Origin of the sequence: Vibrio sp. E14, from assembly GCF_020515785.1 — a bacterium.
GTDB lineage: Bacteria > Pseudomonadota > Gammaproteobacteria > Enterobacterales > Vibrionaceae > Vibrio > Vibrio diabolicus.
Genome location: NZ_JAHPJI010000002.1, coordinates 576,717 through 807,402 on the forward strand (window position 1 = coordinate 576,717; position 230,686 = coordinate 807,402).

General features: G+C 45.3%; 192 protein-coding genes and 2 tRNA genes (1 of these 194 running past the window's edge). 78 read left to right on the forward strand and 116 right to left on the reverse strand.

What is annotated here, in order from left to right; all coding sequences use genetic code 11:
* Nucleotides 1-282, reverse strand: partial view of a GNAT family N-acetyltransferase gene (locus LIX84_RS07925; RefSeq protein ID WP_080936742.1) — the 5' portion only. The gene continues 204 nt to the left of window position 1, outside the view; only the first 282 of its 486 coding nucleotides appear in the window; its start codon is at nucleotides 280-282; its stop codon lies off the left edge, out of view.
* 934 nt (nucleotides 283-1,216) lie between these two features.
* On the opposite strand from LIX84_RS07925, the gene LIX84_RS07930 reads away from it, so the two are divergent.
* The 8 genes from LIX84_RS07930 to LIX84_RS07965 all read left to right on the forward strand — a co-directional run bounded on the left by LIX84_RS07930 (nucleotide 1,217) and on the right by LIX84_RS07965 (nucleotide 8,381).
* On the forward strand, nucleotides 1,217-1,510 hold the full coding sequence (locus LIX84_RS07930; RefSeq protein WP_012841496.1) for a hypothetical protein: 294 nt from the start codon (nucleotides 1,217-1,219) through the stop codon (nucleotides 1,508-1,510).
* On the forward strand, nucleotides 1,507-1,956 hold the full coding sequence (locus LIX84_RS07935) for a YaiI/YqxD family protein (RefSeq protein WP_012841495.1): 450 nt from the start codon (nucleotides 1,507-1,509) through the stop codon (nucleotides 1,954-1,956). The genes LIX84_RS07930 and LIX84_RS07935 overlap by 4 nt, the downstream gene beginning before the upstream one ends.
* Nucleotides 1,957-2,150: 194 nt before the next feature.
* Nucleotides 2,151-3,140 carry a ketoacyl-ACP synthase III gene (locus LIX84_RS07940; protein ID WP_226421044.1) on the forward strand — a complete coding sequence of 330 codons (990 nt, stop codon included), beginning with the start codon at nucleotides 2,151-2,153 and terminating at the stop codon, nucleotides 3,138-3,140.
* On the forward strand, nucleotides 3,137-4,123 hold the full coding sequence (locus LIX84_RS07945) for an NAD-dependent epimerase/dehydratase family protein (RefSeq protein ID WP_226421045.1): 987 nt from the start codon (nucleotides 3,137-3,139) through the stop codon (nucleotides 4,121-4,123). The genes LIX84_RS07940 and LIX84_RS07945 overlap by 4 nt, the downstream gene beginning before the upstream one ends.
* The gene (locus LIX84_RS07950; protein ID WP_226421046.1) at nucleotides 4,092-4,955 is read left to right on the forward strand and encodes an MBL fold metallo-hydrolase; all 864 of its coding nucleotides are present in this window, start codon (nucleotides 4,092-4,094) and stop codon (nucleotides 4,953-4,955) included. Before LIX84_RS07945 ends, LIX84_RS07950 begins: the two co-directional genes overlap by 32 nt.
* Nucleotides 4,952-6,211, forward strand: a complete 1,260-nt coding sequence (locus tag LIX84_RS07955; protein ID WP_226421047.1) for a F390 synthetase-related protein — start codon at nucleotides 4,952-4,954, stop codon at nucleotides 6,209-6,211. The genes LIX84_RS07950 and LIX84_RS07955 overlap by 4 nt, the downstream gene beginning before the upstream one ends.
* The gene (locus tag LIX84_RS07960) at nucleotides 6,199-7,311 is read left to right on the forward strand and encodes an ATP-grasp domain-containing protein (protein WP_226421048.1); all 1,113 of its coding nucleotides are present in this window, start codon (nucleotides 6,199-6,201) and stop codon (nucleotides 7,309-7,311) included. Before LIX84_RS07955 ends, LIX84_RS07960 begins: the two co-directional genes overlap by 13 nt.
* The gene (locus LIX84_RS07965) at nucleotides 7,308-8,381 is read left to right on the forward strand and encodes a hypothetical protein (RefSeq protein ID WP_226421049.1); all 1,074 of its coding nucleotides are present in this window, start codon (nucleotides 7,308-7,310) and stop codon (nucleotides 8,379-8,381) included. Before LIX84_RS07960 ends, LIX84_RS07965 begins: the two co-directional genes overlap by 4 nt.
* 108 nt (nucleotides 8,382-8,489) lie before the next feature.
* Here the strand turns inward: LIX84_RS07965 and LIX84_RS07970 are convergent, their stop codons facing one another.
* The 3 genes from LIX84_RS07970 to LIX84_RS07980 form a co-directional block, all read right to left on the reverse strand.
* On the reverse strand, nucleotides 8,490-10,076 hold the full coding sequence (locus tag LIX84_RS07970; protein WP_006742541.1) for an AbgT family transporter: 1,587 nt from the start codon (nucleotides 10,074-10,076) through the stop codon (nucleotides 8,490-8,492).
* Between the two features lie 230 nt (nucleotides 10,077-10,306).
* The gene (gene ykgO, locus LIX84_RS07975; RefSeq protein WP_074191703.1) at nucleotides 10,307-10,432 is read right to left on the reverse strand and encodes a type B 50S ribosomal protein L36; all 126 of its coding nucleotides are present in this window, start codon (nucleotides 10,430-10,432) and stop codon (nucleotides 10,307-10,309) included.
* 3 nt (nucleotides 10,433-10,435) lie between these two features.
* A complete protein-coding gene (locus LIX84_RS07980) occupies nucleotides 10,436-10,696 on the reverse strand; it encodes a type B 50S ribosomal protein L31 (protein WP_012841491.1) in 261 nt (86 codons plus the stop codon).
* A 123-nt stretch (nucleotides 10,697-10,819) separates the two neighbouring features.
* On the opposite strand from LIX84_RS07980, the gene tsaA reads away from it, so the two are divergent.
* From tsaA to LIX84_RS08005, 5 genes are all read left to right on the forward strand, one after another.
* Nucleotides 10,820-11,515 carry a tRNA (N6-threonylcarbamoyladenosine(37)-N6)-methyltransferase TrmO gene (tsaA, locus tag LIX84_RS07985; RefSeq protein ID WP_226421147.1) on the forward strand — a complete coding sequence of 232 codons (696 nt, stop codon included), beginning with the start codon at nucleotides 10,820-10,822 and terminating at the stop codon, nucleotides 11,513-11,515.
* A 111-nt stretch (nucleotides 11,516-11,626) separates the two neighbouring features.
* Complete coding sequence (locus tag LIX84_RS07990) at nucleotides 11,627-13,342, forward strand: proline--tRNA ligase (protein ID WP_226421050.1); 1,716 nt, start codon at nucleotides 11,627-11,629, stop codon at nucleotides 13,340-13,342.
* 176 nt (nucleotides 13,343-13,518) lie between these two features.
* Entirely contained in the window at nucleotides 13,519-14,187 is a 669-nt protein-coding gene (locus LIX84_RS07995) for a tellurite resistance TerB family protein (RefSeq protein ID WP_226421051.1), read from the forward strand.
* 111 nt (nucleotides 14,188-14,298) lie between these two features.
* Nucleotides 14,299-14,505, forward strand: a complete 207-nt coding sequence (locus tag LIX84_RS08000; protein ID WP_226421052.1) for a YaeP family protein — start codon at nucleotides 14,299-14,301, stop codon at nucleotides 14,503-14,505.
* Nucleotides 14,505-14,696 (forward strand): DUF4250 domain-containing protein, encoded by a 192-nt coding sequence (locus LIX84_RS08005; protein ID WP_012841490.1) that lies wholly within the window; start codon nucleotides 14,505-14,507, stop codon nucleotides 14,694-14,696. Before LIX84_RS08000 ends, LIX84_RS08005 begins: the two co-directional genes overlap by 1 nt.
* 105 nt (nucleotides 14,697-14,801) lie before the next feature.
* Here the strand turns inward: LIX84_RS08005 and LIX84_RS08010 are convergent, their stop codons facing one another.
* Nucleotides 14,802-16,166 carry a sodium-dependent transporter gene (locus tag LIX84_RS08010; RefSeq protein ID WP_226421148.1) on the reverse strand — a complete coding sequence of 455 codons (1,365 nt, stop codon included), beginning with the start codon at nucleotides 16,164-16,166 and terminating at the stop codon, nucleotides 14,802-14,804.
* 376 nt (nucleotides 16,167-16,542) lie between these two features.
* Between LIX84_RS08010 and LIX84_RS08015 the strand changes: the two genes are divergently transcribed.
* Nucleotides 16,543-19,089, forward strand: coding sequence for an Ig-like domain-containing protein (locus LIX84_RS08015; RefSeq protein WP_226421053.1), 2,547 nt, complete (start codon nucleotides 16,543-16,545; stop codon nucleotides 19,087-19,089).
* Between the two features lie 134 nt (nucleotides 19,090-19,223).
* On the opposite strand, the gene LIX84_RS08020 is transcribed toward LIX84_RS08015, so the two are convergent.
* Together LIX84_RS08020 and LIX84_RS08025 are read right to left on the reverse strand one after the other, a co-directional pair.
* A complete protein-coding gene (locus tag LIX84_RS08020) occupies nucleotides 19,224-19,967 on the reverse strand; it encodes a YggN family protein (RefSeq protein ID WP_226421054.1) in 744 nt (247 codons plus the stop codon).
* A gap of 61 nt (nucleotides 19,968-20,028) precedes the next feature.
* A complete protein-coding gene (locus LIX84_RS08025; RefSeq protein WP_226421055.1) occupies nucleotides 20,029-20,508 on the reverse strand; it encodes a GreA/GreB family elongation factor in 480 nt (159 codons plus the stop codon).
* 76 nt (nucleotides 20,509-20,584) lie between these two features.
* Here LIX84_RS08025 and LIX84_RS08030 point away from each other — a divergent pair, with 76 nt between their 5' ends.
* Nucleotides 20,585-22,510, forward strand: coding sequence for a RecQ family ATP-dependent DNA helicase (locus LIX84_RS08030; RefSeq protein WP_226421149.1), 1,926 nt, complete (start codon nucleotides 20,585-20,587; stop codon nucleotides 22,508-22,510).
* Here LIX84_RS08030 and dinB read toward each other — a convergent pair.
* The 11 genes from dinB to bolA form a co-directional block, all read right to left on the reverse strand.
* Nucleotides 22,507-23,571, reverse strand: a complete 1,065-nt coding sequence (dinB, locus tag LIX84_RS08035) for a DNA polymerase IV (protein WP_047008992.1) — start codon at nucleotides 23,569-23,571, stop codon at nucleotides 22,507-22,509. The two genes, LIX84_RS08030 and dinB, sit on opposite strands and share 4 nt — an antisense overlap.
* A gap of 75 nt (nucleotides 23,572-23,646) precedes the next feature.
* Entirely contained in the window at nucleotides 23,647-23,880 is a 234-nt protein-coding gene (locus LIX84_RS08040) for a DUF2789 domain-containing protein (RefSeq protein WP_047008895.1), read from the reverse strand.
* 231 nt (nucleotides 23,881-24,111) lie between these two features.
* The gene (gene nqrM / locus LIX84_RS08045; protein WP_005436655.1) at nucleotides 24,112-24,345 is read right to left on the reverse strand and encodes a (Na+)-NQR maturation NqrM; all 234 of its coding nucleotides are present in this window, start codon (nucleotides 24,343-24,345) and stop codon (nucleotides 24,112-24,114) included.
* A gap of 22 nt (nucleotides 24,346-24,367) precedes the next feature.
* Complete coding sequence (locus LIX84_RS08050; protein WP_226421056.1) at nucleotides 24,368-25,372, reverse strand: FAD:protein FMN transferase; 1,005 nt, start codon at nucleotides 25,370-25,372, stop codon at nucleotides 24,368-24,370.
* Nucleotides 25,373-25,527: 155 nt separating this feature from the next.
* A complete protein-coding gene (gene nqrF, locus LIX84_RS08055; protein ID WP_005380271.1) occupies nucleotides 25,528-26,751 on the reverse strand; it encodes an NADH:ubiquinone reductase (Na(+)-transporting) subunit F in 1,224 nt (407 codons plus the stop codon).
* A 33-nt stretch (nucleotides 26,752-26,784) separates the two neighbouring features.
* Nucleotides 26,785-27,381, reverse strand: coding sequence for an NADH:ubiquinone reductase (Na(+)-transporting) subunit E (nqrE, locus tag LIX84_RS08060; RefSeq protein ID WP_005380270.1), 597 nt, complete (start codon nucleotides 27,379-27,381; stop codon nucleotides 26,785-26,787).
* Nucleotides 27,382-27,388: 7 nt separating this feature from the next.
* Nucleotides 27,389-28,021: an NADH:ubiquinone reductase (Na(+)-transporting) subunit D gene (locus LIX84_RS08065; RefSeq protein ID WP_005380269.1), complete on the reverse strand. Its 633-nt coding sequence runs from the start codon at nucleotides 28,019-28,021 to the stop codon at nucleotides 27,389-27,391.
* A complete protein-coding gene (locus LIX84_RS08070) occupies nucleotides 28,021-28,791 on the reverse strand; it encodes a Na(+)-translocating NADH-quinone reductase subunit C (RefSeq protein ID WP_006742550.1) in 771 nt (256 codons plus the stop codon). Before LIX84_RS08070 ends, LIX84_RS08065 begins: the two co-directional genes overlap by 1 nt.
* Nucleotides 28,781-30,025: an NADH:ubiquinone reductase (Na(+)-transporting) subunit B gene (locus LIX84_RS08075; protein ID WP_006742551.1), complete on the reverse strand. Its 1,245-nt coding sequence runs from the start codon at nucleotides 30,023-30,025 to the stop codon at nucleotides 28,781-28,783. The genes LIX84_RS08070 and LIX84_RS08075 overlap by 11 nt, the downstream gene beginning before the upstream one ends.
* 5 nt (nucleotides 30,026-30,030) lie before the next feature.
* Nucleotides 30,031-31,371 carry a Na(+)-translocating NADH-quinone reductase subunit A gene (locus LIX84_RS08080; RefSeq protein WP_041853022.1) on the reverse strand — a complete coding sequence of 447 codons (1,341 nt, stop codon included), beginning with the start codon at nucleotides 31,369-31,371 and terminating at the stop codon, nucleotides 30,031-30,033.
* A 473-nt stretch (nucleotides 31,372-31,844) separates the two neighbouring features.
* The gene (gene bolA / locus LIX84_RS08085; RefSeq protein ID WP_005380262.1) at nucleotides 31,845-32,153 is read right to left on the reverse strand and encodes a transcriptional regulator BolA; all 309 of its coding nucleotides are present in this window, start codon (nucleotides 32,151-32,153) and stop codon (nucleotides 31,845-31,847) included.
* Nucleotides 32,154-32,396: 243 nt separating this feature from the next.
* On the opposite strand from bolA, the gene LIX84_RS08090 reads away from it, so the two are divergent.
* The 4 genes from LIX84_RS08090 (at nucleotide 32,397) to LIX84_RS08105 (ending at nucleotide 36,122) form a co-directional block, all read left to right on the forward strand.
* Complete coding sequence (locus tag LIX84_RS08090) at nucleotides 32,397-33,551, forward strand: methyltransferase (RefSeq protein ID WP_226421057.1); 1,155 nt, start codon at nucleotides 32,397-32,399, stop codon at nucleotides 33,549-33,551.
* Between the two features lie 32 nt (nucleotides 33,552-33,583).
* Nucleotides 33,584-34,153: a YajG family lipoprotein gene (locus tag LIX84_RS08095; RefSeq protein ID WP_012841484.1), complete on the forward strand. Its 570-nt coding sequence runs from the start codon at nucleotides 33,584-33,586 to the stop codon at nucleotides 34,151-34,153.
* Nucleotides 34,153-34,698, forward strand: a complete 546-nt coding sequence (locus tag LIX84_RS08100; RefSeq protein ID WP_012841483.1) for a peptidylprolyl isomerase — start codon at nucleotides 34,153-34,155, stop codon at nucleotides 34,696-34,698. The genes LIX84_RS08095 and LIX84_RS08100 overlap by 1 nt, the downstream gene beginning before the upstream one ends.
* A 71-nt stretch (nucleotides 34,699-34,769) precedes the next feature.
* Entirely contained in the window at nucleotides 34,770-36,122 is a 1,353-nt protein-coding gene (locus tag LIX84_RS08105) for an AmpG family muropeptide MFS transporter (protein ID WP_006742554.1), read from the forward strand.
* A 63-nt stretch (nucleotides 36,123-36,185) separates the two neighbouring features.
* Here LIX84_RS08105 and LIX84_RS08110 read toward each other — a convergent pair whose 3' ends face one another.
* The 4 genes from LIX84_RS08110 to LIX84_RS08125 are packed head-to-tail and all read right to left on the reverse strand — an operon-like array spanning nucleotide 36,186 to nucleotide 39,422.
* Nucleotides 36,186-36,845, reverse strand: coding sequence for a ChrR family anti-sigma-E factor (locus LIX84_RS08110; protein WP_048625904.1), 660 nt, complete (start codon nucleotides 36,843-36,845; stop codon nucleotides 36,186-36,188).
* Nucleotides 36,842-37,423: an RNA polymerase sigma factor gene (locus tag LIX84_RS08115; protein WP_226421058.1), complete on the reverse strand. Its 582-nt coding sequence runs from the start codon at nucleotides 37,421-37,423 to the stop codon at nucleotides 36,842-36,844. The genes LIX84_RS08110 and LIX84_RS08115 overlap by 4 nt, the downstream gene beginning before the upstream one ends.
* Before the next feature lie 47 nt (nucleotides 37,424-37,470).
* Entirely contained in the window at nucleotides 37,471-38,829 is a 1,359-nt protein-coding gene (locus LIX84_RS08120; RefSeq protein WP_226421059.1) for a DUF4397 domain-containing protein, read from the reverse strand.
* Complete coding sequence (locus LIX84_RS08125; RefSeq protein ID WP_226421060.1) at nucleotides 38,826-39,422, reverse strand: LON peptidase substrate-binding domain-containing protein; 597 nt, start codon at nucleotides 39,420-39,422, stop codon at nucleotides 38,826-38,828. Before LIX84_RS08125 ends, LIX84_RS08120 begins: the two co-directional genes overlap by 4 nt.
* A gap of 323 nt (nucleotides 39,423-39,745) precedes the next feature.
* Between LIX84_RS08125 and LIX84_RS08130 the strand changes: the two genes are divergently transcribed.
* From LIX84_RS08130 to csdA, 4 genes are all read left to right on the forward strand, one after another.
* Nucleotides 39,746-40,591 carry a nucleoside-specific channel-forming Tsx family protein gene (locus LIX84_RS08130; protein ID WP_005391741.1) on the forward strand — a complete coding sequence of 282 codons (846 nt, stop codon included), beginning with the start codon at nucleotides 39,746-39,748 and terminating at the stop codon, nucleotides 40,589-40,591.
* Nucleotides 40,592-40,699: 108 nt separating this feature from the next.
* The gene (panE, locus tag LIX84_RS08135) at nucleotides 40,700-41,590 is read left to right on the forward strand and encodes a 2-dehydropantoate 2-reductase (protein ID WP_226421061.1); all 891 of its coding nucleotides are present in this window, start codon (nucleotides 40,700-40,702) and stop codon (nucleotides 41,588-41,590) included.
* Complete coding sequence (locus tag LIX84_RS08140) at nucleotides 41,587-42,186, forward strand: DJ-1 family glyoxalase III (RefSeq protein ID WP_006742560.1); 600 nt, start codon at nucleotides 41,587-41,589, stop codon at nucleotides 42,184-42,186. Before panE ends, LIX84_RS08140 begins: the two co-directional genes overlap by 4 nt.
* The gene (csdA, locus tag LIX84_RS08145; protein ID WP_226421062.1) at nucleotides 42,186-43,397 is read left to right on the forward strand and encodes a cysteine desulfurase CsdA; all 1,212 of its coding nucleotides are present in this window, start codon (nucleotides 42,186-42,188) and stop codon (nucleotides 43,395-43,397) included. Before LIX84_RS08140 ends, csdA begins: the two co-directional genes overlap by 1 nt.
* Nucleotides 43,398-43,430: 33 nt before the next feature.
* Here csdA and LIX84_RS08150 read toward each other — a convergent pair whose 3' ends face one another.
* The 6 genes from LIX84_RS08150 to LIX84_RS08175 all read right to left on the reverse strand — a co-directional run bounded on the left by LIX84_RS08150 (nucleotide 43,431) and on the right by LIX84_RS08175 (nucleotide 47,849).
* Complete coding sequence (locus tag LIX84_RS08150; protein ID WP_226421150.1) at nucleotides 43,431-43,862, reverse strand: GGDEF domain-containing protein; 432 nt, start codon at nucleotides 43,860-43,862, stop codon at nucleotides 43,431-43,433.
* A complete protein-coding gene (locus LIX84_RS08155; protein WP_226421063.1) occupies nucleotides 43,754-44,350 on the reverse strand; it encodes a hypothetical protein in 597 nt (198 codons plus the stop codon). The genes LIX84_RS08150 and LIX84_RS08155 overlap by 109 nt, the downstream gene beginning before the upstream one ends.
* Nucleotides 44,351-44,659: 309 nt before the next feature.
* A complete protein-coding gene (gene csdE, locus LIX84_RS08160) occupies nucleotides 44,660-45,088 on the reverse strand; it encodes a cysteine desulfurase sulfur acceptor subunit CsdE (protein ID WP_226421064.1) in 429 nt (142 codons plus the stop codon).
* A gap of 19 nt (nucleotides 45,089-45,107) precedes the next feature.
* Complete coding sequence (gene tcdA / locus LIX84_RS08165) at nucleotides 45,108-45,917, reverse strand: tRNA cyclic N6-threonylcarbamoyladenosine(37) synthase TcdA (protein WP_226421065.1); 810 nt, start codon at nucleotides 45,915-45,917, stop codon at nucleotides 45,108-45,110.
* A 99-nt stretch (nucleotides 45,918-46,016) separates the two neighbouring features.
* Nucleotides 46,017-47,120, reverse strand: a complete 1,104-nt coding sequence (gene mltA, locus LIX84_RS08170) for a murein transglycosylase A (RefSeq protein ID WP_012841480.1) — start codon at nucleotides 47,118-47,120, stop codon at nucleotides 46,017-46,019.
* Nucleotides 47,121-47,393: 273 nt separating this feature from the next.
* Nucleotides 47,394-47,849 carry a DUF2850 domain-containing protein gene (locus LIX84_RS08175; protein WP_005380234.1) on the reverse strand — a complete coding sequence of 152 codons (456 nt, stop codon included), beginning with the start codon at nucleotides 47,847-47,849 and terminating at the stop codon, nucleotides 47,394-47,396.
* Between the two features lie 162 nt (nucleotides 47,850-48,011).
* On the opposite strand from LIX84_RS08175, the gene argA reads away from it, so the two are divergent.
* Complete coding sequence (gene argA / locus LIX84_RS08180) at nucleotides 48,012-49,349, forward strand: amino-acid N-acetyltransferase (RefSeq protein WP_012841478.1); 1,338 nt, start codon at nucleotides 48,012-48,014, stop codon at nucleotides 49,347-49,349.
* Between the two features lie 400 nt (nucleotides 49,350-49,749).
* Nucleotides 49,750-49,938 (forward strand): hypothetical protein, encoded by a 189-nt coding sequence (locus tag LIX84_RS08185; protein ID WP_005380230.1) that lies wholly within the window; start codon nucleotides 49,750-49,752, stop codon nucleotides 49,936-49,938.
* A 34-nt stretch (nucleotides 49,939-49,972) separates the two neighbouring features.
* On the opposite strand, the gene recD is transcribed toward LIX84_RS08185, so the two are convergent.
* The 3 genes from recD to recC all read right to left on the reverse strand — a co-directional run bounded on the left by recD (nucleotide 49,973) and on the right by recC (nucleotide 59,613).
* Entirely contained in the window at nucleotides 49,973-52,120 is a 2,148-nt protein-coding gene (recD, locus tag LIX84_RS08190) for an exodeoxyribonuclease V subunit alpha (protein WP_226421066.1), read from the reverse strand.
* Nucleotides 52,120-55,794 carry an exodeoxyribonuclease V subunit beta gene (gene recB, locus LIX84_RS08195; protein WP_226421151.1) on the reverse strand — a complete coding sequence of 1,225 codons (3,675 nt, stop codon included), beginning with the start codon at nucleotides 55,792-55,794 and terminating at the stop codon, nucleotides 52,120-52,122. The genes recD and recB overlap by 1 nt, the downstream gene beginning before the upstream one ends.
* Nucleotides 55,795-56,121: 327 nt before the next feature.
* Complete coding sequence (gene recC, locus LIX84_RS08200; protein WP_226421067.1) at nucleotides 56,122-59,613, reverse strand: exodeoxyribonuclease V subunit gamma; 3,492 nt, start codon at nucleotides 59,611-59,613, stop codon at nucleotides 56,122-56,124.
* Nucleotides 59,614-59,867: 254 nt separating this feature from the next.
* Here recC and LIX84_RS08205 point away from each other — a divergent pair, with 254 nt between their 5' ends.
* Nucleotides 59,868-61,691, forward strand: coding sequence for a DUF3413 domain-containing protein (locus LIX84_RS08205; protein WP_226421068.1), 1,824 nt, complete (start codon nucleotides 59,868-59,870; stop codon nucleotides 61,689-61,691).
* Between the two features lie 75 nt (nucleotides 61,692-61,766).
* On the opposite strand, the gene LIX84_RS08210 is transcribed toward LIX84_RS08205, so the two are convergent.
* Entirely contained in the window at nucleotides 61,767-62,741 is a 975-nt protein-coding gene (locus LIX84_RS08210) for a TDT family transporter (RefSeq protein WP_065770676.1), read from the reverse strand.
* A gap of 109 nt (nucleotides 62,742-62,850) precedes the next feature.
* Between LIX84_RS08210 and LIX84_RS08215 the strand changes: the two genes are divergently transcribed.
* The 3 genes from LIX84_RS08215 to dapD all read left to right on the forward strand — a co-directional run bounded on the left by LIX84_RS08215 (nucleotide 62,851) and on the right by dapD (nucleotide 65,563).
* Complete coding sequence (locus LIX84_RS08215) at nucleotides 62,851-63,777, forward strand: LysR substrate-binding domain-containing protein (protein WP_226421069.1); 927 nt, start codon at nucleotides 62,851-62,853, stop codon at nucleotides 63,775-63,777.
* 128 nt (nucleotides 63,778-63,905) lie between these two features.
* On the forward strand, nucleotides 63,906-64,202 hold the full coding sequence (locus tag LIX84_RS08220; RefSeq protein WP_041852896.1) for a YebG family protein: 297 nt from the start codon (nucleotides 63,906-63,908) through the stop codon (nucleotides 64,200-64,202).
* Between the two features lie 329 nt (nucleotides 64,203-64,531).
* Nucleotides 64,532-65,563, forward strand: a complete 1,032-nt coding sequence (dapD, locus tag LIX84_RS08225) for a 2,3,4,5-tetrahydropyridine-2,6-dicarboxylate N-succinyltransferase (protein WP_226421070.1) — start codon at nucleotides 64,532-64,534, stop codon at nucleotides 65,561-65,563.
* A 355-nt stretch (nucleotides 65,564-65,918) separates the two neighbouring features.
* Here the strand turns inward: dapD and glpQ are convergent, their stop codons facing one another.
* Together glpQ and glpT are read right to left on the reverse strand one after the other, a co-directional pair.
* Nucleotides 65,919-66,974 carry a glycerophosphodiester phosphodiesterase gene (gene glpQ, locus LIX84_RS08230; protein WP_025768218.1) on the reverse strand — a complete coding sequence of 352 codons (1,056 nt, stop codon included), beginning with the start codon at nucleotides 66,972-66,974 and terminating at the stop codon, nucleotides 65,919-65,921.
* 56 nt (nucleotides 66,975-67,030) lie between these two features.
* Entirely contained in the window at nucleotides 67,031-68,395 is a 1,365-nt protein-coding gene (gene glpT, locus LIX84_RS08235; protein WP_006742417.1) for a glycerol-3-phosphate transporter, read from the reverse strand.
* Nucleotides 68,396-69,292: 897 nt separating this feature from the next.
* Between glpT and LIX84_RS08240 the strand changes: the two genes are divergently transcribed.
* The 5 genes from LIX84_RS08240 to LIX84_RS08260 all read left to right on the forward strand — a co-directional run bounded on the left by LIX84_RS08240 (nucleotide 69,293) and on the right by LIX84_RS08260 (nucleotide 75,651).
* A complete protein-coding gene (locus LIX84_RS08240; protein WP_046875005.1) occupies nucleotides 69,293-70,147 on the forward strand; it encodes an MIP/aquaporin family protein in 855 nt (284 codons plus the stop codon).
* Nucleotides 70,148-70,206: 59 nt separating this feature from the next.
* Nucleotides 70,207-71,724 (forward strand): glycerol kinase GlpK, encoded by a 1,518-nt coding sequence (gene glpK / locus LIX84_RS08245; RefSeq protein WP_006742415.1) that lies wholly within the window; start codon nucleotides 70,207-70,209, stop codon nucleotides 71,722-71,724.
* A gap of 158 nt (nucleotides 71,725-71,882) precedes the next feature.
* Nucleotides 71,883-72,674 carry a DeoR/GlpR family transcriptional regulator gene (locus tag LIX84_RS08250; RefSeq protein ID WP_006742414.1) on the forward strand — a complete coding sequence of 264 codons (792 nt, stop codon included), beginning with the start codon at nucleotides 71,883-71,885 and terminating at the stop codon, nucleotides 72,672-72,674.
* A gap of 176 nt (nucleotides 72,675-72,850) precedes the next feature.
* The gene (gene glpD, locus LIX84_RS08255) at nucleotides 72,851-74,410 is read left to right on the forward strand and encodes a glycerol-3-phosphate dehydrogenase (protein WP_074191728.1); all 1,560 of its coding nucleotides are present in this window, start codon (nucleotides 72,851-72,853) and stop codon (nucleotides 74,408-74,410) included.
* A gap of 287 nt (nucleotides 74,411-74,697) precedes the next feature.
* On the forward strand, nucleotides 74,698-75,651 hold the full coding sequence (locus LIX84_RS08260; protein WP_226421071.1) for a CorA family divalent cation transporter: 954 nt from the start codon (nucleotides 74,698-74,700) through the stop codon (nucleotides 75,649-75,651).
* Between the two features lie 77 nt (nucleotides 75,652-75,728).
* On the opposite strand, the gene LIX84_RS08265 is transcribed toward LIX84_RS08260, so the two are convergent.
* The gene (locus LIX84_RS08265) at nucleotides 75,729-76,913 is read right to left on the reverse strand and encodes an NnrS family protein (RefSeq protein ID WP_226421072.1); all 1,185 of its coding nucleotides are present in this window, start codon (nucleotides 76,911-76,913) and stop codon (nucleotides 75,729-75,731) included.
* Nucleotides 76,914-77,097: 184 nt separating this feature from the next.
* Here LIX84_RS08265 and LIX84_RS08270 point away from each other — a divergent pair, with 184 nt between their 5' ends.
* Nucleotides 77,098-77,649: a gamma-glutamylcyclotransferase family protein gene (locus LIX84_RS08270; RefSeq protein ID WP_104970888.1), complete on the forward strand. Its 552-nt coding sequence runs from the start codon at nucleotides 77,098-77,100 to the stop codon at nucleotides 77,647-77,649.
* Nucleotides 77,650-77,718: 69 nt separating this feature from the next.
* On the opposite strand, the gene LIX84_RS08275 is transcribed toward LIX84_RS08270, so the two are convergent.
* Nucleotides 77,719-78,051, reverse strand: a complete 333-nt coding sequence (locus LIX84_RS08275) for a tRNA-binding protein (protein WP_005494151.1) — start codon at nucleotides 78,049-78,051, stop codon at nucleotides 77,719-77,721.
* Nucleotides 78,052-78,227: 176 nt separating this feature from the next.
* On the opposite strand from LIX84_RS08275, the gene LIX84_RS08280 reads away from it, so the two are divergent.
* Nucleotides 78,228-79,226, forward strand: coding sequence for a substrate-binding domain-containing protein (locus LIX84_RS08280; protein WP_226421073.1), 999 nt, complete (start codon nucleotides 78,228-78,230; stop codon nucleotides 79,224-79,226).
* Nucleotides 79,227-79,243: 17 nt separating this feature from the next.
* Here the strand turns inward: LIX84_RS08280 and LIX84_RS08285 are convergent, their stop codons facing one another.
* The 7 genes from LIX84_RS08285 to galE all read right to left on the reverse strand — a co-directional run bounded on the left by LIX84_RS08285 (nucleotide 79,244) and on the right by galE (nucleotide 88,380).
* Nucleotides 79,244-79,906 carry a 3'-5' exonuclease gene (locus tag LIX84_RS08285; RefSeq protein WP_226421074.1) on the reverse strand — a complete coding sequence of 221 codons (663 nt, stop codon included), beginning with the start codon at nucleotides 79,904-79,906 and terminating at the stop codon, nucleotides 79,244-79,246.
* Nucleotides 79,907-79,949: 43 nt separating this feature from the next.
* On the reverse strand, nucleotides 79,950-81,791 hold the full coding sequence (locus LIX84_RS08290; protein ID WP_226421075.1) for a DUF294 nucleotidyltransferase-like domain-containing protein: 1,842 nt from the start codon (nucleotides 81,789-81,791) through the stop codon (nucleotides 79,950-79,952).
* Nucleotides 81,792-81,853: 62 nt separating this feature from the next.
* Nucleotides 81,854-83,485: a sodium/sugar symporter gene (locus tag LIX84_RS08295; protein ID WP_182032784.1), complete on the reverse strand. Its 1,632-nt coding sequence runs from the start codon at nucleotides 83,483-83,485 to the stop codon at nucleotides 81,854-81,856.
* A 396-nt stretch (nucleotides 83,486-83,881) separates the two neighbouring features.
* Nucleotides 83,882-84,946, reverse strand: a complete 1,065-nt coding sequence (galM, locus tag LIX84_RS08300) for a galactose-1-epimerase (protein WP_226421076.1) — start codon at nucleotides 84,944-84,946, stop codon at nucleotides 83,882-83,884.
* 9 nt (nucleotides 84,947-84,955) lie between these two features.
* Nucleotides 84,956-86,116, reverse strand: coding sequence for a galactokinase (galK, locus tag LIX84_RS08305; RefSeq protein WP_226421077.1), 1,161 nt, complete (start codon nucleotides 86,114-86,116; stop codon nucleotides 84,956-84,958).
* 109 nt (nucleotides 86,117-86,225) lie between these two features.
* A complete protein-coding gene (locus LIX84_RS08310) occupies nucleotides 86,226-87,278 on the reverse strand; it encodes a UDP-glucose--hexose-1-phosphate uridylyltransferase (RefSeq protein WP_020841212.1) in 1,053 nt (350 codons plus the stop codon).
* An 82-nt stretch (nucleotides 87,279-87,360) separates the two neighbouring features.
* Nucleotides 87,361-88,380, reverse strand: a complete 1,020-nt coding sequence (gene galE, locus LIX84_RS08315) for a UDP-glucose 4-epimerase GalE (protein ID WP_226421152.1) — start codon at nucleotides 88,378-88,380, stop codon at nucleotides 87,361-87,363.
* 380 nt (nucleotides 88,381-88,760) lie between these two features.
* Here galE and ebgR point away from each other — a divergent pair, with 380 nt between their 5' ends.
* The 4 genes from ebgR (at nucleotide 88,761) to LIX84_RS08335 (ending at nucleotide 95,161) form a co-directional block, all read left to right on the forward strand.
* Nucleotides 88,761-89,747, forward strand: coding sequence for a transcriptional regulator EbgR (ebgR, locus tag LIX84_RS08320; protein ID WP_226421078.1), 987 nt, complete (start codon nucleotides 88,761-88,763; stop codon nucleotides 89,745-89,747).
* Nucleotides 89,748-90,094: 347 nt separating this feature from the next.
* Nucleotides 90,095-93,193 (forward strand): beta-galactosidase subunit alpha, encoded by a 3,099-nt coding sequence (ebgA, locus tag LIX84_RS08325; RefSeq protein WP_226421079.1) that lies wholly within the window; start codon nucleotides 90,095-90,097, stop codon nucleotides 93,191-93,193.
* A gap of 3 nt (nucleotides 93,194-93,196) precedes the next feature.
* Nucleotides 93,197-93,649 carry a beta-galactosidase subunit beta gene (locus tag LIX84_RS08330; protein ID WP_005484991.1) on the forward strand — a complete coding sequence of 151 codons (453 nt, stop codon included), beginning with the start codon at nucleotides 93,197-93,199 and terminating at the stop codon, nucleotides 93,647-93,649.
* A 78-nt stretch (nucleotides 93,650-93,727) separates the two neighbouring features.
* Complete coding sequence (locus LIX84_RS08335; protein ID WP_006742400.1) at nucleotides 93,728-95,161, forward strand: amino acid permease; 1,434 nt, start codon at nucleotides 93,728-93,730, stop codon at nucleotides 95,159-95,161.
* Between the two features lie 48 nt (nucleotides 95,162-95,209).
* Here the strand turns inward: LIX84_RS08335 and LIX84_RS08340 are convergent, their stop codons facing one another.
* Nucleotides 95,210-96,130, reverse strand: coding sequence for a LysR family transcriptional regulator (locus LIX84_RS08340; protein WP_012841466.1), 921 nt, complete (start codon nucleotides 96,128-96,130; stop codon nucleotides 95,210-95,212).
* Between the two features lie 112 nt (nucleotides 96,131-96,242).
* On the opposite strand from LIX84_RS08340, the gene chrA reads away from it, so the two are divergent.
* Entirely contained in the window at nucleotides 96,243-97,382 is a 1,140-nt protein-coding gene (chrA, locus tag LIX84_RS08345) for a chromate efflux transporter (RefSeq protein ID WP_226421080.1), read from the forward strand.
* 100 nt (nucleotides 97,383-97,482) lie between these two features.
* On the forward strand, nucleotides 97,483-98,598 hold the full coding sequence (locus tag LIX84_RS08350; RefSeq protein ID WP_226421081.1) for a phosphatase PAP2 family protein: 1,116 nt from the start codon (nucleotides 97,483-97,485) through the stop codon (nucleotides 98,596-98,598).
* 119 nt (nucleotides 98,599-98,717) lie between these two features.
* On the opposite strand, the gene LIX84_RS08355 is transcribed toward LIX84_RS08350, so the two are convergent.
* The 14 genes from LIX84_RS08355 to LIX84_RS08420 all read right to left on the reverse strand — a co-directional run bounded on the left by LIX84_RS08355 (nucleotide 98,718) and on the right by LIX84_RS08420 (nucleotide 111,151).
* Nucleotides 98,718-99,731, reverse strand: a complete 1,014-nt coding sequence (locus tag LIX84_RS08355; protein WP_226421082.1) for a tetratricopeptide repeat protein — start codon at nucleotides 99,729-99,731, stop codon at nucleotides 98,718-98,720.
* Between the two features lie 20 nt (nucleotides 99,732-99,751).
* Nucleotides 99,752-100,693 carry a type II secretion system F family protein gene (locus tag LIX84_RS08360; protein WP_164666308.1) on the reverse strand — a complete coding sequence of 314 codons (942 nt, stop codon included), beginning with the start codon at nucleotides 100,691-100,693 and terminating at the stop codon, nucleotides 99,752-99,754.
* Nucleotides 100,694-100,695: 2 nt separating this feature from the next.
* Nucleotides 100,696-101,664: a type II secretion system F family protein gene (locus LIX84_RS08365; RefSeq protein ID WP_006742394.1), complete on the reverse strand. Its 969-nt coding sequence runs from the start codon at nucleotides 101,662-101,664 to the stop codon at nucleotides 100,696-100,698.
* 9 nt (nucleotides 101,665-101,673) lie between these two features.
* On the reverse strand, nucleotides 101,674-103,119 hold the full coding sequence (locus LIX84_RS08370; protein ID WP_226421083.1) for a CpaF family protein: 1,446 nt from the start codon (nucleotides 103,117-103,119) through the stop codon (nucleotides 101,674-101,676).
* Between the two features lie 12 nt (nucleotides 103,120-103,131).
* Nucleotides 103,132-104,340 (reverse strand): AAA family ATPase, encoded by a 1,209-nt coding sequence (locus LIX84_RS08375; RefSeq protein WP_048625931.1) that lies wholly within the window; start codon nucleotides 104,338-104,340, stop codon nucleotides 103,132-103,134.
* Between the two features lie 12 nt (nucleotides 104,341-104,352).
* On the reverse strand, nucleotides 104,353-104,871 hold the full coding sequence (locus LIX84_RS08380; protein ID WP_041852895.1) for a TadE/TadG family type IV pilus assembly protein: 519 nt from the start codon (nucleotides 104,869-104,871) through the stop codon (nucleotides 104,353-104,355).
* A complete protein-coding gene (locus LIX84_RS08385) occupies nucleotides 104,868-105,332 on the reverse strand; it encodes a TadE/TadG family type IV pilus assembly protein (protein WP_048625932.1) in 465 nt (154 codons plus the stop codon). The genes LIX84_RS08380 and LIX84_RS08385 overlap by 4 nt, the downstream gene beginning before the upstream one ends.
* A 1-nt stretch (nucleotide 105,333) precedes the next feature.
* Nucleotides 105,334-106,602 carry a pilus assembly protein TadG-related protein gene (locus LIX84_RS08390; RefSeq protein ID WP_226421084.1) on the reverse strand — a complete coding sequence of 423 codons (1,269 nt, stop codon included), beginning with the start codon at nucleotides 106,600-106,602 and terminating at the stop codon, nucleotides 105,334-105,336.
* Between the two features lie 25 nt (nucleotides 106,603-106,627).
* Nucleotides 106,628-106,852, reverse strand: coding sequence for a hypothetical protein (locus LIX84_RS08395; protein ID WP_012841463.1), 225 nt, complete (start codon nucleotides 106,850-106,852; stop codon nucleotides 106,628-106,630).
* Nucleotides 106,853-106,865: 13 nt separating this feature from the next.
* Complete coding sequence (locus LIX84_RS08400) at nucleotides 106,866-108,329, reverse strand: type II and III secretion system protein family protein (protein ID WP_006742390.1); 1,464 nt, start codon at nucleotides 108,327-108,329, stop codon at nucleotides 106,866-106,868.
* 7 nt (nucleotides 108,330-108,336) lie between these two features.
* Entirely contained in the window at nucleotides 108,337-109,092 is a 756-nt protein-coding gene (cpaB, locus tag LIX84_RS08405) for a Flp pilus assembly protein CpaB (protein ID WP_006742389.1), read from the reverse strand.
* 13 nt (nucleotides 109,093-109,105) lie between these two features.
* Nucleotides 109,106-110,419 (reverse strand): hypothetical protein, encoded by a 1,314-nt coding sequence (locus LIX84_RS08410; protein WP_006742388.1) that lies wholly within the window; start codon nucleotides 110,417-110,419, stop codon nucleotides 109,106-109,108.
* A 70-nt stretch (nucleotides 110,420-110,489) separates the two neighbouring features.
* Entirely contained in the window at nucleotides 110,490-110,978 is a 489-nt protein-coding gene (locus LIX84_RS08415; protein WP_047008933.1) for an A24 family peptidase, read from the reverse strand.
* Complete coding sequence (locus LIX84_RS08420; protein ID WP_005494099.1) at nucleotides 110,978-111,151, reverse strand: Flp family type IVb pilin; 174 nt, start codon at nucleotides 111,149-111,151, stop codon at nucleotides 110,978-110,980. The genes LIX84_RS08415 and LIX84_RS08420 overlap by 1 nt, the downstream gene beginning before the upstream one ends.
* Before the next feature lie 336 nt (nucleotides 111,152-111,487).
* On the opposite strand from LIX84_RS08420, the gene LIX84_RS08425 reads away from it, so the two are divergent.
* Together LIX84_RS08425 and LIX84_RS08430 are read left to right on the forward strand one after the other, a co-directional pair.
* Nucleotides 111,488-112,213, forward strand: coding sequence for a helix-turn-helix domain-containing protein (locus LIX84_RS08425; RefSeq protein WP_085342678.1), 726 nt, complete (start codon nucleotides 111,488-111,490; stop codon nucleotides 112,211-112,213).
* 148 nt (nucleotides 112,214-112,361) lie between these two features.
* Complete coding sequence (locus LIX84_RS08430; RefSeq protein ID WP_226421085.1) at nucleotides 112,362-114,053, forward strand: AMP-binding protein; 1,692 nt, start codon at nucleotides 112,362-112,364, stop codon at nucleotides 114,051-114,053.
* A gap of 68 nt (nucleotides 114,054-114,121) precedes the next feature.
* Here LIX84_RS08430 and LIX84_RS08435 read toward each other — a convergent pair whose 3' ends face one another.
* Nucleotides 114,122-114,331 carry a DUF1127 domain-containing protein gene (locus tag LIX84_RS08435; protein WP_226421086.1) on the reverse strand — a complete coding sequence of 70 codons (210 nt, stop codon included), beginning with the start codon at nucleotides 114,329-114,331 and terminating at the stop codon, nucleotides 114,122-114,124.
* A gap of 98 nt (nucleotides 114,332-114,429) precedes the next feature.
* Here LIX84_RS08435 and LIX84_RS08440 point away from each other — a divergent pair, with 98 nt between their 5' ends.
* Nucleotides 114,430-115,380: a LysR substrate-binding domain-containing protein gene (locus LIX84_RS08440; protein ID WP_065645470.1), complete on the forward strand. Its 951-nt coding sequence runs from the start codon at nucleotides 114,430-114,432 to the stop codon at nucleotides 115,378-115,380.
* Nucleotides 115,381-115,498: 118 nt separating this feature from the next.
* Here LIX84_RS08440 and fusA read toward each other — a convergent pair whose 3' ends face one another.
* Nucleotides 115,499-117,589: an elongation factor G gene (gene fusA, locus LIX84_RS08445; RefSeq protein ID WP_226421087.1), complete on the reverse strand. Its 2,091-nt coding sequence runs from the start codon at nucleotides 117,587-117,589 to the stop codon at nucleotides 115,499-115,501.
* Between the two features lie 215 nt (nucleotides 117,590-117,804).
* Nucleotides 117,805-119,184 carry a DNA repair protein RadA gene (gene radA, locus LIX84_RS08450; protein ID WP_012841458.1) on the reverse strand — a complete coding sequence of 460 codons (1,380 nt, stop codon included), beginning with the start codon at nucleotides 119,182-119,184 and terminating at the stop codon, nucleotides 117,805-117,807.
* A 136-nt stretch (nucleotides 119,185-119,320) separates the two neighbouring features.
* Between radA and LIX84_RS08455 the strand changes: the two genes are divergently transcribed.
* Nucleotides 119,321-121,669 carry a PilZ domain-containing protein gene (locus LIX84_RS08455; RefSeq protein WP_226421088.1) on the forward strand — a complete coding sequence of 783 codons (2,349 nt, stop codon included), beginning with the start codon at nucleotides 119,321-119,323 and terminating at the stop codon, nucleotides 121,667-121,669.
* A gap of 64 nt (nucleotides 121,670-121,733) precedes the next feature.
* On the opposite strand, the gene serB is transcribed toward LIX84_RS08455, so the two are convergent.
* The gene (gene serB, locus LIX84_RS08460) at nucleotides 121,734-122,714 is read right to left on the reverse strand and encodes a phosphoserine phosphatase (RefSeq protein ID WP_226421089.1); all 981 of its coding nucleotides are present in this window, start codon (nucleotides 122,712-122,714) and stop codon (nucleotides 121,734-121,736) included.
* Between the two features lie 91 nt (nucleotides 122,715-122,805).
* Between serB and LIX84_RS08465 the strand changes: the two genes are divergently transcribed.
* On the forward strand, nucleotides 122,806-123,411 hold the full coding sequence (locus LIX84_RS08465) for a YtjB family periplasmic protein (RefSeq protein ID WP_041852892.1): 606 nt from the start codon (nucleotides 122,806-122,808) through the stop codon (nucleotides 123,409-123,411).
* A 97-nt stretch (nucleotides 123,412-123,508) separates the two neighbouring features.
* Here LIX84_RS08465 and deoD read toward each other — a convergent pair whose 3' ends face one another.
* The 10 genes from deoD to LIX84_RS08515 all read right to left on the reverse strand — a co-directional run bounded on the left by deoD (nucleotide 123,509) and on the right by LIX84_RS08515 (nucleotide 133,638).
* Nucleotides 123,509-124,228, reverse strand: a complete 720-nt coding sequence (deoD, locus tag LIX84_RS08470; protein WP_226421090.1) for a purine-nucleoside phosphorylase — start codon at nucleotides 124,226-124,228, stop codon at nucleotides 123,509-123,511.
* 138 nt (nucleotides 124,229-124,366) lie between these two features.
* Nucleotides 124,367-125,587 (reverse strand): phosphopentomutase, encoded by a 1,221-nt coding sequence (locus tag LIX84_RS08475; protein ID WP_047008941.1) that lies wholly within the window; start codon nucleotides 125,585-125,587, stop codon nucleotides 124,367-124,369.
* Between the two features lie 68 nt (nucleotides 125,588-125,655).
* Nucleotides 125,656-126,984, reverse strand: coding sequence for a thymidine phosphorylase (gene deoA, locus LIX84_RS08480; RefSeq protein ID WP_048625940.1), 1,329 nt, complete (start codon nucleotides 126,982-126,984; stop codon nucleotides 125,656-125,658).
* A gap of 97 nt (nucleotides 126,985-127,081) precedes the next feature.
* Entirely contained in the window at nucleotides 127,082-127,858 is a 777-nt protein-coding gene (gene deoC / locus LIX84_RS08485; RefSeq protein ID WP_006742378.1) for a deoxyribose-phosphate aldolase, read from the reverse strand.
* Between the two features lie 581 nt (nucleotides 127,859-128,439).
* Entirely contained in the window at nucleotides 128,440-129,723 is a 1,284-nt protein-coding gene (locus LIX84_RS08490) for a NupC/NupG family nucleoside CNT transporter (protein WP_226421091.1), read from the reverse strand.
* 204 nt (nucleotides 129,724-129,927) lie between these two features.
* Entirely contained in the window at nucleotides 129,928-130,701 is a 774-nt protein-coding gene (locus LIX84_RS08495) for a TatD family hydrolase (protein WP_226421092.1), read from the reverse strand.
* Complete coding sequence (locus LIX84_RS08500; RefSeq protein ID WP_046875042.1) at nucleotides 130,688-130,885, reverse strand: DUF5363 family protein; 198 nt, start codon at nucleotides 130,883-130,885, stop codon at nucleotides 130,688-130,690. The genes LIX84_RS08495 and LIX84_RS08500 overlap by 14 nt, the downstream gene beginning before the upstream one ends.
* A gap of 95 nt (nucleotides 130,886-130,980) precedes the next feature.
* Nucleotides 130,981-132,570: a peptide chain release factor 3 gene (gene prfC, locus LIX84_RS08505; RefSeq protein ID WP_012841453.1), complete on the reverse strand. Its 1,590-nt coding sequence runs from the start codon at nucleotides 132,568-132,570 to the stop codon at nucleotides 130,981-130,983.
* A 146-nt stretch (nucleotides 132,571-132,716) separates the two neighbouring features.
* Nucleotides 132,717-133,172, reverse strand: a complete 456-nt coding sequence (gene rimI, locus LIX84_RS08510) for a ribosomal protein S18-alanine N-acetyltransferase (protein ID WP_226421093.1) — start codon at nucleotides 133,170-133,172, stop codon at nucleotides 132,717-132,719.
* 55 nt (nucleotides 133,173-133,227) lie between these two features.
* Nucleotides 133,228-133,638 (reverse strand): DNA polymerase III subunit psi, encoded by a 411-nt coding sequence (locus LIX84_RS08515; protein WP_203343383.1) that lies wholly within the window; start codon nucleotides 133,636-133,638, stop codon nucleotides 133,228-133,230.
* Between the two features lie 150 nt (nucleotides 133,639-133,788).
* Here LIX84_RS08515 and LIX84_RS08520 point away from each other — a divergent pair, with 150 nt between their 5' ends.
* Complete coding sequence (locus tag LIX84_RS08520) at nucleotides 133,789-134,235, forward strand: hypothetical protein (RefSeq protein WP_203343384.1); 447 nt, start codon at nucleotides 133,789-133,791, stop codon at nucleotides 134,233-134,235.
* A 64-nt stretch (nucleotides 134,236-134,299) separates the two neighbouring features.
* Here LIX84_RS08520 and LIX84_RS08525 read toward each other — a convergent pair whose 3' ends face one another.
* Both LIX84_RS08525 and ubiT read right to left on the reverse strand, forming a co-directional pair.
* Nucleotides 134,300-134,803, reverse strand: a complete 504-nt coding sequence (locus LIX84_RS08525) for a GNAT family N-acetyltransferase (RefSeq protein ID WP_226421094.1) — start codon at nucleotides 134,801-134,803, stop codon at nucleotides 134,300-134,302.
* On the reverse strand, nucleotides 134,787-135,314 hold the full coding sequence (ubiT, locus tag LIX84_RS08530) for a ubiquinone anaerobic biosynthesis accessory factor UbiT (protein ID WP_005394645.1): 528 nt from the start codon (nucleotides 135,312-135,314) through the stop codon (nucleotides 134,787-134,789). Before ubiT ends, LIX84_RS08525 begins: the two co-directional genes overlap by 17 nt.
* Nucleotides 135,315-135,676: 362 nt before the next feature.
* On the opposite strand from ubiT, the gene LIX84_RS08535 reads away from it, so the two are divergent.
* The 3 genes from LIX84_RS08535 to LIX84_RS08545 all read left to right on the forward strand — a co-directional run bounded on the left by LIX84_RS08535 (nucleotide 135,677) and on the right by LIX84_RS08545 (nucleotide 139,762).
* Nucleotides 135,677-137,716 carry a sensor domain-containing protein gene (locus tag LIX84_RS08535; RefSeq protein ID WP_047008947.1) on the forward strand — a complete coding sequence of 680 codons (2,040 nt, stop codon included), beginning with the start codon at nucleotides 135,677-135,679 and terminating at the stop codon, nucleotides 137,714-137,716.
* A 133-nt stretch (nucleotides 137,717-137,849) separates the two neighbouring features.
* A complete protein-coding gene (gene ubiU, locus LIX84_RS08540) occupies nucleotides 137,850-138,863 on the forward strand; it encodes a ubiquinone anaerobic biosynthesis protein UbiU (RefSeq protein WP_139060318.1) in 1,014 nt (337 codons plus the stop codon).
* 20 nt (nucleotides 138,864-138,883) lie between these two features.
* The gene (locus tag LIX84_RS08545; RefSeq protein WP_226421095.1) at nucleotides 138,884-139,762 is read left to right on the forward strand and encodes a U32 family peptidase; all 879 of its coding nucleotides are present in this window, start codon (nucleotides 138,884-138,886) and stop codon (nucleotides 139,760-139,762) included.
* A gap of 53 nt (nucleotides 139,763-139,815) precedes the next feature.
* Here the strand turns inward: LIX84_RS08545 and LIX84_RS08550 are convergent, their stop codons facing one another.
* The 17 genes from LIX84_RS08550 to rlmE all read right to left on the reverse strand — a co-directional run bounded on the left by LIX84_RS08550 (nucleotide 139,816) and on the right by rlmE (nucleotide 157,892).
* The gene (locus LIX84_RS08550) at nucleotides 139,816-141,162 is read right to left on the reverse strand and encodes an MATE family efflux transporter (protein WP_226421096.1); all 1,347 of its coding nucleotides are present in this window, start codon (nucleotides 141,160-141,162) and stop codon (nucleotides 139,816-139,818) included.
* A 122-nt stretch (nucleotides 141,163-141,284) separates the two neighbouring features.
* On the reverse strand, nucleotides 141,285-141,707 hold the full coding sequence (locus LIX84_RS08555) for a MarR family winged helix-turn-helix transcriptional regulator (protein ID WP_005394653.1): 423 nt from the start codon (nucleotides 141,705-141,707) through the stop codon (nucleotides 141,285-141,287).
* Nucleotides 141,708-141,806: 99 nt separating this feature from the next.
* On the reverse strand, nucleotides 141,807-142,727 hold the full coding sequence (gene nlpI, locus LIX84_RS08560; RefSeq protein WP_012841449.1) for a lipoprotein NlpI: 921 nt from the start codon (nucleotides 142,725-142,727) through the stop codon (nucleotides 141,807-141,809).
* Nucleotides 142,728-142,906: 179 nt separating this feature from the next.
* On the reverse strand, nucleotides 142,907-145,042 hold the full coding sequence (pnp, locus tag LIX84_RS08565; RefSeq protein ID WP_005394655.1) for a polyribonucleotide nucleotidyltransferase: 2,136 nt from the start codon (nucleotides 145,040-145,042) through the stop codon (nucleotides 142,907-142,909).
* A gap of 292 nt (nucleotides 145,043-145,334) precedes the next feature.
* Entirely contained in the window at nucleotides 145,335-145,604 is a 270-nt protein-coding gene (rpsO, locus tag LIX84_RS08570) for a 30S ribosomal protein S15 (RefSeq protein WP_005380094.1), read from the reverse strand.
* A gap of 141 nt (nucleotides 145,605-145,745) precedes the next feature.
* Nucleotides 145,746-146,699 (reverse strand): tRNA pseudouridine(55) synthase TruB, encoded by a 954-nt coding sequence (gene truB / locus LIX84_RS08575; protein WP_005394656.1) that lies wholly within the window; start codon nucleotides 146,697-146,699, stop codon nucleotides 145,746-145,748.
* A complete protein-coding gene (rbfA, locus tag LIX84_RS08580; protein WP_226421097.1) occupies nucleotides 146,699-147,094 on the reverse strand; it encodes a 30S ribosome-binding factor RbfA in 396 nt (131 codons plus the stop codon). Before rbfA ends, truB begins: the two co-directional genes overlap by 1 nt.
* 114 nt (nucleotides 147,095-147,208) lie before the next feature.
* Nucleotides 147,209-149,917, reverse strand: coding sequence for a translation initiation factor IF-2 (infB, locus tag LIX84_RS08585; protein ID WP_046875050.1), 2,709 nt, complete (start codon nucleotides 149,915-149,917; stop codon nucleotides 147,209-147,211).
* Nucleotides 149,918-149,939: 22 nt separating this feature from the next.
* Nucleotides 149,940-151,427, reverse strand: coding sequence for a transcription termination factor NusA (gene nusA, locus LIX84_RS08590; RefSeq protein WP_005380084.1), 1,488 nt, complete (start codon nucleotides 151,425-151,427; stop codon nucleotides 149,940-149,942).
* A gap of 36 nt (nucleotides 151,428-151,463) precedes the next feature.
* Nucleotides 151,464-151,919 carry a ribosome maturation factor RimP gene (gene rimP / locus LIX84_RS08595; protein ID WP_005394659.1) on the reverse strand — a complete coding sequence of 152 codons (456 nt, stop codon included), beginning with the start codon at nucleotides 151,917-151,919 and terminating at the stop codon, nucleotides 151,464-151,466.
* A 225-nt stretch (nucleotides 151,920-152,144) separates the two neighbouring features.
* Nucleotides 152,145-152,221: transfer RNA gene (locus LIX84_RS08600), tRNA-Met, on the reverse strand.
* Between the two features lie 56 nt (nucleotides 152,222-152,277).
* Nucleotides 152,278-152,361 (reverse strand) — tRNA-Leu (locus tag LIX84_RS08605).
* A 16-nt stretch (nucleotides 152,362-152,377) separates the two neighbouring features.
* Entirely contained in the window at nucleotides 152,378-152,716 is a 339-nt protein-coding gene (secG, locus tag LIX84_RS08610) for a preprotein translocase subunit SecG (protein WP_005394661.1), read from the reverse strand.
* A gap of 221 nt (nucleotides 152,717-152,937) precedes the next feature.
* Nucleotides 152,938-154,278 carry a phosphoglucosamine mutase gene (gene glmM, locus LIX84_RS08615; protein ID WP_005394663.1) on the reverse strand — a complete coding sequence of 447 codons (1,341 nt, stop codon included), beginning with the start codon at nucleotides 154,276-154,278 and terminating at the stop codon, nucleotides 152,938-152,940.
* A gap of 19 nt (nucleotides 154,279-154,297) precedes the next feature.
* Nucleotides 154,298-155,128, reverse strand: a complete 831-nt coding sequence (gene folP / locus LIX84_RS08620) for a dihydropteroate synthase (protein WP_226421153.1) — start codon at nucleotides 155,126-155,128, stop codon at nucleotides 154,298-154,300.
* Between the two features lie 52 nt (nucleotides 155,129-155,180).
* Entirely contained in the window at nucleotides 155,181-157,154 is a 1,974-nt protein-coding gene (gene ftsH, locus LIX84_RS08625) for an ATP-dependent zinc metalloprotease FtsH (RefSeq protein ID WP_041852890.1), read from the reverse strand.
* Nucleotides 157,155-157,262: 108 nt separating this feature from the next.
* Nucleotides 157,263-157,892 (reverse strand): 23S rRNA (uridine(2552)-2'-O)-methyltransferase RlmE, encoded by a 630-nt coding sequence (gene rlmE / locus LIX84_RS08630; RefSeq protein ID WP_005388985.1) that lies wholly within the window; start codon nucleotides 157,890-157,892, stop codon nucleotides 157,263-157,265.
* A gap of 138 nt (nucleotides 157,893-158,030) precedes the next feature.
* Here rlmE and yhbY point away from each other — a divergent pair, with 138 nt between their 5' ends.
* Nucleotides 158,031-158,327, forward strand: coding sequence for a ribosome assembly RNA-binding protein YhbY (yhbY, locus tag LIX84_RS08635; RefSeq protein WP_005380066.1), 297 nt, complete (start codon nucleotides 158,031-158,033; stop codon nucleotides 158,325-158,327).
* A gap of 84 nt (nucleotides 158,328-158,411) precedes the next feature.
* On the opposite strand, the gene greA is transcribed toward yhbY, so the two are convergent.
* Nucleotides 158,412-158,885 (reverse strand): transcription elongation factor GreA, encoded by a 474-nt coding sequence (gene greA / locus LIX84_RS08640; protein WP_005380065.1) that lies wholly within the window; start codon nucleotides 158,883-158,885, stop codon nucleotides 158,412-158,414.
* Nucleotides 158,886-159,430: 545 nt separating this feature from the next.
* Here greA and LIX84_RS08645 point away from each other — a divergent pair.
* Together LIX84_RS08645 and dacB are read left to right on the forward strand one after the other, a co-directional pair.
* Entirely contained in the window at nucleotides 159,431-160,441 is a 1,011-nt protein-coding gene (locus LIX84_RS08645) for a porin (protein ID WP_065645532.1), read from the forward strand.
* A gap of 186 nt (nucleotides 160,442-160,627) precedes the next feature.
* Complete coding sequence (gene dacB, locus LIX84_RS08650; protein WP_145532582.1) at nucleotides 160,628-162,049, forward strand: serine-type D-Ala-D-Ala carboxypeptidase; 1,422 nt, start codon at nucleotides 160,628-160,630, stop codon at nucleotides 162,047-162,049.
* On the opposite strand, the gene LIX84_RS08655 is transcribed toward dacB, so the two are convergent.
* Both LIX84_RS08655 and tyrS read right to left on the reverse strand, forming a co-directional pair.
* Nucleotides 162,028-162,873, reverse strand: a complete 846-nt coding sequence (locus tag LIX84_RS08655) for a magnesium transporter (RefSeq protein ID WP_012841442.1) — start codon at nucleotides 162,871-162,873, stop codon at nucleotides 162,028-162,030. The two genes, dacB and LIX84_RS08655, sit on opposite strands and share 22 nt — an antisense overlap.
* A 418-nt stretch (nucleotides 162,874-163,291) precedes the next feature.
* Nucleotides 163,292-164,479 (reverse strand): tyrosine--tRNA ligase, encoded by a 1,188-nt coding sequence (gene tyrS, locus LIX84_RS08660; RefSeq protein WP_065645535.1) that lies wholly within the window; start codon nucleotides 164,477-164,479, stop codon nucleotides 163,292-163,294.
* Nucleotides 164,480-164,609: 130 nt separating this feature from the next.
* On the opposite strand from tyrS, the gene LIX84_RS08665 reads away from it, so the two are divergent.
* Nucleotides 164,610-165,902, forward strand: coding sequence for a peptidoglycan DD-metalloendopeptidase family protein (locus tag LIX84_RS08665; protein ID WP_226421098.1), 1,293 nt, complete (start codon nucleotides 164,610-164,612; stop codon nucleotides 165,900-165,902).
* Nucleotides 165,903-165,964: 62 nt separating this feature from the next.
* Here LIX84_RS08665 and vmeK read toward each other — a convergent pair whose 3' ends face one another.
* From vmeK to erpA, 3 genes are all read right to left on the reverse strand, one after another.
* A complete protein-coding gene (gene vmeK / locus LIX84_RS08670; protein ID WP_005394681.1) occupies nucleotides 165,965-169,069 on the reverse strand; it encodes a multidrug efflux RND transporter permease subunit VmeK in 3,105 nt (1,034 codons plus the stop codon).
* 9 nt (nucleotides 169,070-169,078) lie between these two features.
* Complete coding sequence (locus tag LIX84_RS08675; RefSeq protein ID WP_226421099.1) at nucleotides 169,079-170,197, reverse strand: efflux RND transporter periplasmic adaptor subunit; 1,119 nt, start codon at nucleotides 170,195-170,197, stop codon at nucleotides 169,079-169,081.
* A gap of 105 nt (nucleotides 170,198-170,302) precedes the next feature.
* Nucleotides 170,303-170,644, reverse strand: coding sequence for an iron-sulfur cluster insertion protein ErpA (gene erpA / locus LIX84_RS08680; protein ID WP_005380031.1), 342 nt, complete (start codon nucleotides 170,642-170,644; stop codon nucleotides 170,303-170,305).
* Nucleotides 170,645-170,890: 246 nt separating this feature from the next.
* Here erpA and hemL point away from each other — a divergent pair, with 246 nt between their 5' ends.
* The 14 genes from hemL to LIX84_RS08750 all read left to right on the forward strand — a co-directional run bounded on the left by hemL (nucleotide 170,891) and on the right by LIX84_RS08750 (nucleotide 193,663).
* Complete coding sequence (hemL, locus tag LIX84_RS08685; RefSeq protein WP_012841437.1) at nucleotides 170,891-172,186, forward strand: glutamate-1-semialdehyde 2,1-aminomutase; 1,296 nt, start codon at nucleotides 170,891-170,893, stop codon at nucleotides 172,184-172,186.
* Between the two features lie 346 nt (nucleotides 172,187-172,532).
* Complete coding sequence (locus LIX84_RS08690) at nucleotides 172,533-173,618, forward strand: AI-2E family transporter (protein ID WP_226421100.1); 1,086 nt, start codon at nucleotides 172,533-172,535, stop codon at nucleotides 173,616-173,618.
* 75 nt (nucleotides 173,619-173,693) lie between these two features.
* The gene (gene rsmC, locus LIX84_RS08695) at nucleotides 173,694-174,719 is read left to right on the forward strand and encodes a 16S rRNA (guanine(1207)-N(2))-methyltransferase RsmC (protein ID WP_005394693.1); all 1,026 of its coding nucleotides are present in this window, start codon (nucleotides 173,694-173,696) and stop codon (nucleotides 174,717-174,719) included.
* Between the two features lie 226 nt (nucleotides 174,720-174,945).
* The gene (locus LIX84_RS08700; protein ID WP_048625952.1) at nucleotides 174,946-178,332 is read left to right on the forward strand and encodes a hybrid sensor histidine kinase/response regulator; all 3,387 of its coding nucleotides are present in this window, start codon (nucleotides 174,946-174,948) and stop codon (nucleotides 178,330-178,332) included.
* Nucleotides 178,333-179,110: 778 nt separating this feature from the next.
* The gene (locus tag LIX84_RS08705) at nucleotides 179,111-180,793 is read left to right on the forward strand and encodes an ABC transporter substrate-binding protein (protein WP_005394703.1); all 1,683 of its coding nucleotides are present in this window, start codon (nucleotides 179,111-179,113) and stop codon (nucleotides 180,791-180,793) included.
* A gap of 170 nt (nucleotides 180,794-180,963) precedes the next feature.
* Nucleotides 180,964-181,950, forward strand: a complete 987-nt coding sequence (locus LIX84_RS08710) for an ABC transporter permease (protein ID WP_005394705.1) — start codon at nucleotides 180,964-180,966, stop codon at nucleotides 181,948-181,950.
* 2 nt (nucleotides 181,951-181,952) lie between these two features.
* Nucleotides 181,953-182,978 carry an ABC transporter permease gene (locus LIX84_RS08715; protein WP_104970921.1) on the forward strand — a complete coding sequence of 342 codons (1,026 nt, stop codon included), beginning with the start codon at nucleotides 181,953-181,955 and terminating at the stop codon, nucleotides 182,976-182,978.
* Nucleotides 182,979-182,980: 2 nt separating this feature from the next.
* Nucleotides 182,981-183,964, forward strand: coding sequence for an ABC transporter ATP-binding protein (locus LIX84_RS08720; RefSeq protein WP_005394709.1), 984 nt, complete (start codon nucleotides 182,981-182,983; stop codon nucleotides 183,962-183,964).
* A gap of 48 nt (nucleotides 183,965-184,012) precedes the next feature.
* The gene (locus tag LIX84_RS08725) at nucleotides 184,013-185,008 is read left to right on the forward strand and encodes an ABC transporter ATP-binding protein (protein WP_226421101.1); all 996 of its coding nucleotides are present in this window, start codon (nucleotides 184,013-184,015) and stop codon (nucleotides 185,006-185,008) included.
* A 63-nt stretch (nucleotides 185,009-185,071) separates the two neighbouring features.
* Nucleotides 185,072-186,811: a glycoside hydrolase family 9 protein gene (locus tag LIX84_RS08730; RefSeq protein ID WP_226421102.1), complete on the forward strand. Its 1,740-nt coding sequence runs from the start codon at nucleotides 185,072-185,074 to the stop codon at nucleotides 186,809-186,811.
* Nucleotides 186,812-186,813: 2 nt separating this feature from the next.
* Nucleotides 186,814-187,704, forward strand: a complete 891-nt coding sequence (locus LIX84_RS08735) for an N-acetylglucosamine kinase (protein ID WP_226421103.1) — start codon at nucleotides 186,814-186,816, stop codon at nucleotides 187,702-187,704.
* A gap of 8 nt (nucleotides 187,705-187,712) precedes the next feature.
* Nucleotides 187,713-189,632 (forward strand): beta-N-acetylhexosaminidase, encoded by a 1,920-nt coding sequence (locus tag LIX84_RS08740; protein WP_226421104.1) that lies wholly within the window; start codon nucleotides 187,713-187,715, stop codon nucleotides 189,630-189,632.
* 84 nt (nucleotides 189,633-189,716) lie between these two features.
* Entirely contained in the window at nucleotides 189,717-192,125 is a 2,409-nt protein-coding gene (locus tag LIX84_RS08745; RefSeq protein WP_226421105.1) for a GH36-type glycosyl hydrolase domain-containing protein, read from the forward strand.
* A 125-nt stretch (nucleotides 192,126-192,250) separates the two neighbouring features.
* Nucleotides 192,251-193,663 (forward strand): phosphoglucomutase/phosphomannomutase family protein, encoded by a 1,413-nt coding sequence (locus LIX84_RS08750; RefSeq protein ID WP_226421106.1) that lies wholly within the window; start codon nucleotides 192,251-192,253, stop codon nucleotides 193,661-193,663.
* A 150-nt stretch (nucleotides 193,664-193,813) separates the two neighbouring features.
* Here LIX84_RS08750 and LIX84_RS08755 read toward each other — a convergent pair whose 3' ends face one another.
* The 10 genes from LIX84_RS08755 to hrpB all read right to left on the reverse strand — a co-directional run bounded on the left by LIX84_RS08755 (nucleotide 193,814) and on the right by hrpB (nucleotide 210,140).
* Nucleotides 193,814-194,845 (reverse strand): ABC transporter ATP-binding protein, encoded by a 1,032-nt coding sequence (locus tag LIX84_RS08755; RefSeq protein ID WP_226421107.1) that lies wholly within the window; start codon nucleotides 194,843-194,845, stop codon nucleotides 193,814-193,816.
* On the reverse strand, nucleotides 194,845-196,470 hold the full coding sequence (locus LIX84_RS08760; protein WP_139060605.1) for an ABC transporter permease: 1,626 nt from the start codon (nucleotides 196,468-196,470) through the stop codon (nucleotides 194,845-194,847). The genes LIX84_RS08755 and LIX84_RS08760 overlap by 1 nt, the downstream gene beginning before the upstream one ends.
* Nucleotides 196,471-196,569: 99 nt before the next feature.
* Nucleotides 196,570-197,583, reverse strand: a complete 1,014-nt coding sequence (locus LIX84_RS08765; protein WP_005386566.1) for a Fe(3+) ABC transporter substrate-binding protein — start codon at nucleotides 197,581-197,583, stop codon at nucleotides 196,570-196,572.
* A 152-nt stretch (nucleotides 197,584-197,735) separates the two neighbouring features.
* On the reverse strand, nucleotides 197,736-198,965 hold the full coding sequence (locus tag LIX84_RS08770) for an ammonium transporter (protein ID WP_182032760.1): 1,230 nt from the start codon (nucleotides 198,963-198,965) through the stop codon (nucleotides 197,736-197,738).
* Between the two features lie 27 nt (nucleotides 198,966-198,992).
* The gene (locus LIX84_RS08775) at nucleotides 198,993-199,331 is read right to left on the reverse strand and encodes a P-II family nitrogen regulator (RefSeq protein WP_005396729.1); all 339 of its coding nucleotides are present in this window, start codon (nucleotides 199,329-199,331) and stop codon (nucleotides 198,993-198,995) included.
* A gap of 188 nt (nucleotides 199,332-199,519) precedes the next feature.
* Nucleotides 199,520-199,888 (reverse strand): YacL family protein, encoded by a 369-nt coding sequence (locus LIX84_RS08780; RefSeq protein WP_012841428.1) that lies wholly within the window; start codon nucleotides 199,886-199,888, stop codon nucleotides 199,520-199,522.
* Between the two features lie 99 nt (nucleotides 199,889-199,987).
* Nucleotides 199,988-202,585 carry a bifunctional aconitate hydratase 2/2-methylisocitrate dehydratase gene (gene acnB / locus LIX84_RS08785; RefSeq protein WP_226421108.1) on the reverse strand — a complete coding sequence of 866 codons (2,598 nt, stop codon included), beginning with the start codon at nucleotides 202,583-202,585 and terminating at the stop codon, nucleotides 199,988-199,990.
* Between the two features lie 268 nt (nucleotides 202,586-202,853).
* Nucleotides 202,854-205,184, reverse strand: a complete 2,331-nt coding sequence (locus LIX84_RS08790; RefSeq protein ID WP_226421109.1) for a patatin-like phospholipase family protein — start codon at nucleotides 205,182-205,184, stop codon at nucleotides 202,854-202,856.
* A 122-nt stretch (nucleotides 205,185-205,306) separates the two neighbouring features.
* Complete coding sequence (gene mrcB, locus LIX84_RS08795; RefSeq protein WP_226421110.1) at nucleotides 205,307-207,679, reverse strand: penicillin-binding protein 1B; 2,373 nt, start codon at nucleotides 207,677-207,679, stop codon at nucleotides 205,307-205,309.
* A complete protein-coding gene (hrpB, locus tag LIX84_RS08800; protein ID WP_226421111.1) occupies nucleotides 207,672-210,140 on the reverse strand; it encodes an ATP-dependent helicase HrpB in 2,469 nt (822 codons plus the stop codon). The genes mrcB and hrpB overlap by 8 nt, the downstream gene beginning before the upstream one ends.
* A gap of 66 nt (nucleotides 210,141-210,206) precedes the next feature.
* On the opposite strand from hrpB, the gene sfsA reads away from it, so the two are divergent.
* The 7 genes from sfsA (at nucleotide 210,207) to panC (ending at nucleotide 216,153) form a co-directional block, all read left to right on the forward strand.
* On the forward strand, nucleotides 210,207-210,923 hold the full coding sequence (gene sfsA / locus LIX84_RS08805; RefSeq protein WP_005396723.1) for a DNA/RNA nuclease SfsA: 717 nt from the start codon (nucleotides 210,207-210,209) through the stop codon (nucleotides 210,921-210,923).
* A gap of 136 nt (nucleotides 210,924-211,059) precedes the next feature.
* Nucleotides 211,060-211,506, forward strand: a complete 447-nt coding sequence (gene dksA, locus LIX84_RS08810) for an RNA polymerase-binding protein DksA (RefSeq protein WP_005386584.1) — start codon at nucleotides 211,060-211,062, stop codon at nucleotides 211,504-211,506.
* Between the two features lie 96 nt (nucleotides 211,507-211,602).
* A complete protein-coding gene (gene gluQRS, locus LIX84_RS08815; protein ID WP_226421112.1) occupies nucleotides 211,603-212,466 on the forward strand; it encodes a tRNA glutamyl-Q(34) synthetase GluQRS in 864 nt (287 codons plus the stop codon).
* Between the two features lie 101 nt (nucleotides 212,467-212,567).
* On the forward strand, nucleotides 212,568-213,935 hold the full coding sequence (gene pcnB / locus LIX84_RS08820; RefSeq protein ID WP_046875073.1) for a polynucleotide adenylyltransferase PcnB: 1,368 nt from the start codon (nucleotides 212,568-212,570) through the stop codon (nucleotides 213,933-213,935).
* Nucleotides 213,932-214,417 carry a 2-amino-4-hydroxy-6-hydroxymethyldihydropteridine diphosphokinase gene (folK, locus tag LIX84_RS08825; protein ID WP_005396720.1) on the forward strand — a complete coding sequence of 162 codons (486 nt, stop codon included), beginning with the start codon at nucleotides 213,932-213,934 and terminating at the stop codon, nucleotides 214,415-214,417. Before pcnB ends, folK begins: the two co-directional genes overlap by 4 nt.
* 24 nt (nucleotides 214,418-214,441) lie before the next feature.
* Nucleotides 214,442-215,236 (forward strand): 3-methyl-2-oxobutanoate hydroxymethyltransferase, encoded by a 795-nt coding sequence (gene panB, locus LIX84_RS08830; RefSeq protein ID WP_005396718.1) that lies wholly within the window; start codon nucleotides 214,442-214,444, stop codon nucleotides 215,234-215,236.
* An 11-nt stretch (nucleotides 215,237-215,247) separates the two neighbouring features.
* Nucleotides 215,248-216,153, forward strand: a complete 906-nt coding sequence (gene panC, locus LIX84_RS08835; protein ID WP_170890966.1) for a pantoate--beta-alanine ligase — start codon at nucleotides 215,248-215,250, stop codon at nucleotides 216,151-216,153.
* A gap of 55 nt (nucleotides 216,154-216,208) precedes the next feature.
* Here the strand turns inward: panC and LIX84_RS08840 are convergent, their stop codons facing one another.
* The 4 genes from LIX84_RS08840 to LIX84_RS08855 form a co-directional block, all read right to left on the reverse strand.
* On the reverse strand, nucleotides 216,209-217,138 hold the full coding sequence (locus tag LIX84_RS08840; protein ID WP_012841423.1) for a Kdo(2)-lipid IV(A) acyltransferase: 930 nt from the start codon (nucleotides 217,136-217,138) through the stop codon (nucleotides 216,209-216,211).
* A gap of 127 nt (nucleotides 217,139-217,265) precedes the next feature.
* Entirely contained in the window at nucleotides 217,266-218,036 is a 771-nt protein-coding gene (locus LIX84_RS08845; RefSeq protein WP_005396714.1) for an ABC transporter permease, read from the reverse strand.
* A complete protein-coding gene (locus LIX84_RS08850) occupies nucleotides 218,037-218,954 on the reverse strand; it encodes an ABC transporter ATP-binding protein (protein ID WP_226421113.1) in 918 nt (305 codons plus the stop codon).
* Nucleotides 218,955-219,205: 251 nt separating this feature from the next.
* Nucleotides 219,206-220,876, reverse strand: a complete 1,671-nt coding sequence (locus LIX84_RS08855) for a SulP family inorganic anion transporter (RefSeq protein ID WP_114323662.1) — start codon at nucleotides 220,874-220,876, stop codon at nucleotides 219,206-219,208.
* Between the two features lie 277 nt (nucleotides 220,877-221,153).
* On the opposite strand from LIX84_RS08855, the gene can reads away from it, so the two are divergent.
* The gene (gene can / locus LIX84_RS08860) at nucleotides 221,154-221,822 is read left to right on the forward strand and encodes a carbonate dehydratase (RefSeq protein ID WP_005379996.1); all 669 of its coding nucleotides are present in this window, start codon (nucleotides 221,154-221,156) and stop codon (nucleotides 221,820-221,822) included.
* Nucleotides 221,823-221,899: 77 nt separating this feature from the next.
* Here can and hpt read toward each other — a convergent pair whose 3' ends face one another.
* Nucleotides 221,900-222,430 (reverse strand): hypoxanthine phosphoribosyltransferase, encoded by a 531-nt coding sequence (hpt, locus tag LIX84_RS08865; RefSeq protein WP_005379995.1) that lies wholly within the window; start codon nucleotides 222,428-222,430, stop codon nucleotides 221,900-221,902.
* A 318-nt stretch (nucleotides 222,431-222,748) separates the two neighbouring features.
* On the opposite strand from hpt, the gene opaR reads away from it, so the two are divergent.
* On the forward strand, nucleotides 222,749-223,363 hold the full coding sequence (gene opaR, locus LIX84_RS08870; RefSeq protein WP_031780576.1) for a transcriptional regulator OpaR: 615 nt from the start codon (nucleotides 222,749-222,751) through the stop codon (nucleotides 223,361-223,363).
* Between the two features lie 146 nt (nucleotides 223,364-223,509).
* Here opaR and lpdA read toward each other — a convergent pair whose 3' ends face one another.
* The 4 genes from lpdA to pdhR all read right to left on the reverse strand — a co-directional run bounded on the left by lpdA (nucleotide 223,510) and on the right by pdhR (nucleotide 230,599).
* Nucleotides 223,510-224,937, reverse strand: a complete 1,428-nt coding sequence (lpdA, locus tag LIX84_RS08875) for a dihydrolipoyl dehydrogenase (protein ID WP_005379993.1) — start codon at nucleotides 224,935-224,937, stop codon at nucleotides 223,510-223,512.
* Between the two features lie 267 nt (nucleotides 224,938-225,204).
* Nucleotides 225,205-227,100, reverse strand: a complete 1,896-nt coding sequence (gene aceF, locus LIX84_RS08880) for a pyruvate dehydrogenase complex dihydrolipoyllysine-residue acetyltransferase (RefSeq protein ID WP_226421114.1) — start codon at nucleotides 227,098-227,100, stop codon at nucleotides 225,205-225,207.
* Nucleotides 227,101-227,119: 19 nt separating this feature from the next.
* Nucleotides 227,120-229,783 carry a pyruvate dehydrogenase (acetyl-transferring), homodimeric type gene (aceE, locus tag LIX84_RS08885; protein WP_005386612.1) on the reverse strand — a complete coding sequence of 888 codons (2,664 nt, stop codon included), beginning with the start codon at nucleotides 229,781-229,783 and terminating at the stop codon, nucleotides 227,120-227,122.
* Between the two features lie 48 nt (nucleotides 229,784-229,831).
* Nucleotides 229,832-230,599: a pyruvate dehydrogenase complex transcriptional repressor PdhR gene (gene pdhR, locus LIX84_RS08890; protein WP_005396680.1), complete on the reverse strand. Its 768-nt coding sequence runs from the start codon at nucleotides 230,597-230,599 to the stop codon at nucleotides 229,832-229,834.
* Nucleotides 230,600-230,686 lie beyond the last annotated feature (87 nt).

The following is a 230,686-nucleotide window of genomic DNA, read 5'->3' on the forward strand; positions in this document are numbered from 1 at the left end:
AGCTTCTGTCGCTAACCCTTTACCCCAATAAGATTTATCAAAAATAAACCCTAACTCAGGCTCGGAATCGAGATGGGAAATGAACACGTGCCCCATATAGTCACGACTGGTGCTCTCTAGCACCGCCATACTATAAATATTTTCATCATCCAGTATTTTCTCAAACATCTGTTTGGCAGACGCGACAGTATACGGACCGTTCATTTCAGCACGGTTTTTCGCACAGCAATTCAGCATGACGAACTCTAGTTGCAACGACTCATTGTAGGGTAGAAGAAGCATTCTTCTGGTTACTATGGCCACATCTGTTCCTTGATTACAACAAACTTTATTTATCCGCAGATCGCAAACTCGATGAGCTTGAATATGCTCAATAACTGCGGGGCATAACACCTTGTAGAGAAGCCGAAAGTTAAACCAACTGATTGGAAAGGATATTGATCTGGATTGTTTTTTATTAAGTGTTATTAGGAATTTATAAATTTTGTGACACTGATATACCCAAGTCACCTCGAGGTGCTTAATTCAACGAGAACGACTAGGTATCTTTTTATATAAGAAAGACCCCGACACATAAGTATCGGGGTCATGGTCTTACTCGCAGCAGTCCGGCTACTAAAAGTGCTCCATGCATCATCCATAATAGTGGCTGATTCCGTCAGCTTATTCCTTACGTCGCCGTCCTAGCGGTGTCCTTATCATCCTGATAGCTAACATTCCCCGTTAGCACACATCACTTGTTCCTTGAGCGGTGTCCCTTGCATCTTCCTGACGCTGTCCATAACCTCTATCCTAGAGGGGTCCATTGTCTATCCTTAGTCATCAACATCCTATTAATGATAGTGTCCTTACAATGTCCTACGCTCCATGCTTGATTAATCATCCTGACCAACCAAATCGTCTTCCTGACGATAACCAAATCCTTGGTGCTTTCCTGTTCCATGTCTGCTTCCTGCTGACAACTCCCAATTTACGCCTTTCCTAAAAATTGACAATCTATCCTAGATAAATATTTATACACCACATTGGTTAAATAGTTGTTAAATCATTATTTATCAATAAGTTGATGATTGTAATTTCTATTTTTCCGCTCACGAAATCGTTTTCTCTCACAACCCATGTAAGAGATCTCTCACACCACACATTCCAAATTGCTATTCGCCAAATTAGGGGACTCAACGTATGATGATAGATATATCGTTGTTAAGGATTAAAAATGTTAACTCAAGACGTTACTAAAGAATTAGAAGCGGTAATGGAACAACTGCAACAACAAGGAAAAGAACCAACCGTAGCGTTAGTGAAAGCACGCTTGAAAACGCCCGTCCCAATGCCTGCATTAATCACCGCAATAAAAAGTTGGAAAAGTGCTCAGCGTGTTCCCAAGGTTGAAGTCGCAGCACAAGCGCACACCGATAATGATCGTCTTGCAGCGCTAGAAAGCACGGTGAAAAAATTAGTGGCTCGTATTGAAGAGCTAGAAGCCAAGCTAAGTGAGAAGTCATCATGAAGTTATGGGTAGATGCAGACGCGTGTCCGAAAGTCATCCGCGAAACCATTGTGCGTGCCGCCGAACGCACGGGGATTGAATGTACGTTTGTCGCCAACCACGTTGTCCCGGTGCCCAAAAGAGACAACATCCACTCGCTCCAAGTTCCAGCTGGATTTGACATCGCTGACAACGAAATCGTTAAGCGTGTGGAGGCCAACGATTTGGTGATCACATCAGACATTCCGCTTGCAGATGAGGTCATCTCTAAAGGTGCTCAAGCCCTCAGTTCACGTGGCGAGCTTTATACAAAAGATACTATCAAAGCTCGTCTAAATATCCGCGACTTCATGGAAACCATGCGCTCAAGCGGAATTCAGACAGGTGGACCCGCTGCGCTTTCCCAAACCGATCGCCGCGAATTTGCGAACCATTTAGATCGTATTTTGGCTAAATTTAGGAAGTAATCCTCACTCTATTCATATTGAGCCAGCAAATCAAAGCCTGGCTCATTCCTGAAAATTCATTTTCAGCATTGCACCCAAAGCGTGCTCTTACTCCCATTTGTTTTGTTCTGTTTATTTTTCATCTCGCTCGCCATAGCTTCAATATGCAACGTGGTTTATTTTGAACGACGTTTTTAATAAATGTATAGAGAATAATGGGCTTTAACATCGTTTCTAGTGGAAGCTACCTGCCAACGAATCAATGGTCAGATCGAGAGATGGATCGCTTCCTAAAATTGGCGCCAGGGACCTGCCGAAATAAATTCGACGTTGAATATCGTCATGTAGCCAATACAAAAGAGACCGCTATTTACATGGCGGTGCAGGCGATAGAGCAGTGTTTAGGAAACATATATACCTTGGGCTCCATTGATCTCCTTATCTACGCTAGCGGCACTCACCACCAGTCTCTGCCCTACGACGCTTCAGCGGTTCTCGCCGCGTTAGACGCTCCAACATGGCTAGAAAGCTTTGATTTGAACAGCACCTGTTTATCATTTCTTTCTGCGCTTGACCTTGCTCAGAGTCTATTCTTAGCAAAACGGTACCGTCGGATTCTCATTGTCACCAGCGAACTCGCTACTGGCATCACACTGAATCGAAATTTTACGCTCAAACCAGAAGTTGCAACCCTATTCGCAGACGGTGCCGCCGCATTTTTGCTCGAAGAACACAACGGTGATGGATTGCTCACCAGTCACTTTGAAACGCATCATACCGGGTATTCATTTTGTCAAATTAAGGGCGGAGGTAGTCATGTCAACCCTCACACCTCAGAGCATCAAGCCTATTTAAAAAGCTGCCAGTTTGAGATGGAGGGCAAAGCACTCTTTAAACATGTGCGTAAAACCTTACCGGCGTTTCTAAAAAAAGGCTTTGACGCCTCTCCGGTAACACTCAGCGATATTGATTATTTTCTTCCACATCAAGCCAGTGCGCACGGATTAAAAAAACTGCCATCACTCACCGGGTTACCAACCGAGAAAACAGTTAATCACTTTTCGACTTTGGGAAACCAAGTCGCCGCCTCACTCCCGATTAACTTACACTGGCTGCGTAATCAGCCAGAAACAGCAGGAAAACATGTGTTATTAGCTGGTACCGCTGCCGGGTTATCACTAGGGATGGGAGTGTTAAAACTATGAAGATATTAGTCACTGGTGGCAGTGGGATGTTGGGTAGCGCAATTCTAAGAATGTTTCACCAGCAACATGAACTGCATTTTACAGCGCGAAATACAGTCATCGCTAAACAACTCGCTGAGCAATTCGATGTTATCCCACATTTAGTCGATTTGAGAGACCACTCTGCTGTTCATGCGGTATGCCAAGACATGGATGCAATCATCCATTGTGCCGCTCTCTCAAGCCCATGGGGCAAGTGGGAAGCGTTTTATCAAGCCAATGTAGATGCCACCAAAAACCTCGTCAATGCGGCCAATACGCATCAAATATCGCGTTTTATTCATATTTCCTCCACCAGCGTCTATTTTGACCACCAAGACCGTTGGAATATTAGAGAAACCGACGCCATTGCTTCACACTGGTGTAATGATTACGCACACACCAAATACCTATCTGAACTTGAAGCCGTAAAAGGCCAAAGCAAAGCGATCATTTTAAGACCGCGTGGCATTTTTGGCCCCAACGATCGCGCGATTATCCCAAGAGTGCTTAAGGCGATCAAAAACAACACTCTGCTTCTGCCATCGGGTAGAAACCCAGTGGTTGATCTGACCTATGTCGACAACGTTGCCCATGCGGCGATGCTCGCTTGCACTCAGGCAGACCAACTTCAGCATGGTGATGTCTTCAATATTTCCAACAACGAACCAATGCCAATTGAGACTGTTCTGCAAGCTTTATGTGTGGGGTTGAGCCTAAAAGTAACGTTACAATCATTACCATACGGTGTGGTATCACCATTATTAAAGCTCAGTGAGCAAATACGAAGGCGCTTACCACATCAGCCAGAGCCAAGGCTCACTTCATACAGCGCAGGATTGTTTAACTATCATCAAACTCTGGATATCAGCAAGGCGATAAAAAACCTGAATTACCAACCGCTTTTTTCAATTCAAGAAGGAATACAGCAGTATGCAAACTGGTCTAAAAATAAAAATCTTTGAGGCTGGACACTGCGTACACCCAGGCTTTGTTGTCAAACCAGGTTCTGGTATTAAGCCTAGAGCATTTCCTGCAGCCGTTGCGTTAATTCAGCACCCGACACAAGGCAACATCCTGTTTGATACGGGATATCACGAGCACTTTTTTAGCGCGACTCGTCCCTTCCCTGAACGCTTTTATGCTTGGACAACACCTTGCCGCTATCAACAAGAACATGGGATTGTTGCGCAGTTAGCAAAAGAAAATCTCAAACCTCATGATATTGAGCATTTAGTGCTCTCCCACTTCCATGCCGATCACATTGCTGCCGTGTCTGAGTTTTCCCACTCTCAATTGCATTGCCAACAAAAAGGGGTAGATGCGATTACTAAAAGTGGTCGAATTGGAGGCGTAAGAAAAGGCTACCTAAAAGCTCTGCTCCCTCCACAACTAGAATCTAACTTCATCATTCATGGTGATTTTTCTGTGCCAATCAGCCAAATTCTTCCTCAGTGCCAAGGGGTTAACTTGCTCTGTAAAGACATGTTCGACGATGGACTTATTTATATGGTTAGCTTGCCAGGCCATGCAGCTGGCCAAGTGGGCCTATTAGTTAAAAGAGAACGAGGTTGGCTGTTCTTACTCGCCGATGCATGTTGGTTAATTGAGAGCTTGAGTGAAAATATCGATCAGCATTGGCTGGCGAACATGCTTTGCGATGACACAAAGGCCTATAAAAACACCCTCTCCGAATTGAGAAGTTGCTACCAACAAACCCACCACGTTGTTCGCTTCGTACCTTCACATTGTCAGGAAACTATCCAGCAGCTAATCAAAGAAGGATGGATTAAGTGAGAACGCTTATCTCAGAATTCTGGCGAACCCGCTACCGCCCTTTCGGTTCAAGGGAACAAGTCGAAGCGTGGCAGCAACAACATTTAACGCAACACCTAGATTGGGTATGCTGTCATTCACCGTATTACCGCTCTTTTCAAGGTGCACCACTCAGTGATTTCCCTATCATGAATAAGCAAACCATGATGGAGAACCTTTCAGAGTTAAATACGAAGGGCTTAGATGCTGAACAGTTAATGCAGCAGGCACTCAAAGCAGAGCAGTCACGCAACTTTGCCGCTTCGAAAGTTGGCGATGTTACGGTTGGGCTTTCTTCGGGCACATCAGGCATGCGCGGGTTGTTTCTTGCTGACAAGCAGGAAACACAACTGTGGGCCGGCAATATATTGGCTCGCCTTTTGCCCAACCTATGGCAAAAGCACCGAATTGCACTAGCCTTGCGCGCCAACAGCCCACTGTATAAATCCGTCGCGAAAGGGCCTGTCACATTCTTTTATGCCGATTTAACCAAACCTTACCAAGAATGGATAAAAGAGCTGGATGAGTTTCAACCCACGCTTTTGGTTGGTAGTGCGCAAGCTCTTCAGCTCTGCGCCCAGTTCAGCGGTCAATTTGGTCAACCCGCAATTCAACCACAGCGGATCATTTCTGGGGCAGAGGTTCTAACCGAGAGTGACCGTCACTATATTTCTCAACGGTTCGACAGCGAGCTCCATGAAGTCTATCAATGTACCGAAGGTTTTCTTGCATGTACTGATCAGCAAGGACAAATGCGCTGGAATCAGGATGTTGTTTACATCGAAAAACATTGGCTGAATACCGAACGTACTCATTACAGCCCAATCATTACCGATTTTCGTCGTAAAACTCAGCCAATTATTCGTTATCAGCTCAACGATATTATTGAGAATAAACAGGATAATGGCGTATTTGAACCTCTTGGCGCGATTGCCGGACGATGTGGTGATCGCCTCACGCTAAACGCAAACCACGTCCCAGTGACGGTGTTACCAGATCTCATCTACCGCGCTATAACACTATCTGCCAAAGGTCGCGTGGATTACCGAGTCACCCAAACAGGGTCACAAACCATTCAAATTGAAGCGGAGGTTCACCACCATCGGGTTATACATCAAGCCTTGATAAAGTTGTTTGACCAATTGCGGCTTGATCCTGTCAGATTTAGTTACCGCCCTGCGCCTATTTGGACGCCAATGAATAAACAACGACGTGTGGTGAACATATGCGGGTCTTAATCACCGGAGCCCGAGCACCAGTTGCACTAGAGTGGGCAACCATGTGTATGCATCATGGGCATGAAGTAATTCTCACCGATTCACTAAAAAGGCCTTTGGGGTCATTTTTGCGAGGCATCGAGTCTTATATCCCCACCGCTTCACCTCGATTTGCGTTTCCCACCTATCAACAGCAGATCCTAAAAATCATTACTCAGATGCGTATTGATATGGTGATACCCACTTGTGAAGAAGTGTATTACTTGGCTCATGTTGCCAAACAATGTCCAGAAGTAGATTTTTTTCTTCCCGATGTGGCGCTGCTCAATGCCCTACACAACAAGTTGACCGTCTTTGAACAACTTAAAGGCTTGCCAGAAATTACACTTCCAAAAACCCGTTTGGTCGCTGATAAAAGTGAGATTGAAATTAATAAGAGAACCGTTCTAAAGCCAGTTTACTCTCGGTTTGGCGGGCAAGTAATAAGAGATGTGACAACTCAGTCTATTTCTGCCGCCACGATATCACCCCTTTTCCCTTGGGTTCAGCAACAAAAAATCCATGGGACTCCGGTGTGTAACTATGCGATTTTTGAACATGGTGACCTTAAAGCACATCAAGCTTATGTGCCGAAATACTGTGTAAACGGATCGGCCGCCAGTGCTTTTCAGCCGCTCTCATGCGATCGACTAGATACATTTATCGCCGCTTTTGGTAAACGTCATACTTATCATGGGCAAGTTTCGTTTGACTTCATCCAATCACAAAATGAACTCTACGTGATTGAATGCAACCCAAGAGCCACCAGTGGTTTGCACCTACTCTCGTCTCGATGCACTCAACTGCTCCCTAATATGGAATTTACTGGCCCTTCTGAGCAGCGATTGTATCATTTAGGTCCAATAACACTCATCGCTGAAGGTGGATTATCCCTATTTAAGGCTCGAACTTGGCAAAATTGGTGGTCTGGAGTGAATGTAATGCAACAGCATAACTTGCCGGTAGGGAGCCAAGTCCGGAGTGTGTTTGAATTACTCCGGCTAGCTAGGCAGAACAAGGCAAAATGGAGCGCCGCTTCTACCGTTGATATTGAGTGGAATGGAGAAGCGTTGCCATCATGACACTTTCCTCTCAAGAATGGCATCAAACCTTTATCACTCTTATGCAATCGAATCCTATTGATGAATGCACAGCAAGCTTTGGTTGCCACTATATCGATGATGTTGCCATTCCCTACTCCGTAACACCAAAAATACCAAACAACTGTTATGCCGTGTCCCCTATGACACTGCTTAGTGACTACGCCGAAGAAGAGCTTTACAAAGTCAAAAATGTGGCTGTTCGATGGGTATGTAAGCTACTTATTAATATGACTAAACCAATCTTATCATTGGCTGGATTGGATCAAGTCCAAACGCTCAACAATCAGTGCTTGTCCACCAATATGTATAGTGAACAATGGGAATCCTTAAACCTCGATGAGCTGCGCCGCGTGGCACTCGATAAATATCCCACCTTTCCCTTGGTGCTTCGCTCCCTCAACCAGCGTCAGCATTCACACTTAATTCAGCGATTGAAGCAGCAACAATGGCAAAGTTTGGTAACGCGACAAGTGTATTTACTTGAGGATTGGCAAGCATTCAGCTTCAACCGAGATTTAACGAAAGACTTCAAGCTGTTTAATGATAAAGATTGGCAGTTTAAGCCGCTGGCTACTGATGAAGAGTTTCAGCGTGCCAAAGCGTTATATGACATGCTTTACCTTGATAAATACAGCCGGAATAACATCCAGTTTTCAACCCAATATTTAAAACAGGCGAGCCAAAATAACTTAGTGCATTTAGTGGGACTGTTTTATCAAGAAGAGATGCTGGCTACGTTAGGCATAGTAGAAATTGATAACGACATGACTTGCCCAATTTTTGGCTACGATACCAATAAGCCGCAGAGTTTTGCGCTGTATAGAAGAATATCTGCTTATACCATCCGCCACGCAATGATATGCCAGCGTCGCTTTAATATGAGCTCAGGGGCTCCAGCTTTTAAACGCAACAGAAAAGCCCGGCCAGAAATTGAATTTAGCTATGTTTATATTGCGCACTTACCTTGGTACAAACGCATAATTTGGAAAAGCTTGTGCTGGCTCACTCAGCACTTTTATCGCCCTTTGTTGATGCGTTTTCAGCTATAAACCGACATCTATAATCAGGTAAGCCTGCGTACACACAATTTGAATCGATAAAAAAAGCCTGCGACGTTCGCAGGCTTTTTACAATGGAGCTGTGTGAGGTAACCGTTTTTACGGTGTGTAGTATGTTGCTGCGCCAGGGCCTACTGGTAAACCAAATACGAATACCCACAGGTAGAACAGCACACTCCAACCGACAATGAAGCAGATTGAGTAAGGTAGCATGGTCGCGATCAGCGTACCGATACCTAAGTTCTTCATGTAACGAGTTGCTACCGCAAGAATCAAACCAAAGTAGCTCATCATTGGAGTAATGATGTTTGTCGTCGAGTCACCAATTCGGTAAGCAGCCTGAATCGTTTCCGGTGCATAACCAACAAGCATTAACATCGGCACAAAAATCGGTGCCGTCACTGCCCACTGTGCCGATGCCGAACCAATCATTAGGTTGATAAAGCCACACATAAGGATGAAGGCAAAGAACAACATTGGGCCAGTTAAGCCAATTTCTTGCAGGAAGCTTGCACCAGCAACCGCAAATACCTGACCGAAGTTAGTCCATTTAAAGAACGCAACGAACTGAGCAGCAAAGAAAACCAATACAATGTACATGCCCATAGAAGACATAGATTTCGCCATTGCATCAATCACATCGCGATCCGTCTTCATCGTGCCAACAACTTTACCAAACACAAAACCTGGGATAGCAAAGAACACAAAGATGAATGCCACGATACTTTTCAGGAATGGAGAACCTGCAATTGTACCTGCATCAGAACGTAAGATGCCGTCAGCTGGAACAACCGTCCAAGCAAGCAACGCGGAAACAACCAGTACAGCAACACCTGCTAGTTTTAGGCCTTTCTTCTCAATGTCTGTCAAGCCGCCCATTTTGTCGTTAGACAAATCTTCTGAGGCTTCTTCTTCACTGTATTTGCCAAGCTTTGGCTCAACAATTTTTTCAGTAACAAACGCACCAGTGATTGCAATGAAGAACGTCGACACAAACATGAAGTACCAGTTAACTTCTGGACCAACAGTGTAAGTTGGGTCAATCATTTGCGCTGCGGTTTCAGTAATACCTGACAGTAACGGGTCAACCGTACCAATAAGTAGGTTTGCTGAGTAACCACCGGATACACCAGCGAATGCCGCAGCAAGGCCTGCAAGTGGGTGACGACCTAGAGAATGGAACAACATTGCTGCCAGTGGAATAAGTACCACATACCCCAACTCTGATGCCGTATTTGAAATGATACCAGCGAAAACAACAGTCACTGTTACCATGCGTTGAGATGCGCCCATGACCAAGCCACGCATGGCTGCAGATAGCAAACCAGAGTACTCAGCAATAGCAACACCCAACATCGCAACCAAAACCGTGCCTAAAGGTGCAAAGCCAACAAAGTTTTTCACTAAGTTAGTAACGATAAGTTCGAGTCCATCAGCGTTAAGTAAGCTGACGACATGAATCATGCCATCTGCGGCACGACCTTTTGCGCCCTCAGGACGAGGGTCTACAACGGAAACTTCGAAGTATCCTGCAATGCCCGACATCACCAGAATGGCTAAACAGAAAATGGCAAATAGTGTGATCGGGTGAGGTAATAAGTTCCCCAAATATTCGACAGTATCCAAAAAGCGCGTAAACAGTGGCTTCTTAGGCGAGTTTTGTTTAATTGAATCAGATGAACTCATCTGTTCCCTCCTTGTTTTTATTCCTGTGCAAATGTGACAAAAATGTCAAAAAAGCGAGCGAAGGGTACTTGAGCAGAAGGTTAAAGAAAAGCCCTAAATGTTACAAACTGTGACCATTAGAGAGTTTTATAACCAATAACAAACAAAAATGTAGATATTTCATCCATGTAAAACAGTTAAGTCAAAATTATCAATTAAACAAAACCATAAGCCAGAAATATGCAGAACGATTACTTCTGCACTGCTTTAAACCTCGGATTCGCCTTACAAATGACATATAGACGCCCTCTTCGTTTTACGACCTGGCAATCCGGATGACGACTTTTTGCACTTTTTAATGATTTTACTACCTTCATGATTTATTCCTTTTCGCTCTTAAATTGACCAAAACGACGGTTGAAGTTCGCAATACGACCTTCTGTTTGAACCACTCGCTGTTTACCGGTGTAGTACGGATGGGATGCTGACGACACATCTAACGTAAAGTAAGGGTAGGTTTTGCCATCTTTCCATTCGATGGTTCTCTCTGTTTTCAACGTAGAACCAACAACGAAGTATTCATCTACGCTGGTGTCGTGGAACACCACTGGACGATATTCAGGGTGGATTCCTGGTTTCATAATACTTTTCCTCTCAATTGAAATGTTATGTTATAACGTTTTAATTAGTAATCATTATCAACAAGAAAAGCAAGAGAAATTTGTGATACTTTTCATCTCAATGAATTCTTAAAGATGTCCACCATGTATTCCATTGAACCCATCGGTGTCATTGAGACACCGTACAAAGAAAAGTTTGCAGTACCGCGCCAGCCTCGCTTAGTACCAACAGCAAAAGCACGCGTAAAACTGTTAGGCGCAGCGAATAGCCCTGAAGCAGTGCGTGGGCTAGAACAGTTCTCTCACGTTTGGCTGTTATTTTTGTTTGATCAAAATCTGGAAGCAGGTTGGAAGCCAACCGTCCGTCCACCACGACTGGGCGGCAATGAACGAATAGGTGTCTTTGCCTCACGCTCGACTTTCCGCCCAAACGGAATCGGAATGTCAGCCGTTGAAGTGAAAGGAGTCACTAAGCAAGGCGATCAAATCTATCTTGATTTAGGCAGCGTTGATCTCGTTGATGGGACACCGATTGTGGACATTAAGCCTTATATCCCCTATTCGGATTCTATTTCGGAAGCACAAGGCGGATACGCAGACCAAGAACCAGAAAAGTCACAAGTCAACTTTTCTGCTCAAGCATTAGCAACGATAGAAAATCGATCCGATACTGACTATGTAAGATCAGTCATTGAACAAGTTCTGGCCCAAGATCCTCGTCCTGCATACAAGAAAAACAAGCCGGACAATAAAGAATATGCGGTAAATTTGTTCGACTTGAACGTAAAGTTCACAGCAACAAGCAACTTAATAACGGTTACCGCTATTGAAAGCTTTTGACAAACGCAATTGGCTGATATTATAGACGGCTAATAAATTTCCCTTTCGGGAACTCCTATACTCCAGCTTGTTCAAGCTTGAGTATCTAACTTAAATAAACGGATAAATTTAATGCGTACCAGTAATTATCTTCTTTCTACTCTGAAGGAGACTCCAAACGACGCAGAAGTAGTGAGCCACCAGCTCATGCTACGTGCAGGTATGATCCGTAAGCTGGCTTCAGGTCTATACACCTGGCTACCTACTGGTCTACGTGTACTGCGTAAAGTCGAAAACATCGTTCGTCAAGAAATCGACAATGCAGGCGCAGTCGAAACTTTGATGCCCGTTGTTCAGCCGTTTGAACTATGGGAAGAGACAGGCCGCAGCGAAAAGATGGGTCCTGAGCTACTTCGCTTTACTGACCGTCATGTTCGTCCGTTTGTACTTAGCCCAACCGCTGAAGAAGTGATCACTAGCCTTGTTCGCAATGAAGTGAGCTCTTACAAACAGCTTCCGCTAAACCTGTACCAAATCCAAACCAAATTCCGTGACGAACGTCGTCCACGCTTCGGTGTAATGCGTTCACGTGAATTCTCAATGATGGATGCGTACAGCTTTGACATTGATAAAGACGGCCTACAAAAGTCATACGACGCAATGCACGATGCTTACTGCAAAGCATTCGATCGCATGGGTCTGGATTACCGTCCTGTACTAGCAGATAGCGGTGCTATCGGTGGTAGCGGCTCTCAAGAGTTCCACGTACTGGCTGAAAGTGGCGAAGACATCATCGCATTCTCTACCGAGTCAGATTACGCGGCAAACATCGAAAAAGCAGAAGCACTAGCTCCAGCCTCTGAAGCAGCGGCACCAACGCAAGAAATGACGTTGGTAGATACGCCAAACGCAAAAACAATCGCTGAATTGGTTGAACAGTTCGAGCTGCCAATTGAAAAAACAGTGAAAACTTTGTTTGTGAAAGCGTCTGACGAAGTTGATGCACCAATCATCGCGCTTATCATTCGTGGCGATCATGAACTGAACGAAGTGAAAGCAGAGAACCTTCCTCAAGTTGCAGCTCCACTGGAAATGGCATCTGAAGAAGAAATTCGTGAGCTTATCGGTGCTGGTCCTGGTTCTCTAGGCCCTGTTGGTCTTAAACTGCCGTTCATCGTTGACCGCAGCGTAGCGGTAATGAGTGATTTCGGTGCGGGTGCGAACATCGATGGCAAACACTACTTCGGCATTAACTGGGGTCGTGACGCAGAGCTTGGTCAAGTTGAAGACCTACGCAACGTGGTTGAAGGCGATCCAAGCCCATGTGGTAAAGGCACTATCCAGCTTAAGCGTGGTATCGAAGTTGGCCATATCTTCCAACTTGGCAACGCTTACTCCGCAGCGATGAACTGTGGTGTACTTGGTCCTGATGGTAAGAACGTCATCCTAGAAATGGGCTGTTACGGCGTCGGTATCACTCGCGTCGTAGCGGCTGCTATTGAGCAAAACCATGACAAATACGGCATCATCTGGCCAGATGCAATCGCACCATTCCAGGTTGCGATCGTTCCAATGAACATGCACAAGTCAGAAGAAGTAAAAGAAGCCGCTGAGAAGTTGTACGCGGAGCTAACGGCAATGGGCATCGAAGTCCTATTTGACGACCGTAAAGAACGCCCAGGCGTAATGTTCTCTGACATGGAGCTTATTGGTGTACCGCATACCATTATTATCGGTGACCGCTCAATGAAAGAAGGCAACTTCGAATACAAGAACCGTGCTACTGGTGAGAAAACGCCAGTCGCAATGACTGATATTATCGAGCACGTAAAGGCTCAACTAAAGTAAGCGCTCGATGGTTCTCATTTGAAGTAATTTCAAAATAATTAGAAAGGGTTGACTTCGGTCAACCCTTTTTTATTACTGGGCAACCTTACTACTCCCCTTTAGATCTATTCACTTTGTTAATCTTTGGTTCAGCTTCTTGCTATTAAACTGATTTCATCATCTAAAGGAGGTCAGTTATGGATTTAAAAAGTCTTCTAAACCAAGCACTCAAATCAGACTTACTCAAGCAAGGGGCTGATGCGTTAGGTAAACAAACTAACAACATCAAATCCTCATCAAACTCAAGTAGCCTGAAAACGCTAGGAGCAGGTGCCGTTGGCGGAGGCCTTATCGGTATGCTGATGGGCTCGAAGAGAAGTAAAAAAATGACCAAGAAAATAGGCTCGGGCGCATTAAAAGTCGGTGGCGCTGCTGCGCTTGGAGCATTAGCCTACAAAGTTTATAACGACTGGCAAGCCAAACAGTCCGGTCAAGGTGTTCATGAGACCTTTGACCCCGATGACAGCAAACACAGTGTACTAATTTTAAAAGCAATGATTGGAGCCGCAAAAGCCGATGGCCATGTCGATGAAGAGGAAATGACCCGCATCGAGCAAGCCCTCGCAGATATGGGCGCAGATGAGCACGTACGTCAGCTCGTTCAGCAAGAACTAAACAAACCGCTTGATCCTGCTGAAATTGCTAATCAGGCGACCTCTCCCCAGCAAGCGTCTGAAATTTATCTCGCGTCTTTGATTGTTGCTGATGAGCAAAACTTCATGGAAAAAGCGTATTTGCAAGAACTGGCAAAACAGCTTCAGCTTTCACCAGAAGTCACACAGCAGTTAGAAGTACAAATGCAGTGATTAAATCTCGCTCAAGCAACTCCTCAACTTGAGCCAAAACAACTCTGCACTTTGAGTTTCAAATCTGCTGTGTGTATATTGAGATAAGTTATCATTTAGTGGAAAGAAAACATGCAAGTATACGGCTGTTGTGAACTGGTTCGTGAGCTTTATGCTCAAATTGGTAGTGGCGATCAAGCTTACATTCCTCAGGCAATTTCATGTGCTGTTAAAGCGCTGAACGATGTTGCGGCGGATGAGTCTCTGCCTAAAGAAGTGCGTGAAAAAGCGGCATTTTCTGCGGCAAACCTACTGATTTCAGATTTTGAGGATAAGTAATGAATCTAGCGAACTTTGAATCCATGGATCCTGTCATGCTCATGAGCATTGTAAATATGAAGCTACGCGACGACTTCGGTGGTGACTTAGATAAACTGGTAGCTTTCTTCGATATCGATCGCACAGCACTAGAAGCAAAACTGGCTTCTGCTGGTTTTGACTTTCTTCCAGAAGCAGGACAATTCCGTTAACCCGCAGCAATCACCGCGGGTAACTGAAACGGGGAATAACCAACATGAAAAAGGGCTTGATGATCACTCATCAAGCCCTTCTCTTTTGTCCAATAGACGTTTCGATTAGCCGAATGAAGCCCAGATGACCGTAGCCACAAGAATTGGACATACAAACTTCACATACGCTGGCCATAACTTACCAAACCAACCTTGCGTAAACTCCGGGCAACCTTGCTCAAGCTCTTTGATTTTTGAGTTGCGATTCCATACCCAACCACCAAATAAGCAGAATAAGAGCGCAGCGGTTGGTTGTAGATACTGAGTAGCAACCGTCGCGACCATACCAAACAGAGCGCCAAAGTTATAAACAATCACCACACTGAACAAGGCGATGAGACCACCTAAAACCCAGCTCGTTGCGCTACGCTTGGTGTTGAAACGCTCACTCACTAACGCCACTGGACACTCTAACATTGAAATGGAAGACGTTAGCGCCGCAATCGTCAGCAATAAAAAGAACACAATAGAGAACAATTGACCAAGCAAATCTAAGCTATCAAACATCAATGGCAATACGGTAAATACCAACGTATCAGAGCTTAATAGAGAGCCATCTTCAGCATAGATTTGAACGCCTTTTTGCATCGCAACAAACATCGCTGGCATCACAACTAACCCCGCAATAAAGGCAACGGCAGTATCTACCATGGTCACGTTCATCGCCATCTTTGGTAGGTTTTCTTTCTTACTCAAGTAAGAGCCATAAATCAGCATTGAGCAGCCACCGATCGTAAGCGAGAAGAAGCCCTGCCCCATTGCAGCAAGAATCAACTTGCGGTCCCATACCTTTTCGAAATCCGGTACCAAGTAATGCTTTAGCCCTTCCATCGCACCGTTTTGCGTCATGATGTAAGCAAACAGTAGAGCAAACAAAACAAACAATGCTGGCATCAAACGTGTTGACCACTTCTCAATACCTTGTTTTACTCCACCTTGTACGATAAGAATTGTTAGCACATAAAAAGTAATAGTTCCGAACAAGTTACGTTCAACGCTAAAGCCCTTTAGCCATTGAGTTGCAGCTTCTAACCCCATTAGATCTGTGATTGCACCCAGTAAAAAGCAGATCAACCAACCACCGACAATAGAGTAAAACGCTAAAACAGCGCTTGGTACGCTTAAACCTATCCAGCCCACAATACCGCCGAGCTTTTTACCTACCGGATGATTGGTAAGCGAACGCATACTATCTACCGGGTTGGCTTGACCATGACGACCAATCGCCATTTCAACCACTAGCATAGGAAATGCGACGATAAGAATCATCACCAAATAAACCAACAGGAAAGCACCGCCGCCATTACTGGCAGCTTGGGTTGGAAAGCCCCAAATATTGCCAAGGCCAACTGCGGCACCTGCGGCTGCTAAGATGAATCCGAGACGAGAGCCAAAATGCTCACGAGGCTGAGAAGAGGTTTGCTGTGTCATACTACTCACACAAAATATCATTGAACTAGCTAACTAGTACACTATAGCAATATTCACTATTCAACAAGAGCACTCTGGTTAAATACTCGACAGTTGAAACAATTCACAGTCATTCAGCTTGTAAATTTTAACGTACATCTCACATTCATCATTCTAAGACCTGGCGACTTTTGTCTTTTTCACACGCTTAGAATTTATGATTCTCCCATCGTGAAGTGAGCCGAAAAATAATGAGCTTTGGTGTAAGGAACGAATAGTTCCTCGTGATACTGTGTCGAAAAGCAGAATATTGTGCTTCGCTTTTTCCCCCTTATGTCTATTTATCAGCTAGTTATTACTCTGTTCTCATTTATATCCATGACTCAAGGAGAGGAAAATGAAGGTCACTCTACTTCACGGAGCGATGGTTGCAGCACTCAGCGTCAGCTACCAAGCTCAAGCCTATAACTGCCAAAGCTTACCCGACTGGGACAACACTGCGACTTATACATCGGGCACTTTAGTAAAAACGCAAGGAGCCGCTTACGAGGCAGCGTATTGGACGCAAGGCAATGACCCTGTTACCAATTCAGGGGCTTGGGAGGCATGGAAAGCGTTAGGGCAATGTGATGGTGGAAGCAACAACCTAGAGCCAACAGTGTCATTCTCCTCTCCAACAAACAACGCACAAATTCCCGAAGGCAGTGCGATCACCTTGCTAGCCAACGCAGCCGACGAAGATGGCCAAATCGCACAAGTTGAGTTTGTTGCAGGCAACCAAACGGTTGCTGTGGTAACTCAAGCACCATTCGAAGCATCTTGGACCGCTATTGAAGGTGTCTCGCAATTGACCGCAATTGCGACCGATAATGAGGGAGCCGTTACCACCACGACGATTTCTATCCAAGTTCAACCACAAGTCGAATTACCGCCACCAAGCATTTCATTGACAAGCCCAGTAGGCACAGAAGTGCTTAATGTAGGCGATAACCTAACCGTAGCCGCTCAAGCTGATGATATTGATGGTGTGGTCACACAAGTTGAGTTCTTCGTGAACAATCAATCCGTTGCGATTGATACCAGCGTACCTTACGAATATCAATGGACCGCGAATGCTGGTACACATTCGTTTAAAGCACAAGCGACTGATGACACAAACCTCGCAACCATGAGCCAAGAAGTAACGCTTGTTGTTAGTAATTCAGAAACAGGGACGGGCGGATGTTCAGATGCAGTGCCTTACGCGGCGGGAACGAGTTATCAAGTTGGCGACCTGGTTTCTCACTTCAACCAAAAATATCGTTGTGACGTTGCTGGTTGGTGTTCCTCGGATGCGACATGGGCTTACGAGCCTGGTGAAGGGCTATATTGGCAAGATGCTTGGAGTGGCCTAGGTGCTTGTTCGACGCCACCGCAAGTTACCATTACGGCACCAACGGATGGACAAGTCGTGCTCGCTGGCAGCAATAACGAAATCACGGCTAACGCAAGCGATGCTGATGGCACAGTCACGCAAGTTGAGTTTTTTGCGAACAACACCAGCTTAGGGGTCACCACTCAAGCACCATATTCCGTTACTTGGAACGCCACACTTATTGGCGCTAACCAGCTTAAAGCCGTCGCAACCGATAATGATAACAACACGTCAGAGTCCTTGGTTGGTGTGGAAGTCAGCGATAAAGATTTGGTCGTCTCACTGACTTCACCAAGTAGCGGTCAAACCGTCGGCTTAGGCAAAAACCTCGCATTAAGTGCCGATGCAACGTCTTTAACCTCAGGCATTAAACAAGTTGATTTCATGGTCAATGGTTCAGTTGTCGCCACAGATACGACTGCGCCTTATTCTGCGAACTGGACACCACCCGCAATCGGACAGTTTACCGTAAGCGCTCAAGCCATTGATCTTGCTGGAAGCGCGACGTTATCTGACGCGGCAGCAATAACGGTGGTTGAGCAAGCAGAGAAACGTCATAAACTCATCGGTTACTGGCACAATTTTGTAAATGGGGCTGGCTGTCCAATTCGTCTAGCGGATATGGCTGATGCGTGGGATGTGATTGATATTGCCTTTGCCGAAAATGACCGCAACAGTGATGGTACCGTGCACTTTAATCTATATTCAGGCGATATTTACAGCGATTGTCCAGCGCTCGACCCAGCACAGTTCAAACAAGACATGGCTGCGCTTCAAGCTAAAGGTAAAAAGTTTGTTCTCTCTCTTGGCGGCGCAGAAGGCACGATTACGCTGAATACCGATCAAGACGAAGCCAACTTTGTCTCTAGCCTAACAGGTCTTATCGCTGAGTGGGGCTTTGATGGTCTTGATGTGGATTTAGAGAGTGGATCTAACTTGGTTCATGGCTCGCAAATTCAAGCTCGCCTTGGTCGTGCTTTGCTTCAAATAGAGCAAAACATGGGTGGCGACATGTACCTAACCATGGCACCTGAGCATCCTTATGTTCAAGGCGGCTATGTGGCTTACAGCGGTATTTGGGGAGCTTACATTCCTGTGATTAATGAGACACGCAGCACGCTCGACCTGCTTCACGTCCAGCTATATAACAACGGTGGTTTGCCAAACCCATATCTGCCAGGCAGTGCACCAGAAGGCTCTGTGGATATGATGGTAGCGCAATCTAAAATGCTTATCGAAGGCTTTGAATTGGCCGACGGCACTCAGTTTGCACCACTACGTGATGATCAAGTCGCAATCGGCTTACCTTCAGGTCCTAGCTCGGCAAATTCAGGCCAGGCTCCGACACAGAATATTATCAGCGCACTAGATTGTTTAACCAAAGGCACTTCATGCGGCACCGTTAAGCCAGCGTTCAATTACCCGAATTATGCAGGGGTAATGACGTGGTCTATCAACTGGGATCAGCATGATGGTTTTAATTTCTCAAAACCTGTCGGCGATAAGCTCACCGAGATGAACGCGCAATAAGCTATCAAAGAACAAGCGGGTAAAACGGAAATATCGTCTTGCTTTCATTAATTGTTCAAGTATGTAAAAACGAAAAGAGAGCACAATTGTGCTCTCTTTCTTTATACCATTGAGTTCTACTTTTTGAAGGGTAATTAAATCGTAAATACTCGGTAATCTTTTAGCTCAGGGATTTTCTTCAACAGATCGTCTTCTTGCCCTGCCATGTCATCCAGCGAATCGCACAAGTCTTCTGCTTGTTGTTCTACCTCTTTCGAATGCTCAGCTAAACGCTCTTCTACTTTCGCGCTGAGCTCAGCCATACTCTCTGATAATGCAGTGAGGTTTATCCCTCCCTCTTCCTTCATTTTTTTCGATAAAGCATCCAACGAACTGGCTAAAAACTCTTTATTGAAGATCTCTTGTGCTTTTGCAAAGTCTTCAGTCCACCCTTGTGTCATGGACTCAAAACTTTCCGCTGGTAGAATGAAATCGCCATCTTTGTAGTAACGTGATTCAACATCAGCGACAAAGTCCTGTACTGCGACTTTGACGTTATCAAACGCGCCAGGTGCGTCTAGGCTTTCCGCGACATCATCGATGATGTCATTTGCAAGCGCTAAACCATCACTCGCCAACTGTTTTGCTTGTGGAATATACGCGTTCATTTTTTCGCGATAGTCTTCAATTGCCGCTTTTTGGTCGGCATTGAGTTCAATTAGCTCACCTTTGATGAATAGGTTGTTATCCTCATCCACGACAGCTTTATCACCTGTCGTTTGGCGAATTTCCAAGCTTTGCCCATCCATACGGACTTCATTATTGATGTCCACACGACACTGCGCTGCATAACCAGTAGCACTGACCATCAGCAATAAAAGTGTAAGAAGCTTTTTCATGTCATTCTCTTTTATTTAACATTACTCGTGTTAAACATAACACTGAGTGATACATGAGATGTCAGCAAATCGTCACGACTTCGTAACAAGTTGTTTTATCTCCTATTTTCACATCAATCTCATCGCCTTCTTCTTTCCCGAATAACGCTCGACCAAGAGGAGATTTTGCTGTTAAGACAAAAACTTCCTGAGCCTGAGATTTCACAGTCAGACCACCAGAACAAGGGCCTACAAAGAAGTGCTTTTCAAGCAAATTCTCATCTGCGAGAACGACGTAAGCACCTACACCAACAGGTGCACCTTTAAAGTCGCGAGTCACTAGAGCGCGATATTGACGCAGCTCGTCTTCACTCTCTTGGATTCGCATAGCTTGTCCATGAGCAAGATACGCGGCTTCAAGTGCTAACGTATCGTACTTATGCTCGGGAACAGTTTCTTCATCTGTCGCGGCATCAATGGCTCGCTGAGCAGATGCATGGGCCACTTGAAGTTTTTCTTCCAGATGTTGGATGATAATTTGGACTAAGTCAGCTTTGTTCATACTTTTAGGACGCGCGTTTGGCACTCAGGGTGTGTTAATGTACCTAAGTTTACCATCAAAGAAAGGTTTCCCTATTATGCAAAGTGACTCGCTGCATCAAACACTTCAATCCGTATTTGGTTTTGACTCATTACGCCAAGGTCAACAACCTGTTATTGAAGCGGTTATGAATGGTTACTCTGCTGCGGCCATCTTTCCTACGGGTTCGGGTAAGTCTCTCTGTTACCAATTGCCAGCAACCGTATTGCCCAATCTTACGTTGGTGATCTCGCCGTTGTTGGCGCTAATGAAAGATCAGCTGAACTTTTTGCAAAGTAAAGGGATCCCAGCCGCTTCTATCGATAGCAGTCAAAGCAGAGAAGAGTCACAACGCGTCATGGCAGGGGTAAAAAATGGACAGATCAAAATATTGATGATTTCTGTTGAGCGCCTAAAGAACGAGCGTTTTCGTGAGTTCATTCGCCAAGTGCCGATCTCTTTGATGGTGGTTGATGAAGCGCACTGTATTTCCGAATGGGGACATAACTTCCGCCCTGATTATCTCAAGCTACCGCAATATCAACGTGAACTGAACATTCCACAATCTTTGCTTCTCACTGCAACAGCAACGCCCGCAGTTATTGAAGACATGAAACAAAAGTTCGATATTGCCAGTGAACATATTACCGTTACAGGCTTCTACCGCCCCAATCTGGATATCTCGGTGATCCCGTGCGAGGAAGCAATGAAACAAGAAAAGCTAAGTGAAATCATCGCCTCTTCTCCTAAGCTTCCAACTATCGTATACGTGACACAACAGCAGACAGCAGAGCAAGTAGCAAAATCACTAATCCATATTGGCATTAATGCTCACGCGTACCATGCAGGTATGAAAAGCGACATCCGTGAACAAATCCAACAGCAGTTCATGGATAGCCAAATTGACTGTATTGTTGCAACGATTGCATTTGGTATGGGGGTCGATAAATCTGATATCCGCCGCGTCATTCACTTCGACTTACCCAAATCAATCGAGAACTACGCACAAGAGATTGGACGTGCAGGCAGGGACGGGCAACGTTCTGAGTGCATTCTGCTGGGCAATACGTCCGGCTTAACGGTGTTGGAAAACTTTGTCTATGGTGACACACCTGAACTAACCTCGATTAACTATGTAGTCGAGCAAGCGAAAGAACATGCTCCACAATGGGAGGTAGTGCCACTGCGTTTATCGCGTGAAAGTAATATCCGCCAATTGCCACTCAAAACCTTGTTGGTTTATTTGGAGCTACATAAACTCATTGAAGCAAAATACAGTTACTTTGCGGAATATCGCTTTAAGTTTTTGCACGATCAGCAATTTATTGTGAATCAATTTCAAGGCGAGCGACGTCAATTCGTGGAGGCTATTTTCTCCTGCTCGCAAAAAGCCAAAGTGTGGTGCCAAGTTGACCTAGAAGCGTTATGGATGAACTATCAATCGGAACGCAGCCGAGTTGTCACAGCCCTCGACTATTTTCACCAGAATGGTTGGATAGAGCTAGAGAGCAAACAACTGACCGACGTGTACTCTGTTTTGCCAACCACACAGAGTTCTGATGTTTTAATCCAACAACTGTATGAACTGTTCCAATCCAAAGAAAGCAAAGATATCGAAAGAATTCACACCATGCTGCGCTTGTTCCAGTCAGAGCACTGTTTGAGCTCACAATTGGCGAACTACTTTGCTGATCACAATGCACCAGAGCAATGTGGTCACTGCTCCGTGTGTCGTGGTCAAGTCGCTTCGTTCCCAACACCACAAGGTAAGGATATTGAGCCACCTCAAGTAGCAATGTGGGTGCAGGAATTTATTCAGCTCTCCCCTTCAGCTATCAGCAATGATGCTGTCGCCCGCTTCTTGTGTGGCATTAGTACCCCTTTAATTAGCCAGCTAAAAGCTTCAAAACTGTCAGGTTATGGTGCGATGGCCAACACAAGATTTGAGCAAGTATTAGCTCAGGTAGAAGCAGTAAGAGCCTAGAAAAAGCTCAATTGACGCGCTTGGTTCTCGGGCTTGAGCATCACGTTCAAGCCTAAAAGGCGTATTTCCCGTCCGTTTTGGCGCTTAAGAATATCTCTTAGCAAGATCTTGAAGTCCTCAAGCTCTAATTGCGGATGGATACGCTCAATTGTTGTCAGTTGAAAGTCGGCAAATTTGACTTTAATACCTTGTTTAATAATCGATTTACCTGGGCTTGCACGCTCTAAGCGTTTCTCGAGTTCAGGATAAAGTTTATCCTCGATCACTTGCCAACATTCATCATAGCTCGAGATATTCTGGCTGAATGTCCGTTCCACACCGACGGATTTTCTCTCGCGCTCAACAACGACTTCTCGATTATCAATTCCATGGCTACGCTGCCATAAAGAGGCCCCCTGACGACCAAACTGCCTCAGCAATTCACGATAGTCGCTGTTTTTAATATCCTCACATCGATAAAAGCCCGCTTGATGTAGCTTCTCAAGACTCACCTTCCCTACTCCAGGAATGTTTTCCAGCGGAAGTGTATCGATAACTTCCTGAACCTTATCTGGCGGGATAACAAACTGACCGTTGGGTTTATTCATATCAGAGGCGACTTTGGCAAGGAACTTAATCGGTGCAATGCCCGCCGATGCCGTCAGCCCAAGCTCATTCCAAATGTCGCGTCGAATAGACTCTGCGATCAACGTTGCGGAGCCACGACAAGCTGTCGAGTCCGTAACATCGAGGTATGCTTCATCTAATGATAGAGGTTCAATGATAGGCGTATAACGCTCAAAAATAGCACGAATCTGCTGAGAGACTTGTTTGTACACGTGCATTCGACCGGGAACGACTAGTAAATGGGGGCAGAGTTGCAATGCTCGCGCCGTTGACATTGCACTACGAACGCCATATTTGCGCGCCTCATAATTACAGGTGCTAATCACACCACGCTGTTTTTCATGACCGCCAACGGCGAGTGCAATGCCACGGTAACTAGGATTATCTCTCATCTCAACGGCAGCATAAAAACAATCCATATCGACGTGAATGATTTTTCTGATTCGGTCTGACATAGCCATTAAACACTGTTCAAAAACACAGTATAAATTAAATCTGCCTTGATAGAAATGAGAGTTTGTAAACGTGCTTTAATCTCGTAACATCACATCAAGTTGATCGACCAACTCTGCCCAGTCTGCGTCTTCTTCAATGGCTTGTTTGAGAAATGTGGCCTGCGAACTTGTCCAAAAGCTGGCTTCATACAGAGGGGCTGAAGCTCTTTTGTGCCGATGTTCGTTAATAAAGTCCTTTATCTCTTGAGGAGAGCTGCCGAGGCCTAGTTGTTGAAACAATTCAGCCATACCGTGTTGATGCATTTCCATATTTCCTCCTAAGTTAACGCGCTTTAGTTTGAGTATATAACCAAATAACAGTTAAGTACGGTGATTAAAGGGAAATGACTTGGCTGTGAAGTCTGCACCGACTTAAGCTTCCGGTCATCCTAGATTAAACGTAGCAAGCAAAGTATAAACTCTCAGAGAAGTAGAGCGAGAAATATAAAAAAACCCAGCTTTGGCTGGGTTTTTTTGTATTACTCTTTGGATGATCGATACTTAAGCAATTCGATCTTTTTCCCATGCAGCCAATTTCTCAGCTCGCGCCGCTTCACGTGCTTCACGTTTCTTACGCGCGTCACATGGTTCTGGACAGTTACATACCTTCTCAATACCTACTGCACCAAGACCGCCACAGCTACCCTTCACTACTTTCTTCTGGAAGATGTAGCCAACAGCCATCGCTGCGATTACCGCAACAAAAACTGCAAACGTAATTAGAAATGTACTCATAAGAACATGCTCACTTCTGTTGTTATTTCTTCATGAACGGCTTGTATGCTTCCGAAGCCAGCTCTTTAAAACCATTTTCCGTTTTCACAATCATGAAAACAGGAATATTATTTTCGTTCGCAATTGCCATGCCTTTGTCTTCACCTAGCACCATAAGGCCAGTTGCAAGACCATCAGCAGTCATCGACGATTTATCTAATACCGTTACAGACACCACTTTATGATGAATAGGTTTGCCTGTTCTTGGATTAATAATATGAGAGTATCTCACACCATTACTCTCAAAGTAATTACGATAGTCACCACTTGTTGCAATTGCCATATCCCCTGGCTCAATAATTTCTTGAATTGAACGCTCATCAATAGTCGGCTTTTCAATCGCAATGCGCCACGGCACGCCTTCACGATTCACGCCTTTGAGACGCATTTCGCCGCCCACTTCTACCATGAAGTTATGAATCCCTTCAGATTGAAGGTAGTCAGCAACCACGTCAACCCCCCAACCTTTAGCAATAGTTGATAAATCGACATACAAGTTAGGAATATCTTTGGACAATTTATTGCCATCAACAGATAGATGATGAATGCCAGTATTGGCTTTGCGTGCCGCTAGCTCTTCATCTGTAGGAACGACATCAGGGCGAGCTTCTGGGCCAAAGCCCCAAAGGTTAACTAAAGGACCGACTGTCACATCCAATGCGCCTAAAGTAAGACCGTTGAGACGAATCGCTTCTTTGACTACGGTTGCTGTTTGTGTCGATACAGTAAATGGCTCACTCGTTTGATGCTGGTTAAAGCGACTTAATTCTGAATCATCACGGTAAGTCGACATTTGATCATTAACCTCTTCCAGTAAGCGATCAATTTCCGTCTGCATCGCTTTTGGCGTAGGAATACCATCTTGCTCGATATACTTGATGTTATAAGAAGTCCCCATGGTAGGGCCACTTAGATGAATTTGATCTGCTGGCTGCTCACAGCCAGCCAAAATCAATAGAGAAGCGAATGCAACAAGCCACGTTTTCACTTGTTAACTCCCAATGTTGTTGAATTGATATGGGGAATGGGACCGATTACTTAAATCCAATTACCTATATCAACTGTTGAATATTATTTTTACTTCTACAAAAAATAATGGCTAGCTCTTAGAGAGCTAGCCATAGATTCAATCACTTGGAGGGATTAACCACCGAAGTCATCTAGTAGGATGTTTTCATCCTCTACACCTAGATCTTTTAGCATGCCGATAACAGCCGCATTCATCATAGGTGGACCACACATGTAGTATTCACAGTCTTCTGGCGCTTCGTGATCACGTAGATAGTTCTCGTAAAGAACGTTGTGAATAAAGCCAGTGTAACCATCCCAGTTATCTTCTGGAAGTGGATCAGACAGTGCACAGTGCCATACGAAGTTATCATTCTCAGCTTGTAGCATATCGAAGTCTTCTACGTAGAACATTTCACGCTTAGAACGTGCGCCGTACCAGAAAGACATCTTACGCTTAGAGTGCAGACGCTTAAGTTGGTCGAAGATGTGTGAGCGCATTGGAGCCATACCAGCACCACCACCAACGAATACCATTTCTGCATCTGTATCTTTCGCAAAGAACTCACCAAATGGACCAGAAATAGTACACTTGTCGCCTTCTTTTAGAGACCAAATGTACGAAGACATGATGCCTGGTGGTACGTCTGGGTTGTTCGGCGGCGGAGTCGCGATACGAACGTTAAGCATGATGATACCGTGCTCTTCTGGGTAGTTAGCCATTGAGTATGCACGGATTGTCTCTTCGTTAACTTTAGACTCGTAACGGAAAAGGTTGAACTTCTCCCAGTCTTCACGGTATTCCTCAGGAATATCGTAGTCTGCGTATTTCACGTGGTGAGCAGGTGCTTCAATCTGGATGTAACCACCAGCACGGAAAGGTACTGATTCGCCATCTGGAATTTGTAGCTTAAGCTCTTTGATGAATGTCGCTTTGTTATCGTTAGAGATAACGGTACATTCCCACTTCTTAACGCCAAAGATTTCTTCAGGAAGCTCGATGTCCATGTCAGTTTTCATTGCAACCTGACACGCTAGACGCTCACCTTCACGAGCTTCACCTTTAGTAATATGGTCAAGCTCGGTTGGTAGGATGTCGCCACCACCTGATTTAACTTTTACGCGACACTGACCACATGAGCCACCGCCACCACAAGCAGAAGATACGAATACGCCAGCACCGGCTAGAGCACTCAGTAGCTTACCACCTGGTTGTGTAACGATCGCCAGAGAAGGGTCATCGTTCACAGAAATTGTAATGTCACCTGTTGGTACAAGCTTAGACTTAGCGAAAAGAATCACTAGTACTAGTGCAAGTACGATCAGAGTAAACATCACTACACCAAGAATAATGTCCATTGACTATTCCTTAATTGTTGCGGTTTACCCGACTTACAGTTGAACACCAGAGAAAGACATAAAGCCTAACGCCATAAGACCTACAGTGATAAATGTGATACCAAGACCACGTAGACCTGGAGGTACGTCAGAGTACTTCATCTTCTCACGGATACCTGCAAGAGCAACGATTGCTAGCATCCAGCCCACACCAGAGCCGAAACCGTAAACGATAGATTCAGCAAAGTTGTAGTCACGTTGTACCATGAAAGATACACCACCGAAGATTGCACAGTTTACTGTGATCAGCGGTAGGAAGATGCCTAGCGCGTTGTACAAAGGTGGGAAGAAACGGTCTAGAACCATCTCTAGAATCTGTACAAGTGCTGCAATTACACCGATAAAGGTGATGAAGTTTAGGAAGCTAAGGTCCACGCCCTCAACTAACGCGTTCTCTCTCAGAACTAGGTTGTATACTAGGTTGTTCACAGGAACAGCGATAGTCAGTACTACCACAACTGCAACACCTAGGCCGAAAGAGGTCTTAACCTTCTTAGATACGGCAAGGAAAGTACACATACCTAGGAAGAAAGACAGAGCCATGTTTTCGATGAAAATCGATTTAACTAACAGACTAATGTAATGTTCCATGACGTCCTTACTCCTTCGCTTCTACTTGTTCTGGTTTCAGAATACGGATTACCCAGATAAGGAAGCCGATTAGGAAGAATGCTGATGGTGCTAGTAGCATTAGGCCGTTAGGCTGGTACCAACCACCGTTGCTCACTAGAGGTAGAACTTCTAGGCCAAATAGTTTGCCTGAGCCAAATAGCTCACGGAAGAAACCTACAGTGATAAGAACGAAGCCGTAACCTAGACCGTTACCAATACCGTCAATAAGAGATGGTACTGGCGCAGACTTCATTGCGAATGCTTCAGCACGACCCATTACGATACAGTTAGTGATAATCAGACCAACGAATACAGATAGCTGTTTAGAGATATCGTATAGGTAAGCTTTTAGCACCTGGTCTACCACGATTACTAGCGATGCGATAATTGCCATCTGAACGATGATACGCACACTGTTAGGAATGTGGTTACGGATCAATGAAACAGAGAAGTTAGACAACGCAGTTACAAATGTTACCGCTAGCGTCATTACAAAAGCTGTTTCTAGTTTAGTTGTTACTGCAAGAGCAGAACATACACCAAGAACTTGTAGCGCGATTGGGTTGTTATCCAATACTGGCGCTAGAATGCTCTTTTTAACGTTTTGTGCACTAGACATTAGTTAAGTTCTCCGTCACGAACTTTTGCTAGGAAAGGACCAAAGCCCTTGTCACCTAACCAGAAGTCAAATGTGTGTTGAACACCATTACTAGTGAGCGTTGCTCCTGATAGGCCATCAACACCGTGCTCAGAACCTTGCGGTGCGCCGCCTTTCACGACCTTAATCGCTGGCTGATGATCTTCATTGTACAATTTCTTGCCAATGAATTGATCGCGCCATGAAGGGTTCTCTACTTCACCACCAAGTCCAGGAGTTTCACCTTGCTCGTAGTAAGTAATAGCAGACACAGTGTTACCATCAGTTTCAACGGCTACAAAGGCATACATCATCGACCATAGTCCTTTACCGTGCATAGGCAAGATAACTTTTTGGACTTCATCTTGGTCTTTTACTAAGTACACCACTGCTGTATTCGCACGACGACGGATATCAGCGACGTCTTCTTCTGGTGTCAATGCGATTGAACGTTCTGCATCTTTTGATGCTTCACGCTGATCGTACGTAGATGCATTACCCTCAGTAAAGTTACCTGTTTCAAGGTCTACCAGACGAGGTTCGATGTACTCAGCAAATAGCTCTGGTACTTTCTTACCGTTCGCGTCAATGCCTGCAACTTCAACGATCTTTGATTGCTTATCTAGGACAGCGTTAGCTTTTTGCTTATCACGCAGACCTACTGCTGCTGTTGATACGATGATTGAACAAACAAGGCTCAACCCGATAACAACACCCAGCGTCTTTTTAATGCTGTCGTTATTACTTGCCATAGCGTGCTAGTCTCCGCTTGATGTTCTTCTCAATCACTACATGGTCGAACAGAGGTGCGAATAGGTTCGCGAATAGAATCGCCAGCATCATACCTTCTGGGTACGCCGGGTTAACTACACGGATCATCACACACATTGCACCAATCAGGATGCCGTACCACCATTTACCTTTGTTAGTAAATGACGCTGATACTGGGTCCGTTGCCATGAAGAACATACCGAATGCAAAACCACCTAGAACTAGGTGCCAGTGCCATGGCATGTTGAACATTGGGTTAGTGTCAGAACCGATCACGTTAAACAGAGTCGATACTGCAATCATACCGATCATTACGCCCGCAATGATGCGCCATGAAGCGATTCGCATGTAAACGATCATCGCTGCACCGATCATTAGAGCTAGAGTCGATACTTCACCAATAGAGCCAGGGATGTTACCGATGAAAGCGTCCATCCAAGTGATAGGAGAACCAGTTACTGTGTTAACTAGAGCACCGTTACCACCTTGAGCCCATTGGCTAAGAGCAGTTGCACCAGAGAAGCCGTCAGCTGCAGTCCATACTACGTCACCCGAGATTTGCGCTGGGTAAGCGAAGAATAGGAATGCACGACCTGCAAGTGCAGGGTTAAGGAAGTTACGACCTGTACCACCGAAGATCTCTTTCGCAACAACAACACCAAATGTGATACCTAGTGCCGCTTGCCATAGAGGTAGCGTTGGTGGAACGATAAGTGCGAACAAGATAGAAGTAACAAAGAAGCCTTCGTTTACTTCGTGCTTACGCACCATACAGAAAAGCACTTCCCAGAAACCACCAACAAGGAATACTGTTGCGTAGATAGGTAGGAAGTAGGTCGCACCTAGTAGCATCTTACTGCCAACCCCTGCATCAGCGGCAATCGTTCCGCCCAGCATTTCAGTTAGCCAGTAGTGCCAGTTACCAGAGATAACTGTCGCTAGTTGATCACCAGCGTACATGTGGTTAAGCGCTGCAATAGCTTGGCCACCTGCGTTGTACATACCCCAGAACATTGCTGGGAATACCGCAAACCAAACCATGATCATGATACGTTTTAGGTCAACGCTATCACGAACGTGCGAGCTTTTATTTGTTACGATACCTGGAGTGTAAAAAACTGTTGCTACAGCTTCGTACAGGGCAAACCATTTTTCGTGTTTACCACCAGGCTCAAAATGATGCTCGATGTCTTCAAGAAACTTTTTAAGAGCCATGAAAATTACCCTTCCTTCTCGATAGTATCTAGGCATTCACGAAGTAACGTACCGTACTCGTACTTACCTGGACATACAAAGGTACACAATGCTAGATCTTCTTCATCCAGTTCAAGCGCACCCAGTGCTTGAGCACTGTCTGTATCACCTGCACATAGATCACGAAGCAGCAGAGTAGGCTCCATATCTAGAGGCATTACGCGTTCGTAGTTGCCAATTGGAACCATTGAACGATCACTACCATTGGTCGTCGTTGTCATATTGAACAACTGACCTTTGAATACGTGACCAAGGAAAGAGCGAGTTACCGAGAACTTATTCTTACCAGGCATTGCCCAGCCAAATAGTTCTTTCTCACGGCCTTCACGTAATACAGAAACCTGTTGATGGTAACGGCCAAGGTATGCGTGTGGACCAGTTGCATGTGTACCTGTCAGTACAGAACCAGAAATCACACGAACTTCGCCAGGCATCAGCTCGTTATCTGTTAGGTCATCTAAGCTTGCACCGATTACGGTACGAACTAGACGAGGGTTATTCACAACTGGACCAGCTAGAGACACAACACGATCTGTGTATAGCTCACCAGTTAGGAACAGCTTACCGAACGCGATAACGTCTTGGTAGTTGATGCTCCATGCCACATTTTCTGCATTCACTGGGTATAGGAAATGCATGTGGGTGCCAGCAAGACCTGCTGGGTGAGGGCCATCGAAGACGTGTTCTTCTACGTTAGACTGTGAAGAGCGTGGCAAACTAGTGCCAGATTTACATACGTAAACCTTGCCTTCTGTCAGGGCTGAAAGAATGTCTAGACCAGCAATGAATGCTTCTTGTTGCTCATTAATGATCAACTCAGGCTTAGCTGCTAATGGATTAGTATCCATTGCAGTTACGAAAATAGCCTTAGTAGAAGACTCGATTGCAGGAACCTTGCTAAACGGACGAGTACGTAAAGCGGTCCATAGGCCAGAGTCAACCAACTGAGTCTTGATCACTTCACGATCTAGACCTGAAAGTTGAGCGGCTTCGAACTTATCAAATGTCACCTGCTCTTCACCTGCCACTTCAATCACTACAGATTGAAGGACACGTTTAGCGCCACGGTTAACTTCGATCACTTTACCGGCTGCTGGTGCAGTAAATTTCACGCCAGGGTTCTTTTTATCTTCAAAAAGAACTTGCGCTTTTTTCACTTCATCACCAACGCGGACATGCATGGTAGGACGCATGCCAACGTACTCTTCGCCAAGCAAGGCGACTTTTTTGATGGTCTTACCATCATTAATCACCTGGGATGGAGTTCCTGCGATAGGAAGATCCAAGCCCTTCTTTATTGTAATCATACGCACTTGCACTACTTTTATCGGGAAAAAGATTCTTTTGATTGCGTAACTTTTAGACACGACATCAGTGTCCGGTTTTGATGTTGTTTTAAACATCAAAATCGCAACATCCTATTAAAAATCTCGTCACAAGGAATACGCGAGATTTATCAGGTGCCGTAGTCTAGCATTTTTTAGGAACTTGATGCCATGACCAATCATTAGAATAGAGGGGTTATTTCGGTAGAATCAGGTCTAAAAGGTCAAAGAATAGTCATAACTTTGACCGATCGCACAAATGCCATATTCCATACATATCTTATGGAAAAGTCATATTCATCGCCTGAAATATCCTGCAATTTCCATTCATTTGTTGAAACACTGTTAACACATTTTTTAACCAGAATTTGTGCCACATCAATGCCCCTAAAGAATGTAAAACGAAAAAAGATGGCCTTAGCCACCTTTTCTTTGCACCTTTATATTTTGCGTCTTTAGTGACCGCCACCCATACACATAGGGCTATCAGGAGCGCCATCTTGTTCACGCTTCCACTCTTCATCAGTGTATGTATGAATAGCTAGTGCATGAATGTGGTTATCTAACTCATCTGCCAAAATTTGATGAACTTGGCGATGGCGTCCAATCAAACGCTGTCCCGCGAACGAATCACTCACAACAATCACTTTGAAGTGACTCTCCGAGCCTGGTGGCACATTATGCATGTAGCTCTCATTAATCACTTTGAGATAGCTTGGTTGCAGCTCACTGTGTAGTTTCTTCTCTATGATTTCTTGGATCATATTCGTTCCTCATTGATGCGAATTCCATAAGTATATACCTAAGTAAAGCAGACGTGTATCACTCAAACATCACTCTCATTATTGATGCATTTTACGTTCAACTGATTTCAAAGCGCTTGACGCCATGAACATGCCTAGAGAGCGACCACCACTGAACACGTAAAATTTGACAGCTTTTTGTATCTCGACACGTCATCATTTGCGACAATAACACTTAATTTCTAAATCAACTTACATTTAGCTATGAAAACCGAACTGAATCTTCACGAGCGAAGCTTAACACTTCATCGTTTCCCAAAACGCAGCAATGAAACTCTACAAGCGTGGGATGCCGGTGATGAGTATCTTATTAATCATGTTGAAGAACTTGCTTTGCCAGACAATCAAAACATCCTCGTGATTAATGACAGCTTTGGTGCTCTCTCCTGCTGGTTTTCAGAAAAGCACCATGTGACGCTAATGAGTGATTCTTTCATTTCTCATAAAGGTGTGCAGCAGAACCTTGAGCAAAACCAGTGCAATAAGGTAGCGTTTGCAACCACGATGGACCCCGTACCTTCCAGTACTGATCTCGTATTGCTGCAACTGCCAAAAAGTAACCGTCACCTCGTTTGGATACTCAGTCAGTTAAGAAAAGCACTGCCTGCATCCTGCCCCATCATTGCAGTTAATAAAGCGAAAGACATTCATACTTCAACGCTAAAACTGTTTGAAAAATACTTGGGTGAGACAAAAACATCTCTGGCATGGAAAAAGCACCGATTGGTATTCGCTCAAGCAACGGTTGAACCAACAATTGAAGTGAGCCCTTTCACTACTTGGCGCGTTGATGGCGAAGATATCGAACTCAAGAACATGCCAAATGTCTATTCAGGAGAAAGCTTAGATTTAGGTGCGCGTTTTATGCTGCAGCACCTACCTCAAGACCCATTGATAGATAATGTTATCGATCTCGGTTGCGGTAATGGTGTTCTGTCTGTGAAGTTTGGTCAGCTGAATCCGAATGCTCGATTAACATGTGTTGATGAAAGCTTTATGGCGCTTGAGTCCGCGAAGCAGAACCTGCTAGATAACCTTGGTGAAGATAGAGACATACAGTGTGTTGCAAACAATTGTTTGGACGGTTTTAAACACAACAGCTGCTCTATGATTATGTGTAACCCACCCTTTCACCAACAGCAGGCAATCACCGATCATATTGCTTGGCAAATGTTCTGTGATGCAAAGCAAGTATTAAGTGAAGGTGGTAAGTTACTGGTGATTGGAAATCGTCATCTTGGTTACGACGCAAAACTAAAACGGCTGTTTGGCGATAAGAATGTGAAACTTATCGCTTCCAACAATAAGTTTGTGATTTTACAGGCCACAAAAAATCCTGCTAAATTAAGCGCAAAATAAGCTTTAGCAAAATAGTTAAAAGGAATAATAAAATGAGAAAATTGGTACTTGCGGCTTCGGTTGCGTTGCTTGCTGCGTGTTCAGCGCCTCAACAGCCTCAGCTGAATTTGATGCCAGAAAGCACACTGAGCACCAATCCAATTGTTCAAGGCAAGACTTACAGTTTGACCAGCAAAGATGTACGTGCAGCGCAGTACGTGGCGTTGGTGGATAACGGCCGTTCGAACATTCTTCCTCTTCATGCTAAACAGAATTTACGTATTGCGTTAGAAGAAGCATTAGAGAAGCAGTTTTCATCTCAAGGCTTCCATGCCGATCTAAACAGCAACAATGCAATTGAATTAAACGTTCAAGAAGCATTAGTTAACGTAAAACATTCGGTGATGGAAAATGAGATGGATGCGAAAGTCGTGCTTGAAATCACCGCAGAAACACCAGAAGGCAAACTGGTCAAAACTTACACAGGCACTGCGAAGCGTTCTGGCACATTGAGTGCGTCTGATGCCGACATTGAGCAAACACTGAATGATGTAGTGACATTGACACTTAAAGAAATTGCCAATGATCCTGAGCTTCGTCAGTACATGCAGGAGCGTTTCTAATGTTACGCAAGGCAATTCTTTCTCTCGCGCTACTCAGCTGCAGCGTTTGGGCTGGACCAAAAGTGGCGTTTGAAACAACGTTAGGTTCATTTACTGTCGAACTGAATGAAGAGAAAGCGCCGATTACGGTAGCGAACTTCCTGAAATATGTAGAAGACGGTAGCTATGAAGGCACTATTTTTCACCGCGTTATTCCAGGCTTTATGGCGCAAGGTGGTGGCTTTAACCAAGATATGCAAATGGTAAAGACTTACGCTCCAATCAAAAACGAGGGTAATAACGGTTTAAATAACGACCGTGCGACGATTGCAATGGCGCGCACCAACGCGCCTGACTCTGCTACTCGTCAGTTTTTTATCAATTTAGTCGACAATGATTTTCTAAACTACGGCGCTCGTCCACCGGGTTATGCGGTATTTGGCGAGGTCACGGAAGGATTCGACATTATCCAAAAAATGGCAAAACAGCCAACTACGACGACTCGCGGTATGCGTGATGTTCCCGAGACTCAAATCGTCATCACTAAAGCAACACTACTTAAATAGCCAAAACGATAAGCCCTTTGAATAATCGAAGGGCTTTCTCTTTCAACGGCTTCATTTTATTGGATTGATTTATGTCTTCATTACCTTCCATCACTTGGTTGGAAACGGTAAAAAGTTACCTCGATAAACGACTCATGTGGGTTTTCATGTTGGGCTGCTCTAGCGGCTTTCCGTGGGTACTTATCGGTTCAAATATGTCTGGCTGGCTAAAAGACGCTGGTTTGACCCTATCCGCAATAGGCTACTTTGGTAGTGTCTTTGCGGTTTATGCAATTAACTTTCTCTGGGCGCCACTCGTAGACCGGGTGAAGCTACCAGTGCTCTATCGACTACTTGGACAAAGGCGTAGCTGGATTTTCTTCTGTCAAAGCATCGTACTCGTCGCGACGGTATTTATTGCGGGCGTGAATCCAGCAGAGAACTTGGTATTTGCGTCTCTACTCGCTTTGTGTATTGCAACCGCATCAGCCACACAAGACATTGCGATTGATGCTTTTCGTATTGATACTTTCCCAAAATCAGAAGAATCTAAGCTGCCACAAGCTTCTGCAATGGCGGTCATTGGCTGGTGGACAGGTTATTCACTACCGGGTTATTTAGCGTTTGTTAATGCTGATAGCGTCGGTTGGAATGGCGTGTATTACGGGATGGCGGTGATAGTCGGCATTCTAATGGTCTTTACGATTTTAGTCGGTGAACCGAAGACTCAACGCGAACAACTTCAGTCTGCCGCTGAACAACGCCACAAAGAAGTGGTTGGTTCAAAAGTCGTGGCTTGGTTTACAGTGACTGTTGTAGAACCTTTCCTTGACTTCTTTAATCGCAATGGCGTCCGTGTCGCGATTACTCTTTTGCTGTTCGTTTTCCTATTCAAAATTGGCGAAGCGTTTTTGGGCAGGATGTCGATCGCGTTCTATAAAGATATTGGTTTTAGTAACGAACAAATTGGTTATTACTCCAAACTGATCGGATGGGGAGCCACTATCTTCTTTACCTTTGTCGGAAGCATGTTCAACGTCAGGTTTGGTATTGTACGTGGATTAATGATCGGCGGTATTGCTATGTCTGCCAGCAACTTGATGTTTGCTTGGATTGCTTCGGTAGGCCCAAACGAGCACTTGTACTTAGCCACGATTATTGTCGATAACTTTACGACTGCTTTCTCAACTGTCGCTTTTGTTTCATTTTTGACGATTCTAACCGGACAAGCATTCTCGGCAACTCAGTATGCGTTGCTTGCCTCTTTGGGCAACTTCGGACGAACGACTCTTGCTTCTTTCAGTGGAGAACTGGTGGACTACCTCAATGACTGGAGCACGTTCTTTGTGCTTACCGCTGTTATGGTCGTGCCAAGCTTGATTATGTTGTACTCGCTACGACATTACTTTGATGCTCTATTGGAAAAGGCACGTCACAAGCACTAAGAAGCGCATCAAAAAACCACCGAATTCGGTGGTTTTTGTTTTGCGAGATATAAGATAAGAGGTCTATGGGTATAGCCCTTTGCCAAACATATTAAATATACGTGCCACACCTTGAGTAAAGATCATCGGCTCAGTCAGTACGGTTAAACACAAGCAATCTTCTCCGGCCTTAGTGTAAGGGCTGTGCTTCACTGACGCGTCTCTAATCATCAAATCGCCCTCTTCATATTGGCCATCCTCATCACTAAACCCACCATGTAGGATCAATGTAGATTCTAAGCCTTTGTGCGTATGTTGAGGGATTTGCACATCTTCTCCGATGTACATTAAGCTAACACGAGCATCTTCCCCTAGATCAATCTGAGCACTGAAAACCTTGCCTCCGTAACTTCTCCATGACCCTACAAGGTCAGAGAAACGCGCTAAGGTTTTGGGAAGTTCAAAGCTCTTTCCTGCAACATTCACTGCGGCAGGATCTCGGATAACGATGTTATCTGTCGCTGGCTCCGCATTGATAATATCATTGAACATATCGTCGAATTCAGGGACATATTCAGAGGGGATGTCGCTCACGATATTCGCTTGGCTGGCTTCGACTTGGTTCACATAAGCTCGGCACTTGGTGCATGTTTCTAAATGGGTTGCGACCACAAGACCAGAAACTGCATCAATGCTTCCCGAAGCGTATGCTTCTAACAAGCTGTTATCTGGGTGTTTGTTCATAGTTGCTCCGTATGCATTGAATGCCTTAGCTTTTCTACTGCAAGCCTCAGCCTGGATTTTACGGTACCGAGGGGTATATCAAATAATTCAGCGACCTGCTGATGAGGTAGCTCCTCAAGATACACCGCTTGTAAAACGTCTCTCTGATTTTTCGGTAAAATATCTAAAAATTTAACCACCTGCTCTTTCAACATGTCTTGCTCTGGTGAATAGTGATCAACAAGATCTGGTGGATAATATTCTGACGGCCAAATGTCATCAGAATGAATGTGTAACTCCTTACCTTTCTGCTTTCTCAACAGATCAAAGCATAGGTTTCGGATTATGGTGTATATCCAAGTCGATAACGCGCTCTTTTCCCCATCATAGAGGTGCGCTTTCTGCCAAACTGTCGCCATGGTCTCTTGCACCATCTCCATAGCAACTTGCTCATTACCAACATGTTTGTAAGCGAATTGCTTCAGCTTGGGTGCGTAAAAACGGAATACAAAAGCGAATGCGTCTTTATCTCGAGCTTTCACTTTGTCCATGTAATCGTTCCAATCACTGCGCCCCAGTTTTTTTGGGCTATTACTCATTATAATCGGCCTTAATTTTAGGGAGGAGTCATCTCCTCCCATTCGTCCTAATCGGTAACGTCATCAACCAACAAGTTGAAGCCACCGTTGTTCCCATCATCAATGGCAACCACCTGATACACAACACCATTCATCACGTTGACTGGTGCTGAATCAACAGCAACCGTACTTGGATCGCCTGCCACTGTCACGGTTACATAATAGGTACCTTCAGCGACATATAATCCCTGAACGCTATCTTTGTACGCAAAATTAGCAATAGTTGGATCACTTCCATCTATTCCAGCGCTTGTAGTGAGATAAATATCCACCATTTCCGCTACGGGATTCGCCGCCGCATGTGTCACATTCAGCGTCGCGCTAGTTGCCACTGCACGTCTCATGTCTTCAACAACCAGAGGTTCGATATCAATCGCTGGGCTAACAACACCGACTGCGTAAACACTGTAATCCATTCCGCCCGCAACCATTAATCCGTCAACATCGATAATAGGATTGGTTGTTGTGCCATCCACGTAAACGTCAATATCGTAAGCGCCAGCATCGAGATCCAAATAACGACGAATCTCTTTGAACGCTAAGTCGGCAAGAGGACCGAAGGCCGCCCCGTTAACGTTGACATCGACGATCGGCGCTCCATCGACAAGATGTCCAACTCTTACTTCAGCTTGGCTGCCCATATCTTCAATTATAGAAGATCCTGAACCATCCAATACCAACAGCTTAACCGGTGATGTGCTATTTGAATCTCCGGTACTGATAGCGGCAATCGTCAAGTTTGAATTAGCAGCAAGAGATATTGTGCCCGAGTCAAAAGCAACGCTATCCCCAACAGCAAGTCGAACTTGGTACTCACCAGCGGGGATGTTCAATACGTCTGTAGATGCTTTATATGCAAGATTCATAAGCGGTGTCGCGCTAGCAAGATCAGCCCCTGGCTCAGTGACGTAGAGATCAACGGCAGGAACGCCAGACGCTGCATGAACAACTTGAACATCTAAACTATTGGCATCAGCCATTGAATCGGCGCTGCGAGTCACAACTAAAGGTTCTACTGGGTTTGGCGAACCATCGGCATCACCAACAACGAACACGTTGTAATTGAAGTCTGAATCAAGGTCTAGTTCTGTTTTAGGTATTACGGTCGCGGTTTCATCGCCTGGAAGTTGAACATCAACTTGAATTGAGTTCATGCCCTCACGTAACTTCATGTAACCAGAACCCATACCATAATCAACACCTGTCAATGATGATTTATCGTTTATCCACACATTTGCAAGCGGCGCATCAGAAGACGCATGTACTGCTTGCAAATTGGAATACTCGATGGTGTCGCTGTCGGAGCCACACGCCGCCAGTCCTAATGCCGCCACCATAGTTAGCGCAGCTCTGTTAAATCCTTTCATATCCTTGCCTCTTTGTTAGTCGGGGCTTCTATGGCTTCTGTCAGAAATTGCAACGCAGGAATGCAGTTCTCTGCGCCAACGAGCTGTTCGAACAGATTGCAGTCTAAAGGAAGTAATTCAAGCCAGCGCTGGGTCACCCAAGCTGAGTCATCGTAAAAACGATGCTGGTAGAGGTTTCCAAGTTGAGGAAACTCTTCATAAACATGGGATAACTGCTGACTTAAATAGAAGAAATCTGGTGAGTTGTCTGGATGTTGCCAATTGTCTAACCATTCGACTTCAGCATGGCGTAAGCCGTCCGCATCTGCACGAATTCGTTTGACAACAAAGCGTTTCTCACCAGCGACTGTAATACCAAGAAGACCATCACTGAGTGTTTCAAAATCAACGATCCTGACCAAAGTTCCGATAGATGAAACATTTCCCACGTCTTTAGGGTCACCTTCACTACCTACTAGGCAAACTCCAAAACCCACATTTTGTAGGCTGCATTCCTTTACCATTCGCTTATATCGTGGCTCAAAAATGCGCAGATTCATTTTACCTTCAGGGAGTACAACTGAAGTGAGTGGGAATAACATGACTTCTTTCATTCAAACGTCCTCTTTGATTCACCGATACATACGAATCCCTTATCACTCCGATCACTAACGATTTATGTTGGTTAATCGACTGGCTTAAAAAGTCATAAAATCGCTTACGCAAACGATCCAAATCACATATTTACTGTAATCAAATGCAACAAACAAAAAGTTCCGTAAATAAAGATAATTTCGTGACACAACTCACCAAAAACGTTCAATTTTGCACCCTTTATCACTTTCATTTGGGATTTTTATCGCTATTATTCCCGCCAATTGGAAAGCGCAGCACAGGTTGCGTGTTCTGAATCATTACAAACATAGAGAGTCCCCTTATGCGTAAATCACTTTTAGCTCTTAGCCTTCTAGCGGCTACTTCAGCTCCAGTTATGGCGGCAGATTACTCTGACGGCGATATCCACAAAAACGATTACAAGTGGATGCAGTTCAACTACATGTACTCAATTGATGAAATGCCACGAGTTAAAGGCGCTGACGACAACGCTCACGATTACCTAGAAATGGAATTTGGCGGTCGCTCTGGTATTTTCGACCTATACGGTTACGTAGACGTATTTAACCTAGCGACTAAAGATAACCAAGATAAGTCAATCGAGAACGGCGCTCCTGACAAGATGTTCATGAAATTTGCACCGCGTATGTCTCTAGATGCAGTAACTGGTAAAGACCTATCTTTCGGTCCAGTTCAAGAGCTATACATTGCATCTCTAATGGAATGGGGCGGTAACAACGGTGGTGTAAACAATCAGAAAATCGGTTTAGGTTCTGATGTAATGGTTCCTTGGTTAGGTAAAATCGGGCTAAACCTGTACAGCACTTACGATGGCAACAACAAAGGTTGGAACGGTTTCCAAATCTCGACTAACTGGTTCAAACCATTCTACTTCTTCGACAATGGTTCATTCATTTCTTACCAAGGTTACATTGATTACCAATTCGGTATGGATGATGATGCTGGTAACAAATTTGGTACTACCGCGTCAAACGGTGGTGCAATGTTCAACGGCATTTACTGGCACTCAGATCGCTTCGCGGTTGGTTACGGCCTGAAAGCATACAAAGAAGTATATGGCGTAAAAGACGGTCTACAAGTTGCTCCAGGTGTTGAGCTAGAATCGACTGGTGTAAGCCACTACCTAGCTGTAACTTACAAGTTCTAATTGAACCACTAAGTTTGCTCAAAAATGGCGCCTTTCGGCGCCATTTTTATTTGCTTTCCTTTTTTCCCTCATTATCCTTGCAGCAAACCTTTTTAATGAGAGCGTTTGGTGAATATCCTTATCCTCGGTCCAGGTGCGGTGGGCTCACTCTGGGCAACAAAATTTAAGCTTGCCGGGCACAATGTTTCATTGTGGGGAAGAAGTTCTGAAAGCCAACAATCACTTCAGTTGGATGACACACCCGCAATCGTATTCAGTAATCAAGATATTTCCTCCGTAAATCAAGCGGACCTCATTTTGATCACGGTAAAAGCTTGGCAAGTGGAAGACGCCATTCAGCCTTTGCTCCCTCATATCAATACAGACACGATTATCATGCTGATGCACAATGGTATGGGTACTGCCTCTGCCGTGGAGAAGGTTGTGCCAAACAATCCGATAGTGCTCGCAACAACGACGCACGGCGCATACAAACCAGATAACCAACACGTATTGCATACCGGTCACGGAACAACGCAAGCGGGTGGTTATAATGACAAAGGAATGCAGTGCACTTTTCTGAAAGATGTTATGCATAATGCCCTTCCAGAGGCCATTTGGAATCCACACATCCGGTCTGCGTTATGGACTAAGTTAGCAATTAACTGCGCGATTAACCCACTGACTGCGATTCACCAGTGCAAGAATGGTGAACTTGCGAAGCCCGAGTTTAAGATACAACTTGAAAGCATCACTGAAGAACTGGTTGAAGTAATGAGTAAAGAAGGTATTGCTATCGAGTTTCGCTCTCTTTTCGATACGGTAATGCAAGTGGTGAACGCCACAGCTGAGAACTATTCTTCAATGAGACAAGACGTATTCCATCAGCGTCGAACGGAAATTGATTTTATAACCGGATACTTGTTAAAGGCTGCCGAGAAACATCGCATCAATACGCCTGATAATTTAAAACTTTACCAACGCATCAAACAAATAGAACAAAGCTGGACAGAACAATGAGTAAGAAAATCTTAGTGCCAATCGCTCCAGGCACCGAAGAAATGGAAGCCGTCACCGTTATCGACATGATGGTTCGCGCGGGTTATGACGTTACGGTAGCGAGTGCTGCTTTTGATGGCTCATTGACGATGAAAGCTTCTCGCGGAGTCACATTAACGGCAGATTGTAAGCTGGTCGATATCGCTGATGATGAGTTTGATGCCATAGCGCTTTCTGGTGGTGTTGGTGGTGCAGAAATTTTCCGTGATAGTACGGTGATGATAGAAATCCTTAAGCAGCACATCTATGAGGGAAAATTGGTTGCAGCTATCTGCGCAGCACCAGCGTTGGTATTGCAACACCATGATCTTTTCCCACAATCACTGATGACCTGTCACCCGAGCTTTCAGTCACATATCCCGGAAGAGAAGTGGCGCAGCAAACGCGTGACCTTTGATATCAACCACAACCTGATCACTAGTCAAGGTCCGGGCACTGCTTTAGAGTTCGCAATGGAAGTAATCATTCAACTCTCAGGTAAAAAACACGCATGGTCAGTTGCTGAGCCAATGATCCCTCTGCCTACTCTGCATTACCATAAGCTTGGTGAAGAATAATGTTTGACGTAAATGCTGTACGTGAGCAATTTCCTGCTCTAAATCAATCCGTCAACGATACACCCTTAGTGTATCTAGATAGCGCAGCGACAACGCAAAAACCGCAATGTGTGATTGATGTCATCAGTCATTACTACAGTGCGCAAAATGCCAATGTTCACCGTGGCAGTCATAGTTTAACGGCTAATGCCACCAGCCAATTTGAAGCGGCACGAGAACGAGTGGCAAACTTTATTAGTGCAAACAGCTCTAAAGAGATCATTTGGACACGGGGCGCAACCGAAGCACTGAACTTAATTGCTCAGACTTACGCCCGCAGCACGTTACAACCGGGTGATGAGATCTTGATTAGCGAGATGGAGCACCACGCTAACATCGTGCCTTGGCAAATCGTGGCAGAGCAAACGGGCGCCAAAGTCATAAAAGTTCCAATGACATCAGATTGCCAGTTCGACATCAGCGCATTTAAGGTGCTTCTGTCTGACCGCTGTAAAATTGTTGCTTGTGCGCAAATCACCAACGTCACGGGCACACGACAACCTATCGAAAAAATCACTGAACTAGCGCACAGCGTTGGCGCGGTTGTTGTGATTGATGGCGCTCAAGGCATCGTCCATGAGCAGCTTGATTTATCGGTATCAGATATCGATTTTTACGTTTTCTCAGGTCACAAACTTTATGCGCCAGCAGGTATTGGTGTCCTATACGGCAAACTAGAGTTGTTAGAAGCTATGCCACCATGGCACGGCGGCGGTAAAATGGTTGAACGCGTTTCTTTCGAGAAAACGACCTTTTCAGCACTTCCTGGTAAATTTGAAGCGGGCACACCAAACGTTGCGGGCGCGATTGCTCTAGCGAAAGCCATTGAGTGGTACCAAGGTTTTGACCATCACGAAGTAGAGGATCATCTCCATGCGCTTCAGGATAAGGCCTACCAAGCACTAAGCGCGTTGGATGACATTCATATTCTAGGCTACCAACCGAACGCCTCTGTACTGACGTTCGTCATGGACGGCGTTCATCACCAAGACATGGCAACGCTGCTCGATCAACAAGGCATTGCGGTACGAGCAGGACACCACTGCGCTCACCCATTGATGGATGCGCTAAATGTGAAAGGCACGGTACGCGTCTCTTTTGGTATTTATAACACGACGAACGATGTGGAAAGACTCATCGCCGCTGTAGAAAAAGCCGTCGACATGCTATAACGCCAACGGTTTGATTTGGAGTAACCAACAAGGTTACTCCATCTGCCTATCCAGAGTCGCCACGCAATTTCTGCCATTTCTTTTCGCAGCATAAAGCGCTTTATCTGCATGCGCATACAAACGTTTGGTGGTTTCATTTTTGCCTATTTCCACCACGCCTACACTCACCGTGACCGGAATTTCAATCTTTTCAAATTCGAACTGACAATTTTGAATATGGGAACGTACTTCCTCTCCTACCTCTTTCGCCGCCGACAGAGAAGTTTCTGGCAAAATAATCGCAAACTCCTCCCCTCCGACTCTTGCGAAAATTTCGTCTTTGACGAGTAAGTGAGAAACCAAATCAGCTAACGTCTCTAAGACATAATCCCCCGCATCATGACCACGTTTATCATTGATGACTTTAAAAAAATCCAAATCAAATAATAACAACGCGGAGTGATAATCCGGAGCTTGGGATTTAATAACTTCTTCTGTGAGCTTTTCGAAAAAACACGTCGATTGTAGATGTTGGTAAGAGCATCAATTTGGCTTTGATGGCGAAGAAGGGTTTCAACTCGGTGGCGATTGGAGATGTTGCGTGTAAGAATAAGGACAACGCGACGACCTCGGTATTTTATAGCGAGTGGGCAGATCTTGCCTTCGTAGTATAGGTCGCCTCTTGGCCCACTGTTAGCATCTATTCCCTGAATGCTGTCGGCGCACATCTTGTACTCGATCGTAACAATACTGTCTTGTTTCAGTGACCGATTTATCTGTTCGATAAACCAGTCAGCTTTATCTTTCTCAAGTACGCTGTGCAGCGTCTCACCTATCAAATTACTTCCATCGTGATAGGCTTTTTTATCTGTTCCTCCAAAAACATCAATATAGATACCATCTTCACTCAGAATAAAAGTGGGGTCTGGCATTCCGGATAACACGTCTTGCGCATGTTCCAAGGTGAATTGCATATAGGGAGGTTCCTAGCATTTGTATCTAAGTAACCCAATCGCTTCCAAGTGTGTTTCCACATTGGGGAATAGGAGCGAATGGGGCATATGTCTATTATCTAATATAGACAAATTTTAAATACAATTGAGTTTATAAAAACCAAGTGGGCAATATAATGAACCAGGATCAATAGAATGGTTAATTAACGCTAAAATAGTCGACCATTTGCATACTTTTTATCCATATGCAAAAAATATCTCAACTCAGATACAAAAAACGCCAAACAGCTAGGCTATTCGGCGTTTTTTAAGAATTGGGAAAATGACTCGTTACACGGCGGTTTGCTTAATCTGCTCTACAATAGCTTTCAAGCCATTACCACGTGACGGGCTTAAATGGGAGACAAGCCCCAGTTGAACAAAATAAGCATCAATATCAAATGCTTGAATTTGATCGGCCGTTTTACCGTCATAAGCTGCCATTACCAAGGCAATCAACCCACGGACGATACGCGCATCGGAGTCCGCACAAAAATGCCAAACGCCATCTTGCTCTTGGCTCACTAGCCACACCAAGCTTTCACAGCCCGAAACGGTAACTTGTTCTGATTTCAGCTCTTCTGGCATTTGTGGCAGCTTTTTACCCCACTGAATAACCTGACGGTAACGATCTTCCCAGCCTTTAAATTGCTGCATAGTCGCTACAATGTCTTCGCTGGTGATATCTGTACCAAATGGAGAAACGGGAAAATCTGTCATGATGCGCTCTTCTTCTAGTTTACTTCTTATATTTTGAAATCAACTTCTCAACGATTCGCGATACCGCGACAAAGCCAAACGTTGCAGTTACGACAGTCGCCGCACCAAAACCGCTAGCGCAATCCATACGTTTTGGGCCTTCCGCTGTCGACTTCACACCACACACTGAACCGTCTGCTTGAGGGTACTTCAGCTGCTCGGTTGAAAACACGCAATCAATACCAAACTTACGAGCCGGATTCTTAGGGAAGTTATGATGACGACGCAAGGTGTCTTTGATTTTCTTCGCTAGAGGATCTTGGATCGTTTTCGTTAAATCAGCGACCATGATCTGCGTTGGGTCAACCTGACCACCAGCACCACCCGTGGTGATCACTTTGATCTTGTTGCTGCGGCAATACGCCAACAAAGACGCCTTCGCTTTTACGCTGTCAATGGCATCCAACACGTAATCAAACTCTTTGCTTAAGTACTCATGTTGATTGTCTGGCGTGATGAAATCATCAATCAGATTGACTTTACACTCTGGGTTGATCAATTTGACACGCTCGGCCATCACTTCAATCTTGCTTTGGCCAACGGTGCCCGTCATCGCATGAATTTGGCGGTTAATGTTCGTGACACAAACATCGTCCATATCAATCAGAGTTAGCTCACCGATCCCCGTACGAGCCAGCGCTTCCACCGCCCATGAACCTACGCCACCAATACCAATCACACAAATGTGTGCAGCGCGAAGAATGTCCACTTCGCTGTTGCCATAAAGACGACGAGTGCCGCCAAAGCGTTGATTGTAGCTGTCAGATGCTGGGGTATCGAGTTCACGCATATTGAAGTCCAGATGATCGATAGAAAAACAAAGAGTGCGATTTATACGCACTCTTTGATGAAATGTCTAGATAAGAGAGTGTTCCTCTCTCTTGGACGACTATTGTAGCTTTTCTGGCGGTAAAGCCCAAGGCGCTTGAGTTGGTGAGTTTTCTAACCCAAGTTTCCACACTCGACCAAAATGCTTGTAGTGCCCTGCTTCCGTTCCTGCTCTCGCACCAATGCCATGATACAGATCCAAATGGTTTTGTTTTACCGCACCACCAGTGTCTAAAACGATCAGCATTCGCAGTTGATGCGCACCGCTCCACGTACCATCGGCATTCAACAGCGGCACTTCCGCCAAGATTGGCGTACCCATTGGTAAGATAGAACGGTCACCCGCGACGGCGGCCATTGGCAACAACGGAATACCAGCCGAGCCTGTTACTGGCGCTTCTGCTTTTGGCGCAAAGAAAACGTAAGAAGGGTTTTGCTCCAACAACTCGCGCACTGTCGCATCGTCGTTGTCCATCACCCACTCTTTGATTGCTTTGAGGGACATTTTTTCACGCGGGACTTCACCACGTTCAATCAGAATGCGGCCAATGCTGACGTAAGCTTTATTGTTTTTACCCGCGTACGCAAAGTACTCCAACGTATCATCATCTTCAAAATGCACGTAGCCACTGCCTTGCACTTCCATCATAAATGGGTCGATACGATTAGGCGCGTAACCTAGCACCAAACCTTGTCCATCTAGTGCTCCATTGTAGATCTCCGCGCGAGTCGGACAATCTGATGAGCAGTTTGGCTTGCCATAAACTGGGTACTTAAAAATGTCGTTTGGTGTATGACGCAGTTCCATCACGGGAGAAAAGTACCCGGTAAACAACACATTACCTTTTTTATCACCACCACCCAATTGCGCGGCTTGAATGCCAAACGCACTCAACGCACTGGTATCTCCGCTCTGTTGCGCCCACTCACTTAATCGTTGATATAGCGGTTGGTACATCTTCGCCATGGATGGTGACTTTATCACCACTTGCTCAGCTTGCTTGTTAAATTCAGTAAAATCGCGTGGTTTGTTAGACTCAACCACATCCACTTGATTGAGGATCTGAGGAAACTCACCATCAAGATATTGCTGAGCACGATCATTTTGTTGAGCACAGCCAAAGAGTAGGCTCAAAGAGATAATAGGAAGGAGTTTTTTTAACACGTGTCTTTTCCGTAAAAGAGAATATCAAAAGGATGGCAAACAAATGCATACGACGCAATTGAAAAGCAACGACAAAATGTTTCAACGCTAAGCCAATCCGTTTACTCGTTGTAAATTCATTCAGTTAATGCAACATGATAACAGCGGAAGAATTACGGAATTGTCCGGATTATGTTTGGAAGTAAAGTTTACTGATTGAGAGATGAAGTTGTGATCATCCATGTGACTCACAGACGCAAGAGATCTCTGCTTAAAAGACAATGATAAAAACGACTATCTTACCGCTATCCTTGCACGTCCCTCTAAACGGAATACAGGTAGATAATGTGCATTGGCATCCAGCTTCATTTCTGCATGCTGCTTACCCACAAAATTGAAGTGCCGCTCATTTGAACCCACTCGATACGAAAACGAATCCCCATCGAATTCAAAACTGGTAGCCACTGTAGAACCATTTACGGTAACACCGCGCTCACTCAACACAAATTCTTCACGAGCATAAGGCGCAACATCTTGCTCAACCCAGCGACCATAAATAGTCGATTTAGGAATAGGCGGATTAATGGTTCGAGTAATCAAATCACTATACAGCATGCACACGACAACGGTTCCAACTATCGCTATAAGCATGAGAGAACGCTCTAGCCACTTACGAAGCATTGATTTAGATGACGTTTTTGACAGATTTGAAGCAGTGATCGCAGCATTCTTATTAACAGCAGAAGACATGAGGTTCACGTATTGAGAAAAGACGCGCTCATTGTAACTCTCCCCTTCAACGGGACCAAGAACCCACCTCAATATGTTTGTGCTTTATTCCAAAATTTCACCTTGCCACCAAGTGAATAAAAAGGCATTATTTTGACATAATTAAACAAAGGAGTGGCTGTAGTGAAAATTCGTAGTACTGCTCTCGTAAAAGGATTCCGTCAATCAACACCTTATGTCAATGCTCACCGCGGAAAAACCATGGTGATCATGCTGGGCGGAGAAGCCGTCGCACACAAAAATTTTGGCAATATTATTAATGATATCGCACTCATGCATAGCCTAGGAATCAAAGTCGTGGTGGTGTATGGTGCACGTCCTCAAATTAATCAGCTGCTAGAAAAACAAGACCTCACTACGCCTTACCACAAAAATATCCGCATTACGGATGAATCGGCTTTATCTGTTGTTATGCAAGCTGCCGGACAACTTCAACTTGCGATTACTGCGCGCCTATCAATGAGCCTCAACAATACTCCGATGGCAGGTACCCAGCTCAATGTCGTTAGCGGAAACTACATCATTGCTCAACCACTCGGCGTTGATGATGGTGTGGACTATTGCCATAGTGGACGCATTCGCCGCATTGACACCGACGCGATTAATCGCACGCTCGACCAAGGCTCTATTGTGCTACTTGGCCCCATTGCGAGCTCTGTGACTGGCGAGTGTTTTAACTTACTTTCTGAAGAAGTCGCGACGCAACTGGCGATCAAGTTGGGCGCAGACAAACTGATTGGTTTCTGTTCAGAACAAGGGGTCATTGATGACAACGGCAATGCTGTCGCCGAGTTGCTGCCAATTGAGGCGGAGCATGTCATCAAAACGCTCTCTGAAAATACGTCTCCTGACCTAGATTACAACACTGGGACACTGCGCTTTCTTAAAGGCTCTATTGCCGCTTGCCGTGCCGGAGTACCTCGTAGCCACTTGATCAGCTATAAAGTGGATGGAGCCTTAATTCAGGAGTTGTTCTCTTTCGACGGTATCGGAACCCAAGTTGTTATGGCGAGCGCTGAGCAAGTGAGGCAAGCCAATATTGACGATATTGGCGGTATCTTAGACCTCATTCGTCCTCTAGAAGAACAAGGCGTACTCGTTCGTCGCTCTCGAGAGCAGCTAGAGCAAGAGATTGGAAAATTTACCATCATCGAGAAAGACGGCTTGATTATTGGCTGTGCTGCCCTTTATCCATACCCAGAAGAGCGCAAAGCAGAGATGGCTTGCGTAGCGATTCACCCTGACTATCGTGATGGGAACCGAGGTTTGTTACTGCTCAACTACATGAAACATCGTTCTAAATCCGAAACCATTGATCAAATCTTTGTCCTCACGACACACAGTCTGCATTGGTTCAGAGAGCAAGGTTTTTACGAAGTCAGTGTCGACTATTTGCCCGGAGCCAAACAAGGGCTATATAACTTCCAGCGTAAGTCAAAAATCTTAGCGCTAGATTTGTAGCTTAACCTTAAATCACGAAGCAAAATTTAACGTTCCGCTATACCAACACCTCAAGGTGCGGGATTCTGCTCATTGACGCTCAATCCTGCACATCAAGTATGTTTTGGAGTAAGGCCTCACATAAATACTGCTTCGAGCTAGCGAGTCATCATGTAAACACCAACTTAGAAATGCGCAAACCATTGCTTAATTTTCGTTCCAATTTTATCTTTTAAATATACATTTGGTTGGCTATACTCTGCTCGCTAGTGATTGGTTTTTAACCAATACGAATGGATCTAGGTGATGTAATGTAGCCTTCACCCTAAAATACTGGGCAATTGAAAAACTAGTTAGCTCCGTATTGCACACCAAGGACAGTTGTTAATCTGACTTTAAATAAGCCGAGACGAGCACTGTTATGAGAACAATCATTTGTAATTCGCTTCAAAGCTTCTGGGATATGGCTGACAATCAGTTTTTAGAAGGCCTAGACGTCCACTGTGTTTTCCCCGTAAATGACGCTATCCGAGATTTTATTCTTGCTTATCAACAGCAATACAAAATACGCAGCGTGTCTTTTACCAATGCGTTTGCAAAACATGCATAAAAGAAGACCGAGCCATAAGCTCGGTCTTCTTGTTTTAGTTAGTAAGCCGCTGTACTAATCCACTCGCACGAGTGGTTTTCACTTTAATACCTCGCTTCAGAACATTGAGTTCGGCGTAAAGAGCTAAACGCTTTTTCGCGCGGGTAATACCTGTGTAAATCAACTCACGAGTTAATATCGGGCTAAAGTCTGGTGGCAAAATCATCAGGGTGTAATCAAATTCACTGCCTTGCGATTTGTGGATGGTCATGGCGTAAGCCGTTTCATGTTCAGGTACTCGGCTTGGCAAGACCGATTTCACACTGCCGTCAGGTAACTCGAAAAAGACTTTCAAACGCGGTTCTTCTTCACTGTCATCGAGCATGCAAATACCGATATCACCGTTATACAAACCTAGACCATGATCATTACGCGTAACCATGACAGGTCTGCCGTGATACCAAATTTCATCCTGAACCTGAATTAACTTGCGCGCCGCGAGCGCTTTCTCGATGCGCTGGTTTAGCCCAGCAACACCAAAGTCACCTTCACGGATCGCGCACAGCAGTCGGCATTGGTTGAAGGTATCTAACACCGCTTTGGCTTTGTGCGTTAGCGACTCTGGCTCTCCGGTTTTAGGATCGGTTTCCTGTTGTCCAATGCGTTTGAGGTAACGACCGTATTCCTGCACCAACGTCTGCATCATTTGGTTGTAATGTTGGCTACTTAGCGCGAAATGTTCGATGTCAGAAAAATCTTTCGCCCAGACATTATCTACGCTCGCAGCAGAACCTGAGTTAACCGCTTTTGCCAACTGACCAATGCCTGAGCGAGCATCAAATCGGTAGCTCTTTTGCAGCATACATAAACTATCGGCAATGCTAGATGCACTGTTACCCGTATGGGCTAAAGTATCGAAACCCGTCAGTTTTGCGATGGCTGATGCCTGCTCTTTGCCATAGCCCAATGCATGGAACGAACAAATATCACCCAACACAGCCCCAGCTTCAACTGAAGCAAGTTGGTCTTTATCACCTAGCAAAATCAGCCGCGCATGTTTCGGTAAGGCATCGACCACTTTATACATCATTGGCAAGTCGACCATCGACGCTTCGTCGATAACTAAAATATCCAAATGAAGTGGATTTTGCTTGTTGTGACGGAATTCTGCGCTATTAGGAATCGCGCCCAGCAACCGATGTAAGGTGCTTGATTCAGTCGGAATTTTGGCTTTTAGCTCCGGAGAAACTGGCAGCTCTTGCACCGCTTTACCAATGGACTCGGTTAATCGCGCCGCCGCTTTCCCCGTCGGGGCCACCAGCTTGATGGTTAGATTTTTCTCGTGCGTCGCCTGTTCAATCAAAGCAGCAAGCAATTTGGTTACTGTCGTCGTTTTACCCGTACCAGGGCCACCAGAAATAACAGCAAATCGACGAGTTAACGCAACCGCCGCCGCGACTTTTTGCCAGTTCACACAAGCTGAGAGTGGTACGAGTTCATCCAGTATTTGCAAATCTTGAACCTTGCGCGCATTGCTAAGCACGGAATCAATGGCGTGCCAATCCAACGATTCGCTTGCAACTACGTCAAGGTGGTCACACACCAATTGCTGACGCAACACTTGGTTGCTGCTTCCCGCTTCTACTGCTTTGCCTAAAGCATTAAACAGAAAATGGTATTGGCGTGCAAACAGATGGTTGAGCAACTCGGATAATCGCGCAAACTCTTGTGCTTGCAAGTTAACTGCGGCGCCCAACTGATTGAGCTTTTCCGCCAGTGTCACTTCATAATGCCAATAGCGGTGCAGATACAGACGCTCGCCATCAAACATCAGCGGCAAGGCTTCTCCTTGCGCGCCGACCACGCTAGAATTTTGTAATACTTGAATCCAGTCTATGCCCTGCAGCTGAGTATTAAGCGCCAATGCCGACTCACCAAACAGCCCTAGCTTACTGGCTAAATCCGTAGATTGCCCTTGTGCATCGAACAGAGACAGACAGATATGTCCTTTGCCGAGCTCACTACTGACAACACCCGCGATAAACGCCAGTGCTTGGCTATCCGACTGTTCATCATGCGTTTGAGAATCAATAAAACAGGCGAATTGATAGTCGAGCTGACGAATAGCACCTTTGTGCGCCAAGCGTTCCAGCACTACCAATAGGCTATCTTGGTCAGAATGAAGATTGTGATTTGTCGTCATTAAAGTAGCTCCATCTGCCCGGCTTGAGTTGAGCGCGTTTCAAGTGCTTGACCATCAATCAAACGATCCATCTCTTGTAAGAACTCTAAGGTTGGTTTCGCGGCAAAAATGCCGTGGTCACTCTGCCCATCCATGCCACGCAAGAACAAATAATACACGCCACCGAAGTGATGATCATATTGATAATTCGCCAATCGGCTGCGTAGGAAACGATGCAGTGCTAACGCATAAATCTGGTACTGCAAATCGTAGCGGTGATCAGCCATCGCCGATTTCAGAGCCTCACCATGGTAGTGCGTCACATCGTCGCCAAGATGATTCGATTTCCAGTCAAGCACGTAGTATTTACCTTGATGTTCAAACACCAAGTCGATAAAACCTTTGAGCATGCCTTGCACGGTTTGGAAACCTAAATCCCCCGCTTTCGCCGACAACGGATCGTGACGTTGAATGACTCGGTTTAACGCCGGTGCAGACAAAACTTCAATCGGCAACAAAAATTCCATCTCCACCAAACGTTGCGACGGTGCTTTTTGATTCAGCAGCAAAGACTTACCATCCAACGGCGTTGCGAGTACGGTATCAATCAATTGCTGTAAAATGGGCAACCACTCTTCATCGAGCTGTTCGCTTTCCATCAAACCAAGGATGATTTGTGTATTCTCTTCCGTCGTGGCTGGCTGAGTAAATTCAATTTCCTCAAACAGGCTGTGCAGGAACGTACCCGGACGCGCACCGCGAGGGAAGGTAAAAATAGAACGCTCTGGCTCCACCAAATCCGCTTCGTCTTGCTCTTCAGATGAGTCGATATCAAAACCCGTAATCTCAATCGTGGCATCATGCTCGGCGTGATGAGAGCCTTGCTTGACCAAGCCAGAATAACTGGTGATGCGCCAGTTTCTGTCGATAGGGTTTTGCAGCTCTTTCGCGCTAAGATCGTATATTTCTTCTTGTGGCGCTACGTACTTCTCTTCGAGTTGCTGCGGCGGATCGGCCACAACGACACAATCAAGCTCGTCTTGTTGCTTTGTTAAACCTAGGTGCAAATCGTTAATGCCACCTTCTTGACCATTCTGAATCAAATAGCCAATCGCACTGCGGTGTACGCCAGTTGGCTCTTTGGTCGAACGACCATTGCACAAAGGCGAGGCTCCAATAAAACACGCATACACAGCACGCGTTAGTGCCACGTATATCAAGCGTAAGTCTTCCGCCAAACGCTCTTTATCCGCTTGCTTCATGGACGCATCGTTGCCAGTGATATCCAGTACCGTGCGGTCATTGGCTGCATCGTAATATTTGGCTTCGCTGGCTTCTCGATAGCTGAACACAAACGGCAGAAATACGAGGTCATACTCCAAGCCTTTTGATTTGTGAATAGTCACGATCTGCACTAAGTTACGTTCCGATTCTAAACGTTGGATTTGGTCATCACTGCCGCCCAAACCGTTTTCCGCATCACTGATAGACTGAGCGAGCCAACGCAGCAGACCGTGGTCGCTGTCCAGTTCATTACTGGCTTGTTGAAGCAGTTCACCGATGTGCATTAAATCGGTAAGCACTCGCTCACCATTTTCACCCTGTGAACTCGCGCCTTCTTCTAGTAATCGCTCGGCAATATGGCGTTTGCTGATCACCGCCCGCAGCATCGGCAGCACACCACGCTGAACCCAAAGTTTGCGATATTCTTTGAATTCGTTAACGGCGTTTTCCCACACCATTTCATCGTTATTAAGTGCATCCAAACTTGCTGCGTCGAGGGCAAATAGCTCAGAAGCAAGACTTGCACGCAGCGCACGGTCATTTTCTGGAGTCAGCACCGCTTGCAGCAAACGCTGTAGATCCTGCGCCACCGAACTGGTAAACACACTGTCTCGGTTAGACAGGTACACACTGGCAATGCCTTGGTCTGCTAGCGCTTGTTTGATCATTCGACCTTCACTACCTGTTCGAACCAACACCGCGATATCGCCCGCTTGAACCGCTTTCTGTTTTTCGCCATTCACCAGACACGCTTGCCCCTGTTGAGCCTGCGTCAAAATAGTTTGGATTTGGCTTGCGGTCGCCTCCGCCATTCGAGTCAAATACTCGCCTTTTGGTAGCGGTTTATCGTCCGCTTCTTGCAACCAATAAGTCAGCGCTGGTTGCTTTTGGCCACCCATAGTCCAAATGCGTTTTTCAGCGTTCGGGCTGTAGTTGACGGGTAAAAACGGAATGTCCGAATCATAGATAAATGGACTATCAGGCAAGGCAAATACTTGGTTTACCGCCTGCACCATATCTGCGCTAGAACGCCAGTTGGTTCCTAACGTGTAGTGGGCACTTACTTGGTTACGCGCTTTGATATAGGTGAAAATGTCTGCGCCACGAAAGCCATAAATCGCCTGCTTGGGGTCACCGATCATAAACAAACCACATTCCGGGTTGTTCAGATAAATACGGCTGAAAATACTGTATTGAAGCGGGTCGGTATCTTGGAACTCGTCAATCATTGCGACAGGGTACAAAGTACGAATACGCGCCGCTAAAAGCTCGCTTTCGTCCGTATCGATAGAAGCAGAAAGTTGCGTCAGCAAATCATCGAAAGAGAGCCACTGTTTTTGATTTTTCGCGTTGGCCAGCATCACACGACAATGCTCAATCGCATGAGCAAGCAGTGGCGCTTTTAAGCTGATTGGATTGGCAAGAAATGTTTCAATGGCTTCAAATACCGCATGCTGTGGCGCACTGCCTTTCGGTGTTTTTTCCAACAAGACGTTTTGCGCGAATTTCTCCAGCTTGTCTGGATAATCGTATCCTGTGGTTTCCGTTGCTGCCCAAGCGTTTACCGCCTCCAACCACGTCGGCAGAGACTTTTTGGTGTAGCTGCGTTTGTTAATATCTGAATCTGAAATCAGCGTTAAGAAGTCATCTTGGCTTTCTCGCCAATGTGCTTTTAATTCATCAATTTTTTTCAAATTTTCAGTATGAAGATCAGCCAAACTGCCTTTCATTGCAGGAACAGAAAGGCTTAACGGCGCACCGGTTAAGTAATTGCTGATGTCAGACAACAACGCAGATGGAGAGCTCCATAGCTGGCGAATTTCCCCAGCCAAGGTAAATGGTAACGGGTAGAAATTGCGACGCCAGTAATCGGCTACAACTTGCGCTTTTAGGTGACTTTCATCGGTCACAAACTCGTTATTAAATCGGCTGCCAGATTCAAACGCATTTTGCGTTAGCATACGTTGGCAAAAACCGTGAATGGTATAGACCGCCGCCTCGTCCATCTGACGCTCTGCCTGCAATAAAATTTCTGCGGCTTGCTTGTGATCGTCAAACTCATTAAGCAAAGGTTGGATCACCGGATCGGAACTCTGTCCACGCGCAAACGCGATTCGCGCATCATGGATTCTTGCCCTGATACGATCGCGTAATTCCGCAGTTGCCGCTTCGGTAAAGGTTACGACCAGAATTTGGTCGACCGTAAGCGGTACGCGATGTCGAGTTTCCGCACTGCCGTGACCAAGCAAAAGGCGCAGATATAAACCTGCAATAGTGAAAGTTTTACCTGTACCTGCTGATGCCTCGATTAACCTCGCACCATGCAGAGGAAACGTCATCGGTTCTAGTGGCGTTGGTTGAGGTTGCTCTGTGCGGTCTAACGTATGTAGAGGACACTCTGCACCTGACATTTGATCCATAACGCTGAATCTCTCCGGATTATTTACTAGGACGTATCACCTAATAAATGTGATCTATAGTTAAAAATTCTATTAATATGTTTAACAAGTTGGATAATTTAGAGCTTTGTGAGATCTTTCTCACGGTTATCCATAAGACGTACCGTTAGTATGCGCCCCACGAGATACGCCAAACCCTTTTGGCGGCACAACTCAAATGAATTAAACAAAAGTATCATGGTCCCTCTGACCTTGTGGCCGTACAGCGAACGCCCTACAAAAAATAATGATTTTCTGGCGGCCACCCTACTCTTCCTTATCTTTATCCAACTGTCTTTATTACGCTTTTACATCATCGGCGTCTTGAACCGCTAAGCGCGCACCTTGCAGAACTAATGCTGTCAGCAAGCGAACCTCTGAGGCCAACTCATCATTCCAAGCAGGCCAAATTCGAGAGATGTACGCATTATTGCCTTCGCCCTGGCTCATGAAGCCATCATTGAATGCGTCAGCCATTTTCTTCAAAGATTTCTCTTCGTCATCGACCCACTGACCGCGGCTAAAGCCCGCTTCAACACAAGCCAACGCCGTTTTCGGGAAATAAGGCAAAGGCTTAGTCATACCCTCGAAGAACAAGCGAACTAATTCAGTCAGTAACTGTTTGGCATACTGCGCATCGGCAATTTCTGGGTAGATCAAATGCATCGCACCTTCTTTACGATCGTAACCAATGATGTGGGTTTTCTTAGCATGACCCGACGCCGACATGGCAAGGTGATCGGTCCACGCTGCAAGGTAATCCTGCGCTCGAATCTTACCGCTTCGGTAGCGAATCAAACCGGATTGGTAGTATTGAGTTAGCCAACCTGTTAGGCGAACGTTTTTCTCTTCGCCTTCATTTCGCTCAAACAAGGAATCAAACGTCAGGTCGATTTCCAGATCGTCTTGAGGCGCACCAGATAAAAACGCCAGTTTGTCCACCAGCTCTTCCGCCTGAACTCGGTTGGTTTCAAACTCGATATCACCAAATGCACCCACCGGCAGTTTGCCTTGTGCGCGCTGTTGACTCATAAAGTGTTTAAGCACCTCTGTTTTTTTCTCTGGCTGCATCAATGTCGTTTCAAGCAAGGTTTCTAACAGCTCATCACGCATTTGATAGCTTTCCAAACCACCTAAAACAAAGGGTTCGTCGTCTTCCATCACCGGTAGTGGCGGTTCAAAGATTACTTTTAAACGACGATTGAAAAAATACTGCACAGGTAAGCGCCAGAAACGTTGCAACTCGACTAAGTCGAGCTCAAGTGGGAACGTCGCTCCTAACAGATAGTCGTCTAATGCCCGATTAAAATCACGACGAACATAGCCTTGCGATTGACTACTTTGAGTCAATGCCGCTGGAATCCACTCTTTCGCGTAGCTGGCATGCATGCCTTGGAACGCACTTGGGCTAAACGGCACCATGGCGTGGGTATTCACCAACGCGTTTAACAAGTTGTCGCCAGACTCATCAACGGGCAACGCTTCATCACCACTTAAACAATAGTTTTGGTGGCAGTATTCCATCAGCTCAGAAACCAATACCGAGGGCACTCGCTCGGTGTTGTCTTGGATTGAACGGCCAACATAACTGATGTACAGCGTTTGCTGTGCAGACAACATCGCTTCGAGGAATAGGTAACGGTCATCATCTCGGCGCGAACGATCGCCCGGTTTGGTTCTTCCCGTCATCAAGTCAAAACCTTCCGGCGGCATGGAGCGTGGGTACACGCCGTCATTCATCCCCAGTAGACAAACGGTTCTAAACGGAATAGAGCGCATCGGCATCAGAGTACAAAAGTTCACTTGACCAGCCAGGAAGCGCTGGCTGACTCGTGTGCCAGATAATTTGTCTTGAAGGTATTGGCTGATGATCGACGGCGATAACGCATCATCAAATGCGGCATCAGCTAATTGCTCTTTGAGTTGGCTGAGCGTATCGCGAATGGATTTGAGCGCCATTTCGCCTTCTAACTCAACTGAGAAGAAATCATCCAGCAGTGAAACCAAAGTCTCTCGCCAACCATCAATAGTCTGAACATGAGAAAGTTTGCTGCGATAAGTGCTAATTTGTTGGATAAAGTGTGCCAACTTGCCCGCAAGCTCTGCGCCCATGCCTTGCACTTCGTTGTACGGGGATAAACTGCCTTGCTCGGTTTCAAACAAACCTGCGGATTCTGGCATCGCGTAGCCAAGCAACATGCGTTGAATACCAAATTGCCACGTGTTTTGACGGGTTTCCGGCAGTTCAAATTCGCGTCCGGTATTGGCATCCAACCCCCAGCGAATTCCCGATTCCTCAACCCATTGTTTGGCTTGTAAGAAATCATCTTCGCTGAGTTCAAAACGCTTTAATATCGCTGGCGTTTCCAGAAGTTCGAGTAGTTCTGATGCCAAACAGCGCGTATTGGGTAAGTTCACCAACTGCATAAATGCGGCAAGAATTGGGCTCTCTTGGTCGGCGGTTCGGTCAGAAATCGAATAGGGAATAAAACGCTCACCCGGTGCGTTACCAAAGACCGCCTGAATCGCAGGGCTGTAAGCGTTGATGTCCGCGACCATCACGATAATATCGCGCGGTTTTAACGTTGGGTCAGCATCGAACATCGCCAATAGTTGATCATGCAGCACTTCCACTTCACGCATCGGGCTGTGACAAGCGTGTAGGCTCAGTGATTTATCACCCAAGCTAACCACTTGTTTGTGATGACTGTTTTCAATCTGTTGGTCATCTTGATGTTCTTCAAGATTGAGAATATCCGCTTGCAATTGATGGAGCAGACTGTCGCGCTCAACATCAACAAACGCTTCAATTTCATGAGATTCCAGCTGAGACAACAGATACATATTGTCGCGCCCGAGTTTACCCATGGACGCCAACAGGCTGTTGCCGACCACATCGGTGTGCAGCTCATCGATCACATTATCTTCCAATGAGCCTTTCAGTTGCTCAGTTTCTCCTTGCACTTCCGAGTGATCGTCCTGCCACACAACGTGCTGACGATGTTTCGCCGCCAAACGAGCCAGATATTTGCGATCTCGAACTTCACCCCAGTAATAACGACACGGGTTGGTGAACATCAGATGCACGTCGATGTGTTCACCAATTGCTTTTAGCGCATCCATATAGCGAGGCGGCAACGAAGAAATGCCAAAAACAAACAAACGCTTGGGTAAATGGTCAAAATTGCCGTTAAAACTCTCTAACGTGTCGATAAAGTGCTCATAAAGGTTGGCACGGTGATATGGAGACTGTCCTAATGACACAGTGTGATCATACAACGCTTGCCATAAGATCGGCTGCCACGGATGCTCATCTTCCAGCTCTGGCACACTCTGCCCAGCTTCCCAACTGGCGATCCATTCCGGACGATACACCAAGTAACCATCGAAAATATCGGCAATTTTCTCAGCCAGCTGATACAGCTTAGAGTGGTCACTGTCATCTTTGAGGTACTGCGCTAACGGCGAAAACACCTCTTGGTTGAGAAGCCCCGGAAGCAGATGCATCAACTTCCACGTCATCGCTTCTTTGTTAAACGCACTGCGTTTTGGCACGTCTGGCAACACCTGCGTAAACATTTCCCAAATGAAGGTAGCAGGAAGCGGAAAATCAATGTTCGCGGCAACACCAAACTCTTTGGCCAATTCCATTTTTAGCCACTGGGACATGCCCGGACTTTGAACCAGAATTTGTTCTTTTTCGAACGGGTTTTCCAGCGGACTGATTCGAATCAGTTCGACAAGGAGTGATTTAAGAACGTCAACTTGGTTGGAGTGATAAACAGTAAACAAATTGGGAATACCGAGCGCCGATTGAAACTGTTAGCTAGCTTAGCACAGCCCGATTTAAACCCGCAGTGATCTCGCGTTCGGAAAAAACAAAAGGTTATATATCACTCAAATGAAGAGTATGAATCTTCTTAATTTTCACATGTCAATCAAGTCTGACACTTCCATACAAAATGTGACATTCGTCGCAACTATTCCATAATAAAAAACACTGTTTTATACTCCCTCTACCCATAATTTATAAATAAACAAAAAGTATGTTTCGCAAACTGTCTTCCAACAGCGCTTGGCTGATTGCTTTTTTTGCTTGCTTTGCAGTGTATCTGTCGATCGCTTGTTATCCTTTTGTGTTGTCTAACAATCAGAATGAACCGCTAACCTTGTTGCAAGGTTACTATTTGGTTTCGACTCAATATGGCTGGCTGGGCTTGATCGCTCTTCCATTTATGTTGTTGAGTTTATTGCTCTCTTTTCTACCGACTCGAGCATTCAAAGGCATCGTGATCGCTATCGCGATCTGTCTATTGATCATGTTTAAAGTCGATATCCTCGTTTTTCAGCAATACAAACTTCACATCAACGCCCTATTAATCCGTATGTTTTTCGAAGGTGGCGGTGATGTCTTCGATATTTCTTGGATGAGTTGGCTAATCTTCATCAGTGAAGTTGCCGTTCTGGTGATCGGGCTCGCTTGTACCGTTTGGGTAAGTAATCAACTGGCACAAAGCCGAGCTAAGTTCGTTTTGATCAGCGTCTGGTTTGCTGTATTGCTCAGCACACAGATGATTCATGCGTACAAAAACGCGCTTTACGACGATGAAGTCAGTCAGTTTTCGAACAACTGGCCACTTTACTACCCGCTGACGGCTCGTAAATTTATTTACAAACACGACCTAGTGGATGAGAACATTGCATCGAAGAATCGCGTAGAGTTAACCAACATTGAACGTAGCTCACTCAACTACCCACTTGCGCCCATTCAAGTGCAAAGCAAAGAGAAGCAACCCAATGTTTTGTTTATCTTAGTTGACGCGTGGCGCTACAGTGATGCGACGCCGGAAATCATGCCAAATGTCAGCAAATTCGCCGAAAAAACAGTGAATTTCACACAACATATGAGCGGCGGCAACTCAACTCAAGCGGGTATTTTCAGCCTGTTTTACAGCTTGCCAGCGACCTACTGGGAAAGCTTTTACGCAAGCCAACGCTCTCCTGTTTTTATGGATACGCTGCAAGCAGAAGGCTACCGCATGGGCATTTTTGGCTCGGCACCGCTCACCAGCCCGCCACTTTCTCGCACGGTATTCAAAAAAGTGTCGGACTTGACTCTGAGACAAACTGGAGAAACGGCCGTCGAGCGCGATCAGCAGATCACAGACAAGTTCATCGAGTTCCAAAAGCAGGACAGCGACAAACCGTACTTTGGTTTTCTGTTCTACGATGCCGCCCACGGCACAGTATTTCCCGAACCTGAATTTGCGAAATTCAAACCATACTGGGAACGCGTTGACCACATTTTGCTCAACAACGATTTTGACGCTTCGCTTTACCACAATCGATACAAGAACTCGTTGTACTACATCGATAGCTTGATTGGTGATGTGCTGAAAAACGTCGACTTAGACAATACCATTGTGGTGATTTCATCTGATCATGGTGAAGAGTTTAATGACCATAAGATGAACTATTGGGGCCACACGGGTAACTACAGTGACGTACAAGTGCATGTGCCTCTTTACGTGTACATACCAAATCGTCAACCAGACCAAATTGATTACCGCACGACCCATTTTGACGTCGTGCCAACCATGATGAATACGCTGTTTGACGTTCAAGGCACAACGAGTTCATACAGCGTTGGTCATAACTTGTTTGATAGCTCTGCCCCTCGCGATTGGTATATTGCTGGCAGCTACTACAACTATGCATTGGTCGGCAAAGAACTGATGCTTGTGGTCAATCCAGGCGGGCACTCTCAGCAACTGAATCGCCAGTTAAAAGTCGAGAAAGAACAGAAAGTTCCTGTCGATATCATTCGTCATTCTCTGGATGAGATGTCGCGATTTTACAAAAAAGGCTAGCGTCCAACATCGACGCCGATTGAAATAAAAAAGCCTCTTGGCTGTAAGACCAAGAGGCTTTTTCCTATCTGCTATTTAAGCGTGATGAGCGTGCATCAAGCGTGGCTGAATCAATAAGTTGTTGATGTACTGTAAAGCCACATAAGAGACAACAAATGTTGCCACAATCAACTCAAGACCAGCTAAGCCTCGCACTTGTTGAACATAGTGCGCAGCCAATCCTTGCAACTCCATCCAATTCGCCATTTTAAACAGCGCCGTCGCACCGATCACCATCGGGAAAGTGAACGCCGCATAGCCTGGGCTAAATGGCAGTCTAAGCAATTTAAAGAATGCGAGGTAAATGATGGCTGTCATCAATACCGCGATACCAAATAGCATAGCGATGATCACTGGTGATGGTGTCGCAGTGACCGTTAAGTACCCCGCCAATGATAGACTTGCTGGCGCTGCCATGATTGCCATTGTTGGTTTCGCTGCATCCGGAATTTCATGGGTAAACATGAAACGGTAAATCATCATCGGCAACATGATCGCGTACGCCACCATACCAAACATCAATGCACCTTGTGCCACTGGCGCTAACATCGGGTTGCCAGAGAAAGACACATCCGCAACGATGATACCCACTGGAGGTACAAACCAACTTGGAACCATGTGATGTAATTCAAAATCTTTGGCGCGATGGTAAACAAAGCTCACCAAGAACACGATGTGCAGAACCACCGCAATCAGCCAAAGCACATCACCAGCCAATGGGTAAAAATGGCCGAGAGAGTTCGATACCACCATAGTGCCCATCGCAAATGTCGGAACCACGCTACCCACAACCGGATGAGCAAGATCTTGTCTCAATAGATGGTTATGTAGCAAAAACTTGGTTGCCAATATAACCAACAATACGCTCGCAATACCCGCACTAATCCACTGTCCGTAGCCATGTAATTCGGCGAAGTTTTCCCAACTCCAGCCTAAGCTTGCAATACCAAGAGCCAAACCCGCCATCGGAGTTGGTGCTCCCATTACTTTTGCTTTTGTTCTTTGAATCATGATGACCTCAACCAGACTCACTCTTGATGGAGCGTATAATACGCTTGCACTTCGTTCCGATATATCTAATTATTTAAAACAAACGTTCAAAATTACTTAACGGTGGGGTATGGCAAGTCACATTTCTCTTAAACAACTGAAAGTGTTTACGACGATCACGCAGCACAAAACGCTCACAGCAGCTTCTGATAGTCTCTTTTTATCAAAAGCCGCTGTGAGCATGGCACTCTCAGAATTAGAAAAGCAGATCGGCCATCACTTGTTTGATCGTGTTAATAACCGACTAATTTTGAACCAAGAAGGTCAAAAACTGCTGCCACTGGCGGATGAATTACTCAACCGAGCCAAAGACATCGAGAGCATTTTCGATGGTGACCAAGCGCTATCGGGCCAACTTCGCATTGGTGCCAGCGACACCATTGGCAACCAAGTCGCGCCCTATTTGCTTAGCGAATTTCGTCAGCAAACGAACCATCGTTCTCAAAGTCTGTTTATTTCTAACTCTGCACAAATCTGCGACATGCTGACCGATTACGAGTTAGACATCGCCCTCATTGAGGGCAAAACACTTCACCCTGAATTGCAGTCCACCCAGTTTAGCGAAGATGAAATGTGCGTGATTTGCGCGCCCGATTACCCAGCCGCGCACGAAGGGCCCATAAATTTAACCGAGCTAGAAAACAGCGAATGGATATTGCGAGAGGCGGGGTCTGGTTCACGCGAATTTTTTATGCGCGTTGTCGCGCCGCGCTTGGAACATTGGCATGAAGCTTTTCAGCTCAATACCACCGAAGCGTTGATCAACTCAGTATCGGCGGGGCTGGGCTTAGGTTGCTTGTCACGTTTGTCTGCTGAACCTGCTATTCGTAACGGTCGCGTAAAACTGCTCGACATGCCTTTAGATATGAAACGTCGCTTCTGGTTACTGGTTCATAAAGAGAAATATCAAAGCCCATTGCTCAAAACGTTTATCGAATTTTGCCAAGATTGGGAACGACCAAATAATCTTTATCTAGAGCATACGCCCTCCAAGTGAAACGGAGATAGTTTAAATGCTGGTCAGTTAGTTGTACGTGTCTCTCATTCTTAGGCTTGTCGCTAGACTTAACTGGTCAAAAACTGTATAAAAAGCCAGTATCAATACACCAAGTTAGGGGACCAACCATGGCTGTAATCGTCAAGTACGTGGTAGAACGCAATGGAGAAGAGAAAATGACTTTTACCTCTAAAGCGGAAGCTGACGCATACGATAAAATGCTAGACATGGCAGACGAACTATTCACGCTGCTAGGTAAAAGTGAACTTCTAGAAGACGAAGGTAAGCAAGAAGATCTTGCGATGTACCTCGCTCAAAACAAAGAAGAAGTGCTTTACGCACTGGGTGCAAAACGCAAACCGGCGCCAAAGAAAGCAAAAAAGCTTGAATCTGTAGAAGAAGACAAGCAAGAAGACGCTGCATAAGCCTCTCATTTGTTAAAGAAACGCCGCATCATGTGGCGTTTTTTGTATCTGAAGGCACACATCATCATGGAAAGATCGCCCTTTCTTTCGAGCACAGATACGACAAATCGCCTTCTTTCATTTCAACAAACACCTGCTAATTGACCACCTCACAACCACATTTCTCATCAGACAGACATATCTCCCAAAAGACAAAAGGTATCCATCTACAGACTTTATCTATTTCCCCTCTTTAAACTCCCTAGCACTCTCATTATGATGGCTGACAACTTAATTATTTCTTGTCAGTGAACAGACGAGACACAAGACTCAACACATGGAGATCAACTATGGCTTTCTTTTCTCTAGCCTTTGGTACAGCGACTAAAAACCGCGATGGCAAAATCATTGAAGCGTTTTTTCCAAACCCTGTTCTTAACCCAAATGAAGAGCTTGTTAACGCACTAGCAGCAGTAGCAGGTTACGAACAAGGCAACCAAGCTATCGAGATCTCTGCAGCACAAAGCGCAGAACTTGCGGCGGCTTTCGAAGCAAACGGCGATGCAGCAAACGCATCTTTCGCAACCAAAGCAGCAGAATCAGCACAGCCGCTTGTACTGGTTATTCTAGCTACGGATGAACAGCCACAATCTGTTGCTGAAGGCTTCCTAAAACTTCAACTTATCTCTAACCGTCTAGTTAAGCCACACGGCACAGTACTGGATGGCATCTTCGGTCTACTACACAACATCGCATGGACTAACGAAGGTCCAATCGACCTACCTGAACTGGCTGAGCGTCAAATCGAAGCTCGCCTAGCTGGCCATACGCTAAGCGTAGATTGCGTAGACAAGTTCCCTAAAATGGTGGACTACGTAGTACCAACTGGCGTTCGTATCGCAGACACTTCTCGCGTACGTCTTGGCGCACACGTTGGCGAAGGCACAACCGTTATGCACGAAGGCTTCATCAACTTCAACGCGGGTACTACTGGCGTGAGCATGGTTGAAGGTCGTATCTCTGCGGGTGTGGTTGTTGGTAACGGTTCAGACATCGGTGGCGGTGCATCTATCATGGGTACGCTATCTGGCGGCGGTAAAGTGGTGGTTTCCATCGGTGAAAACTCTCTACTAGGCGCAAACGCAGGTCTTGGCTTCCCAATGGGTGACCGTTGTACTATCGAATCAGGTCTGTACGTAACCGCTGGCTCTAAAGTACTCATGCTAGATTCTGAAGGTCAAGAAGTCGAAGTGGTTAAGGCTCGCGATCTTGCTGGTGTTTCTGACCTACTGTTCCGTCGTAACTCTGTAACTGGTCAAATCGAGTGTCTTGCAAACAAGAGCGCGGTTGAACTGAACAGCGAACTGCATAAAAACAACTAATAAGAATACCTAAATAACCTCGAGATGCTTGATTCAGCGAGGCTGACTTGGCTTGCAGGCGCGGCAACGAGTTGAAGATCTAGTTAATCTAAATCAAAGCTCGTTAACAAAGCATGAAAGCCAAGACAACTCGCCCTTTGGGAGCGTGTCACTATCACGATTCCCGCGTCAAATAACTCGAAAATAGCGAGCTATTTCACTTCGTCATTTTCCTTGAACTCGTATCAGTGACCACGCTCTGAACTGAGCATCTTGAAGTCATTTAGGTATTGCAGTGAATTAGCCCTACGAAAAATCCCCCAACAGGAAACTGTTGGGGGATTTTTTAGCTTAAAGCAAAATTCGTGAGTGCTGGTTACTGATTTAAAAAGCTGACCGCTTTATCTGGGAAGTCAGTAAACAAACCATCCACCTTCACTTGGTTGTAGTACACATCCATCATGCCTTCAAAACTGTCCGTGTACGCTGGAATGCGTCCTGGATCGGCGCGGAACGTGTATGGATGCACTTGCAAGCCAGCGTCTTTTGCAGCCTTCATCAACGGCTTGATGATGATATTGTCTTTGGTTGACTTATCATCCACCAGCATCGGCTTCCAAGGTCCAATTCCTTCCGCGTAACTCGCTACTTTCTTCATGCCGTCGGCTTCGAACATCCAGTCATAACTGTATGGTGTTGCCTTGTCGCCTTTGTACACCATAGTTTCGTTCCAATCGGTGTAAGCCATAAGCTGAACGAGCTTTAAGTCCATATCCATTGCAGGCATGAGTTCACTGTTGATGCGTTGAAGTTCATTCGCATCAAAACACTGAAGGTAGACTTTGTCGTCTTGAGAGCCGTAACCGTACTGCTTCAAGACTTTAAGTACTGCTTTAGAAATGTCCTTACCTTCATGACGATGGAACCAAGGCGCTTTAATTTCTGGGTAAATACCGATGTCATAACCCAGCGTTTTGTTTAAGCCTTGGATCAGCTCAATCTCTTCAGCAAACGTCGGCACGGTGAAATCAGATTTCCACATAGGGAATCGGGTTGGATAGCCCGCTACTTTGTTGCCTTTGTCATCGATATTAAAGCCTTCAGTTACTCGCAAGGATTTGATTTCCGCCAGTGTGAAATCAATCGCGTAATAACGGCCGTCTTTGCGTGCGCGATCAGGAAAACGCTCCGCAACATCCGTTACACGATCGAGATAATGGTCATGCAACACGACCAACTGGTCGTCTTTCGTCATTACCACATCTTGCTCTATGTAGTCAGGTTTCATTGCGTAAGCAAGCGCTTTGGCTTCTAGCGTGTGCTCAGGCAAGTAACCCGATGCGCCACGGTGTGCAATTACAAGCGGTTTCGCAATCGCACCAGCTGAGAGGCTAAGTGCTAAAAAAGTAAGACATACTGACTTTGTTTTCATTGTTATTTCCTTGATAAAGCGAAGAGGCAGTATTCCACTGCCTCTTTAAATAAATATTACGCTAGCGCTTCCTTTTCGCGCTCTTTTTGCTCGTGGTGCGCACGCTCACCTAAGAAGGCGTACATCAAACACACAATAGAAGTAATACAAGAACCAACCAAGATGATAAAGCCACCATCCCAGCCAAAGTGGTCTACCGTGTAGCCCAGAATCGCGTTTGCGGCAACTGCCCCACCTAAGTACCCAAATAAACCAGTAAGACCAGCAGCAGTACCGGCGGCTTTCTTCGGAGCGAGTTCAAGTGCGTACAAGCCAATCAGCATAACCGGACCATAGATTAGGAAGCCAATTGCAATCAGCGCCATCATGTCCACCATTGGGTTACCAGCAGGGTTAAACCAGTAAACCATCACTGCAACGGTCACTAACACCATAAATAAGATGCCAGCAGGTGCACGACGACCTTTGAACAATTTGTCTGAAATCCAACCACACAATAACGTGCCTGGAATGCCGGCCCATTCGTATAAGAAGTAAGCCCATGACGATTTATCTACCGAGAAATCCTTCGCTTCTTTTAGGTAAACAGGTGCCCAGTCCAGTACGCCGTAGCGAATTAGGTAAACAAATGCGTTTGCAATTGCAATCGACCAAAGCAGCTTATTGTTGAATACATACTTAAAGAAGATTTCCTTGGCTGTCATTTCTTGTTCGTGCGACTTATCATAGTCATCAGGATAATCGTCTTTATACTCTTCGATCGGTGGCAAACCACAAGATTGAGGCGTATCGCGAACCGTCATCCAAACAAACACAGCAACCAACGTGGCGAAAAATGCAGGAACATAAAATGCGGTGCGCCAATCATCGTTAAATGCCCACAGGCCAAGAATAAATAGTGGACCAATCAAACCGCCACCCACGTTGTGTGCCACGTTCCAAACCGAAACGATCTCACCACGCTCTTTACGTGACCACCAGTGCACCATGGTTCGTCCACATGCGGGCCACCCCATGCCTTGGAACCAACCGTTCAAGAAAAGCAAAATGAACATCGCAGTGACGCTGCCAGTCGCCCATGGCATAAAGCCAAAGCAAAACATAACCAATGCAGACATCAACAGGCCGCCACTTAGGAAGTAGCGAGGGTTGGAACGGTCAGATACGCTGCCCATTAGAAATTTAGAGAGACCATATGCAATGGAAACAGCTGCCAGCGCGACACCTAAGTCACCGCGGCTAAAGCCTTGCTCGATAAGATAAGGCATCGCCAAACTGAAGTTTTTACGAACCAAATAGTAACCGGCGTAGCCAACAAATATACCGATAAAGAGTTGCCAACGGAGGCGAGAGTAGGTGCTATCGATACTGCCTGGGGACAGACGATCAATGTGCGCCTTAGGTTTGAATATTCCAAACATAGGAACCTCATTATTTTGTATGCGATGGTAAAAAAACACAAAAGGAGCGAACGAAACAAAAATATATTCGTTCGAAAGTTCATGAATTGTATTGAGTTAGGATTTTATTTCTGTGATAAATGTTGCACATGAATTAAATATAAGTAAATACAGTAAATTAGAGCGCATTAATTAGACCATCGTTCAACTTTACTCATAATTAGTTAATATGAAACTGATGTTTCAACCTCTCATTTGAGCATTCTAATTCGAAACCAATGAAACAAAGGCTCGAATAAGAACACAAATTAACCGTAAAAAGGGTGTTTCACATCCATCCTTGTTACGCGAAACCACTAAATAACTAAAAAAATGAAAAATGTTCGCGCTTAGTATCAAACGAAATAACAAAACTAATGTTATCTGAACTCAAACTAGGACAGTGATTCACGAACACAAGACATAAACCGCGTTTATTTTCCTCTCCATTTTCATAATTAACACTAATTTGGATAACAAGTTCCTCTCGAGATATAAACATTGCAACGCATTTTCTTATATCACCGCTAGTCCTTGATGTACTTGACCTCGCCTTACCTCTTTAGGGTTAATTACTACGCAAAATCTGAGTAATAAATCCCCAAGCACGTAGCAGCTTCACAAAACTCCTCTTACCAGTTGTGCATTCTTTTTCACATCTGTAATTTGAGCGCTTCCAAAACACACTTCGTAGCAAAGAAGTTCTTTTCGTTGTTTTCTTTTTCGATTAAAAGATGCGCCATTTAACAAAAACGAAGACTTTGATTAACAATTTTATGCTCAAACGCTCATTTTTAACGCGCGTTTGTTTTCGCAAACGTTTATATGTGCACAATAGTATCGTGCTAGACAGGCAAAAATGATCAAAGGACTTTTAACATGACAACGAACAAACACCCCTCTCTGCTCGGAGAATGTTTGGCCGAGTTTATCGGTACAGGACTACTTATCTTCTTCGGCGTAGGCTGTGTCGCAGCCTTAGTTCTAACAGGCGCATCATTTGGACAATGGGAAATCAGTATTGTATGGGGCCTAGGTGTCGCCATCGCTATTTACTGTACTGCCGGCGTTTCAGGCGCGCACATCAACCCAGCGGTAACCATCGCACTCGCTATGTTCCATGGTTTTGATAAGGCGAAAGTGGTGCCATACATCATCGCCCAAATGCTTGGCGCATTCTGCTCTGCTGCGTTGGTTTACAGCTTATACAGCAACCTTTTCACCGACTACGAAATCGCACATAACTTCGTCCGCAGTAGCCAAGATGCACTAGCAACCGCTGGTATCTTCTCAACCTATCCACATGCTTCCCTCTCTTTCTTTGGCGCTTTTGCTGTGGAATTCGTTATCACTGCCGTGCTGATGTTTGCGATTTTGGCTTTGGGCGATGAAAATAACGGCGCTGCACGAGGTGCAATGAACCCGCTGTTAATCGGTATTTTGATTGCTGTGATCGGTGGTTCTCTTGGTCCACTAACTGGCTTCGCGATGAATCCTGCGCGCGACTTTGGACCGAAACTGTTCGCTTACTTCGCAGGCTGGGATTACGCTCTGACAGGTGCTAAAGACATTCCTTACTTTATCGTGCCTTTACTTGCTCCGATTGCAGGTGCGTGTTTTGGTGGTTGGTTGTATCCAAAAGCGATTGCGGCTTACCTTCCACAACAAGGCCACGGCTGTACAATTCCAAACCAATGTGAGACGGAAGAAGAAACAGAAGAAGCTAGAGCTTAAAACTGACGCAACTCGAACATTTACTAAAATATAAATAACGAAACAAAAGGATTCTTACCATGACTGAGCAAAAATACATTGTTGCCCTAGACCAAGGTACGACAAGCTCTCGCGCAGTAATTCTTGATCATGACGCGAACATCGTAAGCGTCGCACAGCGCGAATTTACTCAGATTTATCCAGAGGCAGGTTGGGTAGAACATGACCCAATGGAAATCTGGGCAACACAAAGCTCTACGTTGGTAGAAGCTCTAGCTAAGTCTGGCATCCGTAGCGACCAATTGGCGGCTATCGGTATTACTAACCAGCGTGAAACCACCATCGTCTGGAATAAAGAAACAGGCAAACCCGTTTACAATGCGATCGTATGGCAATGTCGCCGTACTGCTGACATCTGTGAAGATTTAAAAGCGCGTGGTCTAGAAAACTACGTACGTGACAACACAGGTTTGGTGCTTGACCCTTACTTCTCAGGTACCAAAGTGAAATGGATTCTGGACAATGTTGAAGGCGCGCGCGAAGACGCAGAAGCAGGCAAGCTGTTGTTCGGTACCGTCGATACTTGGTTAGTTTGGAAGATGACTCAAGGCCGCGTTCACGTGACCGACTACACCAACGCATCGCGTACCATGCTATTTAACATCAACGATCTATGTTGGGATCAGAAAATGTTAGATGAGCTTGGTATCCCAGCATCTATGATGCCAGAAGTGAAACGCTCATCGGAAGTTTACGGTAAGACTAACATTGGTGGTAAAGGCGGTACTCGTATTCCTATTTCTGGTATTGCGGGTGACCAACAAGCTGCGCTTTACGGCCAAATGTGTGTTGAAGCGGGTCAGGCGAAAAACACTTACGGCACGGGTTGTTTCTTGCTAATGAATACGGGCCAAGAAAAAGTCACTTCGACGCACGGCCTACTGACAACTTTGGCTTGTGGTCCGAAAGGTGAGCCTGCTTATGCGCTTGAAGGTGCCGTATTCATGGGTGGTGCTTCTATCCAATGGCTACGTGATGAATTAAAAATCCTGAACGGTGCAGAAGACTCTGAATATTTCGCAACCAAAGTGGATACCTCAAACGGCGTTTATGTCGTGCCTGCCTTTACTGGTTTAGGCGCACCATACTGGGATGCCTACGCACGTGGCACGATTGTCGGCCTTACTCGCGGCGTGAACTCAAACCACATTATCCGTGCGACTTTGGAAGGCATCGCTTACCAAACTCGTGACGTACTGGATGCGATGCAAGCCGACTCAGGTATTAAACTTGCGAATCTTCGCGTCGATGGCGGTGCGGTAGCGAACAACTTCCTAATGCAGTTCCAATCCGATGTATTGAATACAGAAGTACACCGCCCTCAAGTAACAGAAGTGACGGCTCTTGGTGCAGCCTACCTTGCAGGCCTTGCCGTGGGTTACTGGGACAGCATTGACGAGTTGCAGAATAAAGCGGTGCTTGATCGCACGTTTGAGCCGCACGATGATGAAGAAAAGCGCAATCGTCGTTACAAGGGTTGGAAACGCGCAGTGAAATGTGCGCAAACCTGGTCTGAGCTTCACGACGAAGAAGATTAATCTCACCTCCATACGAAAAAAGAGCGCCATTTGTGCGCTCTTTTTGCGCTTTGCCCCTGATTCCTGAACTCGCTTACTTTTCACAACGCGCAAATTCGAGCACAATAGAACTTCGAATTTGAAGCATTGGCCGTTACCAATGCACAAGGGAGTGGTAAGTGAAGCAAATACCTCGACACCAACAGATTGTTGAGTTGGTGAAAAAACAAGGCTATGTCAGCACGGATGAGTTGGTAGAAAGATTCAATGTCAGCCCACAAACCATCCGACGCGATCTTAATGAACTCGCCGACGACAACAAAATTCGTCGTTATCACGGTGGTGCAACCATCCCTCTCAGTTCTGAAAACACATCTTACAACACGCGTAAAGCGCTCAACTTCAATGAAAAAGATGTCATTGCAGACGAGGTGGTCAAGCACATTCCTGATGGCGCGACTCTATTTATTGATATCGGCACCACACCAGAAGCGGTTGCGCGAGCGCTCAATAAAAACCATAAACAGCTACGCGTGGTTACCAACAATATCAACGTGGCAACCATTCTCTTCCCCAACCCAGAGATCAAAGTCATCTTAGCAGGCGGTGAAGTTCGAAGTCGCGATGGCGGCATTGTTGGAGAAGCCACTCTCGACTTCGTTAAACAGTTCCGTCTCGACTTTGGCATTCTTGGCATCAGTGGTATCGACTTTGATGGCTCGCTACTAGACTTTGATTACCACGAAGTCAGGGTCAAACAAGCGATCATCGACAACAGCCGCAGTGTATTTCTTGCCGTCGACCATACCAAGTTCGGGCGCAATGCCATGGTGAAGCTAGGCAATATCGCTCAGCTCAACATGATCTTTACCAACAAGCAGCCACCAGAAGAAATCTTGTCGATTTTAAAAGAAGCTTCAATTCCACTTGAAGTCGTTGAAGCGAACGAGACAAACTTCGAAAACGAGTAGTTCCAATCATTAATTTGCCTCTCAAATGACCTCTGTCTTAATTAGGCAGAGGTTTTTTTGTGCCTAAATCACACAAAACGCTCACAAACGAAAATAATAGATGATCACAAACGAAACCTAAGCTAGGATTAGATCATGTTCTAAAATGCTCGTTCGCTCACCAAGAGGTCAAATTTATGAGTATACAAAAAAATGCTTCCACTACTAGCTCATCCACTACCTTAGACTTGATCGTAATTGGTGGCGGCATTAACGGGGCTGGTATTGCGGCAGACGCAGCTGGCCGCGGTTTGAGTGTTGGCTTATACGAAGCAAATGACTTCGCGTCCGCTACTTCTTCGGCAAGTTCTAAACTGATCCACGGCGGTTTACGCTACCTTGAACACTATGAGTTTCGTTTGGTTTCGGAAGCGCTCGCAGAACGTGAAGTTATTCTTCGCAAAGCGCCTCACGTTGCACTACCAATGCGTTTCCGTTTGCCTCATCGCCCATTCCTACGCCCAGCTTGGATGATTCGCTGTGGTTTGTTCCTTTACGATAACTTGGGTAAACGTACGACTCTGCCAGGCAGCAAAACCGTCAATTTAGCGAAATCGGGCTTGCTAAAACCAGAAATGAAAACCGGTTTCGAATACTCTGACTGCTGGGTTGATGACGCGCGTTTAGTATTACTTAACGTTCTGGCTGCTCGTGAAAACCATGCAGAAGTACGTAACTACTGCCGCGTAGAAAAAGCACACCGTGAAGGTGGTATCTGGCATGTCACAATTCATGACGTGATGACAGACCAACGTTTCGAACGCAAAGCAAAAGCACTAGTAAACGCAGCTGGCCCTTGGGTAAAACAGTTCTTTGATGATGGATTAGAGCAAGCCTCTCCTCGTAACATTCGCTTAATCAAAGGCTCGCACATCGTTGTTCCTCGTATCCACAACGAACCGCAAGCCTACATTCTTCAAAACAAAGACAACCGCATCGTATTTATGATTCCTTACTTAGATAAGTTCTCAATCATTGGTACAACAGATGTGGAATACAAAGGTGACCCACGCGAAGTGGCAATCTCAGATGACGAAGTCGATTACCTCATCGACATCGTAAACCAACACTTTGTCCACCAGCTGACTCGCGAAGATGTGGTTTGGACATACAGCGGTGTTCGTCCTTTATGTGACGATGAATCTGACTCTCCGCAAGCGATCACACGAGACTACACGCTAGAACTCGATGCGGAATACGACCATGCACCTCTGCTTTCTGTCTTTGGTGGTAAGCTGACGACCTACCGTAAGCTGGGTGAAGCGGCAATGAAAAAGCTGGCTCCTTTCCTACCAGAGATGGGAAGCGACTGGACGGCAAATCAAACCCTACCTGGTGGTAACTTCAGCTGTAGTCGTGAACAATTAGCTAAACAAATTCATGCTAAATACGCTTGGGCGCCAGAAGCATTGATTCTTCGTTACGTGACACAATTTGGTACCCAAACGTGGAACTTAATGGAAGGCACAGCAAGCGAAGCTGACCTTGGACACGCGTTCTCATCGCAAGCCGGCGGTGTTTACCAACGTGAGATCGACTACTTAATGAACCATGAAATGGCAATGACCGATGAAGACATTTTGTGGCGTCGTACCAAGCTTGGTCTGTACATGAACGACGAAGAAAAGCTGGCTTTATCGGACTATTTAAAAGAAAAGCTACAGCAGAAAGTGGTTAATCTTTCTCAAGTTGGCTAGCTGCTCCTCCCCTCCCCACTAGAAAGCCTGCCTCGCTGCAGGCTTTTTTATTTTGCTGTTTTTACACCACACTTTGGCTTGCTTCACTTGATTACAAATAAGAGCAACTATTCATAGACATTTAGCGTTAAATGCAATCATACTCATTTAAATAATTATCCCTGAATAACTTCATGGCGCTGGGTTCAGAACGTTATCACTGATGCACTTCCCGGAAAATAATGCAGCGGAAGAGCACAGGCTCTTTCCGAGTTATTTGGGGAAAGGCTCAGACAAGGAAAAAGAAAATGGGTTTTATGATTGAACATTGGGATTTTTCAACCCCAGAAGCAACTCAGCAATCCACAACGACGGAGCAGATTCAAGCCAAACATTGGTACCATTGTGAGCGGCTGCATCCCGATATTCGGGGCTGGCTAGAACAAAACCAAGTGCCACGTGCCACTGTTGATCACCTGTTAGCCGACGAGAGCCGACCGTCTTTCCACCCTTTGGATGACGAGAACTTCATGTTGATTTTACGAGGCGTCAATATGAATGGCGATGCTTCACCAGAAGACATGCTCAGTATTCGAATTCTCTATTTTCAAGGCGCACTGATTTCAACACGTAAGATCCCATCGCGTGCCATCATGGAAATTCGTCAAGCATTGGCGGAACATAAAGGCCCGAAAAGCCTTGCTGGTTTACTTCATCAGATTATTGAAGGATTAAATAGCAAAATAGACGTTTACCTCGATACGATTGAAGAGACGTTAAACCAGTTTGATGTGAATGATGAATCGACGTACAAGCATATGGCGACTCAAAAAGCGCTTATCTCCATCAAACGTTTTATTCGCCCTCAGCAATATGCTATTCGTGATCTCGTTGAATCAGAGTCCGAGTTGGTGGCTTTAAGGCCCCATCAATATCGCTTCGCCCACAATAATATTACGCGCATAAATGAAACACTTGAGTTTTATCTTGGAGAAGTCGCTCTCTTTCAAGAAGAAATCAAACATCATCGTGACGAGAAAACTAATAAAAACAGTTATCTATTTACCTTGGTGGCGACTATTTTCTTGCCAACCAGCTTCCTAACAGGTTTGCTTGGCATCAACATTGGCGGTATGCCAGGCGTGGAATCCGCCATGGCGTTCACCTGGTTCTGTATCGCTTTAATTGTCATCTTTGCTCTAGAGTGGTGGCTATTCAAACGTTTGGGGTTCACGAATAAAACGGACGACGAAGACGAATAAGCACTAATCCTATAAAGAACAACAATCAAAAGAAAAGAGGAGCGCGCGGCTCCTCTTTCTCTACTCACATTAGAGCCCTATCCGGGATGACCATCAACGCGAGGGGTAATAAGCATCACGCCAAAGCGCCAAACAAACAGGCCAAATGCGACAATCCACAATCCGCCACTGATGTTAATCCACAGCATCATATTGGCAGGATAAAATATCACGGCAAAACTGCGAACCAAAGCTGCCGCGGTAATCGCCGCAAACGCAAGGCTCATGTTCGGACCTTTGTAGATCATGCGACCAGTATGTCCCATCGTCACCCGTGCGATCATCGCTAAAATCAAGCCGCCTAATGCACCTATCGCAAACAGATGAATCAGGTTATGGCTGGCAAATACATCTCCCCAAGTGCCTCGCAAAATTAAGCTTAGTGGCAAACACAAATACGCAGTATGCAGCGACCACACTAAAGGCTCGCTCAGGGTTAACCAAGGTTTCCAGCGAACAAAACGCACCAACTGAGCAACACCAGCAAACAGCATCAAAGGATTACCTAGCTCTGCAAACGTCACAGGGAAAAAGCTCAGCACAAATAGCATTACCAACGGCAAGTTCGCGAACCATTCTAACCAAGCAAGTTGTTGCGCTTTTTCGAAATTAAATCGACGCGCAGTAAAGAATGGAATCACACGTCCGCCCATGACCGACAGTAACAACGTAAACCACCACAACATCGCCTGCCATACAGCAGAAGAGCTAAACGGCGGCATGCCTTTTATTGTTGCGTAGCTTGTAAAGTTCGCAAAAATGGCCAAAAGAAACAACGGCACAAAAAACAGATTACGCCAACCTTTGGCTCGATAAACACGAATGCCTACCTCATAGGCAACAAACAACAAAAATACCGCTTCAATGCTGCTGGTTAACCATAACGGCGCTGGCGTCCAGAGCAATATTCTAGGTGCCAACCACAAGCCAAATAAGATCAAAAGCGTGTAATGCTTGGTGCCATTAATGCCAGTCCAGTTTTGTACCGCGGTCAGTACAAAACCAACCACAATCGCCATCGAAAAGCCGAACAACATTTCATGTACGTGCCACCATAATGCCGGTACAGCTAATGCGTTTGGCTGTCCGCTCTGGAACATCCACACCCACAACGCGATCGCAACAATGGCGTAAATCGACCCAAACAGAAAAAACGGCCGAAAGCCTAATCGCAGCCATGCGGGGATTTTTTCTTCCACTTTTTTATCGGTGATATTCAGCATTATCTTGCCCTCAAGCGTCTCTCGATGCTGGTTAACTCAACTACAATATTGATGCTACCATAAACGTGTATAAAAAATACATGTTAAGAGTTAAGATTATACTTAAGAGGTAAAGTTGTGCTTCAGAGGCGGGTTAGGTATAAACGGGGAGAGACACAACCATCAGTTAAGGGATGCAACGAAGATGTACATATTTGGCTATGGCAGTTTGATTAATTCTGCGTCACGTAAGTTAACCGGACAAACGGGAGAAGCCATTCCCGTCATTGCTCATGGACTTGTGCGCTACTGGGGAAAGATTGATGACAGCTACACTCTGTCTCCTCTGGTTGTAAACCAAGGCGATGGGCAGGTCAACGGCGTTTTACTCGAAGTGAATGAAGAAGCTCTCGCAGAATTCGATCGCCGTGAGCGTGGTTATCATCGTATTCAAATTCAGCCAGATCAAATCGAAACGGACGCGAACTTTAACCAAGAACATAGCATCTGGGTTTACGTAAAAGACGAGCCATTACCACCGTGCGTAAAAAGCCCAATCATGCAAAGCTATGTCGATACCGTGCTAGCAGGTTGCTTAGAAGTATCTCATGCGTTTGCAGAGCATTTTGTGCGTCACACCATTGGCTGGCAACACGCAAAAGAAAATGACCGCCACCAACCTAAATATGGCAACCTTGCAGGCGTGCAAGAGCATCATTACGAGTTGATTGATAATCTGATTGCCCAAAATTCGTAGCTCAATCCCATCTGTAAAAACAGCTCTAAACTAAGAGCTGTTTTTACAATAGAGCGACCAGTGAACTGATTAAACAATTCTCACCCCAGTCGGCATCGCTCTTTCTGGAGTTAGCAACACACTTTCGGATTCATCATCCGTTTCTGCGCACAACAACATACATTCTGAGGTTTCACCGCGCATTTTGGCTTTGGCAAGATTACACAACACGACCACTTGTTTGCCCATCAACTCTTCCTCGGTGTAATAAGGTACTAAGCTGGTTACGGTTTGCAGTGTTTTTTCACCAATATCAATTTGCACAATGTACAGCTTGTCTGCATTTTGATGACGAGCCACTTCAATGATTTTTCCGGTACGAATTTCCAGTTTGGCAAAATCTGAGTAAGCGATAGTTTCCATAATTAAAACCTCAGTAAAGTTTTACTAAAAAGATAACGTTTACACTATCAGTAAACTTAATAAATACAAGTGGTAAAGATCTCATTTCCGAAAGCAAATCCCCTATCAAATTGCACTTATTACACAATGGGTGTTTAATACTTCCAGTCAAAATTTTTAGCCACTAAAGGTTCTATATGGCAACGATCAAGGATGTCGCGAAAGAAGCCGGTGTTTCGGTCGCAACGGTTTCTCGCGTGATCAACAAGTCCCCAAAAGCCAGTCAATCATCGGTAGAGTCGGTCACCAAAGCAATGAGCAAATTGGGTTACAGACCCAATGCCGCAGCTCGTGCATTGGTGAGCCAAAGCACAAATACCATGGGTGTGTTGGTGAGTGATGTGTCCGATCCTTTCTTCGGCACACTGGTCAAATCCGTCGATAATGTCGCGCGCGAAAATGGCAAACATATCTTGATTGGCAACGGTTACCATAATCCAGAAGATGAGCGTCAAGCCTTAGAATTGCTGATCAACAGCCGTTGCGATGCAATAGTCATCCACTCGAAAGGCTTATCTGATGAGGATCTAATTGGCTACGCCCAAGAAGTAAAAGGTATGGTGCTTATCAATCGTCATATCCCAGAGCTGGCTGAACGCTGTATTTCCCTTGATAACCGCAAGGGGGCATTCCTCGCGACAGAATATTTGATTCGTCACGGGCATCGCAAAATCGCTTGCATTGCCTCATCCCACGATATCGAAGATACCGATGAACGCTTGCAAGGTTACCAAGCCGCATTGAAAGAACATGGTATTGAACTCTCCAAAAGCTACATCGAATACGGTGAGCCCAACAGTGATGGTGGCGAAGTTGCGATGACCAACCTGTTAACCAAATCTTTGGAGATTACTGGAGTGGTGGCCTACAACGACTACATGGCCGCTGGCGCACTCGCAGCGTTAGATCAAAATGGCATTCACGTACCAAGTAAGGTTTCTATGGTCGGGTTCGATGATGGCTTAATCGCCCGCTTTGTTCACCCTAGCCTGACCACTATTCGCTACCCAATCAAGATGATGGCAGAACGAGCCGCCCGTTTGGCTTTGGCGCTATCTCGTGACGAAAAAATTGAAGACGAAACCATTATTTTTAGCCCAACTTTAGTACGAAGAAACTCTGTCGAGCGTTGTTGATATATATGCGTTAAATGTTAGCGCGAAGCATTAACTAAAACATGTAATGGCGCAGATGAAAGGCCAAACAAGCAATTAATCTGTGCTAGATATAGTTCGGCAGTAGCTATCGCATCATTTAGTGCATTGTGGGCTTGATATGTTGGTAGGTTGAGTTCCTTTCGAATTGAACTTAACCGCCAGTCAGACCGAGTAGGTCTCAGTTGGGTGCGATATTGCTCGATTTTTAATGTATCTAACCATATTAATGGCAACTTCAAATTCTGGTACTTCATCTTGATGTATTGCTCTAAAAACCTCTGCTCCATAATGCAGCCATGTGCAACAAGAATTTTACCAGCAATTACATCCAGCAACTGAGTAAAAGCAACTTGTTCTGAAATCCCCGATACATGCAACGTTTCAGGCCTGATATGGTGAACTTTGACTGACTCATGACAAATATCAATCGCATGATTAATGAAGATATGACGTGCACTGTTTAGACGAATATTGCTGTTTCGAATTTCGACCCATCCAATACTGATTACTCTATCTACTTCAGGATTAAATCCTGTCGTTTCAAAGTCCAAGACTAACGTGTCTAACTCTCTAGCATCCGATAAAGCGCTAGGTAGAGGCGTATTTCCTATAGAGTTAAATACATCTGGCAAGCTAGATTTTTCTAGTTCTCTGCGCACGTGTTCTAGATGTTCAATTGACTGGAATGAGTAGCCAAACATACTAAGAGCCAAATTTCATTTTTAACGTGTCTTGATAACCGCGTATTATGCGAAAAGCATCTTTGAGGTGTTGTCTTTCAAAGCTACCAAAATGCTCAGGAAATATAGCATTCGTTACTGGCTTTCCACCTTGTAAGCATTGCAGCTGATGTGAGTAACGTAATTGCGTTACATAACGATAAGTCCCTATCAAGTCTTGATGTGAAGTGCTATTAATCAATCCTGTATCATACGCAAAATCGAATCTTTCTTCCGTAGACAACATACCTCCACCTTTATGAAGAGCATAAATTCTAGCGATATCGACCACCAGACCAATCGCAGACTTTTTAATATTCAGCGATTTTTCGTTGTGACCATTGTTTTCTAACACTAAGTTATTGAATATCCCTAGTGGTGGACGGTGTGATATTAAATTTCTAACTAAGGCTGCGATTAAATGAGGGTTATTTTTGGTACACCGCTCGCGTTCACTATTTAGTTCATCAAATAGTGACCTATCCCCGGAAATAAAGCGCACTTCAAGAAAGACATTAAGATTTAGTAACATATTGTATTCTGGATTGTTTGCCCATTTTCTGTAGAGCTGCTTCCAGATGAATAATGGCTGATTCCACTTTGGTGTAGCCGCCATAAAACGCCCATTACACAAAGGATACCCGCATTCCGCTAATCCTTTACATATATACATAGCAAAATGTCGAAAATAAATTCGGTCACTTTCTGTTGCTGAGTCATCAAGTACTAAAGCGTTATCTTGATCAGAACCTAAGTGAACCTCTCCTCTCGCATGCGAACCCGCCGCTAACCAAGCATAATTACAAGGAGGTAAACCCACGTTTTTTTCTGCTAATTTAATCAATCGACAGGTAAAGGCATCATAAATCATCATTAAAACTTGCCCAATTACATTGGCTGGCAAATGCGATTCTATCATCGCCTCAAACACTGCCTGACGTTCGTTTACTAACAATGAAAGCGATTCTAAGCTATTACACTTACTGATTTTTTCAATCAAAAAAACAGCCTGGATGCCATGCCTCTGAACTAACTCTTGAGGGCTAATCAAACCTAAAACCTGTTTATTTTTGTCAAGAACAGGGATATTACGAATATTGTGTTTCATCATCAGGTTGAGCGCAGAAATAACGGGCTCATCTTGGTCAACACTCTGAGGATGAGCGTTCATAATATCCTCAACAGGTCTATAGATATTAAACGCCTCAGCAACCACTCTACTTGTCATATCAGCCTCGGTAACCATTCCAATCAATGCATTGTCATTGGTAACCAAGGCACAAGTGCAACCTTTTTTACTCATGATTTTAGCCACTTGCTGGATACTTTGGTTTGTATGCACCACCACAACATTATGATTGGCTAAATCTTTAGACCTTTTAAAAAACAGGCTTTTTTCTGCTTGTGAATACTGTGCATCAATACTGGAAGTGAGACGTTGACTTGCACGGATTGCAAGCTGGTTAACAACATTTTCAAAATTCGAAGCTTCTTTTAGTAAGAACGAATAATTAATTTTATATATTAAACAATTTTCAATGGTTTTTACTTTATATTTATCCTGTTCTAAATTAAATCCAAATACATCATTATCGCCTAATCTAGCTCTTAATTCACCGTTAGGAAATCGCTGTTCGATAACTCCAGATCGAATAATATATAAATTTTTTTCTTCAGGAATGACTAAGGAGATACTCTCTCCTTTTCCCCAATAAACAATATCCGTGTTCGTAGCGATAGCATCAAGAACATGGTCAGGAAGTAAATGAAATGGCTCTATCGTTTTAAAAAAAGAAACGACATTTGGCAGCAAGGTTGAATCCATATGACACTCTTTTAATTAGAAAAACTCCGCTCATAAAAGAGCGGAGTATGATAAAGAATGGTTTACCAGAACAATGTATATAACACTGCCAAAACAATCATTATACCGTAAGCTGCGATATTGAAGCTTCGATCTGTTACAAACATCGATGATGTAACACTAATACCTTTAGGGTCATCATCATTAATTGATGTGCTCAAACTTGTAAATGCGATCACAACAATTGTAAACAATAATGTATATAGCATTTGATCCATAAACGGCATGGCTAGTGGCATAAATTTTAAGAACAAAGCAAATGGTATTGATGCTACGACACCAATAATAGCCCCTTTACTGGTTGTTTTCTTCCAGAATAAGCCAAGTAAGAATACAGCCAAAATGCCAGGGCTAACTAAACCTGTATATTCTTGGATGTATTGGAATGCCTGGCCAATACCACCTAACATTGGGGCAATTAGGCAAGCAATAATCAATGCCGCAACAGCCGCAGTACGCCCAACGTTCACCAGCTTGTGGTCACCGGAGTCTGGGGAGATATACTCTTTGTAAATATCCATGGTGAAGATAGTGGCAGTTGAGTTAAGCATTGATGCTAGTGAAGAAACAATTGCAGCAGCAAGAGCCGCAAAAACAACCCCTTTAACACCAACAGGCAAGAATTGAGTCAACCAAGGATATGCTTTATCCGCATGAGCAGCACTTGGAAGGTTTGTTGCTGCAATATCACCAAGGCTTGCCATTAGTTTTGGGTCCGAAGTAATAACGTAAGCGGCAATACCTGGCAATACCACGAGAAACGGAACGATAAGTTTCAAAAATGCAGCAAAAACAATACCTTTCTGAGCTTCCGATACTGATTTTGCAGCAAGCGTTCTTTGAATAATGTACTGGTTAAATCCCCAATAGTATAAGTTTGCTACCCAAAGACCACCAATTAATACGGCAATACCAGGAAGGTTCATGTATTGTGGATTACTTTGATCCAAGATCATCTCAAAGTGGCCTGGAGCGGCATCGACCATTTTAGACAACCCAGCGAACCAACCGTCCGTACCACCAATAAAGCTCACTGCCATGTAGGTAGTCATAAAACCACCCAAAACTAAGAAGAACACTTGGATGACATCGGTCCATACTACTGCCGATAAACCACCGTAAATTGAGTACACCAACGCAAATAGCGCAAGACCTAGAATTGAGTACATCAACGGAATACCCAAAATGGTTTCGAGAGCCAAACCACCCAAATACAGTACTGAAGTTAGGTTTACAAAAATGTACAAGGAAATCCAAAAAACGGCCAAAATTGTTTTTAGTTTTTTATTGAAGCGTTTTTCAACAAATTCGGGAATGGTATAGATTCCTTTTTCAATGAAAATAGGTAGAAAGTACTTACCAACAATAATCAATGTTATTGCCGACATCCATTCATAAGATGCGATAGCCAAGCCGATTGAATAGCCTGAACCAGACATTCCTATAAATTGTTCCGCAGAAATATTTGCAGCAATTAGCGAAGCACCGACAGCCCACCAAGGCAAAGATTTTCCCGCCAAGAAATAATCTTCCGTACTTTTCTGAGTGCCTTTTTTATCACGAGATACCCAAAGTCCTACCCCAATGATAATTGCGACATAAATGGCGAAGACCATTATGTCGATAAAGCTTAGACCATGTTCTATATTCGACATCAGTTTCATCCTGTAGTTTTGTTTACGTCGCAAAGTGTAAACGTTACCACCCAAATGAAATGTAACTCAAATCACACATATTGATACATATTACGCTAAAAACCTTATAACGAGCTAAAGATCACAAATATTAAGAGAAATATCATTTAATTAAAACTCTCTAAAATCAACAAAAATGTAAACGATAACAATAAAGGTAAAACGAAGAGTAATAAGTAGGAAATTACGGGGATCATCCACCGTCCAGTATTGTGTCGAAAGTGAGGTAAGTGATTTAAACTTCCTAGTAAAAATACATATCAAAAACAAAAAAGGTGGGCATGTAGCCCACCATAACACCCAAAGTCGTTGGAGTTGCATCGCTGCCGCTGCAAGTTCAAAGGGCAGAAGTGCTATCTAAAATTCAAACCGATAAGTAGTTTGATGCTGATAGCAATCCCCAGAGATCAACACCCCATTGTTGAGTCCCCATTCTGGTTTGTTTGGCCCGTCTGGAAAGTACTGCGTTTCCAATGCTAGGCCGTCATAGCGTTCGTAAGTTTTACTTGCACCTGGCGTACCGGCTAAGAAATTACCTGAATAAAACTGGATGGCAGGCTTGGTGGTTTTCACCTTCATCACCACATCTTCTTTTGGTGCAATTAAAACTGCAGCGACAGACACGCCATCGGTCACTTCGGGCATGAAGACAAAGGCGTGATCGTAGCCACCAGCGGTTTTCTGATCTTGCTCAGCAAGAAATTCTTGGCCAATCGATTTTGGCTCGGTGAAGTCGAAACTGGTACCCGAAACTGGCTTTTGTTCACCGGAAGGAATTAACCCCGCATCCGTTGGCAAGTAATACCCAGCGTTAAGCTGTAAAGTATGATCCAAACTTTTCGCGCGGCTCGCCTCACCAGCCAAGTTAAAGTAGGCGTGATTGGTTAAATTCACTGGTGATGTTTTGTCAGTCTTAGCATCATAGGCGATAGCTAATTCATTCTCATCAGTGAGCGTGTACGTCACCTTCACATCGAGATTTCCCGGATAACCTTGGTCACCGTCCGGGGAGCGAAGTGAAAAAGTGACCTGTTGATCATTTTGCTCTTCAACCTTCCAGCGGCGTTTATCAAACCCTTCCAAGCCACCGTGCAGTGAGTTTTCACCGTTATTGATACCAAGTTGATACTTCTCTCCGTCTATCTCAAACTGCCCTTTCGCAATTCGGTTAGCAAAGCGGCCAACAATGGAACCAAAGTAAGCGTCTTGCTTCATGTGTTCAGCCATATTTGGTGAGCGCAACAACACTTCACGGTTTTCACCATTTATCGGTAATGTGCAACTCAACCACGTCGCACCGATATCCATAAACGACGCCGTCATACCATTCGCGTTGGTCAAATGAATCAGATTCGCAGTTTGGCCATCAAACGACGGCGTTTGCGCCATCGCTTGTTCTAGTTGTTGAAAATAGGCTTTCATCATCATTCCTTACAGCACTTCAACCAAACCCGCACCATTTTGGGCTTGGCAAACATAAATCGACTCTTTTAAGCCCGTAGCCGCTTGGTACTTCGCTTCAACTTCCGCTTTCACGTCATCAACCAGTGCTGGCGGTACAAGTGCCACGATGCAACCACCAAAGCCACCGCCAGTCATGCGCACGCCGCCTTGATCGCCGATCACCTCTTTGACTATCTCCACCAGCGTATCGATTTCTTTTACCGTAATTTCGAAATCATCGCGCATCGAGGCATGAGACTCGGCCATCAGCTCACCCATGCGCTTCATGTCGTGTGCTCGTAGCGCTTGCGCCGCTTCTACCGTACGATCGTTTTCTGTGATGACATGACGGGCACGTTTGGCCACCATTTCATCCAGCTCAGCGACTTTCTCGTTGAACTGCTCAATCGTCACATCACGCAAAGCTTTCACACCGAAAATACGCGCCGCTTCTTCACATTGCTGACGACGAGTGTTGTATTCGCTGTCGATCAAACCACGTTTTTTATTCGAGTTTATGATCACGACTGCCATGTCTTCTGGCATAGAGACTGCTTCCGTTTCAAGGCTACGGCAATCTAATAGCATCGCATGATTTTCACGCCCTTCCGATGAAATCATTTGATCCATGATGCCGCAGTTGCAACCGACGAATTCGTTCTCTGCTTGCTGACCGTTTAACGCAATTTCGGCTTGGCTGATCTCAAGATTGAACAACACTTTAAACGTTTGACCGATCACCACTTCCAATGCCGCCGATGAGCTCAAACCCGCGCCTTGAGGTACGTTGCCGCTGACTGAAATATCCGCCCCAGTAAACTGGTAGCCGCGCGCCAGAAGACACTTCACCACGCCGCGAATGTAGTTCGCCCACATTTTGTCTTGCTGGAAGGTAATGGCTTGCGTGATATCGAATTCGTCCACTGCGTTGCCGTAATCGACCGCAACCACACGCACGATATTGTCTTCACGCTTTGCCGCCGCCACGACCGTTTGGTAGTTAATGGCACACGGTAGGACAAAACCATCGTTGTAATCGGTGTGCTCACCAATCAAGTTCACACGACCAGGCGCTTGAATAATATGGCTAGGTGCGTAGCCCAACACTTGCTCAAATGACGCTTTCACATTTTGGATAAGTTCAGACATAGGGACGTTCTCTTAAAATAGTAATTTGTGTGGGATAGCGCGTTGAGCCTAACTTTCTATCTGTAAAGTCGCGCTATCCCGTTATTCGTAATCAGTCCAATTTAAAGACTTAGCATTCTTTGTAGTGGACATCACTCACATCACGCAGACGTTGCGCCGCTTGCTCTGCGGTGAGGTCACGTTGGCTTTCTGCCAGCATTTCGTAGCCCACCATGAACTTACGAACCGTGGCACTGCGCAGTAGTGGCGGATAAAAAAGTGCATGAAGCTGCCAATGGTCGATGTCTGTGCCTTCGTCAAAAAACGGCGCGTAGTGCCAGCCCATCGAGTAAGGGAAAGAGCATTGGAATAAATTGTCGTAACGGCTGGTCAGCTTCTTAATCGCTCGCGCTAAATCGTCTCGTTGCTCATCGCTGAGTTCGCTCATGCGACGAATGTGCGTTTTCGGCAACAACATGGTTTCGAACGGCCAAGCAGCCCAGTAAGGCACCACCGCCAGCCAGTGTTCGGTTTCCACCACAATGCGTGAACCGTCTTTGAGTTCCGCTTGTACGTAATCCACCAGCAAGTTGCTGCCGTGTTCTTGGTAGTAGGCTTTTAGGTTGTGCTCTTTACGCTCGATTTCATTTGGTAAGAAGCTGTTCGCCCAGATTTGACCGTGCGGATGAGGCTGAGAACAGCCCATGGTTTCGCCTTTGTTTTCGAACGCCTGAACCCAAACGTATTCCTTGCCGAGCTCTTCAATTTGTTCGTTCCAGGTCTCTATCACGCCACGAATTTTATCCACTGGCAGCTCCGGTAAGGTTTTGCTGTGATCTGGCGAGAAGCAAATCACTCGGCTCAAACCACGCACGCCTTGCGTTTTGAATAGCGGGTTGTTTGACTCCGGTGCATCTGGTGAATCCACCATCAGCGCAGCAAAATCGTTATTGAACACATAGGTGCCTTGGTAATCTGGATTAACATCGCCAGAGATACGTTCGTTGGTTGGACAAAGGAAACATTTACCGTCATAACTTGGTAGCTCATCCAATGCGGGCTTTTCATCTGCGCCGCTCCAAGGGCGTTTTGCACGGTGAGGTGAAACCAAAATCCATTGCCCAGTCAGGGGGTTGTAACGGCGGTGTGGATGATCCACTGGGTTAAATTCGACATTCGACATGTTACTTACTCAACTCTTTAAAATTCTTCAAACTCAGCTTCCCAAACCGTGAGAAGCGCAGATAGCAACGCGGCGACGTAAACTACGCAGGGGAATAACCATTGGGATTTTTTGACTGCCAGTGCCACGTATCGGCGGTCATTTCAGCCACCGTGCGTGTTGCTTTCCAGCCTAGTTCACGCTCAGCTTTTTCCGTGCTTGCCCAACATTCAGCAATATCCCCAGGACGACGCGGGCATAAGTCGTAAAGCACAGGTTTACCGCAAGCGGTCGCGAACGCATCCACCATCTCAAGTACGCTCGAGCCTTTACCCGTACCTAAGTTGTAAATGTGCAAACCCGATTTCTCACCCACCGTTTTCAAAGCCGCAATATGGCCGTCGGCCAGATCCATCACATGGATGTAATCGCGCACGCCAGTGCCATCAGGTGTTGGGTAGTCGCTACCGAATACCGCGAGTTTTTCTCGGCGGCCAACAGCGACTTGGGCGATAAATGGCATCAGGTTATTGGGAATGCCTTGTGGGTCTTCCCCCATGCAGCCCGATGGGTGCGCGCCAACTGGGTTGAAGTAACGCAGTAAGGTGATGCTCCAGTCGTTTTCAGCATGGAACAGATCGCTTAAACACTGCTCCACCATATATTTGCTGCGTCCGTATGGATTGGTGGTTGCACCTGTTGGTGAATCTTCCGTAATCGGCACTATTTCAGGGTCACCGTAAACCGTTGCCGATGAACTGAATACGATGCTTTTCACGCCCGCTTTACGCATACTGCGCGCTAACACCAATGAGCCATTGACGTTGTTGTCGTAGTACTCAAGTGGTTTTGCCACCGATTCGCCAACCGCTTTGAGGCCAGCAAAGTGGATCACGGCTTGGATGTCGTGCTGCGCGAACACCGTATCCAAAAATGCTTCGTCACGGATGTCACCTTGGTGGAACGCAGGCTGTTTGCCTGTCAGCGCTTCAATACGGTTTAACACTTCCAGTTTGGCGTTACACAAGTTATCAACGATGATAGGTTCCATTCCCGCTTCAATCATCTGAACGCAAGTGTGATTACCGATGTATCCCATACCGCCTGTGACAAGAACTTTCACTTTTTGCTTCTCCACGTTTGCTGCTTTCTGTTCATACCTCACTCTGATGCGCTAAAAGCCAATCGCCATTGCATCGAATCGGTACGCCCATTTCTTAACTGGCTAAAAGTCTAGCAACCAATCTCGATCCAGATCCGTGATCGAATTCAAATTATGTAAACGTTTCCACAAAATTACAAAAAAGCCTTATTTTAGATGCAGTCTTTAGTTAAATTAAACCAGGAAGATGATGAGCAGTGAAGATGAGTCGAGTAGATACCGCTCTCTTTCGTGGATCGCACGATTTTACTAAAAGTTTGTGCATCCCTAAGTAGCTGTTTACAATAGCCAGATTATTGAGTTCTCACTTGGACTGTGAGCAATGCCAACGGGAAATGTACATGGCAACACTAAAAGATATCGCCACTGAAGCGGACGTCTCACTTGCAACCGTATCGCGAGTTTTGAATGACGATCCGACGTTGAGCGTTAAAGAAGAAACCAAACGCCGCATTTTAGAAATCGCAGAAAAGCTGGAGTACCGCACCAGCAGCTCGAAGAAAGCCACCAAAGAAGCCAAGCAAAAACATCACTTTTTGGCCTTGTACAATTACAAACAAGAAGCAGAAGTGAATGACCCGTACTACTTGTCGATTCGTCATGGGATTGAAACTCAGTGCGACAAACTCGGCATTACGCTAACCAATTGCTACAACAGCGAAGTTGATGTTGAAACGCAAAAGATCACGGGTGTCCTTTTAATCGGGAAAGTCGACCAAAAGGTGGTCAATAAGTTACCTAAACGCCTAGCCGATAGCATCTGTTACATTGACTTTTCAGATCCAACTAGTCCTTACGATTGCGTTGATATCGACCTTGTAAGAATCAGCAAGCAAGTGGTTGATTTCTTTGTACAACAAGGCTACGAGCGCATCGGATTTATTGGTGGACAAGACGAGCCCAACACCGCAGACATTCGTGAAAATGCGTTTGTGGACTACGGCAGTCTAAAAGGTGTGGTTTCTGAAGACGACATTTATCGTGGCGATTTCTCTAGCTTGTCCGGTTATGACTTAGCGAAAGAGATGCTGGCCAAAGGCGATTTCCCAAAAGCGATGTTCATTGCTTCGGACTCCATTGCGATTGGTGTGTTACGAGCAGTGCATGAGTTTGGTTTAAACATTCCTGATGATATTGCGCTGATCAGCGTGAACGACATTCCTACCGCACGCTTTACCTTCCCACCTCTATCTACCGTTCGTATTCATTCTGAAATGATGGGGATTCAAGGCGTGAACTTGTTAGTAGAAAAATACCGTGACGGACGCGCACTGCCCCTTCAAGTGTACGTTCCAAGCAAGCTCAAGCTACGCGGCACAACTCGATAAAAACACCCTCAAAACTGTTCAAATAAAGCACTGAATTTTCAGTGCTTTTTTATTTCTTCTTTTATTTTCTACCGAATTTTTACTGTTTTTACTTTCCAAAACAATCTAGATCTCATTCCTTTACGCTGATCACATCTTGCTCAACATTAGTCATTTAAAACGTGACCAAGTTAAGGTAAAACGTTTTCACCGATTTATTTTAGTAAAACTTTTACTAATGTCTTTCTCAGATTATTCATAAGCATTTTTCACAATACATCGGCCGTTGTTTTTGCACTGATGTTGAGCCGCGATGAAACCAATCCGCACTCCAACATAAGCGCACCAAGCCGAGGGGAGATCAAAACGTGAACAATTGGGAAAACTTCCAACACTTACACGAGAATCGTATGGCACCGCGTGCGTACTTTTTCTCCTACGACTCTGTTCAGAGCGCACAAACCTTTCAACGTGAACTGAGTCGCCGCTTTATGTTGCTCAGCGGCCAATGGACATTCCGTTATTTCACCAACCCAATGTTGGTACCTGATGAGTTTTACTCACAAACAATGAACGACTGGGGACACATTACCGTCCCAAACATGTGGCAAATGGAAGACCACGGCGATCTGCAATACACCGATGAAGGCTTCCCATTCCCGATCGACGTCCCGTTTGTACCAACCGACAACCCAACGGGCGCTTATCAACGCACATTTACACTTGGTCCACAGTGGGATAACCAACAAACCATCATCAAGTTCGACGGCGTGGAAACCTACTTTGAAGTGTACGTAAACGGCGAGTACGTCGGCTTTAGCAAAGGCAGCCGACTCACAGCGGAATTCGACATTTCCAAGTTCGTCCAACAAGGCGAAAACTTACTCTCTGTACGCGTGATGCAGTGGGCCGATTCCACTTACATTGAAGACCAAGACATGTGGTGGACGGCGGGGATCTTCCGTGATGTTTACCTAATCGGAAAAGAGAACATTCACGTCCAAGACCTAACAATTCGCACCGACTTCGCCGACGATTACCAAAGTGCGACGCTCAGTGCTCAAATCGAATTGGAAAACCTTTCCACCGCTATCGCGTCTGGCTATACGCTGGAATACGCGCTGCATGACAAAGGCACTGTCGTAGCCAGTGGTCAATGCGATTCACTGACTATCCAAAACCACCACTCAACAAGCTTTGCGATTGATATGGTGAGCCCAACACATTGGACGGCTGAAAATCCTTACCTTTACCACTTGTTCATTACCTTAAAAGATCACCAAGGCAACGTAGTGGAAGTGATCCCACAACGCGTGGGTTTCCGTGATATCAAAGTGCGTGATGGCCTGTTCTACATCAACAATCAATACGTGATGCTGCATGGTGTAAACCGTCATGATAACGATCACCTAAAAGGTCGTGCAGTGGGTATGGACCGCGTGGAAAAAGATCTGATTTTGATGAAGCAACACAACATCAACTCAGTTCGCACAGCACACTACCCGAACGACCCACGCTTCTACGAGTTGTGTGATATTTACGGCCTGTTTGTGATGGCAGAAACCGATGTGGAAACCCACGGCTTTGCCAACGTTGGCGACCTGAGCCGCATCACCAATGATCCTGCTTGGGAAGCGGTGTTTGTTGATCGCGCAGTGCGTCATGTTCATGCGCAAAAGAACCACCCTTCTATCATCATGTGGTCACTCGGTAACGAATCGGGTTATGGCTGTAACATCCGTGCGATGTATACCGCGACCAAAGCAATTGATGACACCCGTTTGGTTCACTACGAAGAAGACCGAGATGCTGAAGTGGTGGATGTGATTTCCACTATGTACTCACGCGCTCAACTGATGAATTACTTTGGCGAACACCCACACGAGAAGCCACGCATTATCTGCGAATACGCACACGCGATGGGTAACGGGCCGGGTGGTTTAACCGAATACCAAAACGTGTTCTATGCGCACGACCACATTCAAGGTCACTACGTTTGGGAATGGTGTGATCACGGCATTCTAGCGCGTGATGAACACGGTCAAGAGTTCTACAAATACGGCGGCGATTACGGCGACTACCCAAACAACTACAACTTCTGCATGGATGGTCTGATTTACCCAGATCAAACCCCGGGCCCAGGCCTGAAAGAGTACAAACAAGTCATTGCACCGGTGAAAATCCGCGCCGTTGAAGGTTGCCATGACCGCTTCATCGTTGAGAACAAATTGTGGTTCACCAACCTCGATGATTACACCATTACTGCTGACGTGCGTGCCGAAGGTGAAACCCTGCGTAGCGTGCAATTCAAAGTCGAAGCTTTGGTAGCCAACAGCGAACGTGAAGTGACCATCGACTTGCCAGAATTGGATGAGCGCGAAGCCTTTGTTAACTTCACCGTACGCAAAGACAGTCGCACGCTTTACAGCGAAGCCAACCATGAAATTGCGGTGTATCAGTTCCAACTGAAAGAAAACACCGCGACGTTGCCTGCGCTGGTCAACCACAATATTCAACCCTTGGCGCTTGAAGAAAGCCGCCTAGAGCACGTGATCACAGGTCATAACTTCGCGCTTACTTTCTCGAAAGTAAACGGCAAGCTGACTTCTTGGCGCGTAAATGGCGAAGAGATCATTCAATCAGAGCCTAGACTGAACTTCTTCAAACCGATGATTGATAACCACAAACAAGAGTATGAAGGTTTGTGGCATCCAGCGCATCTGCAAATCATGCAGGAGCACTTCCGCACACTTGCTGTGGAAGCAACCGATGATTCCGTCTTAATTACGACCACCAGCATCATTGCGCCGCCGGTCTTTGATTTTGGCATGCGTTGTACCTATCGCTATCAAATCAATGCTCAAGGCCATTTGAACGTGGAACTGAGTGGCGAGCGCTACGGCGACTACCCTCACGTGATTCCGGTCATCGGCTTGGATTTGGGCATCAACGGCAGCTTTGATCAAGTGAGTTACTACGGTCGTGGCCCAGAAGAAAACTACCAAGACAGTTGCCAAGCCAACCTCATTGATGTTTACCACAGCACCGTCGAGGACATGTTCGAGAACTACCCGTTCCCGCAAAACAACGGCAACCGCCAACACGTGCGCTGGGCCTCACTCACCAACCGTCATGGCACAGGGTTATTGGTGAAACCTCAGCAAGAAATCAACTTCAGCGCGTGGTTCTACACCAACCAAAATCTTCATGAAGCGCAACATACGATCGAGCTAGAAAAGAGTGGCTACATCACCCTTAACCTTGACCATCAAGTGATGGGGTTAGGCTCGAACTCATGGGGCAGCGAAGTGCTCGACTCTTACCGCGTGTACATGGACGAGTTCCGTTACGGTTTGACGCTGATGCCACTGCAAGCAGGCGATTGCAACGCACACGTGATAGCAAACCATGATTTCGACAACGCTTTTTTCACTCAAACCAATACTCAATCAGTCAACGAGGCGTAACCCATGATCGTGTTAGACAGCTTAGAGCAATTCAAACAGGTATATCGCAACGGTCGTAAATGGAACCGCTGTGTGGAAGCCATTGGCAACATCGGCAACATCAAAGATGGCGTGATGCACTCGATTGGGGATTCACTGGTTTACATGGTTGAAGATGGCATCGCGAAACAAACCGAAATGTTTATCGGTAACCGTCGTTACTTCGATGTGCATTACTACCTCGAAGGTCGAGAAACCGTTGAGTTCGCGGATAAAACCGCGTTAACCCTAGAACAAGCTTATCGTGATGAAACTGACCGCGAGTTTTTTTCTGGTCAGGGTGAAACACGTGAGCTTTGCGAAGGCCAAGTGGCAATTTTTGAAAACAGTGAAGCGTACCGCTTCCACGGAGACAACCGCGTAAGAAAAGTGGTGCTCAAAGTGACCATCGAAGATGGCTACTTCCTAAATAAATAAAACAAGAGAAGGGCTGTGGTCACAACATTACAAGCCTTTCCTCCCTACAATTCCAACGTGATTCACCGGAGATAGAACATGTCTGAATCCAAACGTAATACGATAGGCAAATTCGGGTTGTTGTCCCTCACCTTTGCCGCAGTATTTAGCTTTAACAACGTAATCAATAATAACATCGAGATCGGTCTAGCTTCTGCGCCAATGTTCTTTCTGGCGACCATTTTTTATTTCATCCCTTTCTGTTTGATCATCGCAGAATTCGTATCTCTGAATAAAGATTCTGAAGCGGGGGTCTACGCATGGGTAAAAAGCTCACTCGGCGGTCGCTGGGCGTTTATCTCTGCCTACACTTACTGGTTCGTTAACCTATTCTTCTTCACGTCCTTGCTGCCGCGTGTTATCGCTTATGCGTCTTACGCGTTCTTGGGCTATGAATACATTCTGACGCCATTCACCACTACCGTACTCAGTATGATTTTGTTTGCGTTTGCGACCTACGTATCGACGAACGGCGCGAAAATGTTGGGGCCAATTACGTCGGTGACCTCCTCCCTCATGCTGCTACTGACAATGTCGTACATTTTACTGGCTGGCGCAGCGTTGATCGGCGGCGTAGAACCAGCTGACCCAATTACTGTAGAAGCGATGATCCCTGATTTCAGCTGGGCATTTTTAGGCATTACTACATGGATATTTATGGCGGCAGGCGGTGCGGAATCGGTCGCGGTTTACGTAAACGATGTGAAAGGCGGCTCGAAATCGTTCGTTAAAGTCATCATCATCGCAGGTATCTTTATCGGCGTGCTTTACTCAGTTGCGTCTGTTTTGATTAACGTATTTGTTCCTAGCGAAACCCTAAAATACACGGGAGGCTCGGTTCAAGTATTTGAAGGTTTGGCTGCGTACTTTGGTTTGCCAGAAGTATTGATGAACCGCTTCGTAGGCTTGGTATCCTTTACCGCTATGTTTGGCTCTCTACTGATGTGGACAGCAACGCCAGTGAAAATCTTCTTCTCTGAGATTCCAGAAGGCATTTTTGGTAAGAAAACCGTAGAGCTGAACGAAAACGGCGTGCCAGCTCGCGCAGCTTGGTATCAGTTCCTTATCGTTATCCCATTGATGATCATCCCAACATTAGGTTCTAACACCGCTCAAGATCTGATGAACACCGTGATCAACATGACCGCGGCGGCATCCATGCTGCCACCGCTGTTCATCATGCTGGCGTACCTGAATCTGCGCTTGAAACTGGATCACGTCGAGCGTGATTTCAAAATGGGCTCACGCAAAATGGGCATCGCTACCGTATCGGTACTGATCGCTATCTTTACGGTTGGTTTCTTAGCATCGACCTTCCCTACGGGGGCCGACATCATGACCATCATTTTCTACAACGTTGGCGGTATCGTGATTTTCCTTGGCTTTGCTTGGTGGAAGTACAGCCAATACGAAAAATCATTGAATCAGGAAGAGCGTATAAAAGAAGCCGCGCCAGCTTCGCAAGCGGTATAACACAGACTCTCAATGACAAACATTCTGGGCACCCTTTGGTGCCCTTTTTTATATGTGAGAGGTGATGGTCGAAGAAACTAATTCGCGTAGCCAAATGCCTTTGTCTTCATTGTTTCGGCTGGAATGCCACAGCATGGCAATATCAAAATCCGCAACGGCGATCGGCGGATTAACAGTAATGAGATCGTCCGAAAAGCCCTCCGCCAACGCCATTTTTTCTGGCACGATGGCAATGAGATCGCGCTTTTTCAATAAATGCCGAATGGTGAGAAAGTTGCGCGACGCCACGGTGACTTTACGGCTTAAGCCATGTTCTGCGAGCTTTTGGTCTACTTGTGTCTTCAAGCTCCCATCGGGACTTACCAGAGCTTGCTCTATGTTAGCGAACGCTTCCAGAGACAGCTGTGTTTCCCCTTTCAATACCTGTTTATCACACATGCACACGTGCTTTTCCGTGTACAAGTACAAGCTCTCAAAGTTGTCATCCAACACTGGCATGCTGCCAATAATGACATCGAGCTTTTCGTGCTCAGTTAATGCCACGTAGTTGCTGCGATTGACGTTAATAAAACTGATCTGGGCCTCTGGTGCGCGCTGGCGTATTTCGTCATAAAGCCGAGGAGCAAAAATAAACTCGGCATAATCCGTTAACCCAATGCGACATATACCCGCGTAATTTTCAGGTTGGAAGGCAGACTTAGTGAGCAAGTCTTTGGCGATAGAGTCCAGCAAATGATGCACGGTTGGCGCGATGTGGTGAGCGTGCTCGGTGGGCTCCATCTTGTGCCCTTTTCGCTCAAAAAGCGGGTCGTCAAACAACAACCTTAAACGAGACAAACTATGACTCATCGCCGACTGGCTAACGTAACTTTTCTCTGCCGCAACGCTAACGCTTCGATAGCGATACAAGTAGGAAAACGTCACCAATAAGTTCAAGTCAATGTTGCGCCACTGAATGTCCTCTTTCACCTCAGCACCCTTATCCCATTTCATTCATAAATGAAATTAAATTTATCAATTTGAGTCATTTTAGAGCATCCGATAAATTAGCAACAATGCTTTTTAGATAAACAGGCTCGACATGTTCACCATCTTCAAAACTTTTTTCTGGCTGGGTTGGTTCAGCTTCGGCGGCCCTGCGGCTCATATCGGTTATTTTCGCCAAACCTTTGTTGAGAAACTGAAATGGCTTGATGACAGCGAGTACGCGCAAATTGTCGCGCTCAGTCAGTTTTTGCCGGGACCGGGTTCAAGCCAAGTTGGCTTTGCTTTAGGCTATAAACGTGGCGGTTTAGGTGGCGCATGCGCAGCATTTGTCGGATTCACGCTTCCTTCGGTGATCATCATGTTGGCGCTGGCGATGGTGAGCAGCCAAATCACCGACACCGCAGTGTTCCAAAACATCGTTCACGGCCTAAAACTGCTCGCAGTCGTGGTCGTGGCGGATGCGACTTGGGGCATGTACAAAAACTTCTGCCAAAGCAAACTGACCGCGGGTTTGTGCGTCGCGACTGCGATTGCGTTGCTGGTGGCACCAAGCATCATGACGCAAATGTTCGTGTTGCTCGCAGCAGGTTTTGTCGGCATGCGATATCTGAAGAAAGACTCCGCGCCATCAGCCGAGCCGTTTAAACCGTCTATCGCGCCATTGACTCTATTTGCGGTGCTTTTACTCGGCTTACCGTTAGTGGCTCATACGTTGCCTTTGCTTGGGCTGTTTAGTGATTTTTTCCAAGCTGGTAGTTTAGTGTTTGGTGGCGGTCATGTGGTGCTGCCGCTTCTGCAAAACATTGTTGGCGACCAGCTCAGCCAAGATGCATTTTTAACAGGCTACGCCGCTGCACAAGCTGTACCGGGGCCAATGTTCACCTTTGCGACTTTTATCGGTTATGAGCTTTCGGATACGCCAATTTTAGGTGCGCTAATCGCAACGCTTGGCGTATTCCTCCCAGGGTTTCTTTTACTGCTTGGCGTTCTTAAGAACTGGCAAGCACTGGCAGGCAAACCGTTGGTCTCTGGTGCCATCAACGGTGTAAACGCCTCGGTAGTAGGATTGTTACTCGCGGCACTTTACCAGCCAGTATTTAGCAGCGCAGTTGTTGCTCCCATCGACATGGCGCTAGTGATTGCAGGTTTTTATATACACAAAAAGCTCAACCTTTCGGTGCTGTGGATGATCGTGTTTTTTGTGGCGGCAGGCCTTGTCACGGGCATGATGTAAAAATCTTAAACGACAAACTCTTAGCGGGCACTTAAATACAAGTGCCCGTTTTCTCAACTAAGCTTAATGACATTGGAAGGATAGAGATGATGGATCGTCGATGGAACAAGACAACAATTACCAGATCAACGTAAGTTGGCAGCAAAAAGCAGCGACTTGGCTCCAGTCTATGAAGAACGAGTTATTGATCGATAAGATTTTCTACACCTATTGCTTTATCTCGACTGCTGTCATTTATCTTTGTTCTTTATATCTCGATTTCCCTATTGATTACTCTTTTACCACTTACCTTGAAACGCTCATGCAAGCTTTGTATGTCACAGGTTTAAGCTGGTGTATCTATTATTATTTCTATCTCATACTGCGCAAAGAAAAACAGCCAGCAAAGCGCTTCATACGAAAACTGAAGCATCTTATTTTTCCACTGCACCGCCCTGTATCAGTGTTTGTTTCGATGATGGCACTTAACCTGATTTTCTCTAACCACACGTTTTTGAAATCACTTATTCCAATCATCAATCCTTTTAAATGGGATCTAACCTTTGCGAATATTGATACGCTATTGCACTTCGGCGCCGCACCTTGGGAATTGACCCACGCATTATTCTCCAATGCTTGGGCCTCACTGGCGCTAAACGTTGCCTACAACGCATGGTTTTTTTGTATGTGGGGTATACTCATCTTTTTCCTTATCTACAAAAAATACCCGTTGGTAAGGCAACAATTTTTACTCACGTTCGCATTGTCTTGGATGATTCTTGGTGTCTTCTTCGCCACGTTACTCTCTTCAGCAGGTCCTTGCTACGTGGAGCTTATCACTGGAGATGAACAGTTTGTTCCTCTGATGAAAACGCTCGAAGCCCAAAGCCAATATCTTACCAATGTGGACGCTGGGCAATTGTGGGCATTGCCTACACAGCAATATCTTTGGGATGAGTACATCGCGAATGCCAATGGTATTGGCTCTGGCATTTCGGCAATGCCGAGTTTGCACGTTTCCATTGCTGTTTTGATGGCGCTATCAATTTATAGACTCAACAAAACCATCGGCTACTTTGCTTACGCTTTCGCAGTCATCATTCAAATCGGTTCGGTACATTTAGCCTGGCATTATGCGATTGATGGTTACCTCGCAACACTCTTAACAGTGATGTTATGGAAGATAGTTGGTTGGGCTTTGCGGCGCTATGTTTCTTACCCTGAAAGAAGAGAATGAACGGCTAATTGAACAAACACCTTTGCAACGGCACTACTCCCCAGAAATGAAAAAGTCCCCAAAAATGAAAAAGCCACTCCATCTTACAGAGTGGCTTTCTTTTAAAAGAGTCTTCGAATCTATTGGAGAAGCGCGGTAGAGGTATCCCCTCGCTCTCTGACCATTGCTAATGCTCGCTCTAAGTTTTTATTTGCCAGTTCATAGTAGGCCGGATTCTTATCAATAGCCTGTTGTAGATAAGGAATCGCCTCGCCTGGTTTGCCTTGAAGGATCAAGAAGTAACCAACATTATTGAGTGCTTCCGGCTCTGTCATGTGTCGACTAAAAATACTCAGAGCTTGTCGTGGTTGATCTTTTGCCAGTGCAATGAGACCCAAGTTATTGATTCCCTTTTCATCCCCCGGCTTAATGCTCAGCGCAGCTTGAGTAAAGTGCGCCGCTTTTGAATAAGCTTTTTCCATATAGTAGGAATAACCTAGGCTGACTAAAGCATTGACGTTTCTTGAATCAATATCCAACGCTTTTCGAATTAATGCCTGCGCAATATCGTGGTCGCCACGAATGTCGTAAAGTACACCTAGACCAGAGTAAGCAGAAACCGGTGATTTATTATCATAGCGATACGTTGCAACGCTCTCAGCTGTAATATTGTCTTTGGTGATAATAGGATCGCCATCCATACGAATTTGGTCAGCATTCAAAGCGCGGATGTAGTAACTCTTCCCGACGTCCTTTTCGCCACGTTTCGTATATAGAGTGCCAAGTTCTGTGAGGGAACCAATGTGATCAGGGTTCTCTGCTAAAGATGCTCGAAATGATTTATCCGCAAGTTCTGAATTCTCTCTTGCCAAATGGATACGCCCCACGGTGTATAAGGTTTTGTCTTTATGGACCGCGTTAGGAAAAGAGAGCGAGCGAATGTATTCATACAACGCTAAGTCGACATTTTTATTGCTTAATGCTATATCCCCTCGAGAGATTGCCTCCTCCTCTGTTTTTGGAGGTTCATCATTGGTGAGTGACTCAACGGGCTTACCTGAGTACAGCGTTGAATCGAAGTCTGATGACTGTTCAGTTGTTGAACATGCGGTAAGCACCAACAACGAGATGATGACGTATTTCTTAATCCACATAACGATCCCTATTTTGCTTTTTAATTAGAAAATGCCTCAGCCAATGAAATTAACGCAGGTCCAATAGCCACGATGAAAAAACATGGCCAAATAAACAGCACCATTGGAAACATCATTTTGACTGGGATTTTTGCAGCAATTTCTTCTGCTGCTTGTTGACGCTTATCCCTATAGTCTTCGGTATACTCACGCAAGGAGTTGACTAAGCTCCCACCTATTCGAGAGGCGTGGCTAAGCATGCTCACCAGCCCCATCAATTCTTCTAACCCTGTCCTTAATACTAGCTCTCTTAAGGCTTCAGGCATTGGTTTACCCGCTTTAATTTTGTTGCACACCGTGTCTATTTCATCGGCAAGCTCTGGGTGAGAGATAACCAACTCATCTGCAACGCGACGCAAAGCCGCATTAAAGCCAAGCCCTGACTCGGTACAAACCACCAGCAAATCGAGCATGTCAGGCACACCTGCACGAATCGCTTGCTGACGCTTATTGACCATTCGGCGCAACATAAAATCAGGAATCAGAAGCCCAATAAATACGGATAACGCCATGTAGGTGTACAGATATTTAGATTCCGGAATAGAGAAATACACCAGTGCCGCCACCATCACACCTAGTATTGTTGTGACCGATTTAATGGCATAAAACATCGACAATGCATTGCTTTCATGAAACCCAGCATGCATCAGTTTATTGCGTGTCGTTTGGCGCTCTTTTTCACTGGTTGGCGAAGTTAAAGGCGCTAACGACTCCAATGTGTCAGCCATTTTTTTGTTGTGGTGAGAGACTTCTTTTTTGTCGCCAGACAGTTCGGCTAACTTTCTTTTAATTGGCGAATTAACCCCAATAATTATCGAGCCTAGCGTCATCACCACCAACACGGTGGTGATGAGGATCAACCCCATGAGTAACGTCTCTTGGCCGACAGCAAAACCGTTTAACCATCCTTGAATGCTTTCCATAGCTACACCTCAATATTGACGATTTTACGAATCCACAGCGTCCCGATAAATAAGGCCACCATCCCACCAATCACCATTTTGATCCCCATTGGGTGCGTATGAAGCAGCTCAATATACTCAGGCCGAACGAGTGAAATGATGACGTACAACCCAAAAGGCGCTAATACTAATACCCATGCCGACATTCGAGATTCCGCAGAAATGGTTTTGATTTTTCGAGCGAGTTTGAAACGAGCACGTAGGATATGAGAGAGCTTTTCAATGTTTTCGACTAAATTACCACCCGTTTCTTTTTGCAGTAACACCGCACTCGAGAAAGCAAGCATGGATACCGTAGGGGTTCTTTCCGACATTTGCATAATCGCTAAGCGGAGGTCATAACCATAGTTGAGTAAGTTAAAGGTATTCATGAACTCAGGGCCAAGCGGCGCACTGACCTCTCTGCCTACTTCCCCAAACGCCTGTGTAATTGGCTGACCGGCCTGTAGTACTCGCTTAATGATATCGAGCGCCTCTGGCAGTTGCTCTTCGAACTTCATTAAACGATCGGCAATTCTTTTCTGTAGGTAGAAGTAAACCGACACCCAACAAGCGACAGCAACACCGGCACAGAGGTACCAAACTTGCCCGAATAAGAACAGAAATAGCCCAACCGCAACCCCGCCGAGGAAGGTGAGAAAAATAAACCGACTGAACCCCATGTGTATCCCAGCCAATTCCAACTTCTTCTTAAAGTTATCGAATAGGCTGAACCTCACAAGCCATCGCTCTAATGGAGAAAGGTTTTTGAGCGAGTTTTCCCTTAGTAGGGAAATACTCTCTTGATCGATGTGTTTATGACTTTCGTGTATCCGCTTAATTAACTGCTTATGCTTAACCTTTTTACCCGCAGAAGGCAGAATTAACGCCTGGCTAATAAAGAATACGGACAAAAAAAGCAGTACAAGAAAAAGGGGGAATTGACTATCCATAGCAATCTCCTAACGGGCTTTTTCATTGAATATTTCAAATGGTACGTCTAAGCCTCGTTTTACTAATTGGTCATGACAGCTTGGTACAATCCCTGTTGCCATGTAATCACCTAACACATTACCTTCTTGATCGACCCCTCTTCTTTGGAAGGTGAAGATCTCCGACATGGTGATAACGTCGCCTTCCATGCCATTGATTTCTTGTACGCTGACCATGCGGCGTTTACCGTCTTCTTGGCGATCCATTTGCACAACAATATTGATGGCGGAGGCAATCTGCGCTCTCAAGTTTTTGGTCGACACATTCCAACCCGCCATCGAGAACATATTCTCAATACGGCTCAACGCATCCCTTGGTGTGTTCGCGTGAATGGTGGCCAGCGACCCATCATGACCCGTGTTCATTGCCGATAACATATCCACCGCTTCTGAGCCACGAACCTCACCAACCACTATCCGGTCAGGACGCATACGTAGCGAGTTTTTCACTAAATCGCGCTGAGATATTTCGCCTTTACCCTCGATGTTAGAAGGACGTGTTTCTAAGCGAATAATATGTGGTTGTTGGAGTTGTAACTCTGCCGAATCCTCAATGGTCACAATACGTTGATCACTTGGAATGAAGCCCGAAAAAATATTCAGCGTGGTTGTTTTACCAGAGCCTGTACCACCAGATATCAGGATATTCATTTCCCCCACAACCGCAGCATTGAGAAACTTCGCCATCTCTGGAGATAACGAACCAAGCTCTAATAGGTTATCCATATTCAAACGTTCAACCGCAAAACGTCGAATAGAAACGGAAGGGCCATCAATGGCAAGAGGAGGAATAATCGCATTGAAACGCGAACCGTCTTTGAGTCGAGCATCCACCATTGGTGATGCTTCATCGATTCTTCGTCCAACCTGGCTAACAATGCGATCAATGATGTTGCGCAGATGTCGCTCATCTAAGAAGGTATGGGGCGTTTTCTCGAGCTTACCAAAACGTTCGACAAAGATATTTTTCGGACCATTGACCAATATATCTGAGATCGTTGGGTCTTCAAGCAGCGGTTCCAGCGGCCCTAGACCAAACACTTCATCTTCAATTTGATGTATCACGCGATTGCGAGCTTCAGAGCTCAACGGGTGTGTTTGATCTTCAGCAATGAGCTGAACGACCGCTTCGCGTAACTCCTCTTTCGCACGATCTTCTTGCAAGTGCGATAGAAGCCCGAGATCTAAGGAGTCCAGTAGCTTTTTGTGATAGTAGTGTTTGATCGAGAGATCTTGTTCTAGCTGTTTTTTCTGCTCCTCGATCGCTTTCATCTTGACTTCAACAGGCGATAAAGCCCTTTGCTCATCTGACGTATCTTCGTCAGATTTTGCCAACTCGACATTCACAACTTTGGATTCTTTTGTTTCATCTACGGAATTGAAAGAACTCCCGACGCCTTTCCGTTTGAAAAACATAACTCCCCCTTACTAAGAAAATAGTTTTTTGATCCAACTTTGATTCTCTTTGGTCGGACTTTCTAATAAGTGCGATATTTCAGCCAAAGAAGCTTTCAGCGCACTATTTTTCTTAGATTGAACAATTGGGTTACCCAAATTAGCGCTCTCGATAGCAATAGCAAAATTATTAGGTACTAAATGTATCGCATGTCCACTAACTGCATTTTCAATGTCTTTCAAAGATATTGTTGATTTCTTTTCAAAACGATTAACAATCAGTTCAACCTGATGACTACTTAAACCATAGTCTAATTCTAAAGAACGTATATAGCTGACAGCATGCTTAACCGAAGTAACATTCTGCTGCATAATTAAAAAGATATGCGTAGCCGGAGAAACAATTTGTTGATAAACATGCTCAACACCATGAGACAAATCCACAATAATATGTGAGTAAAACTGTCTCAGAATAGGTAATAACTTACTGACTTGAACTGCATGTTTATGATTATCCTTGGTATCATTTTGGTTAAAACATAAATAATTCAAACCTGAAGGATGTTGATATACGAGACCTTCTAGTGATAGCTCATCCAAATCATTAACAGAATCAATCACATCATTAATATTGTATTTGGGCTTACAGTTTAAATAATCGGCCGCATCACTAAACTGCATATCTAAGTCAATGAGCAATACTTTACTCTTCGCGTAACTTGACAGTTCTATCGCGGTGTTGATCGCCAGTGTTGTTGCACCCGAACCACCTTTTGTATTGATAAATAAAGTTAAATCGCCCATTTGTTTATTAGCAATCTTTTCATCCGCGGTCGATTTTAATAGCGGATAAAGCTCACCAAGATCAACAGAACGCGACAAATAGTCTGTTGCGCCAAGCCTCAACGCCATTTTGAGAGATGCCGTATCGTTTTCATCACCAAAGACAATCAAAGCGGTGTGATTATGCTGTAAGCTACTGTCACTAGAGTACACATGAGCCACTTTCTGCGCCCAACTTTCACCGGTTTCAATATAAATAAGATCGGGGATTTGCTTATTTTTCACAAAGTCTAAATTAAAAGACTCTAGCTCTATCCAATCAATATTTAGATTGACACATCCGGATAATTCATCAGCAATATGAATTTTAAAGTTTGACGTAGAATAAACTATCCAAACAATCAAGTTAGTTTTTAAACTTTTATATGTTTCTTCATTTATTTTAACTGGTTTCAACATAAAGCTACTCCATTAGCAATCCGTAATGACATTGGTCCCTTCGGGTCTAAGTATTCCTAAACTCTCTGCAGGCAATATAGTTTCAAAAGCTGGAGTACTCCCTACTGCATTAATTAAAGCAGCTAAAACAAAAAACTGAAAAGTATAATTCACCGCTCTTGCTCGAACATATTTAATTTGAGAAAACTGCGCATTTAATACGTCATTAGACGCTGGAGGGGTAGAAAGAAAGCCTGATACATCAACACTTGCACCAGCTTCATCAAGATAATCTATCTGTAAATTACTCGCAGAAAAGCCTGATGGATAGAGATCTGATACAGCTGGTAAGTTAGGAATGTCATCCCTATCAGCGATATAGCACACGGTAGCAAGCCTCGCAGCTCTTCGTGTTACCTCATTGACCATTTGCACCGAAAAGAAATAGATCGCAAACTCGATGATCAAAAACAGGACTAATATAACGGCCAAAGCGATTACCGAGAACTCAAGCTGCGTCACTCCTTTTTGTTTCGTTATCAATCGTTTCATGGGCCTGTCCTCATAGACGTGGTCGCCCCAATGCTAAATTGCAAAGAAGTGGTCGAAAAAGGTAAGGTCGAGAATATCGGCACGTAATTGTAAGTCGCCGATAGAGTGACCACCTTATTGGTACTCGTTGGTTGGGTAATGACAATATCATCCACACTGATATGGTCTATCACAGGTGTAGTAGAGGCAATTGGGCTTCCATACACAACGACATTCTTGATACTGGTTTCGTCAGCAATTGACTCAAAGTTCAACGTGCCGTACGTATCAACGACTGCATACCTTGCCCCATTCTGCAGCGCTTTATTGACCTCGGTATACTGAATAAAAGCTCGGCTCACATCGATCACTAAAACGGTGAGCATCAATAGCACTGGCAAGGCGAGAATAAACTCTATGATTGCCAGCCCTTGTTGACTGCAAATATTTGGCCTTTGATGCTTTCTATTTGAATACAACATATCAAGAGGCCCCGCTAAACGGATCTTTGTACAGCTGGATACGGTAGAAGCCTTTATCTGTCGGATCCGTGCCAGTCGAACCGTTATTAATTAAACAATCATAAAGAAATTGCCCAAACACTGATGATTGACCTGAGTTACTGACTTTTTGTAGTAAAAAGAAGCAACCAAAGCCCAAAACATCAAAATCAGACTTACCTGTAGAAGCCGTACAATCTACGATAGGGATACGCAAAATCCGGCGTCCGTTCAGACCACCATCACCTGTATAACTACTGCCATCACAAGCACCACCGCTTTCACAAGAGCTTAGCTCCTGACGATAGTTGGCGTAATACAGGTCGCCTGCGTACTCCGCATCGGTCTCAGCCAAAACATCGGGCTCTCTCACGTATTTGTCTGGTAAAACCGTTCCGTCATTTTTAATCGGTCCCGAAAAGTCGTTGAGCCTCACATTCAGTCCCTGTGCAACTGGACCTGCACTATTACCTGGTTTAGTCGTAACGGTATCGCCAATTGAGGCGCAACCGTTGTAAGCCCCAGACAATGCATCACGAACCAAGGCCGCACCACTATTACCCGTTCCTTGCCCAAAATCGAGTAACTGAAAGTTCCCGGGCCCCATATCGGTGTTATTCTGATCCCCGACTTTCAGCTCATGCACTAGAGAAGGATCCATATCTACATTAGGGTCGTAACCCGGCGGACGATACCCCCATGCATCACTCACATCACCAGCAGGATCACCACACATGGCGATTGGCGTTAAATTACACGTATATGCAATCGCCGCACTTCGCCCCGCAACCGCACTCGCAGAGACCTCTTTATCAATCCCAAACAAACCACTCAAATACTGCGTTAGGCTAATATCGGTGACCGCTACGCGGACATAAATATCGTACTCCCCCAATGGCGGTGTAAAACTTGCTGCACTTACAAACGTCTGCATATCATGCGAGAATGTCACTGCTGTATTACTGTCACTAAACGTCAGCTCAGAATTTCCAGGCTCGGTTGATATTCCACTAAGCGTTGTTCTCACTGCGGTTTCAGCCTGATTCACATCCTCTGTCTTATCGGCAACGACAGCACCTGCAAGGGCCGCAGTATCGACCGCATTCTGTAAACGTGTTTTATTAAGAACTTGGTGGTTTAAATCAATACCAAACGCCGCAACGCCTAGCTGAATCAACAAAACCAAGCTTATCAACACTAAGGTAATCCCTTTCTGGGTTCGCCTTGGTGCTATATGCATATTCCTTCGCATAGCCCCTCCTAAGTGAACATATCACTTACTCATCTTTGGCTACCCCGTTGTTGTTATATACCTCTAAGCTAACTTGTGTACGCTCACCACTACCTTCCGGTAAATAACCCAAATTCTCATACCACGCTTCTGGATTAAGAGTTTGTTCAGCGCGCAACTGGCTAACCGAGATACCAAGCTCGGGGTCATTCGCACAGCCAAACAAGCCGAATGATGTGAAACAAATGGTCATTATCATTATGCTTTTCATCTTGCTCTCCCACTTATAGACTGTGCCCAAACTTGCCCTCAGAGCCACCTTCTGACGAACCGTATTGAATAAAGTTGTTGTTAGTATCTTCTTCGCTGATGTCGTTTAGCTGGTATCTATCGAAATCCAACTCAGCACCTTTACCAAGCAAATAGAACTCCACATCGTTCGGAGCCACAAAGCCATCCGTTGGCAGTGTGATTCGACGTCGATCGATTGGGGTTGCTAATCGAGGGGTGACCAGAATGACAAGTTCTGTTTCCCCTGAGGTAAATTCTTCACTCTTGAACAAGCGTCCCAAAACAGGTAAATCACTCGCTCCAGGTATGCCATCCGCGACATTACGTGCGTTTTCACTCAATAAGCCTGCAATACCAATGGTTTGGCCATCAGCCAGCTCAATCGTGGTGCCAGCACTTCGTTTAGTGATTGGCGGAATAAAGAACGTGGCATTCACTTCGTTTGGATTAAACGTCAGCACACCTGAGTTGGATATTTCACTCACATTGACGTTCAATTTGAGGTTGATTCTCTTATCACTCAAAATAAACGGAACGAAGTCGAGTTGAACACCGTACTCTTTATAATCGATGGTAATACCATCTTCATTTGGTACTGGAATTGGGAATTCACCACCAGCGACAAACTCGGCTTGCGTACCACTTAATGCGGTAAGGCTAGGCTCTGCTAACACTTTCGCCACGCCATTTTGTTTCGCCACATCAAGCGCGAAGGTAAACAAGGTATTACTGTCGATAAACGACCCAAGAAAACCGAAATCTTCGACTGTTGGAACGTTCAAAATCGGTCCAATTCCATCAATACCGCCACCAGCAGTCGTACCACCCCAGGTAAAGTCTCCACTTCTTTGGAAAAAGTGGAAGTTTGAGTCAAAGCGTCTTACTAGTGTGCGCTGCACTTCGGCAACGGTCACTTCTAGCGTCACCTGTTGAGCCCCGCCAATAGAAAGTAGATTGATCACCATGCTGTCATCATCTTTAGAGCTGTCATCTTCTTCATCTGCCGCTTCACCTAAAGCGAAGGTTTCAGCAATTTTGACCGCAGTGTCCATATTTTGCTGACTACTGACCAAGCCTCTAAGTACCACTTTTTCTTGCGCACTGTGCACTTCGATATTTTCATCCGGCAAGAACTGATAAAGCTTCGACTTAAGCGTGTTTAGATCATGCGTGACTTCCACGTTAAACTGCTCAATTAATCGGCCTCGGCGATCCCACACCGACACATTCGTGGTACCTAACTTCTTACCAATAAGAAACAGCTCGTTCGATCTGAGCACTAAAATATCCAAGACTTCTGGATCCCCTAATGTCACTTTCTTCGCTTGGCCGGATATCATCAATTGGGTTGATTGGTGATGCGCAACGGTCACGACTTTTCCTGACTGCACCGTGGCTGCGTTAACAGACAAGCTGACAAAAAGTAACTGGCTAACGAGTAATATTATTGTTTTCATAATTCACCTAATTGCTGACTCGGACACTGGATGCCTGAGATCCCTTAATAATGGTCACACTAGGTCGTGGCGTGTATTTTCTTGCTACAACAGGTTTATCCACTTCATGAGGGTTGCGTAGAGCAAGTTGAATGTCGCCTTTGCTGTTCGCCGATAGGAGCTTTTCTGCCTCTTTCGGTGTTACTTCTAAAGTCACCGCACGCACAATAACGGGTTTGTTATCATTGGTTTTGGCTGTTTGGTCGACCGCAAGAACGTTGATGTTTTTAAGCACCGTTTTTGTTGTGGCGTTTTTACCTTGTCCATAACTCACGGTATTCAACACATCGACCTTATTGCCCGGCAACAAGAACCCGGCCACACCGATAACGTCATTTACACGAATGGTGATTGCTCGTTTGTTTTCAGGAATTAAAGCAGCAAGTGTCGCGCCCTCACCGGGCAATGCAAGACGATTCGAGTTAACCAGCTCGCCCGCATAAATGGTATTGGCAACAATTCTTCCCAATGCCTGTTCTTGTACTTTTAGCGTTTCATCGTCTATCCAATCCACTTCCATGAGCTTAGTAGACAAATGTTTCTCAGATAGAATGGTCCCTGGCTCTAGTTCCATGGCGGCAACTAAAACTGGGTGTCTTTCGACCTCTTCTAACTCGACAGTTGGTTGGTTTCTGCCATCCATCCATTGTTTAGCTATCAAAACGGCAGCAAGGCCGAAAACAATGGAGAGCAACAGCAACATGATGACTTGAGTCCGACTCATAATTTAGATCTCCCTATTCATCCACTGTGAAGTACAGTCCCCAGGCACGGGTTAAAATGTCTGATGAGACGACCTTCTCTTTCCCTTCGAACACCAAAATATCGCGGCTAATACCGAGTAAGTCTTTTGGTAAACAAGGGTAGTTGGCGACATCATTGTCGCGATGTAACTGACTTAACGTATCGAAAAACTCAGGCACAAGCGTCATTTGGTAATCTTTAGCAAGCGAAACCCAAAGCGCTTGATAATCTGTCAAACCAAGCGGTGTAAACTCGATCTTGTAGCCCAAACGACGTAAAAAAGCGGGGTCTGCAATTTTGCTTGGTGCAAAGTTGGAGGAGAATGCCAGAGTGAGCATAAACGGCACCGTGACTTGTTGACCATTTGGCAAAGCTAGGTGGTCAAATAAGTACTCCATTGGAACGATCCATCTGTTTAGCAGGGCATCAACAGGCATTGACTGACGACCAAGGTCATCAATTACCAAGATTCCGTTGTTAGCCATCATTTGCAGTGGCGCAATCCATACACGATTATGCTCGCTGTGGTTTACCTCAAGCATATCCAATGTCAGCTCACCGCCCACTTGAATGTTTGGTCTTTCACAAAGAACCCAGCGTTTGTCGTAATGCGTTTCCAACTTGACGAAAACCTGAGAATGGGAGTTGTCTAAACGACGGTGATGATGCTCTGAGAACACTTTGATGATGTTGCCATCGGCATATACGGCATAAGGAATGAATACCGAAGTGTTCATTGCATTGAGCACTCTTGATGCGACGTAGCTTTTACCGGTACCCGCATGACCATACAGCAACAAAGCGCGCCCCGAGTTAATGGCTGGTCCTAAAACGGGTATCAAATGATCCGAACCAAACACGTCAGACAGCGCTCGCTCAACATCATTGCGATTAATAGGATGCTTGCGAAGATCTTGTCCCTCAACAACCGTCCAATATTCTTCCAAAGAGACGGGAACAGGACCGATATACGGATCTTTTCTATACGCAATGTCTGCTTCCGCAAGCCCAAGCTCAGTTAAACTGTAGCGTACGTTGGAATACGATGTACTCAATTTGTCTGATGCTGGCTGATAAACTTCTACCCAACTTCGCTTTCTTAACTGCGCCAAAGCAAGCTCGACAATATTCGAAACAATACAAAGCCGTTGCGTTAATTCGATTAAGTCACATTTGGGATAGGCAGACAGATGTTTCAACACTAGGTTTTCAACAACTGAAGACGGCACGCCAAGACCCTCGACAGACGAAGGCACCTTTGGTGGATTTATTTGTGGCACGAGTTTTTCCCAATACACAGAGCCCATCACACTTCCCCTCTTGAAGTTGCCTAGCCAACTGATGCTGCATGTGCTGCATGCCATTTATTATTTTTATTTAGTGGGTGTAGGAGAAATAAGCTAATCCAATTACGATTATCGGCGCGAAAGGAATGACTAACGGCTTATTAGACCTAAAGCCTGGTGTTACTTTTTCTAAGCAATACCCTTTTAACTGATGTGATAGAGCAACACTAGTCGATGACACGTGTAACATTAGATAAAAAATGCCCACGATGCCTCCAGCAAGTATTATCCCGGTAGACGCTTCCCCAAGATTACTCAGACCGAGCCATGTTCCTATGACGGCGAGTAACTTAACGTCTCCTCCAGCCATTACTTTGAACAGATACAGCGCGAAACACACTGCAAACGCAACCAGCCCACCATATAAATGATCCAAACCACTTGTTGCTGGGTTGTAAATTACGTTTGCAGTAACAGCAACCAAAAGCATAAGCACCGCTTTATTTGGTATTCTGTGTTTCTGAGCGTCTGAGACTCCAATCGCAATAAGCAATGACCAAATAATCAGCTCACTAATCATTACGAGTTGTTGATTTGAGACGCCACTGATGTGAACTTACCAGACAAAGTCGTCCAGAAGCCTGAGGTCAAGAATGCTGTAACAATTAATGCCGCCCCTAGGATGTACTCCAAAAGTGTTAGCCCCTCTTCATCTTCCATGAAGTCCTTGATTAGATTGCGAAAGTTATCCATAAGATAGTCCCCTTTATTTAACCATATCTCGCTTGTCCATGACGCAGGTATCATATACACCCGAATCATGCTTAAACATTAGTCACCGAGAATTAGGGGGGTTAGGACTTTTTTGCCAAAGGTTGGTACTTTCTTGCCCACCTGTGCTTCAGAGCTAAAATGTATCAATAGTGAGACACTTCACTAAGATCTATGTGACATATTTCACACTTGCAGTATGACTATATAAGCCTAAGCTTAATAAACGAAAGGGTGAGGTCTGAAGCTCAAGGAATGAGGCTCGACTGACCTCAATACATACTAACGTTGGTGTAGTACGTACTGAGCGGGATTCATATGGATAGACTGACCAAAGCTTATTGGATTGGAGAGACTCTTTGCTCGCTGCCGGAATCACTTCGCTGTGAGTTTGATAAGAACTTTGAGATTATGGACTGTAGCAAAGATATCTCTGTGCTTAGCGATAAAGAACACAGCTATTTCTTCTACTACATGACTTGCGATCATCGAGAGCACCTGAAAGGCGTCATCACGCTCTGTGAAAATCTCGACAAAAAACTGATCGTTATACATCCAACCGGTATCGAGCCTCACTTACCGCCAAAGCATATTTGTGCGGAATATTATACGTTGAATGAAATCACCCTCCCGATTTGGCTATCACAGATAAAATTGAAATACTTTTTGCACAGCAAGGTCGACGAAGAACAAATTTCGGTCGATAAACTCTTTTCTCGAAGCGGAAAGTCGAATTTTTCTGACGTGGTTCATTACATCGCCAATAATGTCCATAAAGACCTAAGGGAAGAGGAAGCTGCTGCGCTTTGTCACTACTCACCGAACTACTTTTCCAAAGTATTCCATCGCAAAGTTGGTATGTGCTTTCGTGATTATGTCACTGCGAAACGCATTTCATTAGCAAAGAAAATGCTCGTTGAAAATGAATCCATGAAAATTGCCTATATTGCTTATCAATGTGGATACCGAGATGTCTCTTACTTTTCTCGAATTTTTAAGAAAAAAACAGGCCTGTCCCCAGCGAATTATCGGCAACAGTTTTAGGCGCTATTAGTACCGACTTTAGGGGTAACTAACGCTATCCTCCCCACATATTTCATCAAAATGCATTCCCGTGTCGTTATTTAACATGCTAAAGTTAACAATGCGTTAACAATTATAAATACAACGAGAAGACATGGAGTCACTAAAAATGAATCAGCCGAATCTAAACAGCGCTGCTGGTTGCGCTCTCCCACCACCAAATGAAATGATTCTCAAATGGGCTCAAGAGCGTCCAAATGAGGTCTATCTAAAACAAATTATTAACCGACAATTTGTTGAATACACGTTCGCTGATGTTGCCGATCAAGCCTTAAAACTCGTCAGTGCACTACGCAACCTCGGAGTACAACCTGGTGACAAAGTAGCATTAGTATCTAAAAACTGTGCAGAGTGGTTTATTTGCGATCTTGCGATGATGCTTGGCGATTATGTCAGTGTGCCAATCTTTCCTACCGCCGGCGCGGACACCATCGAATACTGTGTGACTCATAGTGAAAGTAAAGCGCTCATTGGCGGAAAACTCGATGATCCTAAAGCAACCCAGCAAGTCATTGATGCAATGCCGGAGCTCATTAGTATCTCGCTCCCCTACGATACTGCGCCAAAATGTCAGTATGAATACCAAGCACTCATTGCCGATGCAATGCCAAGTGAAGAGCGTCCACAGCACTACGACGATAAGCTAATGTCTTTGGTGTATACCTCTGGTACGTCAGGATTACCGAAAGGTGCGATGCTGACCTACGGAGCGTTTAACTGGTCAGTACAACAACTGATAAACCATATCGGTATTCAAGAAAATGATCGTCTATTTTCTTACTTACCTTTGGCTCATATTACAGAGCGCGTCTACATTTTTGGCTCATCCATCATGGGTGGTGTACCAACCGCATTTCCAGAATCATTGGATACCTTTATCGAAGATGTAAAAATGCACCGCCCGACTCTGTTTATCTCAGTCCCGCGATTATGGACGCTATTCCAACAACGCATTCAAGACAAACTTCCACAGAAGAAGCTCAACATTCTATTGAAAATCCCATTCGTCAATTCTCTGATCAAGAAAAAGCTCGCAGAAGGATTGGGGTTGGATCAGGCTCGAGTATTAGGCTGTGGCTCTGCCCCAGTATCACCAGCACTGCTGGAATGGTACCACTCTGTAGGACTCAATATTACTGAAGCTTGGGGCATGACAGAATCATTTGCCTATAGCACGCTCAACTACCCATTTAGAGCTGACAAAATTGGTAGTGTCGGTAATGCTGGACCAGGTATTGAGTTAAAAATCGCTGACGATGATGAAATCATGGTGCGTGGCAAAGGGCTATTTTCTGGCTACTACAAAAATGACATTGCCACCCAAGAGTCTTTTGATTCAGAGGGCTGGCTACACACAGGCGATATCGGCTCTATCGACTCAGATGGTTACCTAACTATTCAAGGCCGTAAAAAAGATAACTTTAAAACCGCCAAAGGTAAGTTTGTCTCTCCAGTTCCTATCGAGAAAAAACTTTTCGAATACAGTCGCGTAGAGATGATGTGCCTCATCGGTTTAGGGCTACCAGCCCCGATTCTTTTGGTTGTGCCACATGATTTTCCTAACTTTGTTCGGGAGCGGTACGCACGAACCACCCGCAAAGTCATTGCAAAAATGAATCAAGAACTCGCCTCTCATGAGCAAATCAAAGGCGTATTAATGATTAAAGAGCCTTGGAGCATTGAAAATGGCGTATTGACGCCAACACTCAAAATTAAACGTCATGTGCTTGAGCAAAAGTATCATGAAATTGGTCACAACTGGCCGAAAGGTGAATTGGTTGTGTGGGAAGAAGACTTATAGCCTTGTCTGCACTCCTCAATATCATTGGGGAGTGCAGTTTAATTCTGAGCTTGAATCAAACTCATAAACTACTCTCTCCAAAAAGGCTTCCTCACTTCACTATTAATTTTCTTTTCATCTAATCCAATATCGCCCCAAAGATGCTCTGGTAACTCTCTCAAGTGACGACGTGTCTTGTAGTTTCTTCTCCAACTAACAAGTTTAGAATAAATTAACTGTAATCCGGTCTGATGGTCAGCTGGTAAAGTGCGCTCACAAGTGTGTGTCATGTTTTCCATGTAACCAACTCCTATAACAATGTTGACCACTTAATAATCAGCGACTAGGCTGATATCCTCAAACGATAGAATCTGCCATTGAGTTAAGGAAAACTAATGTGAAAGATCGAATGCCTCCCTTACAGGGCTTGTATTACTTCTTCGTTGCAGCAAAGGAAGGAAGCTTTAAAACAGCGGCAAAAGAATTGTTTGTTACGCCAGCTGCCATTAGTCAGCAAATTCGTCATCTTGAAGAGTTTTTAGGAACGGACTTATTTGTTCGCCAGCACAGAAAAATCGTGCTCACACCTGAGGGAGAGCTGCTGTTTACTCAGGCTGAAAGAGGGTTTGCTCATTTGCAGCAAGGGGTGAGATTGGTGAATCAAGATCCTAATCCTAACCACCTTTCGATATCAACACTCCCCTCTTTCGCTCACCATTGGTTAGTCCCGAAAATTACGGCTTTTCGTCAGCGTCACCCTGATATCGCCTTACTATTAGAACCAACCAATGATTTGGTGTCTTTTCAAGATAGTCAGATCGATTTGTGTGTCCGTTACGGTTTAGGAAAATACCCTAATTTAGAATCACAATGGCTAATGGATGAAGCTTTTTACCCTGCCTGTCACCCTGTATATCAGAAAGAGCACGGCATTTATCGCATTGAAGATTTAAGCAAAGCAGAGCTCATCGAAGACGTTTGGCCAGATCTGGACTGGAACATGTGGTTAGCGAGACTTGGTCATTCAGCGGCAAAGCCTGCTTTAAAATACAGTGGCTCACACTTAGTGTTAGAAGCCGCGTTATCACTACAAGGCGTAGCGCTCGTCAAACACAGTTTAGCTCATCAATATTTCCGTTCAGGCAAACTGGTCCGAATTGGTGATATAGCCATTAAACCCAAATTTGCGTATTACCTGTGCGCTCCAAAAGGCTACTTAAAGCGACCTAAAGCCCAATTGTTTGCACAATGGTTGAGAGAAGAAATAGAAACATTTGAAAAGTCAGTGATACCAGATTTTAAAACCATCGACCTCAATGTTAGTAATACTGGCTCAGCTTCAGAATAGTCGGTAAACAACACCAAAGACGTATATCAGCGAAACAAAAACGCGCTGTGTATAAGCGGTTAGATACAAAAAGCCCCGCACTAGGCGGGGCTTTCAAGTTATAGAGTTAACTTAAGAATTACTTCTTAGCGTTACGCTCTTTAACGTCAGCAATTACTTGCTCAGCAACGTTTGCTGGACATGGTGCGTAGTGTGAGAACTCCATAGAGAACTGACCACGACCAGAAGTCATTGTACGTAGAGTACCGATGTAACCAAACATTTCTGATAGAGGTACATCACCCTTGATACGTACGCCAGTAGACGCAGCTTGTTGGTCTTTGATCATACCACGACGACGGTTAAGGTCACCGATTACGTCACCAACGTGATCTTCTGGAGTGAACACGTCAACTTTCATGATTGGTTCAAGAAGTTGCGCGCCAGCTTTAGGCATAGACTGACGGAATGCGCCTTTAGCAGCGATTTCGTAAGCGATTGCTGAAGAGTCAACTGCGTGGAAACCACCGTCGAATAGTTCAACTTCAACGTCTAGAGTTGGGAAGCCAGCTAGAACACCGTGCTCCATCATTGACGCAAAGCCTTTCTCAACTGCAGGCCAGAATTCTTTAGGTACGTTACCACCAACAACTGTTGACTTGAACGTGAAGCCAGAGTTTGGCTCACCTGGTTTGATGCGGTAATCGATCTTACCGAACTGACCAGAACCACCAGACTGTTTCTTGTGCGTGTAGCTATCTTCGATTGCTTGAGTGATAGTTTCACGGTAAGCAACCTGTGGAGCACCAACTTCTAGCTCAACGCCGTAAGTACGCTTAAGGATATCTACCTTGATGTCTAGGTGAAGTTCACCCATACCTTTCAGGATAGTTTCGCCTGAATCTTCATCAGTCTCAACTTGGAATGATGGATCTTCTGCAACCATTTTACCGATCGCGATACCCATCTTCTCAGAACCGCCTTTATCTTTAGGCTTAACTGCGATAGAGATTACTGGATCTGGGAAGATCATTGGCTCAAGAGTACATTCGTGTTTAGGATCACATAGAGTGTGACCAGTTTGAACGTTCTTCATACCAACTACAGCGATGATGTCACCAGCTTGTGCTGAATCGATCTCGTTACGCTCGTCTGCGTGCATCTCAACCATACGGCCGATACGCTCTGTTTTACCAGTTGCAGAGTTAAGGATTGTGTCACCTTTCTTCATCTTACCAGAGTAGATGCGGATAAAGGTTAGAGCACCGAAGCGGTCATCCATGATCTTAAATGCAAGCGCACGTAGTGGCTCGTCTGCAGATACAGTCGCAACTTCACCAGTTGGCTCACCAGTCTCTGAATCAGTTAGAGGCTGTGGATCAACTTCTGTTGGAGATGGTAGGTAATCAATTACCGCGTCAAGAATAAGTTGGATACCTTTGTTCTTGTACGCTGAACCACAGTAAGTTGGGAAGAATGCTAGATCACGAGTACCTTTACGGATACAACGTTTGATGTCTTCTAGAGATGGCTCTTCGCCTTCTTCTAGGTAAGCCATCATTAGATCTTCGTCTTGCTCTAGAGCAGTTTCGATTAGCATTTCACGGTATTCAGCAGCTTTTTCTACCATGTCTGCTGGAATATCTTGAACTTCGTAGTTCTCTGGCTGGCCAGACTCATCCCATACGTAAGCTTGTTGGCTTAGTACGTCTACAACACCTACGAAATCTTCTTCGATACCGATAGGTAGAGTCATAACTAGAGGTGTAGCACCTAGTACGTTTTGTACTTGATCTACAACTTTGTAGAAATCTGCGCCCATACGGTCTAGTTTGTTAACGAAGATCAGACGTGATACGTGTGATTCGTCAGCGTAACGCCAGTTAGTTTCTGACTGAGGCTCAACACCACCAGAACCACAGAATACACCGATACCACCGTCAAGTACTTTTAGAGAACGGTAAACTTCGATAGTGAAGTCAACGTGTCCAGGAGTATCGATGATGTTTAGACGGTGATCGTTCCAGAAACAAGTTGTTGCTGCAGACTGGATTGTGATACCACGTTCAGCTTCCTGCTCCATGAAGTCAGTTGTAGTTGAACCGTCGTGTGTATCACCGATCTTATGGATCTTACCAGTTAGCTTTAGGATACGCTCTGTAGAGGTAGTTTTACCCGCGTCTACGTGAGCAAAAATACCAATGTTTCTGTATTTTGATAAATCAGTCATTGTCTTACTCTGTTAATAAGGTATAAAGTGCGCGCAGAGTATATCACATTCTGTCAATACTGATACCCTTGCGTGCGGATGGAAGAAAAAAAATTTTAACGTGAAATTTCCGTCCCCAAAGCATAGTCAAACACAGCAATTTATGTACTTTATTCGCATTTTATTGAGGACGGATAGAACAGTTTGTGATTACACAAATACCATTCTTATGAGCATTACAGCTCGTCAAAAGCCTCTATAGCTTCCGACAATTTCTTAACGCCGTGAATTTGCATGCCAGGAATGCCGCCTTTCGGCATGTTGGCTGCAGGCACAATGGCTTTCTTGAAACCATGTTTGAACGCTTCATTCAAACGTTCTTGCCCACTTGGCACAGGACGGATTTCGCCTGCAAGCCCGACCTCACCAAAAATAACCACATCTTTGGGTAGTGGACGGTCACGAAAACTCGATAAAAGCGCCATAACTAACGCAAGATCGGCACTCGTCTCCGTCACCTTAACACCGCCAACCACATTAACAAAGACATCTTGGTCTGCCATTTGTAAGCCACCATGCTTATGCAACACAGCAAGCAAAAGTGATAAGCGGTTCTGCTCCAAACCGACCGCAACACGGCGAGGGTTTGCCAATTGCGAGTAATCCACCAACGCTTGAATCTCTACTAATAGAGGACGCGTACCTTCCCAAACCACCATAACAGAAGAACCTGATGTTTCTTCTTCACCACGAGAAAGGAAAATCGCGGATGGGTTACTCACTTCTTTCAACCCTTGGCCTGTCATTGCAAAAACACCGAGCTCATTCACAGCGCCAAAGCGGTTTTTATGACTACGCAATGTGCGAAAGCGGCTATCAGTACCACCATCAAGCAGCACTGAACAGTCTATAATGTGCTCAAGAACTTTAGGGCCCGCAAGGGTACCATCTTTTGTTACGTGACCAACAATAAATACCGCGACGTTATTCTGTTTTGCGTATCGTGTCAGAGCTGTCGCAGATTCACGTACTTGAGCAACACTGCCCGGTGACGATTGAACATCTGAAACGTGCATTACCTGAATCGAGTCAATCACCATAATGCGAGGTTGCTCTTTTTCGGCGATTTGGCAAATTTTGTCGACGTTCGTTTCCGATAGCATTTTTAAATGATCTTTCGGCAAGCCTAGTCGAGAAGCACGCATCGCCACCTGCTGCAACGATTCTTCACCGGTTACATAGAGCGTTGGCATTTGCGCAGACAAACTACACATGGTTTGCAGCAGCAAGGTGGATTTACCCGCGCCAGGGTTACCACCAATCAAAATAGCGGCGCCGGGTACAACCCCCCCACCTAATACGCGGTCAAGCTCTTTAAACCCACTGGTGAAGCGTGGCACTTCCTGCAGATCAATTTCGGATAACGTTTGAACTGTAGCTTCTGTTGCGGAACCCGCGTAGCCGGATAAACGTTCATTACGAGCAACCGTTGGCGATGCAGCGATACGGACTTCTGTTATCGTATTCCACGAACCACATGCGTTACACTGCCCCTGCCAACGGGGAAAATCCGCGCCACAATCATTACAAACATACGCTCGTTTTGCTTTCGCCATGATGCCTCGATTTTTTCTACAAATGTGACTAAGCACAGCCAAGTCAGACCTTAACTGAAATGAACTATTGATATACTTAAGTTTTACTTCGCTTAGCCGATACAATTTAAAGTAACGACATACTCTAACAGAAATAATGCAGCAATCTGAAATTCTCTCGATCGCAGAACGACTCATTCCCGTTTACGGTTCGGATGACTTTGACTTTGTCCTTGGCCAATTGACCGAGGAAGAGCCGCCTTCGGCCAAAATCTTAGTGAAGATGGAACTTAATCGCTTGATGGCTCCGTGCAAAAAAAGCATCGATCTGCGCGGTCGCGTCCAAGGTGAATGTCGCGAGTATATTTTGGATGGTATTCCACATTGGTTAGATGACGTTGCTTTCAACGCTTACCATAAAAACATCAAAAAGTTTGGCGGCTACACTGAGGGAATGTGGGAAGCTTTGGTCAACACACGGAATAACTTTCGCGTAATGAGCAAACGTCTGACTCAACAAAAAACGCAATCGTTAACGGATCCTAAAAGCCCTTTCTTAGCGGAGCCCGTTCACCTCGGCTATGACTTAAAGCGCCAAGAAAAGCGCTTGAAAGTCCAATCTCAAGTCGAGATTTGCCGCTCTAAAGGGCAACTTCTGCATGGGTTAAGCATTGACTTATCCTGCTCTGGCGCAAAGTTCAAAGTCCCAAGTGCGTTTAAATATAACCTTGGGGAGATTATTCAGGTCACGTTTACTGAATTTGCCAGCAAATCTCAAGTTGCCGGAATAGAGAAACCGCTGGCGTACCGCATACTTGCGGTTGATGACTGTTACGAGAATGACTCAGTTCGATACCTCAGAACCATACGTTTAACTGAAACCAATGTCGTTACTCGAGTGATCGATGAAGCGCTCAACAGCGCAGCTAAAAGAGCTCGTCACGATAATCAAGATAAGATCATTCGAGCTCGAACTCGTGGTTATGAGCACATCGCACTTAAGCACACCAGCAGCTTACCTCTATTCTTTGATGGCAGTGAGCTGAAACTCGCTATGTTGACGCCAAACAATCAAAAGCTTTGGCAGTACTGGCATGATGAAAGGAACCAGCAAATGTTTGGGTCCTTATTTAATGAGAAGCGAGTCGCGTCACTCATTAAACCTGGCGTTAAAGGCACCACCAATGTCCTTTATTCATTTACTCACGAGCACGAAAACCGAACCTATTTCTATTCGATGCTTCGTCCTGAGGCCACTCGTGAACAACGCCAGCTATTTTGGCATTTAGGTGCTAAACGTGAAAGTTGGCGCGCGTTTAGAATTTCGATATTTGAACTGTCAGAGCAAGAACAGGAAGACTTAGCCGCTTTCTCTCCGGAGTTGGCTGAAACGTCCCAATCATTGACTCATATTGGCATCTTGCAAGAAATTACTGACGAAAAATCAGGGCAGGATTATCTGCTCACTGAAAAGCCGCGCTTACCCGCGAATACGTTAAATGCATTTCGCCATCCGAGAAGAATTATAGGCAACCCGAAAGGCATTTATTTTGATGCCAAGTCTCGTCGTAAAGAGCCACGTTACCGATTTAAGACCCCAATAGAACTACGTTCTGGGCCCGTCACAGCGATCGGCAGCACCGTCGATATTTCAAAGCGAGGGCTCGGCATTAAACTGGACGAACCTACCATGTTGCGCTCTGGGCAAGAGGTTCAGATCAACTTCCGAGAGTTACAACTCTACGACAAAAAGCTGCCTTTAACGTCGGTGCCATACCGGGTAATTCGTGTTAGCCCAGATGGCTGTAGCGTACAGTTAGTTATTGATGAAAGCAGCCACACCATTAAAGTGATCGCCTTTTTCAACAGCATTATCGAGCACAATCAAGATAAGTTGATCCCGCAAAAAGAGATGCTACCGAGTAATGCGTTACTTGAAAGACTGCACAGCATGTTGCTCTCTCGAACTCTGAGCACACCCATTTTTATCAGTAAAACAGCGTCGTCTTCAATCAAAACCCCCGTTATTGGGGTGAATTTGCCGCTACCTAAGCACATTGAGCTTTTTGCACGCCTTGGGCACGATCAATTGTTGTCACTTGAACCTATCTTTAAAGGTCGAACAAGCACATTAATCGCAGAGCCGATAAAGCGTGTAGAGGGAGCTCAAGCAAGGCATCAGGATATCTACATTAGCGCAGCCAAAGTCGGCAATAAAATTACAGGCATTGAGTCTAAGCTTCATCAAGAGTTCAACAGCGTAAAAGAACGGATTCAATTTATAAAGAAAGCGCGAATGATGGGTGACTTCTACGTGATTCGCTTATCTACAGCCCCAATTTTCGATCCGATGACATCGTTGCTGCAACAAGATTTAAGTGACTTAACCCAATTTGGTGTACATCAAGCGAGCAAATTAGAAAAGGAGCTGACCGCTTTGGTCGGTTACAGTGAGTTTGAAGACATTACGGAAGAGGTTGTAATTAGATTGGAGTTAACCGAGTAAATTTAGAGCCATACTAAGTCAACGAAAAACACCGCCAGAAAGGCGGTGTTTTTGAATGGATAAATTAAGGTTTTGCTTTCCAGCTGACCTTTTGCTGCTTCACCAGTGCACCAGATAAAATACAGAGCACACCGCCTAAGCCTGCAAAGCGAATCGCAGATTGCGCTTGAGCTTCCACTTTAGGTTTTGCGTGGTACGCGATACCTAAGCCCGCCACCGACATCATCACAAGATCGTTAGCGCCATCACCGACAGCAACGGTGTTGTGCTGCTCAATTTCGTATTCATCCGCCAACTCCACCAGGATATCTGACTTCATCTGCGCGGTAACTACATCGCCAAGTACGTTCCCCGTGAGCTTACCATTAATGATTTCTAACTGATTAGAGCGAGCAAAATCTAAATCGACTTTATCTTTGATGTAGCCCGAGAAGTAAGTAAAACCACCGGAAGCAATCGCTGTTTTCCAGCCTAGTGCTTTTAACGTTGCGATTAACGCTTCAAAGTCCGGCATAAATGGCAATTGGGAACGAACTTGTTCAAGAATTGATTCATCAGCACCTTTGAGCTTGCCTACGCGTTGACGCAAACTTTGCTCAAAATCCAGTTCTCCTTGCATCGCACGTTCAGTAACTTCTGCCACCTCATCCCCGACTCCGGCCAATTTTGCGATTTCATCAATACACTCTATCTGGATTGCCGTTGAGTCCATGTCAAATACAATCAAACCTTGGGTTGAGAGATCTGGAACTTCATTAAGTGAGGCGTAATCCAAGTTGAGGCTTTGTAAGATCGTTTCGTGTTGAGGGGTCAACTCTCCTGCCATCAAGGCGACTTCATATGGGCCAACTTTCCACGTTTCTAACACGGGGTTGTAGACCCCTGTGAAGAAATCAATGTCTTCAAAATGACGTGGCGAAAGGTATTCTGCAAACACTATCCAGTTTGCTTTTGCTTTATCTAGTTGGGAGGCAAATCGAGTCTCGGGTAATCGTTTTAAAAGTGTCGTATGTTTTCTGATAGGCAAGCTTTTTGACGCGTCCATGTATATAATCCCTTATGACTTTGCTAAAACGTTACCTCAACAAACTAAAAAGGCAAGTCTTTGTTTTATTTTAAATGGATGAGTAAAGAGCATGAGTGAATCCTTGTTCTCAGTAAGGAATGCCCTAAGAATTCTGGCACTAATCCTACTGTGTGTGATGTTGTTTATCACGATCAAAAACAGTGTTGTGATCAGTAAGGGCAACGAGAAAATTCAAGCACAGCAGCTTGAGACACTCACCAAAGTTTTGATTTCACAGGCGTCTCTTTCTGCCAGTGAAATGATTTTGACCAAAGATCAAGAACGCTTACTTAAGCTGACAAACCAGCTAGCACAAGACCGTTTGGTGTTTGATGCGACAATATATGATGCACAAGGCGTACGTTTAGCGTCTAGTGAAGATGCGCTATCGGTACGCGAAGTTTTAGGCTTAGACACGCCCTTGGCAACAGCTTCCATTGGCCGCCAGCAGTTGGTTGAGCCAGTATTTGCCGATGAAGCACTCATCGGTTTTGTTCGCGTTACCTTTGAGACAGGTCGTGTAACCGCGATTTCTGACCACCACTATCGTAAGAGTGATCGCTATATGTACATGATGGTGCTAATGAGTTTTGTGTGCGGCATGTTATTCATTATGATTTTACGTAGACAGCCTATCCGCCGTAAAAAAGCGCAAAACCTACTGCTAACCAAATAGTCAGTCGGTAATCAACATCTAATACAAAAACAGCCCGCATTGTGCGGGCTGTTCTTTTAGTTCTTAATGTCAAGAAACTAAGATGACTCTTTGTCGCTTATTCTTCGTCGCCTAGCAATACTGAATCTAGTGCGATTAGCATCATGTCGTTGAATGTTGTTTGACGCTCATCAGAAGTTGTTTGCTCACCCGTTTTGATGTGATCTGAAACCGTACAGATTGTCAGAGCTTTTGCACCGTATTCTGCCGCTACGCCGTAAATACCCGCCGCTTCCATTTCAACACCAACAATGCCGTACTTGTCCATTACGTCGAACATTTCTGGATCAGGCGTGTAGAAAAGCTCCGCTGAAAATAGGTTACCGACTTTCACATCAATGCCACGTACTTTTGCTGCGTCTTCTGCCGCGCGAACCATTTTGTAGTCTGCGATTGCTGCAAAGTCATGACCTTTAAAACGGATACGGTTCACTTTAGAATCCGTACACGCGCCCATGCCGATCACAACATCACGCACTTTGATGTCTTCGTTTACTGCGCCACAGCTACCAACACGGATGATTTTCTTCACGCCGAAGTCTTTAATTAGCTCCGTTGCGTAAATCGAGCATGATGGGATACCCATACCGTGGCCCATTACCGAGATCTTACGGCCTTTGTATGTGCCTGTGTAACCGAACATATTACGCACATCACACACTTGCACAACGTCTTCAAGGAAGGTTTCTGCGATGTATTTTGCACGTAGCGGGTCACCCGGCATCAGTACGACGTCTGCGAATGCACCCATTTCAGCATTGATATGTGGAGTTGCCATTTTCTTTTCCTTAACCTTTCTCTAGCGCTCCGCGCTTAAGGCGATATAAGCCAGAGTATTCTCATTTCCGACAAGCAGTACTTGCATACTGCAAACATAAAACTAGGAGCATTCAGCTCCTAGTTTTCAATATCCTAATTATAGGAAATTCTTACCGTAATCCATTGGAGAAGTACCGAAGTAGCTCGCCAATGTTTGGCCAATGTCTGCGAATGTTTCGCGGCGGCCAAGAGAGCCTGCTGGCACTTTTTGACCGTAAACCAATACTGGGATGTGCTCACGAGTATGGTCAGTACCTGGCCATGTTGGATCACAGCCGTGGTCTGCTGTTAGGATAAGCACGTCATCTTCACCCATCAGTTCTAGCACTTCATTGATGCGACCATCAAAGTACTCAAGCGCTGCAGCGTAACCCGCCACATCACGACGGTGACCGTAAGCTGAATCGAAGTCAACGAAGTTAGTGAATACGATGGTGTTATCACCCGCTTCTTTGATCGCTTCTTTCGTTGCTTCAAATAGTGCTGGAATGCCTGTTGCTTTGGTTTTCTTAGTGATCCCACAACCTGCATAAATATCTGAAATCTTACCGATGGAATGAACCTGACCGCCCTTCTCATCAACTAACTTTTGTAAGATAGTCGCTGATGGTGGCTCTACAGATAGGTCACGACGGTTACCCGTACGCTCAAATTGACCTTTACCCGGACCAATGAATGGGCGCGCGATTACACGGCCGATGTTGTAATCTTCTAGTTCTTCACGCGCAATTTGGCAAAGCTCTAGTAGACGATCCAGGCCGAATGTCTCTTCGTGACAGGCGATTTGGAATACAGAGTCCGCAGAGGTGTAGAAGATTGGCTGCCCAGTCTTCATATGCTCTTCACCCAAGTCATCAAGAACTTGAGTACCAGATGCATGGCAGTTACCTAGGAAACCGTCAAGACCAGCACGCTCAAGGATGCGATCCGTCAGCTCTTTAGGGAAGCTGTTTGCTTTGTCTGTGAAGTAACCCCAGTCAAACAGAACAGGAACACCTGCGATTTCCCAGTGACCAGACGGCGTATCTTTACCAGAAGAAAGCTCTGCTGCGTGACCGTACGCACCAATGATTTCTGCATCTGCGTCTAGGCCAGGTGCGAAGCGACCTGTTGACTCTTTATGTGCCATTGCCAAACCTAACTTAGATAGGTTTGGAAGGCGAAGTGCGCCTTGACGTTGGTCGTTATCTGCTAAGCCTTTTTCGCATTGTTCTGCGATGTGGCCTAGTGTGTCTGAACCTACATCACCAAATTTCTCAGCGTCAGCGGTTGCACCAATACCGAATGAGTCTAGTACTAAAATAAATGCTCTTTTCATTGCTCGTTCCTTAGGCCCACTCGGCTTTTTATTATGGTTGAGTAGGCCTTGTGTAATTACTTGTTCTATTAGATATCTTCTGCACGAATTTGGCGGTAAACCTCTGGAGTTGGTGTGTACTCACCACCTACTTTGATTGCACTGCGCAGTGCTTTTGCCGCTTCTTCCCACTGCTCTTCGCTGCGAGCGTGGATAACGGCAAGAGGTTTATCGCTATCTGCAACTTCACCCAAGCGGATGAACTCGTCGAAACCTACGGCATAGTCGATTTCATCAGTAGCAACACGGCGACCACCACCCATAGCAACGACAGCCATGCCAATCGCACGCGTGTCCATTGCTGAAACAATGCCCGTTTCCGTCGCGTAAACAGGCTTGATGATTTCCGCTTTTTCTAGGTAGTTATCGTAGTTTTCTACGAAGTCTGCTGGGCCGCCAAGACCAGCAACCATCTTGCCGAAGCATGCTGCTGCTTTGCCGTTGTCTAGCGCTTCCATCAGTTTTGCGCGTGCGTCTTCTGTGTTCTCAGCCAGTTTGCCAAGTACCAGCATTTCTGCACAAGAGGCCATGGTAACTTCAAGTAGGCGTGGGTTACGGTATTCACCCGTTAGGAAACGAACCGCTTCACGAACTTCCACCGCATTACCTGCCGAAGAGGCCAATACTTGGTTCATGTCTGTCAGGATTGCAGTGGTCTTAGTACCCGCACCGTTTGCTACTGCTACGATTGATTTCGCTAGCTCTTCAGACGCTTCGTAAGTTGGCATGAATGCACCAGAGCCGACTTTAACGTCCATCACTAGCGACTCCAGACCCGCCGCCAATTTCTTAGAAAGAATGGAAGCCGTGATCAGAGAAATGTTGTCTACGGTTGCGGTAATATCACGAGTCGCGTAAACACGCTTATCCGCAGGAGCTAGGTCACCAGTTTGACCGATGATCGCCACACCTGCATCTTTAGTTACTTGCCCAAACACATCGTTGCTTGGTGTGATGTTGTAGCCTGGAATAGACTCAAGCTTATCTAGCGTACCGCCTGTGTGGCCAAGACCACGGCCAGAGATCATTGGTACGAAACCGCCGCATGCTGCCACCATAGGGCCAAGCATCAAAGACGTTACGTCACCCACACCGCCGGTAGAGTGTTTGTCGACAATTGGGCCACCAAAGTTCATGTGGCTCCAGTCGATAACCATGCCCGAATCACGCATTGCACACGTTAGGGCGATGCGCTCATCCATGGTCATTTCATTGAAGAAAATCGTCATAGCAAACGCCGCGATCTGACCTTCAGATACGGTGTTATTTGCTACGCCTTGAATAAAGAAGTTGATTTCGTCTGCGGTAAGTACTTCACCGTCACGTTTTTTACGAATGATTTCTTGTGGTAAATACATTAGTGCCTCCCATGCTCTCAGTGAGCCATGGTTAAGTAGGATAGAAGAGGTTTGGTAGCACCCGTTTAGGTGCTACCGTTCAGACATATTATTGGGATTAGTACGCTGCTGGATCAGCAGTTTCGTCTGTCACTTCTAATGTATTTAGTAGGTTAGTTAGCAGGCTAGACGCACCGAAACGGTAGTGACGGGCATCAACCCAGTTGTCACCTAGGATTTCGTCAGCCATTGCTAGGTATGCAGCTGCGTCTTCAGCAGTGCGCACACCACCTGCTGGCTTGAAACCAACAGTTTCTGCAACACCCATGTCGCGAATCACTTCAAGCATCATGCGTGCATATTCTGGTGTTGCGTTTACTGGCACTTTACCAGTTGAAGTTTTAATGAAGTCAGCACCTGCTTCAATACAGATTTGAGATGCTTTCTTGATTAGTGCTTCTTCTTTTAGTTCACCCGTTTCGATGATCACTTTAAGAAGAATATCACCACAAGCCTCTTTACATTGCTTAACTAGTTCGAAGCCTACTTTCTCATCACCCGCCATTAGCGCGCGGTATGGGAAAACAACGTCAACTTCGTCTGCACCGTAAGCAACCGCCGCTTTTGTTTCAGCAACAGCGATTTCGATGTCGTCGTTACCGTGTGGGAAGTTCGTTACTGTTGCAATGCGAACCTCTGGCGTACCTTGCTCACGAAGTGTCTTCTTAGCAATAGGAATAAAGCGAGGGTAAATACAAATTGCAGCTGTGTTGCCTACTGCTGTTTTCGCGTCATGACATAATGAGATCACTTTTGCATCAGTGTCATCGTCATTCAACGTAGTTAGGTCCATAAGTTTAAGTGCACGTAGCGCTGCTGCTTTTAAATCGCTCATTTCTATCTCCGATCAATATTCAAAAAATTCACTACTCAGCCTTACATCACGTCTCTAACTATAATCAACAAGTCGAGACAATGTGAGTAAATGGCTAAACAGTCTATTAATGAACGGACTTGGTTCCCTGAAGACTCGGCATATACAGCGAAAATTTCATATGCCAATTGCTATCCTTGTCACCGCACAGTACCAGTTTGGCCTATGGCACAACAATCTATGATTGCGGTGTCTTTAATATCACATCACACAGCAAAACGCCTATTAGATCTGATATTGCTGGGCAAGTCATTTGCCCATCGATTATGTAATATTCATTACGTGATTAAGTATCAACCTTAACCACTATCCTGTGATTAATACATTATAGAGTTTCACCGCAAAACTGTAGCACCAAATAGAGCGCAAACGGTTTGTATCTCAAAATTTCCTAGCCCCTATTTCATCGGCTGCGTAACTCATAGACTGAGTCCGGCACCCGGTGAGACTTTAGAGCCCGAAAAACGAAAAATGCCCCGCAGCAATCTCTTGCTACAGGGCATGATGTAAAACGGCGTCTATATATTAAGAACCGATTCTAATTATAGTGCTGCAAGGCTTAAGCAGAAGCCTGCAATTGTCGCTGCCATAAGGTTGGACAACGTACCTGCAAGAACAGCTTTGATACCCATGCGAGCGATGTCACTACGACGGCTTGGTGCAAGGCTACCTAGACCACCAAGTAGAATCGCGATAGAAGAAAGGTTCGCGAAACCACATAGTGCGAATGAGATGATAGCTGTTGTCTTCTCAGACATTACTTCACCAGTTGCCGCGATTACTTGAGCGTTTTCACCTAGATATGGTGTGAAGTTCAAGTAAGCAACGAATTCGTTCACTACGATTTTCTGACCGATGAATGAACCAGCAGTTACTGCTTCAGCCCATGGAACACCGATTAGGAATGCTAGTGGAGAGAATGCGTAACCTAGGATTAGCTCTAGCGTTAGTTCTGGCATGCCGAACCAACCACCGATGCCACCTAGCATACCGTTGATCAGCGCGATTAGACCAACGAATGCGATTAGCATCGCACCTACGTTAAGCGCAAGTTGTAGACCAGAAGCCGCACCGCCCGCTGCTGCGTCGATTACGTTTACTGGTTTGTCGTCGCCGCCGTCCATCGCTTCTTCGATACTTTCGTGAGGCTGGTCAGTCTCTGGGTGAAGGATTTTAGCGAATAGTAGACCACCAGGTGCCGCCATGAATGATGCTGCTACTAGGTACTCTAGTGGAACACCCATTGAAGCGTAGCCCGCTAGTACACCACCAGCAACAGAAGCTAGACCACCACACATTACCGCGAATAGCTCTGATTGAGTCATTTTTGGAACGAATGGACGAACAACTAGAGGTGCTTCTGTTTGACCTACGAAAATGTTTGCTGCTGCTGACATTGATTCCGCACGTGAAGTGCCCAGCGCTTTTTGTAGTGCGCCACCAAGAATCTTGATAACCCATTGCATAACGCCAATGTAGTAAAGAACTGAAATCAGTGCAGAGAAGAAGATCAGTGTAGGAAGAACACGGAATGCGAAGATGAAACCGCCGCCGCCGAATACTTCGAACATCTTGTCAGAAACAAGACCACCGAACAGGAATGATGAACCATCGTTACCGTAGTTGATAACGTTAGAAACACCTGAAGAGAAACCGTTTAGTAGATCACGGCCCCAAGGTACATACAGAACAAATGCACCTAATGCGAATTGGATAGCGAATGCGCCACCCACAGTTCTTAGATTGATAGCTTTTCGGTTATTAGAAAATGCCACTGCAATCGCAAGAAGCACTACCATACCGATTAGGCTCATAAACAGGCTCATAGTTTATGACTTCCTTATAAGTTATTTATTGGCGTGTAACAAAATGGAGCTATAAAGCGGGAGCAATTATACTCATGCAGAATCAATTAAAGTAATGCCAGCCTCACACTTTCCTATAAGATTCATGATTGATTCAGCCAGCTTTGTGAGTTAATTCACAATAAGCAGGAAAACGTTTTCTATTTCAAACCACATCTTTAGATTTTATTCACATATCGAGAAAGCAAAATTGCTATTTTCCCATAACTGAGAGGCAATCGATTGCTTTGAGCCTTTATGCAACTCTACGAGCTCATTAAAGACGTGAATGAGTTTGGCTGGGTGATTCGACTCCCCTTGATATCCAAGTATAGGCATATCCGGTGCATCTGTTTCGATCACGAGATGTTTGAGTGGTAATTTTTGAATTGCGTCGCGCGTTTTCTTCGCTCTTAGGTAGGTGATGGTTCCTCCTACACCGATAAAAAAACCTAATTTGACCCACTCCATTGCTTGCTGATAACTCCCAGAGAAAGCATGTAGCACACCGCCCCGAGGGAGCTTCGCCGCTTTAACCATTTGAATAAGGCGATTGTGCGCTTTTCGGCTATGTAAAATAACTGGGAGTTCGAAGCGTCTAGCCAGTTCAAATTGAACTTCAAGTGTCTCTTCTTGCAACTGTGGGTCAACATCAATGGCAAAATCTAGCCCACACTCTCCTATTGCCACGCACTGGGGAGCATTTTGTTTTAGATAATGTTCCAATTCAGCAAAGTGCTGCTCGACGCTATCTTCAAGAAAATACGGATGAAACCCAAGGGCATAATACAAACTGGCATGTTGATCTGCCAAGGTTTGAATACGAGCCCAGTTTTGAGGTCCCACTGAAGGAATCAGAATTCTTGTCACTCCTTGCGTTTGAGCTAGCTGAAGTTGATGTGCAAAGTCACCTTGGAATACATCAAAGTCAAAGTGACAATGGGTATCAAAGAGCTTCATCTTGAGACTTTTTATCTGTACCGACAAACTGAGAATCAGAAAATAGCAGAGCTTCACTGTTCTCTTCATTTTGATGGGCAGGATCTTTTCGATACGGAACGCAGCTGCGTTTTTGATCGGGCGTTAGTCCCATCTCCTTGCACCAGTCGTCGTAACGCTTCAATCCTCGTTTAAACCAGTTCATATCTCATCCTTATAAAAAACGCCCTTGGCTAAGTTTATAGCCAAGGGCGTTTTAAAATCTAGTTTGCGTTAAAGCTTACCCAAACCGCTTTTTGATTAGTGCTCACGCGTCGCACGGAAATCAATATCAGGGAAACGCTCTTTCGCCAAGTTTAAGTTAACCATTGTTGGTGCAATATACGTTAGGTTATCACCACCATCCAATGCTAAGTTTGCTTGGTTCTTACGTTGGAACTCATCCAGTTTCTTCGCATCATCACACTCAACCCAACGCGCAGTTGCAACGTTGATGCCTTCATAAATCGCTTCAACGTTATATTCAGACTTCAAACGAGCCACAACAACATCGAACTGAAGTACACCAACGGCACCAACGATCAGATCGTTGTTTTGTAGTGGACGGAATACCTGTACCGCACCTTCTTCTGATAGTTGCACCAAGCCTTTTAGTAGCTGTTTCTGCTTTAGTGGATCTTTCAGGCGAATACGACGGAACAGTTCCGGGGCAAAGTTCGGAATACCAGAGAACTTCAGTGACTCACCTTGAGTAAAGGTATCACCAATCTGGATAGTACCGTGGTTATGCAGACCAATGATATCACCCGCGTAAGCGTGTTCTGCACGTGAACGGTCACCAGCCATAAAGGTTACAGCATCAGAGATACTCACCTGCTTGCCAAGACGAACGTGGTTCATCTTCATACCCTGCGTGTAAGTACCCGATACAATACGCATGAATGCGATACGGTCACGGTGTTTCGGGTCCATGTTTGCTTGGATCTTGAATACGAAACCAGAGAACTTCTCTTCTGTCGCTTCAACTTCACGCTCAACCGCTTGACGCGTTTTCGGTGCTGGTGCCCACTCTGTTAGACCGTCTAGCATGTGGTCTACACCGAAGTTACCTAATGCGGTACCGAAGTAAACTGGCGTCAGGTCACCTGTTAAGAACATTTCCAAATCAAACTCAGGGCAAGCACCCATAACAAGCTCAAGCTCTTCTCGAACACTTTCCGCAAGGCCTGCACCGACTTTTTCATCAAGCTCTGGGTTATCTAGACCTTTGATGATTCGAACTTCTTGAATCTCATGACCGTGACCAGATTCGTATAAAATCGTTTCATCACGGTGAATGTGGTACACACCTTTAAACTCTTTACCACAGCCGATTGGCCACGTGATAGGCGCACACATCATGCCCAATTCGTTTTCTACTTCGTCCAATACTTCCATTGGATCACGAACGTCACGGTCAAGTTTGTTCATGAAGGTCACGATTGGCGTATCGCGTAGACGGGTTACTTCCATCAGCTTACGAGTACGATCCTCGACACCTTTCGCTGCATCGATAACCATCAAACACGAGTCGACTGCCGTTAGAGTACGATATGTATCTTCCGAGAAGTCTTCGTGTCCAGGAGTATCAAGTAGGTTTACCAGGCAATCATTGTAAGGGAACTGCATCACAGACGTGGTTACCGAGATACCACGTTCCTTTTCCATTTCCATCCAGTCTGATTTTGCGTGCTGTGCATTACCACGACCTTTAACCGTACCTGCTTTTTGAATCGCGTTTCCGAATAAAAGGACTTTTTCAGTAATGGTGGTTTTACCCGCATCCGGGTGAGAAATAATAGCGAACGTTCTACGTTTAGACACTTCGCTTAGAAAAGGAGTATTTGACATGAAACTGGTCTTCTTTGATGTCTGAATGCTTGCTCGAAAAGCAAACACGCTTTTTAGATTCAATATTGCGCGGTATTCTCGCTTATTATTGCCTCAGGGGCAACTGATCGCTTTAGGGGCGACTTCCCTTATGGGATGCGTTAACGTTAGTGAAAGAAGAGATAACTCATGATGATCGCATCTTCTTTTCCCGTGCCAGTTTTCGCAGGGTAATAATTATGACGTCGATCAACTTCATTGAATCCAGCTTGTTCATAAATATAAATAGCAGGCTTATTACTCTCTCGCACCTCAAGCCAAGCACTCTCCGCTTTTGATTGCTCACAATGTTCTAAGAACGCATCCAACAGTTTTTGACCATAGCCTTTACCCTGAAGATGCGGCGCGATAGCAATATTCAGCAACGTAACTTCACCGACAATATTCTGCGCATAAAAGTAGCCAATCACCATCTCGCCATCGAGCATCACATGATGACATGCTCCACGGCTGGATAAATCACGTACCAAAGACTCTGCCCACGGATGCGAGTGTGCTTGCTGCTCAATTTGCCAAACTTGCTCTAAGTGCTCAGCGCACATTGGTAAGATTTTAGTTGTCATTATTTACCTAGGGGTTCATGTGCAATACCAATTGCAGTAAAACGGGGATTAATGCTTATTTGCTCGAATTGTTGTAAGAACAAATCTGTTGCCAAAGTGCACGTTTTTGTTGGGTATTCCCATCCACATCTTGCAACAATGGCGATGTCAGCGGTTTAGTGTCAGGCAATACTTCGGCTTCACATCCTGCAAACCAAACCCACTCAAGCTCGTGCTGGCCAAGTAATGGAAATCGCTCTGGCTTAATATGTAACGCTTGGTCAAGCGTTAACTTCATACTCTTTAGGATGTTTTCAAACAAAACTGCCGTCTCATTCTCTGGACATACCGGAGAGATCAACAGGAGTTTGCAAGAACTTTGCAAATCGATTTTTGGCGATTGGTAACCTGCCAATCTATCTGGGTGTACCAGCTCCCATGTGCTGATCCCCATTTCGTGTAAATACTGTTTCTCGTTAATTGACATTTTCCGTCACCTATTTGAACGAGGGCAATCCTAACAAATAATCGTGATTATACCTAAAGGACTTCAAGGAACACCTCAATACATTGGAATGATTGAACTGTTCTGCCTATGACAATGGCCACACCGTAGGTATAACATATGAGGTACATTATGAAATTCTTACCTACACTGCTGCTTTGCGCACTGGTAGCCGCCACCAGCATGAGTGTTTTTGCTAATAACAGCGATGAGTGGGAGCTGATTGCAACGAAAACCGTCAAATTCCAAACAGAAACGGATACCGTGACACCAAATAGCCTATTCCGAAATCGCAGCTTCAGTAAAATTAAACTGAAATGTGTGCAGGGCACGGTAGACATTAACGACTTAAAAGTCGTGATGACGGACGGTAGTGAGAAAAAGCTAACCTCTATGGGTGTGCTAACAAGTGGATTATCGACTCGAGCATGGAGCCTTCCTGGCTCAAAAGAAGCGAAGCTAAAACAGATTGAAATGACTTACAGCAGTTGGGGCAGCAGAAAACTCAATGTTTTAGGGCTAAGTAAGAAAGCAAAAATAGAGGTTTGGGGTAAGAAGAAAAGTGACCAGTCGTCTTAATCTCCCTATCTCAGTTTTCAATGAACTAAGAAAGAAGCCCACTGAGTTAGTGGGCTTCTTTCGTTTACAGTTCAGAGAACTCTGGCGCGTAATCTATGCGTCCGGAGCGTCCGGCACATTGACCTTCGACCAACTCTGCGATACGAAATGCACCTTTAGGAACATCCCAAGCGCATTCGAATCCTATCTCGTCGCATGATTGAAAGCCCTGGCGCGCGTAATAATCAGGATCGCCCAACACCACACACACTGGATAGCCAAAATCACGCAGTGAATCAAAACCTTCTTTGATCAACTCTGCAGCGATGCCTTGGCGACGGTAATCTTCATGAACAGCCAATGGCGCCAGCCCTTGCCACGACAAATCTTCACCATTTAAGGTCACTGGGCTAAATAAAGCATGGCCTATCACCTCTCCCTCATCTGTACACGCGACTAAGGAAAGTGTGAATTTGCTGTTTTCGCGCAAACGCATCACAAGCTTAGCTTCAGCTTCCGTCGGGAAGGCGTGTTTCAATAAGCGGTCAATGGTAAGAATGTCCGCAGGGGCTTCAGTTCGAATAAGCATTCGCTACTCCGGTTGGTTGTGCTGGCGCTTGAACCCCTTTCTGAACAAAATCAGCCAATTGATTCAAAGCGACTTGCATTGCTTTCGGTAACTGCTCTAAGTCGACACTGTCCATTAAGTTTTTCACTTCTAAGCCAAGCTCAGTATCGCCTTCAATTGAAAGGCGACGTTGGAAGAACAGTGTGTCAGGGTCTTCTTTACGACCAGCAATCAGTACTAGGTCGTTTAGATTACCACTAAAACTCACATCTTCCTGAACTGGTTTTTCAGCTACCACTAATTTTTCGTCTTGATAGCTGATGTACCATGCTAAGTTCAAGTCTTTAATCGCAACTTTTAACCACTTGTCTTCAAGGAACTCAAAGTCACCATCTTCCAAGGCTTCTTTAAACACCATTTTTAGCCCCTCCAGCAATGCTTTTTGCTGAATTGGCTGTGGTAATAACTGGACTGGAGAACGCAAAATGTTAGCTGCGTTCTTTACTAGTTGACTGCGAATCTTGTTTAACACGTTCATTATCCGTTACTTTGTCATTAGGTTGCCTATATTAAGCAATCGTGGCAATGAGATTACTGTTATGTATCAATAAAGTGCTTATTTTAGATTGGTGGATTATTGTTCACTAACGCTTTTTTTTTTGAAGTTACGTGTATTATTGATGCGAACAGGTGGATAAACACTTTTACAACCGTATTTTCAAAGTTATAGTTATCTGAGCGTATCCATGTGATTGTCGACTGTAAAGTTAAAACCGCGAGCCCTTTAATGGCAAGCGATACTGGACTTGATAGTAGACCGCCGCAGGCTTATCAGGGTGTCGCTTTTTATACACGGACGAATAATCTGGCTCATTGGAGATCGGTAATACCCTAATGCCTTCCCAGCAATTAAAACATTGGTTTGCCACGCTAACCTCAAATAGCCCTTTCTTCTTTGCTATTCTTGACAAAAAACACAATTATCGAATGGTAAGTGACCGTTACTGCGATATCGCAGGTTTAAGTCATGAGGAAATCATCGGCTTAAACGATTGCCAGGTACTGGGTGAGCAGTTTTATAAAAAGCTGGCCCCTTATTATCAGCGTGCATTCAAAGGAACGCATGTCGAAGCCGAAATCACCCTCGATGAAACCGACCTTGAAACCAGCCTGCACTTTAGTCTGTCACCGGTTTTTGAAGGTAACGAAATTCGCTTTGTCGTTTTTCACGCCGTGGATACTTCAGAAAAGCAGATCCTCGTACGCTCCTTAGAGGAGTCCGAAAGTAAGTTTGCGAAATTAACACAACTACTGCCTGACGGTCTGCTGCTTATCGAAGATGACATTATCATCTCTGCCAACCCTGCATCAGCACGCCTTCTGGGACTGAACTCTCCCCATGAGTTGCTAGGCGAAGAGCTCAGCCGTTTATTCATCGATGAAAACAGCAAGAAAGTGTTTAGTCATCGTTTGAGTACATTAATTTCTGACAAGCCTTTTGTTTGCTTAACCAGCGCGAGATGTGGCTTTGAACGAAAAGTTCAGTTACACGCTGATTCCACGGCGATATTAGGCAGCGAGTCTCAAATCATCTTGATCCAAGACGCTGACGATACACCTAAGAATTTGTCTTCTGCATCGAATGAAGACATACATATTGATTCGCTCACCAAACTCTACAACCGCTTTGGTTTTACCAAACGTTTGGAACAGCTGATCAAAAAGCAAACGCCGCTTCTGGTGTTCTATTTGGATATCGATAACTTCAAAAACATTAATGACTCACTTGGTCACCACATTGGCGATAAAGTGATTCAAGAGGTATCGGCCCGTCTTAAACGATTACTGCCAAATCAAGCGATTATTGGTCATTTGGGTGGCGATGAGTTTGGCGTCATTCTGCCAGAACCAGAAAATACCCGCATGGCTGAAATTTTGTCAGATCGCATTATCTCGTTGATCAACCAGCCTTTCGACTTGCACCACTTCAGTAAACGCCTTGCGTGCTCAATTGGTAGCGTTCGTTACCCTGAAGACGGGCAAGATGCGAGAATCCTGCTACAAAATGCCGATACTGCGATGTATGAAGCCAAAGATCGTGGCCGAAATCGCTTGATCAAATTTAACGACCAGATGAACAAAGAAGCGCGCATGCGTTTGTGGCTTGAAATCGAACTGCAAAAAGCATTGCAGCAGAACGGTTTGGAGGTGTGGTATCAACCAAAGGTTAACGCGCGTGACTTCAGCATTAACGGTGCCGAAGCGCTCGTTCGTTGGAAACACCCTGTCGAAGGTTACATTAGCCCAGGTTCATTCATTCCTGTCGCCGAGCGTGCAGGGTTAATCGAACACCTTGGACGCGTCGTGATGCGTGATGTTTTCAATACGGTAAAACGTTGGAAACAACAAGGCATACTGCCAGGTCGTGTCGCTATCAACCTCTCTCCCGAGCAATTTGGTAACCCACAGCTGATCGACTTTATGGAAAAGTTGCTTCGCACTACCGAGCTTGACCCAAGCTGCATTACCTTCGAGCTAACCGAAAGTGCCGTGATGAGTGATAGCGAGCATACACTGCAAATGCTGAATGCGATTAAGAAACTGGGCTTCGCCCTCTCTATCGATGACTTTGGTACTGGTTACTCTTCCCTTTCCTACTTAGCGCGCTTCCCTATCGACGAGCTGAAAATCGACCGCGCGTTTATTAACGATATCGACACACTACCCAAACAGGTCACTGTGATTGAAAACATCATTAATCTGGGTAAGTCACTCGACTTGACGGTCGTTGCCGAGGGGGTGGAAACCCACCAGCAAGCTACTTTGCTCTCTAACCTTCAATGTAATGCGATTCAAGGATTCCATTTTTATCGCCCGCAGCCAAAACATGAAATTGAAGAGCTGTTTGTACAGAATCGTCGTCACAAGAACTAACCCTGACTCAATACCCTTACTCTCAAGGGGTAAATATCGACTTTATTGAGCTAAACCTAACTTAGGTCAATTTCGCTATTCATAATTCTTCATAAAATGCGGACACCTTTTTATTCTCAATGATTGTGAGCATATGGAACTCTTGTGTCCCGCGGGTAACCTGCCTGCGTTAAAAACTGCGATTGATTGCGGTGCCGATGCCGTCTACATTGGCTTCAAAGATGATACCAACGCCCGTCACTTTGCTGGCCTCAACTTTAACGGCAAAAAGTTAGAAAAAGCGGTGCAATACGTTCACGACCGCGACAAAAAAATTCATGTCGCGTTGAATACCTTCGCTCATCCCAATGGATTCGAGCGCTGGACGAACGCGGTAGACAATGCAGCGGCACTGGGTGTGGATGCGCTGATTGTTGCAGACATTGCCGTGCTGGAGTATGCATCTCGCAAATATCCCGATCTGGAACTACACCTTTCAGTGCAAGCATCAGCGACCAACGTCGCAGCCATTGATTTTTATAAACAAAACTTCAACGTAAAACGTGTGGTACTGCCTCGCGTCTTATCGATTCATCAGGTGAAACAGCTTTCGCGCAACATCACTAGCGATGTCGAATTAGAAGTCTTTGCTTTTGGTAGCCTTTGTATTATGTCCGAAGGCCGTTGTTATTTGTCATCATACATGACGGGTGAGTCACCAAACACTGTGGGTGCCTGTTCTCCTGCCAAATACGTTCGTTGGCAAGAAACTGATCAAGGTCTTGAGTCTCGTCTAAACAATATCCTAATTGACCGCTACTGCGCAGGAGAAAACGCAGGCTACCCCACGCTCTGTAAAGGTCGTTTTGAAACAGAAATTGATGGTGAGAAAAAACGCTATCATGCTCTGGAAGAGCCAACCAGTTTGAACACCCTTTCGATGCTGCCAGAACTGTTTGCCGCTAATGTCGCATCTGTAAAAATTGAAGGGCGCCAACGCAGCCCAGCTTACGTAGAGCAAGTCACTCGAACATGGCGAGCCGCGATTGATCGCTACCAAGCCAACCCAGAAGCTTACCAAGTTGAAGCCGCATGGGATGCGACGCTCGCAAATGTGTCGGAAGGAACGCAAACCACCCTAGGTGCCTACCACCGTAAATGGCAGTAGAGGTTAAGATGGATAACTCAATGAAATACGCACTTGGCCCACTACTCTATTTTTGGCCAAAACAAGATGTAGAAGCCTTCTACCAACAAGCAAAACAAAGCTCTGCAGACATTATTTACCTGGGTGAATCGGTTTGCTCTAAACGCAGAGAAATGAAATCAGCCCACTGGTTGGAAATCGCTAAAGACTTATCTGCCTCTGGCAAGCAAGTCGTTATCTCTACGATGGCGCTACTGGAAGCACCGAGTGAAGTAAACATCATGAAGAAGTACATCAATAACGGTGACTTCGCCATTGAGGCTAATGACGTATCGGCGGTTCAATTAGCATCAGAGCATAAAGTGCCTTTCGTCGTTGGTCCTGCAATCAATACTTATAACGCACACACGCTCAACTTATTTTTGAAGCAAGGTATGATGCGTTGGTGCATACCTGTCGAGCTCTCTCGCGAATGGTTAAACAATACTTTAGTTCAGTGTGACGAGCTGGGTATTCGTAACAAGTTTGAAGTTGAGGTATTTAGCCACGGTTATTTACCTTTAGCGTATTCCGCTCGCTGTTTCACAGCCCGAGCTGAAAACCGAGCGAAAGACGATTGCGAAACCTGCTGTATCAAATACCCAACAGGAATCCAGGTCAGTAGCCAAGAAGGGCAAGAAGTCTTTAACCTTAACGGCATTCAAACGCAATCAGGGTATTGTTATAACCTGATCAATGACTTACCAAGCATGCAAGGGCTGGTTGATGTGGTCCGCTTAAGCCCTCTCGGTGTGAGTACACTTTCTGAGTTAGAGCATTTTCGCTCAAACGAGCACGGCGACAACCCTGAAAAACTTGAAAGCCGCCAATGCAATGGCTATTGGCATCAGCTAGCTGGCTTAGAAGTAAAAAACATTTAGCTCTCCAAAAAAGAAAAGCGAGGCCCAACCTCGCTTTTCTCTATCAGCCATTGTTAACAGGCTTGCACTGTTGGCTCAGCCGAAGTTTCGTTTAGCAGCTTTTTCACGTCCCGCCACAACATACTGACCACAACTAAACTCAGCGCAATATTGGACAATGGGAAAGCCAGCCAAATGCCTGTCACGCCAAACAGTTTCGGCATAACGAACAAAAACGGCAGTTGAACCAACATGTTGCCGAGTGTCACAAACATGGCTTTGCTGCCTTTGTTTACCGATTGGTAGTACGCAGCCGCCACGACTAAAAAGCCATCTAGAAACAACGCAAACATGTGTAAACGAATCCCGATCACCGTGCTATCAATCAACTGTTGATCAGCATTGTTAAACACCGAGACCAACTCGTACGGGAAAAGGTTCATCAAACCAACAAACGCCACACCACCAAGCACAGATGTCCCCATTGCGACTTGCAGTAATTTTCTGACGTTCGTCTGGTTGCGTGCCCCGTGATTGAAGCTCACTAGAGGTTGCATACCGTTCGCGATTCCCTCTGCAATCAGATAGTAAACCGTCACGATGTACCCCAAAATGGCGTACGCTCCGATCAACATTGCACTTCCGTACTGAGCAAATAATGCGTTGTGCATTGCCACCATCACAGAGCCGTACGCGTACATAAAGAAGCTAGATGTACCGATCATTATAATCTTTGGTGCAACATCAACTTGAACCTTAAAGTCACTGATTCGAAGGCGTAAGGTCGCTTTTGAAGTAAAGAAGTAACCAATACCAAGCACGGTTACCACCAATTGTGCCAGCGCTGTAGCAATGGCCGCTCCGGTTAACTCCCACCCCAACCAAGCAATAAATACGTAGTCTAATACAATATTAATGACAGCACCGATGACCATCAGCATCGTTGCTAAGTTCGGGCTGTCGTCATTGCGTAAAAGAAATGGAACCGCGATAGAGCCTAGCGTAAATACGCAAGCGACAATCAGAATATGCAGATATTGCAGCGCGAGTTCAAACACTCGCCCTTCCGCCCCCTGCCAGCGAATAAATTCATCGGCAAAATAGAACAATATGGTAGCAACGACCGGCATCAATATCGCTAACAACCCCAATCCGGTTGTTAAAATACGCTTCGCGCCCTCATGATCGTTTTCTCCTTGCTTAATCGACGTTAGCGCACCAGTCCCCACCCCAATCATCATCCCTATACCGAGGATAGAACCGATGATCGGCCACGCAACATTGATCCCTGCTAATCCGTCAGCACCAACATAACGGCCAATAAAAATGCCATCAACTATTTGATATAAACCGTTCACGAGCATTGCTGCGACGGTTGGAATCGTATATTTCCAAAACTGTCTATAAATTGAGTTTTGCATGACTGCCACCAGTAGTTAGCAAAGCTAACCATTTAATTAGCAAGACTAACTAAATGGTTAAATTAAATAAAAAAAATGAAACACCAAAGGCTAATGCGTACAGCGGAGGCCTTTGGTTTAGTTTAAAATGACTTATTGCTCAATGCTTTATTCAGTAAAGCTTGTAACTGCTCAGCTTCTTGCTGATTTAATTGTTGCATCATTTGTTCAGAGATATCTTTGTAAACCACCTGCTCCAAAGACATTTTTTCTGCGACTTCTTCTGTCAGCAATACACGCTTAGCACGGGCATCCTCATTACATGCGATGCGTTTCACCAAACCCTTTTTTTCCAAACGAACAACCATTGTCGATGCGGAAGGCTTAGTCACTTGCAACTCTTCTGCAAGATCGGTTATTCGTACACCCTCAGGGTAAACCTGAATCACACGTAAATAATCGAACTCATTAAAGCTTAGATGTGATAACGGATCTTCTTTGGCATAAACACGCCAAGCTTTGGCGCAAAAACGCTCTAAATCAATCAAGCTTTCTTCTAGTGCCATAAAATCCACCACCACTTAGTTAGCAAGGCTAACTATTTTAAATGAGTCACTCATCAAGTTCAATCATAAAAAAAGCCGCTCTCATCGAGCGGCTCTAAATCATTCAATTTCCTGCTTCTTAGCGGCCTTTAGCTTGGCCAATCTGTCTTGCTGTAATTGATCGTAGATTTGTGCCAGTTCCAAGAAGGAATACCGGTGCTCAACATAATCATAAACGTTGAACGAAATCGCGAGCTTATAAAGTGAGATGGCACTTGCGATGTCACCTTCAAGCTGATTACGCTTTCCAAGGTAGAAATACGTTTCCGTCAATCGTTCAGCTAGGCGATAGTTCTCTCTCGTTCCATCCATAATTGCTTTAAGAGCGTCTTCGTCCGAGACGTCTCGCAGCATGATAGCAACAAGAACCCATCCCCACTCTTCACTACGATCTCGTAAATAACGCTGTTGAAGATTGGCTTTTGCTTGCTCTGGATTTTGCTCAGCTTCGATGATGTACAGCCATAATGAACGAAAAGGATCCGTTGGCATTTCTTGATAGTGCTTGGTCATATCTTCTAAAGCGAGATCGATTCGGCCACCATAATACAGTGCAATCGCACGGTTGCGCTCAGCATAGGTATTATCCGGAGCCAACTCTATGGTCGAGTCAAACGCTTCATAAGCCGCGTCAAACTCCCCCACTTGGGTGAAATACACCCCCAAAAGATTGAAGATATCCGGTTGAGCAGGATTCAACTGCAAAGACTGGTTAAAGTCCAAACGGGCAAGATCACGCAAACCAACGCTATCGTAGTAGCTACCGCGCTCATAATGCATTTTAGCGCGTACTTCATCACTGAGATCAGGACGTTGTAGCAACTGCGATAAACGCGCGATTTGTACTTCTTGTTGAACGCTAGGCTGAAGTGGCACCGCCATCGGTGGATATAGCCACTTTTGTGCTGATTGCTGAGAAGTATTTGCACAACCGGTCAGCGCGATAGCAACACATAAACTTGCGGTTTGAAACCATTTCACTAATTGATACTCCTGTTTGGACCGCTCAAAATTTATTTCTCTTAATGCAATATAGGCGATAACCTCGTTTGAGGTTAATGCGTCGAAATAAACCAAAAAAAGGGGAGCGAAAATGCTCCCCTTTTATAACATGCTTTCAGGCCCTTAATCTAATAAAAGGCTGAAAGTCTCATTTTGTCTTACTCGTCTTTCGCAGCTGGTGCTTCAGCAGCAGCTTCTTCAGCTGGCTTTTCTACCGCTTCTTTCATGCTTAGACGTACACGGCCTTGGCGGTCGATTTCAAGAACTTTAACTTGAACTTCTTGGCCTTCAGCTAGGTAGTCAGACACTTTCTCAACACGTTTTTCTGCGATTTGAGAAATGTGTACAAGACCATCTTTGCCTGGAAGAACCGTTACGAATGCACCGAAGTCAGCTAGACGTGCAACTTTACCCGTGTAGATACGGCCAACTTCAACTTCAGCAGTGATCTCTTCGATACGGCGGATAGCTTCTTTCGCAGCAGTGCCTTCAGTTGCAGCAATCTTGATAGTACCGTCGTCTTCGATTTCAATAGTTGTACCAGTCTCTTCAGTTAGAGCACGGATAACTGCACCACCTTTACCGATAACGTCTTTGATCTTCTCTGCGCTGATCTTCATTGTGTGAATACGAGGAGCAAATTCAGAGATGTCTTCACGAGCACCAGAGATAGCTTCATCCATTACAGATAGGATGTGCTTACGTGCACCTTGAGCTTGGTTAAGCGCAATTTGCATGATCTCTTTAGTGATACCTTCGATCTTGATGTCCATTTGAAGTGCTGTGATACCAGTGTTAGTACCCGCTACTTTAAAGTCCATGTCACCTAGGTGGTCTTCGTCACCAAGGATGTCAGAAAGAACAACGAAGTCGTCGCCTTCTTTAACAAGACCCATTGCGATACCCGCAACAGAAGACTTGATTGGCACACCTGCATCCATAAGAGCAAGAGAAGTACCACATACAGAAGCCATTGAAGAAGAACCGTTAGATTCAGTGATTTCCGATACAACACGTACTGTGTATGGGAATTCATCAACAGAAGGCATTACTGCTGCGATACCGCGTTTAGCCAGTTTACCGTGACCGATTTCACGACGCTTAGGAGAACCTACAAAACCAGTCTCACCTACACAGTATGGAGGGAAGTTGTAGTGTAGTAGGAAGTGATCTTTACGCTCGCCTGTTAGCTCATCAATGATTTGAGCATCACGCTGAGTACCTAGAGTTGCCGTCACGATAGCCTGAGTTTCACCACGAGTGAATAGCGCGCTACCGTGAGTACGAGGAAGAACACCAGTACGAACATCTAGTGCACGAACCATGTCTTTTTCACGGCCATCGATACGAGGGTTACCCGCGATGATGCTACGACGTACAACTGTTTTCTCTAGATCATGGAAGATAGTGTGGATTTCTTTTGTATCCGCTTCAGGATCTTCAGCAAGAAGAACTTCATTTACTTCCGCAGCGATCTCATTGATACGGTCGTAACGAGCCATCTTCTCAGTGATTTTGTAAGCCTCAACAAGCTTCGCTTCTGCTAGCTCTGCAATCTTATCTTTAAGTGCTGTGTTTTCTTCAGGAGCAACCCAATCCCAAGCAGGAGTTGCCACTTCTGCTTTGAATTCGTTGATAGCTTTGATAGCAACTTGTTGTTGATCATGACCGTAAACAACCGCTGCTAGCATTTCTTCTTCAGTTAGGTTGTCCGCTTCTGATTCAACCATCAGTACGGCTGATTCTGTACCAGCAACAACAAGATCAAGCTTAGAAGTTTCTAGTTCAGTTTGGCTAGGGTTAAGTACAAGCTGACCATCGATATGACCGACACGCGCCGCACCGATAGGGCCGTTGAATGGAATGCCAGAGATAGCAAGAGCAGCAGAAGTACCGATCATTGTAACGATATCTGGCTGAACATCTGGGTTTACAGACATTACTGTCGCGATAACCTGAACTTCGTTTTTAAACGCGTCTGGGAATAGCGGACGGATTGGACGGTCGATTAGACGAGCTGTTAGCGTTTCGCCTTCAGAAGGACGACCTTCACGCTTGAAGAAACCGCCTGGGATTTTACCTGCAGCGTAAGTACGCTCTTGGTAGTTAACCGTTAGTGGGAAGAAGTCTTGACCTGCAACGGCTTCTTTTTTACCTACAACAGATACAAATACAGACGTATCATCCATTGTGACCATAACTGCTGCTGTAGCTTGACGTGCAATAACGCCAGTTTCTAAAGTAACTGTGTGGTTACCGTACTGGAACGTTTTAACAACTGGTTTTTCGAACATTGTTATTCCTTGTTTCTAATCTTCCTTTAGTGCTAAAAGAAATCTTAGATGTGTTAATTGACACTCAAGACATTACGAATCGCGACTAGTAAAAAGAAACTCGGAAATTCCTTTTGAATAGTCGCGACCTTTTGGTCGACGTGGTTGACTGTAATGCTATGAGCTTTTGAGAAAACCTCTTACGAGGTTTAGCCGCCAGTATTATAACGGCATAAGTCTAATTTGGCTAAATTTAGGCAACAAAAAAGGGGCATAAAGCCCCTTTTTAGACAAACTGCTATGCAGTCGCTGATTAGCGACGTAGGCCTAGACGTTTGATTAGGTCTTGGTAGCGAGCTAGGTTTTTACCTTTTAGGTAATCTAGAAGCTTACGACGACGAGAAACCATGCGTAGAAGACCACGACGGCTGTGGTGATCGCCTTTGTGCGCTTTGAAGTGACCTTGTAGGTGGTTGATAGAAGCTGTAAGTAGAGCTACTTGAACTTCTGGTGAACCAGTGTCGCCTTCGCCTTGTGCGTATTCTGCAACGATTGCTGCTTTAGTTTCTGCATTCAGAGACATAATTCTCTCCTAATAAGAGTAGGTTTAAAGTTGTAGCAGCCAATCTCTGATTCAGCCGCTACGCGAAGCGCGGATTATAGGGAAATTTCCTATCTCGTGCAATATAAAAATACCGACACTCAGGTCGGTATTTTCAATCATTTACTTGGATGCGACGTCATCTCGGAACACGACCAATCGCTTAGGAGCGATTTTGCCATCTTCGTTCATTTCGCCAACGCCAATAAACAAACGCTCTTCACCCATGGTAAGGCGAAGTGAGCCTTCGGTAGGCGCACCAAATACTTGAACAGGTTGCCCATGCTGAACCATATCCGCCAGTTCAGGCACTAAGTTGACTTCTGGTAAGTCTTCTACCGCTGTATCCATTGGTAACAGCAATGGGTCCAGTAGTTCTCGAGGAGCGCGCTCTTCACGGTGTGCTTGCTCTAGTAACTCATTCAGTTGCTCAAGTGTCACCATCTTCTCGTAAGGGTATTTCGCAACACCAGTGCGTCGAAGCATAGTTACGTGCGCACCACAACCTAACATTTCGCCTAGGTCATCCACGATGGTACGAATGTAGGTGCCTTTTGAGCAATGCACTTCCATCTCGACTTCATCGCCTTCAAAACGGTGAAGAACAATCTCATATACCGTGATCTTACGAGATTCACGCGGAACTTCGATGCCTTTACGAGCGTATTCATACAAGGGTTTACCTTGATACTTCAACGCAGAGAACATGGAAGGCACTTGATCAGATTCACCACGGAACTTCTCAATGCACGCTTCTAGCTTGTCTAACGTAACATCGATTGGACGTGTCTCTACAACTTCACCATCCGAGTCAGACGTGTTGGTACGTTCACCAAGCTTTGCGATCACACGGTAGCGTTTATCAGAATCTAGAAGAAACTGAGAAAACTTCGTCGCTTCACCCAAGCAAATTGGCAGCATGCCTGTCGCTAATGGGTCCAAGGCACCAGTGTGGCCTGCTTTCTCAGCAAAGTAGATTCGCTTTACTTTTTGCAGTGCATCATTGGAAGAGATGCCTGTTGGTTTGTCCAACAGTATAACGCCATTAATTGGACGACCTTTACGACGACGAGCCATTATTCTTCGTCCTCACGACCAGAATCTTTTTGCTTTTGTTTGTCTGAACTAACGACTTCAGACACTAGGTTAGACATACGCATACCTTCAACAAGCGTATTGTCATAATGGAAGCGGATTTCTGGCGTTAAACGTAGACGAATGCGCTTACCTAACATCATGCGAATGTGCACTTCGTGCTCACGTAGCGCTGCTAGACATGATTCTGGTGTTTGCTCGCCCACACATAGGAAGGTCACAAATACTTTTGCGTAAGCTAGGTCACGAGAGACTTCTACGTCTGAGATCGTCACCATGCCAAGGCGAGAATCACGAACTTCACGTTGAAGGAGCATCGCTAGTTCTTTTTGCAGCTGCTGTGCAACGCGCTGCGTGCGGCTAAATTCTTTTGACATATCTTTACTCTTATATAGAAAGAATGGGGGGTTGGTCAAAGCCAGCCCCCCATGGTGTATTCAACAACCAATTACTACTTATCTTTCAAAGACAATATTAGTAATTTTAGTCAATTAGTCTAGAGTACGTTTAATTTCAACGATTTCGAAGACTTCGATTTGGTCACCAACGCGAACATCATTGTAGTTCTTAACGCCGATACCACATTCGTAGCCATTCTTAACTTCTTGAACGTCATCTTTGAAACGACGTAGTGACTCTAGTTCACCTTCGTAAATAACAACGTTATCACGCAGTACACGGATTGGGTTGTTACGCTTGATCACACCTTCTGTAACCATACAACCAGCGATAGCGCCCAGTTTCGGTGACTTAAACACGTCACGAACTTCAGCAAGACCAATGATCTCTTGCTTGAATTCTGGAGCAAGCATACCGCCCATTGCTTGTTTCACTTCGTCAATCAATTGGTAAATGATTGAGTAGTAACGTAAGTCAACAGCTGCGGCTTCAACAGCACGGCGAGCAGAAGCATCTGCACGAACGTTAAAGCCAAGGATGATTGCGTTTGAAGCTTCCGCTAGTACTACGTCAGTTTCCGTAATACCACCAACACCAGAACCAACGATGTTCACTTTAACTTCGTCAGTTGATAGCTTAACTAGTGAGTCTGCGATTGCTTCTACAGAACCTTGAACGTCTGCTTTAAGTACAACGTTAAGTTCAGCAACTTCACCAGCAGTCATGTTAGAGAACATGTTCTCTAGTTTAGATTTCTGCTGACGAGCAAGCTTCACTTCACGGAACTTACCAGCACGGTAGTTAGCTACTTCACGTGCTTTACGCTCGTCACGAACTACTGTTGCTTCATCACCTGAAGATGGTACACCTGAAAGACCTAGGATCTCTACAGGGATAGATGGGCCAGCCGAAGTAATTTCTTTACCTAGCTCATCACGCATTGCACGAACACGGCCGTACTCTTGACCACAAAGAACGATATCGCCCTTGTTTAGCGTACCTGATTGAACAAGTACTGTTGCAACTGGACCACGACCTTTATCTAGACGAGATTCAACAACAACACCAGACGCCATGCCTTCTTTCACTGCTGTAAGTTCTAGAACTTCAGATTGAAGAAGGATTGCTTCTAGAAGAGCGTCAACGTTTGTACCCTGTTTCGCAGAGATGTGAACAAAGATGTTCTCACCGCCCCACTCCTCAGGAATAACATCGTATTGAGCAAGCTCATTCTTAACGTTATCTGGGTTCGCGCCTTCTTTATCGATCTTGTTCACAGCAACAATTAGAGGAACGCCTGCCGCTTTCGCGTGCTGGATAGCTTCTACTGTTTGTGGCATTACACCATCGTCTGCTGCAACAACAAGAACAACGATATCTGTCGCTTGAGCACCACGAGCACGCATTGCAGTAAACGCCGCGTGTCCTGGAGTATCAAGGAACGTGATCATGCCGTTGTCTGTTTCAACGTGGTACGCACCAATGTGCTGAGTAATACCACCCGCTTCGCCAGAAGCAACGTGTGTGCGACGGATGTAGTCAAGTGTTGACGTTTTACCGTGGTCAACGTGACCCATGATAGTAACAACTGGAGCACGTGGAACTGCTTCCGCGTTAGTGTCACGGTCAGATAGTACCGCTTCTTCCAGTTCGTTCTCTTTACGAAGAACTACTTTATGGCCCATTTCTTCAGCAACAAGTTGTGCTGTTTCTTGGTCGATCACTTGGTTGATAGTCGCCATAGCGCCCATCTTCATCATTACTTTGATAACTTCTGTCGCTTTAACCGACATCTTGTTAGCAAGTTCTGATAGAACGATCGTTTCGCCAATTACAACGTCTTGCTTAGCAACCGTAGCTGACTTATCAAAACCATGCTGCATTGAAGTCGGTTTAGCAAGTTTGCCTTTACGACCTCTACCGCCACGTTGGTTGTTACGGCCACCGCGAGCTTGGTCGTCTTTACCTGAAGCTTTTTTCTTCTTACGACGACCGCTCTCTACTTTGCGATCTGCTTCATCTTCGGCTTCACGTGCGTATTGTGAAGTCGTTACATGGTAATCTGTATCTTCCATATCACCCTTTTTCTCTTCTGCAGCAGACCAACGCTCTTTATTCTTTTCAGCCAATTCGCGAGCTTCTTCAAGCTTGCGCTGACTTTCCTCTTCAGCCTTACGCTTAGCTTCTTCTTCCTGACGACGTTTAAGCTCGTCGGCCTCTTTTCGCGCTGCTTCTTGCTTAATTTTCTCTTCAGCATCACGCTTTGCTTTTTCTTCAGCATTACGTTGTGCATTCGTATCTACGTCTCGCTTCGCTTTTTCTTCAGCTTCACGTTTCGCTTTTTCTTCCGCTTCACGTTTTGCAGCTTCTTCAGCTTCACGTTTTGCAGCTTCTTCAGCTTCACGTTTTGCAGCTTCTTCTGCTGCACGTTTTGCTGCTTCTTCTGCTTCACGTTGTGCTGCTTCTTCAGCTTCACGTTTCGCTTCATCTTCAATTGTGCTGCGCTTCACGTATGTACGTTTTTTGCGCACCTCAACCTGAACATTCTTACTCTTGCCACCACCCGCGTTCACACTAAGTGTACTACGAGTTTTACGCTGAAGCGTAAGGCGAGTCGGCTCTGAATCACCTGATTTATCACCGTGTTCTTTCTTTAAATGAGAGAGAAGCTTCTGCTTCTCTTCATCAGTAACATTGTCAGAGCTCGCCTTTTTAATGCCAGCGTCAGCAAGTTGTTCAATCAAGCGGTCGACTGGCGTACCAATCTCATCACTCAGTGCTTTAACTGTTAATTGTGTCATGCCGCTTCCTCCTTGCCGAAAATTATGCTTCTTCGCCGAACCAACAGATGTTACGTGCGGCCATAATTAGCTCACCTGCACGTTCTTCGGTCAGGCCTTCGATACCTTCTAAATCGTCAATACCTTGGTCAGCAAGATCTTCCAGTGTCGCTACACCTTTCGCTGCCAATTTAAATGCCATCTCACGCTCAAGACCTTCAAGTGCAAGCAGATCTTCAGCCGGTTCTAGACCTTCAAAAGACTCTTCTTGTGCTAGTGCGATCGTCGTTAGTGCATCTTTTGCACGTCCACGAAGCTCTTCGATTAGTTCTTCATTCAAACCATCGATTTCTAGTAGCTCGTTAACTGGCACGTATGCGATTTCTTCTAGCGTTGAGAAACCTTCTTCAACAAGAAGTTGAGCGAAGTCTTCTTCAATATCTAGGTACTTCATGAAGTTTTCAATAGATGCTTGTGATTCTTCAGCGTGTTTCTTCTGAAGATCAGCAACTGTCATAACATTCAGTTCCCAACCTGTTAGTTGAGATGCTAGACGCACGTTTTGACCATTACGACCGATAGCTTGCGCTAGGTTGTCAGCTTCAACTGCGATGTCCATTGAGTGTGCATCCTCATCAACGATGATAGAAGCAACATCAGCTGGCGCCATTGCGTTGATAACGAATTGAGCTGGGTTATCATCCCAAAGCACAATATCGATACGCTCACCACCAAGTTCGCCAGAAACAGCTTGTACACGTGCACCACGCATACCAACACACGCACCTACAGGGTCGATACGTTTGTCATTTGTTTTGACAGCGATCTTAGCGCGAGAACCAGGATCACGTGCTGCGCCTTTCAACTCGATAATATCTTCAGCGATTTCAGGCACTTCAACACGGAATAGTTCTGCTAGCATTTCAGGCTTAGAACGAGTGATGAACAGTTGGAAACCACGTGCTTCTGGCGCGACTTTGTAAAGAAGACCACGAACGCGGTCGCCTGGACGGAAGTTTTCACGAGGAAGTTGGTCATCACGTAGGATTACCGCTTCAGCGTTGTTACCAAGGTCAAGTACGATTGTGTCACGGTTTACTTTTTTCACAACGCCAGTGATTAGATCACCTTCATTGTCGATGAACTGCTCAACGATTTGTGCACGTTCAGCTTCACGAACTTTTTGTACGATAACTTGCTTAGCCGTTTGAGTCGTAATACGGTCAAACGTTACTGATTCGATTTCGTCTTCTACGTAGTCGCCAAGCTCGATTGAGTCATCTTCGTACTGTGCTGCTTCTAGTGAGATCTCTTTTGTAGGGTTCTCAACATCATCAACAACTAACCAACGACGGTAAGTCACAAACTCACCAGTTTTACGGTCAATGGCAACACGTACGTCGATTTCGATTTCGTATTTTTTCTTTGTAGAAGTTGCTAGAGCAATCTCAAGAGCCTCAAAGATACGCTCACGAGGTACCGCTTTTTCGTTCGATACCGCTTCTGCTACCGCTAAAATTTCTTTACTCATTGTATTTAGCCTCTAAGCTTAAACTTTTTTAGGGAACTAAAATTTAGGGATCAGGTTAGCTTTGGAAATGTTACTTAGAGCAAACTCTTCTTGCTGACCGTCTACAGTAATTGTCACTGTTTCGCCATCAACGCCGTGGATAATACCTTTCCACTTACGACGGTTTGCTACAGCCATTTTCAATACGATGCTGACCTCGTGACCAATAAATTGCTCGTAATGTGCTGCTTTAAAAAGTGGTCTTTCTAAACCTGGAGAAGACACTTCTAGGCTGTAAGCAACAGAAATTGGATCTTCAACGTCTAAAACCGCACTAACTTGGTGGCTAACTTCTGCACAGTCGTCCACGTTAATACCATTTTCATGGTCAATGTAGATGCGTAACGTTGAGTGCGCGCCTGCACGAATGAATTCTAATCCAACCAACTCATAGCCTGATGCCTCTACTGGTGCTTCAAGCATTTCAGTAAGTTGTCTTTCTAAACCAGTCATTTAACCACTCCAGAAACAAAAAAAGGGCTCAGAGCCCAATCAAAAAACCAAGCAGTCTCTGAGCTATTTCAAAAAGCTCAGATAACAAAAAACCCCGATAGTCGGGGTTTTATGCTGCTGGACCCTGATACGTTAAGAATAGCCAACAAATGCTTCTCTTAACTCGTAGTGTGGTTAGCACTACGCAAACTTGCCAATCTACGATTTCTTCTTAAAGAAAGAGATTGGTTGCGGGGGCCGGATTTGAACCGACGACCTTCGGGTTATGAGCCCGACGAGCTACCAAGCTGCTCCACCCCGCGTCCGACTTGCTGAGCATTATACTCGCAAACAAGTGATTTACAAGTTTGTAAATACATGGTGCCGAGAGAGGGACTCGAACCCTCACACCTAAGGCACTAGCACCTCATGCTAGCGTGTCTACCAATTTCACCATCTCGGCATCAAAACCTTACAGCTTATTGAGGAATTTCATCACCCGCAGGGGCTGGAACTTCACTCGCTGCATCCTTAACTTGTTCAACAACTGGTTGACCTAATGTTGGGTCTACCCATTGTGATTCAATCTTGTGCGTAGACATACGACCAAGCAACAAGCTAACGATAAAGAATACGGTTGCTAAAATAGCAGTTGTTCGGGTTAAGAAATTACCTGAGCCGCCAGCACCAAACACTGTGTTTGAAGCACCAGCACCGAACGAGGCTCCCATATCTGCGCCTTTACCTTGTTGAATCAACACAAGGCCAATCACACCAAGCGCTGCCAACAGGTAAATCACAAGTAGAACTGAAAACATTTTTTCCACCTATGTTCCAAATTGTTGAGCCAGCGCCGTTCAAGAGAATAAATCATAATTGAACAAGGCTAGCGACCTCCTAACGGGAGGCGGAGCAATACTAGCGAAAGCCGGTAACGCTGACAAGGGAAAATTAGTAAAAAATCAATGCCAATGCGCTAAGCGCTCAAAAAAAGGGCAAAAGATGCCCTTTTCATTCACTGCACACTTTAACGCAATGATTAACAACTTGCTTTTACAGCTTCGGCAATTTTCAATGCAGAGCTTTGAACTAGCTCGCCATCCTCACCTTCCACCATAACGCGAATCAAAGGCTCTGTGCCAGATTTACGCAGCAATACACGTCCTTTATCACCCAGCGTAGCTTCTACTTCGGCGACGGCGTTTAGTACTGCTTGAGCTTCAAGAGGATTACTTTCCCCTGCAAAGCGGACATTTTCTAGAACCTGAGGATACAACGTCATGCCTTGCGATAGCTCATGCAAAGACATATCACTGCCAACTACAGAAGCAAGCACTTGCAGTGCTGCAACAATCGCATCGCCCGTGGTGACTTTATCTAATAAGATCACATGGCCTGAGTTTTCAGCACCAATTTTCCAGCCTTTTTCTAGCAGCTGTTCCATGACATAACGGTCACCAACAGCGGCACGTACGAATGGAATGCCTAGCTGCTTTAAGCCATTTTCCATGCCCAAGTTAGTCATCAACGTACCAACTACACCACCCTTTAGCTCGCCACGACGAAGAGCATCACGAGCAATAATGTAAGCGATTTGGTCGCCATCGACTTTGTTGCCAAGGTGGTCGACCATAATGATACGGTCACCATCACCATCAAATGCTAAACCAAGGTGCGCTTGCTCTTCAACGACACGCTTTTGAAGCGCACGAACATCTGTTGCTCCCACTTCTTCATTAATGTTGATGCCGTTAGGCTCTACGCCCATTGCAATAACTTCTGCGCCAAGCTCTTTGAAGACATTTGGAGCAATGTGGTACGTTGCACCGTGCGCACAATCTACCACGATTTTAAAGTTTGCAAGACTCAATTCAGATGGGAAAGTACTCTTACAGAATTCGATGTAACGGCCTGCAGCGTCATTTAGACGAGTGGCTTTACCAAGTTCTGCAGACTCAACACATTCAATGTCTTTATCCAGCTCAGCTTCAATCGCCAACTCGATATCGTCAGGTAGCTTAGTACCTTCAGAAGAAAAGAATTTAATGCCGTTGTCGTAATATGGGTTATGCGATGCAGAAATCACAATCCCCGCCTCTGCGCGGAAAGTTTGAGTTAAATATGCCACTGCTGGAGTTGGCATTGGACCAGTAAATGTTGCTTTAAGTCCCGCTGCCGCAAGGCCTGCTTCTAATGCAGATTCAAGCATATAACCGGAGATACGCGTATCTTTACCTATAATAACTTTCTTTGTGCCTTGTTTTGCTAGTACACGACCAGCAGCCCAGCCAAGCTTAAGTACGAAGTCCGGAGTGATTGGGTATTGTCCTACTTTACCGCGCACACCGTCAGTACCAAAGTAACGTCTTTTATTCGACATAAACTTTCCTTTATTATTTTTAAATATTGTTTTTCGTCATCTCAACAACTTTCATTGCTTCGATTGTCTCTTCAAAGTCATGCACACGAATGATCTGCGCGCCTTTCATTGCTGCAATCGTAGCGCAAACGACACTCGCATTTGTACATTCAGCCGCTGGCTTATTCAACAATTTAAAAATCATTGATTTACGAGACATGCCAGCCAAAATTGGCAGGCCGAATTCATGAAACTTTTCAAGATGAGCGAGCATATGATAATTGTGTTCTATCGTTTTGCCAAAGCCAAATCCAGGATCGAGAATCAGTTGAGATTTATCAATCCCTGCCGCTTCACATGCCGCGATACGTTCTTCTAGAAAGGCAGATACGTCGCTCATCACATCATCATAATGAGGCGCAACTTGCATGGTTCTAGGTTGACCTTTCATATGCATCAGACAAATTGGAAGCTTTGCTTCTGCTGCGACTTCGAGAGCACCAGGTTCTTGCAAAGATCGAATGTCATTGATCAAATCTGCACCAGCATCAATAGCTTGACGCATAACTTCCGCTTTACTGGTATCGACCGAAATCCACACATCGTACTTTTCACGAATGGCCTTGATTACTGGGACAACACGTCGAAGTTCTTCTTCTAAAGACACATCTGGCGCGCCAGGCCTTGTCGACTCCCCACCAACATCAACAATGCTCACACCAGCCTTTATCATTTTATCAACTTGAGCAAGGGCGAGTTCAATCGAGTTGTATTTACCACCATCCGAAAAGGAATCCGGAGTCACATTTAGAATGGCCATAACATGTGGACGGGAAAGATCTAAAGATTTGTTATTTGCTGTAATCATCATCATAAACACAAAAACCCCGAGATAACTCGGGGTTTATTATTATCAACACTCTTTATTCAGAGTCTTTCTTTTCAGGCGCTTCGCTAGAAGTCGCTTCTGGAGAGCTAGACTTTTCTGCATCTTTCGCAGCGTCCGTTGCTTCTTCTTTAACTTCTGGCTTTGCTTGAGGCTTCTCGCTGTCTTCAGGTTTGCTAGTTGAGTTATCACTCCAACCCGCAGGCTCACGAATTTCAGCTTTGCGCTCCATTAAATCATCAATTTGACGAGCATCAATGGTTTCATACTTCATCAGCGCATCTTTCATCGCATGCATGATATCCATGTTTTCTTGAAGAATCTTCTTCGCACGGTCATAGTTGCGGTCAATGATCTGACGAACTTCATCATCAATCAACTTCGCCGTATCGTCAGATACATGCTTAGTCTGAGTCACGCTACGACCAAGGAACACCTCACCTTCATCTTCTGCATACAGTAGAGGACCAAGCTTTTCAGAGAAACCCCATTGAGTAACCATCTTACGAGCAATATCAGTTGCACGTTCAATATCGTTTGACGCGCCTGTTGAGACTTTATCAGCACCGTAGATGAGTTCTTCCGCTAGACGACCACCGTACAAGCTAGAGATCATAGACTCTAGATGCTGTCGAGACATGCTGACACGGTCTTGCTCCGGTAGGTACATAGTCACACCCAACGCTCGACCGCGTGGAATGATCGACACTTTGTACACTGGATCGTGCTCAGGTACTAAACGACCAACAATTGCGTGACCTGCTTCGTGATAAGCCGTTGACTCTTTTGTCTCTTCAGACATCACCATTGAACGGCGCTCGGCACCCATCATGATTTTGTCTTTCGCTAATTCGAATTCAACCATAGAAACGTTACGCTTGTTACCACGCGCAGCAAATAGCGCCGCTTCGTTGACTAGGTTTGCTAAATCAGCACCAGAGAAGCCTGGTGTACCACGAGCGATTAGAGAAGGCTCTACGTCACCTGCTAGAGGGACTTTACGCATGTGTACTTTTAGAATCTGCTCACGACCACGTACATCTGGCAATCCAACCACCACTTGGCGGTCAAAACGACCAGGACGTAGCAATGCTGGGTCAAGAACGTCTGGACGGTTAGTAGCAGCGATTACGATGATACCTTCGTTACCTTCGAAACCATCCATCTCTACTAGCATTTGGTTTAGTGTTTGTTCACGTTCATCGTGACCACCACCAACACCAGCACCACGCTGACGACCTACCGCATCGATTTCATCGATGAAGATAATACAAGGCGCGGCTTTCTTAGCTTGTTCGAACATGTCACGTACACGAGATGCACCGACACCCACAAACATTTCTACGAAATCTGAACCCGAGATGGTAAAAAACGGTACTTTTGCTTCACCAGCAATGGCTTTCGCTAGAAGCGTTTTACCAGTACCAGGAGGACCAACCATTAACACACCAGTAGGAATCTTACCACCCAGTTTTTGGAAGCGGCTTGGATCACGCAAGTAGTCCACCAGCTCTTTCACGTCTTCTTTTGCTTCGTCACAACCTGCAACGTCAGCAAAAGTTGTCTTGATTTGTTCTTCGCTCATCATTCGAGCTTTGCTCTTACCAAAAGACATGGCGCCTTTACCGCCGCCGCCTTGCATTTGACGCATGAAGAAAATCCATACACCAATCAGTAAGATCATTGGGAACCAAGAAATGAAAATAGTACCAAGCAAGCTTTGCTCTTCTGGAGGCGTGCCCTGAACTTTCACGTTTTGGTTAATTAGGTCATCTAGAAGCTTTTGGTCATACACTGGCATGTAAGTGACCATTTTGGCACCGCCGCCACGACGAACAAAGCTAATTTCACCGTCTTTAAAAGTTGCTTCTTGAATCTGGCCTTGGCCAACTTCCTGTACAAACGTGGTGTAATCCACGGTTCTGCCATTGCTTTCTCCAGGGCCAAAGCTCTGGAATACCGACATCAATACGACGGCGATAACAAGCCACAGAATTAAATTTTTTGCCATGTCACTCAAGGTGTAAGCCTCTCGATAACTAATTGTAATTAAAGGTAGGGTACTACAGTTCATTCACTGTAGCTATAGTGTTAACACGCTCTCAAGAGAGCAAAATGGTTAACCTTTGTAACCAGTGGCTACAACAAAGACTTCTCGAGAGCGAGCTCGCGATGAGTCTGGTTTTCTAATTTTTACGGCTTTAAACATGTCTCGGACTTCTTTCACATACTGATCGAAGCCTTCCCCCTGGAAAACCTTTACGACAAAGCTACCATTAGGCGCTAGAACTTGTCGACACATATCTAAAGCCAATTCAACTAAATACATAGCACGAGGTTGGTCAACAGAGTTATTTCCCGCAATATTAGGTGCCATGTCAGACATTACTACGTCTACCATTGAAGGTTGGATTCTTTCTAGCAAAGCTTCCAATACTGCATCATCGCGAAAGTCGCCTTGTAAAAAGCTGACACCTGCAATCGGGTCCATAGGAAGCAAATCACACGCAATGATCTGACCACTGTCTCCTACTATCTTAGCAGCATATTGAGACCACCCGCCCGGTGCCGCACCCAAATCGACGACTGTCATCCCAGGCTTTAACAATTTATCTTTCGTTTGAATCTCATCGATCTTGAAATAAGCACGTGAGCGATAGCCTTTTTTACGAGCCTCATTCGCGTATTTATCATCAAAGTGTTCTTTCAACCAACGACCAGAACTAGCCGAATGTTTTTGTTTACTCATTTTAATCCCAACAAGGCGCAAATTGGAGCTATTGTTTTAATAGGCGCTACCTATTACTCAATAAATTATAGTCTTCAGCAATAGATGGCGTTAAAATAGCTTTTTTCAACCCTTATTTTAAAGAAAATTGGCCGCGTAATGAACCTAAGCACCAAACAAAAGCAGCACCTTAAAGGCCTAGCTCACAGTTTAAAACCTGTCGTGCTAATGGGCGCAAATGGACTTACAGAAGCCGTGCTAGCAGAAATTGAAATCGCTCTTAACCATCACGAACTGATCAAAGTAAAAGTTGCTTCAGAAGATCGTGAAACAAAACAGCTAATCATCGACGCTATCGTACGTGAGACGGGCGCAGAAAAAGTTCAGACTATTGGTAAAGTGCTTGTGCTATACCGCCAGTCTGAAGAGCGTAAAATCGAAATCCCTCGTAAGTAATTCTACTTACGTTGCTGAAGAAAAAAGGTCGCCATTGGCGACCTTTTTGCGTTTTATTGGAGTAACAAAATTACTCTCAACAACTTAGATGTATTCTACTCGGTCGATTTCGAAGTCTTTCGCGCCACCCGGAGTTTGAATAGCAACCTCATCGCCTTCCATCTTACCGATCAAGCCACGAGCAATTGGTGAGCTTACTGAAATACGGCCAGCTTTAATGTCTGCTTCGTCATCACCAACAATTTGGTATGTTTTTTCTTCTTCGGTGTCGATGTCAATCAAGGTTACGGTTGAACCAAAAATAACTTTACCCGTGTTCTCCATCTTCGTTACATCAATTACTTGAGCAACTGACAGTTTGTATTCAATGTCACGGATTTGTGCTTCACAGATACCCTGCTCTTCTCGAGCGGCGTGATATTCTGCGTTCTCTTTTAAATCACCTAGCTCACGAGCTTCAGCGATTGCCTCTGAAATTTGAGGACGTAGTTTAAGTAGACGATCGAGTTCTGCACGTAGCTTTTGCTCGCCACGTAGTGTCATTGGAACTTTTTCCATTTTATAACCTCAAGCCCAAATGGGTCTTTGGACAAAAAAAAGCCCACCCTGCCATAGGGCTGGGTAGTGCGCTTAAAGATGTATTTCATTTAGTGTAAACAAACTCCCGGACGAAATCATCTTAATTCGAAAGGCTGTAAGACTATGCCCTTTCGGCATAATGATATAAGTCACTTTTAGAACGATTCTAGAGTGCATCACTGTCGCAATTTGTTGAAAAACAACACTGTTCATTACACCAAAAACATCAAAAAAGATAAAAACTAATCAATGTCAGACGAATGTTATAGCCACAAAATACCATTTAAAACAACAAGTTAAATCAAAAACCAAAACAATCGAACAGTGTTCATCGATACGATTTATATCATTTTACTAACTCATACGGAAACTTTAGCAGTAAAACATGTCCAGCGAGTTGTTAGATCAAAGGCTTACAAGGGCGAATTATACCGCTCATTGGCCGATTATAGACCAACAACTTGTGAGAGATTACCTCTCCCCCATACAACAATGATTATGGACAGCTAACTAGGACAAATAAGATGAAAAAGACTCTAATTGCTCTTTCTGTATCTGCAGCAGCTATGGCAACTGGCGTAAACGCAGCTGAACTTTACAACCAAGACGGCACTTCTCTAGAAATGGGCGGCCGTGCTGAAGCTCGTCTATCTATGAAAGATGGCGACGCTCAAGACGAATCTCGCATCCGTCTAAACTTCCTTGGTAAACAAGAAATCAATGACAACCTATACGGTGTTGGTTTCTGGGAAGGCGAATTTGAGACAGCTCAAAACGGTACTGTAGACGGCGACGAGAAGAGCGATCTAGAAACTCGTCTTGCTTACGCTGGTCTTGGCGGTGCTTACGGTGAATTCGCATACGGTAAAACTGAAGGTGCACTAGGCGTTATCACTGACTTCACAGATATCATGGCTTACCACGGTAACTCTGCAGCAGACAAACTAGCTGTAGCAGACCGTACAGACAACATGATGGCTTACAAAGGTCAATTCGAAAACCTAAGTGTTAAAGCAAGCTACCGCTTCGCTGACCGTGTAGAACAAAACGGTGAATACTCTGATAACAAACAAGATGGCTACTCTCTATCAGCTATCTACGCTGTAGCAGACACTGGCCTTGAGCTTGGTGCTGGTTACGCAGACCAATACGATGCAAACGAGTACATGCTAGCTGCATCTTACACAATGTCTGATCTTTACTTCGCTGGTATCTTCACAGATGGCGAAAAAATGACTGACACATTCAACAACACAGTTGATTACACTGGTTACGAACTAGCGGGTGCTTACACGCTAGGTCAAACAGTATTCACAACAACGTACAACAATGCAGAAACTGACAACGAAACTTCTGCAAACAACTTCGCTGTTGATGCTTCTTACTACTTCAAACCTAACTTCCGCGGTTACGTTTCTTACAACTTCAACCTAATTGACGCTGGCGATAAGTTCGGCTCAACTAGCGGTAAGACAGTTGCGAACAAGATCGATGCTGAAGACGAGCTAGCTCTAGGTCTACGTTACGACTTCTAATTCCGGTCTTTGACTAGAATATCGAATGCCCGCTTCAAGCGGGCATTTTTTATACTCCATTTTAAGCCGCGCGCCTTTCTCTCATGTCTCATTCCTGATGACATATAAAGCATTTCTTTAGTTACCTAGCATATTGAAAGGACTTGCGTATACTCAATCACATAACTCACCTTAGAAAGTATCATTATGCGTTTACGTTGGCCCTTGCTCATATTCTCTTCATTACTTTCTGCTTTTTCACAAGCGTACCCTCATCAAGAAGTGTTGCCGGAAGGCTCTCGCATCAGTTTAGTCGCAGAAAAACTCAGTGAGAATGCTGAACTTGACGGTGTTCATCCTACCGAACAACTGTTCCCACCAGCCAGTACATTAAAAATCGTCACAGCATTAGCGGCGAAGTTAGAGCTGGGTGATAACTTCCGCTTTCGAACCAAGCTAGAAGCGTCGAGCTCAGACGCAGTGATTTACTTTGTCGGCGATCCAACGCTCCAAACCAACGATTTAAAATCACTTCTTACCCTAGCCAAGAAAAATGGCTTAAAACGTATTGACGGTGACTTATGGCTCGATAACAGCGCATTCACTGGTTACAACCGTGCAGTGGGCTGGCCGTGGGATATCTTGGGAGTTTGCTACAGCGCTCCGGCATCGACCATCACACTCAATAACAACTGCGTGCAGGCTTCTATCTATACGCAAAAAGACGGTGGGACTCGAGTCTACGTACCTGAGCATCAACCTATTCGTGTAACAAGTACTGTCGAGACCGTTTCTAAAACGATTAAGAAAAGTCGTCATTGCGATTTAGGCTTAGTCGCAAACCCTGATAACAACTACAAGCTAACTGGATGCTTAGTTGAGAGGGAGAAACCATTGCCACTTAAATTTGCCGTTCAAGATCCCGAACTTTATACCAGCCATAGATTGGCAGCTTTGCTTAAGCAGCTCAATATTGAGTTATCAGGAAAGATTCGGATCGGTTCGGCTCCGGAAAAACAGCGCAAGCTAATCGCCATGCATCAATCAGAGGCATTACCAGACATTCTGGAAGAGATGCTTAAAAACTCTGATAACTTGATTGCAGATACATTAACCAAAACACTTGGCGCTAAGTTTTTTGTTCAGTCAGGTAGCTTTGCCAACGGTACAGAGGCGATCAAGCAGATCATTTTCGCCAACACTGGTATTGATATTCGTAATGCGCGCCTAGAAGACGGCTCAGGACTTTCGCGAAACAATCGTATCTCCGCCACCAAAATGGCGGAAATTCTTCGTTATATTTGGCAGCACGAAGACGAGCTTAAACTGATCGCCATCATGCCGAAGTCAGGTGAGTCAGGCACACTAAAGTACCGACAAAGTATGCGAAAGTTGCCAATTAAAGGACAATTGATCGCCAAAAGCGGCTCCCTCTACGGAACTTACAACATGGCCGGATATGGCTTGGATAAAAATGGTCAACCTAATACCGTTTTTGTTCAGTTTGTTTCAGACTACTTCCCAGAAAAAAGGGACGATAACAAACCTGTCATCGCCCCTATTACACATTTTGAGCAGCTTTTTTACAATGATATTGTGAACTTTAGTCAGGCGATACCCAAGAAATAGTTCACCACATTAAAGTATATCCACATCCCTGAAATATCGACGATAGATGCAAGCACTGGACTCACCAATACCGCTGGGTCCATCTTGCAAGCTCGTGCAATAATTGGTAGAAGTCCACCTAATGTTGTAGAAATTGTTACTTGGATGAATAACGCAACCGCTATTGCCAATGCGATATCGGTAAGTTCAAAGCCCCCTGTTGATTGACCGGCACTAAATAACATAATGCGTCCAATCATCACGATAGCGATCGCTAACGCAATAAATAGAGCAACGCGGCTCTCTTTCCACAAAACTTCTAACCATTGGCGTTTTTTTAGCTCTCCAGTTGCAAGAGCACGAATCACCAAAGTTGCAGCTTGTGTTCCTGTATTGCCACCAGCCGCAGCGATCACAGGCATGTACACCGCAAGCAAAACGAGCTGGCTAAGGGTGTCCTCATACTGAGCAATGATCAAACCCGACACAATCCCTAAAAGGGCCAGTGCAATGATCCACCCAATACGCTGCTTCACGTGCCCCAAAACACTAGTCGATAAATAACCATCAGGTGTATCAACTTCAGACATATGCAAACCCAATTGGTGAGCATAATGACGTGCGCGTTTGTCATGGCCTGCTTGCTCAAGTTGAGCAATAAGACTATTCACATAACCGACAGAGCAATGCTGCAAAATACCTACCGCCTCATCGATCGGCATGATCGTAAGCAAATGGACTTGTTGCTCTTGCTCATACTGCAAAAATGCATTGCGAGCTGCACCAATTTCTACTTCAGAAAAGTTTGGTGTTGTTTCAATAAAAGTGTTGTTCATTACCGTCATGGCGAATCTCCCGATTGGCATTGGTAACGACCATCGACAAGGCACGCAAAGTCACTCTTGCATACTTAAAGTCACACAACAATTAAGATGCACAGAGAAAACCAATGCGGACGCACTGTCTATTCAGAATGTATGAAGGAAATAACGAGAAGAAAATTAGAAAAGATGCCTCACCACTTAGGTAAGGCGGAGATCGCCAATACCGAAGCGGGTTATTTCGCTCCCTTGCTCTTACTCACCCAACGACTGGGAGGATGGTCGGTATTGTTCATGTAAATCTCCGATAACGCTGTCATTATTGGCAGCGAGAGTATAGTAGCAAAGTTAAACATGTTTGGAAGTTTTACTTTGTCTTTTTCGCTAAATTTTTATACAAAAAAAGCGCCCATCAGGCGCTTTCATTTGCAGCGATTATTGATTACTGAATAGTAATACGTGCAAATTTACGTTTGCCTACTTGGAACACGTAAGTACCCGCTGCTGGAGCAAATTTGCTGTCCGCAATTTTTTCACCATCTATCTTCACAGCGCCCTGCTTAACCATACGCATCGCATCTGACGATGATGGGCATAAGCCAGCCTCTTTCAACAGATTGCTCACTGGGCGACCTGCATCAAAATCAAATTCTGGCATTTCATCAGGAATTTGGTTCTTCGCAAAACGGTTTACGAATTCTTGCTCTGCCGCATCTGCATCAGCTTCACTGTGGAAACGAGCAATAATTTCTTTTGCTAGCAATACTTTGATGTCACGAGGGTTTTTGCCCGCTTCTACATCAGCTTTGAATTGAGCAATCTCTTCCAGAGGACGGAAAGATAGCAGCTCGTAGTAGCTCCACATTAGGTCATCAGAAATAGACATGATTTTACCAAACATTTCGCTTGGCGCTTCGCTGATACCGATGTAGTTATTTGCTGACTTAGACATCTTCTTCTCGCCATCAAGGCCCACTAGAAGAGGCATCATCAGAACAACCTGTGGTTTTTGACCGTGAGACTTTTGCAGTTCACGACCCATTAGCAGGTTGAACTTCTGGTCAGTACCACCAAGCTCAACGTCAGTTTCCATTGCTACTGAGTCCCAACCTTGTAGAAGTGGGTACATGAACTCATGAATAGCAATTGGCTGACCACCCGCGTAACGCTTTTTAAAGTCATCACGCTCTAGCATACGAGCAACAGTTTGGTTTGCAGCAAGACGAATCATACCTTCTGCACCAAGCTCAGATAACCACTCAGAGTTGAACTGAATCTTAGTTTTTGCAGGGTCTAGAATTTTGAATACCTGCTCTTTGTAAGTTTCTGCATTACGCAATACGTCTTCGCGGCTTAGCGGTGGACGTGTTGTGTTTTTACCTGTTGGGTCACCAACCATTGCAGTGAAGTCACCAATTAGGAACGTCACCTCATGACCTAGCTCTTGGAACAAGCGAAGCTTATTGAAAATAACCGTATGACCTAGGTGAATATCTGGAGCCGTAGGATCCGCACCCAATTTAATACGTAGAGGACGGTCTTCTTTTAGTTTTGCGATAAGCTCTTCTTCTGGAATCAGCTCTTCAACACCGCGCTTAATCTCGGCTAGTGCAGCTTCAATGCTCGCCATTCTTGTTCACTCCCACAGATTTGGCAAAAATATAATAGCTGAACATATTACTTGAATAGCGATGCATTTTGAAACACGTTAGACTAGGTAGTTGTCAATTTTTCCGTTTAATTTAGCAATCAAGTACCCCATGCATTCGATTTTTGTCCGACTTCCACTCTTGCACAAAGTATTGATCGGTTTTTTTAGTGCGCTGATTATCTTCGCGCTCTTCTTTTTACCTGATCCGCAAGACCTAAACCCGCAGCAGAGCCGATTAAAAGTTGGTCAACATTATCCTGTGCCAGTTTCCCTAGAACTCAGTGCACTAAACAGTTCGTCTCCAGCGTCCTCCGCTGTACTGCGTTGGGAAACGTACAAAGTGAAAAATGGTGAGAGTGCCGCCATCTTGTTTAGTCGCGTGGGGCTTTCTGCCCGCCTATTGCATGAGCTAGTCTCATCAGACAAAGAAGTGGAAAAGCAATTAACCCGGCTTCGACCAGGCGATCGATTGCAATTCGGTTTTGATGAAAACAACGACTTAGTACAGTTAAGAAGAACATTAAGCGCATTCGAAACTTTTCGTATCACGTTAAAAGACGGCAAATACGTCTCAGAAGTCGATAAAAAAGAAGTCGACTTCCAGTACAACTACGCTGAAGCCACCATCAAATCAAACTTTTGGAATGCGGGAATCTCTTCGGGATTAAATGGCAACCAAATCATGGAACTGGCCGGCATATTTGGCTGGGATATCGACTTTGCTTTAGATATTCGTAAGAACGACAGCTTCCGAGTGCTTTACCAAGAGGAAGTGGTAGAAGGTGAAGTGATTGGACGCGGAAAAATCATTGCTGCGATATTTAAAAACCAAGGCGATACTTTCACCGCAATACTGGATCAGAAAAGTGGCAAGTATTATGACGAAAATGGACGAGCAATGAAAAAGGCGTTCTTGCGCGCACCGTTGGATTTCCGTCGAGTTTCGTCTAACTTCAACCCACGCCGCTTACACCCTGTAACGGGACGCGTTCGTCCTCACAGAGGCACAGATTATGCGGCACCTGTGGGCACCCCGATTTGGGCGGCTGGTGATGGTGTCGTTCAAAAATCGTCTTACAACAAATTTAATGGTAACTACGTTTTCATTAAACATAGCAATACTTACATTACCAAGTACCTGCACTTAACCAAACGTACGGTACGAGCTGGTCAACGCGTTAAACAAGGCCAAACCATTGGTACGCTTGGCGGAACAGGTCGTGTAACAGGCCCTCACCTGCACTATGAGTTCCTTGTGAATGGTATCCATAAAAACCCGCGCACGGTGAATTTGCCACAATCTAAATCCCTAACAGGAAAAGCGAGACAAACTTTCATGGCAAACGCGAAAATTAGCATGGACAAACTTGAGCGCTACAGCAAACTGCTAGCAATGAAGTAAGCCAGGTATTGAAAAGGGCAGCTCAGCTGCCTTTTTTTTCTTTAATATCATCACGATGAAGCTTACTTTTCGGAGTGATGCTCTCTCCCGAGCATGAGCAAGCATGGTGTCAGAACCAGTGTTAGCAAAGTCGCAAACGCCAATCCACCCGCGACAGCCGTCGCAAGTTGAGACCACCATTGAGTGCTTGGCGCGCCAAATTCCACTTTCTGGTTAACTAAGTCGATGTTCATTTCTAGCACCATTGGCAATAAGCCTAGTATGGTGGTCACCGTCGTGAGTAAAACGGGTCTTAAACGCTGCACCCCCGTACGCAAGATCGCCTCAGATTTCTCTAAGCCACGTTTACGCATCTGATTGTAAGTATCGATTAAAACAATATTGTTGTTTACCACGATACCAGCCAACGCAATCACTCCAATTCCCGACATAATGATGCCAAATGGCTTTTGGAAAATAAGCAATCCAGCAAAGACCCCAACGGTAGAAAACAACACAGCACTGAGGATTAAGAAAGCTTGATAAAAGCTATTAAACTGCGTAATTAAAATCAGAGCCATCACACCAAGCGCTACAATAAAAGCATTTTGTAAGAATGCTGATGAGTTTTCCTGCTCTTCATTTTGGCCCCGAATCTTATATTCAATGCCTTCCGGTAAGTCGAGCTGTTCCATTCCAGCGGCAATCTTCGGTAGCTCAAGCGCCAAATTGTAACCTTCCACCATGTCTGCTTTGATATTGATAACTCGATGGCCGTCTACACGACGAATGGTATCTTGCTTATGATCTGGCTTAATTTGAGCAAAGTTCGTGATTGGCACCAAACCAGCCGCCGTTTTCACTCTCAGTTGGTCAAATCGACCAATATCGCGCTTATCTTGTGGGTAGCGCACCAAAATATCGACTTCTTCATCCGCATCATCGGGCAAATAATCGCCTATTTTCAAACCGTTTGTAACAAACTGAACAGTATTCCCGACTAAGGTCGCATCCGCTGCAAAGCGAGAGGCGTCATCTCGCTGGATATCAATTTGCCAATCAATCCCTTCCTTATTAGTGGTATCACTCAAATTGGTCAGTGCAGGATTACCATCAGCCCAGTGTCGGACTTTTTTGGCCGCTTCATCTAACGCACTAACACTCAAGTTTCGTGATGACACTTCAATCACGAGATCATGCTCGACAGGCGGTCCTGCGTCCGGGAATTTATACTCAAGTTCAACACCATAAAAGCGATCTGTGGTCTCTTTTAGCTCTTCAATAATGGTTTTCACTTTGCGTCGATACTGCCAATCCACAGGCGTTATCTGAATCTGGCCGATTTCATCCCCATTATCACTTGAGCCTGTACGCGTGTAGACACTTTCAAACTCGTCATGACCGAGCATCACCTTCTCGATTTCGCGCATAACAACATCTTTTTCGTGAATAGACAGGTCACCATAAGAACGAACTTTAACGGTAAAAAAGGCGGGGTCCACTTCAGGGAAAAACTCTGCACCCAAGCCAGCTTTGTTGTAAGTGAAGCCGACACCTGCCGCTAGCAGTATCGCGCTGAGTAATACTTTCCATGGATGACGAATCGCTACCGATAGAGTCTGGTAATAAAGCTTGGTAATGCCTGTCGCTTTTTCAAAGTTGCCGTTATGCAGCTCAACCATTTCTCGCTGAGCTTTTTGATTGACTACTTGAGGCTTGCCAATGATCCCACCGATGACAGGAACGAACAGTAAAGCCATCATCAGCGAAGCGGCCAAAGTAGCAATTAAAGTAAGTGGTAAGTACTTCATGAACTCACCAGTAATGTCTGGCCAGAAAAGTAACGGAGCAAACGCAGCCAATGTGGTTGCTGTGGATGCGGTAATAGGCCAGGCCATTCGCTTTGCTGCATCTCGATAGGCTTCTTTACGAGGTGTACCCTCTTGCATGCGCCTATCCGCAAACTCTGTCACCACAATGGCACCATCCACCAACATGCCCACCGCCATAATTAAAGCAAACAGAACGACGATATTGACCGTCAGCCCAAATACCGATAACACCAACAACCCAGTCAAGAACGATCCAGGAATAGAGATACCTACAAGTAATGCAGTCCTAACCCCCAATATGGCAATAATGACGATCACAACGAGAATGATTGCGGACAGAATGTTGTTTTGTAGATCACTGAGCATCAATTTGACATCGTCGGATTGATCCCAAGTATATTTGACTTGCAAATTGTTGGGCCACTCGGCTCGCTGTTGTCCTTGAGCCAGTACTTCTTTTACCAGCTCGACCGTTTCAATGATGTTTTCACCTGCCCGTTTTTTCACATCCAAAACGATGGCAGATTCGCCATCTAAACGAGCAAAACTTTCAGGGTCGCGAAATGCACGTCGTACTGTCGCCACATCGCCAAAGGTGATCACCTCTTTGCCATTCACTTTGATTGGCAGTTCAAGCACATCTTTCAGTGAATCAAACACCGATGGGACTTTTACCGAAAAGCGTCCATACCCAGTATCGACAAATCCCGCTGCAACCACTCGGTTATTCAAGGCGATTAAATTATAAATATCCGCTTGATCGAGACCGTAGCTTTCCATCAATAGCGGATCGACAACTATCTCCACGATGTCTTCGCGATCTCCTGCGATTTCAACCTCAAGAACCTGACGGAAACTCTCCAAACGATCACGTAGCGTTCTGGCAATCTGTACAATGGTCCGCTCTGGTACGGTGCCATATAGAACAACAGTCAAAACGGGCTCTTCAGATGCAAACGTGACTTCATTTACCGTTGGCTCATCACTGTCCTCTGGCAATTTTGGCTTCGCAAGGTCAACGGCGTCTCGGACATCTGCCATCGCTTTATCAAGATCCACTCCAACACTAAATTCCAGCGTCACCGAAGCATGACCTTCTGATGCCACAGAGGTCATCTCTTTTACGCCTTCAATAGAGCGCAACTCTTGCTCTATTGGGCGAACTAATAAACGCTCGGCATCGACGGGAGAAATGCCTTGATGTCCAACGGAAACGTAGATAATAGGAATGGTAATATCAGGGCTCGATTCCTTGGGGATTGTGACGTAAGTAATGACACCGGCAATTAAGATCATCACCAGTAATGTCAGCATGGTGCGAGCGCGGGATAACGCAGCATCAATCAGAGTGTACATAAGTGCTCCTTACTGCTCACTAGCCGCTTCAACAACTACGTCATCAACTTTATTGGCCAGCACCTGATCGCCATCGCGTACAAACCCTTGCCCCAGCACGATAATGTCTACACGCTCTCCTAAACCAGAGAGCCACACACCATCATCCTCGGCCTTAACGAGTTGAATTGGAACAAACTCAACATGCTCATTACGCAGTGTCTTGACACCTAAGTTACCTTCTTCATCTAGTGCTAACATGGCAGCCGTAATCTTTACCGCCAACACTTCACTCAACGGCAGCTGTACTTCTGCGCTCATACCAGCAGGAATTCTTGCGTCTTGATTATCAATTTCGATTTCAATTGGAAATGTATTAGTAGAAGCAGAAGAAACACGTCCAATGTAGCGCACATGACCTTGATGATGCTGTTGGTTAATGGTTCTTACGTCGGCTTCTAGGCCTTCCTTAAGGTATTGTATATGCCGTTCACTGACATCGGCTTCAATCACTAAAGTATCCAAATCAATGACCGTCGCAATAGGATCGCCAATCCCGACAAAATCACCTAACTCAACAAAGTGGTGATCTACAATGCCATCGAATGGTGCTTTCACCTCGGTATTTCTTAATGCCGTTTGCACGTTGCTCAAACTCGCTCGAGCATCCACCAATGCCGCTTGTGCTGTCGCAAACGCAACTTCGCCCTGTAGTCCGCGACTTTTTAGCGATTTAGCTGCATTAAACTCTTTCTCTTTAACCAACAGCATCGCCTGAGCCCGCTTGAGCTGAATACCAAGATCGCGCTTGTCGATGCTTGCGATCACTTGCCCCTGCTTGACTGTTTGACCTTTTTCTATATTGAGGCTGACTATTTTACCCGCGACTTCAGCGCCAAGGCGCGCTTGACGATTGGGGGCAGTCCGTCCATACAGTTCGATGGTTTTACTTGTGGGTTCAGCAATAAAAGTGTCGAACATCACCTTTGCAAGTGGCGTGGTGTTCGTTGAAGAGGATGAAGAATTGAGATTATCATCTTGTGCTTTCAGTTGACCGATTGCCAGCCATGCAACAAGAAGCAATATGAGGATAAGAGATACTAGCCACGGGCGCTCGACAATGCGACGTCCGAAAGACGATCCAGACATATAAAGTCCTTTTTATTATTTCTCTGCATATTCTGCGAGAGCGACTTTACGTGACATCCTTCTACGTAAAGTTCAGGCAGCCACTGGCTGCCTGATTAGTGTTAATTACACACTGAACGATGCACCACAACCACATGTTGTCGTTGCATTTGGGTTGTTTACAAAGAAGCGCGCTCCTTCTAACCCTTCTGTGTAGTCAACAATGCCGCCAACGAGATATTGCAGACTCATAGGGTCTACAACCAGTGTTACACCACTGTTTACGATTGTCGTATCGCCTTCGTTTACATTTTCATCAAAAGTAAAGCCGTATTGGAAGCCGCTACAGCCGCCACCAGTAATGTATACGCGCAGTTTCAATGCTGGGTTTTCTTCTTCAGCAATCAATGCTTTAACGCGAGATGCTGCTGCGTCAGAAAAAGATAATGGTACGTTTACTTCGCTCACGAAGACCTCTCTCACTCGTGTAATGCGTCAAGCCTGAAGCAAGACGTCAAATTTGTGCTAATTGAGACGATTATCCAATACCTGACAAACTCGTTCAAGTATTCACCGCCGATTCTTTATAACAGATGCGGATATATAAGATTACACTGCGAAACAACACATAAATTAAGCAAAACGTTTCTAACTTGATTATAGCTAGGTACAATGCGCTCCACTTGGTCCGAGCAATCAAAAGAGGATAACCCCATGACCAAATCATCAGAGCTGTATCAAAAAGCTCAGCAAACCATCCCTGGCGGTGTCAATTCACCAGTTCGTGCATTCAACGGCGTTGGCGGCTCTCCGCTATTTATCGAACGAGCAGACGGTCCACTGATTTTTGATGCCGATGGTAAAGCGTACATTGATTACGTTGGCTCTTGGGGTCCAATGATTCTTGGCCACAACCACGCGGTTATCCGCGAAGCCGTCATTGACGCAGCGCAACGCGGCCTTAGCTTCGGCGCACCAACTGAACTTGAAATCGCGATGGCAGAGTTAGTTTCTGAACTTGTTCCATCAATGGAGCAAATCCGCATGGTAAGTTCTGGTACAGAAGCGACTATGAGCGCGATTCGCCTTGCACGTGGCTTCACTGGTCGCGACAAGATCATGAAGTTTGAAGGTTGTTACCATGGTCACGCAGACAGCTTACTAGTAAAAGCGGGCTCTGGTGCACTGACCCTTGGTCAACCAAGCTCTCCTGGCGTTCCTGCAGATTTTGCTAAGCACACGCTAACAGCAACATTCAACGACCTAGATTCTGTACGCGAGCTATTCGCTGCTAACAAAGGCGAAATCGCTTGTATCATCGTTGAGCCAGTTGCAGGCAACATGAACTGTATCCCACCAGTGGAAGGCTTCCACGAAGGTCTACGTGAAATCTGTGATCAAGAAGGCGCGCTACTGATTTTTGATGAAGTAATGACAGGCTTCCGCGTGGCACTTGGTGGCGCACAAGCGCACTACAACATCAAGCCAGACCTAACGACACTAGGTAAAGTGATCGGTGGTGGTATGCCAGTGGGTGCTTTCGGAGGTCGTAAAGAAGTAATGCAATACGTTGCGCCAACGGGTCCGGTTTACCAAGCGGGTACGCTTTCTGGCAACCCTGTCGCAATGGCTGCAGGCTATGCATGTTTGAACCTTCTAAAAGAAGAAGGCAACGAAAAACGCCTAGCTTCAAAAACCAAACAACTAGCAGATGGCTTTAAGTCTCTAGCAGAGAAACACGGTATTCCTCTGGTTGTGAACCAAGTGGGCGGCATGTTCGGCTTCTTCTTCACTGACCAAGAAAAAGTGACTTGCTACGAAGACGTAACGAAGTGCGATGTGGAACGCTTCAAGCGCTTCTTCCACTTAATGCTCAAACACGGTGTCTACCTAGCGCCTTCAGCGTTCGAAGCGAGCTTTACTTCCCTTGCTCACGGTTCAAAAGAAATCGATGCCACGCTAGAAGCGGCTGACCGCTGTTTTGCAACTCTTGCAGAAGAAGCAAAGTAATCGCTTAAAAGCTGCGATAACTAATTTAAAAAAGGACCATCACGGTCCTTTTTTATTGCCAATTCAATATAACCAATACTGCTAAAACACCAATAACAATGCCAAACCACGGTATTCGTTTGGCTTTTTTCTCGGTTTGACACTTTTTATCACCGTTGCAACAACCCATAGTTCATCTCTTGATTGATAACCGACTGATTTGTGGTCATTATAACAAGGTATATTGCTCTGCTCTAATTCGGCATTGTCATAAGCTTGAAAGAGTTAAGAGTGCAAAGTAATAAAGGTTCAACGCCATCTTTGAAGGCGCAAACCGTAAACGTCACCTGTAAGTTGGACTAATCTCATGCCAAATAATGTAAAAATAACGTCGAGTCACCGAGTGCTAATGGTCTCTTTACTCGCCGCTGCTTTTGCTTGCTACTTATTGGTTGAGCCATACATCAATTCCATTGTGATGGCTTTTATCATTTCTTTGCTCATGTTTCCGGTACACGAATGGTTTGAGCGAAAAATTCCCAAGCACCCCAATATGGCCGCACTGCTGTCATGTGTCGTCTTGACGTTTATTATCGTTATCCCACTGCTATTTGTGTTTGCAGCCATTGTTCAACAAGGCTCTGTTTTTTCACAAAATACGTACAACTGGGTCACTAATGGCGGAATCCAAGATATATTCCAACATCCTTTCGTTATCAAAGGTTTAGCTATAGTTAATGAGTACTTACCTTTCGATAAAATCGAGCCAAAAGCCATTGCGGAAAAAATTGGTCAATTTGCCACATCGTTTGGCTCTAACCTAGTTGCTATCAGTGCCAAAATTTTAGGAGACGCCACCAACTTCCTAATGAATTTTTTCCTGATGCTGTTTGTGCTGTTTTTTCTACTTCGTGATCACGACAAAATTATCTCTGCGATTCGTCATATTCTGCCACTCTCACGTAGCCAGGAAGACCGTATATTGACAGAGATCGAGCAGGTTTCTAAATCAGCCGTGATGGGCTCATTCCTAACGGCTATTGCTCAGGGTCTGGCTGGCGGTATCGGTATGTGGCTCGCTGGCTTCCCTGGGTTATTTTGGGGAACGATGATGGGCTTTGCATCATTCATTCCAGTGGTTGGAACCGCACTAATCTGGATTCCTGCAGCGGCCTACTTGTTCTTAACAGGCGATATGACTTGGGCTATCTTCTTGACGGTGTGGAGTGTGGTCGTCGTTGGTTCTATTGATAACCTGTTGCGTCCGCTGCTAATGCAAGGCAGCGCAGGCATGAACACCTTAATGATTTTCTTCTCGTTACTGGGTGGTCTGCACCTGTTTGGTTTGATTGGTCTTATCTACGGTCCACTGATTTTTGCCGTGACAATGGTACTGTTTAATATCTACGAAGAAGAATTCAAAGACTTCCTCAACCAGCAAGACAACAGCTAGTCACAGCTTAATCACTTCAAGCTTGGGGCAGATTGTGCGAAAATCTGCCCCAATTATTTCTGATGAACCCAATTTATGTCTGCTTATATCGCTCCTAGCCAAATCGCTCAGCGTCAGCTCGAGTACTTCAACGGAAAACATGTTTTAGTTGCAGGTGAAGTCGAAGATCTCTTTCCACTTGAACTGACCAAACACTGTGAATCTGTGGAAGTCTTCACTTCAAACTACAGCTTCTACCGTCAAATTCGCACTCATAACAAGGTTAAAAGCCATTTTGGTTCTGAGTTTAATACTGAGACACAAGCAGACATGGTGCTTTTGTACTGGCCTAAAGCCAAAGCCGAAGCCGAATACCTTCTGGCGATGTTGATGGCGAAACTAGGCGTGAACACTGAAATTGTAGTGGTTGGCGAAAACCGCTCAGGTGTTAAAAGCATCGAGAAGATGTTCAAAGAGTATGGCCCGGTCAATAAATACGATTCCGCTCGTCGCTGTTCATTTTACTGGGGCACTTGCCTCAATGAACCAAAGCCGTTCAATCAAGCAGACTGGTTTAAAACCTATACGGTCACACTTGGTGAGCAATCACTGACTGTTAAGAGCTTGCCTGGAGTATTCAGTCATGGCGAATTCGATTTAGGTAGCCGCCTATTACTCGAAACCCTACCTACTCTATCAGGTAAAGTCCTCGACTTTGGATGTGGTGCTGGGGTGTTAGGTGCTTTCATGGCAAAAGCCAATCCGGAAATTGCGATTGAGATGTGTGACATTAACGCGTATGCCATCACATCGAGTCAAGCCACACTAAAAGCCAATGGATTAACCGGCCATGTATTCGCCTCTGATATTTACTCAGACACAGCCGACGATTATCGTTTTATCATCAGTAACCCACCTTTCCACAGTGGTTTGGATACGAACTACAACGCAGCAGAAACACTATTGGGTCAGGCTCCAAAGTATCTCGATAACCATGGTGAAATGATCATTGTCGCGAATAGCTTCTTAAAATATCCACCAATTATTGAGCGGGCGTTTAATAATTGCGAGACGCTAAATAAGACCAATAAGTTTTCTATCTACTACGCGAAAAAGTCATAATCTTCCCTCGCGCAGGTACAAACCTGCGCGATTTTTTCTCAAAAACTCAACACTCATAAGAAAAACTGCGTCACCCTGCACGCTTTACAACTAACTTTCTTGTCAAAGAAAAAAAACTCGTTAATTTTGTTAATTCTATCTAGTTGAACTTCTTATCCGTTTTTAACGAGAACCTCGGCAGCGAAGTACATTTTAGAACTGCCCTTTATGAGTTGTAATCTTATCCATGTTTAAATTCTACAAAAAACAGAAATTTAAGCGCCTTCAGAGTACACTGATGACCGCATTTCTGGTGCTCAGTATCACACCTCTTACTATTACTGCGATCTTTTTCCTACAGTCCCACAGTAAAGATCTGCAAGAACAAAGCACCTCACACTTGTTGTCTGTTCGAGATACAAAACAACAGCAAATTATCGACTACTTTGAGGCGCGGGAAACCGAAGTCATGGGCTTTGTGCGCTCTGAACTGGCTTACGCCAGTGGTGGTCGATTCTACGGTCTCGTCAATGCTTTTAGTCGTTTAGGTAATGACATTGAAGAATCTCGTAAAAATGCCCAACAGCGCTACATTGAAGGCAGCGGAGATCAAATCAAAACGTCAACGTTACCCGAGTCTTCCAACTATGTCGGAAGTGAACGTTACCGACTCTTACATAAACGTTACCACTGGGCCTACTTGGAGCTCCTCAAGCGCTCTGATTTTAATGATATTTTGCTGGTCGATATCAACGGTAATGTCACCTACTCGATCAACAAAGACGATAACTACGGAACAAACTTATTATCAGGCCCCTACAAAGACTCAGCACTTGGCAAAACCTTCAAGCGTCTAGCTGATGACGTCACTGAACGCCGTAAGGTGAATGAAGACTACACCCCTGTGATTGTGTCTGATTTCGAACTGGAAGGTGGTAAACAAGTCGCTTGGTTAGGTGCTCCAATTGTTCAGCAAGGCTACCTACACAGCTATGCAATGTTCCGCTTACCAAATAATGGCATCACGAAGTTAGCCGCAGACGCCAACCGAGAGTCATCCATTAATACCTTACTGGTTGGAAATGATCACCAACCTCGCACAATTAACACCAAGCAAGATGACATTAAGAACAGCTTAGAAGTGATCGATAAAGCACTCTCTGGTGCATTTGGCGTCGGCACTTACACGAACGGCTTAGGTGAAGAGATCATCGCTGCTTATGCACCGATTGAGACGCGTGGTGTTATTTGGGCACTCGTCGTGCAATTACCAGAAAATGAAGCTTTCGCCCGTATTCATCAACTAGAAAAACTGTTTGTTATCGCCATGCTGATCGCCATCATTCTAGTGGTAATCGCTTCCCATTATTTATCAAATTTTATTACTTCTCCGTTGCTGAAGTTAACTTGGGCTGCCGAAAAAGTGTCTGCCGGAGATCTTGATGACACCACCTTTAATACGGTTCGCAAAGATGAAATTGGCCGTCTTGCGCTGAGTTTTGAACGAATGCAGCGCTCTATTCGAGAAAAAATTCAAACCATTAAGAAGCAAAATGAAGAGCTCGAGAGCAACATCCAGATCATTCAAAAACAAAATGATGAACTGCAATTGGCCGACAAACTTAAAGATGAGTTCTTAGCCACCACTTCTCATGAACTTCGCACACCATTGCACGGCATGGTCGGAATCGCTGAGACCTTAGCGTCCGGCGCTAACGGTGCCATCCCTGCTAGCCAAAAATATCAGCTTGATATCATCATTAAAAGTGGGCAACGTCTCGCAAACCTTGTTGATGACTTATTGGATTATCATAAAATGCGTTACGGAAGCATGGATATCCAGAAATCAGCGGTGAGTTTAGCTAGTGCAACGCGACTGGTACTAGAGCTTTCCAGTCATTTACTTGGAAATAAAACCATCCGTATCATCAACCAAGTACCAGCGGACTTGAAAGCGGTGTCTGCCGATCCTCAACGCCTTGAACAAGTGTTATATAACCTGATCGGTAATGCGATTAAGTACACCTCAGAAGGTAAAATCGTTATCTCCGCCAATGTGGTTGATGATCATGTTCGTGTGCAAGTTGTGGATACTGGGCAAGGTATTCCCGCAGAACATCTTGAACATATTTTCGAACCACTTATCCAAGCAGGACAAGACGCAAGTCGCTATCGTCAAGGTGCGGGGCTCGGGCTTTCGATTAGCCGTCAATTGATTGAGTTGATGGGTGGCTCGTTATACGTCAGCAGCCAGCCTATGGTCGGCACCACCTTCAGTTTCACGTTACCACTTGCCAGTGAAGAAGAGATCCAAACAACTCAAACCCTTGCAGCGCACGGACACTTCCAGATTCCTGAAATCGATGTAGAGAACAATGAAGACTTATCACTGCCAGAGAATCCAGACGGCCCGTTACTGTATGTCGCTGACGATGAACCAGTAAACCTGCGTGTGCTTGAGAGCTTCTTACGTTTAGAGGGCTATCGCGTACGTACCGTCTCTGATGGACCAGAAACATTAGCACTCGTTGAGCAGGAAAAACCGGAACTCCTGTTATTGGATATCATGATGCCAGGCATGAGCGGCTATCAAGTCTGCAGTGAATTACGTGAAACTTATGACCATGCCGAGCTACCTATCATTATGCTCACCGCGCTTAGTCAAACAGAAGATCGTGTACGAGGCTTTGAAGCAGGAGCCAACGACTATTTATCTAAGCCATTCAATAAACAAGAGCTAGCTGCGCGCATCCAAGCGCACTTAACGGCAAGCCAAGCTGAAATGCGCCACATGGAGAATAAGATACTTGAATCTGAACTTCGCCAACGAGCGGCTGTAGAGGCAAGCTTATTAGAAACTCAAGGGCGATTGTTGGAACAACTGGAATCGGCTCCTGAAGCGATTATCTGTTTGCGTGAAGATAAGCGTATTCGGTTTGCTAATGAAGCTGCTTGCAAGCTATTCAAGCGTAACTTAGAACAATTAAAACGTTCATCTGCCGATGAGTTGATTGCACCTAAGTATCTGACCGTCAAACAACCTCATTACTGTGGCAAGATTGATATCTATATTGAAGATATTCGTCAAAACATCGAAGCAGACATTCTTAAACTACCTGAAGGCTCAGGCTTAGATGTCATGTATATCTTTAATGTTGGCGGAGGAGCCAATGCCGCTCGCATACACAACCTAGAAACCGCAGTAGAGGTGCTTTCAAGTTATGCTTTTGATGGCGATAAAGACCAGCTGCAGAAGCTGAAAGAACTCGGTGGAGAGTTTACACGCCTTGCAGACAAAGCGCTTGGTAACAAAAAAGACAAACAAGAGCTAATGCGAGAAATTCTGGTCGACGCAATGACACATGCCTTAGAGTATTGGGAGTCAGTCACTGGTGAAAGTAAATTCGCATTTGCCGAACAAAGTGGCTTATGGCGCGTTTATCTTGACCGTAGCACTCTGCAAACACGCACTTTGGATAAATACATGCGTATAGAAACGCTGCCGAAAACGCCACGTTGGAGAACGGTATTGAGCTCGATAGAATTCATCCTTGAACACTGTAAAGAACAGAGTCCTGAGCGTGCGTACATCGAAGCTCAACGAGATAAACTACAGCGACTGTTGACCAGCTAATACCTATCAAAAAAACTAGCCCAGCGCATACGCTGGGCTTTTTATTATCCAAGCCTTCCCTTTCTCTAAAGACGAACAAGACAGCGACTCTCTACCGTTACCACATTAAAATGCCGAATAAGCCTCTGGACGAAGTTGTCCATGGTAGGCACTCCAAACATACGCTTCTATCGCTCTAACCTGCCCAAATTAGGTTTACTCGAGCGAACAGAACACTTCATTTTCACAATAAAAAAAGAGCAATAAATGAGAGAAAACTGTCGATAAAAGAGACTGTTTTTCAGATAACAAACGGTTTTTAACCAACAATTGACAGAGATTGCGAACTCAATCACAACAGAACGGCAGATTAATTTTTAGCTAATTAATTAACACATTTTCTGCATGTGAGCGAGATCTCCGAACCAGGAAGAGAATCAGAAGGCTTTTATTTTAAATAGATTATAGGTTAGCAATCACTAACCCTTACTATTAATAAGGATATAAACTGCGACGCATATCAACGTTTACTTTTTGGTCTATCTCTAGTCAAAATTAGCCAAAATAACGTTTATAACGGAGAGTGACGATATTTTAACGTTTTTAACGAGAATCGGGTTTGATTATTTTATGGATAAGGTGTTTTCTTACTCCTGCCTAAGGCCTACAGGCCACTCTTGGCGAAACTCAATGTTGTAATGAGTAATGCATAAACAAGAGGTAGGTCTTGGAGAGTGTTTATCAATTGATGACATTCAATTCCATTTAGTGAAATGAAAGCAAATAGTAAGGAACAGCTATGCTTGCCAATATTAAAAAAACAGCACTAGCAACAGCAATTATTGCAACGGCTACTACAGGTTTTGCATCGGTAGCTACTGCGGCTGAACGCAGTGAACTGACTATCCACCCTAAAGAGTTTACAACTTTCGTTCGTAACTTTAACCCTTTCTTGGGTGCAACTAACCTGCACACAACAACCGACTTTATTTACGAGCCGCTCGTTGTTTTTAACGAAATGCACGGTAACACGCCAGTATTTCGTCTAGCAGAAAACTTTACCATGGCTGATGACCTAATGAGCGTGACCTTCGATATTCGTAAGGGCGTAAAATGGTCTGACGGCAAAGCGTTTACCGCTGATGACGTAGTTTATTCTTTCAACCTAGTTAAAGAGAAACCAGAGCTAGACCAGTCTGGTATCAACTCTTGGGTTACGGGCGTAGAGAAAGTTAACGACTACAAAGTTAAATTCCGTCTAAGCGAAGCAAACTCAAACGTTCCTTACGAAATTGCAAAAGTACCAGTTGTACCTAAGCACGTATGGAGCAAAGTGAAAGATCCAGCAACATTCACAAACGAAAATCCTGTAGGTAGTGGTCCATTTACCGAAATCGACACTTTTACACCGCAACTATACATTCAGTGTGAGAACCCGAATTACTGGGATGCTGATAACCTAGATGTAGACTGTCTACGAGTGCCACAAATCGCGAACAACGACCAATTCTTGGGCAAAATCGTTAACGGCGAAATGGACTGGACGTCTTCATTCGTACCAGACATCGACCGCACTTACGCTGCAGCAAGTCCGAACCACCACTACTGGTACCCACCAGCGGGTACTCAAGCGTTTGTAGTGAACTTCAAAAACCCAGACGCGGCGAAAAACGAAGCACTTACTAACGTTGACTTCCGTCGTGCGTTCTCTATGGCGCTAGACCGTCAAACGATTATCGACATTGCATTCTACGGTGGCGGTACAGTAAATGACTTCGCTTCGGGTCTAGGCTACGCATTCGAAGCTTGGTCTGACGAAGAGACGCACAACAAGTACAAAGGTTACAACACATACAACGCCGAAGGTGCGAAAAAGCTTCTTGCTAAAGCAGGCTTCAAAGATGTAAACAAAGATGGCTTTGTAGATACACCATCTGGCAAGTCTTTCGAGCTTCTCATTCAATCGCCAAACGGTTGGACTGACTTTAACAACACTGTACAACTAGCTGTTGAGCAACTAGCAGAAGTAGGCATTAAAGCACGTGCTCGTACTCCAGATTTCTCGGTATACAACCAAGCAATGCTAGAAGGTACATACGACGTTGCTTACACCAACTACTTCCACGGTGCGGATCCACACTTGTACTGGGACAGCGGCTACAACTCGAAGCTACAGTCTGGTGACGGTATGCCTCGCTTTGCAATGCACTTCTACAAGAACGATAAGTTAGACGGTCTTCTTAACAGCTTCTACAAAACCGCTGATAAGCAAGAACAGCTAGAAATCGCTCATGGTATCCAGAAGATCATTGCTCAGGACCAAGTAACCATTCCTGTGCTATCTGGCGCGTACATGTATCAATACAACACAACTCGCTTCACTGGTTGGTGGAACGAAGAAAATCCTAAGGGCCGTCCAAACATTTGGGCTGGTATCCCAGAGCGTCTACTTCACGTGCTGGACCTAAAACCAGTTAAATAAGTAGAAGTTCATTTCAAGCGGCATACATCCCGTGTGCCGCCTATAAAAATCCCTTGTTAACGAAACCAATATGTGGCGCTCGTCGTCAGGGGATTTTTCGCTCTAAATTTCGCTAGGAGCGACCTGAAACCAGAAACAGGGAAAAAATCTGGGTGAGTAAGGTGTGAGTTATGGGTTATTTTTTAAGACGTTTGTCGTTCTATCTTGTCGCGCTCTTAGTTGCAGCGACGTTAAACTTTATTATTCCGCGAGCAATGCCTGGTGACCCAGTTACCATGATGTTTGCTAACGCTTCTGTACAGGTGACGCCAGAACGAATCGCAGCAATGAAAGAACTGCTCGGTTTCGTTGATGGGCCGATTTACATTCAGTACTTTTCGTACATTAAAAACATTCTAAGTTGGGAGCTAGGGACATCAATCCAGTTCTACCCTCTTTCAGTTAACTCTTTACTAGGTAGTGCATTTGGCTGGTCTCTCTTCCTAGCTGGTACTGCGGTTGTACTTTCTTTCTCAATCGCTTCTGTACTCGGTATTTTTGCCGCTTGGAAGCGTGGTAGTAAGTACGATGCATTCGTAACGCCTGGTACATTGATCATTCAAGCTATCCCACAGATGGTTATCGCAATGTTAGCGCTGTTTACCTTTGCGATTGGCCTAAAATGGTTCCCATCTGGCTATGCTTACACGCCAGGTACTATCCCTGATTGGTCAAGCTGGGAGTTCATCAAAAACGTGGGTTACCACGCAGTACTCCCTCTATTCTGTGCAACCATCGTTCAGATCGGCGGCTTCCTCGTCAATATGCGTAACAACATGATCAACCTTCTCGCCGAAGACTACATCACGATGGCGAAAGGCAAAGGGCTGAGCGAGAACCGTGTCGTCTTCAATTACGCCGCACGTAACGCGCTACTTCCAAGTGTAACCGCGCTATCTATGTCTTTGGGTATGGCCATTGGTGGTCAATTGATCATCGAGATGATTTTCAACTACCCAGGTTTAGGCACCGTGCTACTTAACGCAATTCACGCTCGTGACTACCAAGTACTTCAAGGTCAGTTAATTATCATGACGATGTTCATGCTGTGCTTCAACTTAATGGCTGACATGCTGTACATGATTCTAGACCCTCGCCTACGTACGGGAGGCAAATAATCATGAAAGAACTATTCAAACTTATTTTAGGTAACTCATTCGCTCGAATCGGTCTTGGTATTGTTACCGTATTCGTATTCGTTGCGATCGCCGCTCCTTTACTTACGAAACATGCGCCAGACAAGCGAACCGGTAATCCACACGAATACCCTAGCTTTGTCGTAAAACAAGCGCAAAATAATCCTGATGGCTGGGTAGCTAAAAATCTAGCAGATGATCGTCGTACGCTGATTATGTCGAAAAAGGCTGATCACGTTCTGGGGACTTCACGTATGGGTCGTGATATTTGGTCACAAGTGGCTTACGGTGCTCGCGTATCGCTGGGTGTCGGCTTTGGTGCTGGCATCATCGTATGTTTCCTAGCAACGGTCATTGGTATCTCGGCAGGTTACTTCGGCGGCAAAGTGGATGACATATTGAGTGCAGCGATGAACATCATGCTGGTAATCCCTCAATACCCATTGCTCTTTGTACTGGCAGCCTTTATTGGCGAAGCAGGTCCACTCACCATTGCCTTGATTATCGCTGGTACCTCTTGGGCGTGGGGCGCACGTGTTGTCCGTTCTCAAACCATGGCTCTGCGCGAGAAAGAGTTTGTGAAAGCCGCTGAAGTATTGGGCGAGTCTTCATTCCGCATCATCTTCGTTGAAATTTTACCAAACCTAATCCCGATTGTCGGTGCAAGCTTCATCGGCTCAGTAATGCTCGCTATCAATACTGAGGCTGTAATCTCGTTCTTGGGCCTGGGCGATGCCAACACCATCAGTTGGGGCATCATGCTTTACAACGTGCAAACCTCATCAGCAATGTTGATTGGCGCATGGTGGGAAGTATTAGCACCTTGTATCGCCTTAACTCTTTTGGTGACTGGTCTTGCTCTACTTAACTTTGCCGTTGATGAAATTGCTAACCCACAGCTTCGTTCTCACAAAGGCATGAAACGCTGGAAGAAACTGGCAAAGAAAGACAAGAAAGAGCGCGCGCCTGAAATGGCACCACAAAATGCACTATGGAGCGGAGATAAATAATCATGACTGCACCACTAATTTCTATCCGTAACCTATGCGTAGATTACATCACAGATGCGGGCGATGTCCGCGCCTGTAACAACGTTAGCTTTGACATTGCGCCAGGTGAAGTCTTTGGCCTGGCAGGTGAATCTGGCTGTGGTAAATCCACTGTTGCTTTCTCGCTCATGCGTCTTCATAAGCCGCCAGCATTCATCACTGGTGGTGAGGTCATCTTCAACGGTGAAGACATCATTAAGTACAGCGATGAACGTATGCAATCATTCCGCTGGAGCGAGATGTCGATGGTGTTCCAAAGTGCAATGAACGCATTAAATCCGGTGCTTACGATGGAAGAGCAGTTTTGCGATGTCATCATGCGCCACACCAACATGACACGTGAACAAGCGAAAAAGCGCGCCGAAGGTCTGCTGGAAATCGTTGATATTCACCCAAGCCGCTTAAATGACTACCCACACCAATTTTCCGGTGGTATGCGCCAGCGCTTAGTCATTGCGATTGCTCTGGCTCTCAATCCAAAGATGATCATCATGGATGAGCCAACGACGGCACTCGATGTTGTGGTTCAGCGTGAAATCTTACAAAAGATCTATGCACTGAAAGAAGAGTTCGGCTTCTCGATCCTTTTCATCACTCACGACTTGTCACTCATGGTCGAGTTCTCGGATCGAATCGGCATTATGTACTCCGGTGAGTTGATTGAAGTCGCCCCTTCTAAGCAAATTCTGGAAAGTCCTTACCACCCTTACACCAAAGGTTTGGGTAGCTCTTTCCCTCCACTAACTGGTCCTAAAACCAAATTAACTGGTATTCCAGGCAACCCTTTGAACCTGTTAGAGATTCCTCAAGGCTGCCGATTCCAAGCTCGCTGCGACCGCGTCCACGAAGCTTGTACACGAGTACCAACTCAGCTGCGTCAAATTGAACCTGGTCGTTTTTCAAATTGCCACTTATACGGCGACACGATTGCTCAAGCCAAGGTTTAACAACAAAAAATAACGCTAGCTAAGAACAAAATTACACTGGAGAGAATTATGAGCAAACAACTCGGCGAACTGCTGATTGAGGGTAAACATGTCGTTAAGGACTTCCCTTTAAATAGTAACTCAATCAAGCAGTCAAAAATGCGCGCGATCAACGACGTGTCATTCAAGATGTACAAGAGCCGCGGTTTGTCAGTAGTAGGTGAATCAGGCTCTGGTAAATCTACTACCGCTAAAATGATAGCTAAAATGTACGCCCCTACCGAGGGTGTAATCGAATACAGAGGTCGTGATATCCAAGATATTACCTCTCGACATGACTTGATGACATACCGTGAAGGCATACAAATGGTATGGCAGGACCCATTTGGCTCACTAAACCCTACACACAATATCTTCCACCACATTGCTCGCCCGTTGCTGATCCATAAAAAGATTGCACCAGGCAACAAAAAGGAACTGGAAGAGCGTGTGTATGACCTACTAGAACAAGTTGGTCTGATTCCGCCAAAAGAAACCGCGCAAAAGTTCCCGCACCAGCTATCTGGCGGTCAGCGTCAACGTGTAAACCTAGCTCGTAACATCGCTGTAGGTGCAGAAGTGGTATTGGCAGATGAGCCAACATCAATGCTGGACGTGTCAATTCGTGCTGGTGTTCTTAACTTGATGGAAGAGATGAAGTTCGAGAAACAAATGTCTCTGCTTTACATCACTCACGACATCGCAACGGCGCGTTACATTGCTGAAGATCTCGCGGTTATGTACGTAGGTCACATGGTTGAATGGGGGGATACTGAGGAAATCATTCACGATCCTCAACACCCATATACGCAACTGTTGGTATCTGCTGTGCCTGATCCATCGAAGTCTATTCACGAGAAGCTGAAAGGCAACAAAGGGGAAATCCCACTTTGGACACCGGATTCAGTCGGCTGTCCATTTGCAGGACGCTGCGTACACGCAACCGATAAATGTCGCGAACGACTACCGGACGTCACTCAGCTTTCTGAGAACCACTTTGTTCGCTGTTACTTATTTGAAGATTAATTATAACGAGGGTCAGGTTCAGCCTGACCCATTCCTGTTTTTATCGTTTCCCGGAGACATTGAATGCTGCTACTGACTAACCACATTGGTTATGAACATCTGGGCCCAAAGAAAGCCATTGTCCAGACCGAACAACCACACTTGTCTTCTTACACTGCCCAATTGATTTGTGCCACTACCGAGCAAACCGTGGCAACTTTTGCGGTTGAAGAACAAGGTAAAGTGGCGAACTGGCATCAGGGCTATTTCTACCTCATCGACTTTTCATCTTTCACAGATTCAGGCGACTATTTCCTGCAAGTGGAAGATTCGCGTTCTTCTTATTTCACTGTTGGCGAACATATTCTGTTGAATCAAACCCTGTCAGATGTGATCCACTACTTCAAATCACAACGTTGCGGTGGGGTTTTCGATCAACAAGATCGACAAGTGCCAGTGCTCAACGCCAACCAAACAGTTGATGTTCACGGTGGCTGGTACGACGCATCTGGAGACGTTAGTAAGTATTTAAGTCATCTTTCATACGCTAATTATTTGAACCCTCAACAAACTCCAATGGTGGTTTGGAACATCCTAAAAGGGCTTTCATTGCTTGAAGGAAGCGAAGACATTGCAGCCTTCACACGCACACGTCTTATTGAAGAAGCCCTGTTCGGTGCAGACTTCCTTGTTCGTATGCAAAACGAAAAAGGCTTCTTCTACATGACGGTCTTTGATAAGTGGAGCAAAGATACTGCGCAACGAGAAATCTGTGCCTACGAAACGCAACTTGGTCACAAATTTGACGACTACCAAGCAGGCTTTCGACAAGGTGGCGGTGTCGCCATCGCAGCTCTGGCCGCGGCGTCGCGTTTAGGTGTTCACGGCGAATACGATCAACAGAAATACCGCAACGCTGCTGAAAATGGTTACTGGCACTTAAAAGAGCACAATACGCAGTACCTCAATGATGGTGAAGAAAACATTATCGACGAATACTGTGCGCTACTAGCTAGTGTAGAACTGTTTAAAGCCACCAAAGAAACTCGCTACTTGGAAGAGAGCCGTTTGTGGGCACAACGCTTAGTTGCCCGCCAAATGAGCGACGAGCAGATTCAACACTTTTGGTCAGCAAACCAAGACGGCAGTCGTCCATACTTTCACGCTGCCGAAGCAGGTCTACCAGTTATTGCACTATGCGAATACCTAGCAATTGAAGACGACTCCGTACAGACAGAATCGGTAAAACGCATCGTTAACCGAGCGTGTGAGTTTGAGATCAAAATATCGAATAAAGTGACCAACCCATTCGGTTACCCTCGCCAGTATGTTAAAGGCGTAAATGAGTCAAAACGCGATGCATTTTTTGTCGCACACAACAATGAATCCGGCTATTGGTGGCAAGGCGAGAATGCTCGATTGGGCTCACTCGCGACCATGGCATACCTTGCTCAACCGCATATAGCATCGCAAGAAATACAGCAACAACTTTCCGTGTTTGCTCAAGATGCATTGAACTGGATTGTAGGCTTAAACCCATACGACATGTGCATGCTTGATGGCCACGGTCGTAACAACCCTGATTACCTTCCTCAATATGGTTTCTTCAATGCTAAAGGCGGTGTGTGTAACGGAATCACTGGCGGCTTTGAAGACGAGGAAGACATCGCATTTAACCCACCAGCACAAAAAGACGACATGTTACAAAACTGGCGCTGGGGCGAACAATGGATCCCGCATGGCTCTTGGTACTTACTCGCGATAATGAGTCAAGCTCAGCATATTTCTCAGTTGGCAACCTCTAAAAATATTAAGGAACAATAATCATGGGGATGTATTTTGTCGGTATCGATGGTGGCGGCACGTCATGTCGAGCCAGGATTAAAGATTCACAAGGTAATTTTCTTGGCGAGGCCAAAAGCGGCAGCGCCAACATCATGCTAGGCGCTGAAATTGCAATGGCCTCGATTCTTGAATCCATCACTTCGGCTGCCGAGCAAGGCGGCCTGACACAACAAGATTTTGCATCGATGCATGTCGGCTTAGCCCTTGCAGGTGCTGAGCACAAAGCATCTTGGCAAGCCTTCATGTCTCTTCCTCATCCGTTTGCCAGTATGACTCTTAATACTGATGCTTACGGCGCGTGCGTTGGTGCACACAATGGCGAAGATGGCGCAATCATGATCGCAGGAACGGGGTCTTGTGGCATCTATCTTAAAGGATTGGAGCAGCACGTTGTCGGTGGTCGTGAATTCCCGATTTCGGATCAAGGTGGCGGCGCAGTCATGGGGCTTAGCCTAGTTCAACAAGTTTTGTTAGCAGAAGATGGCATCAGAGAGAAAACGCCTCTGGCACAACACGTCATGGCACATTTCGAAAATGACGTTGATAACGTGGTGGCTTGGTCTAAACAAGCGCTTCCTCGTGATTATGGGCAGTTTTCTCCTGCTATTTTCCAACATGCAGAACAAGGTGATGCACTGGCAATTGAAATGCTGAAGCAAACTGCAGCTGATATAGAAATGTTTCTCGTGGCATTAAACAAGCGCGGCGCAACGCGTATTTGTTTAATGGGCAGCATTGCTGAACGTATTTTACGTTGGCTTTCGCCACCAGTTCAGCAATGGGTTGTTGAACCACAGTTTGACGCGATTGAAGGCGCAATTATGTTTGCAGGTAAACCTGAACATAACCTTTACTCGCTCAGTGCGGCGTAGGAGTAGATATGGAATATCGTGTTGATCTCGTCGTCCTATCAGAGCAAAAGCAAAACTGCCGTTTCGGACTGACTTTCCATAATTTGAGCGATCAAGATCTCCACAATTGGAGCCTGATTTTTGCTTTTGATCGCTACATTCTGCCCGATAGTGTTTCGAATGGTCAGCTCAAGCAAATTGGCAGCTACTGCACCCTCAAACCAGAAGGGTTGGTGTTGGCAGCTAACCATCATTTTTACTGCGAGTTCAGTATTGGTTCAAACCCATTCCGTTACTATTCTGATGGATTCAATGAAGCCTTAGTCAACTTTGAAGTCAACGGCAACCTTCAACGAGCTCAAGTCGATGTCACGCCGATCGTATTGGCTTCACCGTACCGTGAACGTAGTGAGATCCCTTCCAGCTTGACGCATGCACAGCCTTTATTGCCAAAACCAAACCATATAGAAGTCAGCGATCACTGCTTTAGCTTTAATCATCAAGCTGGCGTTGCGGTTTATTCAAACCTAGCCAATGCAGCTAAAGAGTGGTTACTTGAAGAGCTTAAGCGCATTCATCAATTTGAGTTCGCATCAAACAATGGCAGTCAGATCATCTTCAAAGGCAACCCAACCTTGGATGAAGGCGCTTACAAGCTGAAGGTAGCAGAAGAGTCGATCAAAATTGAAGCTGGCTCTTCGTCTGGTTTTACCCATGCTTGTGCAACGTTATTGCAACTGATCAAAGTTGGCGATCAACCAGCCTCAATGGAAGTGGTTTGCTGTTCAATCAAAGACCGACCACGTTTTCGTTATCGTGGAATGATGCTGGACTGCGCACGTCATTTTCACTCCGTTGAGCAAGTCAAACGCTTGATCAACCAATTAGCCCACTACAAGTTCAATACGTTCCATTGGCATTTGACCGATGATGAAGGTTGGCGAATTGAAATCAAATCACTGCCTCAACTAACCGATATTGGCGCATGGCGTGGGTTGGATGAAACCAATGAGCCACAGTACACGCACCTTGCTGAGCGTTACGGCGGTTTTTACACTCACGAAGACATCAAAGACGTGGTTGCATTTGCTTCGAAACGAGGCATCACTGTTATCCCTGAAATCGATGTACCAGGCCACTGCCGAGCTGCCATCAAGTCGTTACCACACCTATTGGTAGAAGCAGAAGACACCACCGAATACCGCAGCATTCAGCATTACAACGACAACGTCATTAACCCAGCTCTGCCGGGGAGCTATGAGTTTATCGACAAAGTGTTGGAGGAAGTCTCCGCGTTGTTCCCTGCCCCTTATGTTCATATCGGTGCGGATGAAGTACCTAACGGCGTATGGTCAAAAAGCCCTGCGTGCCAAGCACTAATGGAACAACTGGGTTACAGCGACTACAAAGAGTTACAAGGGCACTTCTTGCGTCATGCCGAAGACAAACTGCGCAAACTTGGCAAGCGCATGCTGGGTTGGGAAGAAGCACAGCATGGCGACAAAGTCAGCAAAGACACAGTGATCTATTCGTGGTTAAGCGAAGAAGCGGCGTTGAACTGCGCGCGCCAAGGTTTCGATGTGGTGCTACAACCTGCACAAACCACCTACCTAGATATGACCCAAGATTACGCACCAGAAGAACCGGGCGTGGATTGGGCTAACCCGTTGCCGCTAGAAAAAGCTTACAACTATGAACCACTCGCTGAAGTGCCAGCCGACGATCCAATACGTAAACGCATTTGGGGCATTCAAACCGCATTGTGGTGCGAAATCATCAACAACCAGTCTCGTATGGACTACATGGTCTTCCCGCGCTTAACCGCAATGGCAGAAGCATGTTGGACAGACAAACAACACCGAGACTGGACCGACTATTTATCACGTTTGAAAGGACACCTACCGCTGCTTGATTTGCAGGGAGTGAATTACCGTAAACCGTGGAAGTAATACAGAGCTGATGTAGAAGCATCACGCTTGAAGAGTTTTTAAATTTTGGCTGCAGACGCAGCTTTGTAAAAAGGAAAGACACAAATGAAATACGGCTATTTCGATAACGAGAATCGTGAATACGTCATTACTCGCCCTGATGTACCTGCTCCTTGGACCAACTACCTAGGTACAGAAAAATTCTGTACCGTTATCTCGCATAACGCAGGTGGCTATTCGTTCTACAACTCTCCAGAATACAACCGTGTTACTAAGTTCCGTCCAAATGCGACATTCGATCGCCCAGGACACTACGTTTACCTACGTGATGATGAGACGGGAGATTACTGGTCAATCTCTTGGCAACCAGTTGCCAAAAGCCTAGACGAAGCGAACTACGAAGTTCGTCATGGTTTGTCGTACTCTAAATTCAAGTGTGAATACAGCGGCATTAGCGCAACCAAAACGCTCTTTGTACCAAAAGGCGAAGATGCAGAAATTTGGGATGTGGTCATCAAGAACACCTCTGACAAACCGCGTACGATCAGTGCATTCTCATTTGTTGAGTTCTCGTTCAGCCACATTCAATCAGATAACCAAAACCACCAGATGTCTCTCTACTCTGCTGGTACGTCATACAACGAAGGTGTGATTGAATACGACCTGTACTACAACACTAACGATTTCGAAGGCTTCTACTACCTAGCGTCAACGTTTGATCCAGATTCATACGACGGTCAACGTGATAGCTTCCTAGGTCTATACCGCGACGAAGCAAACCCACTAGCAGTAGAACAAGGTAAGTGTTTTAACACCGCACAAACGTGTTACAACCACTGTGGCTCTCTGCACAAGCAATTTACTATCCAACCAGGTGAAGAAGTTCGTTTTGCTTACATTCTAGGTATCGGTAAAGGCAACGGTGAACGTCTGCGCACTAAATACCAAGACCTGGCTGAAGTAGACAATGCATTTGCTGGTATCAAAGCACACTGGGATGAGCGTTGTGGCAAGTTCCAAGTGAAATCGCCAAACGAAGGCCTAGACACGATGATCAACGCTTGGACGCTGTACCAAGCAGAAACGTGTGTGGTTTGGTCTCGCTTTGCTTCGTTCATCGAAGTCGGTGGCCGTACTGGCCTTGGTTACCGCGATACGGCGCAAGACGCAATCTCAGTTCCTCACGCTAACCCAGCAATGACGCGCAAACGTATCGTTGACCTACTGCGCGGCCAAGTGAAAGCGGGTTACGGTCTACACCTATTCGATCCAGACTGGTTCGATCCAGAAAAAGCGGATGTTAAACCATCGAAATCCCCAACAGTTGTTCCTACTCCATCTGATGAAGACAAGATCCACGGTATTGAAGACACGTGTTCTGATGACCATCTATGGCTAGTTCCAACCATCTGTAAGTACGTGATGGAAACGGGTGAGCACAGCTTCTTCGACGAAGTGATTCCTTACGCAGATGGCGGTGATGCAACCGTGTATGACCACATGAAAGCTGCGCTAGACTTCTCAGCTGAATACGTGGGTCAAACGGGCATCTGTAAAGGTCTACGTGCCGACTGGAACGACTGTCTAAACCTAGGTGGCGGCGAGTCTTCAATGGTGTCTTTCCTACACTTCTGGGCGCTACAAGAGTTTATCGACCTTGCAAAATACCTAAGCAAAGACGCTGACGTTGAGAAGTACACCGAGATGGCGGCAAACGTGCGTGAAGCGTGTGAAACACACCTTTGGGACGAAGAAGGCGGCTGGTATATCCGTGGTCTAACGAAAAACGGCGACAAGATCGGTACTGCGCAGCAAAAAGAAGGTCGTGTACACCTAGAGTCAAACACGCTTGCGGTGCTGTCTGGTGCGGTATCTCAAGAGCGCGGCGAAAAAGCGATGGACGCAGTCGACGAAAATCTATTCTCTGAATACGGCCTTCACCTAAACTCGCCATCATTCGCTACGCCAAACGATGATATCGGCTTTGTAACGCGCGTTTACCAAGGCGTAAAAGAAAACGGTGCAATCTTCTCGCATCCAAACCCATGGGCTTGGGTAGCTGAAGCGAAACTGGGTCGTGGTGACCGTGCAATGAAGTTCTACGATGCACTCAACCCATACAACCAAAACGACATCATCGAAAAACGTATTGCAGAACCATACTCATACGTTCAGTTCATTATGGGTCGTGACCACCAAGACCACGGTCGTGCAAACCACCCATGGCTAACCGGCACATCTGGTTGGGCTTACTTCGCAGTGACCAACTTTATCCTTGGTGTGCGCACAGGTTTTGATGGTCTAACTATCGATCCATGTATTCCAACGAACTGGCCTGGATTTGAAGTCACTCGTCAGTGGCTAGGCGCGACTTACAACATCAAAGTTGTTAACCCTGACTCAGTAAGCAAAGGCGTTAAGTCGATTACTGTGAACGGTGAAGCAGTAAATGGTGCTTCTGTACCAGTTCAAGCGGAAGGTTCAGTAAACGAAGTTATCGTTACTCTAGGTTAATCATCTTTTAGGGGAGAGCTTCTCCCCTTTTGATTTATCCGATGCACTTGAGTTTGGTGAGTGCATCGGTTCGCTAGCAAAGATTTAAGAGACGGTGGGATGCCGCTCTTATCGAGGATCGAATCATGATCAAATTTGGTACAGGCGGTTGGCGTGCATTTATCGGTGAAGAATTCACTAAAGATAATGTTCGTTTGGTTGCTCAAGCAGTTGCAAACATTACGAATAACGAATCTGTTGCTGATCGCGGCTTTGTCATTGGCTATGACCGACGTTTTCTGTCTGACAAAGCTGGCCGTTGGTTTGCCGAAGTTTTAGCAGCAAACGGCATCGTCGTTAGCTTTATCGATAAGTTTGTTCCAACGCCTATCGTAATGTTTAAAGCGAAGGAAATGGGCTGTGCTTACTCTGCATGTATTACGGCATCGCACAACCCGGCCGATTACAACGGCATTAAAGTCTTCATTGAAGGCGGTCGTGATGCAGATGAAATCATCACCCAGAAAATCGAATCACAAATCAATACGCTCACTGCACAAGATGTAAAAAGTGTCGATTTTGAACAAGCGGTTGAAGATAAGCTGATTCAAATTATCAACCCGATGAACGAATTCGTAGATTCGATCATTAACTTTATTGATATCGAGTCGATCAAAAAAGCCAACCTACGCGTTTTGATTGACCCGATGTTCGGTGTTGCAAAAAATGCGCTGCAAACCGTATTAATCAATGGCCGCTGTGACGTTGATGTGATTAACGATGGAAAAAACCCAGACTTCGGTGGGTTAATGCCTTCGCCAAGTGCTGCAACACTCTACCGTTTGATGCACCTAGTAAAAGAGCAAGGTTACGATATTGGCATCGGTACCGATGGCGATGCGGACCGTCTTGGTATTATTGACGAAAAAGGTAACTTCATTCATCCGAATGAAGTCCTGATTCTACTTTATTATTACTTATTGGAGTACAAAGGTTGGACAGGTTCCGTGGTACGTAACATCGCGACGACTCATCTTCTCGATAAAATTGCTGAAGACCATGGTGAAAAATGCTTTGAGGTACCAGTAGGCTTTAAGCACATCAGTTCTCAAATGGAAGCGGATGACTCACTGATTGGTGGGGAAAGCTCTGGCGGCCTAACCATTCGCGGCCACATCAAAGGTAAAGACGGCGTATTCGCATCAAGCCTATTGGTAGAAATGATCTCAGTAACCGGCAAGAAGCTGTCTGAGTTGCTAGATGAAATCTACGGTAAGTACGGCTACGCGTACATGGCAGAAGGTGATTGCAAATTCAAACCAGCGCAAAAAGAAGTCCTGTTCAACAAGATATATGTTGAAAAACAACTGCCTGAGTTTGAGTTCGATATTGAAAAAGTCAGCTACGAAGATGGTGCGAAAGTGTACTTCAAGAATGGCGGTTGGATCATCGCCCGCTTCTCTGGTACTGAGCCACTACTGCGTATTTTTGCAGAAATGCAAGATAAGGACACTGCGGAACGTGTTCTTCAACAGTTTAAAGACTTCTTATCTTTATAACTGACCTTGTGCCCGCTTCGAGCACTTCGGCTACGCTTGTCATGTAATTCAAGCTGTCGCTAAGGGGAAGAATACTTGCCCGGCATCACTGCCGGGCTTTTTTATTGTGTGTAGGCAGGCATAAGAGAGTAGTAAAGGTACCCAGTAACGTTATGCGAATGCCAGCACGCCCTGCGTTTCAATTTTCACTGCAACAGACTCACCGATACTTAATGCCTGCGATGCTGTAGCCAACAAACGGTCGCCATTCGCATCAATCACGTAACGGCAATGGTCACCCATAAAGTGCTGCTCCAGCACCGTTACTGAGCTCTCTTCATCGGATTGAATTTGTACATGTTGCGGCCTTAGCAACAAAGAGCATTCAGACTGCACTGGGATCTCTTGTTGGGCTGTGGCTTCAACCACACCCAAGTGGGTTTCATATTCTGAATCCGAAACTCGTTTAGCGGCCAGGTAGCTACCACCACCTAAGAAATCCGCAACAAACTTACTTGAAGGCTGATAGTAAAGCTCAGATGCCGTGCCATACTGCTCGATAACACCATTGTTCATCACTGCCATTTTATCAGCGAAGGCAAAAGCCTCTTCACGGCTATGCGTAACAAAAATGGCAGTCACGCCTTGCGCCTTAAAAATCTTACGGATCTCGCTTATCAGCTCATGGCGAACTTGCGTATCAATATTAGAGAACGGCTCATCCAGCAGCAATAAGTCTGGGCTGTAAGCTAATGAGCGAGCAATCGCAACACGCTGCTGCTGTCCACCAGACAATTGATGAGGATAACGATCGCCATAGCCTTGCAAATGCACGAGCTCGAGCATCTCTTGGACTTTGCCATTTTTCTCTTTTGTCGAGTAATGCTTTAAGCCAAAGGCAATATTTTGCTCCACCGTCAGGTGAGGAAAAAGCGCATAATCTTGGAAAATCATCCCGATATTACGCTGTTCTGGTGGCAACCAGTTCTCCCCATCATCAATCGTGACGCAATTTAAGCTCATTTCGCCTGACGTTAACGGCAATAATCCCGCAACGGCTTTTAATAGTGTTGTTTTTCCGCAACCACTTGCACCTAGTAAACAGACAATTTGCCCTTGTTCCACCTCAAGAGACAATGATTCCAGTACGGTTTGATCATCATATTGGCAGGTTAGGTTTTTAATTGATAATGCGCAGCTCATCAGTGATTTTGCTCCAGTGAACGGTTAACAACAACAAGCGGGATCAACCCAACAAGAACCAACAAAACCGCAGGCAAAGCGGCCAATTCCAAATGCTCATCCGAGGCGAAGTTATAAACGTATGTGGCTAGTGTTTCAAAGTTAAACGGACGAAGTAATAGGGCCGCATTGAGCTCTTTCATCGACTCGATAAACACTAACAGAGCCGCAATCAGTGCACCACGTTTAACCAGCGGAAAGTGCACACGCCACAGCATGGCATTAGGCTTACAACCCATGGTGCGAGACGCCATATCTAACGAAGGCGAAATTTTATTTAAGTTACTTTCGATACTACCAATCGCCACCGCTGAAAAGCGCACAACCATGGCAAAAACCAGGGCGAACATGGAGCCAGAAAAAATAAGTCCCGGTCTGCCCCACTCCATGGCTTTAGCAAGGTCGTTGACGCGGTGATCCATAAACAGTACTGCGACCATCACACCAATCGCTAATACGGTTCCTGGCACTGCATACCCCATCGAAGAAAGACGCATAAATGCCAAGCTTTCGCGCTTGCCATTGACGCGATGGGTAAAGTTAACGATCAGTGCGACAGCAACACCTATAATGGCGGCAATAACCGACACGACCAAACTATTCCATGCGTATTCACGAAACTCGGGGGTCCAACTCTGCGCAAAGTAAGTTATCGCATAATCAATCAGCTGTAGTAATGGCAAAATAAACGCGACCGAAACCAAGCCCCAACACCAAACCAGCGCGGTCCACTTTTTCCAGCCCGTCAACTCATAACGAAAATCTTCGTGACTGTTAAATTGGCTTTGAAAAAGCTTTTGTTTACGACGACTGTAGCGTTCGGCACTGAGGAGCAGTACTACAATGACGAGCATCATGGCTGAAATCTTGGCTGCTGCATTAAGATTAGAGTATCCCAACCAAGTATCGTAGACCGCTGTGGTTAACGTATTCACAGCGAAGTAACTTACAGTACCAAAGTCACCGATAGTCTCCATTGCCACCAGCGACAAACCCACAGCGATAGAAGGTCGCACTAGTGGCATCGAGATGCGCCAAAAGCTTTCCCATGGAGAGCATTTGAGCAAACGCGCGCTTTGCAACAAAGAGACATTTTGCTCCATAAATGCAGCTCGACACAGCAAATACACGTAAGGGTACAGCACTAAAGCCAACACAAAGGTCGCGCCAGGCAAGGTGCGAATATCAGGGAACCAATACTCGCTAGGTCCCCATCCGGTTACATCACGCAAAAAGATCTGAATTGGACCAGCAAAATCAAACCAATCAGTAAAAATATAACCAATGATATAACCTGGCATCGCAAGAGGTAACACCAATGCCCACTGCAACCATTTTTCGGTCGGCAGTTTACACATAGCCATTATCCAAGCGCTTGGTATACCAAGAATTAAGGACAACACCATTACGCCAATAGTGAGCGCAACCGTGTTAAAAATATAAGTCGGCATGACTGTCGCCATTAAATGGGCAAACAAATCATCCGTTTCACCAATTGCGGTGTAGAAGATCGCTAAGATCGGCAAAACCAGTAACAGAGTTATTACCCCACTACTGGTTTTCCATAAAGAGTGTTTATCTTTCATCGCCTAATTACTGCAAGGCTGTATGAAATACAAATGCTGTTGCAAATACATCTCATATCCTTTAATCAAATGGGGGTACTGTTATACCCCCACAAGGAATTAAAGGTCAAATTTCACTTCGTCTAATAGCTTAATTGCCGCTTCGTGGTTGGCTGCAATATCGTCTAGAGAAAGCTTGTCTGCTTTAAAGTCACCCCAAGATTCCACAAGTTCAGAACGCTTCACGCCTTCTTTAACAGGGTACTCGTAGTTAACTTCTGCGTACATCTGCTGCGCTTTGTCACCCGTTAGGAATTCCATTAGCTTCACAGCATTGTCTTTGTTTGGAGAGTACTTCGCCATCGCCATACCAGAGATGTTTACGTGAGTACCTGTAGTCTCTTGGTTAGGGAAGTTGATGTAAACTGCATCTGCCCAAGCTTTTTGCTCTTTGTCATTAACCATTTTACCTAGGTAGTAGCTGTTACCTAGAGAAACATCACATAGGCCTTCTTTGATTGCTTTAACTTGTGCACGATCGTTGCCTTGTGGTTTGCGAGCAAGGTTTGCTTTCACGCCTTCCAACCACTCTTTGGTTTCTGCTTCGCCATTGTGAGCAATCATTGCTGAAACTAGAGAAACGTTGTACGGGTGCTTACCGCTACGAGTACAAATTTTACCTTTGAACTCTGGCTTAGCTAGATCTGCATAGTTGAAATCTGCGCCTAGTTTACCTACGCGATCACGTGAAGAGTAAACACTACGTGAGCGTAGAGTTAGGGCAAACCACTCATTCTCTTTATCTTGGTATTGAGCTGGTACGTTTTCTTCAATGATTTTGCTATCTACTTTCTGAACTAAACCTTTGTTTGTCAGTTCTGCTAGACGACTGATGTCTGTCGTAAGGATAACGTCAGCTGGGCTGTACTCGCCTTCTTGAGCTAGCTTTTCTGCTAAGCCTTTTTTAGCAAATTTTACGTTTACTTTGATGCCAGTTTCTTTAGTGAACTCGTTGAACATAGGTTCAACTAGGAAAGGTTGACGGTAAGAGTAGACGTTCACTTCTTCAGCAGCCATTGCTGTTGGAGCTAAGGTAGCGCAAGTTAATGCTGAAAGAGTTAGCAGTTTTTTCATTGTTTAATCCTTTACCATGCTAATGATAACGTTTATCAGTTGCGTTATTATATGTATGTTCAATAAGAAGACAATGACAAATATTAAAAAACCTGCTCATCGGAGCAGGTTTTTATATGTTGAGAGTGTAACTATTTATTACAGGCTATTGATTACTTCACAGTGACAAATTCTGGGTACGCACCGACGCCACAATCATGCATGTCCATACCTTCCATTTCTTCATCTTCCGTGACGCGAATTCCAACGGTTGCTTTCAAGATAGCCCACACCACTAGACTGGCACCAAATACCCAAGCAAAGATAACGACTGCACCTAAAAGCTGCGCACCGAATGTAGCATCGCCGTTGCTTAGAGGCACAACCATCAAACCAAAGAAGCCACAAACACCGTGCACTGAAATCGCACCGACTGGGTCATCAATTTTTAGTTTATCTAGGCCAATGATGCTGAATACGACTAGCGCGCCAGATACTGCACCGATAGCAACTGCATATAATGGCGATGGTGATAGAGGATCTGCGGTGATAGCAACCAAGCCTGCTAGCGCACCATTGAGAATCATCGTTAAATCCGCTTTGCCCCAAGTCGTTTTACATACAAATAGCGCCGCAATAGCACCTGCAGCAGCTGCTGCGTTGGTGTTTAGGAAGATCTGACCTACCGCTGTTGCGTTCTCAAAGTCTGAAACCATCAACTGAGAACCACCGTTAAACCCAAACCAACCAAACCAAAGGATGAAAGTACCTAGTGTTGCCAAAGGCATGTTTGAACCTGGAATCGGGTAGATTTCACCGTTTTTTCCATATTTACCTTTACGAGCACCAAGCAATAACACACCTGCGAGAGCTGCAGAAGCACCAGCCATATGTACGATACCTGAACCCGCAAAGTCGCTAAATCCAGCTTCTGCTAGGAAACCACCGCCCCATGTCCAATAACCTTCTATTGGGTAGATAAATGCGGTCAAAATCGCAGAGAAAACCAAGAAAGACCAAAGCTTCATACGTTCAGCCACCGCACCAGAAACGACAGACATTGCCGTTGCAACGAAGACGACTTGGAAGAAGAAATCAGACTCTAGAGAGTGATCAGCCCCTTCTCCTTGGGTACCAATCAACGCACCAAATGAAGGTAACCAGCCTCCTTCTCCGTTGTCGACATACATGATGTTGTAACCAACGATTAGAAACATCGTACATGCAATTGCGTACAAACAGATGTTCTTCGTAAGAATTTCTGTTGTGTTCTTAGAGCGCACAAGACCAGCCTCTAGCATCGCAAAACCAGCTGCCATCCACATTACCAACGCACCGGAAATGAGGAAGAAAAAGGTGTCAAGTGCGTAACGTAACTCGGTTACTGTTGTTGTTAATTCCATAATAAGTTTCTCCAATCCCTTGAATTCTTAAAGTGCTTCTGCGTCCATTTCGCCCGTTCGGATACGCACCGCTTGGTTCAGGTCGTAGACAAAAATTTTACCGTCACCAATCTTTCCTGTTTGCGCAGCTTTTGTAATCGCTTCAACCACTCGCTCAACATTATCCGCGTGAGTAGCGATTTCAATTTTCACTTTTGGTAGGAAATCGACCTGATACTCAGCGCCGCGATACAGTTCCGTGTGGCCTTTTTGACGACCAAACCCTTTAACTTCTGATACCGTCATCCCTTCGATACCGACGTTAGCCAATGCTTCTCGCACATCGTCTAATTTAAACGGCTTAATAATGGCATTGATTATTTTCATTCAATTCTCTCCGAAGCTTTCATCCTGAAACACTTCTAATAATCCAATCTACGTGCCAAGTTTTTAAGTCATTGAATAATAAAAACTAACGTCAATTTACATATCTATAAACAAAAAGGGCGCACCATATCGGTGCGCCCTTTTCACAAATTTAAAGCAACAGAAGGAAAGTTACCCAAAACTGTGCACTAAATGTTCAAAAAGTCTTTCCATCGCTCGATAAGAATCATGAAGTCCTCTATTCCACAGCTTGCTGTACTTTCTGCATTGTAGAAATCGAATTCACTTTCCATCTCAACATCATGGTCATGGGCCAATGCGTTTTCTTGCACTAGGACTTCATCGCCCTGAATCATCAAGCTAATTTCTGTACCTGTTAGGTTATGCTCTTGAGAAGGCGCTGAAAATGACTGCTCAATTAGCTTTTCAACCTGAGCAATCTTCATAGGATCTTTGCCAATTTCTTCTTGTAGCCAGCGCCCAACAATCTCATGCCCCATGCTGCATTTTACGTAGTACTCGCCCATCAACGTGTTACGGATGAATTCAAATTCCATCGAGATTGCCTTTTCGTATCAATTTGGTGCGGAGTATAGCGAATTGCGCCCATAAAAAAAGCACCTCGTTTGAGGTGCTTTTTAATTGTGCAGTTAAACTTATGCAGGCTCTTGGAAGATCACTTCATCCGCTTTCTTGGTGTACTGATCCATTTTATGGAAGTTCAAGTAGCGGTAAGTATCTGTAGCGGTTGCATCAATTTGCTTCGCATACTCCAAGTACTCTTCTTTAGTTGGAATCTTACCAAGGATTGCACCTACGGCAGCTAGTTCCGCAGACGACAGGTAAACATTCGCACCAGTACCTAGACGGTTCGGGAAGTTACGCGTTGAGGTAGACATCACTGTTGATTTGTCTGCAACACGCGCTTGGTTACCCATACACAGTGAACATCCTGGTGTTTCGATTCGAACCCCAGCACGGCCAAAGATACCGTAATAACCTTCTTCCGTTAGCTGATCCTTGTCCATCTTCGTTGGCGGAGCGATCCATAGACGAGTTGCAAGCTGTCCATTGAACTTATCTAGCAGCTTACCAGCAGCGCGGAAGTGACCGATGTTCGTCATACAAGAACCGATGAACACTTCATCAATCGCTGTGCCTTGTACTTCAGACAACAAGCGAGCGTCATCCGGATCATTCGGTGCACATAGTACTGGCTCGTTGATTTCAGCCATATCGATTTCAATCACATGTGCATATTCAGCGTCTTTATCCGCTTGCATCAGCTCAGGATTTGCTAGCCACTCTTCCATCGCTGTAATACGACGTTCGATAGTACGGCGGTCACCGTAACCTTCAGAGATCATCCACTTCAGCATCACGATGTTAGAGTTTAGGTACTCTTCGATCGACTCTTGAGACAGTTTCACAGTACAACCTGCCGCAGAACGCTCAGCAGAAGCATCAGACAGCTCAAATGCTTGCTCAACCGTTAGCGTTTCTAGGCCTTCAATCTCAAGGATACGGCCAGAGAATTCGTTGATCTTGCCCGCTTTTTCTACCGTTAGTAGACCTTGCTGAATCGCGTAGTAAGGGATGGCATGAACAAGGTCACGCAGTGTGATACCCGGTTGCATTTCACCTTTAAAACGAACCAAGATTGACTCTGGCATGTCTAGCGGCATAACGCCTGTCGCAGCTGCAAAGGCAACCAAGCCCGAGCCGGCTGGGAATGAAATACCTAGAGGGAAACGAGTATGCGAGTCACCACCCGTACCGACAGTATCCGGCAGTAGCATACGGTTTAGCCATGAGTGGATAATACCGTCACCAGGACGAAGAGATACACCACCACGGTTCATGATAAAGTCCGGAAGTGTGTGGTGCGTGTTAACGTCTACTGGTTTTGGATAAGCCGATGTGTGACAGAAAGACTGCATGACAAGGTCAGCAGAGAAGCCCAAACACGCCAAGTCTTTAAGTTCATCACGAGTCATAGGGCCGGTAGTATCTTGCGAGCCTACTGTCGTCATCTTCGGCTCACAGTAGGTACCAGGGCGAATGCCTTCTACGCCACACGCTTTACCAACCATTTTCTGTGCAAGCGTGTAACCCTTGCCAGAATCTGCGATTTCACCAGGTTTACGGAATACGTCCGAAGGCTCAAGACCTAGCGATTGACGCGCTTTGTCTGTCAAACCACGACCGATGATCAATGGGATACGACCACCAGCACGAACTTCATCAATCAGTACTTCCGTTTTCAGCGAGAACTCAGCTAAAACTTCACCTGTTTCGTGATTACAAACTTTACCTTCATATGGGTAAACATCGATAACATCGCCCATGTTGAGCTTAGTCACATCGACTTCGATTGGTAGTGCGCCCGCATCTTCCATTGTGTTGAAGAAGATAGGTGCAATTTTACCACCAAGCACATAACCACCAGCACGTTTGTTTGGAACGTAAGGGATATCATCTCCCATGAACCAAAGTACTGAGTTGGTTGCAGATTTACGTGAAGAACCAGTACCAACAACATCACCAACGTAAACCAATTGGTGACCTTTTTCTTTCAATTCTTCAATTTGCTTGATCGGACCAATATTGCCCGGTTGATCAGGATTGATGCCTTCACGCTCGTTCTTCAGCATCGCAAGTGCGTGCACTGGGATATCAGGACGAGACCAAGCATCAGGTGCAGGTGAAAGGTCATCCGTGTTCGTTTCACCTGTTACTTTAAATACAGTTAGAGTGACTTTTTCTTCAAGCTTAGGCTTAGAAAGGAACCACTCAGCATCAGCCCATGATTGAAGTACTTTCTGTGCATGCGCATTGCCTGCTTTTGCTTTCTCTTCTACATCATAGAAAGCATCAAACATCAGAAGTGTATGAGACAGCGCTTCTACAGCAATCTCTGCCAGTACTTCGTCATCCAATAGCTCAACTAGCGGCTCGATGTTGTAGCCACCTTGCATAGTGCCTAGCAGTTCAGCCGCTTTTTCACGACTCACTAATGGTGATTTAACTTCACCTTTTGCTACTGCTGTTAGGAAACCCGCTTTTACATAAGCAGCTTCATCAACACCTGGAGGGATACGGTTTTCAAGTAGGTCAAGAATGACTTCTTCTTCACCTTGCGGGGGATTTTTCAGAAGTTCTACAAGTCCAGCAACTTGTTCTGCGTCTAGCGGTTTAGGAACAACTCCTTCAGCAGCACGCTCTTCGACGTGTTTACGGTAGGCTTCAAGCACGACTTTTTCCTCTCATTGCGGTTCCTCCTCTATTATTACTATTTTTAAAGTAAAGGAGTGAACATCCTTGGAAACTTGGCTCTCCATTGCCCTTGTTTTCATTCAATTATGATTGAGAAACAGCGCCGTAGAGGCCAAACTGTGGGCAAAATAATAGCAAATTTAACCTTAAATTAAAATCTTATCATTTTGACCAACATAGCAACTTACGACTAAAGTTATGCTAATTTTGACCAAATATGCCAAGTTTTTGCTTTCTCATACCCGATTAATTAAACGATGTTCCTACGATCAAATACACAGCATCCAAATCTTGCTCGGTACGACCGTATGCCAACATTATTGGTCCTATTGGTGAGTCAACACCAAAGAAGATGGAGCCAGCATTGTAAAGCGGCGCTTCGTTTAGTTTCAGATCATTATCAGACCAAACACCGCCATATTCGACCGATGCGCCTAGGTAGACTGGAGCTTCAAACAATCCGAAATCATTATCAAACCACTTATATCGGTACACCAAACTACTGAAAAATAAGTTCTGTCCGATCAGGCTATTTCTTGGGATTCCAGATAGGCTTAAAAAGCCGCCCAACTCTCTGGGATCAAGCGGTAAAGATGAGTTTTTACTCTCTACAAAACTATATTCAGCATGTCCGACTAAAGTATGACGCTGATGACTGACCGCACCTTTAAATCGTGCAGAGATTTCATACACGGTATCTTCAATAATTTTGTCAGTCTCTAAAAGGCTAACGCCTTGAGGACTTTGATCATGAGACACTAAATATTCGAGATCGACTAAAAGTCCACGAGTCGGAAATGCGAAATCATCAAGTGTATCTAGGCGATAGTTGGCAAACAGGCCACGACGTTCAAAATCCAATTTACCAGCAGAAGCCAAAGTAGAAAGCTCAATATCTCCGGTTGAGTAGCGAGCGCCAAATCGAAGTTCTTGCCACAATGTGGGTTGGATACCTATCGCTAACTCTGTTGTAAAATCATCGTAAGTGACCGGAAAAAAGTCATTTACTGACTCTAAATCTGGTGCTTGAGGCTCTGTTAAAGGTAAGTTTCGGCTCTCACTGCCATAGGAAATTCGCCCCGATACAAAAAGTTCTTGGCTAGATAAAACAGGGGAATACAACTCAGCTTCAATCAGCTTATCCGTGCCCATTTCTACGTTGAACCCCAACTCCGCGCCATGAGAGTTTAAATTGGTAAAGTTGGTCGATATTCCTATGCCGTACTGGCTATCTGTATCGAAGTCATCTTCAAGAAAAAATCGGAAGTTGAGATAATTAGGCCCCCACGACTTCTCGTTAACATCAAAAACCAACAATGTCTCACCATCCACCTCTTCAAAGTGATAAGTGATGAGCTCGAACCGATCTAACGCGTAGAGGTTTTCAACGGCTTTCTCAATTTCGGCCGTTGAAATACGACGTCCGGTTTCTAGTTCAATACGATTCGTCAATAACACATCGCTGTAGTGCGTGTTATTTACAATCACAATGTCATCAACCACACGCTGATCGCCATAAATCAAAGTTTTACGAACTTCTTGTTTGCGATCGATGTATTTTTGATAGTCCGCGTTGGACAAGCGTAACTCTTTCAGCTTGTCTTTTAACTGCTTGGTAATATCGTACCCAGCTTGAAAAGCCCAAGGCATTTTGTCGAACTCGACGGTTTCCATGGTGCCCACATTGGGACGAATATAGATATCTTGAGGTTCAAGCTCGTCCACTTGCTGTTGTGTACTACGACGAACGAGATAGTTAGAGAGTTGGTCCGCGACAGTAAACAGCCCCGTAAATTCATCTTCGGTTTTGTAATCGGTGCTAATATCGACGGCAATAACGACATCAGCCCCCATGGCGCGAGCCACATCGACAGGCATGTTATTGACCACGCCGCCATCGACAAGCATATGGCCATTGAGCTTATAGGGAGGAAGCGCTCCTGGTACAGACATGCTAGCCATCATGGCGTCCACAAGGTAGCCATTGCCAAGAACCACTTCCTCTAGCGCAAGAATATCTGTCGCCACAGAGCGATAAGGAATGGCAAGATCATCAAAAGAATCGAATCGCCCTAAGTTCCCTGTAGTCTCACGCAATACGCGCAACATGTTCTGGCCTTGCACCACACCCGTTGGTGCTCGTACCTCACCGAACCTTAAGCCGAGGTCGGTATTAATTTGGTAGCGGTCTTCATACTCTTTGTCACGAACTCGACGTTGGCTACGGTCAACACGATCTCGATAACCGCTGCCCCAATCGACGGTGTAGATAAAACTCTCGATTTCATCAGCACTCATACCCGTGGCATAGAGCCCACCCACATAGGCGCCCATACTGGTACCGGTCACAATATCGACAGGGATCTGCATTTCTTCCAATGCTTTTAAAACCCCAATGTGTGCCGCCCCTTTCGCTCCGCCACCAGCGAGCACAACCGCCACCTTTGGTCGAGGTTCCAAGTCATCCGTTTTTGTTGGAGAGTTTGCGAGGGAAACAGAAGGAGTGATCATCAAAAAGGTACTAACCCAAAGCGCAAAGTTGCGAACCGATGGGCTTGATAACAGCTTTTTGAACATTCACTTCTTCCTTTATTGAATATCTGATCAAGTAGGGCGTGCTAGCAGTACTGTACTAACACGCCCTAATATGTACTAAGAATTAATCAGATAAACAAGCTAATGTTGTTGATTTGGCGATGCTACCAATCAAATAAGCTGTTAAGCCAGTTTGATTTCTTCTCACACTGCTGCTTTATTTGACCCGTTTTATCCCAAACTGGCAGTTTATAATCACTACGACAGTTCATTTCTAAACCACCATCTGATGTCGGCTTAAATCCTAACGTGGTGATCTCTCTTGGCCATGGAAGCTCTAAACGCTCAGGAATGCGTTGCTTCAAATACTCTGCGTACACTCGTAATGCACCGCTCGACCCCGTTAGATGAACCGGTTTGTTATCGTCGCGGCCTAGCCAAATTGTCGTCACTTCACGGCCATCAACACCGACAAACCAGCTATCGCGGTTATCGTTACTGGTACCCGTTTTTCCTGCCAGTGCAGCCCAACCAAACTGGCTTTGTAAGAAGCGGCCTGTACCTTGAGCAACCCCCTGTTTCATCGCGTAGGTCGTTAGCCATGCTGCTTGCTCATCCACGGCTCTTGATGAACGAGGCAAGGATTGATACAGCACATTACCTTCCATATCCATCACTGAACGCAGAGCGGTCAGTTTCGCACGTTTGCCTGAGTTCGTCAGTGTCTGATACATCTGCGCGACTTCAAACGGCGTCAAAGAAAACGAGCCCAAAAACATCGAAGGCACTGGGCGGATTTCGTCTTTGTTGACGCCCAAACGCTCTAAAGTATCGGATACTTCTGGGATACCAAGCGCCATGCCTAAGCGCACAGTTGGCACGTTGAGTGACTTCGCTAAAGCAATGTAGAGTGGCACATCACCACGGTATTTTCGGTCGTAGTTGCGCGGTGTCCATACATTACCTTTACTGCTTTTCAGGCTTAGCGGCGTGTCGTGTAGCGTCGTGCCTAGGTTATATTTTTCCGGTTGTTCTAGAGCCGTCAAGTAAATCGCTGGTTTAACTAAAGAACCAATTGGACGACTGGCATTGAGCGCGCGGTTAAAACCTTCATAACCAACACGTTTACCGCCAACCATGGCACGGATTTCACCACTATGACGATCAACCGCGACTGCAGCGGCTTCTAATTCTTTACCGCCTCGTTTAGCTAGCTCCGGGATCTTTTTCGCGATGGCTTGCTCCATTTTGCTTTGCGATACCGGATCCAGAGACGTAAACACGCGCAGTCCGGTTTCCGCTTTAAATCGCTCCCCCACTTTTTCTTTCAATTCAATGCTCAATTGTTGGAAATAAGCGGGCTGACGGCTCGCGATACGTGGTTTGCTCTGCGTATCAAGCGAACGACTGACGGCTTGCTCATACTGCTCAGATGTCAGCATGTTTTGCTGCATCAACAAACGTAATACAAGATCGCGGCGCTCTTTCGTGCGCTCGGGATAACGAATTGGATTGTAGTAAGACGGTCCTTTTACCATCCCAACTAACATCGCCAGTTGATCGATTCGCAGCTCTTGGATCGGTTGTCCAAAGTAATAACGCGATGCCAAGCCAAACCCGTGGATCGCTTCACCACCGCTTTGCCCTAGATACACTTCGTTAAGGTAGGCTTCTAAAATACGATCTTTGCTGTAACGGTAATCCAAAATTAACGCGATATACGCTTCTCTAACTTTTCGCCACAGCGTTTTATCACGGGTCAAAAACAGGTTTTTCGCCAACTGCTGAGTTAGCGTACTACCACCTTGAACAGTACGACCCGCTTTAATGTTTGCAACCATTGCTCGTGCAATCGCGAGTGGAGACACCCCATCGTGTTGATAAAAATCCCGGTCTTCGGTCGCAAGCAGTGCATCAACTAAAATTTCTGGGAACTGATCACGACGCAAGAACAGACGCTGCTCATCTTGATCTTTCTCCAGCATACCCAACATCTTAGGCTCTAAGCGTAAGTAACCAAGATCACCTCGGGACTCTAAAGACTGAATACGCTGTAAGCCAGAATCTGAAAAATGGAGCATCACGTGACGATCCGGTTCAGGACCATCGGCAAATTCGAATGGACGGCGAATCAATTCAATCCGAGTGGAAGAAGATGAGTACTCTCCAGGGTAGCGAGGCTGACTTACCTTACGGTAATTCAGTACATCCAGCTCGTTACGAAGTTCTTGAATGGTGATATTTTCACCCGGATTTAAGTTCAAGATGCGAGCATAAACCACCGTTGGCAGTTCAAACAGCTGACCTTCAAAGCGTTCTTTCACTACACTATCTAAGTAAATCCCCACAAACAGCAAAACAGCGGCAAGCGCAACACCGGCTTTCCAGCTAAATGACCACAAAACTTTCAGCCACGAACGTTTCTCATTAGTCGGCTTTTTACTCGGTGTGCGTCGAGTCTGTTTTGTCGTTCCTTTATTGGTTGTACTTTTCTTCGCTGGCGCTTTTTTCGCGCTAGGCTTCTTGCTGTTAGTCATTATTCAATTGTCTTTTTGTTTTCGTAGTTGCTACATGATTGGCAGGATCATCAGGCCACCTGTGTTTTGGGTAGCGCCCTTTCATCTCTTTTTGGACGTCTTTATAGCTTCCATTCCAGAAAGCCGCCAAGTCAGACGTCACTTGCAGCGGACGTTGTGCCGGTGAAAGCAGTTCAAGCACTAAACGCTTGCGACCAAGCGCTACCGTAGGGGAGCCACTCTCACCAAATACCTCTTGCATACGCACCGATAATTTCGGCTCATGGCCATACTGGTAACGGATACGCTTCTTTGAACCTGTCGGCAGTTGGTAATGCTCTGGTAACCATTCATCCAGCTGTTGATTGAGTGGCCAACTTAATCGAGCGTTCAGCGCTTCGACCAAGTTTATCTTGCTCAAATCGTTAACCGAATTGACGGACGTCATGTACGGCTCTAACCACTCTTCTAATGAATCCAACAAACTGGCTTCATCAAACATTGGCCATGATTGCTCGGGTAACCATTCCACCGCACAACGAATCCGAGCCAACAAGCTCTCCGCTGCCGGTGTCCAGTTTAGACTCTGTAAGCCCTGGCGGCGGACATACGTGAGTAAAGCTTGTGTCATTTTTTCTTTGCCAGGGCTTGGCAACGGCTCGCGTTCAACGACCAGCTGACCGAGTTTTGTTTGTCGCTCAGCCATTAGACGCCCTCTTTTTTCATCCCAGTCTACAACTTCTTCAGACGAAAATAGTGCTTCAAAGGTCGCTCGCAATATATTGACATCCAATTCACATGCCGAATGAATTTGACTGGAGTTAGAATGAGAACGCATTAAGTCAACGGCAACCAAATACTCACAGCCACCTAGCATGTCTTCCTGACGACATTCTGCACCATGACCATTAGCCAAAGTAAATCGCCCAAATTGATTTGTGCGCTGCTGCGCAATGCGATCTGGAAATGCCAAACTTAACACCAGCGGTAATGCTTCTTCATCCACGCCTTTCAGATCAAATACCGTATCTAATTTGTACGCCAGAGATTGAGCACGCTTGAACAACATCGACTTTTTTGGATGAGTACCAACAAGCCAACGATGCCAGCTATGAGCGATATTGGTGACGTTTCTTTCTGGCTCTTCAATCAGTGCGACCGCCGCCAAAGCAGCATTTAACATCTTATCACTGTAAGATTGCGCTTTAATTAGCATCGCAGCCGCACGAGGCTCAACGCCTAGTTCATGCGCCTGTTTTCCTTCGGACGTTAATTGCCCTTTTTCCGTCAGTAGTCCCAATGACACCAATAGCTGCTTCGCTTGTTCCAATGACGCATTAGCGGGAACATCAAGCCACTTGAGATCGTTGATATCACTCGCTCCCCAAAATGCGAGCTCCATAACTAAACTAGCCAAATCGGAATGCAAAATTTCGGGCTGGGGAACCAGAGGTTGCTGCTTGAACTGACTTTCAGAATAGAGGCGAACGCAAATGCCCTCTTCTATTCGTCCCGCTCGTCCTGCACGCTGAATCGCTGAAGACTGTGCAATGCGTGTTTGCTCTAAGCGTGTTAAACCGTTTTTCAAATCAAACCGGGCAATACGCTCTAACCCAGAATCAACCACAAGGCGAATGCCTTCAATCGTCAGTGAAGTTTCTGCGATGTTGGTCGCGAGTACGACTTTACGCTTGCCGTGTTCTGCCGGCGTGATGGCTTTTTGTTGCTCAGTAAAGCTCAGTTGCCCATAAAGCGGACACACTTCAATATCATCCGCCAAATGAGATAAACGTTCTTCGACTTGTTTAATGGCCCCAACGCCCGGTAGGAAAGCCAACAAAGAGCCGGACTCTTTGTTCATAAGACTTTCTATTGTTTTTGCCATACTCGTAGGTAAATGATCATTCACACCTAACGGTTGGTAACGCATGTCTACGTCGAAACTGCGTCCTTCTGATTCAATGTAACTGGCTTCCGGCAACAACGACTGTAAGGCTTGTTGATCAAGCGTTGCCGACATTACCACCAGCTTGAGATCGTCTCGCAATGCCTCTTGAACTTCTAAACTGAATGCCAAAGCGGTATCGGCATGAATGCTGCGTTCATGAAACTCATCAAAGATCAGGAGATCAACACCATCCAGTTCAGGGTCAGTTTGAATCATCCGAGTCATGATCCCTTCAGTCACGATCTCCAACTGCGTTGCAGAACTTACCTTTGCCTCGCCACGAACTCGATAACCCACGCGTTGGCCTACTTGCTCTCCCAATTGCTCAGCAAGATAACGGGCAATGTTACGCGCCGCGAGTCGTCTTGGTTCGAGCATGATGATTTTTCCAGCAACCGAATGATTTAAGAGTAACTGCAAAGGGAAGTAAGTCGACTTACCGGCACCAGGCGCCGCTTTTAAGATCACTTGATGTTGATTTTTGACCGCCGTCAGCAACTCAGGCATCACGGCTTCAATCGGCAATTGTGACAAAGGAAATACCTTATGGTGTAATGGTGGCAACATTGTACATAAAAAAATTTTTGTCTAAATAAGCAAATGCATTTCACACCCGCTTTAGAGTCCGCCACTCTACTCAAACGCTATAAACGCTTTCTTGCCGATATCGAACTCGATACCGGTGAAATTCGTACTATCCACTGCGCAAACACTGGTGCTATGACAGGTTGTGCGACACCGGGAAACAAAGTTTGGTTTTCCACTTCCGACAACCCGAAACGAAAATATCCCAATAGTTGGGAGTTGAGTGAAACCGAACAAGGCCACCGCATTTGTATCAATACCGCGCGCGCCAACCAATTAGCCGTTGAGGCTATTGAAAATAATGTCATTTCAGAGCTTTGTGGTTATGACACACTTCAAACTGAGGTGAAATACGGTAATGAAAATAGCCGAATTGATATCTTGCTCAGCGCAGACAACAAGCCAAAGTGCTATATAGAAGTGAAAAGCGTCACTCTTCTTGATGAGACCGACTCTACTGGACAAGGATACTTCCCAGATGCGGTCACGACTCGGGGACAAAAGCACCTGAGAGAGCTCACAGAAATGGCACAAAATGGAAGTAGAGCCATACTTTTATTCACTGTTTTACATTCAGGTATTGAAAAAGTATCCGCGGCGCACCATATAGACGCGAAATATTCACTATTACTCAAACAAGCACAAGACGCTGGAGTGGAAGTTCTCTGCTACAAAGCTGAACTGAGCGATACTGGAATGAAGCTGATTTCCGCTATTGATTTTATCAATTAAGAGAAAAAATGATGTCGTCTTCACATTGACGATAACTTTGCGATTCAGTATTTGCTTGCACCGCCTCTTTTTGCTATAGATACCCGCCTTAAATTGACTGCGTAGCAGTTGACTAGGTGTAAGTAGGAGATGCTGTATGCCAGAATCAAAGAAGAAAACGATAGGCATCCTAGCCATTGCCGGCGTGGAGCCATATCAGGAAAAGCCTGGTGAAGAGTACATGTCACCAGAGCAGGTTGAACACTTTACGAAAATCTTAACAGCTTGGCGCGACCAGCTGAGAGCTGAAGTGGATCGTACCGTTCACCACATGCAGGACGAAGCAGCAAACTTCCCAGATCCAGTTGACCGCGCCTCTCAAGAGGAAGAGTTCAGCCTAGAACTGCGTAACCGCGACCGCGAACGCCGTTTGATCAAGAAGATTGAAAAGACTTTGGATAAAATCAAAGAAGACGATTTTGGCTTCTGTGAGTCTTGTGGCGTAGAGATTGGCGTTCGCCGTCTTGAAGCACGTCCAACCGCTGACCTATGTATTGACTGTAAAACACTTGCAGAAATCAAAGAGAAGCAAATGCAAGGTTAATCAACCATGCATTATGATTATTGAAGGGAGCTCAGGCTCCCTTTTTGTTTTGACTACCTTTGCATCCCATTTGTTTACTAAATTCGAGATACACGCATGACACGCTATGTAGGTCGATTCGCCCCATCTCCTTCTGGTCCTTTACATTTTGGTTCACTGATTGCCGCTCTTGGCAGCTATTTTCAAGCGAAAGCACACAACGGAACCTGGTTAGTACGTATTGAGGACTTGGACCCACCAAGAGAAATGCCAGGTGCGGTGCAACTTATCCTAGATGCGCTCAAAGCCTATCAGCTGCATTGGGATGGAGAGGTGGTATACCAGAGTGAACGTCATGACCTTTACCAAGCCCAAATAAACACATGGCTCGAAAATGGTGAGGCCTATTATTGCCAGTGTACTCGAAAGCAAATTAAAGAGCATGGCGGGTTTTATCATGGCACTTGCCGCGATAAAAACTTGAAAGACGGCGCGATTCGCCTAAAAATGACCAAGCCTGTCGCTCATTTCTTCGATCAGAAGCGTGGAACAATTAAGATTCCAGAGCAACTCGTTAATGAAGATTTCATTATTAAACGTCGAGATGGATTATTTGCTTATAATCTTGCGGTAGTATTGGACGACATCGACCAAGGCGTCACCGAAGTCGTGCGTGGTGCAGACTTAATCGAGCCAACAGGGCGTCAAATCAGTCTGTACCAGATACTGGGGCAGCCTGAAGTCAGCTACTTGCATTTACCATTGGCGATGGACAACAACGGCAATAAACTGTCGAAACAAAATCACGCGACGGCTATTGATATAGAGACACCAAAGCCTACTCTATTACGCGCCATGACATTTTTGGGCTTCGAGATACCGGAAGCCATAAAAGCGGCCAACATAGAAGAGATTCTTCGTTGGGGCTGCGAAAACTGGCGCTTGGAACAGCTTCCAACAGAGATCGAGATCACAGCGTGATTCTCAAATGGCATTGTGTAGGCTATCATTAGCCGCAAATTAGGCCCTAGAGGCGCAAAAACTAACCAAAGCAAGATTGGACTAAACCCAGTTATTGCCAGATGCACATGAATACAAACGACTATACACCAAGCGAACCTGCCACTATTCCAGAGCTCGCTCTCAATGTAATAACTCGTGAAGAGCACAACATTTCGCGTAAGCAGATCAGTGATAATGCACTGAAGGTACTGTACCGCCTAAATGGTGCTGGTTTCGATGCTTTTCTTGTGGGTGGCGGGGTTCGAGACTTACTGCTTGGACAGAAACCAAAAGATTTTGACATTGCGACCAACGCAACGCCGGAACAGATCAAACAGCTATTTCGTAACTGCCGTTTGATTGGTCGCCGCTTCCGCTTGGCTCATATTATGTTTGGCCGAGATATCATTGAAGTAGCGACATTCCGCGGTCACCACCAAGAGCAAAAGAATAAGAGCATCTCTCAGCAATCGAAAGAAGGAATGCTGCTGCGTGACAATGTCTACGGCACCATCGATGAAGATGCTGAGCGCCGTGATTTCACGATTAACTCGATGTACTACAACATCGCGGATTACTCGATTCACGACTACGCACGTGGTATTGAGGATTTAGAAGATCGCCTCATTCGACTGATTGGCGATCCAGAAACACGCTACCGTGAAGATCCAGTACGTATGTTGCGTGCAGTTCGCTTCGCGGTAAAACTGGACTTTGATATTGAAGAAGACACCGCGGCGCCAATCGAACACATGGCACCGTTGCTCGGTGACATTCCGTCAGCGCGTCTTTTTGAAGAGTCACTCAAGTTATTGCAATCCGGTCACGGCTTAGAAACCTACCACCTACTGCGTGAGTACAACCTATTCCAACAGCTCTTCCCGACGATTGCAGCGCACTTTACAGAAGATTACTCCTCTCACACTGAGCAAATGTTGGATCTTGTCCTAGATTCTACCGACATGCGCATCGAAGATGGGAAACGCATCAATCCAGCATTTATGTTTGCTGCAATGCTGTGGTACCCACTGTGTGCGAAAGCCGATGAACTGATGGAAGAGCGCAACCTAGGCCATTACGACGCTATTATGGAAGCGAGTAACATCATTCTTGATGAACAAGTTCGTACAATTGCCATTCCAAGACGCCACACCGCAACCATTCGCGAGATTTGGCAGCTGCAGCTTCGTCTTCCACGACGCAACGGTAAACGTGCATTCCGCCTGATGGAGCTCAATAAATTTAGAGCTGGCTTTGATTTTCTTGAAATGCGCGGTGAAATTGAAGGTGGTGACACTCAGAAGCTTGCCAAGTGGTGGGAAACTTTCCAAAATGCAGGCCGAGAAATGCGTCAAGCAATGGCTGCCGACCTAGACGGTCAATCACCGAAGAGTGGTCAGCGCCGCCGTAAAACCTATCGCAAGAAAAAGAGTAAGCCTAAGTCATGATCACAGCGTACATTGCGGTAGGCAGTAACTTGGCTGATCCTGTCAGCCAAGCGAAGCAAGCGATTGAAGCGTTAAAAACGCTGCCTAAATCAGAATTTGTTCAGGCTTCTTCGCTATACAGCAGCACGCCAATGGGACCACAAAACCAACCGGATTACATTAATGCGGTTGTGTCGATTAACACCAGTTTGACGCCTCTTGAATTGCTCGATTGCACACAAGCCATTGAGCAAGAACAAGGGCGTGTCCGTAAAGACGAACGTTGGGGACCAAGAACCTTGGACCTCGACATTGTTCTTTATGGCAATGAGGTGATTAATTCCGAGAGGCTGATCGTTCCTCATTATGGAATGAAAGAGCGTGAATTCGTACTCTACCCTCTTGCGGAAATTGCACCAAGTTTACAACTCCCCGATGGGACCGAGGTCTCTAAACTACTGGAACAAGTAGATAGAAACGGCCTCAGTATCTGGCAGTCATAGCCAACTCCTAGTAAGGATAAAAACATGAAAAAAATGACCATCAACGACCTAATCAAGTGGAAGCAAGAAGGTCGTAAATTTGCTACTTCAACCGCTTATGATGCGAGCTTTGCCCAACTGTTTGAAAGCCAAGAAATGCCAGTACTTCTTGTTGGTGATTCTCTAGGTATGGTTTTGCAAGGTCACAACGATACTCTGCCAGTAACGGTCGATGATATCGCTTACCATACTCGTTGCGTACGCGCAGGTAGCCCAAATTGTTTGTTGATGGCTGACATGCCATTCATGAGCTACACCACGCCAGAGCAAGCTTGCGAAAATGCGGCTACACTGATGCGTGCGGGGGCCAATATGGTGAAAATTGAAGGTGGTGACTGGCTAGTAGACACTGTAAAAATGCTCACTGAACGCTCGGTTCCAGTTTGTGCTCACCTTGGTTTAACTCCTCAAGCCGTGAATATTTTTGGTGGTTACAAAGTCCAAGGTCGCGATCAAGAAAAAGCGGACCGCATGGTGAAAGATGCGTTAGCACTGCAAGAAGCAGGCGCTCAAATCGTCTTACTAGAGTGCGTGCCTGCTGAGCTTGCTGAGCGTATTACGCAAGTGCTCGACGTGCCTGTTATCGGTATTGGAGCTGGTAACGTGACAGATGGTCAAATTCTCGTGATGCATGATATGTTCGGTATCTCTGCCAACTACATGCCGAAATTCTCCAAAAACTTTCTTGCTGAAACAGGTGATATGCGCAAAGCCGTTGCTAAATACATTGAAGATGTAGCCAACGGTGTATTCCCAGACGACGCTCATACCATTGCCTAGAGGATAAATGCATGCATACTTTTGCGGAAATCTCAGCAGTTCGTGAACACCTTAAAACCTTTAAACGTGAAGGTCGTAAAATTGCGTTTGTCCCAACCATGGGCAACCTTCACGAAGGTCACTTAACTTTAGTGCGTAAAGCACGCGAATACGCTGATATCGTTGTCGTAAGCATCTTTGTTAATCCGATGCAGTTTGATCGTGCAGACGATTTAAATAATTACCCGCGTACGCTAGAGGAAGACTTAAGCAAGTTAACCTCTGAAGGGGTCGATGTGGTATTTACGCCGACACCAGAAGTTATCTATCCTGAAGGGCTTGATAAACAAACGTTTGTTGATGTTCCGGGTCTATCGACTATTTTAGAAGGGGCTTCACGCCCTGGTCATTTCCGTGGCGTCACAACCATCGTAAACAAGCTATTTAACATCGTTCAGCCAGATGTGGCCTGTTTTGGTGAGAAAGATTTTCAACAACTTGCGGTTATCCGCAAGATGGTTGTCGATCTTGCGATGGACATTGAAATCATCGGTGTACCAACCGTACGTGAAATGGACGGTTTAGCAATGAGCTCACGTAATGGTCTGCTTACACTTGACGAACGTCAACGTGCGCCAGTACTTGCTCGTACAATGCGTTGGATCAGCAGTGCCATTCGTGGCGGCCGTGATGACTACGCATCGATCATCGAAGATGCGAGCGACCAACTGCGAGCTGCAGGTTTGCACCCTGATGAGATCTTCATTCGTGATGCTCGTACATTACAAGTGATCACACCAGAAACGACACAAGCCGTCATTCTGATGTCTGCGTTCTTAGGCAAAGCTCGTCTTATCGATAACCAAACGGTAGATATGGTTGTCGAAGCGAAGGAAGAAGCAGAGTCTAGTAATACAAACTCAGAGAGCGCAGAGTAAGCTCTGAGCCATCAAGACGTAAAAAGGTCGACTCTTAGTCGACCTTTTTTATTTTCTACGTATAGACGCAATCTAACCCTTCAGGGCGTGTTTTAAACCGCTTGTGCAGCCACATCCACGCTGGAATATCACGTTTTATCATTTTCTCAAGCTCTTGGTTCAAGATACTTGCCGCTTTAATCGCATTACGCCTCTCGAAACGCTCACTGATATCTTTTCCAATATATAACGTGTAATGGTGATTCTTGCTCACTGTGACGCCAGATATGACCGCACACTTTGTTGCGTCTATAAGCACACTAGAGCCCACGGTACTCGCGGCTTGTTCAACAGCAAAGAACGGCGCAAAAACAGAATGGCTGACGCCATAATCATGGTCGGGCAAATACCACAGTCGATGACCATTTTTCAGAACTTTGAGCATTGATTTAACGTCTTTTCGATCAATCATTTGATGCCCAAAACGAGTTCGACCTCGATGTTGAATAAACTCATAAGCAGGGTTCGAATTTGGGCGATAAACGCCATAACCTTTGGCAAACTGGCTAAAAATACGAGCGGTTATCTCCAAGTTTAAATGGTGACTGCACACCACCAACACACCACGGCCATTCTTTTCCTCAGCGAGTAAACGATCTTTTCCAACAATAGAGGTTATCCGACGTATCCGCCAATCTGGCCAAAACCAGGCGATCCCCGTTTCGATGATCGCCATTCCCGTATATTGAAAGTTTTTTCGTACTACGTCCTTACATTGCCAGTCCGTAAAATCAGGGAAACACAGCTGGAGATTACGCAGAGCGATCTTGTGTCGGCGCTTCATTACATGCATCGCAACACAACCGATGCTTCTACCTAAGATTCGCAATACTATGTATGGCAGTACATTAACAAGAATCGCTAAAGATCCAAATGCCAGCCATACAGACCAATATTTGGGCTTAAGTAACTGATAGGAGAAAGGCGGCGGCGGGACAATATTCATAGGATCACTCATTTATTACAAATGATTGAAACCTATCATGATAAAAACTGAAAGATTGTATGGTTATGTATTGTTATGCATGCCAAAGAGCAGCATGATTCGCTGCTCTTTGTTGTGTGGGAGAGTCTTAGCTTCTTAGCCCAATACCTTTCGTTACTAAGTAATGAGCAACGGCATACAGCGCTATCACAAACACCGCAAGCACACTGAATGAGGTGACAATACCCACATCCGATACGCCTAAAAAACCATAACGGAACGCATTCACCATGTAGACGATTGGGTTAATCTTAGAGACACCTTGCCAAAATTCAGGCAGTAAGCTGATGGAATAAAAAACACCACCCAAGTAGGTTAACGGGGTCAACACAAATGTAGGAATGATCGAAATATCATCAAACGTTTTTGCATAGACCGCATTGATCAGCCCGCCTAGAGCAAATACAACGGATGTCATGAAGACGGTCGCAACAATAATGCCCCAGTGTTCAACTTGAAGATCCACAAACAATAGAGACACACAGGTAACAATAGCGCCTACTAACAAACCTCGAGTCACACCGCCCATTACGTATCCTGCAATGATCACGTAATTTGGCACTGGTGCCACCAGCAGCTCTTCAATGTTCTTCTGTAGTTTTGCACTAAAGAACGAAGAAGCCACATTCGAGTATGAATTGGTGATCACCGACATCATGATCAAACCTGGAACTATGTACTCCATGTAGCTAAAGCCGCTCATCTCACCGATTCGAGAGCCAATAAGATTACCGAAAATGATGAAATACAGTGTCATTGTGATTGCAGGCGGAACTAAAGTTTGCACCCAAATACGCGTAAAACGGGTGATCTCTTTGCTCAGCAAGCTACGAAATGCCGTCCAATATAAACCGTACATTTACTTACTCCCTTCTCTTACAATGCTGACAAACAACTCTTCCAGTCGGTTGGCTTTGTTACGCATTGAAAGAACTTTAATACCATGCTCTGTTAACTGACTGAACACTGAATTCAATCCTTGGCTTTTATCTAGCTCTATCTCTAAAGAGCCATCAACAATACTTTGTCGATTGACGCCTTCAAGCTCAGGCACCTCGCCTTCAGATTCAATGTCTAGGATAAATGTCTCGACGCTTAACTTACCTAGCAACGCCTTCATGGTGGTGTTTTCAATCAACTCACCCCGGTTGATAATGCCGATATTTCGACACAGCATCTCCGCTTCTTCTAGGTAGTGCGTCGTCAAAATAATCGTAATCCCTTGCTCTTGGTTAATCTCTTTCAGAAATTCCCACATTGAGCGGCGTAGTTCAATGTCCACCCCAGCCGTTGGTTCATCCAAAATGAGCAACTGCGGCTCGTGCATCAAAGCTCGGGCGATCATCAAACGGCGCTTCATTCCGCCAGATAAATTACGGGCACGCTCTTTACGTTTTTCCCATAAATCGAGTTTTTTCAGGTACTTTTCAGATCGTTCTTTGGCTAATACTTTAGACACACCGTAATAGCCCGCTTGCTGCATCACGATTTGTTCAACAGTTTCAAACTGATTGAAGTTGAACTCTTGTGGCACCAAGCCTAAATTCTGTTTGGCCAACTCAAGGTCGGTATCAATGTCATAACCGAAAACTTTCGTCGTCCCAGAAGTTTTGTTCACTAAGGAAGAGATGATGCCGATCGTGGTCGATTTTCCTGCACCATTGGGACCCAGAAGCGCGTAGAAGTCACCCTTTTTCACTTGGAGACTAATACCTTTTAACGCCTCAAAGCCACCTGCATACGTCTTGCGCAGCTGTTCAATTTCTAATGCGTACATAAGGTCGTGATTGCCGTTTGTTTGTGATTACTAATACCGACTCGATGTTTATCAGCGGTTTACTACGAAATCGCCTTGGGTATTGTACTGGAGGTCCATCAGTTTATCGTTGAATAACGATGATTACAATTAAACCTTTCGATAATATTGGAAATATAGTCCCTATCAACGTAAAGGTTATCTGCAAGTAAGGAAAAGTTAGGGAATAAAAAACGCAACAGAGCGCTGTTGCGTTTTAACGATCAGAGTGATTACGCCGTTATACGCTGATACTGGTCCGCCTCGACATGTGCTACCGCCGCATTTAATGCTTCATAACGGAATTGGTACATATTGTCATTCGGGACAAGATCAATAACGTGGAACTTTTCTAGCTGTTCTCGCGTGCGCTCATTTGGACACAACAAATACACGGCACAATTAGCATCGAGCGCATCTTTAATCGCGTTTTCTAACGCTAAACCGACAGTAACATCAATCATAGGTACATCGGTAAGATCGAGAATCATCACATCATAATCCGAAATACTGGAATGCTGGCGTGAAATTGCCTTAGAAACACTGAAGATCATTGGGCCCGAAAGATAAAAGAACAGTACTTTGCCATTGGCGCGATCAAGCAAGCCACGCTCGCTGTCAGTTAGCGGCACATCGTCTTCATCCGCGTCGCTGATCGCTTTCACTTGTCTCGCCTGCTCTCGGCTCAGACGCTCAATGATAATAATGTTGGAAATAAAGACGCCCAAGCCCACGGCAACGATAAGATCAACGAACACTGTGAGCAACATAACGCCATACATTACCGCCATTCCGGAAAAGCTAACCTTGTGTGCTCGTTGAATAAAACTCCAATCCAAAATGTTAAAGCCGACATATACTGCAATGCCAGCCAACACAGCCATTGGGATCGGCTCCGTTAATCCACCCGCAACCAATACGACCAATGCAAGCATAAGTGCACGAATCACACCGGACAATGGCGAACGAGCCCCAACTTGAATGTTAGTCACCGTGCCCATCGTTGCGCCCGCGCCAGGTAGTGCACCGAACAGGCCAGAGATCATGTTGGCAAGACCTTGGCCTCGCAGCTCTTTGTCTGAGTCGTGCTCTTTACGAGTCAAGGAGTCACCGATAACCGCCGTTAACAAAGTGTCGATACAACCTAAGGTGCCGAGCACCAGCGCATCAATAACCATCTCAACAAACATATCTGGATCAATATGAGGCGCAACGAGAGAAGGCAATCCTGCCGGGATTTCACCGATACGACGAATGTCTTCCGTATCGAAGAACATCACAGACAACAAAGTCACCGCAACCAACGCCACGAGTTGCGCTGGTACGTATTTTCGATATTGCTTAGGGAAGAAAAAGAGAATCCCCAAAGTCAGCAGACCTAAAAACAGTTCACTGAACTTAAGGTTAGAAATGGTCTCCGGCAAAGCAGATAATGTTCCGAGCACTCCTCCAGAAGGAGCAGCATGCCCCATCAAAGGTGATAGCTGCAAAATGATAAGAATCACGCCAATCCCTGACATAAAGCCCGAAATCACGCTATAAGGCATCAAGGTAACGTATTTACCCAGTTTTAACGTCCCTAATAGGATTTGGAACGCGCCAGCCATCATAACAACCGTGAAGGTCATGGCCATGCCCGTTTCTGGATACTTCGCCATCATACTGGTTAACACAGCGGTCATGATTACCGTCATTGGCCCTGTTGGTTCTGATATTAACGTATTAGAACCACCAAACAACGAAGCAAACAAACCGACCATTATTGCGCCCCAGAGGCCTGCTTCTGCCCCTGCACCGGATGCAACACCGAACGCTAACGCCAAAGGAAGAGAGATAATCGCCGTGGTTACCCCACCAAATACATCCCCTTTGAAATTAATATCTTCAAAACGACTACCGAACACTGCTGATTTCCCTGCATTCAATTTTAAAAAGTAAAATGTCATTACTTTAACGAGCCAGGCGAAAATTTAAACCATAAATAGATTAAGGCTAAATTCACACCACAAATAATTAGGCCTAATTTTACGTTTTTATTGATGAAAACTAGTCAGATGAGTCCTGTCTGACGAATATTTAACGAGATCGAAATTGTAACATTGTGTATAGTTACAACACTGATCGCTTGCATGTTCATATAAGCGGCAGCGCTTTTGTCTTTTAAGGGAAGTAGTTTGCAAGATGCCGGAAATTAAACAGTTATTTGAAAACAATTCAAAATGGTCTCAAGAGATCAAATCTGATCGACCTGAATATTTCGCAAAACTCGCAGAGGGTCAAAAGCCCGATTTTCTTTGGATTGGCTGTTCTGATAGCCGTGTCCCTGCCGAGCGACTAACCGGACTATACTCGGGTGAACTATTCGTTCATCGGAATGTTGCAAACCAAGTCATCCATACTGATCTCAACTGTCTGTCCGTCGTTCAATACGCCGTAGACGTTCTTAAGGTTAAGCACATCATTGTCTGTGGACACTATGGCTGTGGTGGCGTAAACGCTGCCATTGATAACCCTAAGCTAGGTCTTATTAATAATTGGCTGTTACATATAAGAGATATCTATTTCAAACACCGCACTTACCTAGATCAAATGCCGCAGCAAGATCGAGCGGATAAACTAGGCGAGCTTAATGTTGCAGAGCAAGTGTACAACTTGGGTAACTCAACCATCCTGCAAAACGCTTGGGAGCGTGGGCAAGATGTTGAAATTCATGGCGTGGTATACGGCATTGAAGATGGTCGTTTAGAGTACTTAGGCATTCGTTCTAACTCTAAGGAAACCGTAGAAGCGTCTTATCAGAAAGCCCTTTCGACGATTCTAAATACAGACAATAAGCTGCTTTGTCGCTAAGCTACATCTAAAAGTTGAACAAAAAAACGCCCATCTAAGATGGGCGTTTTTTGTATTTTTAATGCTGCTCTCAATGATTATTCTTGAGGTACAACTTTACCGATGTATGGTAAGTGGCGGTATTTCTGCGCGTAATCAATACCCACACCAACGACAAACTCATCTGGGATTTCGAAACCAATCCAATCCACAGGAACATTCACTTCACGACGAGATGGTTTATCTAGGAGCGTACAAATCGCGATAGACTTCGGCTCACGCAGCGATAAGATCTCACGGATTTTATTTAGTGTGTTACCTGTATCAATGATGTCTTCAACAAGCAAAATGTCTTTGCCTTTGATGTCATCATCCAAATCTTTCAAGATACGAACGTCACGTGAACTTTCCATTGTGTTGCCGTAGCTTGACGCTGTCATAAAATCAACTTGGTGAGTCAGTTCGATAGCACGTGCCAAGTCTGCCATAAATACAAATGAGCCACGCAATAAGCCTACCAACACAAGATCTTCACTACCTTGATAACGCTCTGTAATTTGTTTGCCTAATTCACGAACTCGTTCCTGAACTTCTTGCTCAGAAATCATGACTTCTATTGTATGTTTCATACTGTGCTCAATCTAATTTGTGGGTTGAGGTAAGTCGCACGCAAACGATCACCTAATCTTACGGCGTGTAGTGTATCACCACGTTCATTGGGTTGAAAGTCACATCCTGTTGCCAAAAAATCTTGGAAGAAGGTCTTAGTTTTATAAAGTTCATAGCTAAATTTATCAATAATAATGACATTACTGTATATAAATTGTTCTACAGATGTTGACCTTGTTGATATGCACCATTACACTCATCACTGCTTTAAGCAACTATTAAAATAATCAATTAGGGGGTTACCCCCAATATCAACTCAAATGGCAAGGAAAATGGATATGGACTCAATTGCAAAGAGACCTAGAACTAGGCTTTCCCCGATTAAGCGTAAGCAACAGTTAATGGAAATCGCATTGGAAGTGTTTGCGCGCCGCGGCATCGGTCGTGGTGGTCATGCAGATATCGCAGAAATTGCTCAAGTTTCTGTGGCGACCGTTTTTAACTACTTCCCGACTCGTGAAGACTTAGTGGATGAAGTACTCAACCACGTCGTACGTCAGTTCTCGAACTTCCTATCGGATAACATTGACTTAGACCTACACGCGCGTGAAAACATCGCCAATATTACTAATGCGATGATCGAGCTTGTCAGCCAAGATTGTCACTGGCTAAAAGTTTGGTTCGAGTGGAGTGCTTCAACACGTGACGAAGTATGGCCATTGTTTGTTTCAACTAACCGTACTAACCAGTTGCTGGTACAAAACATGTTCATTAAAGCGATTGAACGTGGCGAAGTGTGTGATCAGCACGATTCAGAACACTTGGCAAACTTGTTCCACGGTATTTGTTACTCACTGTTTGTCCAAGCGAACCGTGCAAAAAGTGAAGCGGAACTTAAGCACCTTGTTAGTTCATACTTAGACATGCTTTGCATTTACAACCGTGAACACTAAAGCTTAACTCGCAATATATGTCAGCCCACCCGTTTGGTGGGCTTTTTATTGTCTGCTGTCAGCCGAGCACACGTTTATATTCCTACCTAGCAAACATAAAAAAACCGCTGCAATGCAGCGGTTTCTATCATTCAGTCAGAAAAAGCTTACTTCTTCTTAACTGCTTTTTTGTTTGGCAGGTCAGTGATTGAACCTTCAAATACTTCAGCAGCTAGACCTACAGACTCGTGTAGAGTTGGGTGAGCGTGGATAGTCAGAGCGATATCTTCTGCATCACAGCCCATCTCAATTGCAAGGCCGATTTCACCAAGTAGTTCACCACCGTTAGTACCAACGATAGCACCACCGATTACGCGGTGAGTTTCTTTGTCGAAGATTAGCTTAGTCATACCGTCTGCACAGTCAGATGCGATTGCACGACCTGATGCTGCCCATGGGAATGTTGCAACTTCGTACTTGATGCCTTCTTCTTTCGCTTCTTTTTCAGTCTTACCAACCCAAGCCACTTCTGGCTCAGTGTAAGCAATTGAAGGGATAACTTTAGGGTCGAAGTAGTGCTTCTTACCAGAGATAACTTCAGCAGCTACGTGACCTTCATGCACACCTTTGTGAGCAAGCATTGGTTGACCAACGATATCACCGATCGCGAAGATGTGAGGAACGTTAGTACGCATTTGCTTATCAACGTTAATGAAGCCACGCTCGTCAATTTCTAGACCCGCTTTTTCACCGTCGATTAGCTTACCATTTGGTACACGACCGATAGCAACTAGAACCGCATCGTAACGCTCAGCTTCAGCTGGCGCTTTCTTGCCTTCCATTGAAACGTAGATACCGTCTTCTTTTGCTTCAACTGCTGTAACTTTCGTTTCTAGCATTAGCTTGAACTTGTCTTTGATACGCTTAGTAAATACTTTCACGATATCTTTGTCTGCTGCAGGAATTACCTGGTCAAACATTTCAACAACTTCAACTTTAGAACCTAGAGAGTGGTAAACCGTACCCATTTCTAGACCGATGATACCACCACCCATGATAAGCAGTTTTTCTGGCACTTCTTTTAGTTCAAGAGCGTCAGTAGAGTCCCAAATACGTGGGTCTTCATGTGGGATAAATGGCAGTTTGATTGGACGAGAACCAGCCGCAACGATTGCGTTGTCAAAGTTAACAACTGTTGGCTCACCTTCGCCTTCTACAAGGATAGAGTTAGGGCCAGTGAACTTACCGTAACCGTTAACTACTGTTACGTTACGCATCTTAGCCATGCCGCTTAGGCCGCCAGTTAGTTGGTTAACAACTTTTTCTTTCCAGATGCGGATTTTGCTGATGTCTGTTTGAGGCTCACCGAACACAACGCCGTGGTCAGCCATCGCTTTCGCTTCTTCAATTACTTTAGAAACGTGAAGCAGTGCTTTAGATGGGATACAACCCACGTTCAGACATACACCGCCAAGCGTGCTGTAACGTTCAACTAGTACAGTTTCAAGACCTAAATCCGCACAACGGAATGCAGCGGAGTAACCAGCAGGACCAGAACCAAGTACAACAACTTGGGCTTTAATTTCTTTGCTCATTTTGACCTCTTGTAGTCATTATCCCTAACAGGCTGAGTGGGTATCGATTTTTTATGTTTAAGAGAGATTTGTTTTAAACAGTTATTTTCAGACCGCTAACAGTTTACAGAGATGTTAATGGTGTGAAAAGTAAATCAATTTAGCCTGTGAGCTAGACAACAATTCGATTGTGAAAACCCTGAACGAAGCAAGGCTGATAACCAAATTGTCGGTAATTATGATTAGCAGAGGCGGCTAAGTTGCCGCCTCTCATTCATCTAACTTCTATTACAGAACTAGACGACGAATGTCAGATAGACATGAGTTTAGGTAAGTGATGAAGCGCGCACCTTCAGCACCATCGATCACACGGTGGTCGTATGATAGAGACAGTGGAAGTTGTAGACGCGGTTCGAACTCTTTACCGTTCCATACCGGTTTCATTTCTGACTTAGACACACCTAGGATACCAACTTCTGGTGCGTTTACGATTGGAGTAAACGCCGTACCGCCGATACCGCCTAGGCTAGAGATAGTGAAACAGCCACCTTGCATGTCAGCCGCAGTTAGCTTACCAGCACGTGCTTTCTTAGAAACCGCCATTAGCTCTTCAGATAGCTCGTAGATGCCTTTCTTGTTCACATCTTTAAATACAGGAACAACTAGACCGTTTGGTGTATCTACCGCGATACCAACATTCACGTATTTCTTCAGAATTAGACTCTCACCGTCTTCTGATAGAGAAGAGTTGAACGCTGGGAACGCTTCAAGCGCTTTAGCTACCGCTTTCATGATGAACACAAGTGGTGTGATCTTCATGCCAGTGTCTTTCTTCGCTTCAATCGCGTTTTGCTCTTTACGGAATGCTTCAAGAGCCGTGATGTCTGCGTTATCCCACTGTGTAACGTGCGGGATCATTACCCAGTTACGGTGTAGGTTTGCGCCAGAGATCTTCTTAATGCGAGATAGCGGTTGAACTTCTGTCTCACCAAACTTGCTGAAGTCCACTTTTGGCCATGGTAGTAGACCAAGAGCCGCGCCGTCGCCTTTGCCAGATGCTGCTGCACCTGCGCCAGACTCAAGACGCTTAAGTGCATCTTTCACGTAAGCTTGAACGTCTTCTTTTAGGATACGGCTCTTACGACCAGAACCTTTAACCTTAGAAAGATTAACGCCAAATTCACGCGCTAGACGACGAACAACTGGAGACGCGTGAGCGTACTCATCGTTTTCTTTGAAATCGCCAGTCGCTGCTGGAGCTGCTGCCGCTGAAGCTTCTGCTTTAGGAGCTGGCGCTGCAGGTGCTGCCGCTGGAGCTGCTGCTGGAGCAGGTGCTGCGCCCGCCACTTCGAATACCATGATTAGTGAGCCAGTAGACACTTTGTCGCCAGCTGCAATCTTGATTTCTTTAACTGTACCAGCGAATGGTGCAGGAACTTCCATAGAAGCTTTGTCACCTTCAACAGTGATTAGAGATTGCTCTTCTTCCACTGTGTCGCCAACTGCAACCATGATCTCAGTAACTTCAACTTCATCGCCGCCGATATCTGGAACGTTCACTTCTTTTGCCGCAGACGCTGCTGGAGCTGCTGCCGCTGGTGCTTCTACTGCTGCTGGTGCTGCTGGTGCTGCTGGGGCACCTGAACCTGCTGTTTCGAACACCATGATAAGTGAGCCAGTCGATACTTTATCGCCTGCTGCAACTTTGATCTCTTTTAGAGTACCTGCGAATGGCGCTGGAACTTCCATAGAAGCTTTGTCGCCTTCAACAGTTAGAAGAGATTGCTCTTCTTCGATGCTGTCGCCAACGGCAACCATGATTTCAGTAACTTCTACTTCATCACCACCGATGTCTGGTACGTGAACTTCTTTTAGTTCTGCCGCTGCTGCTGGAGCTGGAGCTGCTGCTGGAGCTGCTTCTGCCGCAGGAGCAGGTGCAGCGTCAGCTGCACCCTCGGCTTCGAAAATCATGATTAGAGAACCAGTAGAAACCTTGTCGCCTTCTGCAACTTTGATTTCTTTAACGATACCCGCTTGAGAAGCAGGAACTTCCATAGAAGCTTTATCGCCTTCAACTGTGATCAGAGACTGCTCTTCTTCAACCTTGTCGCCAACGCTTACAAGAATCTCAGTAACTTCAACCTCATCCGCACCGATGTCTGGTACATTAATTTCGATTGCCATTTCTTATCTACCTTCTTAATTAAGCGTATAGCGGGTTTGTTTTCTCTGTGTCGATGTCGAATTTCTTAATTGCTTCTGCAACTACAGATTTCTCAACTTCGCCACGTTTCGCTAGTTCAGTTAGCGCTGCTACTACTACGTAACCTGCGTTCACTTCGAAGTGACGACGTAGGTTTTCACGGCTGTCTGAACGACCGAAGCCATCAGTACCAAGAACTTTGAAAGACTCAGCAGGAATGTATGCACGAACCTGCTCTGCGTAGTTCTTCATGTAGTCAGTTGCTGCGATAGCAGGTTCAGTACCCATTACTGTTTGGATGTAAGGTACTTTCGCTTCCGCTTCTGGGTGAAGCATGTTGAAACGCTCTGCATCTTGGCCATCGCGAGTTAGTTCGTTGAATGACGTTACAGAGTAAACATCAGAAGCAACACCGTAATCTTCGCTTAGGATTTGAGCTGCTTTACGTACTTCATTCATGATAGTACCAGAGCTCATTAGCTGAACTTTCGCTTTGTCGCCAGTGTAAGTTTCTAGCTTGTAGATACCTTTACGGATGCCTTCTTCAGCGCCTTCTGGCATTGCTGGCATTGCGTAGTTTTCGTTCATTAGCGTTAGGTAGTAGAACACGTTTTCTTGTTCTGGACCGTACATGCGACGGATACCGTCTTGCATGATTACTGCTACTTCGTACGCGAATGTTGGGTCGTAAGAAATACAGTTAGGAACCGTACCCGCCAAAATGTGCGAGTGACCGTCTTCGTGCTGTAGACCTTCACCGTTCAACGTTGTACGACCCGCAGTTGCACCTAGTAGGAAACCACGTGCTTGTTGGTCACCAGCCATCCACGCCATGTCGCCAACACGTTGGAAGCCGAACATTGAGTAGTAGATGTAGAACGGAATCATTGGTAGGTCGTTTGTCGAGTATGAAGTCGCAGCAGCAACCCATGAAGACATAGCACCTAGCTCGTTGATACCTTCTTGTAGAACCTGACCTGAAGTCGCTTCTTTGTAGTAAGAAACAACGCCACGGTCTTCTGGTGTGTAAGTTTGGCCGTGCGGGTTGTAGATACCGATTTGACGGAACAGACCTTCCATACCGAATGTACGTGCTTCGTCAGCAATGATAGGAACGATGTTCTTACCAATGTTCTTGTTCTTAAGTAGAACGTTTAGCGCACGTACGAATGCCATAGTAGAAGAGATATCACGCTTCTGTTCTTCTAGTAGTGGCTTGAATTCTTCTAGCTCAGGAACGATGAATTCTTGAGTGAATTTTGGTAGACGCTGTGGCGTGTAGCCGTGTAGCGCTTTACGACGAGCGTGTAGGTATTCGTACTCTTTTGAACCTTCTTCAAGTTTCAGGTACGGAAGTTCTTTCACTGCTTCGTCAGTTAGGATGTCTTGAAGACCTAGACGATCACGTAGGTGTAGTACGTGAGTCATGTCCATCTTCTTAACTTGGTGCGCGATGTTCTTACCTTCAGCCGCTTCACCCATGCCGTAACCTTTAACAGTCTTAGCTAGGATTACTGTTGGACGACCTTTAGTTTCTGCCGCGTTTTTGTATGCCGCGTATAGCTTAGAAGACTCGTGACCACCACGCTTAAGTGCGAAGATTTCGTCATCAGTCATGTCAGCAACAAGTGCAGCTGTCTCTGGGTACTTACCAAAGAAGTGCTCACGTACGTACGCGCCGTCTTTTGATTTGAATGTTTGGTAGTCGCCGTCGATCGTTTCATTCATAAGCTGTAGAAGCTTACCAGTCGTATCTTTAGCTAGTAGTGAATCCCAGTTGTTACCCCAGATTACCTTCACTACGTTCCAACCAGCACCTTTGAACAGACCTTCAAGTTCTTGAATGATCTTACCGTTACCCATTACAGGGCCATCTAGACGCTGTAGGTTACAGTTGATTAGGAAGCATAGGTTGTCTAGTTTCTCACGCGCAGCAAAAGAGATAGCACCACGTGATTCTGGCTCATCCATCTCACCGTCACCTAGGAACGCGTAAACGCGCTGCTCTGAAGTATCTTTAAGACCACGGCCTTCTAGGTACTTAAGGAAACGAGCTTGGTAGATAGAAGCGATTGGACCTAGGCCCATCGATACTGTCGGGAACTGCCAGAATTCAGGCATCAGTTTAGGGTGCGGGTATGAAGGAATACCTTTGCCGTCTACTTCTTGACGGAAGTTGTCTAGTTGCTCTTCAGTTAGACGACCTTCAACGAATGCACGTGAGTAGATACCTGGTGAAATGTGACCTTGGTAGTAAACTAGGTCGCCACCATCCTTCTCGTTTGGTGCACGGAAGAAGTGGTTGAAACATGTCTCGTAGAACGCAGCAGAAGACTGGAAAGACGCCATGTGGCCGCCTAGCTCTAGGTCTTTCTTAGATGCACGTAGAACGATCATGATAGCGTTCCAACGAATAATTGAGCGAATACGACGCTCAAGTGTTGTGTCACCTGGGTATGCTGGTTCTTGGTCTGCAGGAATCGTGTTGATGTAGTTAGTTGTGATACCTGTTGGCATATCAACACCGTCTAGACGTGCTTTATCTAGAACTTGCTCTAATAGGAACTGAGCACGCTCTAGACCTTCTTCACGTACAACTGACTCAAGCGCTTGTAGCCATTCTTGAGTTTCCAGTGCATCTACGTCATGCTTCATATCAGACATGGCGATCTATCCTTCTGTTGGTTGGATCTACTTATTTAAGTAACGCTCTTACGAGTCATTACCCTGCTGAATTCGACGTAGAGAACGCTCTCGTCGAGACTCTTCTCGAGTCAAATCCAACAATGTTTCTTCGATGTAAGCCAAGTGCGAGTGGGACATTTCTCGCGCCTTTTCAGGCTGACCAGAAACAATCGCATCCACGATATTGGCTCGGTGTTTACTGACTTTCTCGACCGCTTCTGGGCGGCGACGTAGTAATTTAAAATTTTGTAGAATATTTTGCTCAAGCAAAGGTGCTAAGCTTCGAACAATGTGCAACAAAACCACGTTGTGCGCGGCTTCTGTCAAAGCGATCAAAAATTGCATCACTTCCGCAGATTCAGCTTCGATATCGTTGTTTGCTTGCTCTTGGCTAATGCGCTCAAGGCAACCTTGAATACGCGCAAAATCTTCTTCGGTACCACGTAAAGCTGCAAAGTAAGCTGAAATTCCTTCCATTGCATGACGAGACTCAAGCACATCAAGCTGGGTTTCAGAATGACTAGACAACAAATTCAACAAGGGATCTGAAAAGCTCTTCCAGATATTCTCACTTACGAATGTTCCGCCACCTTGGCGACGAGTTAACAAACGCTTCGCTTCTAAGCGTTGAATGGCTTCTCGGACTGAAGGACGAGACACATCGAACTGTCTTGCCAGTTCACGCTCTGGAGGCAGTTGTTGCCCCGGAGACAATGTTCCTTCCACTATCAACCTTTCTAACTCTTGTTCTATAACATCAGAGAGTTTTGGCTGACGAATCCTTTGATAAGCCATAATTTATTGTTCTTCTACTCTTGCAGGTAATTGGTAATACCAATTTTAAGTTGGTGCAGAAATTAACATAATTAAAACGCCACTGTC

Excerpts from the sequence above, each read along its gene's own strand:
- hemL (WP_012841437.1), top strand. The coding sequence starts at position 170,891 with ATGACCAAATCATCAGAGCTGTATCAAAAAGCTCAGCAAACCATCCCT.
- LIX84_RS08385 (WP_048625932.1), bottom strand. The coding sequence starts at position 105,332 with ATGTTGTATTCAAATAGAAAGCATCAAAGGCCAAATATTTGCAGTCAA.
- bolA (WP_005380262.1), bottom strand. The coding sequence starts at position 32,153 with ATGATCCAAGAAATCATAGAGAAGAAACTACACAGTGAGCTGCAACCA.
- LIX84_RS08030 (WP_226421149.1), top strand. The coding sequence starts at position 20,585 with ATGCAAAGTGACTCGCTGCATCAAACACTTCAATCCGTATTTGGTTTT.
- recD (WP_226421066.1), bottom strand. The coding sequence starts at position 52,120 with ATGACGACAAATCACAATCTTCATTCTGACCAAGATAGCCTATTGGTA.
- serB (WP_226421089.1), bottom strand. The coding sequence starts at position 122,714 with ATGGACGCGTCAAAAAGCTTGCCTATCAGAAAACATACGACACTTTTA.
- truB (WP_005394656.1), bottom strand. The coding sequence starts at position 146,699 with ATGGCTCGTCGTCGTAAAGGTCGTCCAATTAATGGCGTTATACTGTTG.
- LIX84_RS08455 (WP_226421088.1), top strand. The coding sequence starts at position 119,321 with ATGCAGCAATCTGAAATTCTCTCGATCGCAGAACGACTCATTCCCGTT.
- deoA (WP_048625940.1), bottom strand. The coding sequence starts at position 126,984 with ATGTATTTACCACAAGAAATCATTCGTAAAAAACGTGACGGTGAAGTA.
- LIX84_RS07960 (WP_226421048.1), top strand. The coding sequence starts at position 6,199 with ATGCGGGTCTTAATCACCGGAGCCCGAGCACCAGTTGCACTAGAGTGG.
- LIX84_RS08780 (WP_012841428.1), bottom strand. The coding sequence starts at position 199,888 with ATGGAATTTGAATTCATCCGTAACACGTTGATGGGCGAGTACTACGTA.
- nqrF (WP_005380271.1), bottom strand. The coding sequence starts at position 26,751 with ATGGACATTATTCTTGGTGTAGTGATGTTTACTCTGATCGTACTTGCA.
- LIX84_RS07995 (WP_226421051.1), top strand. The coding sequence starts at position 13,519 with ATGGATTTAAAAAGTCTTCTAAACCAAGCACTCAAATCAGACTTACTC.
- LIX84_RS08215 (WP_226421069.1), top strand. The coding sequence starts at position 62,851 with ATGGCAAGTCACATTTCTCTTAAACAACTGAAAGTGTTTACGACGATC.
- cpaB (WP_006742389.1), bottom strand. The coding sequence starts at position 109,092 with ATGAGTCGGACTCAAGTCATCATGTTGCTGTTGCTCTCCATTGTTTTC.
- dinB (WP_047008992.1), bottom strand. The coding sequence starts at position 23,571 with ATGTCAGACCGAATCAGAAAAATCATTCACGTCGATATGGATTGTTTT.
- LIX84_RS08495 (WP_226421092.1), bottom strand. The coding sequence starts at position 130,701 with ATGAAGCTCTTTGATACCCATTGTCACTTTGACTTTGATGTATTCCAA.
- LIX84_RS08155 (WP_226421063.1), bottom strand. The coding sequence starts at position 44,350 with ATGCAATTCACCTTGGAACATGCGCAAGACGTGTTATCCGGAATGCCA.
- LIX84_RS08020 (WP_226421054.1), bottom strand. The coding sequence starts at position 19,967 with ATGAAAAAGCTTCTTACACTTTTATTGCTGATGGTCAGTGCTACTGGT.
- tyrS (WP_065645535.1), bottom strand. The coding sequence starts at position 164,479 with ATGGCGAGCATTGAAGCTGCACTAGCCGAGATTAAGCGCGGTGTTGAA.
- greA (WP_005380065.1), bottom strand. The coding sequence starts at position 158,885 with ATGGAAAAAGTTCCAATGACACTACGTGGCGAGCAAAAGCTACGTGCA.
- LIX84_RS08365 (WP_006742394.1), bottom strand. The coding sequence starts at position 101,664 with ATGGATAGTCAATTCCCCCTTTTTCTTGTACTGCTTTTTTTGTCCGTA.
- LIX84_RS08090 (WP_226421057.1), top strand. The coding sequence starts at position 32,397 with ATGAAAACCGAACTGAATCTTCACGAGCGAAGCTTAACACTTCATCGT.
- recB (WP_226421151.1), bottom strand. The coding sequence starts at position 55,794 with ATGTCAGGTGCAGAGTGTCCTCTACATACGTTAGACCGCACAGAGCAA.
- ebgR (WP_226421078.1), top strand. The coding sequence starts at position 88,761 with ATGGCAACACTAAAAGATATCGCCACTGAAGCGGACGTCTCACTTGCA.
- LIX84_RS08655 (WP_012841442.1), bottom strand. The coding sequence starts at position 162,873 with ATGACGGTAATGAACAACACTTTTATTGAAACAACACCAAACTTTTCT.
- LIX84_RS08750 (WP_226421106.1), top strand. The coding sequence starts at position 192,251 with ATGATCAAATTTGGTACAGGCGGTTGGCGTGCATTTATCGGTGAAGAA.
- LIX84_RS08410 (WP_006742388.1), bottom strand. The coding sequence starts at position 110,419 with ATGGGCTCTGTGTATTGGGAAAAACTCGTGCCACAAATAAATCCACCA.
- LIX84_RS08790 (WP_226421109.1), bottom strand. The coding sequence starts at position 205,184 with ATGTTCAAAAAGCTGTTATCAAGCCCATCGGTTCGCAACTTTGCGCTT.
- LIX84_RS08500 (WP_046875042.1), bottom strand. The coding sequence starts at position 130,885 with ATGAACTGGTTTAAACGAGGATTGAAGCGTTACGACGACTGGTGCAAG.
- LIX84_RS07990 (WP_226421050.1), top strand. The coding sequence starts at position 11,627 with ATGCGTACCAGTAATTATCTTCTTTCTACTCTGAAGGAGACTCCAAAC.
- LIX84_RS08120 (WP_226421059.1), bottom strand. The coding sequence starts at position 38,829 with ATGAAAGGATTTAACAGAGCTGCGCTAACTATGGTGGCGGCATTAGGA.
- rpsO (WP_005380094.1), bottom strand. The coding sequence starts at position 145,604 with ATGTCTCTGAATGCAGAAACTAAAGCAGCAATCGTTGCAGAATACGCA.
- LIX84_RS08725 (WP_226421101.1), top strand. The coding sequence starts at position 184,013 with ATGAGCAAACAACTCGGCGAACTGCTGATTGAGGGTAAACATGTCGTT.
- LIX84_RS08330 (WP_005484991.1), top strand. The coding sequence starts at position 93,197 with ATGATCGTGTTAGACAGCTTAGAGCAATTCAAACAGGTATATCGCAAC.
- LIX84_RS08765 (WP_005386566.1), bottom strand. The coding sequence starts at position 197,583 with ATGAAAAAACTGCTAACTCTTTCAGCATTAACTTGCGCTACCTTAGCT.
- prfC (WP_012841453.1), bottom strand. The coding sequence starts at position 132,570 with ATGTCAAATACTCCTTTTCTAAGCGAAGTGTCTAAACGTAGAACGTTC.
- LIX84_RS08770 (WP_182032760.1), bottom strand. The coding sequence starts at position 198,965 with ATGGAATTAACAACAACAGTAACCGAGTTACGTTACGCACTTGACACC.
- LIX84_RS08290 (WP_226421075.1), bottom strand. The coding sequence starts at position 81,791 with ATGGATTCAACCTTGCTGCCAAATGTCGTTTCTTTTTTTAAAACGATA.
- LIX84_RS08475 (WP_047008941.1), bottom strand. The coding sequence starts at position 125,587 with ATGAAAAGAGCATTTATTTTAGTACTAGACTCATTCGGTATTGGTGCA.
- LIX84_RS08700 (WP_048625952.1), top strand. The coding sequence starts at position 174,946 with ATGTTTAAATTCTACAAAAAACAGAAATTTAAGCGCCTTCAGAGTACA.
- folK (WP_005396720.1), top strand. The coding sequence starts at position 213,932 with ATGATCACAGCGTACATTGCGGTAGGCAGTAACTTGGCTGATCCTGTC.
- LIX84_RS08775 (WP_005396729.1), bottom strand. The coding sequence starts at position 199,331 with ATGAAAATAATCAATGCCATTATTAAGCCGTTTAAATTAGACGATGTG.
- LIX84_RS08465 (WP_041852892.1), top strand. The coding sequence starts at position 122,806 with ATGAGTGAATCCTTGTTCTCAGTAAGGAATGCCCTAAGAATTCTGGCA.
- dacB (WP_145532582.1), top strand. The coding sequence starts at position 160,628 with ATGCGTTTACGTTGGCCCTTGCTCATATTCTCTTCATTACTTTCTGCT.
- LIX84_RS08355 (WP_226421082.1), bottom strand. The coding sequence starts at position 99,731 with ATGTGGATTAAGAAATACGTCATCATCTCGTTGTTGGTGCTTACCGCA.
- LIX84_RS08520 (WP_203343384.1), top strand. The coding sequence starts at position 133,789 with ATGAAATTCTTACCTACACTGCTGCTTTGCGCACTGGTAGCCGCCACC.
- LIX84_RS08515 (WP_203343383.1), bottom strand. The coding sequence starts at position 133,638 with ATGTCAATTAACGAGAAACAGTATTTACACGAAATGGGGATCAGCACA.
- rbfA (WP_226421097.1), bottom strand. The coding sequence starts at position 147,094 with ATGTCAAAAGAATTTAGCCGCACGCAGCGCGTTGCACAGCAGCTGCAA.
- LIX84_RS08025 (WP_226421055.1), bottom strand. The coding sequence starts at position 20,508 with ATGAACAAAGCTGACTTAGTCCAAATTATCATCCAACATCTGGAAGAA.
- csdA (WP_226421062.1), top strand. The coding sequence starts at position 42,186 with ATGTTTGACGTAAATGCTGTACGTGAGCAATTTCCTGCTCTAAATCAA.
- LIX84_RS08850 (WP_226421113.1), bottom strand. The coding sequence starts at position 218,954 with ATGTACGCATTAGAAATTGAACAGCTGCGCAAGACGTATGCAGGTGGC.
- LIX84_RS08645 (WP_065645532.1), top strand. The coding sequence starts at position 159,431 with ATGAAAAAGACTCTAATTGCTCTTTCTGTATCTGCAGCAGCTATGGCA.
- glpT (WP_006742417.1), bottom strand. The coding sequence starts at position 68,395 with ATGTTTGGAATATTCAAACCTAAGGCGCACATTGATCGTCTGTCCCCA.
- LIX84_RS08220 (WP_041852896.1), top strand. The coding sequence starts at position 63,906 with ATGGCTGTAATCGTCAAGTACGTGGTAGAACGCAATGGAGAAGAGAAA.
- tsaA (WP_226421147.1), top strand. The coding sequence starts at position 10,820 with ATGTATTCCATTGAACCCATCGGTGTCATTGAGACACCGTACAAAGAA.
- tcdA (WP_226421065.1), bottom strand. The coding sequence starts at position 45,917 with ATGCGTGAACTCGATACCCCAGCATCTGACAGCTACAATCAACGCTTT.
- LIX84_RS08375 (WP_048625931.1), bottom strand. The coding sequence starts at position 104,340 with ATGTTGAAACCAGTTAAAATAAATGAAGAAACATATAAAAGTTTAAAA.
- LIX84_RS08755 (WP_226421107.1), bottom strand. The coding sequence starts at position 194,845 with ATGAGCTGCGCATTATCAATTAAAAACCTAACCTGCCAATATGATGAT.
- secG (WP_005394661.1), bottom strand. The coding sequence starts at position 152,716 with ATGTTTTCAGTTCTACTTGTGATTTACCTGTTGGCAGCGCTTGGTGTG.
- LIX84_RS08265 (WP_226421072.1), bottom strand. The coding sequence starts at position 76,913 with ATGCTGAATATCACCGATAAAAAAGTGGAAGAAAAAATCCCCGCATGG.
- folP (WP_226421153.1), bottom strand. The coding sequence starts at position 155,128 with ATGATGATTACAGCAAATAACAAATCTTTAGATCTTTCCCGTCCACAT.
- ftsH (WP_041852890.1), bottom strand. The coding sequence starts at position 157,154 with ATGGCAAAAAATTTAATTCTGTGGCTTGTTATCGCCGTCGTATTGATG.
- LIX84_RS07965 (WP_226421049.1), top strand. The coding sequence starts at position 7,308 with ATGACACTTTCCTCTCAAGAATGGCATCAAACCTTTATCACTCTTATG.
- pdhR (WP_005396680.1), bottom strand. The coding sequence starts at position 230,599 with ATGGCTTATCAAAGGATTCGTCAGCCAAAACTCTCTGATGTTATAGAA.
- LIX84_RS08420 (WP_005494099.1), bottom strand. The coding sequence starts at position 111,151 with ATGGATAACTTTCGCAATCTAATCAAGGACTTCATGGAAGATGAAGAG.
- LIX84_RS08065 (WP_005380269.1), bottom strand. The coding sequence starts at position 28,021 with ATGTCTAGTGCACAAAACGTTAAAAAGAGCATTCTAGCGCCAGTATTG.
- LIX84_RS08125 (WP_226421060.1), bottom strand. The coding sequence starts at position 39,422 with ATGAAAGAAGTCATGTTATTCCCACTCACTTCAGTTGTACTCCCTGAA.
- dksA (WP_005386584.1), top strand. The coding sequence starts at position 211,060 with ATGCCAGAATCAAAGAAGAAAACGATAGGCATCCTAGCCATTGCCGGC.
- LIX84_RS08705 (WP_005394703.1), top strand. The coding sequence starts at position 179,111 with ATGCTTGCCAATATTAAAAAAACAGCACTAGCAACAGCAATTATTGCA.
- LIX84_RS08760 (WP_139060605.1), bottom strand. The coding sequence starts at position 196,470 with ATGAAAGATAAACACTCTTTATGGAAAACCAGTAGTGGGGTAATAACT.
- pnp (WP_005394655.1), bottom strand. The coding sequence starts at position 145,042 with ATGTTCGAAAAACCAGTTGTTAAAACGTTCCAGTACGGTAACCACACA.
- LIX84_RS08275 (WP_005494151.1), bottom strand. The coding sequence starts at position 78,051 with ATGGAAACTATCGCTTACTCAGATTTTGCCAAACTGGAAATTCGTACC.
- ubiU (WP_139060318.1), top strand. The coding sequence starts at position 137,850 with ATGGAACTCTTGTGTCCCGCGGGTAACCTGCCTGCGTTAAAAACTGCG.
- LIX84_RS08105 (WP_006742554.1), top strand. The coding sequence starts at position 34,770 with ATGTCTTCATTACCTTCCATCACTTGGTTGGAAACGGTAAAAAGTTAC.
- galK (WP_226421077.1), bottom strand. The coding sequence starts at position 86,116 with ATGTCTGAACTTATCCAAAATGTGAAAGCGTCATTTGAGCAAGTGTTG.
- LIX84_RS08490 (WP_226421091.1), bottom strand. The coding sequence starts at position 129,723 with ATGAGCCTGTTTATGAGCCTAATCGGTATGGTAGTGCTTCTTGCGATT.
- pcnB (WP_046875073.1), top strand. The coding sequence starts at position 212,568 with ATGCACATGAATACAAACGACTATACACCAAGCGAACCTGCCACTATT.
- rimP (WP_005394659.1), bottom strand. The coding sequence starts at position 151,919 with ATGACTGGTTTAGAAAGACAACTTACTGAAATGCTTGAAGCACCAGTA.
- LIX84_RS07945 (WP_226421045.1), top strand. The coding sequence starts at position 3,137 with ATGAAGATATTAGTCACTGGTGGCAGTGGGATGTTGGGTAGCGCAATT.
- yhbY (WP_005380066.1), top strand. The coding sequence starts at position 158,031 with ATGAACCTAAGCACCAAACAAAAGCAGCACCTTAAAGGCCTAGCTCAC.
- LIX84_RS08390 (WP_226421084.1), bottom strand. The coding sequence starts at position 106,602 with ATGCGAAGGAATATGCATATAGCACCAAGGCGAACCCAGAAAGGGATT.
- LIX84_RS08260 (WP_226421071.1), top strand. The coding sequence starts at position 74,698 with ATGGGTTTTATGATTGAACATTGGGATTTTTCAACCCCAGAAGCAACT.
- LIX84_RS08720 (WP_005394709.1), top strand. The coding sequence starts at position 182,981 with ATGACTGCACCACTAATTTCTATCCGTAACCTATGCGTAGATTACATC.
- LIX84_RS08545 (WP_226421095.1), top strand. The coding sequence starts at position 138,884 with ATGAAATACGCACTTGGCCCACTACTCTATTTTTGGCCAAAACAAGAT.
- rimI (WP_226421093.1), bottom strand. The coding sequence starts at position 133,172 with ATGACAACTAAAATCTTACCAATGTGCGCTGAGCACTTAGAGCAAGTT.
- LIX84_RS08205 (WP_226421068.1), top strand. The coding sequence starts at position 59,868 with ATGTTTCGCAAACTGTCTTCCAACAGCGCTTGGCTGATTGCTTTTTTT.
- opaR (WP_031780576.1), top strand. The coding sequence starts at position 222,749 with ATGGACTCAATTGCAAAGAGACCTAGAACTAGGCTTTCCCCGATTAAG.
- deoC (WP_006742378.1), bottom strand. The coding sequence starts at position 127,858 with ATGAGCGATTTAAAAGCAGCAGCGCTACGTGCACTTAAACTTATGGAC.
- mrcB (WP_226421110.1), bottom strand. The coding sequence starts at position 207,679 with ATGACTAACAGCAAGAAGCCTAGCGCGAAAAAAGCGCCAGCGAAGAAA.
- LIX84_RS08115 (WP_226421058.1), bottom strand. The coding sequence starts at position 37,423 with ATGAGTAATAGCCCAAAAAAACTGGGGCGCAGTGATTGGAACGATTAC.
- LIX84_RS08740 (WP_226421104.1), top strand. The coding sequence starts at position 187,713 with ATGGAATATCGTGTTGATCTCGTCGTCCTATCAGAGCAAAAGCAAAAC.
- LIX84_RS08415 (WP_047008933.1), bottom strand. The coding sequence starts at position 110,978 with ATGATTAGTGAGCTGATTATTTGGTCATTGCTTATTGCGATTGGAGTC.
- LIX84_RS08310 (WP_020841212.1), bottom strand. The coding sequence starts at position 87,278 with ATGTCGAATGTCGAATTTAACCCAGTGGATCATCCACACCGCCGTTAC.
- glpD (WP_074191728.1), top strand. The coding sequence starts at position 72,851 with ATGAGTATACAAAAAAATGCTTCCACTACTAGCTCATCCACTACCTTA.
- LIX84_RS08675 (WP_226421099.1), bottom strand. The coding sequence starts at position 170,197 with ATGTCTGGATCGTCTTTCGGACGTCGCATTGTCGAGCGCCCGTGGCTA.
- LIX84_RS08550 (WP_226421096.1), bottom strand. The coding sequence starts at position 141,162 with ATGCAAAACTCAATTTATAGACAGTTTTGGAAATATACGATTCCAACC.
- glmM (WP_005394663.1), bottom strand. The coding sequence starts at position 154,278 with ATGTCGAATAAAAGACGTTACTTTGGTACTGACGGTGTGCGCGGTAAA.
- LIX84_RS07980 (WP_012841491.1), bottom strand. The coding sequence starts at position 10,696 with ATGAAACCAGGAATCCACCCTGAATATCGTCCAGTGGTGTTCCACGAC.
- LIX84_RS08350 (WP_226421081.1), top strand. The coding sequence starts at position 97,483 with ATGGAACAAGACAACAATTACCAGATCAACGTAAGTTGGCAGCAAAAA.
- LIX84_RS08710 (WP_005394705.1), top strand. The coding sequence starts at position 180,964 with ATGGGTTATTTTTTAAGACGTTTGTCGTTCTATCTTGTCGCGCTCTTA.
- LIX84_RS08010 (WP_226421148.1), bottom strand. The coding sequence starts at position 16,166 with ATGACACAGCAAACCTCTTCTCAGCCTCGTGAGCATTTTGGCTCTCGT.
- LIX84_RS08210 (WP_065770676.1), bottom strand. The coding sequence starts at position 62,741 with ATGATTCAAAGAACAAAAGCAAAAGTAATGGGAGCACCAACTCCGATG.
- LIX84_RS07930 (WP_012841496.1), top strand. The coding sequence starts at position 1,217 with ATGTTAACTCAAGACGTTACTAAAGAATTAGAAGCGGTAATGGAACAA.
- galM (WP_226421076.1), bottom strand. The coding sequence starts at position 84,946 with ATGAAAGCCTATTTTCAACAACTAGAACAAGCGATGGCGCAAACGCCG.
- LIX84_RS08335 (WP_006742400.1), top strand. The coding sequence starts at position 93,728 with ATGTCTGAATCCAAACGTAATACGATAGGCAAATTCGGGTTGTTGTCC.
- LIX84_RS07950 (WP_226421046.1), top strand. The coding sequence starts at position 4,092 with ATGCAAACTGGTCTAAAAATAAAAATCTTTGAGGCTGGACACTGCGTA.
- LIX84_RS08015 (WP_226421053.1), top strand. The coding sequence starts at position 16,543 with ATGAAGGTCACTCTACTTCACGGAGCGATGGTTGCAGCACTCAGCGTC.
- LIX84_RS07940 (WP_226421044.1), top strand. The coding sequence starts at position 2,151 with ATGGGCTTTAACATCGTTTCTAGTGGAAGCTACCTGCCAACGAATCAA.
- infB (WP_046875050.1), bottom strand. The coding sequence starts at position 149,917 with ATGACACAATTAACAGTTAAAGCACTGAGTGATGAGATTGGTACGCCA.
- LIX84_RS08430 (WP_226421085.1), top strand. The coding sequence starts at position 112,362 with ATGAATCAGCCGAATCTAAACAGCGCTGCTGGTTGCGCTCTCCCACCA.
- LIX84_RS08110 (WP_048625904.1), bottom strand. The coding sequence starts at position 36,845 with ATGAACAAACACCCAGATAACAGCTTGTTAGAAGCATACGCTTCGGGA.
- sfsA (WP_005396723.1), top strand. The coding sequence starts at position 210,207 with ATGCATTTCACACCCGCTTTAGAGTCCGCCACTCTACTCAAACGCTAT.
- LIX84_RS08100 (WP_012841483.1), top strand. The coding sequence starts at position 34,153 with ATGTTACGCAAGGCAATTCTTTCTCTCGCGCTACTCAGCTGCAGCGTT.
- LIX84_RS08000 (WP_226421052.1), top strand. The coding sequence starts at position 14,299 with ATGCAAGTATACGGCTGTTGTGAACTGGTTCGTGAGCTTTATGCTCAA.
- vmeK (WP_005394681.1), bottom strand. The coding sequence starts at position 169,069 with ATGTACACTCTGATTGATGCTGCGTTATCCCGCGCTCGCACCATGCTG.
- LIX84_RS08400 (WP_006742390.1), bottom strand. The coding sequence starts at position 108,329 with ATGAAAACAATAATATTACTCGTTAGCCAGTTACTTTTTGTCAGCTTG.
- fusA (WP_226421087.1), bottom strand. The coding sequence starts at position 117,589 with ATGACTGATTTATCAAAATACAGAAACATTGGTATTTTTGCTCACGTA.
- LIX84_RS08730 (WP_226421102.1), top strand. The coding sequence starts at position 185,072 with ATGCTGCTACTGACTAACCACATTGGTTATGAACATCTGGGCCCAAAG.
- lpdA (WP_005379993.1), bottom strand. The coding sequence starts at position 224,937 with ATGAGCAAAGAAATTAAAGCCCAAGTTGTTGTACTTGGTTCTGGTCCT.
- panB (WP_005396718.1), top strand. The coding sequence starts at position 214,442 with ATGAAAAAAATGACCATCAACGACCTAATCAAGTGGAAGCAAGAAGGT.
- glpK (WP_006742415.1), top strand. The coding sequence starts at position 70,207 with ATGACTGAGCAAAAATACATTGTTGCCCTAGACCAAGGTACGACAAGC.
- LIX84_RS08665 (WP_226421098.1), top strand. The coding sequence starts at position 164,610 with ATGCATTCGATTTTTGTCCGACTTCCACTCTTGCACAAAGTATTGATC.
- LIX84_RS08525 (WP_226421094.1), bottom strand. The coding sequence starts at position 134,803 with ATGCTTATTCGAACTGAAGCCCCTGCGGACATTCTTACCATTGACCGC.
- nusA (WP_005380084.1), bottom strand. The coding sequence starts at position 151,427 with ATGAGTAAAGAAATTTTAGCGGTAGCAGAAGCGGTATCGAACGAAAAA.
- LIX84_RS08175 (WP_005380234.1), bottom strand. The coding sequence starts at position 47,849 with ATGTCTTCTGCTGTTAATAAGAATGCTGCGATCACTGCTTCAAATCTG.
- LIX84_RS08280 (WP_226421073.1), top strand. The coding sequence starts at position 78,228 with ATGGCAACGATCAAGGATGTCGCGAAAGAAGCCGGTGTTTCGGTCGCA.
- LIX84_RS08690 (WP_226421100.1), top strand. The coding sequence starts at position 172,533 with ATGCCAAATAATGTAAAAATAACGTCGAGTCACCGAGTGCTAATGGTC.
- LIX84_RS08845 (WP_005396714.1), bottom strand. The coding sequence starts at position 218,036 with ATGTACGGTTTATATTGGACGGCATTTCGTAGCTTGCTGAGCAAAGAG.
- deoD (WP_226421090.1), bottom strand. The coding sequence starts at position 124,228 with ATGGCAACTCCACATATCAATGCTGAAATGGGTGCATTCGCAGACGTC.
- LIX84_RS08075 (WP_006742551.1), bottom strand. The coding sequence starts at position 30,025 with ATGGCTCTTAAAAAGTTTCTTGAAGACATCGAGCATCATTTTGAGCCT.
- hpt (WP_005379995.1), bottom strand. The coding sequence starts at position 222,430 with ATGAAACATACAATAGAAGTCATGATTTCTGAGCAAGAAGTTCAGGAA.
- nqrE (WP_005380270.1), bottom strand. The coding sequence starts at position 27,381 with ATGGAACATTACATTAGTCTGTTAGTTAAATCGATTTTCATCGAAAAC.
- gluQRS (WP_226421112.1), top strand. The coding sequence starts at position 211,603 with ATGACACGCTATGTAGGTCGATTCGCCCCATCTCCTTCTGGTCCTTTA.
- can (WP_005379996.1), top strand. The coding sequence starts at position 221,154 with ATGCCGGAAATTAAACAGTTATTTGAAAACAATTCAAAATGGTCTCAA.
- aceF (WP_226421114.1), bottom strand. The coding sequence starts at position 227,100 with ATGGCAATCGAAATTAATGTACCAGACATCGGTGCGGATGAGGTTGAA.
- LIX84_RS08140 (WP_006742560.1), top strand. The coding sequence starts at position 41,587 with ATGAGTAAGAAAATCTTAGTGCCAATCGCTCCAGGCACCGAAGAAATG.
- LIX84_RS08040 (WP_047008895.1), bottom strand. The coding sequence starts at position 23,880 with ATGGAAATGCATCAACACGGTATGGCTGAATTGTTTCAACAACTAGGC.
- LIX84_RS08425 (WP_085342678.1), top strand. The coding sequence starts at position 111,488 with ATGGATAGACTGACCAAAGCTTATTGGATTGGAGAGACTCTTTGCTCG.
- LIX84_RS08295 (WP_182032784.1), bottom strand. The coding sequence starts at position 83,485 with ATGTCGAATATAGAACATGGTCTAAGCTTTATCGACATAATGGTCTTC.
- LIX84_RS08370 (WP_226421083.1), bottom strand. The coding sequence starts at position 103,119 with ATGTTTTTCAAACGGAAAGGCGTCGGGAGTTCTTTCAATTCCGTAGAT.
- LIX84_RS08745 (WP_226421105.1), top strand. The coding sequence starts at position 189,717 with ATGAAATACGGCTATTTCGATAACGAGAATCGTGAATACGTCATTACT.
- LIX84_RS08070 (WP_006742550.1), bottom strand. The coding sequence starts at position 28,791 with ATGGCAAGTAATAACGACAGCATTAAAAAGACGCTGGGTGTTGTTATC.
- LIX84_RS07970 (WP_006742541.1), bottom strand. The coding sequence starts at position 10,076 with ATGAGTTCATCTGATTCAATTAAACAAAACTCGCCTAAGAAGCCACTG.
- LIX84_RS08360 (WP_164666308.1), bottom strand. The coding sequence starts at position 100,693 with ATGGAAAGCATTCAAGGATGGTTAAACGGTTTTGCTGTCGGCCAAGAG.
- LIX84_RS08395 (WP_012841463.1), bottom strand. The coding sequence starts at position 106,852 with ATGAAAAGCATAATGATAATGACCATTTGTTTCACATCATTCGGCTTG.
- LIX84_RS07935 (WP_012841495.1), top strand. The coding sequence starts at position 1,507 with ATGAAGTTATGGGTAGATGCAGACGCGTGTCCGAAAGTCATCCGCGAA.
- rsmC (WP_005394693.1), top strand. The coding sequence starts at position 173,694 with ATGTCTGCTTATATCGCTCCTAGCCAAATCGCTCAGCGTCAGCTCGAG.
- LIX84_RS08270 (WP_104970888.1), top strand. The coding sequence starts at position 77,098 with ATGTACATATTTGGCTATGGCAGTTTGATTAATTCTGCGTCACGTAAG.
- LIX84_RS08080 (WP_041853022.1), bottom strand. The coding sequence starts at position 31,371 with ATGATTACAATAAAGAAGGGCTTGGATCTTCCTATCGCAGGAACTCCA.
- chrA (WP_226421080.1), top strand. The coding sequence starts at position 96,243 with ATGTTCACCATCTTCAAAACTTTTTTCTGGCTGGGTTGGTTCAGCTTC.
- dapD (WP_226421070.1), top strand. The coding sequence starts at position 64,532 with ATGGCTTTCTTTTCTCTAGCCTTTGGTACAGCGACTAAAAACCGCGAT.
- LIX84_RS08380 (WP_041852895.1), bottom strand. The coding sequence starts at position 104,871 with ATGAAACGATTGATAACGAAACAAAAAGGAGTGACGCAGCTTGAGTTC.
- aceE (WP_005386612.1), bottom strand. The coding sequence starts at position 229,783 with ATGTCTGATATGAAGCATGACGTAGATGCACTGGAAACTCAAGAATGG.
- LIX84_RS08435 (WP_226421086.1), bottom strand. The coding sequence starts at position 114,331 with ATGGAAAACATGACACACACTTGTGAGCGCACTTTACCAGCTGACCAT.
- panC (WP_170890966.1), top strand. The coding sequence starts at position 215,248 with ATGCATACTTTTGCGGAAATCTCAGCAGTTCGTGAACACCTTAAAACC.
- nqrM (WP_005436655.1), bottom strand. The coding sequence starts at position 24,345 with ATGAGTACATTTCTAATTACGTTTGCAGTTTTTGTTGCGGTAATCGCA.
- rlmE (WP_005388985.1), bottom strand. The coding sequence starts at position 157,892 with ATGAGTAAACAAAAACATTCGGCTAGTTCTGGTCGTTGGTTGAAAGAA.
- LIX84_RS08535 (WP_047008947.1), top strand. The coding sequence starts at position 135,677 with ATGCCTTCCCAGCAATTAAAACATTGGTTTGCCACGCTAACCTCAAAT.
- LIX84_RS08840 (WP_012841423.1), bottom strand. The coding sequence starts at position 217,138 with ATGAATATTGTCCCGCCGCCGCCTTTCTCCTATCAGTTACTTAAGCCC.
- LIX84_RS08715 (WP_104970921.1), top strand. The coding sequence starts at position 181,953 with ATGAAAGAACTATTCAAACTTATTTTAGGTAACTCATTCGCTCGAATC.
- LIX84_RS08185 (WP_005380230.1), top strand. The coding sequence starts at position 49,750 with ATGAGAACAATCATTTGTAATTCGCTTCAAAGCTTCTGGGATATGGCT.
- LIX84_RS08555 (WP_005394653.1), bottom strand. The coding sequence starts at position 141,707 with ATGGCACTAGAAGAAAGCTTGATTGATTTAGAGCGTTTTTGCGCCAAA.
- LIX84_RS08130 (WP_005391741.1), top strand. The coding sequence starts at position 39,746 with ATGCGTAAATCACTTTTAGCTCTTAGCCTTCTAGCGGCTACTTCAGCT.
- ykgO (WP_074191703.1), bottom strand. The coding sequence starts at position 10,432 with ATGAAGGTAGTAAAATCATTAAAAAGTGCAAAAAGTCGTCATCCGGAT.
- LIX84_RS08005 (WP_012841490.1), top strand. The coding sequence starts at position 14,505 with ATGAATCTAGCGAACTTTGAATCCATGGATCCTGTCATGCTCATGAGC.
- csdE (WP_226421064.1), bottom strand. The coding sequence starts at position 45,088 with ATGACAGATTTTCCCGTTTCTCCATTTGGTACAGATATCACCAGCGAA.
- LIX84_RS08735 (WP_226421103.1), top strand. The coding sequence starts at position 186,814 with ATGGGGATGTATTTTGTCGGTATCGATGGTGGCGGCACGTCATGTCGA.
- glpQ (WP_025768218.1), bottom strand. The coding sequence starts at position 66,974 with ATGAAAACAAAGTCAGTATGTCTTACTTTTTTAGCACTTAGCCTCTCA.
- LIX84_RS08095 (WP_012841484.1), top strand. The coding sequence starts at position 33,584 with ATGAGAAAATTGGTACTTGCGGCTTCGGTTGCGTTGCTTGCTGCGTGT.
- radA (WP_012841458.1), bottom strand. The coding sequence starts at position 119,184 with ATGGCGAAAGCAAAACGAGCGTATGTTTGTAATGATTGTGGCGCGGAT.
- LIX84_RS08240 (WP_046875005.1), top strand. The coding sequence starts at position 69,293 with ATGACAACGAACAAACACCCCTCTCTGCTCGGAGAATGTTTGGCCGAG.